The organism is Gracilibacillus marinus, from assembly GCF_042651725.1.
GTDB lineage: Bacteria > Bacillota > Bacilli > Bacillales > Amphibacillaceae > Gracilibacillus > Gracilibacillus marinus.
The window spans coordinates 1,446,529-1,647,783 of the sequence record NZ_JBHSDV010000001.1 but is presented as its reverse complement, the minus strand read 5'-3'; the positions used below and the strand labels follow the sequence as shown (position 1 = coordinate 1,647,783).

The 201,255-nt window shown below is 33.2% G+C and carries 211 protein-coding genes, 1 other RNA gene, 3 pseudogenes, 3 riboswitches and 1 other annotated feature (1 of these 219 only partly in view); of the genes and pseudogenes, 135 read left to right on the top strand and 80 right to left on the bottom strand.

All coding sequences use genetic code 11. The features are described 5' to 3' along the window. Nucleotides 1-109 precede the first annotated feature (109 nt). Nucleotides 110-1,024 (bottom strand): aldo/keto reductase, encoded by a 915-nt coding sequence (locus ACFOZ1_RS07840; protein ID WP_390197990.1) that lies wholly within the window; start codon nt 1,022-1,024, stop codon nt 110-112. A gap of 93 nt (nt 1,025-1,117) precedes the next feature. On the opposite strand from ACFOZ1_RS07840, the gene ACFOZ1_RS07835 reads away from it, so the two are divergent. From ACFOZ1_RS07835 to ACFOZ1_RS07745, 19 genes are all read left to right on the top strand, one after another. Further along, nucleotides 1,118-1,660: an NUDIX hydrolase gene (locus ACFOZ1_RS07835; RefSeq protein WP_390197988.1), complete on the top strand. Its 543-nt coding sequence runs from the start codon at nt 1,118-1,120 to the stop codon at nt 1,658-1,660. After that, a complete protein-coding gene (locus ACFOZ1_RS07830; protein WP_390197985.1) occupies nt 1,661-2,839 on the top strand; it encodes an endonuclease Q family protein in 1,179 nt (392 codons plus the stop codon). It begins immediately after the preceding gene. A 151-nt stretch (nt 2,840-2,990) separates the two neighbouring features. Beyond that, nucleotides 2,991-3,632, top strand: a complete 642-nt coding sequence (gene spoIIM, locus ACFOZ1_RS07825) for a stage II sporulation protein M (RefSeq protein ID WP_390197982.1) — start codon at nt 2,991-2,993, stop codon at nt 3,630-3,632. A 104-nt stretch (nt 3,633-3,736) separates the two neighbouring features. Then, nucleotides 3,737-4,192 carry a ferric iron uptake transcriptional regulator gene (gene fur, locus ACFOZ1_RS07820; RefSeq protein WP_390197979.1) on the top strand — a complete coding sequence of 152 codons (456 nt, stop codon included), beginning with the start codon at nt 3,737-3,739 and terminating at the stop codon, nt 4,190-4,192. A 73-nt stretch (nt 4,193-4,265) separates the two neighbouring features. Further along, a complete protein-coding gene (locus tag ACFOZ1_RS07815) occupies nt 4,266-4,481 on the top strand; it encodes a DUF4227 family protein (RefSeq protein ID WP_390197976.1) in 216 nt (71 codons plus the stop codon). A gap of 12 nt (nt 4,482-4,493) precedes the next feature. Next, nucleotides 4,494-5,381, top strand: coding sequence for a site-specific tyrosine recombinase XerD (xerD, locus tag ACFOZ1_RS07810; RefSeq protein WP_390198125.1), 888 nt, complete (start codon nt 4,494-4,496; stop codon nt 5,379-5,381). A gap of 164 nt (nt 5,382-5,545) precedes the next feature. After that, nucleotides 5,546-6,727, top strand: coding sequence for a phosphopentomutase (gene deoB / locus ACFOZ1_RS07805; protein ID WP_390197973.1), 1,182 nt, complete (start codon nt 5,546-5,548; stop codon nt 6,725-6,727). A 12-nt stretch (nt 6,728-6,739) separates the two neighbouring features. Then, entirely contained in the window at nt 6,740-7,570 is an 831-nt protein-coding gene (locus ACFOZ1_RS07800) for a purine-nucleoside phosphorylase (protein WP_390197970.1), read from the top strand. 20 nt (nt 7,571-7,590) lie between these two features. Next, entirely contained in the window at nt 7,591-8,892 is a 1,302-nt protein-coding gene (locus ACFOZ1_RS07795; RefSeq protein ID WP_390197967.1) for a pyrimidine-nucleoside phosphorylase, read from the top strand. Between the two features lie 152 nt (nt 8,893-9,044). Further along, a complete protein-coding gene (locus tag ACFOZ1_RS07790) occupies nt 9,045-10,223 on the top strand; it encodes a D-alanyl-D-alanine carboxypeptidase family protein (protein WP_390198122.1) in 1,179 nt (392 codons plus the stop codon). 396 nt (nt 10,224-10,619) lie between these two features. Next, nucleotides 10,620-10,973 (top strand): anti-sigma F factor antagonist, encoded by a 354-nt coding sequence (gene spoIIAA / locus ACFOZ1_RS07785; RefSeq protein WP_390197965.1) that lies wholly within the window; start codon nt 10,620-10,622, stop codon nt 10,971-10,973. Next, nucleotides 10,970-11,410, top strand: coding sequence for an anti-sigma F factor (gene spoIIAB, locus ACFOZ1_RS07780; protein WP_390197962.1), 441 nt, complete (start codon nt 10,970-10,972; stop codon nt 11,408-11,410). The genes spoIIAA and spoIIAB overlap by 4 nt, the downstream gene beginning before the upstream one ends. A 9-nt stretch (nt 11,411-11,419) precedes the next feature. Continuing rightward, nucleotides 11,420-12,163: an RNA polymerase sporulation sigma factor SigF gene (sigF, locus tag ACFOZ1_RS07775; RefSeq protein WP_390197959.1), complete on the top strand. Its 744-nt coding sequence runs from the start codon at nt 11,420-11,422 to the stop codon at nt 12,161-12,163. Nucleotides 12,164-12,254: 91 nt separating this feature from the next. Then, nucleotides 12,255-12,866, top strand: a complete 612-nt coding sequence (locus ACFOZ1_RS07770) for a stage V sporulation protein AA (RefSeq protein WP_390197956.1) — start codon at nt 12,255-12,257, stop codon at nt 12,864-12,866. A gap of 10 nt (nt 12,867-12,876) precedes the next feature. Beyond that, nucleotides 12,877-13,296, top strand: a complete 420-nt coding sequence (locus ACFOZ1_RS07765; RefSeq protein WP_390197953.1) for a stage V sporulation protein AB — start codon at nt 12,877-12,879, stop codon at nt 13,294-13,296. A gap of 25 nt (nt 13,297-13,321) precedes the next feature. Further along, the gene (locus ACFOZ1_RS07760; protein WP_390197950.1) at nt 13,322-14,791 is read left to right on the top strand and encodes a spore germination protein; all 1,470 of its coding nucleotides are present in this window, start codon (nt 13,322-13,324) and stop codon (nt 14,789-14,791) included. Between the two features lie 89 nt (nt 14,792-14,880). Then, the gene (lysA, locus tag ACFOZ1_RS07755; RefSeq protein WP_390197947.1) at nt 14,881-16,185 is read left to right on the top strand and encodes a diaminopimelate decarboxylase; all 1,305 of its coding nucleotides are present in this window, start codon (nt 14,881-14,883) and stop codon (nt 16,183-16,185) included. 2 nt (nt 16,186-16,187) lie between these two features. Next, complete coding sequence (locus ACFOZ1_RS07750) at nt 16,188-16,628, top strand: peptidylprolyl isomerase (RefSeq protein WP_390197944.1); 441 nt, start codon at nt 16,188-16,190, stop codon at nt 16,626-16,628. A gap of 280 nt (nt 16,629-16,908) precedes the next feature. Then, complete coding sequence (locus ACFOZ1_RS07745) at nt 16,909-17,262, top strand: GNAT family N-acetyltransferase (protein ID WP_390197941.1); 354 nt, start codon at nt 16,909-16,911, stop codon at nt 17,260-17,262. A 192-nt stretch (nt 17,263-17,454) separates the two neighbouring features. Here ACFOZ1_RS07745 and ACFOZ1_RS07740 read toward each other — a convergent pair whose 3' ends face one another. Continuing rightward, the gene (locus tag ACFOZ1_RS07740; protein WP_390198119.1) at nt 17,455-17,541 is read right to left on the bottom strand and encodes a YjcZ family sporulation protein; all 87 of its coding nucleotides are present in this window, start codon (nt 17,539-17,541) and stop codon (nt 17,455-17,457) included. A gap of 220 nt (nt 17,542-17,761) precedes the next feature. Here ACFOZ1_RS07740 and ACFOZ1_RS07735 point away from each other — a divergent pair, with 220 nt between their 5' ends. The 14 genes from ACFOZ1_RS07735 (at nt 17,762) to ACFOZ1_RS07670 (ending at nt 29,498) form a co-directional block, all read left to right on the top strand. After that, a complete protein-coding gene (locus ACFOZ1_RS07735; protein WP_390197939.1) occupies nt 17,762-18,493 on the top strand; it encodes a segregation/condensation protein A in 732 nt (243 codons plus the stop codon). A gap of 18 nt (nt 18,494-18,511) precedes the next feature. Further along, a complete protein-coding gene (gene scpB, locus ACFOZ1_RS07730) occupies nt 18,512-19,093 on the top strand; it encodes an SMC-Scp complex subunit ScpB (RefSeq protein WP_390197936.1) in 582 nt (193 codons plus the stop codon). Nucleotides 19,094-19,242: 149 nt separating this feature from the next. Continuing rightward, nucleotides 19,243-20,334, top strand: a complete 1,092-nt coding sequence (locus ACFOZ1_RS07725; protein WP_390197933.1) for a D-alanyl-D-alanine carboxypeptidase family protein — start codon at nt 19,243-19,245, stop codon at nt 20,332-20,334. Continuing rightward, the gene (locus ACFOZ1_RS07720) at nt 20,327-20,917 is read left to right on the top strand and encodes a nucleoside recognition domain-containing protein (protein WP_390197930.1); all 591 of its coding nucleotides are present in this window, start codon (nt 20,327-20,329) and stop codon (nt 20,915-20,917) included. The genes ACFOZ1_RS07725 and ACFOZ1_RS07720 overlap by 8 nt, the downstream gene beginning before the upstream one ends. Then, nucleotides 20,917-21,447 carry a spore maturation protein gene (locus ACFOZ1_RS07715; RefSeq protein WP_390198116.1) on the top strand — a complete coding sequence of 177 codons (531 nt, stop codon included), beginning with the start codon at nt 20,917-20,919 and terminating at the stop codon, nt 21,445-21,447. Before ACFOZ1_RS07720 ends, ACFOZ1_RS07715 begins: the two co-directional genes overlap by 1 nt. Before the next feature lie 72 nt (nt 21,448-21,519). Continuing rightward, nucleotides 21,520-22,251 (top strand): pseudouridine synthase, encoded by a 732-nt coding sequence (locus ACFOZ1_RS07710; RefSeq protein WP_390197927.1) that lies wholly within the window; start codon nt 21,520-21,522, stop codon nt 22,249-22,251. Nucleotides 22,252-22,312: 61 nt separating this feature from the next. After that, entirely contained in the window at nt 22,313-22,879 is a 567-nt protein-coding gene (gene resA, locus ACFOZ1_RS07705; protein WP_390197925.1) for a thiol-disulfide oxidoreductase ResA, read from the top strand. 26 nt (nt 22,880-22,905) lie between these two features. After that, nucleotides 22,906-24,537 (top strand): cytochrome c biogenesis ResB family protein, encoded by a 1,632-nt coding sequence (locus ACFOZ1_RS07700; RefSeq protein ID WP_390197922.1) that lies wholly within the window; start codon nt 22,906-22,908, stop codon nt 24,535-24,537. Nucleotides 24,538-24,587: 50 nt separating this feature from the next. Next, nucleotides 24,588-25,778 carry a c-type cytochrome biogenesis protein CcsB gene (gene ccsB, locus ACFOZ1_RS07695; RefSeq protein ID WP_390197919.1) on the top strand — a complete coding sequence of 397 codons (1,191 nt, stop codon included), beginning with the start codon at nt 24,588-24,590 and terminating at the stop codon, nt 25,776-25,778. Nucleotides 25,779-25,859: 81 nt separating this feature from the next. Then, nucleotides 25,860-26,567 carry a response regulator transcription factor gene (locus tag ACFOZ1_RS07690; RefSeq protein ID WP_390197916.1) on the top strand — a complete coding sequence of 236 codons (708 nt, stop codon included), beginning with the start codon at nt 25,860-25,862 and terminating at the stop codon, nt 26,565-26,567. 9 nt (nt 26,568-26,576) lie between these two features. Then, a riboswitch (cobalamin riboswitch) is annotated at nt 26,577-26,753 on the top strand. Between the two features lie 96 nt (nt 26,754-26,849). Next, nucleotides 26,850-27,227, top strand: coding sequence for a DUF4430 domain-containing protein (locus ACFOZ1_RS07685; protein ID WP_390197913.1), 378 nt, complete (start codon nt 26,850-26,852; stop codon nt 27,225-27,227). Continuing rightward, nucleotides 27,224-27,727 carry an ECF transporter S component gene (locus tag ACFOZ1_RS07680; RefSeq protein WP_390197910.1) on the top strand — a complete coding sequence of 168 codons (504 nt, stop codon included), beginning with the start codon at nt 27,224-27,226 and terminating at the stop codon, nt 27,725-27,727. The genes ACFOZ1_RS07685 and ACFOZ1_RS07680 overlap by 4 nt, the downstream gene beginning before the upstream one ends. Before the next feature lie 84 nt (nt 27,728-27,811). Further along, the gene (locus tag ACFOZ1_RS07675) at nt 27,812-28,360 is read left to right on the top strand and encodes an RNA polymerase sigma factor SigX (RefSeq protein ID WP_390197907.1); all 549 of its coding nucleotides are present in this window, start codon (nt 27,812-27,814) and stop codon (nt 28,358-28,360) included. Further along, complete coding sequence (locus ACFOZ1_RS07670) at nt 28,344-29,498, top strand: hypothetical protein (protein WP_390197904.1); 1,155 nt, start codon at nt 28,344-28,346, stop codon at nt 29,496-29,498. The genes ACFOZ1_RS07675 and ACFOZ1_RS07670 overlap by 17 nt, the downstream gene beginning before the upstream one ends. A 65-nt stretch (nt 29,499-29,563) precedes the next feature. On the opposite strand, the gene ACFOZ1_RS07665 is transcribed toward ACFOZ1_RS07670, so the two are convergent. After that, on the bottom strand, nt 29,564-29,785 hold the full coding sequence (locus ACFOZ1_RS07665; protein ID WP_390197901.1) for a ferredoxin: 222 nt from the start codon (nt 29,783-29,785) through the stop codon (nt 29,564-29,566). Between the two features lie 157 nt (nt 29,786-29,942). On the opposite strand from ACFOZ1_RS07665, the gene ACFOZ1_RS07660 reads away from it, so the two are divergent. From ACFOZ1_RS07660 to ACFOZ1_RS07650, 3 genes are read left to right on the top strand one after another with little or no spacing between them, the layout of a single operon-like run. Next, nucleotides 29,943-30,989: a YpbB family protein gene (locus tag ACFOZ1_RS07660; RefSeq protein ID WP_390197898.1), complete on the top strand. Its 1,047-nt coding sequence runs from the start codon at nt 29,943-29,945 to the stop codon at nt 30,987-30,989. Nucleotides 30,990-30,991: 2 nt separating this feature from the next. Next, on the top strand, nt 30,992-32,515 hold the full coding sequence (locus ACFOZ1_RS07655; RefSeq protein ID WP_390197895.1) for a RecQ family ATP-dependent DNA helicase: 1,524 nt from the start codon (nt 30,992-30,994) through the stop codon (nt 32,513-32,515). Nucleotides 32,516-32,539: 24 nt separating this feature from the next. Continuing rightward, complete coding sequence (locus ACFOZ1_RS07650) at nt 32,540-32,758, top strand: hypothetical protein (protein WP_390197892.1); 219 nt, start codon at nt 32,540-32,542, stop codon at nt 32,756-32,758. Nucleotides 32,759-32,872: 114 nt separating this feature from the next. On the opposite strand, the gene ACFOZ1_RS07645 is transcribed toward ACFOZ1_RS07650, so the two are convergent. Genes ACFOZ1_RS07645 through ACFOZ1_RS07635 form a run of 3 tightly spaced genes read right to left on the bottom strand, consistent with a single transcriptional unit; the run spans nt 32,873 to nt 33,932 of the window. Then, entirely contained in the window at nt 32,873-33,442 is a 570-nt protein-coding gene (locus ACFOZ1_RS07645) for a manganese catalase family protein (protein ID WP_390197889.1), read from the bottom strand. 15 nt (nt 33,443-33,457) lie between these two features. Beyond that, nucleotides 33,458-33,715 (bottom strand): spore coat protein CotJB, encoded by a 258-nt coding sequence (locus tag ACFOZ1_RS07640; protein WP_390197886.1) that lies wholly within the window; start codon nt 33,713-33,715, stop codon nt 33,458-33,460. 1 nt (nt 33,716) lies between these two features. Then, complete coding sequence (locus ACFOZ1_RS07635; RefSeq protein ID WP_390197883.1) at nt 33,717-33,932, bottom strand: spore coat associated protein CotJA; 216 nt, start codon at nt 33,930-33,932, stop codon at nt 33,717-33,719. A 253-nt stretch (nt 33,933-34,185) separates the two neighbouring features. Here ACFOZ1_RS07635 and ACFOZ1_RS07630 point away from each other — a divergent pair, with 253 nt between their 5' ends. Both ACFOZ1_RS07630 and ACFOZ1_RS07625 read left to right on the top strand, forming a co-directional pair. Further along, entirely contained in the window at nt 34,186-35,421 is a 1,236-nt protein-coding gene (locus tag ACFOZ1_RS07630; RefSeq protein ID WP_390197880.1) for a Glu/Leu/Phe/Val family dehydrogenase, read from the top strand. A 17-nt stretch (nt 35,422-35,438) separates the two neighbouring features. Further along, nucleotides 35,439-36,431: a YpdA family putative bacillithiol disulfide reductase gene (locus ACFOZ1_RS07625; RefSeq protein WP_390197877.1), complete on the top strand. Its 993-nt coding sequence runs from the start codon at nt 35,439-35,441 to the stop codon at nt 36,429-36,431. On the opposite strand, the gene ACFOZ1_RS07620 is transcribed toward ACFOZ1_RS07625, so the two are convergent. Next, entirely contained in the window at nt 36,421-37,386 is a 966-nt protein-coding gene (locus ACFOZ1_RS07620) for an asparaginase (RefSeq protein ID WP_390197874.1), read from the bottom strand. The genes ACFOZ1_RS07625 and ACFOZ1_RS07620 overlap by 11 nt on opposite strands. A gap of 43 nt (nt 37,387-37,429) precedes the next feature. On the opposite strand from ACFOZ1_RS07620, the gene prsW reads away from it, so the two are divergent. The 54 genes and pseudogenes from prsW to nth all read left to right on the top strand — a co-directional run bounded on the left by prsW (nt 37,430) and on the right by nth (nt 84,939). Then, nucleotides 37,430-38,089, top strand: a complete 660-nt coding sequence (prsW, locus tag ACFOZ1_RS07615) for a glutamic-type intramembrane protease PrsW (RefSeq protein ID WP_390197871.1) — start codon at nt 37,430-37,432, stop codon at nt 38,087-38,089. Between the two features lie 273 nt (nt 38,090-38,362). Then, on the top strand, nt 38,363-39,262 hold the full coding sequence (gene sleB, locus ACFOZ1_RS07610; protein WP_390197868.1) for a spore cortex-lytic enzyme: 900 nt from the start codon (nt 38,363-38,365) through the stop codon (nt 39,260-39,262). Between the two features lie 15 nt (nt 39,263-39,277). Next, entirely contained in the window at nt 39,278-40,609 is a 1,332-nt protein-coding gene (gene ypeB / locus ACFOZ1_RS07605) for a germination protein YpeB (protein ID WP_390197865.1), read from the top strand. 118 nt (nt 40,610-40,727) lie between these two features. Next, nucleotides 40,728-41,396, top strand: a complete 669-nt coding sequence (locus ACFOZ1_RS07600) for a flagellar brake protein (RefSeq protein ID WP_390197862.1) — start codon at nt 40,728-40,730, stop codon at nt 41,394-41,396. Nucleotide 41,397: 1 nt separating this feature from the next. Next, nucleotides 41,398-42,060 (top strand): (d)CMP kinase, encoded by a 663-nt coding sequence (gene cmk / locus ACFOZ1_RS07595; RefSeq protein ID WP_390197860.1) that lies wholly within the window; start codon nt 41,398-41,400, stop codon nt 42,058-42,060. A gap of 3 nt (nt 42,061-42,063) precedes the next feature. Beyond that, entirely contained in the window at nt 42,064-42,642 is a 579-nt protein-coding gene (locus ACFOZ1_RS07590; protein WP_390197857.1) for a lysophospholipid acyltransferase family protein, read from the top strand. 96 nt (nt 42,643-42,738) lie between these two features. Next, nucleotides 42,739-43,880 (top strand): annotated as a pseudogene (gene rpsA, locus ACFOZ1_RS07585) (30S ribosomal protein S1). 251 nt (nt 43,881-44,131) lie between these two features. Then, a complete protein-coding gene (locus ACFOZ1_RS16485; protein WP_465253838.1) occupies nt 44,132-44,731 on the top strand; it encodes a YphA family membrane protein in 600 nt (199 codons plus the stop codon). Further along, entirely contained in the window at nt 44,728-45,612 is an 885-nt protein-coding gene (locus tag ACFOZ1_RS07580; protein WP_390197854.1) for a YIEGIA family protein, read from the top strand. The genes ACFOZ1_RS16485 and ACFOZ1_RS07580 overlap by 4 nt, the downstream gene beginning before the upstream one ends. A gap of 6 nt (nt 45,613-45,618) precedes the next feature. Further along, nucleotides 45,619-45,804 (top strand): capping complex subunit for YIEGIA, encoded by a 186-nt coding sequence (locus tag ACFOZ1_RS07575; RefSeq protein ID WP_390197852.1) that lies wholly within the window; start codon nt 45,619-45,621, stop codon nt 45,802-45,804. A 155-nt stretch (nt 45,805-45,959) separates the two neighbouring features. Further along, on the top strand, nt 45,960-47,270 hold the full coding sequence (der, locus tag ACFOZ1_RS07570; RefSeq protein WP_390197849.1) for a ribosome biogenesis GTPase Der: 1,311 nt from the start codon (nt 45,960-45,962) through the stop codon (nt 47,268-47,270). A gap of 11 nt (nt 47,271-47,281) precedes the next feature. Beyond that, on the top strand, nt 47,282-48,322 hold the full coding sequence (locus ACFOZ1_RS07565; RefSeq protein ID WP_390197846.1) for an NAD(P)H-dependent glycerol-3-phosphate dehydrogenase: 1,041 nt from the start codon (nt 47,282-47,284) through the stop codon (nt 48,320-48,322). A gap of 56 nt (nt 48,323-48,378) precedes the next feature. Next, a complete protein-coding gene (locus ACFOZ1_RS07560) occupies nt 48,379-48,639 on the top strand; it encodes a stage VI sporulation protein F (RefSeq protein ID WP_390197843.1) in 261 nt (86 codons plus the stop codon). A 226-nt stretch (nt 48,640-48,865) separates the two neighbouring features. After that, entirely contained in the window at nt 48,866-49,063 is a 198-nt protein-coding gene (locus tag ACFOZ1_RS07555) for a DUF2768 domain-containing protein (protein ID WP_390197840.1), read from the top strand. 18 nt (nt 49,064-49,081) lie between these two features. Next, a complete protein-coding gene (locus ACFOZ1_RS07550) occupies nt 49,082-49,810 on the top strand; it encodes a hypothetical protein (RefSeq protein WP_390197836.1) in 729 nt (242 codons plus the stop codon). Nucleotides 49,811-50,074: 264 nt separating this feature from the next. Next, the gene (spoIVA, locus tag ACFOZ1_RS07545; RefSeq protein WP_390197834.1) at nt 50,075-51,553 is read left to right on the top strand and encodes a stage IV sporulation protein A; all 1,479 of its coding nucleotides are present in this window, start codon (nt 50,075-50,077) and stop codon (nt 51,551-51,553) included. Between the two features lie 395 nt (nt 51,554-51,948). Continuing rightward, nucleotides 51,949-52,221, top strand: a complete 273-nt coding sequence (locus tag ACFOZ1_RS07540) for an HU family DNA-binding protein (protein WP_035721086.1) — start codon at nt 51,949-51,951, stop codon at nt 52,219-52,221. A gap of 146 nt (nt 52,222-52,367) precedes the next feature. After that, nucleotides 52,368-53,156, top strand: a complete 789-nt coding sequence (locus ACFOZ1_RS07535) for a heptaprenyl diphosphate synthase component 1 (protein ID WP_390197831.1) — start codon at nt 52,368-52,370, stop codon at nt 53,154-53,156. Further along, complete coding sequence (gene menG / locus ACFOZ1_RS07530; RefSeq protein WP_390197828.1) at nt 53,153-53,863, top strand: demethylmenaquinone methyltransferase; 711 nt, start codon at nt 53,153-53,155, stop codon at nt 53,861-53,863. Before ACFOZ1_RS07535 ends, menG begins: the two co-directional genes overlap by 4 nt. A 17-nt stretch (nt 53,864-53,880) precedes the next feature. Further along, nucleotides 53,881-54,852: a heptaprenyl diphosphate synthase component II gene (hepT, locus tag ACFOZ1_RS07525; protein WP_390197825.1), complete on the top strand. Its 972-nt coding sequence runs from the start codon at nt 53,881-53,883 to the stop codon at nt 54,850-54,852. Nucleotides 54,853-54,872: 20 nt separating this feature from the next. Further along, nucleotides 54,873-55,319 (top strand): nucleoside-diphosphate kinase, encoded by a 447-nt coding sequence (gene ndk / locus ACFOZ1_RS07520; RefSeq protein WP_390197822.1) that lies wholly within the window; start codon nt 54,873-54,875, stop codon nt 55,317-55,319. A 26-nt stretch (nt 55,320-55,345) separates the two neighbouring features. Then, nucleotides 55,346-56,116, top strand: a complete 771-nt coding sequence (locus ACFOZ1_RS07515) for a CheR family methyltransferase (RefSeq protein ID WP_390197820.1) — start codon at nt 55,346-55,348, stop codon at nt 56,114-56,116. 87 nt (nt 56,117-56,203) lie between these two features. Next, entirely contained in the window at nt 56,204-57,370 is a 1,167-nt protein-coding gene (gene aroC, locus ACFOZ1_RS07510; protein ID WP_390197817.1) for a chorismate synthase, read from the top strand. A gap of 1 nt (nt 57,371) precedes the next feature. After that, nucleotides 57,372-58,445: a 3-dehydroquinate synthase gene (gene aroB, locus ACFOZ1_RS07505; RefSeq protein ID WP_390197814.1), complete on the top strand. Its 1,074-nt coding sequence runs from the start codon at nt 57,372-57,374 to the stop codon at nt 58,443-58,445. Nucleotides 58,446-58,447: 2 nt separating this feature from the next. Then, nucleotides 58,448-58,825, top strand: coding sequence for a chorismate mutase (gene aroH / locus ACFOZ1_RS07500; RefSeq protein WP_390198114.1), 378 nt, complete (start codon nt 58,448-58,450; stop codon nt 58,823-58,825). A 24-nt stretch (nt 58,826-58,849) separates the two neighbouring features. Continuing rightward, nucleotides 58,850-59,950, top strand: a complete 1,101-nt coding sequence (gene hisC / locus ACFOZ1_RS07495) for a histidinol-phosphate transaminase (RefSeq protein WP_390197811.1) — start codon at nt 58,850-58,852, stop codon at nt 59,948-59,950. Nucleotides 59,951-59,953: 3 nt separating this feature from the next. Next, nucleotides 59,954-61,054 (top strand): prephenate dehydrogenase, encoded by a 1,101-nt coding sequence (locus ACFOZ1_RS07490; RefSeq protein WP_390197808.1) that lies wholly within the window; start codon nt 59,954-59,956, stop codon nt 61,052-61,054. Nucleotides 61,055-61,069: 15 nt separating this feature from the next. Beyond that, complete coding sequence (gene aroA, locus ACFOZ1_RS07485) at nt 61,070-62,356, top strand: 3-phosphoshikimate 1-carboxyvinyltransferase (protein WP_390197805.1); 1,287 nt, start codon at nt 61,070-61,072, stop codon at nt 62,354-62,356. 318 nt (nt 62,357-62,674) lie between these two features. After that, a complete protein-coding gene (locus tag ACFOZ1_RS07480) occupies nt 62,675-63,940 on the top strand; it encodes a tetratricopeptide repeat protein (protein ID WP_390197802.1) in 1,266 nt (421 codons plus the stop codon). A 19-nt stretch (nt 63,941-63,959) separates the two neighbouring features. Then, nucleotides 63,960-64,532: a ReoY family proteolytic degradation factor gene (locus ACFOZ1_RS07475; RefSeq protein WP_390197799.1), complete on the top strand. Its 573-nt coding sequence runs from the start codon at nt 63,960-63,962 to the stop codon at nt 64,530-64,532. A 92-nt stretch (nt 64,533-64,624) separates the two neighbouring features. Further along, complete coding sequence (locus ACFOZ1_RS07470; RefSeq protein ID WP_390197797.1) at nt 64,625-65,083, top strand: DUF2487 family protein; 459 nt, start codon at nt 64,625-64,627, stop codon at nt 65,081-65,083. Nucleotides 65,084-65,236: 153 nt separating this feature from the next. Further along, entirely contained in the window at nt 65,237-65,746 is a 510-nt protein-coding gene (locus ACFOZ1_RS07465; protein ID WP_390197795.1) for a QcrA and Rieske domain-containing protein, read from the top strand. A 3-nt stretch (nt 65,747-65,749) separates the two neighbouring features. Next, a complete protein-coding gene (qcrB, locus tag ACFOZ1_RS07460) occupies nt 65,750-66,424 on the top strand; it encodes a menaquinol-cytochrome c reductase cytochrome b subunit (RefSeq protein WP_390197792.1) in 675 nt (224 codons plus the stop codon). Nucleotides 66,425-66,450: 26 nt separating this feature from the next. Continuing rightward, nucleotides 66,451-67,224, top strand: a complete 774-nt coding sequence (locus ACFOZ1_RS07455; protein ID WP_390197790.1) for a menaquinol-cytochrome c reductase cytochrome b/c subunit — start codon at nt 66,451-66,453, stop codon at nt 67,222-67,224. Between the two features lie 68 nt (nt 67,225-67,292). Then, the gene (gene lhaT / locus ACFOZ1_RS07450; protein ID WP_390197787.1) at nt 67,293-67,880 is read left to right on the top strand and encodes a lipoprotein heptaprenylglyceryl N-acetyltransferase LhaT; all 588 of its coding nucleotides are present in this window, start codon (nt 67,293-67,295) and stop codon (nt 67,878-67,880) included. A gap of 89 nt (nt 67,881-67,969) precedes the next feature. Beyond that, nucleotides 67,970-68,704, top strand: a complete 735-nt coding sequence (locus ACFOZ1_RS07445; protein WP_390197785.1) for a sporulation protein YpjB — start codon at nt 67,970-67,972, stop codon at nt 68,702-68,704. A gap of 57 nt (nt 68,705-68,761) precedes the next feature. Beyond that, nucleotides 68,762-69,439 carry a zinc metallopeptidase gene (locus ACFOZ1_RS07440; protein WP_390197782.1) on the top strand — a complete coding sequence of 226 codons (678 nt, stop codon included), beginning with the start codon at nt 68,762-68,764 and terminating at the stop codon, nt 69,437-69,439. A 180-nt stretch (nt 69,440-69,619) separates the two neighbouring features. Beyond that, entirely contained in the window at nt 69,620-69,976 is a 357-nt protein-coding gene (locus ACFOZ1_RS07435) for a nucleotide pyrophosphohydrolase (protein WP_390197780.1), read from the top strand. Further along, complete coding sequence (dapB, locus tag ACFOZ1_RS07430) at nt 69,963-70,763, top strand: 4-hydroxy-tetrahydrodipicolinate reductase (protein ID WP_390197777.1); 801 nt, start codon at nt 69,963-69,965, stop codon at nt 70,761-70,763. Before ACFOZ1_RS07435 ends, dapB begins: the two co-directional genes overlap by 14 nt. A gap of 9 nt (nt 70,764-70,772) precedes the next feature. Next, nucleotides 70,773-71,168 carry a methylglyoxal synthase gene (gene mgsA / locus ACFOZ1_RS07425; protein WP_390197774.1) on the top strand — a complete coding sequence of 132 codons (396 nt, stop codon included), beginning with the start codon at nt 70,773-70,775 and terminating at the stop codon, nt 71,166-71,168. A gap of 35 nt (nt 71,169-71,203) precedes the next feature. After that, complete coding sequence (gene bshA, locus ACFOZ1_RS07420; protein ID WP_390197772.1) at nt 71,204-72,337, top strand: N-acetyl-alpha-D-glucosaminyl L-malate synthase BshA; 1,134 nt, start codon at nt 71,204-71,206, stop codon at nt 72,335-72,337. After that, nucleotides 72,330-73,511 (top strand): CCA tRNA nucleotidyltransferase, encoded by a 1,182-nt coding sequence (locus tag ACFOZ1_RS07415; RefSeq protein ID WP_390197769.1) that lies wholly within the window; start codon nt 72,330-72,332, stop codon nt 73,509-73,511. The genes bshA and ACFOZ1_RS07415 overlap by 8 nt, the downstream gene beginning before the upstream one ends. After that, nucleotides 73,504-74,478, top strand: coding sequence for a biotin--[acetyl-CoA-carboxylase] ligase (locus ACFOZ1_RS07410; RefSeq protein ID WP_390197766.1), 975 nt, complete (start codon nt 73,504-73,506; stop codon nt 74,476-74,478). The genes ACFOZ1_RS07415 and ACFOZ1_RS07410 overlap by 8 nt, the downstream gene beginning before the upstream one ends. A gap of 12 nt (nt 74,479-74,490) precedes the next feature. Continuing rightward, nucleotides 74,491-75,330, top strand: coding sequence for a 3-methyl-2-oxobutanoate hydroxymethyltransferase (gene panB, locus ACFOZ1_RS07405; protein WP_390197763.1), 840 nt, complete (start codon nt 74,491-74,493; stop codon nt 75,328-75,330). After that, nucleotides 75,331-76,206 (top strand): pantoate--beta-alanine ligase, encoded by an 876-nt coding sequence (gene panC, locus ACFOZ1_RS07400; RefSeq protein ID WP_390197760.1) that lies wholly within the window; start codon nt 75,331-75,333, stop codon nt 76,204-76,206. It abuts the gene before it with no gap. A 65-nt stretch (nt 76,207-76,271) separates the two neighbouring features. Then, nucleotides 76,272-76,655: an aspartate 1-decarboxylase gene (gene panD, locus ACFOZ1_RS07395; protein WP_390197757.1), complete on the top strand. Its 384-nt coding sequence runs from the start codon at nt 76,272-76,274 to the stop codon at nt 76,653-76,655. Between the two features lie 81 nt (nt 76,656-76,736). Further along, entirely contained in the window at nt 76,737-79,406 is a 2,670-nt protein-coding gene (gene dinG / locus ACFOZ1_RS07390; RefSeq protein WP_390197755.1) for an ATP-dependent DNA helicase DinG, read from the top strand. A 59-nt stretch (nt 79,407-79,465) separates the two neighbouring features. Then, nucleotides 79,466-80,245 carry a ComEC/Rec2 family competence protein gene (locus tag ACFOZ1_RS07385; protein ID WP_390197752.1) on the top strand — a complete coding sequence of 260 codons (780 nt, stop codon included), beginning with the start codon at nt 79,466-79,468 and terminating at the stop codon, nt 80,243-80,245. Between the two features lie 79 nt (nt 80,246-80,324). Then, complete coding sequence (locus ACFOZ1_RS07380; RefSeq protein WP_390197749.1) at nt 80,325-80,498, top strand: YpmA family protein; 174 nt, start codon at nt 80,325-80,327, stop codon at nt 80,496-80,498. Beyond that, nucleotides 80,464-80,988, top strand: a complete 525-nt coding sequence (locus ACFOZ1_RS07375; RefSeq protein ID WP_390197746.1) for a hypothetical protein — start codon at nt 80,464-80,466, stop codon at nt 80,986-80,988. Before ACFOZ1_RS07380 ends, ACFOZ1_RS07375 begins: the two co-directional genes overlap by 35 nt. Before the next feature lie 17 nt (nt 80,989-81,005). Next, entirely contained in the window at nt 81,006-82,187 is a 1,182-nt protein-coding gene (locus tag ACFOZ1_RS07370; protein WP_390197743.1) for a pyridoxal phosphate-dependent aminotransferase, read from the top strand. 28 nt (nt 82,188-82,215) lie between these two features. After that, a complete protein-coding gene (gene asnS / locus ACFOZ1_RS07365; RefSeq protein WP_390197741.1) occupies nt 82,216-83,508 on the top strand; it encodes an asparagine--tRNA ligase in 1,293 nt (430 codons plus the stop codon). A gap of 105 nt (nt 83,509-83,613) precedes the next feature. Next, a complete protein-coding gene (locus ACFOZ1_RS07360) occupies nt 83,614-84,288 on the top strand; it encodes a DnaD domain protein (RefSeq protein WP_390197739.1) in 675 nt (224 codons plus the stop codon). A gap of 9 nt (nt 84,289-84,297) precedes the next feature. Then, entirely contained in the window at nt 84,298-84,939 is a 642-nt protein-coding gene (nth, locus tag ACFOZ1_RS07355; protein WP_390197736.1) for an endonuclease III, read from the top strand. A gap of 89 nt (nt 84,940-85,028) precedes the next feature. Here the strand turns inward: nth and ACFOZ1_RS07350 are convergent, their stop codons facing one another. Together ACFOZ1_RS07350 and recU are read right to left on the bottom strand one after the other, a co-directional pair. Beyond that, nucleotides 85,029-87,839: a transglycosylase domain-containing protein gene (locus tag ACFOZ1_RS07350; protein ID WP_390197733.1), complete on the bottom strand. Its 2,811-nt coding sequence runs from the start codon at nt 87,837-87,839 to the stop codon at nt 85,029-85,031. Beyond that, nucleotides 87,832-88,446 carry a Holliday junction resolvase RecU gene (gene recU / locus ACFOZ1_RS07345; protein ID WP_390197731.1) on the bottom strand — a complete coding sequence of 205 codons (615 nt, stop codon included), beginning with the start codon at nt 88,444-88,446 and terminating at the stop codon, nt 87,832-87,834. The genes ACFOZ1_RS07350 and recU overlap by 8 nt, the downstream gene beginning before the upstream one ends. Before the next feature lie 561 nt (nt 88,447-89,007). Here recU and ACFOZ1_RS07340 point away from each other — a divergent pair. The 9 genes from ACFOZ1_RS07340 to ACFOZ1_RS07300 all read left to right on the top strand — a co-directional run bounded on the left by ACFOZ1_RS07340 (nt 89,008) and on the right by ACFOZ1_RS07300 (nt 93,418). Beyond that, a complete protein-coding gene (locus ACFOZ1_RS07340) occupies nt 89,008-89,160 on the top strand; it encodes a hypothetical protein (protein WP_390197729.1) in 153 nt (50 codons plus the stop codon). Between the two features lie 24 nt (nt 89,161-89,184). Beyond that, complete coding sequence (locus ACFOZ1_RS07335; RefSeq protein ID WP_390197726.1) at nt 89,185-89,544, top strand: DUF1798 family protein; 360 nt, start codon at nt 89,185-89,187, stop codon at nt 89,542-89,544. Between the two features lie 17 nt (nt 89,545-89,561). Next, a complete protein-coding gene (locus ACFOZ1_RS07330; RefSeq protein ID WP_390197723.1) occupies nt 89,562-89,972 on the top strand; it encodes a cytidine deaminase in 411 nt (136 codons plus the stop codon). Between the two features lie 79 nt (nt 89,973-90,051). After that, nucleotides 90,052-90,339 (top strand): CotD family spore coat protein, encoded by a 288-nt coding sequence (locus ACFOZ1_RS07325; RefSeq protein ID WP_390197720.1) that lies wholly within the window; start codon nt 90,052-90,054, stop codon nt 90,337-90,339. 146 nt (nt 90,340-90,485) lie between these two features. Next, nucleotides 90,486-91,043 carry an SLOG family protein gene (locus ACFOZ1_RS07320; RefSeq protein ID WP_390197717.1) on the top strand — a complete coding sequence of 186 codons (558 nt, stop codon included), beginning with the start codon at nt 90,486-90,488 and terminating at the stop codon, nt 91,041-91,043. A gap of 55 nt (nt 91,044-91,098) precedes the next feature. Continuing rightward, complete coding sequence (gene gpsB, locus ACFOZ1_RS07315; protein WP_277680326.1) at nt 91,099-91,395, top strand: cell division regulator GpsB; 297 nt, start codon at nt 91,099-91,101, stop codon at nt 91,393-91,395. Nucleotides 91,396-91,458: 63 nt separating this feature from the next. After that, an RNA gene (gene rnpB / locus ACFOZ1_RS07310) (RNase P RNA component class B) lies at nt 91,459-91,847 on the top strand. A gap of 133 nt (nt 91,848-91,980) precedes the next feature. After that, nucleotides 91,981-93,114: a THUMP domain-containing class I SAM-dependent RNA methyltransferase gene (locus ACFOZ1_RS07305; RefSeq protein ID WP_390197715.1), complete on the top strand. Its 1,134-nt coding sequence runs from the start codon at nt 91,981-91,983 to the stop codon at nt 93,112-93,114. A 28-nt stretch (nt 93,115-93,142) separates the two neighbouring features. After that, nucleotides 93,143-93,418 carry a DUF6123 family protein gene (locus ACFOZ1_RS07300; RefSeq protein ID WP_390197713.1) on the top strand — a complete coding sequence of 92 codons (276 nt, stop codon included), beginning with the start codon at nt 93,143-93,145 and terminating at the stop codon, nt 93,416-93,418. On the opposite strand, the gene ACFOZ1_RS07295 is transcribed toward ACFOZ1_RS07300, so the two are convergent. Together ACFOZ1_RS07295 and ACFOZ1_RS07290 are read right to left on the bottom strand one after the other, a co-directional pair. Then, a complete protein-coding gene (locus ACFOZ1_RS07295) occupies nt 93,393-93,797 on the bottom strand; it encodes a ribonuclease HI family protein (protein WP_390197710.1) in 405 nt (134 codons plus the stop codon). The genes ACFOZ1_RS07300 and ACFOZ1_RS07295 overlap by 26 nt on opposite strands. Next, nucleotides 93,790-94,476 (bottom strand): queuosine precursor transporter, encoded by a 687-nt coding sequence (locus tag ACFOZ1_RS07290; protein WP_390197707.1) that lies wholly within the window; start codon nt 94,474-94,476, stop codon nt 93,790-93,792. Before ACFOZ1_RS07290 ends, ACFOZ1_RS07295 begins: the two co-directional genes overlap by 8 nt. 235 nt (nt 94,477-94,711) lie before the next feature. Between ACFOZ1_RS07290 and ACFOZ1_RS07285 the strand changes: the two genes are divergently transcribed. Beyond that, a complete protein-coding gene (locus ACFOZ1_RS07285) occupies nt 94,712-95,566 on the top strand; it encodes a DUF72 domain-containing protein (protein WP_390197704.1) in 855 nt (284 codons plus the stop codon). Here ACFOZ1_RS07285 and ACFOZ1_RS07280 read toward each other — a convergent pair. After that, complete coding sequence (locus tag ACFOZ1_RS07280) at nt 95,558-96,577, bottom strand: C40 family peptidase (protein WP_390197701.1); 1,020 nt, start codon at nt 96,575-96,577, stop codon at nt 95,558-95,560. The genes ACFOZ1_RS07285 and ACFOZ1_RS07280 overlap by 9 nt on opposite strands. A 110-nt stretch (nt 96,578-96,687) precedes the next feature. Here ACFOZ1_RS07280 and ACFOZ1_RS07275 point away from each other — a divergent pair, with 110 nt between their 5' ends. The 13 genes from ACFOZ1_RS07275 to ACFOZ1_RS07215 all read left to right on the top strand — a co-directional run bounded on the left by ACFOZ1_RS07275 (nt 96,688) and on the right by ACFOZ1_RS07215 (nt 107,195). After that, a complete protein-coding gene (locus ACFOZ1_RS07275) occupies nt 96,688-97,644 on the top strand; it encodes a thymidylate synthase (RefSeq protein WP_390197699.1) in 957 nt (318 codons plus the stop codon). 15 nt (nt 97,645-97,659) lie between these two features. Next, nucleotides 97,660-98,154 (top strand): dihydrofolate reductase, encoded by a 495-nt coding sequence (locus ACFOZ1_RS07270; RefSeq protein WP_390197697.1) that lies wholly within the window; start codon nt 97,660-97,662, stop codon nt 98,152-98,154. A gap of 82 nt (nt 98,155-98,236) precedes the next feature. Then, entirely contained in the window at nt 98,237-98,410 is a 174-nt protein-coding gene (gene tatA / locus ACFOZ1_RS07265; RefSeq protein WP_390197694.1) for a twin-arginine translocase TatA/TatE family subunit, read from the top strand. A 28-nt stretch (nt 98,411-98,438) separates the two neighbouring features. Next, nucleotides 98,439-98,615 (top strand): twin-arginine translocase TatA/TatE family subunit, encoded by a 177-nt coding sequence (locus ACFOZ1_RS07260; RefSeq protein WP_390197692.1) that lies wholly within the window; start codon nt 98,439-98,441, stop codon nt 98,613-98,615. A 74-nt stretch (nt 98,616-98,689) separates the two neighbouring features. Then, the gene (gene tatC, locus ACFOZ1_RS07255) at nt 98,690-99,454 is read left to right on the top strand and encodes a twin-arginine translocase subunit TatC (protein ID WP_390197689.1); all 765 of its coding nucleotides are present in this window, start codon (nt 98,690-98,692) and stop codon (nt 99,452-99,454) included. A 15-nt stretch (nt 99,455-99,469) separates the two neighbouring features. Then, on the top strand, nt 99,470-99,685 hold the full coding sequence (locus ACFOZ1_RS07250; protein ID WP_390197687.1) for a YozE family protein: 216 nt from the start codon (nt 99,470-99,472) through the stop codon (nt 99,683-99,685). Nucleotides 99,686-99,814: 129 nt separating this feature from the next. Then, nucleotides 99,815-100,969, top strand: a complete 1,155-nt coding sequence (locus ACFOZ1_RS07245) for an exonuclease SbcCD subunit D (RefSeq protein ID WP_390197684.1) — start codon at nt 99,815-99,817, stop codon at nt 100,967-100,969. Between the two features lie 2 nt (nt 100,970-100,971). Beyond that, entirely contained in the window at nt 100,972-104,073 is a 3,102-nt protein-coding gene (locus ACFOZ1_RS07240; protein ID WP_390197681.1) for an SbcC/MukB-like Walker B domain-containing protein, read from the top strand. A 129-nt stretch (nt 104,074-104,202) separates the two neighbouring features. Next, a complete protein-coding gene (vrrA, locus tag ACFOZ1_RS07235; protein WP_390198111.1) occupies nt 104,203-104,685 on the top strand; it encodes a VrrA/YqfQ family protein in 483 nt (160 codons plus the stop codon). A 225-nt stretch (nt 104,686-104,910) separates the two neighbouring features. Then, nucleotides 104,911-105,879 (top strand): peptide-methionine (R)-S-oxide reductase MsrB, encoded by a 969-nt coding sequence (gene msrB, locus ACFOZ1_RS07230; RefSeq protein WP_390197679.1) that lies wholly within the window; start codon nt 104,911-104,913, stop codon nt 105,877-105,879. A 111-nt stretch (nt 105,880-105,990) separates the two neighbouring features. After that, a complete protein-coding gene (locus ACFOZ1_RS07225) occupies nt 105,991-106,194 on the top strand; it encodes a DUF6501 family protein (RefSeq protein ID WP_390197676.1) in 204 nt (67 codons plus the stop codon). 85 nt (nt 106,195-106,279) lie between these two features. Next, on the top strand, nt 106,280-106,837 hold the full coding sequence (locus ACFOZ1_RS07220) for a histidine phosphatase family protein (RefSeq protein ID WP_390197673.1): 558 nt from the start codon (nt 106,280-106,282) through the stop codon (nt 106,835-106,837). Nucleotides 106,838-106,955: 118 nt separating this feature from the next. Then, the gene (locus tag ACFOZ1_RS07215; protein WP_390197670.1) at nt 106,956-107,195 is read left to right on the top strand and encodes an indolepyruvate ferredoxin oxidoreductase subunit alpha; all 240 of its coding nucleotides are present in this window, start codon (nt 106,956-106,958) and stop codon (nt 107,193-107,195) included. Nucleotides 107,196-107,294: 99 nt separating this feature from the next. Here the strand turns inward: ACFOZ1_RS07215 and ACFOZ1_RS07210 are convergent, their stop codons facing one another. The 3 genes from ACFOZ1_RS07210 to ACFOZ1_RS07200 all read right to left on the bottom strand — a co-directional run bounded on the left by ACFOZ1_RS07210 (nt 107,295) and on the right by ACFOZ1_RS07200 (nt 109,573). After that, nucleotides 107,295-107,570: an acylphosphatase gene (locus ACFOZ1_RS07210; protein ID WP_390197667.1), complete on the bottom strand. Its 276-nt coding sequence runs from the start codon at nt 107,568-107,570 to the stop codon at nt 107,295-107,297. Between the two features lie 113 nt (nt 107,571-107,683). Then, on the bottom strand, nt 107,684-108,481 hold the full coding sequence (locus ACFOZ1_RS07205; RefSeq protein ID WP_390197665.1) for an aminoglycoside adenylyltransferase domain-containing protein: 798 nt from the start codon (nt 108,479-108,481) through the stop codon (nt 107,684-107,686). Between the two features lie 51 nt (nt 108,482-108,532). Next, entirely contained in the window at nt 108,533-109,573 is a 1,041-nt protein-coding gene (locus ACFOZ1_RS07200; RefSeq protein WP_098794757.1) for an IS1595 family transposase, read from the bottom strand. A gap of 247 nt (nt 109,574-109,820) precedes the next feature. Here ACFOZ1_RS07200 and ACFOZ1_RS07195 point away from each other — a divergent pair, with 247 nt between their 5' ends. The 5 genes from ACFOZ1_RS07195 to glgD all read left to right on the top strand — a co-directional run bounded on the left by ACFOZ1_RS07195 (nt 109,821) and on the right by glgD (nt 116,455). Beyond that, complete coding sequence (locus tag ACFOZ1_RS07195; RefSeq protein ID WP_390197662.1) at nt 109,821-110,738, top strand: peptidase U32 family protein; 918 nt, start codon at nt 109,821-109,823, stop codon at nt 110,736-110,738. A gap of 20 nt (nt 110,739-110,758) precedes the next feature. Beyond that, complete coding sequence (locus tag ACFOZ1_RS07190) at nt 110,759-111,967, top strand: peptidase U32 family protein (RefSeq protein WP_390197659.1); 1,209 nt, start codon at nt 110,759-110,761, stop codon at nt 111,965-111,967. Nucleotides 111,968-112,040: 73 nt separating this feature from the next. After that, a complete protein-coding gene (locus ACFOZ1_RS07185; protein ID WP_390197657.1) occupies nt 112,041-113,549 on the top strand; it encodes an FAD-dependent oxidoreductase in 1,509 nt (502 codons plus the stop codon). A 654-nt stretch (nt 113,550-114,203) separates the two neighbouring features. Then, nucleotides 114,204-115,361 (top strand): glucose-1-phosphate adenylyltransferase, encoded by a 1,158-nt coding sequence (locus ACFOZ1_RS07180; RefSeq protein ID WP_390197654.1) that lies wholly within the window; start codon nt 114,204-114,206, stop codon nt 115,359-115,361. Further along, complete coding sequence (gene glgD / locus ACFOZ1_RS07175) at nt 115,358-116,455, top strand: glucose-1-phosphate adenylyltransferase subunit GlgD (protein WP_390197651.1); 1,098 nt, start codon at nt 115,358-115,360, stop codon at nt 116,453-116,455. Before ACFOZ1_RS07180 ends, glgD begins: the two co-directional genes overlap by 4 nt. A gap of 57 nt (nt 116,456-116,512) precedes the next feature. Here glgD and ACFOZ1_RS07170 read toward each other — a convergent pair whose 3' ends face one another. Next, on the bottom strand, nt 116,513-117,241 hold the full coding sequence (locus tag ACFOZ1_RS07170; RefSeq protein WP_390197649.1) for a YkgJ family cysteine cluster protein: 729 nt from the start codon (nt 117,239-117,241) through the stop codon (nt 116,513-116,515). A gap of 113 nt (nt 117,242-117,354) precedes the next feature. Beyond that, complete coding sequence (locus tag ACFOZ1_RS07165) at nt 117,355-119,910, bottom strand: lipocalin-like domain-containing protein (protein ID WP_390197646.1); 2,556 nt, start codon at nt 119,908-119,910, stop codon at nt 117,355-117,357. A 272-nt stretch (nt 119,911-120,182) separates the two neighbouring features. On the opposite strand from ACFOZ1_RS07165, the pseudogene ACFOZ1_RS07160 reads away from it, so the two are divergent. Both ACFOZ1_RS07160 and ACFOZ1_RS07155 read left to right on the top strand, forming a co-directional pair. Next, a pseudogene (locus ACFOZ1_RS07160) lies at nt 120,183-120,698 on the top strand (RICIN domain-containing protein); the annotation flags it as partial. Next, the gene (locus tag ACFOZ1_RS07155) at nt 120,684-121,292 is read left to right on the top strand and encodes a pectate lyase (protein WP_390198108.1); all 609 of its coding nucleotides are present in this window, start codon (nt 120,684-120,686) and stop codon (nt 121,290-121,292) included. The pseudogene ACFOZ1_RS07160 and the gene ACFOZ1_RS07155, both read left to right, overlap by 15 nt. A gap of 53 nt (nt 121,293-121,345) precedes the next feature. On the opposite strand, the gene ACFOZ1_RS07150 is transcribed toward ACFOZ1_RS07155, so the two are convergent. The 6 genes from ACFOZ1_RS07150 to ACFOZ1_RS07125 form a co-directional block, all read right to left on the bottom strand. Beyond that, nucleotides 121,346-122,143: an energy-coupling factor transporter transmembrane component T family protein gene (locus tag ACFOZ1_RS07150; protein ID WP_390197644.1), complete on the bottom strand. Its 798-nt coding sequence runs from the start codon at nt 122,141-122,143 to the stop codon at nt 121,346-121,348. Further along, entirely contained in the window at nt 122,124-123,578 is a 1,455-nt protein-coding gene (locus ACFOZ1_RS07145; RefSeq protein WP_390197642.1) for an ABC transporter ATP-binding protein, read from the bottom strand. Before ACFOZ1_RS07145 ends, ACFOZ1_RS07150 begins: the two co-directional genes overlap by 20 nt. 1 nt (nt 123,579) lies before the next feature. Next, nucleotides 123,580-124,170: an ECF transporter S component gene (locus tag ACFOZ1_RS07140; protein ID WP_390198105.1), complete on the bottom strand. Its 591-nt coding sequence runs from the start codon at nt 124,168-124,170 to the stop codon at nt 123,580-123,582. Nucleotides 124,171-124,172: 2 nt separating this feature from the next. Further along, entirely contained in the window at nt 124,173-124,853 is a 681-nt protein-coding gene (tenA, locus tag ACFOZ1_RS07135; protein ID WP_390197639.1) for a thiaminase II, read from the bottom strand. Between the two features lie 85 nt (nt 124,854-124,938). Continuing rightward, nucleotides 124,939-125,047: riboswitch (TPP riboswitch) on the bottom strand. 63 nt (nt 125,048-125,110) lie between these two features. Then, nucleotides 125,111-127,264: a diguanylate cyclase domain-containing protein gene (locus ACFOZ1_RS07130; RefSeq protein WP_390197636.1), complete on the bottom strand. Its 2,154-nt coding sequence runs from the start codon at nt 127,262-127,264 to the stop codon at nt 125,111-125,113. A 158-nt stretch (nt 127,265-127,422) separates the two neighbouring features. Beyond that, complete coding sequence (locus ACFOZ1_RS07125) at nt 127,423-129,189, bottom strand: methyl-accepting chemotaxis protein (protein WP_390197633.1); 1,767 nt, start codon at nt 129,187-129,189, stop codon at nt 127,423-127,425. Between the two features lie 340 nt (nt 129,190-129,529). Continuing rightward, a riboswitch (Lysine riboswitch) is annotated at nt 129,530-129,714 on the top strand. 126 nt (nt 129,715-129,840) lie between these two features. On the opposite strand from ACFOZ1_RS07125, the gene dapA reads away from it, so the two are divergent. Further along, nucleotides 129,841-130,731: a 4-hydroxy-tetrahydrodipicolinate synthase gene (gene dapA / locus ACFOZ1_RS07120; protein ID WP_390197631.1), complete on the top strand. Its 891-nt coding sequence runs from the start codon at nt 129,841-129,843 to the stop codon at nt 130,729-130,731. A gap of 257 nt (nt 130,732-130,988) precedes the next feature. On the opposite strand, the gene ACFOZ1_RS07115 is transcribed toward dapA, so the two are convergent. Beyond that, on the bottom strand, nt 130,989-132,146 hold the full coding sequence (locus tag ACFOZ1_RS07115) for a M20 family metallopeptidase (protein ID WP_390197628.1): 1,158 nt from the start codon (nt 132,144-132,146) through the stop codon (nt 130,989-130,991). Nucleotides 132,147-132,262: 116 nt separating this feature from the next. On the opposite strand from ACFOZ1_RS07115, the gene ACFOZ1_RS07110 reads away from it, so the two are divergent. Next, nucleotides 132,263-132,715, top strand: a complete 453-nt coding sequence (locus ACFOZ1_RS07110; RefSeq protein ID WP_390197625.1) for a YaiI/YqxD family protein — start codon at nt 132,263-132,265, stop codon at nt 132,713-132,715. Here the strand turns inward: ACFOZ1_RS07110 and ACFOZ1_RS07105 are convergent. Both ACFOZ1_RS07105 and ACFOZ1_RS07100 read right to left on the bottom strand, forming a co-directional pair. Further along, nucleotides 132,712-132,849 carry a hypothetical protein gene (locus ACFOZ1_RS07105; protein WP_390197622.1) on the bottom strand — a complete coding sequence of 46 codons (138 nt, stop codon included), beginning with the start codon at nt 132,847-132,849 and terminating at the stop codon, nt 132,712-132,714. The genes ACFOZ1_RS07110 and ACFOZ1_RS07105 overlap by 4 nt on opposite strands. Before the next feature lies 1 nt (nt 132,850). Continuing rightward, the gene (locus ACFOZ1_RS07100; protein ID WP_390197619.1) at nt 132,851-133,642 is read right to left on the bottom strand and encodes an alpha/beta hydrolase; all 792 of its coding nucleotides are present in this window, start codon (nt 133,640-133,642) and stop codon (nt 132,851-132,853) included. 123 nt (nt 133,643-133,765) lie between these two features. Between ACFOZ1_RS07100 and ACFOZ1_RS07095 the strand changes: the two genes are divergently transcribed. After that, the gene (locus ACFOZ1_RS07095) at nt 133,766-134,044 is read left to right on the top strand and encodes a hypothetical protein (RefSeq protein ID WP_390197617.1); all 279 of its coding nucleotides are present in this window, start codon (nt 133,766-133,768) and stop codon (nt 134,042-134,044) included. Nucleotides 134,045-134,138: 94 nt separating this feature from the next. Here ACFOZ1_RS07095 and cysK read toward each other — a convergent pair whose 3' ends face one another. From cysK to ACFOZ1_RS07065, 6 genes are all read right to left on the bottom strand, one after another. Beyond that, nucleotides 134,139-135,053, bottom strand: a complete 915-nt coding sequence (gene cysK, locus ACFOZ1_RS07090) for a cysteine synthase A (RefSeq protein ID WP_390197614.1) — start codon at nt 135,051-135,053, stop codon at nt 134,139-134,141. A gap of 181 nt (nt 135,054-135,234) precedes the next feature. Next, the gene (gene ilvA / locus ACFOZ1_RS07085) at nt 135,235-136,494 is read right to left on the bottom strand and encodes a threonine ammonia-lyase IlvA (RefSeq protein ID WP_390197612.1); all 1,260 of its coding nucleotides are present in this window, start codon (nt 136,492-136,494) and stop codon (nt 135,235-135,237) included. A 159-nt stretch (nt 136,495-136,653) separates the two neighbouring features. Further along, complete coding sequence (locus ACFOZ1_RS07080; protein ID WP_390197609.1) at nt 136,654-137,577, bottom strand: manganese-dependent inorganic pyrophosphatase; 924 nt, start codon at nt 137,575-137,577, stop codon at nt 136,654-136,656. Nucleotides 137,578-137,647: 70 nt separating this feature from the next. Then, on the bottom strand, nt 137,648-138,892 hold the full coding sequence (locus ACFOZ1_RS07075) for a glutamate-5-semialdehyde dehydrogenase (RefSeq protein WP_390197606.1): 1,245 nt from the start codon (nt 138,890-138,892) through the stop codon (nt 137,648-137,650). Further along, the gene (gene proB / locus ACFOZ1_RS07070) at nt 138,885-140,012 is read right to left on the bottom strand and encodes a glutamate 5-kinase (protein ID WP_390197603.1); all 1,128 of its coding nucleotides are present in this window, start codon (nt 140,010-140,012) and stop codon (nt 138,885-138,887) included. Before proB ends, ACFOZ1_RS07075 begins: the two co-directional genes overlap by 8 nt. 186 nt (nt 140,013-140,198) lie before the next feature. After that, nucleotides 140,199-140,406 (bottom strand) — a binding site (T-box leader). A gap of 48 nt (nt 140,407-140,454) precedes the next feature. Further along, nucleotides 140,455-141,531 carry a branched-chain amino acid aminotransferase gene (locus tag ACFOZ1_RS07065; RefSeq protein ID WP_390197601.1) on the bottom strand — a complete coding sequence of 359 codons (1,077 nt, stop codon included), beginning with the start codon at nt 141,529-141,531 and terminating at the stop codon, nt 140,455-140,457. 144 nt (nt 141,532-141,675) lie between these two features. Between ACFOZ1_RS07065 and ACFOZ1_RS07060 the strand changes: the two genes are divergently transcribed. Then, the gene (locus tag ACFOZ1_RS07060) at nt 141,676-142,407 is read left to right on the top strand and encodes a CBS domain-containing protein (RefSeq protein WP_390197598.1); all 732 of its coding nucleotides are present in this window, start codon (nt 141,676-141,678) and stop codon (nt 142,405-142,407) included. A gap of 395 nt (nt 142,408-142,802) precedes the next feature. On the opposite strand, the gene gltD is transcribed toward ACFOZ1_RS07060, so the two are convergent. Together gltD and gltB are read right to left on the bottom strand one after the other, a co-directional pair. Then, complete coding sequence (gltD, locus tag ACFOZ1_RS07055) at nt 142,803-144,299, bottom strand: glutamate synthase small subunit (protein WP_390197595.1); 1,497 nt, start codon at nt 144,297-144,299, stop codon at nt 142,803-142,805. Between the two features lie 17 nt (nt 144,300-144,316). Continuing rightward, nucleotides 144,317-148,867 (bottom strand): glutamate synthase large subunit, encoded by a 4,551-nt coding sequence (gltB, locus tag ACFOZ1_RS07050; protein WP_390197592.1) that lies wholly within the window; start codon nt 148,865-148,867, stop codon nt 144,317-144,319. 132 nt (nt 148,868-148,999) lie between these two features. On the opposite strand from gltB, the gene ACFOZ1_RS07045 reads away from it, so the two are divergent. Beyond that, complete coding sequence (locus ACFOZ1_RS07045) at nt 149,000-149,902, top strand: LysR family transcriptional regulator (protein ID WP_390197589.1); 903 nt, start codon at nt 149,000-149,002, stop codon at nt 149,900-149,902. 31 nt (nt 149,903-149,933) lie between these two features. Here the strand turns inward: ACFOZ1_RS07045 and ACFOZ1_RS07040 are convergent, their stop codons facing one another. Continuing rightward, nucleotides 149,934-150,830 carry a 5'-3' exonuclease gene (locus tag ACFOZ1_RS07040; protein ID WP_390197586.1) on the bottom strand — a complete coding sequence of 299 codons (897 nt, stop codon included), beginning with the start codon at nt 150,828-150,830 and terminating at the stop codon, nt 149,934-149,936. An 88-nt stretch (nt 150,831-150,918) separates the two neighbouring features. Here ACFOZ1_RS07040 and msrA point away from each other — a divergent pair, with 88 nt between their 5' ends. Next, nucleotides 150,919-151,443 (top strand): peptide-methionine (S)-S-oxide reductase MsrA, encoded by a 525-nt coding sequence (gene msrA / locus ACFOZ1_RS07035; protein ID WP_390197583.1) that lies wholly within the window; start codon nt 150,919-150,921, stop codon nt 151,441-151,443. Nucleotides 151,444-151,520: 77 nt separating this feature from the next. Here msrA and hisIE read toward each other — a convergent pair whose 3' ends face one another. The 7 genes from hisIE to ACFOZ1_RS07000 are packed head-to-tail and all read right to left on the bottom strand — an operon-like array spanning nt 151,521 to nt 157,134. Beyond that, nucleotides 151,521-152,168, bottom strand: a complete 648-nt coding sequence (gene hisIE, locus ACFOZ1_RS07030; protein WP_390197580.1) for a bifunctional phosphoribosyl-AMP cyclohydrolase/phosphoribosyl-ATP diphosphatase HisIE — start codon at nt 152,166-152,168, stop codon at nt 151,521-151,523. After that, nucleotides 152,158-152,916 (bottom strand): imidazole glycerol phosphate synthase subunit HisF, encoded by a 759-nt coding sequence (gene hisF, locus ACFOZ1_RS07025; protein ID WP_390197577.1) that lies wholly within the window; start codon nt 152,914-152,916, stop codon nt 152,158-152,160. Before hisF ends, hisIE begins: the two co-directional genes overlap by 11 nt. Beyond that, entirely contained in the window at nt 152,913-153,530 is a 618-nt protein-coding gene (gene hisH, locus ACFOZ1_RS07020) for an imidazole glycerol phosphate synthase subunit HisH (protein ID WP_390197575.1), read from the bottom strand. Before hisH ends, hisF begins: the two co-directional genes overlap by 4 nt. Next, nucleotides 153,527-154,114 (bottom strand): imidazoleglycerol-phosphate dehydratase HisB, encoded by a 588-nt coding sequence (gene hisB, locus ACFOZ1_RS07015; RefSeq protein ID WP_390197573.1) that lies wholly within the window; start codon nt 154,112-154,114, stop codon nt 153,527-153,529. The genes hisH and hisB overlap by 4 nt, the downstream gene beginning before the upstream one ends. A gap of 4 nt (nt 154,115-154,118) precedes the next feature. Further along, nucleotides 154,119-155,399, bottom strand: a complete 1,281-nt coding sequence (gene hisD / locus ACFOZ1_RS07010; protein ID WP_390197570.1) for a histidinol dehydrogenase — start codon at nt 155,397-155,399, stop codon at nt 154,119-154,121. Next, on the bottom strand, nt 155,396-156,016 hold the full coding sequence (hisG, locus tag ACFOZ1_RS07005; protein ID WP_390197567.1) for an ATP phosphoribosyltransferase: 621 nt from the start codon (nt 156,014-156,016) through the stop codon (nt 155,396-155,398). Before hisG ends, hisD begins: the two co-directional genes overlap by 4 nt. Continuing rightward, nucleotides 156,013-157,134, bottom strand: a complete 1,122-nt coding sequence (locus ACFOZ1_RS07000) for an ATP phosphoribosyltransferase regulatory subunit (RefSeq protein WP_390197564.1) — start codon at nt 157,132-157,134, stop codon at nt 156,013-156,015. Before ACFOZ1_RS07000 ends, hisG begins: the two co-directional genes overlap by 4 nt. A gap of 160 nt (nt 157,135-157,294) precedes the next feature. On the opposite strand from ACFOZ1_RS07000, the gene hisJ reads away from it, so the two are divergent. Then, nucleotides 157,295-158,128, top strand: coding sequence for a histidinol-phosphatase HisJ (hisJ, locus tag ACFOZ1_RS06995; protein WP_390197561.1), 834 nt, complete (start codon nt 157,295-157,297; stop codon nt 158,126-158,128). 48 nt (nt 158,129-158,176) lie between these two features. On the opposite strand, the gene ACFOZ1_RS06990 is transcribed toward hisJ, so the two are convergent. The 4 genes from ACFOZ1_RS06990 to ACFOZ1_RS06975 form a co-directional block, all read right to left on the bottom strand. After that, nucleotides 158,177-161,770 carry a dynamin family protein gene (locus ACFOZ1_RS06990; RefSeq protein WP_390197558.1) on the bottom strand — a complete coding sequence of 1,198 codons (3,594 nt, stop codon included), beginning with the start codon at nt 161,768-161,770 and terminating at the stop codon, nt 158,177-158,179. A gap of 96 nt (nt 161,771-161,866) precedes the next feature. Further along, nucleotides 161,867-164,320, bottom strand: a complete 2,454-nt coding sequence (gene parC / locus ACFOZ1_RS06985) for a DNA topoisomerase IV subunit A (RefSeq protein WP_390197556.1) — start codon at nt 164,318-164,320, stop codon at nt 161,867-161,869. A 12-nt stretch (nt 164,321-164,332) separates the two neighbouring features. After that, nucleotides 164,333-166,282 (bottom strand): DNA topoisomerase IV subunit B, encoded by a 1,950-nt coding sequence (gene parE, locus ACFOZ1_RS06980; protein WP_390197554.1) that lies wholly within the window; start codon nt 166,280-166,282, stop codon nt 164,333-164,335. A 129-nt stretch (nt 166,283-166,411) separates the two neighbouring features. Then, nucleotides 166,412-166,822 carry a CoA-binding protein gene (locus ACFOZ1_RS06975; protein ID WP_390197552.1) on the bottom strand — a complete coding sequence of 137 codons (411 nt, stop codon included), beginning with the start codon at nt 166,820-166,822 and terminating at the stop codon, nt 166,412-166,414. 140 nt (nt 166,823-166,962) lie between these two features. Here ACFOZ1_RS06975 and plsY point away from each other — a divergent pair, with 140 nt between their 5' ends. Both plsY and yidD read left to right on the top strand, forming a co-directional pair. Further along, nucleotides 166,963-167,547 carry a glycerol-3-phosphate 1-O-acyltransferase PlsY gene (gene plsY / locus ACFOZ1_RS06970; protein WP_390197550.1) on the top strand — a complete coding sequence of 195 codons (585 nt, stop codon included), beginning with the start codon at nt 166,963-166,965 and terminating at the stop codon, nt 167,545-167,547. Between the two features lie 161 nt (nt 167,548-167,708). Then, nucleotides 167,709-167,936, top strand: coding sequence for a membrane protein insertion efficiency factor YidD (gene yidD, locus ACFOZ1_RS06965; RefSeq protein WP_390197547.1), 228 nt, complete (start codon nt 167,709-167,711; stop codon nt 167,934-167,936). Between the two features lie 10 nt (nt 167,937-167,946). Here yidD and ACFOZ1_RS06960 read toward each other — a convergent pair whose 3' ends face one another. The 6 genes from ACFOZ1_RS06960 to ACFOZ1_RS06935 all read right to left on the bottom strand — a co-directional run bounded on the left by ACFOZ1_RS06960 (nt 167,947) and on the right by ACFOZ1_RS06935 (nt 175,727). Then, nucleotides 167,947-168,249 (bottom strand): hypothetical protein, encoded by a 303-nt coding sequence (locus ACFOZ1_RS06960; RefSeq protein ID WP_390197544.1) that lies wholly within the window; start codon nt 168,247-168,249, stop codon nt 167,947-167,949. A 3-nt stretch (nt 168,250-168,252) separates the two neighbouring features. Continuing rightward, nucleotides 168,253-168,678 carry an acyl-CoA thioesterase gene (locus ACFOZ1_RS06955; protein WP_390197542.1) on the bottom strand — a complete coding sequence of 142 codons (426 nt, stop codon included), beginning with the start codon at nt 168,676-168,678 and terminating at the stop codon, nt 168,253-168,255. After that, nucleotides 168,675-170,936: an AAA family ATPase gene (locus ACFOZ1_RS06950; RefSeq protein ID WP_390197539.1), complete on the bottom strand. Its 2,262-nt coding sequence runs from the start codon at nt 170,934-170,936 to the stop codon at nt 168,675-168,677. The genes ACFOZ1_RS06955 and ACFOZ1_RS06950 overlap by 4 nt, the downstream gene beginning before the upstream one ends. Before the next feature lie 47 nt (nt 170,937-170,983). Beyond that, nucleotides 170,984-171,604 (bottom strand): TlpA family protein disulfide reductase, encoded by a 621-nt coding sequence (locus ACFOZ1_RS06945; RefSeq protein ID WP_390197537.1) that lies wholly within the window; start codon nt 171,602-171,604, stop codon nt 170,984-170,986. Nucleotides 171,605-171,752: 148 nt separating this feature from the next. Next, complete coding sequence (gene acnA / locus ACFOZ1_RS06940; RefSeq protein WP_390197534.1) at nt 171,753-174,458, bottom strand: aconitate hydratase AcnA; 2,706 nt, start codon at nt 174,456-174,458, stop codon at nt 171,753-171,755. 186 nt (nt 174,459-174,644) lie between these two features. Next, a complete protein-coding gene (locus ACFOZ1_RS06935; protein WP_390197532.1) occupies nt 174,645-175,727 on the bottom strand; it encodes an ATP-binding protein in 1,083 nt (360 codons plus the stop codon). A gap of 238 nt (nt 175,728-175,965) precedes the next feature. Between ACFOZ1_RS06935 and ACFOZ1_RS06930 the strand changes: the two genes are divergently transcribed. Further along, a complete protein-coding gene (locus tag ACFOZ1_RS06930) occupies nt 175,966-176,448 on the top strand; it encodes a DUF2621 family protein (RefSeq protein WP_390197530.1) in 483 nt (160 codons plus the stop codon). Between the two features lie 49 nt (nt 176,449-176,497). Here ACFOZ1_RS06930 and ACFOZ1_RS06925 read toward each other — a convergent pair whose 3' ends face one another. The 6 genes from ACFOZ1_RS06925 to ACFOZ1_RS06900 all read right to left on the bottom strand — a co-directional run bounded on the left by ACFOZ1_RS06925 (nt 176,498) and on the right by ACFOZ1_RS06900 (nt 181,286). Next, a complete protein-coding gene (locus tag ACFOZ1_RS06925) occupies nt 176,498-176,923 on the bottom strand; it encodes a Na(+)/H(+) antiporter subunit B (RefSeq protein WP_390197528.1) in 426 nt (141 codons plus the stop codon). Nucleotides 176,924-176,963: 40 nt separating this feature from the next. Beyond that, nucleotides 176,964-177,668: a cytochrome c biogenesis CcdA family protein gene (locus tag ACFOZ1_RS06920; protein WP_390197525.1), complete on the bottom strand. Its 705-nt coding sequence runs from the start codon at nt 177,666-177,668 to the stop codon at nt 176,964-176,966. A gap of 103 nt (nt 177,669-177,771) precedes the next feature. Continuing rightward, entirely contained in the window at nt 177,772-177,999 is a 228-nt protein-coding gene (locus tag ACFOZ1_RS06915) for a YneF family protein (RefSeq protein WP_390197522.1), read from the bottom strand. A 128-nt stretch (nt 178,000-178,127) separates the two neighbouring features. Further along, on the bottom strand, nt 178,128-180,125 hold the full coding sequence (tkt, locus tag ACFOZ1_RS06910; RefSeq protein WP_390197519.1) for a transketolase: 1,998 nt from the start codon (nt 180,123-180,125) through the stop codon (nt 178,128-178,130). A gap of 153 nt (nt 180,126-180,278) precedes the next feature. Further along, complete coding sequence (locus tag ACFOZ1_RS06905) at nt 180,279-180,503, bottom strand: DUF896 domain-containing protein (protein ID WP_390197517.1); 225 nt, start codon at nt 180,501-180,503, stop codon at nt 180,279-180,281. Nucleotides 180,504-180,620: 117 nt separating this feature from the next. Then, nucleotides 180,621-181,286 (bottom strand): YneB family resolvase-like protein, encoded by a 666-nt coding sequence (locus tag ACFOZ1_RS06900; RefSeq protein ID WP_390197514.1) that lies wholly within the window; start codon nt 181,284-181,286, stop codon nt 180,621-180,623. A gap of 266 nt (nt 181,287-181,552) precedes the next feature. On the opposite strand from ACFOZ1_RS06900, the gene lexA reads away from it, so the two are divergent. Then, nucleotides 181,553-182,173, top strand: a complete 621-nt coding sequence (gene lexA / locus ACFOZ1_RS06895) for a transcriptional repressor LexA (protein ID WP_390197512.1) — start codon at nt 181,553-181,555, stop codon at nt 182,171-182,173. A gap of 842 nt (nt 182,174-183,015) precedes the next feature. Here the strand turns inward: lexA and ACFOZ1_RS06890 are convergent. Further along, nucleotides 183,016-184,041 carry a DNA/RNA non-specific endonuclease gene (locus ACFOZ1_RS06890; protein WP_417398452.1) on the bottom strand — a complete coding sequence of 342 codons (1,026 nt, stop codon included), beginning with the start codon at nt 184,039-184,041 and terminating at the stop codon, nt 183,016-183,018. Between the two features lie 158 nt (nt 184,042-184,199). On the opposite strand from ACFOZ1_RS06890, the pseudogene ACFOZ1_RS06885 reads away from it, so the two are divergent. Continuing rightward, nucleotides 184,200-184,310: pseudogene (locus ACFOZ1_RS06885) on the top strand (hypothetical protein); the annotation flags it as partial. A 28-nt stretch (nt 184,311-184,338) separates the two neighbouring features. Here the strand turns inward: ACFOZ1_RS06885 and ACFOZ1_RS06880 are convergent. Continuing rightward, entirely contained in the window at nt 184,339-184,572 is a 234-nt protein-coding gene (locus tag ACFOZ1_RS06880; RefSeq protein ID WP_390197509.1) for a hypothetical protein, read from the bottom strand. A gap of 147 nt (nt 184,573-184,719) precedes the next feature. Here ACFOZ1_RS06880 and ACFOZ1_RS06875 point away from each other — a divergent pair, with 147 nt between their 5' ends. Next, nucleotides 184,720-185,046: a YolD-like family protein gene (locus ACFOZ1_RS06875; RefSeq protein WP_390197506.1), complete on the top strand. Its 327-nt coding sequence runs from the start codon at nt 184,720-184,722 to the stop codon at nt 185,044-185,046. A 71-nt stretch (nt 185,047-185,117) separates the two neighbouring features. Here ACFOZ1_RS06875 and ACFOZ1_RS06870 read toward each other — a convergent pair whose 3' ends face one another. The 20 genes from ACFOZ1_RS06870 to ACFOZ1_RS06775 all read right to left on the bottom strand — a co-directional run. Beyond that, nucleotides 185,118-185,963 carry an N-acetylmuramoyl-L-alanine amidase gene (locus tag ACFOZ1_RS06870; RefSeq protein WP_390197503.1) on the bottom strand — a complete coding sequence of 282 codons (846 nt, stop codon included), beginning with the start codon at nt 185,961-185,963 and terminating at the stop codon, nt 185,118-185,120. A 2-nt stretch (nt 185,964-185,965) separates the two neighbouring features. Beyond that, nucleotides 185,966-186,388, bottom strand: coding sequence for a phage holin family protein (locus ACFOZ1_RS06865; RefSeq protein WP_390197501.1), 423 nt, complete (start codon nt 186,386-186,388; stop codon nt 185,966-185,968). Nucleotides 186,389-186,482: 94 nt separating this feature from the next. Further along, nucleotides 186,483-187,241, bottom strand: a complete 759-nt coding sequence (locus tag ACFOZ1_RS06860; protein ID WP_390197499.1) for an FRG domain-containing protein — start codon at nt 187,239-187,241, stop codon at nt 186,483-186,485. An 81-nt stretch (nt 187,242-187,322) separates the two neighbouring features. Beyond that, the gene (locus tag ACFOZ1_RS06855; RefSeq protein ID WP_390197497.1) at nt 187,323-187,478 is read right to left on the bottom strand and encodes a hypothetical protein; all 156 of its coding nucleotides are present in this window, start codon (nt 187,476-187,478) and stop codon (nt 187,323-187,325) included. Between the two features lie 17 nt (nt 187,479-187,495). Beyond that, nucleotides 187,496-188,158 carry a DUF4145 domain-containing protein gene (locus ACFOZ1_RS06850; protein WP_390197494.1) on the bottom strand — a complete coding sequence of 221 codons (663 nt, stop codon included), beginning with the start codon at nt 188,156-188,158 and terminating at the stop codon, nt 187,496-187,498. A gap of 66 nt (nt 188,159-188,224) precedes the next feature. Continuing rightward, nucleotides 188,225-188,449: a hypothetical protein gene (locus tag ACFOZ1_RS06845; protein ID WP_390197492.1), complete on the bottom strand. Its 225-nt coding sequence runs from the start codon at nt 188,447-188,449 to the stop codon at nt 188,225-188,227. Then, complete coding sequence (locus tag ACFOZ1_RS06840; RefSeq protein WP_390197491.1) at nt 188,446-188,865, bottom strand: DUF1617 family protein; 420 nt, start codon at nt 188,863-188,865, stop codon at nt 188,446-188,448. The genes ACFOZ1_RS06845 and ACFOZ1_RS06840 overlap by 4 nt, the downstream gene beginning before the upstream one ends. Continuing rightward, a complete protein-coding gene (locus ACFOZ1_RS06835) occupies nt 188,862-188,990 on the bottom strand; it encodes a CD1375 family protein (RefSeq protein ID WP_390197489.1) in 129 nt (42 codons plus the stop codon). Before ACFOZ1_RS06835 ends, ACFOZ1_RS06840 begins: the two co-directional genes overlap by 4 nt. Next, nucleotides 188,991-189,296 (bottom strand): hypothetical protein, encoded by a 306-nt coding sequence (locus ACFOZ1_RS06830; RefSeq protein WP_390197487.1) that lies wholly within the window; start codon nt 189,294-189,296, stop codon nt 188,991-188,993. A 10-nt stretch (nt 189,297-189,306) separates the two neighbouring features. Next, nucleotides 189,307-192,699, bottom strand: coding sequence for a phage tail spike protein (locus tag ACFOZ1_RS06825; protein ID WP_390197484.1), 3,393 nt, complete (start codon nt 192,697-192,699; stop codon nt 189,307-189,309). A gap of 14 nt (nt 192,700-192,713) precedes the next feature. Beyond that, nucleotides 192,714-194,129: a distal tail protein Dit gene (locus ACFOZ1_RS06820; RefSeq protein ID WP_390197482.1), complete on the bottom strand. Its 1,416-nt coding sequence runs from the start codon at nt 194,127-194,129 to the stop codon at nt 192,714-192,716. After that, nucleotides 194,122-197,646 (bottom strand): phage tail tape measure protein, encoded by a 3,525-nt coding sequence (locus ACFOZ1_RS06815; protein WP_390197479.1) that lies wholly within the window; start codon nt 197,644-197,646, stop codon nt 194,122-194,124. The genes ACFOZ1_RS06820 and ACFOZ1_RS06815 overlap by 8 nt, the downstream gene beginning before the upstream one ends. A gap of 16 nt (nt 197,647-197,662) precedes the next feature. Then, complete coding sequence (gpGT, locus tag ACFOZ1_RS06810; protein ID WP_390198100.1) at nt 197,663-197,785, bottom strand: phage tail assembly chaperone GT; 123 nt, start codon at nt 197,783-197,785, stop codon at nt 197,663-197,665. A gap of 62 nt (nt 197,786-197,847) precedes the next feature. Further along, complete coding sequence (gene gpG, locus ACFOZ1_RS06805; RefSeq protein WP_390197476.1) at nt 197,848-198,210, bottom strand: phage tail assembly chaperone G; 363 nt, start codon at nt 198,208-198,210, stop codon at nt 197,848-197,850. Nucleotides 198,211-198,215: 5 nt separating this feature from the next. Beyond that, nucleotides 198,216-199,280 (bottom strand): hypothetical protein, encoded by a 1,065-nt coding sequence (locus ACFOZ1_RS06800; RefSeq protein ID WP_390197473.1) that lies wholly within the window; start codon nt 199,278-199,280, stop codon nt 198,216-198,218. Nucleotides 199,281-199,283: 3 nt separating this feature from the next. Continuing rightward, entirely contained in the window at nt 199,284-199,898 is a 615-nt protein-coding gene (locus ACFOZ1_RS06795) for a major tail protein (RefSeq protein ID WP_390197471.1), read from the bottom strand. 11 nt (nt 199,899-199,909) lie between these two features. Then, nucleotides 199,910-200,311 carry a hypothetical protein gene (locus tag ACFOZ1_RS06790; RefSeq protein ID WP_390197469.1) on the bottom strand — a complete coding sequence of 134 codons (402 nt, stop codon included), beginning with the start codon at nt 200,309-200,311 and terminating at the stop codon, nt 199,910-199,912. A gap of 1 nt (nt 200,312) precedes the next feature. Continuing rightward, nucleotides 200,313-200,705 carry a hypothetical protein gene (locus ACFOZ1_RS06785; protein ID WP_390197466.1) on the bottom strand — a complete coding sequence of 131 codons (393 nt, stop codon included), beginning with the start codon at nt 200,703-200,705 and terminating at the stop codon, nt 200,313-200,315. Further along, a complete protein-coding gene (locus ACFOZ1_RS06780) occupies nt 200,702-201,070 on the bottom strand; it encodes a head-tail adaptor protein (RefSeq protein WP_390197463.1) in 369 nt (122 codons plus the stop codon). The genes ACFOZ1_RS06785 and ACFOZ1_RS06780 overlap by 4 nt, the downstream gene beginning before the upstream one ends. 1 nt (nt 201,071) lies before the next feature. Next, a protein-coding gene (locus ACFOZ1_RS06775; RefSeq protein WP_390198097.1) for a phage gp6-like head-tail connector protein crosses the window boundary here: on the bottom strand, nt 201,072-201,255 show its 3' portion. 98 nt of this gene lie beyond the right edge of the window; the window shows 184 of its 282 coding nt (coding positions 99-282); the start codon falls outside the window, past its right edge; the stop codon is at nt 201,072-201,074.

Below are 201,255 nucleotides of genomic sequence, written 5' to 3'. Positions count from 1 at the left end.
TGATCTTTTGGTCATTTTTCATTCTCCTCGGTTTAATATTTGAACCAAGTCTAACTGACCTTAATTAAGTTGTCCAATTAAGTGTAACCTATCCATTTTAAATCTTCATTTATTCACGGTGTTGAGTATAAATGGATTGTTTCGTAATAGAAGCAGCTTCCGTTAGCTGTTCTTTCGAAAAATGTTGCTCATATGCTTGAATATTTTCTTTTAATTGTTCAGGAGAACTAGCACCGAGTACTGTAGAACTTACTGCTTCTTCTTGAAGAACATACGCTAAGGCGAGTCCCGTTAACGTTTGATTTTCTTCTAAAATGTTTTCTAATTGTAGAATTGTATGATTTACTTCATTGGAATCATAGGTTAGATAACCATCTTTTGCTTTTTGATCGATTAACGTTTTTCCATCTTTACTGAGTAAACCTTTTGCAAGGGTACCTCTAGTTACAACACTTATGTTGTTTTCCTTGAAATGCTGGAACAATTCTTCTGGACGACGATCAAATAAACTGTATTGCATCATGTTACTTATGATAGTAGAATGCTTGCGATAATAATTTATCACGTTTGGACGAATGGAGGAGATACCATAATATCTAATCAGGCCTTCATTTACCAATTCTTCGAAAGCTTCAATAGTTTCATCAAAGTTGTCCTCAATCGTACCTCCGTGTAATTGATATAAGTCTATATAATCTGTTTGAAGTCGACGTAAACTGTTCTTCACTTGTTCTTTAATATATTTTTTCGATGGATCCCAGTACCATGTGCCATCATTTTTAAGATGATTTCCGACTTTTGTTGCAAGTAGAATATCTTTTCGTTTATGTTTAAGTATCTCACCAAGTAATGCTTCATTTTTACCATTGTCGTATAAATCAGCAGTATCAAAATAATTAATCCCATTATCAATTGCTTGGTCGACGATGTGTTTAGCTTGTTTTATGTCTGTTCCTAATGACATACATCCTAATGAGATTTCTGAAATAGCTAAATCTGAATTTCCTAATCGTCGTTTTTTCATAGAATCATCCTTTCTCCATTTCATATTCATTGTATATATTGTTGAAAAGAAATACAATTAATATAATTATCCATATAATTAGGAGTGAAAAATATGAATTTTGAAGAAAAAACAGTTAAAACTAATCATATATTTTCGGGCAAAATTATTCAATTGCAAGTGGACGATGTTCTATTGCCAAATGGTGAAATGTCCAAGCGCGAATTAATTAAGCACCCAGGAGCTGTTGCCATTATCGCTATGACAGAAAATAATAAATTGGTAATGGTTAAACAATATCGTAAACCATTGGAAAAAACATTAGTTGAGATTCCTGCAGGTAAACTGGAAGAAGGTGAATCACCTGAAATCACAGCTCTAAGAGAGTTAGAAGAAGAAACAGGGTACACAACGAATCATTTGCAATACATCACATCTTTTTACACTTCTCCAGGATTTGCCGACGAAATCATTTATGTGTACTTTACTGATGAATTAACTCTTTTGGAAGAAAAGAAACAATTAGATGAAGATGAGTTTGTAGAATTAATGACGATTTCATTAGATGATGCAGAGGAACTTATACAATCACAAGACATACATGATGCTAAAACAGTATTTGCAATACAATATTTAAAAGCTAAAGGTTGGAAGTAAATGAATCAATATTTCGCAGATTTCCATATTCATGTTGGGAGAAATAAATATGGAAAACCAGTAAAAATAACCGGTTCAAAAAATTTAACAATTACCAATATATTAAAAGAAGCATCGAATAGAAAAGGAATAGATATTGTAGGCGTCATTGATTGTCATGCCCCAAGTGTATTAGAAGAGTTAACAGATGCTATTAATGAAGGTAGTGCCTATGAATTAGAAGATGGCGGAATAAGGTACGACAATACCACATTATTTTTAGGAAGTGAATTAGAAATTTATGATGATACATGTAATGGTCCAATTCATGTATTGGTATTCTTTCCTAATTTACATGCGATGTGGGCATTTTCTGATTGGTTAAAAGAGAGAATGAAGAATATTGAATTAAGTTCGCAACGTTATTATGGTGATGCCTTAAGCTTGCAATTAAAAGTAAAGGAACTGGAGGGACTTTTTATTCCAGCACATATTTTTACACCATTTAAAAGTACGTTTGGGAAAGGTGTAAAGAAATCATTAACAGAGGTATTTGATCCTACATTAATAGATGCTGTGGAATTAGGTCTTAGTTCTGATACTTATATGGCCGATCAGATTGAAGAACTTCATCAATTTCCTTTTTTAACGAATTCAGACGCGCATTCATTAGGTAAATTAGCAAGAGAATATCAATTGCTAGAAATGGAAGCACCTTCTTTCTCTGAATGGAAACAAGTACTTCAAAATGAGAACCATAGAAGTATTGTCTCTAATTATGGCATGCACCCGAAATTGGGTAAGTACTATGCGACAGTATGTAAAAATTGCTTACATCAAAGTACAATAAGTCCTTGTCCTAAGTGTGGAAGTACACAATTCATTAAAGGTGTTTCTGATCGAATAGAGGAATTAAGTTCATGGAATAAACACTCTTCACAACCTAAGCGGCCACCATATATTTATCAAGTTCCACTTGAGTATATTCCGGGGTTAGGTAAAAAAACATTTGAAAAATTATTGCATTATTTCAAAAATGAAATGAACATTATTCACTATGTACCATATGACCATTTAGCTAAAGTGGTTGGTGAAAAGATTGCACATTCTATCATCAATATTCGAAATGGAATTGTTTCTATTGAACAAGGCGGTGGAGGAAAATATGGTAAATGGGTGGAAAATAACGAGAGGAAATAGAGTGAACAATAGAAAATATGTTGCAATAAACCAGTTCATATAGCATGACACGATGAAAAGACGAAAAAAAGTTCTATTAAAATGTAAATGTTCTATTACATTCTATTACTTCATAGAGTATATGGAGAATACTAGATAGGATGTGTTTAGAATGTTGAACAGAAAGAACATAGTAATTAACCACCTTAATCAATATTATACCATTTATATTTTTACCATTATTTTATTTTTAACAGGTGTCATTTTCGGAGCGATCATTGTCAATAGTATGTTGTTTGAACAAAAAGAAAATTTATTTTTTTACTTAGAACGCTTTTTTCTGCACTTTCTGCCTGATAATGAAATGGCATCAACAGATCTATTCAAAAATGCTATGCTGTATCATATACAATTTTTAGCTGTTTTATTTTTTTTAGGACTTGCCGTAATCGGACTACCTATCATTTGGGTACTTTTATTCGTTAAAGGCGTAGCAATTGGCTTTACTGTTGGTTTTTTTGTTAGTCAAATTGGGGTGAAAGGGTTAGTATTATCTTTCTCAGCAATTGCAGCACAAAATATGCTGATTATCCCTATATATATCATTGCTAGCGCATTTTCTATGATTTTTTCATTTACATTATTGCAAAGTATTTTCTCGAAAAGATATAAGTTACCTGTTATGCAAGTGTTTTATCGATACCTTATTGTTTTTGTTATACTTGCTATTGCTTCAACTGTAGCAGCAGGCTTAGAAAGCATTGTTTCTTTTAATGCAATGCAAGTAATGTCAGATTACTTTATTAAAAAATAATTATTTTAAATTAATAATTAATACTTTTTATCTTTTTATAATTATTTTAATTGACACCTTACATCTCGATTATTATAATTGAGAATGTGAGGGAGGTCTTGGAAATGGAACATCGTTTAGACCGGATCAAGAAAGAATTGCATGCACAAAGTTATAAATTAACACCACAACGTGAAGCGACAGTGAGAGTTTTGCTTGAACGTGAAGAAGACCATTTGAGTGCAGAAGATGTATACTTACTAGTCAAAGAGAAAGCACCTGAAATTGGACTAGCTACCGTTTATCGAACATTAGAGTTATTAACAGAATTAAAAATCGTCGATAAAATAAACTTTGGTGATGGAGTTTCTAGATATGATTTGCGAAAAGAAGGCGCAAAACATTTCCATCATCATTTAGTATGTACAGAATGTGGGTCAGTTGAAGAAATTATGGATGATTTACTTGAAGAGGTGGAAGAGATAGTCCAAAAAGATTGGGGATTTTTAGTAAAAGACCATCGATTGACATTTCATGGAATATGTCGAAAATGCCAAGTAGATGATGACAATAAAAAGTAATTTATAGGTATATTTTATTTTTTTTATGGTATTAATTCTAATAGATTAACTTTTTCTATTAGGAGAATGTGACATGGCTACTTTTTTCAAAATGTTCTATGAAATGTTGAAGATTTTTGTATTATTTATAGTTTGTACGATTCTATTTTATTATGTAATTAAGACATTACATAATGAGTATCAATATTTAAATCGTTATGACGAACCACAAGGATCTGCCATTAAAGTAATGAATCATGAGGATGAATTACTAAATAGGTTGAATATTTTTTTTCGATTGGGTGAATAACAGATGGAGGATATGGAATATGCAGTAGAAGATTTCTTTCATTATTTACAAGTAGAAAGAGGTTTATCTCGTAATACGCTGTTATCGTATCGTCGCGATATGAAACAGTATTACCAATATCTTAAAAGTACTCATCAATTAACACATTGGGAAGATGTTACGCGTAATCACGTCCTTCAATTTATATACAGCTTGAATGATCAAGGGAAATCAAGTGCTACATTAGCTAGAATATTATCAACGATTAGACTTTTTCATCCATTTTTGATACGTGAATATCAGATGAAAGAAGATCCGAGTTTACATATTGAAACACCAAAAACAAATCGTAAACTACCTAAAATTCTATCTATTCGTGAGGTAGATCGATTATTGCAAATTGAAAGTCAGGATAAATTTTCAACAAGAAACAAAGCAATGTTAGAAACAATGTATGCTACAGGATTAAGAGTCTCAGAATTAATTGCACTGTCAATGGATGATGTACATATGACAATGGGATTTGTGAGGTGCTACGGAAAAGGTTCAAAAGAACGAATTATTCCCCTAGGAGAAGTAGCAAAAGAAGCGATTGATATCTATTTACGCGAAAGTAGACCTCAATTAGTAAAACAAAAAAATACGACAGAATTATTTGTTAACCATCATGGGAATGCCATGTCTAGACAAGGTTTTTGGAAAATTATTAAGCAGATTGCGAAAGATGTAGATATTGAAAAGGAAATTTCACCACACACATTGAGACATTCGTTTGCTACACATTTACTTGAGAATGGCGCAGATTTACGCGCAGTACAAGAAATGCTCGGTCATGCGGATATTTCCACAACTCAAATTTACACTCATGTTTCAAAATCTAGATTAAAAGACATCTATAAGGCGCATCATCCTAGAGCTTAACAGACCACGATTTCTATCGTGGTCTTTTTCTCTCGTCGAAGTATCTAAATTTTTTTCTTTAGTGATAAAATCTAGTTGTTATGTTGTGAATCGTAGAAAAAATGAAAGCAATTACGCTTAATTGGGTAAAGTAATGGGTAAACAAATAGTAGGAGGGATTTTTTATGAAAAGATGGTTTAATCGAGTATTTCTTATTGTTTTGGACTCTGTCGGAATAGGAGAGGCACCAGATGCAGAACAATTTAATGATAAAGGTTCAGATACTTTAGGTCATATTGCGGAACATCGAAATGGACTTCACATGCCAAATATCGGAAAATTAGGTCTGAGTAATATTCGTGAAATTAAAGGTATTGATAAAGCGCAAGAACCACTTGCATACTATACTAAGATGCAAGAAGCTTCCAATGGGAAAGATACCATGACAGGACATTGGGAAATTATGGGTTTACATATACAAACACCTTTCCGTACTTTCGAGAAATTTCCTGATGAATTAATCCATGACTTAGAGAAAAAAACTGGTCGGAAAATCATCGGGAATAAACCTGCTTCAGGAACTGAAATAATAAAGGAATTAGGTAAGGAACATATGGAAACAGGAGCTTTAATTGTCTATACTTCTGCTGATTCTGTATTACAAATTGCGGCTCATGAGAGAATTGTTCCAATCGATGAATTATACCATATTTGCGAAATTGCAAGAGAACTTACGCTTGATGAAAAATATATGATTGGAAGAGTGATTGCTAGACCGTTTATTGGAGAAGTAGGTGCCTTTGAACGGACCTCTAATAGACATGATTACGCACTTAAACCATTTGGTAGAACAGTGATGAATGAGTTAAAAGATTCTAACTTTGATGTCATTGCGATTGGTAAAATATCAGATATCTATGATGGTGAAGGTGTTACAGAAACTATAAGAACAAAAGATAATGATGATGGAATGGAGAAATTTATTCAATCAATGGACAAGCAATTTGAAGGTCTTAATTTCTTAAACTTAGTTGATTTTGATGCAAAATATGGTCACAGACGAGATCCAGAAGGTTATGCTCAAGCATTAGAACAGTTTGATAGACGTCTACCAGAAATTTTAAATAAAATGAATGAGGATGATCTCTTAATAATCACTGCAGATCATGGAAATGATCCTACACATCATGGTACAGATCATACAAGAGAATATGTGCCATTGTTAGTATATACACCCAATGCAAATGGCGAAAAACAACTACCAATTAGAAAAACATTTGCAGACATTGGGGCGACAATAGCAGAAAATTTTGATGTTTCATTACCGGAAAATGGAACGAGCTTTCTATCTGATTTGAAAAAATAATGAGGTGAAAAAATGAATTTGAACAAAATAAAAGAGTCCGTTAGTTTTATACATGAAAGAATGAATGACATTCCTGAAATTGCATTAATTCTAGGTTCTGGTCTTGGAATACTAGCAGATGAATTGGAAAATCAAATGGTCATAGAATATAACGAAATACCTAACTTCCCTGTGTCAACAGTGGAAGGGCATAAGGGTAGATTGGTATTTGGAATGTTAAATGATAAATACGTAGTAGCAATGCAGGGAAGATTTCATTATTATGAAGGCTATACAATGGATGAAGTTACATTCCCAGTAAGGGTTTTTCAAAAGTTAGGTATTAAGAACTTAATCGTTACGAATGCCGCTGGAGGTATCAATGAAAAATTTTCAGCTGGCAATTTAATGATTATTACAGATCACATTAATAATATAGGTAATCATCCACTAATCGGAAAAAATGAAAAGGAACTAGGGAATCGCTTTCCAGATATGTCTCAACCATACAACAATACATTAATCGAACATGCATTGAGCTGTGCAAATGAATTAAATATTAATGTTCAAAAAGGTGTGTATGTTGCAAATTCCGGTCCATCTTATGAAACGCCTGCTGAAGTGCGTATGTTAAGAATTTTTGGTGGTGACGCTGTTGGAATGTCTACAGTACCCGAAGTTATCGTGGCAAATCACGCAAACATGAATGTATTAGGAATCTCTTGCATCTCTAATATGGCTGCAGGGATTTTAGATCATCCATTAAGCCATGAAGAAGTAATGGAAACAACTGAAGTCGTAAAAGATGATTTTATACAGTTAGTAAAAAGAATTGTGAAGACTTTTCCTGAAATTACTAAATAAATCGAAGGTAGTGATGGCTAATGAGAATGGTTGACATTATCGCACAAAAGCGAAATGGCGATAAACTAACAGAAGAAGAAATTCAATTTTTTATTGAGAACTATATGAGTGATAAGATTCCAGATTATCAAGTAGCTTCCTTAATGATGGCTATTTATTTTCAAGGAATGGATGAAGAAGAGACTGCTAATTTAACGAAATATATGGTTCAATCTGGTGATGAAATTGATTTATCTAAGGTACAAGGGCACAAAGTAGATAAGCATTCTACTGGCGGAGTCGGTGATAAAATGACTTTTATTGTTGGTCCACTTGTAGCAGCAGCGGGTATTCCTGTTGCTAAGATGTCTGGAAGAGGCTTAGGACATACTGGGGGTACAATTGATAAATTAGAATCGATTCCTGGATTTGATGTTGAATTATCCAATGAACAATTTATCAAAAATGTGAATAAATATAAATTAGCTGTTGTAGGTCAAACTGGTAATTTAGCTCCTGCAGACAAAAAATTGTATGCGTTACGTGATGTTACTGCAACGGTAAATTCCATCCCTTTAATTGCCAGTTCTATTATGAGTAAGAAAATCGCATCAGGAGCAGATAGTATAGTTCTAGATGTAAAAACTGGCTCAGGTGCTTTTATGAAATCATTAGAAGATTCGAAAAAACTAGCTAAAGAAATGGTCAAAATAGGAAAAGAGTTAAATCGTAACACAATCGCAGTTATAAGCGACATGAATCAACCACTCGGCTATGAAATAGGGAATGCAAATGAAGTAAAAGAAGCAATTGAAGTACTGCAAGGGAAAAATATCGAAGACTTACGTGAATTAGGAATTGAATTAGCTGCACATATGACAGTTCTTGGTGGAGTATATTCTACTTACGCAGAGGCTACTGAAAGGCTAGAACAATTGATACAAAACGGAAAAGCATTTGAAGCATTTCGTAACTTTATTAAAGCACAAAATGGAGATGTATCAGTAATTGATGATGTATCAAAATTACCTACATCTAAATTCCACATTGAAGTGCTAGCCACTACAAGTGGGTATGTACATGCAATGGATGCAGAAGCAATTGGGACTGCTGCAATGCATTTAGGAGCAGGTCGCGCAACGAAAGACGATAAAATAAATCATGGTGTAGGAATTACATTGCATAAGAAAATTGGTGATTATGTAGCTATGGATGAACCGCTCGTTACATTGCACGCTGATACAGAATCATTGAATCAAGTTATAGATATAATTCGTAAAGCATTTACAATAAATGAGAAAAAAGTAGACAAAAACAAAATGATATATGATGTAATTAAATAATACAGAGTAGTATTGTGTTTAGAGGAAACCTAAATGCAATACTTTTTTTATTGTAGTAAAAATAATTATCATCTATTTTTTATTATAAAATTACTTATATTTGGCAAAAATAAGTAGTGTGAATATTATGGAGGTGTTCTAAAATGGGAAAATTGAAGAAAATTGTATATATGCTATTAGTATTATGTTTTATTTCGATTTATTTTGGTGGAGGACTATTAGCAAATCATCATACACCTGAGTCTGAGTCCACATTGAATTTAGCTGAGAATTCTAAATCAGCAATATTAATTGAAAGAGATACAGGAAAAGTATTGTATCAAAAAAATGCAGATTCAATACTACCACCAGCAAGTATGACTAAAATAATGACGATGCTTTTAATTATGGAAGCTTTAGAAGAAAAGAAATTAACATTAGACGAAAATGTTAGGATAAGTGAAAAAGCAGCTTCAATGGGTGGATCCCAAATCTTTTTAGAAGCTGGAGAAGAAATGACAGTAAATGATTTATTGAAGGGGATAGCAGTTGCTTCAGGTAATGATGCAAGTGTGGCACTAGCCGAAAGAATTGCAGGAAGTGAAGAAGCATTTGTTGAGAAAATGAACAATAAGGCAAAAGAATTAGGTCTGAAAAATACGACATTCAAAAACTCTACAGGGTTACCTGATACAGACCATCTTTCTACTGCTAGTGATATGGCACTTATGGCAAAAGAATTGCTAAAATATGATGAAATCACAAAGTATACAAGTATATATGAAGATTATTTACGAAAAGGACAAGATAACGAGTTTTGGTTAGTCAATACAAATAAATTAGTGAAATTCTATGATGGAGTTGATGGATTAAAGACAGGTTTTACGAATGAAGCGAAGTATTGCTTAACAGCGACAGCAGAGAAAAATGGGATGAGAGTGATAGCAGTTGTAATGGGTGCGAATACAACAAAAGAGAGAAATAGTGATGTGAGTCAATTACTGGATTTTGCATACAGCAAATATGCTACAAAAACATTATTTGATAAAGATCAAAAAGTAACAGATTTTAAATGGATCAAAGCAAATCAAAAAGAGGTTGAAATTGTTACGAATGATCGTATTTCCATAGTACATGAAAAAGGTGAAGATTTAGATTCAGTGAAAACAAATATAAAAATGAATCAAAATATTACATTACCACTTAAAAAAGGTACATCAGTCGGAAATTTAGAAATAATAAAAGACAATAAAGTAATTAGCAGTACAGATTTAATTGTCTCTGAAGATATAAAGAAAGCAAACTTAGTCACACTATTTGGTAGAACCATACAATCCTTCTTACGTAATTAGTAACAAAAGCGAAAGTGCCCCGTTAAGAAACGTAGCGGCTAGAGTGAAGCAACTGAGATAAAGGAATCACGATGAGCTTGCGAATCGATGAAGACTTATCGTAGGGCGGTTTGCGAAGCCGGCTAGTTTCTGGGCACTTGAGCTGGATGAAACAAAAGCGAAAGTGCCCCGTTAAGAAACATAGCGGCTAGAGTGAAGCAACTGAGATAAAGGAATCACGATGAGCTTGCGAATCGAAGATAAAAGTTTATTTTTTAATTCCATATAGAACAAGAAGTATGACGAATTTTAGCGAGTTTATGAAATAATAAACTAGTTTTGTCAGCTAGAAGGATTATAGAGAATCTTTATCGAAGTATAGACTATGCATTTTTTATAAACTTGGGAGGGATTTATATGCAATTGGCTACACAATTCATTGCATTAGAAAATGTTTTAGTTGTTCGATTAGAAGGAGAATTAGATCATCACTCAGCAGCACATCTAAAAATGGAATGGCAAGAACAAATGCAAAAAAACAATTCTAAACATGTAGTATTAAACTTGGAAAATTTACAATTTATGGATAGTTCAGGGCTAGGTGTTGTATTAGGCAGATATAAAGAAGTACAACAAATTGGTGGAGAAATGGTTGTATGCTCTATTTCTAATGCTGTAAAAAGACTATTTGATCTGTCAGGATTATTTAAAATTGTAAGGTTGGAAGAAAATGAGGCCTTTGCATTATTGACGTTAGGGGTGGCATCATGAATAATTCTATGCAATTACAATTCAAAAGTGTAAGTACAAATGAAGGATTCGCTCGTGTCGCCGTTGCAGCCTTTGTTTCTCAAATTGATCCAACTATGGATGAAATTACGGAAATTAAGACAGTTGTATCAGAGGCAGTGACAAATGCAATTATTCATGGGTATGAAGAAGACCCCAATCAAACTGTGTATATTGAATGTGAAATAAATGATAATCAATTATCCATTGTAATTGAAGATCACGGAGTAGGTATTGATAATATTGATTTAGCAAAAGAACCACTATATACATCTAAACCAGAATTGGAACGTTCTGGAATGGGCTTTACCATTATGGAAAATTTCATGAATAAAGTAGATATTCATTCTATTAAAGGTAAAGGGACAACAGTAAGAATGGTGAAAGATTTTCAAAAAAGCAAAAGTTACTGTAATTAGGTGATGTATATGGCTAACTTAAAGAACGCATCAACATTAGATGATAAAGATGTGAAGCGATACATTGCTTTAAGTCAAGAAGGAGATGAATCTGCTAGGACTTTACTAGTAGAAAAAAATATTCGGTTAGTATGGTCTGTTGTTCAACGCTTTCTGAATAGAGGATATGATCAAGACGATTTATTTCAAATCGGTTGTATCGGTTTGTTAAAATCCATTGATAAGTTTGATTTGTCCTATGATGTGAAGTTTTCTACGTATGCTGTACCAATGATTATCGGAGAAATTCAGCGATTTATTCGAGATGATGGAACAGTTAAAGTAAGCAGATCACTAAAAGAGATTGGAAATAAAATTAGGCGTATCACAGATGAATTAACAAAAGAGTTAGGAAGGGTCCCTACCATTCAAGAGATTGCTATAAAATTAGATATTAGTCCTGAAGAGATTATCCATGCGCAAGAAGCCACTAAAAAGCCTCAATCAATTCATGAGACTGTATTTGAAAATGATGGTGATCCCATCACATTACTTGATCAAATAGCTGATTCCGACAATAATTGGTTTGATAAATTAACAATGGAGCAATTAATCAACGAATTAGATGAAAGAGAACGATTAATTGTTTATCTAAGATACTATAAAGACCAAACCCAAACAGAAGTAGCAACACGTTTAGGAATCTCTCAAGTACAAGTTTCTAGAATCGAAAAAAAAATATTAGAAAAGATGAAAGAAGAAATGCTCCATTAACTTAGTATATTGTTTACTAAGTTTTTTTTTGTTCAACGAATAATTAATGATTGTAATGAAATAATAAGTAAAAGCATGGAGGTGTGCTAAAGTGGAAGAAAAAATCTACGTGCGTCTTAAAAAGAAAACGGAAGTTGATCATAATCATTTACTAATTTTAGAGGATATTTCCTATTTAACAGGAAATGTTACGAATTTAAATCAATTTAGTAAAATTCCAATTTATCAAATAACAGATAGTGATAAGAATGTTTCAGTAATTGATGGGTTTGTCTTAATTGACAAATTAATTAAAGGATTTCCTCACATAAGTTTTGAGTTGATTGGTCCTAATCAAGTAATTGTAGAAATAAAAAAAGAAAACAAAAAGCATAATATTATCCTCATTACATTTATCTGGATTCTTTTATGTGTAGGTTCTGCGATGGCAATAATGAATTTTCATTATGATGTTAGTATGCAAGAGGTACAAAAAAGCTTGGCATACATACTTACTAGCGAGGAAGTGGACAAACCATTATGGATACAAATACCTTACTCTATAGGTTTAGGTTTAGGAATGATTTTATTTTTTAATCACATATTTAAGAAAAGGTTCAATGAAGAGCCAAGCCCCTTAGAAGTAGAAATGTTTAATTACCAACAAGATTTAGACAATTACTTAATTTTTCATGAAAACATTATAAAAAGAAATGATGATTGAGCACTTACGTTTGGTATTTATTCAAGTATTCGTCGGGTTTGGTTCGGGTCTAATGGTAGGTTCAGGATATGTTGCATTTTTAACAGTATTAGGAATCATTCCAAGGCTTGTTCAATTAAGTAAATCCTACACATATCTACACTACTACCAATGGTGTGTCATACTGGGGGCATTATTAGGTACTTTTTTGACTTTTACTACAATTACTTTTCGAATTCCATTAGTAATCACTGCCATTTGGGGATTGTTTCAAGGTGTGTTCGTAGGGATGCTGGCGGCAGGTTTAACAGAAGCTCTGAATGTATTTCCAATTTTAATGAAACGCTTAGGCATTGATAAGGAATTACTCTGGTTACTTATGGCAATCGTCTTAGGTAAAGTGATTGGATCTACACTTCAATGGGTGATTTTTGTAGATTATATGCCATAAAAAAAAACAGTGGAGGCGGAAAGATTTGCGTAAAAATAATCGACAAAAGAAAATTGATAAAAATATTCAAGATAACCAAGATTTTCTTGAATCAAAATTAGGATTGAATGTGTCATTTGACGTTGGGTTTAGAGAACTAATCGTGCTCAAAAAGAAGGTGCAGTTATATTATGTGACAGGTCTTGTGGATTCTGATTTTGTTATCGAACTAATAAAAAAAATAATTGCTATAAATGATGACGAAAATGTACATACAGATTTATTTGAAGTAGTGCACAATCGATTAGTACATCAACAAGTGGAGAAAGCAACAACGTTTGAAAAAGCAATTGATCAGTTGTTATCTGGGTTATTAGTTGTTTTTGTTGATGGTAAAGATGAATGTCTCATTATTGATGTCAGAAGTTATCCTGGTAGGTCACCCCAAGAACCAGATACAGAAAAAGTTGTTCGTGGTTCAAGAGATGGATACACTGAAAATATCATAGAAAATACGGCATTAACTAGAAGAAGAATACGTGATGAACGATTGAGAAACGAAATCATGCAAATAGGAGAACGTTCCAAAATGGATGTCTGTATTTCTTATTTACAAGATGTTGCCGATGATCAATTAATTCAAATAATCAAAGATGAATTGAAACAAATTGAAACAGATGGAATTTCAATGGCAGATAAAACAATAGAAGAATATATTGTGCATCAAGGAATTAATCCATATCCGTTAGTAAGGTATACAGAGAGACCTGATGTTGCTTCCACTCATTTACTTGAAGGACACGTATTAGTAATGGTAGATACATCGCCAAGTATGATTATTATGCCAACAACATTCTTTCATCATGTTCAACATGCTGAAGAGTATCGAGAATCACCTTCTGTAGGTACATTTGTAAGATGGGTTCGGTTTATTGGTATCATTGCATCACTCTTTCTATTACCATTATGGTTACTATTAGTATTAGAACCACAATTACTTCCTGTAGGTTTACAGTTTATCGGACCGAATGAGACTGGGAATATACCTATTGTTGTTCAGTTAATTCTTGCAGATATTGGTATTGAATTCCTGAGGATGGCAGCAATTCATACACCTACACCATTATCCACAGCAATGGGGCTGATTGCAGCAGTGTTAATTGGGGAAATTGCTATTGAAGTTGGATTATTCAGTTCAGAAGTAATCTTATATGTTGCAATTAGTGCAATCGGTTCTTTTGCAACACCTAGTTATGAATTAAGTGTAGCAAACAAGATGGTACGTATTGTTTTAGTATTGTTAACATTCTTTTTTCATGTCCCAGGGTTTATGATTGGTATGACATTATTTTTCTTATTACTTGCGAATATTAGATCGATGCACACACCGTATCTATGGCCATTTCTACCGTTTAATGGGAAGGCGCTAGGTCAAATTCTCTTCCGTGTATCCATGCCGCTATCGAAAACAAGACCAAGTATTGTACAGCCAAAAAACAACAAAAGTCAAGTATAATAAATCTAACTTGTATTAACTCTCGACAACTTTCTTAAATGATGATAATATTTTGAAAGTACATATGAATATGGGGGTTAGTATAGCAGATGTCAAATCCATTAAATATAAATCATTCAGGTCATCTTACAATTGGTGGGATTGATACAACAGAATTAGCAAAAAAGTACGGCACACCATTATTTATTTATGATGTAGAACACATAAGAAAAAATGCTCGAGCTTTTGTAGATACTTTCAAAAAATATCAAGTGAAGGCACAGGTAGCTTATGCAAGTAAAGCATTTTCATCTGTAGCAATGGTACAAGTAGCAAAGCAAGAGAATTTAAGCTTAGATGTAGTATCTCAAGGAGAATTATACACAGCATTAAAGGCAGGATTTCCAACAGAAAAAATACACTTTCATGGAAATAATAAAAATTATGATGAGTTGTTGATGGCTGTTAATCAAGAAATTGGATGTATCGTAATAGATAACTTCCATGAGATTGAATTATTATCCACTATATTAAGTGATCAAAATAAAAAGATGGATGTATTAATTCGAGTGACACCAGGTATTGAAGCACATACACATGATTATATCTTAACAGGGAATGAAGATTCCAAATTTGGATTTGATTTATCAAATGGTCAAGCAACAAGAGCAATGGAACAATTACATACTCATCCATATATCAACCTAAAAGGGATTCATTGTCACATCGGTTCACAAATTTTTGAAACAGAAGGCTTTATTATGGCTATAGAGCGAGTATTTGGTACTTTAGCAGAATGGAAAGATAGTCATGCATTCACTTGTGAAATTTTAAATCTAGGTGGAGGATTTGGAATTAAATATACACAAGAAGATGAGCCGTTACCATTAGAAAAATATGTGGAAGCATTAATAGAAGAGGTAACAAAACAAGTAAACCTTCATGATATGGATTTTCCTGAAATATGGATTGAACCCGGTAGATCTATTGTTGGTGATACTGCTATTACGCTTTACACAATTGGTTCGACAAAAGAAATTCCGAATGTGAGAAAATATGTAGCGGTTGATGGTGGAATGACTGATAATTTGCGTCCAGCATTATATCAAGCAAAGTATGAGGCAGTCATAGCCAATAAGGCGAATGAAGAAGAAGTGGAGAACGTTTCGATAGCAGGTAAATGCTGTGAGTCGGGAGATATGTTAATATGGGATATAGCATTACCGAAAGTACAACCTAATGATATCCTTGCTGTATTTAGTACAGGTGCATATGGTTACTCCATGTCAAACCATTATAATCGTTTTCCAAAAGCAGCAGTTGTTTTTGTTGAAAATGGAAAAGACCGATTAGTGATTAAGCGCGAAAGTTATCAAGATGTAGTACAAAATGATTTATCATACGAGGAGGAATAATAATGAAAAAAGCAACAATTGAATTCGAAAATGGAGAACAAATTGTTATTGAAATGTATGAAGAAGCTGCACCAAACACGGTCGGAAATTTTGAAAAATTAGCAAACGAAGGTTTTTATGATGGCGTAATTTTCCATAGAGTAATTCCAGGGTTCGTAGCACAAGGTGGAGATCCAACTGGAACAGGAATGGGTGGACCTGGTTATACAATCAAATGTGAAACGGAAAATAACCCACACCGTCACGTAGCGGGTTCCTTATCTATGGCACATGCAGGAAAAGATACTGGTGGTAGTCAATTCTTTATTGTACATGAACCTCAACCACATTTAGATGGCGTACACACTGTATTTGGACAAGTTATCGAGGGAATGGATACAGTGCTTCGTATTAAACAAGGTGATGCAATGAAAACAGTGAGAGTAGAAAATACAAACGACTAATGCTTAATTAATGTTTGACATGTACAAAATGTTATACTATTGTTAAATCAACAAGTAAAAAGTTGTCAATTAGTATGAAGGACAGTGCCATATGAAGCAAAAATATAAAAATTTAATTCTTTTTATTGCATTATTAACTGTAGCGATTGGTTGGGGTTGTTATTATTGGTTTGGTATTGTATTATCAAATCAATAATATCAAATGAAGTAGTTGTCACAACTTCTTTGACCAAAACATAGCATGACTATAAAGTAATGTTATGAATAATGAGGGGTAAAAATGTTAATTCGTTATAAAAAAAGGCTTGAAAAAATTGCCATGGGTTTACTTTCTTTTATGCCAGACGAAAAAGAAGTGAAAAAGTTACAGGATACAATTAAAGAGTATGAGACGAATGAAGAATGGCATCTTTTCTTATGGAAAGAAGGAGAAGATATTCTAGGTGCAATTGGAGTCATTGCGAAAGAGAATGAGAAAGTTATTTTGTTACAGCATATTTCTGTAGATCCTTCTCATCGCAACTTAGGTATTGGTAAACAAATGATACAAGGACTAAAAGAGTATTTTCTGACATATGAAGTAAAACCAAATGAGCAAACTGAGGGATTTTTCGAAAAATGCAATAATTGCTAACAAATCGTTTGTTGATTCATGTATGAAATGACAAGTGAGCTCGGTGTATAGTAAAATTAGACATGACGAATCACTCTAATGAAAAGAACCTTTGCGGAATATCACTCATGCAAAGGTTCTTTTCTTCATTCATAGATATGAAAAGAAGCCGTGTGTTAAACGACTTCTTATAGCTGCATGATTATTTGTTTATTACAACCAAGCTGCACCAACAATAATTAAAAGTATAAATAATACAACGATTAAAGCAAAACCTCCACCATATACATTGCCCATCATTAATTCCTCCTTTTTTAATCAATTACGGAATAATTGATTTCTCGAAATTAATGTATGCAAATAAATAAAAAAGGTATGGGCATTTTTACTACTTATCTATTGGGAAGGTTAACGAACAGATTGAATGTTGGGATAGTAAGTTTACGTAAATTTGTAAACTGAATATCTTTTTGATTAATTGTATTACGGATGAATATGTTGTAATAGACGGAGGAAAACAATGATACAATACAAAGTGAAATTAGATCTTTTTGAAGGGCCATTAGATTTATTATTACACTTAATTAATAAGTATGAAATAGATATTTATGATATCCCTGTAGCAGAAATTACACAGCAATATATGTCATACATTCATGCAATGCAACAACTGGAATTAGACATAGCAAGCGAATATCTAGTAATGGCAGCTACATTATTAGAAATGAAAAGTAAACTCTTGTTACCAAATCAAAATGTAGAGCTGGAAGATGAGTATGAAGAAGATCCTAGAGAGGATTTAATGCGAAGGTTAATTGAATATCGCAAATATAAACAAGCTGCAGAGCAATTAAAGGAAAGAGAATTGGAGCAAAGCAATGTCTTGACTAGACCGCCATTTCATATTGAGGTGAATACAGAACGAAAAATACCAGAAGGAAATGCAAATATTTATGAAATGATTCATGCGATGAGTAAAATTCTTGAAAGAAGAAAATGGAATAGGCCATTAGAAACGACCATTCAAAAAAGGGAAATTCCAATAAAAGAGCGTATGGACGAAATTATAGATATACTAGATAGTAGTCAAAGTGGCGTATCATTTTATAATTTATTCCCAACTGTAACAAAAAACTATATCGTAGCAACATTTATAGCAATATTAGAATTAATGAAATCTAATGATATCCTTTGCGTACAAGAAAATCATTTTGATGAACTCATGATTTATAGAAATAGCGCGAATAATTAAAGAGTAGAAGGTGGAGTTATGGATTTAACCGAACTAAAAGCAGTTACAGAAGGTTTGATATTTGTAGCAGGTGATGAAGGGATATCCAAAAAAGAATTACAGAAAGTGTTAGATTTAGATAAAGATATAGTAGAACATTTAATTAATGAATTAAAATATGATTATGAGAGTACAAGTAGAGGAATGATGATTCTTGAATCTAAAGGTAGTTTATTTTTTTCGACGAAACCGGAGCATAGTGAATACTATAAAGTATTAAAAGAAGCTAAGTCAGTTTCAAAATTATCTCAAGCAGCATTAGAAACGTTAGCAATTATCGCGTATTTACAACCGATTACTCGTACTGAAATTGAACAAATTAGAGGTGTGAAAAGCGAACGACCAGTACAAACACTTATTTCAAGAGCATTAATAGAAGAAGTAGGTAGAAAAGAAGGTGTAGGAAGACCGATTTTGTTTGGAACAACAATTGAATTTCTTACATACTTTGGACTTAAATCCATAGAAGATCTTCCTCCATTACCAGAAGATTTTGATGATATGGATGTAGAACAAGAAGCGGATTTATTTTTCGATCGCTTTCAAGAACTTGAACAATAATCTTTTTTTGTAAGAAATCATTTTATCAATCCGTATAATAGTTGCGCGACTTTCTAAAAAGATGCAATGTTTCGTATGAATATGCTTGTCTTTGTTGCATACAATGGTACAAAATGTATCTTTTGTATGTAAAGAGATGAGGTGAGACATTGCGTTTTTTTATTATGTCTATATTAGTTTGTTTTTTTATGGCGAATATCACTATTCTAGAAGCGGAAAGTGTGTATGTTTCTGGGGAAAGTGCTATTTTGATGGATCAAGAAACCGGAAGAGTACTGTATGAAAAAAATGCAGACAACAAAACGTTAATTGCAAGTATTACAAAAATTATGACTGCAATTGTCGCAATTGAATCAAGTGAAACAGATAATGAAGTAACTATCACAAAAAATGCTGTAGGAACAGAAGGATCATCAATTTATCTTAAAGAAGGTGAAAAATTTACTGTAAAGGAATTACTTTATGGGTTAATGCTACGATCTGGAAATGATGCGGCTGTCGCCATAAGTGAAGAAGTAGGTGGAAGTACAGAAGGTTTTGTTCATTTAATGAATGAAAAAGCAATGTGGATTGGGATGAATAACACCCATTTTGATAACCCACATGGTCTTGATTCAGAAACACATTATTCAACAGCTTATGATATGGCTTTATTAACAAAATACGCAATGGAAAACAATTTATATCAAACAATTTCAGGTACTACATCATTTAAAGCAAATAGTAGGGAATATAGTTGGAAGAATAAAAACAAATTACTTACAGCTTTTTATGAATACTGTACAGGAGGTAAGACAGGCTATACTAAAGCTGCAGGTCGAACGTTAGTCACCACAGCAGAAAAAAACGGACAAACATTAATTGCAGTAACATTAAATGCCCCGAATGATTGGCAAGATCATATTAGAATGTTCGAATGGGGATTTGAACACTTTAATAAAGAACAAATTCAATCATCTGGTTTATTTACGTATTATGACAAGGAAAAAAATGAACAACGCGAAGGACAAATCGTTACAAGCGAATATTATCCACTTAGAGATACAGAAAAAGACAAAATAATGTCAAAAACGTTACTTCCAATTGATTCAGATGGAATTGGAAAGAAACTATTTTATTTAGACGAAGAAATAATAGCAGAGTCGATTATTTATCCGGTGGAAGAAAAGGAAGAAAAGAAAAGTTTCATCAATCATGTTACTAGATTATTTTTAGATATTATAGGTGGTTCGTATGATTAATATCATATGGGCATTAATGTCAGTAGTAGGAATCATATATGCAATGCTGAATGGAACGATGGAACAAGTAAATGAAGCAATTTTTAAAGGTGCGAATGATGCTGTCACACTAGTTATTGCATTAACTAGTGTACTAGTATTTTGGTTAGGGATGATGAGAATTGCTGAAAAGGCAGGTATACTAAGTGCATTAAGTAACCTATTTAGACCGCTAGTTACTCGTGTCTTTCCAGAAATTCCGCCAAACCATCCTGCAATGGGATATATTTTAGCGAATTTTAGTGCGAATCTTTTTGGATTAGGTAATGCAGCTACACCAATGGGAATTAAGGCAATGGAAGAAATGAAAAAGCTTAATCATGGCAAAGATAAGGCGAGTAATTCCATGATTACTTTTTTGGTCATCAATACATCTAGTATTACACTAATTCCCACAACAGTGATTGCGATAAGAATGGAGAATGGATCAACTTCTCCAACAGAAATTGTAGGAACAACGCTAGTTGCGACTATTGTAACAACCATTTCTGCTATATGGATAGACCGTTTGTTAAGACGACGAAGGGAGTCCATTATGAAATGATTCAAGCTATCACAATAATAAGTACGTGGTTAATCCCTCTTCTCATTGTCGGTATTTTACTTACTGCAACGTATAAAAAAATTCCATCATATGAATTATTCGTGGAAGGCGGAAAAGAAGGAGTAAAAATGGCAGTGTCATTACTTCCATTTTTAGTAGGTATGATGGTATCCATCGCGATACTACGAAGTTCAGGTGCACTAGATGCATTTGTAAATATAATTCAACCCTTTTTAGAAAAAGTAGGTTTCCCAGCAGAAATTATGCCATTAGCACTCATACGCCCAATATCTGGAACTGCCGCTCTAAGTGTAACAGCAGAAATCATTCAAACATATGGACCTGATTCCTTTTTAGGAAGGCTTGCGTCTACTATGCAAGGAAGCACAGACACTACTCTGTATATATTGACAGTATACTTTGGTGCGGTCGGAATTAAAAAAATGGGTGATGCACTTAAAGTTGGACTAATTGCAGACCTTATTGGTATAATAATATCTGTTATTGTAGTATCGTGGATTTTTTCGTAGAAGCGTTAACATTTATGTTAGCGCTACTTTTCATTATTACATTATAAAATAAATAATAGAAAGAGTGTGTATATGTTAGAGAGACTACAAAAGGTGATTGCACAAAGTGGCATAACTTCGAGAAGAAAAGCAGAAAAATTAATTGAAGAAGGTAAAGTAAAAGTTAATGGCAAAGTCGTTACAGAACTAGGAGTAAAAGTGTCTAATGTCGATAAGATTGAAGTAAATAATGTCCCGATAGAGAAAGAACGTTTTGTTTATTATCTTTTTTATAAACCGAGAGGTGTTATTTCGGCGGTGTCAGACGATAAAGATAGAAAAACAGTGACAGATTACTTTGGAAATGTCAATGAACGTCTGTTTCCTGTTGGAAGACTAGATTATGATACATCTGGATTACTACTTATGACAAACGATGGAGATTTTATGAATTTGTTGATACATCCACGTTATCAAATGGATAAAGAATATATTGTTAAGACGAAAGGGATCCCTTCAAAGGAAGATTTAGTGAAATTTAAAAAAGGAATTCGCTCAGAACAAGATATATTAAAAGCAAAACAAGTAAAAATTATGTCTGTTGATAAAGGAAAACAAACAGCTATTGTAAAGGTAATTTTACATCAAGGAAAAAATAGACAAGTTAGAAGAATGTTTGATGCGATTCATACACCTGTGTCTAAATTAAGAAGGGAACGCTTTGCTTTTCTAACATTAGAAGGATTGAAACCAGGGGAACATAGAAAATTAACGCCACATGAAGTAAATCAATTAAAAAAGTTGGCTAAAAAAATTGTCAAATAAAATTCACAATTGAATAAAAGTGACATGTTAAAATGAAGAAATCAGAGGGAGGGGAGATTCTTTGAGTACGAATCCAAATCCACGTGATAAAAAGAAACGTAACAGACTTATCTATCGTTCTGTAATCTTAATCATACTCTTTGCTGCATTATTATTTGCAGTTATTTCAAATATTACAAAAGAGGAAGAAGCAGTTCAAATAGGTGAAGAGGCGCCTAACTTTCAATTAGTTCAACTAAATGGGGAAGAGAACCAAACAGTACGTTTATCTGATTTAAGGGGTAAAGGGGTTATGTTAAACTTCTGGGCAACATACTGTGAACCATGTGAGAGAGAAATGCCTTATATGGAGTCATTGTACCCATTATACAAAGAGAAGGGTGTAGAGATTGTTGCGATTAGCGTAGATGCAACCGAATTTGTTGTCCAACAATTTATGGATAAATACAATTTGACTTTTCCTATTTTACATGACAAAAAAAGTCAAGTGATGGATGCATATAGGATTAAACCATTACCTACTACATACTTTATTGATGAGAATGGTATAATTGTAGAAAGAGTACTAGGTGAATTATCACTTGAACGTTTAGATGGTTATTTACAACAAATCGTACCATCACAATAAATAAGGAGTAAATCACGGAGGTCTTTATGAATGTATTAAAGTGTGATGCATGTGGATATGAGAATAGTGTGGGCACAACTATTTGTAATAAATGTGGAAATCCATTAGACAGAAATAAACAGAATGAATTATTAAATATGAGATATGATGGAAGGTCCATTCGCTCTAAATCAAAAAACAAGACGATTGTTGATAAGATATGGAATTTTTTTTCGTCTGTCAAAGTGGGTGTTAGCTTAATAGCGATTGCCCTTGTTGCTTCCGCTATCGGAACAATATTCCCACAAAAAATGTATATTCCCACAACAGTTTCACCTGCTGAACATTATCGAGAAGAATACGGGATTGTCGGTCAGATATATTATCAATTAGGTTTTCATGAATTGTATAGTTCTACGTGGTATATGATATTAATTGCACTTATAGGTATGTCTATTTTTATCGTTAGTTTAGATCGAGGTATACCACTATATCGAGCTTTAACGAAGCAAAATCCAATAAGACACGTTCGATTTTTAGAGAGACAAAAACTATTTGGAAAATATAACAATTACAAGCAATCTGATGTAGAAAAATTAGTAGGAAATATCAAAAAAAGTCGTTACAAAATTTATGAAAAAGATGGACATATATTAGCAGAGAAAGGCCGTTTTTCTAGATGGGGTCCGTATGTGAATCACACTGGTTTAATTATTTTTCTTGTTGGAACATTATTAAGATTTTTTCCTTCTATGTATGTGGACGAATTTGTTTGGGTTAGAGAGGGAGAGACGGCAATCATTCCAGGTACCAATCAAGAATACTATATTGAGAATTTACAATTTACTTTAGAATTTTATGGTGAAGATCCGGAAGATGAAAAATTCCAACAAGTACTGGAACAAGAAAACAGTGCAATACCAAAACATTTTGAAACAAAAGCAATTATTTATCAAAATGTTGCAGAAGACGTAATTGGGACAGAACCACAATTAGAAGAAGTGACTCGTGGGGATATTATTGTGAATGAACCACTCCAATTCGCTGATTTATCAATATATCAAAATAGTTATCAATTGAATGAATTCAGCAGTATGTCATTTACATTACATACAACAGATAGTGAAGAAGAACTAGCCCAATTTACTGTTGATTTTTCTAACCCTAATTCAGTATATGAATTGGACAATGGATTCAGAATTGAGTTAAACAATTATTATCCGGATTACGTATTAGATGATGATGGACCTAGATCGCAATCGAACTATCCAAGGAATCCTGCGTTTGTCTTCTTTGTCTATCCTCCAGGTGAAGAGGAGCCAGAAAGAAACTTTTTATCAATCGGACAAAATATTGATCCGACAAATGAAAATCAATACAAACTAAGTTTAAAAGGATTTGATATGCGCGAAGTGAGTGGGTTAAAAGTAAAGAAAGATTTAACACTACCTGTTCTTGGAATTGGTGCATTTATTTTTATGATTGGTGTCGTTCAAGGAATGTATTGGCAGCATAGACGTATTTGGATTCATCCAAAAGGGGAAGAATTATATATTGCTGGCCATACAAATAAAAATTGGTTCGGTATGACGAATGAATGTAAGAAGATAATGGAAGATACACCTTTCTCAATGTTAAATGATCAGGAGAAGGAACATCAAGAAAATGATTACACTTAATTTTGTATAAAGAAAAGTTATGAAATTAAGTTTACAAAGGGGATTAAGGGATGGAAGAATTACTTACATGGAGTGGGCGATTGTTGTATACAGCCTTTGTTATTTATCTTGTTGCAACAGTATTATTTGCTGCGACAATAAAAGATAAAAGACATAAAAAATCATTTACCAAGTTGCATTTGAGTGCAATCGTCACAACAATACTTGGTTTTGTAGCTCAATTAGGTTATTTCTTCACTCGTTGGATGGCGAGTGGACATGCACCTGTTAGTAACATGTTTGAATTTGTCACTTTTTTTGGAATGATGCTTGTATTAGCATTTATCATTCTATATTTTATCTATCGTATAGAATTATTAGGTTTGTTTGCATTACCTATTGCAACATTAATTATTGCATATGCGAGTATGTATCCACGTGAAATATCGCCATTAGTTCCATCATTAAAAAGTCATTGGTTATATATTCATGTAACAACAGTTGCATTAGGAGAGGCAATCTTAGCAGTTAGTTTTGTAGCAGGAATTATTTATTTAATCAAACAAATTGATCAAAAAGTTTCTAATGCAAAAACAAAGTGGCTTGAAGTAATTATGTATTCTATTTTTGCTACACTCGGTTTTGTAATTATTACAACCATTTTCTCTATGAATGATTATTCGGCTACTTTTGAATATCAAGTAGATGGTGAAACGAGACAATTAGAATATCATTTACCTGCAGTATTTGGTCCCAAAGGTGGAGAGTTACTAACTTCTGACCGAATGGATATGATTATTTCAACACCTGAATGGATGCATGGTGCGGAAGCCCCAAGAAAATTAAATACACTTGTATTGTCATTGATTGTTGGTTTCATACTTTATATTGGTGTAAGATTGATTCTACGTAAGCGAATTGCGGCAGCCATCCAACCAGTACTCAAAAAAGCAAATCCAGAATTGTTAGATGAAGTATGCTACCGCGCTGTAGCAATTGGTTTTCCAGTCTTTACATTAGGTGGTTTAATTTTTGCAGCGATATGGGCTCAAGAAGCATGGGATCGATATTGGGGTTGGGATCCAAAAGAAGTATGGGCTTTAATCACATGGTTCTTTTATGCGATCTTTTTGCATTTACGTTTAACAAGAGGTTGGCACGGTGAACGTTCCGCCTGGTTAGCAGTAATTGGCTTCGCTATTATTATGTTTAACTTGATTGTAGTTAACCTTGTTTTGGCTGGATTACATTCCTATGCATAATAAGGAGAAAAGTACAGGAGATTATTGTCGCTTGTACTTTTTCCGTATATACTAGAAATGGGATAGGGGGTAAATTATTAAATGGATAATCGCAAAATATTAGTAGTAGATGATGAAGAACGAATTCGAAGATTACTTAAAATGTATTTAGAGAGAGAAGACTACATAGTAGACGAAGCAAGTGATGGAGAAGAAGGTTTAGAAAAAGCATTAACAGAAGATTATGAAATCATTCTATTGGACGTCATGATGCCTGGTAAAGATGGTTTAGAAGTATGTAAAGAAATAAGAGAAAAGAAATCTACACCTATTATGATGTTGACAGCAAAGGGGGAAGAAATTAGTCGGATTCATGGCTTTGAAGCTGGTACAGATGATTATATTGTCAAACCATTTAGTCCAAGAGAAGTTGTACTTAGAGTAAAAGCGTTGTTACGTAGATCTGGAAATGTGCAAGTAAGTACGCAATTAAACCGATCAAAAGATTTAATTGAATTTCCGCATTTGATCATCGATAATGATGCCCACAGAGTATTAGCTAATAAAAAGGAAGTAAGCTTAACGCCTAAAGAATATGAACTATTACTTTTCCTTGCTAAAGCACCAGATAAAGTGTTTGATCGCGAGGAATTATTGAAAGAAGTTTGGAAGTATGAGTTTTTTGGTGATTTAAGAACAGTAGATACACATGTAAAAAGACTAAGAGAGAAATTAAGTAAAGTATCCGAAGAAGCAGCAAAGATGATTGTGACAGTTTGGGGTGTCGGATACAAATTTGATGTACAATAAAGTGTGATGTAAACTTCGATATATGATGGCGTGTAATTACTTAATAGGGAATCTGGTGGAAGTCCAGAACTGTCCTCGCAACTGTAATTGTTGACGAAACGCAAATACCATTGTACGTGATGTATGAGAAGGTGCGGAGTAGGAAGAAACATAAGTCAGGAGACCTGCCATGATATGAGAATATAATGCTTCGAGGATTGAGCATTCGACGTATTATCTTTTTATTCTTTAGACAGGTTAATACCGATGTGCAATCCTCCTAATTTAAAGGAGGAAATTTTAATGAAATTAAAAAAAATTTTACTATTGATAAGTTGTTTGTTAGTTGTATCTTTAATGGCATGTTCGCCTAGCGAATCTAAAGAAGAGAATTACCATGCTACTATTATTTTGTCGCTTGACAATAATTCCGAAGTTATTGAGGAATTAGATGTTTCGTTTGAACCACCAATGAAATTATTAACATTACTAGAGAATAATACAGAAATCATCGAAGAAGATGGACTAATAACTAGTATAAATGGACATGAGCAAAATATAGAAGAGAATAAGTTTTGGTTATATGAGATAAATGGTGAGATGGCAATGGTGGGTACAAATGAATATGAAGTAAAAGATAATGATGTAATCCACTTTGATCTTGGGGAAATGCAAGAGTGAATCAACGTATCTATCGTTTAACACTACTTGCAATGCTCATAACAATAGCAGTTGTAGGACGATTAGCTATGCAATATATTCCTAGTGTTCAACCAGTTACTGCTATCATTATTATTTCTGGCTATTTATTAGGACCGAGCGCAGGAATCATAATTGGTGTCGCGACTGTTTACTTAACTAATTTATCATTAGGCATGGGAATTTGGACAATATGGCAAATGATAGCGTGGGGAAGTATTGGATTATTTGCAGGCATTATTGGACGTTTTCAGTGGAAAAAGGAGAAAAAAATCTTAATTATTTTTAGTTTTTTTGCTGCATATTATTATGGGCTTATTCTAAATAGTAGCATGTTTGTATATACAGATAAGTTTATCCCGTTTTTGTTATCCAGTTTACCATTTGATACATATCATGCAATTGGTAACGTTATTTTTGTATCTATATTATATCCGATTTTAAAAAAAGCTTTAAAAAGAACAAATAATAAACTACAATGAAACCACATCAAATTGGAATGTGGTTTTTTTTGTAACTTTTTTTGTGTTTGTTTCGACAAATATTCTATAAAGGAGGTCATCTGATTGAAACAGATTTTCGATGATCTTTATGAGCGTTATCATCAAGATATGTATAAGTATGTATTTTATTTAGTGAAAAATAGAGAACAAACAGAAGATATTATCCAGGAAGTATATATCCGAGTATTAAAATCGTACCATACTTTTAAAGGCGATAGTTCTGAAAAAACATGGTTATTCTCAATTGCAAGACATGTGACATTAGATCATTTTCGGAAAATGAAGCGAAAAAGAGACAGAGTGTTAGAATTTTTTAATTGGAATGAACATGAATCGAATATAAAATCTACTGAACCAATACCAGAGGAAGTGGCAATTAAGAATGAAGAAGCTGCACAACTTTATCAATCTTTAAATGTATGTACAAATGATCAAAAACAAGTCATTTTATTACGTTTTTTATATGATTTTTCTATTGATGAGACCGCAAAAATTCTTGGTTTTTCCATAAGTAAAGTCAAAACAACTCAACATCGCGCCTTAAAAATATTAAAAAAATACTATAACAGTACATATGACAAAGAAGGTGAAGATTTTGACAAACAAGCATAATGAAAATTTTGAGAAGTGGATAAAAAAGTTACCAGATATTTCAGATCATCGTTCAAAAGAGGACGTGTATCGTAGCATATACATTCAAATGGAAGAAAAAAAAGTTCAAATAGATAGAAGTAAGTGGCTTGTTCCAACACTAGCGACAATATGTAGTATTGTTTTATTAGTTATTATTATTCAAAACATGGAACACATATCATGGAATGAATCTTCGAATGATATAGCAGTAGAGAACAGTGCAAATGACGAATTTAGTATGTATTCCGCAGTGGAAGAAAGCGAAATGCAACAAGATGTTATGGAAGGTGCAACGCAAAATGAATTAGGGGATTTAAAAGGCAAGCGAACAATACAAGAGTCCTATATTGGGTATGATAATAACGAAGATAATATAACATTAGCAGTCGTTTCAGATGGTGCACAATACGTTGTACCAATCACATTATTAGTTCCAAGTGATTCTCTTCCAAGTATGAATACATTATATGAAAATATAGCCCAATATGTAGATATGAATCAAAATGGATTTCAAACATTACATTTTGAAGAACTTGAATTTGATATTCATGATAATTCTGCTTCCATCCTATTGAACGACACGTATTCTGTCCAAAATAGTAGTACAAATTATCATTTGTTCCGACAAATGTTAGATACTATTTTCACTACAAATGGGGTTGAGCAAATCGAAGTATCCGGAACCCATTCATTTGTACTTGAACAGACCAATTTTGCTTCTGATTACATTCAAAATAAATATTACAAAGTATATCAATATCAAAATAGTGAGAAAAAATGGCTCATTCCTGTTTATAATAGCGATGTAGAAACAATAGAGCAGGCATTAGAAGAAATGAAAAAGGATGAAGAAGCGTATCATATTCACAAGACCATTCCTAGTGATACGAAAATAAACACTTCGAGTATTGATGGGATATTAGAAGTTCGAGTTGAATCAAGTGAGTTACTCATATCTACTGATCAAACTATTTTTCTAGAGTCCATATTAGCAACTGCAAAAGAATTTGGATTTAATGCTGTTCGTTTTTATGTTAATTTTGATAACGCAACTGACTATAATTTATCGGAACCTATTGAAGTACCTGACTATATAAATCCACAATTTGCGCAGTGAAAGTATTCAAATATCTATTTATTTGTAGTATAATAATCGAAGTAGGTCATCATTAGCTACTTCGATTATTTACTAAATTGTCTCACTTTGATGGATTCAGTTGGACAAGACATTTCTGCTTCCATAACATCCTCTACTTCCGCTAAAGGTATTTGTTCCAACATCTGGTTGTTTCCATATTTACAATATGCCAATCCCTCATCATCATAATCAAACACATTTGGTGCAGTTGCCCCGCAAACTCCACATGCAATGCAAGTTTCTTTATCTACACATGAAAAATACATACCGTCAATCACCTTCCTAACAACTAGCTTAGCACATCTTCCTCATAAAATCCTTTACTTTGTCACAGACTGAACCTCTACACAATTCTACTTAATAATTGTTACTTTATCTTTCTATATATGCTTGGTAAAATGGAATAAGATTGGAGAAAATACGATGTTTCATTATATCTTACTAGTTTGCATTAAATATATAAAATCAGAAAGATCCATTAATAATATTTATTATTTGTTAAAAGGTAAAAAATCCACTCAAACAATTCAGGATGCCTATCTTTTCCAACTAACTAATTTTTTTGGGATTTATCCGCAAGTAGAAAAAAATACTTTTAATAATTTTGTTACTCAATTACTTAATAATCAATTGATTAAACATGTAAATAATGATTTTGTGATAATAACAACATATGGTGAAACGTACTTAAATAATAATAAGCGACCATTGTATTTTAATGGTTTAAACTACAACAAAATAGACAGGGCATATTTACAATCAATAATCTTACTCATTCAAACAACAACCAATCTTGCAAATGGTAATAATCGTTTTATTCCAGTGATCGAGGATTACCAAGTACAAAAGATTGTGAAAAAAGTACTGCAAACAAAGTTAAATAATCCAGAAGTTATTTGTTCTTCTGTATATAAAGATTTACATACACTTTTAGATAGCTATAATGGTGATGATAGAGTCAAAGAGATGTTTGTGATGTACTTAACATCTAATAATGAAATAGGTCATAGTATGCAACAATTGGCGGAAACTTATAAGATGAGTATAGAAGATGTATATTGTGAACTAATGAATCTAATACATTATCAGTTATCTGAAATAGAACAAAACAGAAGTGCATTCTTATTTTTACCGAATTTAATTGGAACTAAAAATGTAGAATTATTAACGGATTCAGCAAAAAGGACGTATGAGCTTCTATTAAAAAGTCATACTGTGAAAGAAATCTCTCAAATTAGATTATTAAAAGAGAATACGATATATGATCATATTGTAGAAATAGCATACCAATTTCCAGTCAATATTTATCATTATATGTCTGTTGAAGTCTACGAAAAGATTAGGTATGTATTAGATGAACTTCATACTACAAAATTAAAAGAATTAAAATCTAAATTACCTGATTCTGTTACATATTTTCAAATTAAGCTAGCTATTGCGATTACATACCGAAATAGAAATGAGGAATAAAAATGCTAGAGAATAATCTAGAAAAATATTTAAAAAAATATTTTGGCTATGACTCATTTCGTGAAGGTCAAAAAGAAATTATCGAATCTGTTTTACAACAACAACATACTCTAGCGGTTTTACCAACTGGATCAGGTAAATCCATCTGTTATCAGTTACCTGCAATGATATTAAATCAATTAGTTATCGTTGTCTCACCGCTTTTATCGTTAATGACAGACCAAGTTAAAGAATTAAAAGCATTTGGTATGAAAGATGTTGCTGCAATGAACAGTTTTATATCTTATAATGAAAAAAAATACATTTTAAATAACTTGTCTAAGTTTAGAATAGTCTTTTGCTCACCAGAAATGTTGCAAAATTCACATGTGATAAAAAAGTTACAAACAATACAGATTGGCTTATTTGTCATTGACGAAGCACATTGTTTGTCACAGTGGGGGTATGATTTTAGACCTGATTATTTACGTCTAACAGAAATTCACAGATTGTTAAATAACCCACCTATTTTAGCTTTATCTGCTACTGCAACGGAAGAAGTGCGAACAGATATTATCAACATATTAAGATTGAAAAAGTATCAGTTATTTGTCTATCCAATTGATAAAGCCAATATAAGTTATATCGTGAGAAAAACAACGCATCCAGACCAAAAAAAACAGGATATTGTTGAATTACTTAAACAATATCCTGTGCCAACTATGATTTATTTCTCGAGTAGATTAGAAACAGAAAGAATTTCTTCTTATCTCAAGTCGGAATTACCTTCATTGCGTATCGCATTTTATCATGGTGGTTTAGATACCACTGATCGCATTGTTATTCAACAACAATTTATGGCAAATCAATTAGACATTGTATGTTGTACAAGTGCGTTCGGAATGGGTATTAATAAACCAGACGTACGTTTAGTCATTCATTATCATATACCAAGTCAATTAGAATCTTTTATCCAAGAAGTTGGACGTTGTGGGCGAGACGGGAAATCTAGTGTTAGTGTAACATTGTTTCATGACTCTGATAAAAGAATACCTTATCATCTTATCCAATCAGAGTTACCAGATGTGACTCATGTTCGTGTAGTATTAGAGAGGGCAAGACGTGAAAATATGTTACATGTCTCTTTGTTAGAGGATATATTTCTACAAACTTCTGATAATAATGAATCACAATGGCGATTTTTAAGATATCATTTAGAACAGCTTCATTTGATTGAAAAGGAAACAATTAAATTGAATAATAATAATACAAGTGATTTTATAAATTATATTGAAAAGATAATCTCGAGTCGTAGAGATTATAAAATGAAGAAGTTAAGCGAGATGCTCGACTGGATTGATACATCAGACTGTAGAAGAGAAAAGTTGTTTGATCCTTTTCAAGAAGAAATACAAAAGTTAGAAAGTATGTGTTGTGATCAATGTGGATTTAATTGGGATTTTTGGAAGCCAGATAAGATTAAGACAAACGAGTATAGACGAACATGGGAACAGATGTTAGCTGACAAATTGTTGCAATCGATATAATATATTAAGTAGGGGGAATACATGGTGAAACAACAAATCAATGATCAAGCATCCATTCTCCGTGATTTAGTCAAAAAGAAAAATTCACAATCAGAGGATATGTTACAATTACCTCCACGATCGTCCGTGCATAAAAAAGTACAACGCAAACAAAGAAAAAAAATACAACTTGTTAGTATTTTATTATTTTCGTTTATTATGTTAATTATTACATTAATTGTTGTGGCATTTCAGATGCAATAGGTCGAATTATATATAGACATCTATTCAAACATTACTTGCAAGAATTAGATGTCTATTTGTGACAATATTTTTAGGTGTATGGTAATTTGCTTACGATCCTGTGTTTTTATGAATTTAAAATACTTTCTTCCTGTCTCGTTCTTCTTTTAATATTTCTACTGCTTCATGGAAACGTTGAGCATGAACAATCTCTCTTTCTCTAAGAAACTTTAAAGATTCATTCAAGAATGGATCATCAGATAAATCGATAATCCATTGATAGGTTGCTCGAGCTTTTTCTTCTGCTGCGATATCTTCATACAGATCTGCGATTGGATCGCCCTTGGCTTGAATATAGGTTGCTGTCCACGGAGAGCCAGCAGCATTTTGATAATACAATGCTTGATCATGATTGACATAATAATCACCAAGGCCAGCTTGTTGTAATTGTTCTGGTGTTGCATCTTTGGTTAATTTATATATCATTGTTGCAATCATTTCGAGATGAGCAAATTCTTCTGTACCAATATCATTTAAAAGGCCGACTACTTTATCGGGTATCGTATAGCGTTGATTTAAATACCGTAGTGCAGCAGAGAGTTCTCCATCCGCTCCACCGTATTGTTCAATTAGATATTTTGCTAGACGCGGATTACATTGACTCACTTTCACGGGATATTGTAATTTCTTCTCATATAGCCACATGTGTGCATCCTCCCTTTATACTTGCCATGGCCATGGAGCATCTTTCCAATTCCATGGATAACTTGAAAAGCTCCCTCCAAACTGTAACAAAGGTCCAAATTGACTTTCAAATTGCGCTTTCAATTGTTTACTCTCATATGCGAGTTGATTAAATTGCTTAACTGCTTCTAAATCATCAGGATGCGTATCGAGATATAATGTTAGGTCAACTAAAACAAAATCGACTTGTTGAATTTTTTCTAATAATTGATAATAACTTTCTGGTAACTCCATTCTAACCCTCCTCTCTCTTAGGTGGATATGGATCATACAGGCATTTCCATAATGTTCCTCGATAAAGGGCTTCTTCAATTGGAAATTGAGCAGTGTTCATTGGCTGAAAGCGAATATATAAATTTGGTGGTGTGGAATAATATTTGATTCGTTTAGGTGGACATGGATCAAATGGACTTACATATGGGTGATAGTATTTAATACTAGTTTGTTCCAAAATAATCAAACTCCTTTCATGATGACATACTATTGCAATATATGTGAATAGGTGATTGTCCCATGAATAAAGAATGAAAAATTGTATTTTAGATTTGTTTTACCCGTTCCATCATTTCACATTCTATTTGATTAGTAGTATAATAAAGGTAGTTTGTCTTGTATGTGTATTCGTCTATTTGATGAATAATTGATGGAGATAGCAAAGTAATTGTACGGATGACTCAAGAAAGTTAGGTTTAGGAGTGTGACGATTGAATAGTAATTTTGAGCACTTACAAATGATGATGAAAGATGTTTTAACACAATTAGGATATCCTAAAGACATGTATGAATTGTTAAAAGAACCATTAAAAGTATTAAAAGTCCGTATCCCAGTGAAAATGGATGATGACACTGTACAGATTTTTACTGCGTATCGCTCACAACATCATGATGTTTTTGGTATTACACAAGGGAATGTTCATTTTAGGCCAGATTTAACAGAAGAAGAAATTGCAGCATTATCTATTTTAAGAAGTGTAAAAGCGAGTAATTTGCAATTGCCGATAGGTGGGAGTAGTGGTGGAATTATTTGTGATCCTAGAAAACTCTCTTATCGAGAATTAGAGCGATTGAGCAGAGGATACATACGAGCAATTCATCACAACATCGGACCACATATTGATATTCCTTCATCTGATGCTTCATTAGATGCTCAAATCATTGCATGGATGATGGACGAATATAGTCGCTTGCATTGTGAGGTGGATCCTAATTTTATATCTGGTAAACCGTATATATTAGGTGGATTAAAATATAAAGAATCAGCAATTGAACAAGGTATTTTTCATACACTTTGTGCAATGATTGATGAATATCATTTAAATGTGAAAGAGACAAAAGTAATCATTCACGGAAGTGGTGCTATAGCAAGTTATATAGCTAATAAACTCTATCAAATTGGAGTAAAAGTAATTGGTATTTCAGATCCACAAAAAGCAATATATGATGAAGAAGGCATTAATATACCAGACTTATTTAAACATAAAGATAATTTTGGAATATTCAATTATGATAAAGATAAAAGCATATCATTAGAAGAATTTTGGTTCATCCCTAATGATTTTGTCGTGTTAACAACAAAGAATGAACAAGTAGATATAGACTTGGCCCAGAAGTTACATACGAGATTTATCTTAGAAACAGTGAATCATACATTAACGAAGGACGCAATTCAATTATTACACGAAAAAGATGTCATTATGATTCCAGAAGTGTTAACAACAAATGGTGGAATTGTTTATGCATATTTAGAGTGGTTGGAATATAAACAAGGAAAAAGATTTTCAGAAAAAGAAATAGAAACATTATTTAATGAAATTATTCAAAATGCATTACAATTAGCAAAAAGAACCTCTGTTAAATTTAAAGTCAATATGTATACATCAAGTTATATGATTGGTTTAAAAAATCAAGCAGAAGCTATTCGTTATCGAGGTTGGATTTAAAAAAAGGAGTGTCTATAGTGCAACAAGAACAAGTTATTATCATTGGTGCTGGTCCTTGTGGAATGTCAGCGGCTATCGAATTACAAAATATTGGTGTTAGTCCATTAATTATAGAAAAAGGTAATATTGTAGATTCCATCTATCGCTATCCAACTCACCAAACATTTTTCAGTTCTAGTGAGAAATTAGAGATAGGAGATGTAGCATTTGTGACAGAAAAGCCTAAACCAGTCAGAATTCAAGCATTATCTTATTACAGAACTGTAGCAAAACGCAAACAATTAAGAATCAATAATTTTGAAAAAGTTGAAAATGTAAAGAAACATGACGATATATTCCGCATAGAAACTGTTACAAATCGAAATGAACAGAAGAGCTATCTAGCTACACAAGTGGTTATTGCAACTGGTTATTATGATCAGCCTAATTATATGCATGTAAAAGGGGAAGAATTGCCGAAAGTTTCTCATTACTTCAAGGAAGCCCATCCATATTACAAAAAAAAAGTTGCAATAATTGGTGGGAAAAATTCTGCTGTAGATGCTGCGATAGAACTAGAGAGAGCAGGAGCAGAGGTGACTGTACTGTATAGAGGAAGTGAATATTCCAAAAGTGTAAAACCATGGATTATCCCTGAATTTATTTCTTTAGTTAACCACAATAAAATTACTCTAGAATTTAATGCACATGTAGATGAAATAAGTGAGCAGTATGTTGAATATAGTGTAAATGGTGTCAGAAAGAAAATAGAGAATGATTTTGTTTTTGCAATGACAGGTTATCAACCAGATCAAAACTTTTTAAAAGATATTGGGATTACTGTTGATATCACAACAGGTAGACCTAATTTTGATCACGAAACAATGGAAACAAATGTAAATAATATTTATATTGCTGGTGTGATTGCTGCGGGATATGATAATAATGAAATTTTTATCGAAAATGGAAGATTCCATGGAGGTCTCATCGCATCTTCGATAAAAAATAAACGTAATCAAATTAATCAGTAAACGAGTCTATAATTTCTTTTTTTGTTGAATGGTTCTCTAATAACAATAGTAATTTCAGTCTTGCTTTCGGTCCATTAATTTGGTTTGCAAAAATAACACCAATTGACTCTAAGGATTTCCCACCACCGTCATAGCCATATACTGGCTGTACCATACCATTGTAACAACGTGAAACAATAACAATTACTAAGCCTTTCTCGATAAGTTTACTCAAAATAGGTAGTATTGTTGGTGGGAGATTCCCTTGACCAAGCGCTTCTATAACAACACCGTTTACTTTATTTGTATCAATAGATTCAAACATTTCAATTGGCATTCCTGAAAATGCTTTAAACATGTAGACAGATTTTGAAATGGTATCAATCGGCAATTTATTGTCTGAATACATATTTTTATGATAAAAAACAACTTTTTTATGATGAATGAGTCCTATCGGGCCGAATGGAGGACTTTTGAATGTTGCCACATTACTTGTAGAAGTTTTGGTTACATATCTTGCAGAATGAATTTCATCATTCATTACGACTAAGACTCCATAATGACTCGCTTCCTTAGTTAGTGCAACACGTATCGCTGAATAAAAATTGTAAAGTGCATCTGTTCCAATTTCATTACTTGGTCGCATTGCTCCTGTCATAACGATAGGAATATGACTTTTGATTGTTAACTCTAAAAAATATGCTGTTTCTTCTAGCGTATCTGTTCCGTGTGTAATGACAATACCTTCAATTGCATGAGAATCATGTAATCTACTCTGTACATAGTTTGCAAGTTTCACCATATGAAGTGGTGTGATATGCGGTGAAGGTAAAGAGAACAGTTCTACTTCTTCCATAGGTATTTCAAAATCATCTTTCATTGTAGTTAAGGGATGTTCAGAGGATATTTGAATACCAGTTTGGCTCTGTTCCATTGAAATCGTTCCACCTGTATGTATAATTAATAATTTTTTCATCTAATACCCCTTTTTATTTATTGATTTGAAAGTAGGTGCGTAGTTGATTACATTAATATCAGCAGGTTTAGCACCTGCCTTTGCTTTACTCTCATTTTTCTATTTGCGTGATGAATATGAATTAGAACCGATATTTGCAATTTTTAGAACTTTTATTTATGGTGCACTCTTAGTTTTTCCAATTATGTTTATTCAATTTGCCTTTACAGAAGAAAATATCTTACAATCCGATTTTTTAAAAAGCTATATCATTTATGGTACTTTTGAAGAATTTTTCAAATGGTTTATTTTTCTATTTACCACATATAAATATTCAAAGTTTTCTAATGTATATGATGGTATTGTCTATGGTGTGTCCATTAGCTTAGGATTTGCGACAGTTGAGAATTTATTGTATCTATTTGCACATGGAATTGAATACGCGATAACTAGAGCGTTGTTTCCTGTTTCCTCACATGCTATATTTGGAGTGATAATGGGATACTACATGGGGCGCGCTAAATTCAAGAGCAAAAAGTCAGGATACCATCTATTTATTGCTTTAATCATACCAGTTTTTTTACATGGAACGTATGATTTTATTCTAGTAACAGTAACACGTTCATGGGTTTATTGGCTAATCCCGTTTATGACTATTTTATGGTTATATGGGTTAAGAAAAGTAAAAAAGGCAAATGAGTATACAAAATTATACACGATATAATCATGATTTGTCTAATAATCAAGCATCATAATACGTAGAATGAGAAAAAGAGTATAAAACAGGTGTATTCTACATGAATGAAATCATATTCTTAAGAAAGAAAGTATTTGCTTCAATTGAGGTGAATACTTTCTTTTTATGGTTAATTTTATAATTCATGCATATTTTGATGAGAAATAATAAATGCTACTTAGTAAATTAATGTAATTATCCCATAAACCCAGATAGAAGTATGGACATAATGTAATGAACAAATATTAGGAGGCATTTAAGATGAAACAGCTTAAACTAATGATAATATTAGTAACTTGTTTACCATTGTTTCTTGTATATGTGCAACCATCTGAAGTAAAAGGATTTACTAGCCAGGTAATTCAGCATGGTGCAACAGGAAATGATGTAATTGAATTACAAGCGAGGCTTCAATATTTAGGTTTTTATAATGGAAATATTGATGGAGTCTTTGGGTGGGGAACATACTGGGCTTTGAGAAATTTTCAATATGAATTTGGATTAGATATTGATGGATTAGCAGGAGAAGAAACAAAAGCCAAACTAACAAAAGCAAGTAATTATGATAAAAATTATGTAATAGAACAAATTGAAAAAGGGAAGGATTTTACACATTATGGTGGAGTAGATAAGAATAAACAAACAGAGCCGTCAAAAAATAATAAAAAACCGAACAATCAAAACAATACATCAGCTAATGAAAATAATAACAATAATTCAGCAAATCAAGACCAAAATAAAAATACAGATTCAACAACGAATGAAAAAGATATGGAACCAACGGCTGTTAATGTACCACAAGGATTCTCTCAAAATGACATTACTTTAATGGCCAATGCTGTTCATGGAGAAGCGCGTGGAGAACCTTATGAAGGGCAAGTAGCAGTCGCAGCAGTTATTTTAAACAGGGTAGAGAGTCCGACTTTTCCTAATACCGTGTCTGGAGTCATTTTTGAACCAAGGGCCTTTACTGCAGTAAGTGACGGACAAATATGGTTAACACCAAATGATTCTGCTAGAAGAGCCGTGCTTGATGCAATAAATGGTTGGGATCCTACAGGAGAAGCTATTTATTATTTTAATCCAAATACTGCTACATCAAGTTGGATTTGGTCTAGACCACAAATAAAACAGATAGGTAAACATATTTTTTGTATGTAATTTGGAGGTGATTAGATGTTTCGTTGGTTATTAATAGGTTTATTGAGCATATCAGTAGTAGGTGTAAGTGTTTGGGGGTATCAAGAACATCAAGAAAAAAATGCGATTTTGATACAAGCAGAGAATGATTATCAGAGGTCATTTCACGATTTAACTTACTATATTGATTTATTACATGATAAGATAGGTTCTACATTAGCAATGAATAGTAAAGAACAAATATCACCACAATTAGCAGAAATATGGCGGATCACATCTTTAGCACATAATGATGTCGGCCAATTACCATTGACTTTAATTCCTTTTAATAAAACAGAAGAATTTTTGTCAGAGATGGGTGATTTTAGTTATAGAGTAGCAATTCGTGATTTGGAGAAAAGCCCACTTACAGATGAGGAATTACAATCATTTGAATCATTATACAAAATGTCTAGTCAAATTGAATCAGAATTACGTAAAGTCCAAAATTTAGTGTTAAATGACAATTTAAGATGGATGGATGTTCAATTAGCCTTAATAAATAATGATGATCAAGCAGATAATACGATTATCGACGGTTTTAAAACAGTTGAAAAAACAGTAGAAGGCTATTCTGAAGGAAAATTAAATGCGAGTCTTATGGGAACATCTAGTAAAAAAGATGGATTTCAAATGTTAGGTGATAAAAAAGTTACAGAAGAACAAGCAGAAAAGAAGTTCAGAGACTTAATGGATTTAGATAAAGATACTGAAGTCTCTATAACTAAAACAGGTGATGGTGCGAATATTCCGACATATAGTTTTTCATTTAGCAAAGAAGATTTGTCAGGATATGGAGATATTTCTCAAAATGGTGGTTATCCAATCACCATCATGTTAAATCGAGAAGTAAAAGATGCTGAAATCAGTTTGCATGAAGGGATGAACAAAGCAAAAAAATATTTAACGAATTTTCCATTCGATGATTTAGCATTAATAGAGAGTAACCAATATGATAATGTTGGTGTGTATCACTTTGTTCCAAGTCAAGATGACGTATGGATTTATCCTGATGCTATTCAAGTGAAAGTAGCATTAGATAACGGAAGTATCCTTGGTTTTGTAGGGAAAGATTATTATGAGAACCATAAAGAAAGAAAGATACCATCAGATATTATCTCAGTGGAAGATGCAAAATCTAAAGTAAATCCGAAGTTGAAAATTGAAGATCAACATATGGCTATTATTGAGAACGATTTAGGCGAAGAAGTAATCACACATGTTTTTTTGGGTACATTAAATAACGACACATACAAGATATTTATTAATGCAATCAATGAGAGAGAAGAAAGAGTCGAAAAATTAAAACAAGCTGAAACGAAATATTAAATGGAGAAGGAAAGAATGTCCCTTCTCTCTTTTTTTTGTGGTAATATAGTAATGGGATTACAATAATCTAATTTCATTGACGAAACAGAGAATTTTTAAAAACAGGAAGAGGATGAAATTGCTAAAAAATGGGGCTTTTTTACAATTAAAAATGTATAAAAAAGATAATGATACAGATAAAGAACTGGATGTCTTTACTTTCAAATGTAAAATAATTGAAATAATTGGTGACAATATCACTGTTGATTTACCTACAAATGAATACACAGGAAAGACTACGCTGCTACCTAAAGATACAATGTTAGAAATTAGTTGTGTAAGAGATAATAGTGTGTACATATTCCCAGCAAAAGTGATAGGTAAAAAAATGGATAATATACCTTGTTTGGTATTTTATTATATGAAAGATAAAGTAAAAAAAATTCAAAGAAGAGAATTTGTACGAATTAATGCACTATTGGATATTTCCATTAAAAGTACACAGAAGAAATTTAAAGATTTTACCACCTTAACTCGAGATATTAGCGGTGGAGGTTTATCTGTCATTATTAACAAAAACCAAACATTTGAAAAAGATGATTATTTAGATTTATTAGTGGTATTACCACTTGGTGAAAGTATAGAATATATAAAGGTGAATGGAAGTGTTGTACGAGTACATGAGGAAGAGGCAAAATCGATATTATCCATTAAATTTTCTGATATCATGTTACAAGATCAACAGAAAATTGTTAAATACTGTTATTTAGAACAAGTAAAGATGAAACGTAAAGAAAGAGGTATGTAAAATGAAAAATAAAATTGCTATTGCTATAGATGGACCCGCAGCTGCAGGGAAGAGTACTGTCGCCAAATTAGTTGCAGAACAAATGGGATATATATATGTAGATACAGGTGCAATGTACCGAGCGATAACGTATGTAACAATAAAAAATAATATCTCTCCAGATAATAGTTCTGCAATCTTAAATGAGTTAAAGAAAAGTGATATTACTTTAACGAAAGAGTTTGATGTCTTTATAAATGGTGAAAATGTTACAGATGAAATTAGATCGAATGAAGTGACACAATTAGTCTCTAAAATTGCATCTATTCCAGAAGTGAGAAAAGAAATGGTTCAAAGACAACAGCAATTAGTACGTAACAGAGGCATTGTTATGGATGGTCGAGATATTGGTACACATGTCATTCCAGATGCGGAAGTGAAAATCTTCCTAATTGCTAGTGTGGATGAGAGGGCAATAAGAAGACATTCGGAAAATAAAAATAAAGGGATTCCTTCTGATGTGGAGAAATTAAAAATAGAGATAGCCCAAAGAGATAAACAAGATATGGAAAGAGTAACGTCGCCATTAAAAAAAGCTGAAGATGCAATAGAAATTGATACAACGCAGCTTTCTATCAAAGATGTTGTGAACCAAATTATTAAAATCGTAGAGCAAGAGGTGTAAGAGATGAGTTTTTATACATTTGCAAGATCTGTTGTAAAGTTAGTTCTAAAACCAAAATTCAAAGTAGTTGTTAAAGGAACAGAAAATATTCCAAAAGATGGACCAATTATTATTTGCTCTAATCATATTTCTAATTTTGATCCTCCAATTGTTGGTATTACATGCCCACGAGAAATACACTTTTTAGCAAAAGAAGAATTATTTAAAAATAAAATCTTAGCTTTTATTTTACGTCATGTGCATGCTTTTCCAATTAAACGTGGTATGAAAGATAGAAATGCCTTGAGACAAGGATTAAATGTATTAAAAGAAGGAAATGTTTTAGGTTTATTTCCAGAGGGTACAAGAAGTAAAACTGGTGAAATTAAAAAAGGTTTGGCAGGTGCAGGGTTTTTCGCATTAAGATCTGAGGCACGTATCATTCCGTGTGCGATTATTGGTGAATATCAGTCGAAGTCCCCACTTATTGTATCCTATGGTAAACCAATGGACTTAAGTAAAATGAGAGAGGAAAAAGCTTCCGCTCAAGAGGTAACTGATGTTATAATGGAAGAGATTAGAAAACTTAAAGAAATTGGGTAATTTCAATGATTATGACTTGACAAATGAGTCTAATTATTAGAAGTTAGTAAAAAGCACATATAATTTTTGTGTTGTAATTTGAAGGAGGTCTTTGTCATGGAAGAGATGAACCAAGAAATTTCCGAAATGAAAGAACTTTCCGTTGGCGATATTGTCAAAGGAAAAGTAATTAAAGTAGAGGAGAAACATGCATTAGTTGATATTGGATACAAAGTGGAAGGCATTGTACCAATAAGTGAACTTTCTGCATTACGCATTGAAAGCGCTAGTGATGTTGTCAATGTTGGTGACGAGTTAGAATTACAAGTAAAGAAAGTGGAAGATGAAGAAATTGTACTTTCTAAAAAAGCACTCGTTGCTGAAAAAGCTTGGGAAGATCTACAACAAAAATTCGATGCAAATGAAACTATTGAAGCAGAAGTGAAAGATGTAGTTAAAGGCGGTTTAGTTGTAGATGTCGGTTTGAGAGGCTTCATTCCAGCATCACTAGTAGAAACGCATTATGTAGAAGATTTTTCAGATTATAAAGATAAATCTTTAACATTGAAAATTGTAGAATTAGACAAAGAACAAAATCGTATTATTCTTTCTCATCGCGCAGTATTAGAAGAAGAAACAACACAGAAGAAATCTGAGTTACTAGAGAGTCTAGAAGTAGGACAAGAGATTGAAGGTGTAGTTCAACGTATCACAGACTTCGGTGTATTTGTAGACATTGGCGGAATGGATGGTTTAGTACATATTTCACAATTATCACATGCACATGTAGAAAAGCATCTGATGTTGTAACTGAAGGCGATGCATTAAAAGTAAAAGTATTAGCTGTCGATAAAGAAAATGAACGTATTTCATTATCTCACAAAGAGACATTACCTGGTCCTTGGAGTAACATTGAATCAAGTATTCCTGTTAATAGTGTTGTAACTGGTACTGTTAAAAGACTCGTGAATTTCGGAGCTTTTGTTGAAGTATTGCCTGGTGTAGAAGGACTTGTACACATTTCACAAATATCTACTCAACATATTGGCACGCCTGCTGAAGTATTAGAAGTAGGTCAACAAGTAGAAGTAAAAGTACTAGAAGTAAACGAACAAGAAAAAAGAGTTTCTTTAAGTATAAAAGAAATAGAGTCAGAAAAAAATGACCAAGAATTAAAGAAATATGAAGCAGATGATGAACAGTCCGGTTTTCAATTAGGTGACATGATTGGAAATAAATTAGACAAATTTAAAAATTAAAAAACATTTAAGTAGACATCTCAAAATCAGAGGTGTCTTTTTTTATACACTAGGAAATTATACAATCAGCACTTGTATACAAAGTAACGTGTGGAGAGTGAGTAATAAGTCATCCTTGATGCGTAATTCCAAGTGGATTTAATATTTCTGAAATCCAATATTAATTTCTTATCTTTAAAAGTTCTATCGAATGTGTATAATCAGAGTATTATTTTGTACTATTGTTGTGCATACTATTAGTGGTGATGTGAATGGAAGATTATGTGTACTTATGGCTTTTATGGATATTACTATGTCTAATTACTTTTTTTATGGAACAAAGTAAAGAACGATCATTGTACCTTATTGGATGCTTAATAACTATCTGTGTCTTACCATATCAAATGAACATCCATTTGTTTACTATACAAATTACACATATATGGGTGTTGCTATTCAGTCATTTATTATTAATAGGTATCCAATTAAAAATAAGGCAATACTTCTATATAATACTGATAGCATATATTTATACTATTTATTTTTTATGGTATTTAACCAGTCCTGTATTTTCTCATATTGCTTTTCTCATTTTTGGAATAATAGGAGCAATACTTTTACTATATTGGACCGGCGATACCTTTCATCAAAAAGTTCGTATTTGGCTTTCTAGTATTGCTATAGGTCAGGCATTGTATATGTGTATATGTGCGAGTTATTATTTAGAAAGTAGTTATTCTTATGAGTACTTTTATGCATTTTTTACTATTGTGATAACTATCTTAAGTATTTTTGAAATATGGAATGTATTATTAAAAAAAGTGGAACACTACCTACAAATAATTGAAGCAAAAAAGAGGTGTTCTACATGAATGAATATACATATCCTATTCTGTTCGGAGTAATTATCGGTACAATTGCAAGAATGATTATGCTTAAAACAGATTATCGTCAATATCCCACATATTTGCACGGTAAAATAATACATTTAGCGCTAGGCTTTATTGCTGCGGGTTTAGGAGCTGTAGCAGTACCAGCTATCATGGAAAAAGAATTTACTGCGATTACTTTTCTAACTATAGCTGCGTCGCAATTTAGAGAAGTGCGTAATATGGAACGAAATACATTATCAGAATTAGACGGATATGAACTTGTCCCAAGAGGAAAGACCTATATTGAAGGCATTGCAGTTGCTTTTGAAAGCAGAAATTACTTGGTAATCTTCACATCTTTAGTTACAACGTTGTCCTTTTTAGTTTGGAATGTTTATGTAGCAATAATTGTCACAATTATATGTTATATAATCATCCGTAAGATTATGAGTGGATCCACGTTAGGAGATATTGTTGATATAGAGCCATCTAATGTTACGTTTGATGGAGCGGGTTTATATGTAGATAATATTTATATAATGAACATCGGGTTACCAGAAAGACAAAAAGAAATTTTGGAATATGGAATGGGTTTTGTACTAATTCCAAAAACGTTTGATGTAAGATCAACAATAGCAAATTTAGGACAAAGACAAGCAATTCTTCACGATGTATCCGTTTCTTTAGGTGTTTTTAGAGACTCTGGTACACCTGCATTAGTTCCATTGATTAAACGAGACTTAGATGATGGACGTATTGGTGTATTTATTCTGCCACAAGATAAAGATGTTGAGAAAGCAATTAAAGTAATTAGTTCTGTCCCTGTATTAGAAAATGCTATAAGAATGCCATCAGAATCAAAAGCGAATCAAAAGGAGTGATTATCATTGCAAATTGAGAAAGCAATATTAGCAACAATAACAACAAATAAACAAAAAGTAACTGCAGGAGCTTCTATCTTTATTTGTGAAACATCAGAAGAAATGGAAAAAGTTGCTGCAAACCTAGAAGCAATATTAGACGGAATAAGTCATGCATTAAGTGATGAACTTTATATAATTGTTAAACATTAACTATAATATTATTATGTAAACTAAAAGGGATAAACTTGTCTTACATAGTTAGTTTGTGGTAATTTAATAAAAGTGATATTTAAAAATTAAAAGTAATGATTCATTATTCTGCAAGAAATATCATAAGAAATTTAATATAGGAAGGAAGTGCCTTCATGAGAAATTCAGTTGTAGCAATTGTTGGAAGGCCTAATGTAGGTAAATCTACAATTTTTAATCGATTAGTCGGAGAAAGAATATCCATAGTAGAAGATATCCCAGGTGTCACACGAGATCGAATTTATGCAAAAGCGGAATGGCTGAATCATTCATTTCGTTTAATTGACACAGGTGGAATTGAAATTGGTGATGAGCCTCTCTTAATACAAATGCGAGAACAAGCAGAGGTTGCAATAAGAGAAGCAGATGTTATTGTATTCATGGTAAATGGCCGTGAAGGAATTACTGCGGCAGACGAAGAAGTCGCAAAAATGTTATTTAAATCAAACAAACCAATCGTACTAGCAGTAAATAAAGTAGATAATCCTGAAATGAGAGAACAAATATATGAATTTTATTCATTAGGATTCGGAGAACCATATCCAATATCAGGGACACACGGTCTTGGTTTAGGTGATTTATTAGACCGAGTAGTGGAATTATTCCCAGAACGTGAGAATATTGACGAAGGACCTGACGTGATTCATTTTAGTTTAATAGGTAGACCAAATGTAGGAAAATCCTCACTTGTTAATGCCATTTTAAATGAAGAAAGAGTAATTGTCAGTGATATTGCGGGAACAACTAGAGATGCAATTGACACATCTTTTACGAAAGAAGGAAAAGATTTCGTCATCATTGATACAGCAGGTATGCGAAAACGAGGAAAAATCTATGAAACTACTGAAAAATACAGTATTTTGCGTGCGCTAAAGGCAATTGAGCGTTCCGATGTTGTTTTAACATTAATTGATGCAGACACAGGTATCATTGAACAAGATAAAAAAATTGCAGGTTATGCACATCAAGCAGGGAAAGCTGTTGTTATTGTAGTAAATAAATGGGATACAATTGAGCAACACGATAAAGCGATAAAGGAATTTGAAGAAGAGATACGTGCACATTTTCAATTTTTAGACTATGCACCAATTATTTATTTGTCTGCTAAAACAAAGAAGCGAATTCATACACTGCTTCCGAAGATTTTAGAAGCAAGTGAAAATCATACAAAACGTGTAGAAACAAATGTATTGAATGATGTGATTATGGATGCATTAGCGATTAATCCAACACCAACGAAGAACGGAAAGAGACTGAAAGTACTTTATGCTACCCAAGTTGCAATTCAACCGCCAACATTTGTTGTTTTTGTAAATGATCCAGAATTAATGCACTTTTCTTATGAAAGGTTCTTAGAAAATAAAATAAGAGAAGCGTTTGGATTTGAAGGGACACCAATAAAAATATATGCAAGAAGACGTAGTTAGAGGTGAATAGAGTGGCGAATGTTACAGTATTAGGTGCAGGTAGTTGGGGTACAGCACTTGCTATGGTATTATGTGATAATCATCATAGAGTACGTTTATGGACACATAACGAAAGACACAAAATAGAAATGGAAAGAACGAAACAAAACAAAAAGTACTTACCTGATGTTACATTACCTGATGAATTAGAATTTGAACATGATTTATCTGAAGCATTGCATAGTGTAGATGTGATTATATTAGTAGTTCCAACAAAAGCAATTCGAGAAACGTGTAAGAAAATTATTCCTTTTATCAATTCAAATACAATCATTGTACATGGTTCAAAAGGTATTGAGCCGCAAACACATATGAGAATTTCTGAAATGATTGCGCAAGAGCTAACAGAAGCTAAATATCATTCCATTGTAGCTCTTTCTGGTCCAAGTCATGCAGAGGAAGTTAGTTTAAGGCATCCAACTACAGTTACAGCAGCGTCCAGTAATCTCAATAGTGCAAGATATACACAAGATTTATTTATGACAGACTATTTTAGAGTATACACAAGTAAAGATATTGTGGGTGTAGAACTTGGAGGAGCATTAAAGAATATCATTGCATTAGGTGCAGGTATTTCAGATGGCTTAGGATATGGTGATAATGCGAAAGCAGCGCTAATTACAAGAGGATTAGCTGAAATTACACGACTGGCAACAGTAAAGGGCGCAAACCCATTAACTTTCATAGGATTGTCAGGTGTTGGAGATCTAATTGTAACATGTACGAGTGTCCATAGTAGAAATTGGCGTGCTGGAAATATGTTAGGAAAGGGTCATCGCTTAGAAACAGTTTTGGAAGAAATGGGCATGACTGTTGAAGGTGTTAGAACGACAGAAGCTGTGCATCAATTGGCTCAAAAATTGAACGTGAAAATGCCAATTACGAATGGTATTTATGATGTGATTTTTAACAAAAAATCTGCAAAAAAAGTGGTGGATGACTTGATGTCTAGAGATCGTACGACAGAAATTGAGGATATTGCCGCAATTCTTACAAATAGATATTCTGATTAACTTTATTGTATACCTCTGCATACTATAGAAAGAAATCTATAGTTAGGAGGAAAAATATGAGTGATTTTAAGAATAACGCATTTGATCAAATTCAAAAAAAATCCAATATTAATCCAGATCAGATTATGAAAGTAGCAAAATCAGTACAAAATGCGGATTTTTCTGATGAAGCTACTGTAAGAAATTTAGTGAAGCAACTTGCAAAAATGTCAGGCAAACCAGTTTCTAAAGAGAAAGAAGATAAAATTGTTCGAGCAATTACTAATAATAATATGCCATCAGATATGAATACATTAAGCAAATTATTTAAAAAGTAATATAATAGGCACTTGAGGATGCAATGTGAAATTGCTTCGCATAGAATAAATCGCACAAGCATTCACTTTCAGGGTGCAAGTGGGTATTTGTTTAGTCAAATCCGAAGTAGATTTTGCCCCATCTGCTTCGGCTTTTTTATGATTTAGGAATCTATAAATTTAACATTTCGGTTAGTTATATTATACTTATAAATAAAGCAATATAGAAGAACAGGGGGAATTTAATATGTCACCATCCATGCTCATGATGTGGATATCTTTTGCTGGAATGTTCGCACTAATTTTGGCTATTGGATTAATTTTATTAAGTAGATATAAATTAAGCGGGTTTTTAGCAGGGTTTGTTGCATTTTTAGCTTATATTTTTTTAATTGTAGGGGGATTAATAATTGCTTTTGTTGTGTTGAGAGGTCCCACTGCATAAACAAGAAGGAGTATTTGAATGATTACACGTAGAATTACTTGTATGTTCTTTTTTTTGATAGTTTTGACTGGGTGTATGTATCCAGAAGATGAGCTGGCACAAAATCAGATTTCAAATGATACACAATTGCAAGTTGTACAACATGCAGTTGATCAATATGTGGAAAGAAAAAATGGTTTTATTCCTATTGTTACCAAAGATAATGACACACCAATTTATTTAAAATATGTAATTGATTTTAATTTATTAAAAAGTGAAAGCTTAATTCAATCTATACCACCTACTGCATTTGAAGCAGGTGGAACATACCAATATATTTTAATTGATGTAGAAGAAAATCCAACAGTCAAAGTAGTAGATTTAAAAGTTGCAGACCAAATGAGACAGGTGCAACAGAATTTAAATATTTATATCAGTGAACATACATATCCACCATTCGGAGAAAAAGTTACAGAAAGCATATATACATTAAATCATGAAGCGCTTCGTTTAGATAAACCACCATTTGTTATAAGTCCATACTCAGGTAAAAACTTACCTATATTAATACAAACTAATGGGGAATTAATTATAGATTATCGAATGGATTTGTATCAGTTTATGAATGAATATGAACACACATATGTAGCTGAAGATGATTTAAGGAAGTTAATTACCGACAATCATCCAATAGCGCCTGCATATTCCATTCCGTATACAATTATAGATGGAGAGCCTCAATTTGTAGAAAATCTAAATGAAAAGTGAATATAAGGAAATATAAAGCCCCGAAGAGACGATTGCTACTGTCTCTTCGGGGCTATTTTTTTATATCATTATAAGTTGACGAACTCTCAAAACTTTTAAAAACTTTTTTGTATATTTAAGAGAATATATACATAGGATTTTAAAGAAGAAAAAAGATTTTCAATTACTCATGAATTATTAGCATAATTTAATAGGACAACATCATAAAATAACAGTGTCAATGATTCGAGTAATTTTAAGTTGAATAGATCGGGAGGGGATCACTTGGAAAGGGTAGATATCTTTAAAGATATTTCAAAACGCACGAACGGGGATATTTATTTAGGTGTAGTAGGAGCTGTAAGAACAGGGAAATCGACTTTCATTAAGAAATTCATGGAAAAAACGGTATTACCAAATATTCCAAATGAGAGTGATCGATTAAGAGCACAAGATGAATTACCTCAGAGTGCTGCAGGAAAAACAATTATGACAACAGAACCGAAATTTATCCCAAATCAAGCAGTAAAATTACAAGTAGAAGATGGATTAGAGGTAAATGTAAGATTGGTAGATTGTGTCGGCTATACAGTCAAAGGTGCACAAGGATTTGAAGATGAAAACGGGCCAAGAATGATTCATACTCCATGGTACGAAGAACCTATTCCATTCCATGATGCTGCGGAAATAGGTACAAGAAAGGTTATTCAAGAACATTCTACAATGGGAATTGTTGTAACAACTGATGGTACGATTGGTGAAATACCTAGAGAAGATTATATTGAAGCAGAAACTCGCATTGTTGAAGAACTAAAAGAAGTAGGAAAACCTTTTATTATGGTTGTAAATTCTGTACAGCCATATCGACAAGAAACGGAATTGTTAAGACAAGAACTAGCTGAACGATTTGATATCCCAGTAATTGCGATGAGTGTAGAAAGCATGACAGAACATGATGTAAACAATGTATTAAGAGAAGTGCTATATGAGTTCCCTGTATTAGAAGTAAATGTGAATTTACCTAGTTGGGTGTTAGTTCTTGATGATAACCACTGGTTACGTAAGAATTATCAATTAGCGATTGAAGAAACTGTAAAAGACATTAAACGACTAAGAGATGTAGACAATGTGATTGGATATTTTGATCAATATGATTATATTGAGCATGCACAGTTGGCAGGGATTGAAATGGGGGAAGGTATTGCAGATATAGATTTGCATGCACCAAATGAACTATATGACCAAGTGCTAAAAGAGATTGTAGGTGAAGAAATTAGAGGGAAAGATCATTTACTACAACTCATGCAAGAATTTACTAAAGCTAAGAAAGAATATGATCAGATTGCAGATGCGTTACAAATGGTAAAACAAACAGGATACGGTGTTGCAGCGCCAGCGCTAGAAGATATGGTTTTAGAAGAGCCGGAGATTATTAGACAAGGACCTCGATTCGGAGTGAGATTAAAAGCTGTAGCGCCATCCATTCACATGATAAAAGTAGACGTAGAATCAGAGTTTGCTCCAATAATAGGAACAGAAAAGCAAAGTGAAGAATTAGTTCGCTATCTCATGCAAGATTTTGAAGATGATCCATTATCTATTTGGCAGTCCGATATCTTTGGACGCTCATTGAGTTCCATCGTGCGTGAAGGAATTCAAGGGAAATTATCATTAATGCCTGAAAATGCTCGTTTTAAACTTAAAGAAACGTTAGAAAGAATTATAAATGAAGGTTCAGGAGGATTAATAGCAATTATACTTTAATCACTCTAATGCTATCAAAAAGCGTTATGCTAAATTGCGTTACGCTTTTTTTGTTTTCAAAAAAGCAATGTTAAGCCAGATTAAAAAAAAACTTATAAATTGTATTTTTTTTGTGAATAATGAATACTAGAGTTGTTGTGAAATGTGATGAAATATTGATATATCAATATTTGAAATCACTTGCATAGTTAAAACTTGTGTGATAATATTTTTCTTAATTCAATATATTATTATTTTAAAAGTTAAATTTTCTTTATAAAATAATGATTTTTTGTTGAATTATATCAAAAAAACAGTTATTATAAGCCTTGTCATCATTGAAGTGGTGACAAAAAGCTATAAAACCAGTACAACTTGATGATTTTTATAGCTCAATTTGGGAGGAGGTGAATGTCATGAATAAAACAGATCTAATTAACGCTGTTGCTGAAAAAAGCGAACTTTCTAAAAAAGACGCTACAAAAGCAGTTGATGCGGTTTTCGAATCTATCATGGATTCACTTAAAGATGGAGAAAAAGTTCAATTAATCGGTTTCGGTAATTTCGAAGTACGTGAGCGTGCTGCACGTAAAGGTCGTAACCCACAAACTGGGGATGAAATTGAAATTCCAGCAAGCAAAGTTCCTGCTTTTAAACCAGGTAAAGCCCTTAAAGATATCGTTAAATAATAAGGTATTTACATACGGGCAAAAGGGTGCATAATTATATGCACCCTTTTTTTTATATAGAATTACCGTATGAGAAGTGAAATATGGAAAGTTATGATATACTATGGTATTATGAGAAGTATTTAATTTAGAAGTGCGGTGATTTTTTGGAGACGAAACAAATAATTAATAAGTACAATCAATTAATACATAATTATATCCAACAAGAATATTTAAATAGATGTATTCCAAAACCAACGATCGAAGAACATAAAATACTTGCATTATATTCTCTAGTAAAAGATAAACACTTACATGAAGAATATATTGTTAGCGCATTGTTAGTACAGCTGGCTTTAAATACCCATGACACCATAAATAAAAAATCTCATTCAAACTCTTCAAAAAATATAAAAAGACAACAATTGACTGTGTTAGCAGGAGATTATTACTCAGGCATTTATTATCATCTATTAGCTAAAGCCAAAGAAGTAAAGTTTATCAAGGAGTTAGCAAGTGCAATTTTCGAAATCACTGAAAAAAAAGCAACATTATATTATTCTACATATTCATTGTTTGACCAGTTGTTAGAAGCATATATAGAAGTAGATACAGCTATAGTAAACAAAGTTGCTCGTTATTTGCAGATAGATAAAGGCTTAGATTATATGAATGATTGGTTACTTCTCCATAAATTAATTATAGAGTACAAATTAGTAAAAGAGGAGAAAGAATCCTTTTTTCAGCTATTAACAACACAAAATTGCACTCAAGTGACAACGCTTGTTGAATTGGAACATTGTATACATAATAAAATAATACAGTTGAGAGAGAAACTTCATAACTATGATCAAGACGTGTCTAAAGAAATAGATTTTTTAAGAAACATGTATCATCAAGATACTAAAGAAATCGTTATTGTTAATTCATTATTGGAAGAGGGCTTATCAAAATGAAACAACCATCAAAAGAAGAAAGAGTACATCAAGTTTTTGAGAAAATTTACAGTAATTATGATCATATGAATTCTATCATCTCGTTTCAACGACATGTAAAATGGCGTAACGATGTAATGAAAAGAATGGATGTAAAAAAAGGAGCAAAAGCTTTAGATGTATGTTGTGGTACTGGAGACTGGTCTTTCTCTTTAGCAAATGCTGTAGGAACATCAGGTGAAGTGATTGGATTGGATTTTAGCAAGAATATGTTATCCATCGCAGAAAAACGAAATGAGTCCTCAAAACAATCTCAATTAACCTTTATGCATGGCAATGCAATGGAGTTGCCATTTGAAGATAATTCTTTTGACTATGTAACGATAGGCTTCGGTTTACGCAATGTCCCAGACTATTTAAAGGTGCTACAAGAAATGTATAGAGTAGTAAAACCTGGGGGGATTGTTGTATGTTTAGAAACATCACAACCAACTACACCGGTGTTTCGTCAATTATACTATTTTTATTTTAAAAATATTATGCCGTTGTTTGGTAAGTTATTTGCGAAAAGTTACAAAGAATACGCATGGTTGCACGAATCGGCTAAAGACTTCCCAGGGAAGGAAGAATTAAAGCAATTATTTAAACAAGCTGGTTTAACAAATATTCAAGTGAAAAGTTACACTGGTGGTGTTGCTGCAATGCATATGGGGGAAAAGAAAGTTTAAAGTAAAGGTGAATCTAAATGAAGCTTGCTAAAACATTCGCATATATAAAAAAAGACTTAATTGAAATGGAATCCGTTCTAGAAGATACGATAAAATCAGAAAACGATACATTACATCATGCATCACTGCAATTGTTAAAAGCTGGTGGTAAAAGACTTAGACCTATATTTGTATTGTTAGCTTCTATGTTTGGGGAAACTGACAAACAACAAATTAAGAAAGTTGCTAGTGCATTGGAACTTATTCATATGGCATCTCTTGTTCATGATGATGTGATCGATGATTCTAATGTGAGGCGAGGAGCTCCTACTGTTAAAGCTAATTGGGATAATCAAATAGCTATGTTGACAGGGGATTATATCTTTGCAAAAGCATTAGATCAATTTACTGATATTGATGAGCCAAGAGCACACCAGTTATTAGCAAAAACGATGATGGAACTAACTTTAGGAGAAATTGAACAAATAAAAGATAAATATAATGTAGACCAACACTTACGATTATATTTACGACGTATCAGACGAAAAACAGCATTACTTATTTCATCTAGTTGCCAAATTGGAGCAATTGTATCGAATACCACAGCAGATGTTGAAAGAACACTATTTAAGTATGGATATTACATAGGCATGTCTTATCAAATAATTGATGACATTCTTGATTTTACAGGTACAGAAAAAGAGCTAGGAAAACCTGCTGGTAGTGATTTAATTCAAGGTAATGTCACGCTTCCAGTGTTATATGCAATGGAAGACGTAGAATTCAAACAACAACTAAAAATAGTGTTTGAACAGAGAGACTCATTGAGTAAACAATCTTACTATCCTATCATTGAATACATTAAACAGTCCAATGCTATTGATCGTGCGAGAGACTTAAGTGATGCATATTTAAAAAAGGCATACAATTCGTTAGGAAATTTACCAGATAACAAGGCAAAAAAGGCATTAGAAGAAATAGCAAATTATATCGGCAAACGAAAAATTTAACTATGGTGAGGTGCTAAGAAATGGAACGAACTTTTTTAATGGTTAAACCAGATGCAGTGCAAAGAAATCTAATTGGAGATATAGTACATCGCTTTGAACAAAAAGGATTTAAGCTAATTGGTGCTAAATTCATGTTAATTTCTAATGAGTTAGCCGAAAAGCATTACGCAGAACATATTGGGAAACCATTTTTTAATGACTTAGTTTCATTTATCACATCAGGCCCTGTTTTTGCAATGGTGTGGGAAGGTGACAATATTATCTCAACTGCCAGAAAAATGATGGGCAAAACAAATCCACGTGAGGCAGACATTGGCACAATTAGAGGAGATTATGGTATTGTTACACATCGCAATATTATTCACGGTTCAGACTCAATTGAGAGCGCACAAAGAGAAATTTCATTATTTTTTAAAGACTCAGAGTTAATCAAGTATAAAAAAGACATAAATCAATGGCTTTCCTAGCATGATAGACAAAGGGAGTAAGAGAGATGGAAGACTACCAAGACTTTGTAAAAAATATATATAAGAAAACAGGATTAGATTTAAGTTTGTACAAAGAAGTCCAAATGAAAAGAAGATTGACTTCTTTGAGAAACAAAAGAGGTTATGACAACTTTAATGATTATTTTCTCGCTATTAACACGGAACAAAGATTACTTCAAGAATTTTTAGATAAAGTCACCATCAATGTTTCCGAGTTTTTTCGTAATCCTAGTCGATGGAAAGTACTTGAAGAGAATATATTACCTAAATTAAAAGCACGTAAGAAAAGTATTAAAATTTGGAGTGCAGCATGTTCAACAGGGGAAGAACCATACACTTTAGCAATGATAGCAAACCAATATTGGAACATTGATAATATAGAAATTTTAGCTACAGATATTGATTTGAATGTGTTAGCTCGAGCGAAACAAGGTGTATATAATGATAGAGCTGTACAAGATGTACCAGAAGATCGGAAAGAAAAATATTTATTAAAAGATGAAAATACATATAAAGTGGATGATCGCTTAAAGAAATGTATTACATTCAAACAACATAATTTGCTTGCTGATAAATATCCGTCAGATGTCGATTTAATCGTCTGTAGAAATGTATTAATTTATTTCACAGAACAAGCGAAGGAACAAATTTACCATAACTTTAGTCAAGCATTAAATGATAAAGGAATATTCTTTGTTGGTAGTACAGAACAAATCTTCCATCCTGAGAAATATAACTTTCAAGTAATCGATACATTTTTCTATCAAAAAAACTGAATTATCTTATAATTTTGTGGAATCACTACTTACTTTTTTTTATTGCTATGATATAGTATTAAAAAAATACTTATTAGGGGGATACATATGCGTTATTTAACTGCTGGAGAGTCACATGGAAAACAACAGACTACTATTATAGAAGGATTACCTTCAAATATGCCAATCACTCAAGAGGACATCAATGAGTCATTATTGCGTCGTCAAAAAGGGCATGGTAGAGGAAAAAGAATGCAAATAGAGAAAGACTTGGTTGATATTGTTGGTGGGGTTCGACACGGCTATACATTAGGTTCACCAATTGCATTAGTAGTTCGTAATGATGATTTTAAACATTGGACAGATGTAATGGGAGAAGATCCTGTAGCAGAAGATGAAAATATCAGAAGGGTTGTTACAAGACCACGCCCTGGACATGCTGATTTAAATGGTGCAATAAAGTATGGTCATAGAGACATGCGAAATATATTGGAACGATCTTCAGCAAGAGAAACTACTGCTAGAGTAGCAGCAGGTGCAGTTGCAAAAACATTACTTAAACATTTAGGTATTGAAATTGTAGGCTATGTGAAGGAAATTGCAGGAATAAAAGCAGTAGATAGAGAGGATTTATCTATAAAGGATCGAATTGAAATTTCTGAAGCTAGTCCTGTTCGTTCTCTTGATGAAGAAGCTGGAAAACAGATGATGGATGCAATCGATAAAGCGAAAAAAGATGGCGATTCAATCGGTGGGGTATGTGAAGTATACGTAGAAGGTATGCCAGCAGGTATTGGATCATATGTACACTATGATCGCAAATTAGATGGACGTATAGCGGGAGCAGTGCAAAGTATTAATGCATTTAAGGGTGTCGAATTTGGTATCGGATTTGAAGCAGCTCGAAAAAATGGTAGTGAAGTCCATGATGAAATACTATGGTCAGAAGAAAAAGGCTACTATAGAAGAACAAACAGATTAGGCGGATTTGAGGGTGGTATGACATCAGGTATGCCTATAGTGGTAAAAGGTGTCATGAAACCAATTCCTACACTTTATAAACCACTTCAAAGTGTAGATATTGAAACAAAAGAGACTTTTAATGCAAGTATTGAGAGATCGGATTCTTGTGCAGTTCCAGCAGCGGCCGTTGTCATGGAACATGTTGTTGCATTTGAGATTGCTAAAGCTATATTAGAACAATTCCCGAATGATCAGTTCCCTAAGTTGAAAAAGGCAATTGATCAATACCGCGACGAGATTCGAGGATTTTAATATGCATAAGCAAACAATCAAAACTAGTACAAATGAATATGATGTAATAATCGGTAAGGATTTACTATCTAATTTAGAAAGTTATCTGCCTCATAACTATACGAATATTTTGATTGTAACAGATGAGACTGTTAGCAAATTATATTTAAATACTGTAAAAGAAGCTCTTCATCATAAAAATAATATCGGTATATCTGTAGTACCATCTGGTGAAGCAACAAAAAGTATGGAATATTTTTATCAACTTCAAACAGCTGCTATTGAAAATCATTTAGACAGGAAATCATTAATTATTGCATTAGGTGGAGGAATGATTGGTGATTTGGCGGGATTTGTTGCAGCAACTTTTATGCGTGGAATAGATTTTGTACAAATTCCAACAACGATTTTAGCTCATGATAGTAGTGTCGGTGGTAAAGTAGCTATCAATCATCCAAAGGGTAAGAACCTTATAGGTAATTTTTATCCACCTGTTGCAGTTATCTACGATGTTACAACATTACATTCATTACCTGATAGAGAGATTCGATCAGGTTATGCTGAAGTAATTAAACACGGCCTAATTAGTGATACTACTTTTTTTAAAGATGTAGTGAATACAGATTTAACTATTCCACTTAATTCGGATATAACTGTAGAGCATTTACGAAAAGGTATTGCTGTGAAAGCAAAGGTTGTAGAAGAAGATGAGAAAGAAAAAAACATACGCAAATTTTTAAACTTTGGCCATACATTAGGCCACGCTATAGAATCAGAGCTGGGTTACGGTGAAATAACTCATGGGGAAGCCGTTGCAATTGGCATGTTATTTGCACTTAGAGTGAGTGAAGGTATATTTGATCAGTCGTTACCGTATGAAAAATTGTTTGAATGGATGCAGCATAATCATTATCCATTATCAATTAAATGGCCTACTATTGACAATTTAATTGATAAAATGAAATTAGACAAGAAATCTGAGAATGCGGTCGTTCAAATGGTACTTCTGACTGAAGTTGGAAAACCTGCTGTTCAAAATATTGATGATGCGACCCTTCGTACCTATTTAGAAAAATTTATAAGAGAGTTGGGATGAACTTGATTAGGGGAATACGAGGAGCTACAACAGTTATAAATAATGAAGAATCAGAAATCATACAAGAAACGAAAGTAATGATAGAAAAAATGGCGAATAAGAATAGTGTACAGCCAGAAGATATTGCTTCTGTATTCATTTCAGTTACCCCAGATTTAAATGCTACATTTCCCGCAAAAGCATTACGATTAATCGAAGGTTGGAAATATGTACCTGTAATGTGTATGCCTGAAATTGATGTACCTAATAGTTTATCGCGATGTATTCGAGTAATGATGACAGTTAATACAACGATAGAACAACAAAAAGTGGAACATATTTATCTAAATGATGCAGTTAAACTAAGACCTGATTTACAATCGGGTGTAAAAAGTAATTAATTATAGAAAGTAGGGAAACATTGTATGCAAGTAAAAGAAGTATTTAATCAAATGTCCCCATATACACCTGGTAAACAAATTGAAGAAGTAAAAAAAGAATATGGTTTAACAAAAATTGTTAAATTAGCATCAAATGAAAATCCATTTGGATATTCCAATAAAGTAAAAGAAAAAATTACAGAAACATTAGACTCTTTGGAGATTTATCCGGATGGCTATGCGACGGCACTACGTGAAGTACTTGCAGAGAAATTACAAGTGAGTGAAGAACAATTAACATTTGGTTGTGGATCAGATGAAATTGTAGATATTATTTGTCGGACTTATTTAGAAAAAGGGTCAAATACCGTTATGGCAACACCAACATTTCCACAATATAAACATAATGCTCTCATTCAAGGTGCTGAGATTATAGAAGTACCATTAGTGGATGGCTATCATGATCTAAATGGAATGTTGCAACAAATAAATGATAATACAAGAGTTGTTTGGCTATGTTCTCCAAATAATCCTACTGGATGTTTAATTGGAAAAGAGAAGTTAGTTGACTTTTTAAATGAAGTTCCTGAAAATGTCCTCGTTGTTTTAGATGAAGCTTATTATGAATATATCTCTAAAGATATCAATCCAAATAGTGTACAATTATTAAATCAATATGCAAATTTAATCATTTTACGTACTTTCTCTAAAGCATATGGATTAGCTAATTTACGTATTGGATATGGTATTTCATCTGTTGAAATATCAACATACTTGAATATTACAAGAGGTCCTTTTAATACAACATCTATCTCTCAATATGCAGCATTAACAGCACTAAACGATCAAGAGTTTCTTGACAATGCATACAATCAAAATATAGAGAACAAAGTTGAATTTGTTGAGTATTGTAAGGAATTAGGTCTTCATACGTATGATTCAGAAGCGAATTTTGTTTTTGTTCAATTACCTACAAGTGGAGATGAGTTATTTCAGTTCCTTTTAGAAAGAGGATTTATAGTCCGTTCTGGAGAAGCGCTAGGACACCCGAATGGCGTAAGAATTACAATAGGCTCCAAAGAACAAATGAATGAATTACAAAACTTAATTAAAACTTTTTTGCAAAGTATAAAAGAAGGGGTTTAAAAGTTGAAACAATCTGTATTAATAGCGGGTCTCGGACTAATAGGAGGCTCGCTTGCTTTAAATATTAGAGATTTTGAAGATATTACGATACTTGGGTATGATACCAATAAGAGTACTTTAGACTATAGTAAAATGAATGGAATTATTGATGAAGCATATACAGATTTTGAAGAAGCAGTGAAATTAGCTGATATTTGTATTTTAGCTGCTCCTGTATCCATTACTGTAGATTTAATACATAGACTTAATACCATTCCTTTAACAAAAGAATTATTGTTAACGGATGTTGGATCAGTAAAGACATTGATTATGAATGCAGCAAGTAAATTAAATTCGGGGAAAATTAGTTTTATCGGGGGCCACCCGATGGCTGGATCTCATAAAAAAGGTATTCAAGCAGCAAAGAAACAATTGTTTGAAAATGCAATCTATGTATTATCACCAACTGAGAATAGTACAGAGGACCAGTTAGCTACATTAAAAAAATTGCTAGCACCAACTAAATGCACATTTCTCATATTAGATTCTGAAGAGCATGATGAAATGACAAGTGTGATTTCTCATTTTCCACATTTAATTGCATCCTCGCTTGTACACCAAGCAAAAAATTGGCAAAAAAAGCATCCTTTTATACCGAAATTAGCTGCAGGTGGCTTTAGAGATATTACTCGTATTGCTTCAAGTAATCCTTCAATGTGGAGAGATATCTTTTTCCAAAATAAAGATAAGATGAGTGTTCTTTTAGAAGACTGGATAACAGAGATGCAACAACTTAAACAACTTATCGATTCAGGAGAAAAAACAAAAATTGAAACATATTTGACACAAGCAAAAGATTACCGCGATGGTCTTGATCGTAAAGAAAAAGGTGCTATTTTATCTTTTTATGATATTTATGTTGATATTTTTGACCAGCCAGGTGCAATATTAAAAGTAATAGAGTTATTAGCTCAATTTAATATTAGTATTAAAAATATTGAGATATTAGAGATTCGTGAGGGTATTACTGGAGTTTTACGAATCAGTTTACAAGATAAGAATGATCAACAATTGAGTCATGCTGTTTTAACAAAACATAATTATGAAACGGTAATAGAAGAATAAGGGGGTTTTTGATCGATGAAAGTTTTAACATATCCAAGTGGTAAATTAAGTGGGGTTATCTCAGTACCTGGTGATAAATCTATTTCGCATCGAGCCATTATGTTTGCTTCCTTGGCATCAGGTACAACAAAAGTAACCAATTTCTTAGCTGGCGAGGATTGCTTATCAACAATTGATGCTTTTAAAGCAATGGGTGTAGAAATTACACGCAATAATGATTCTGTACAAATTAAGTCAAATGGAGTAAATGGATTAAAAGAACCGCTTGAACCAATTAATCTTGGTAATTCAGGTACGACAGCAAGATTACTTATGGGGATTTTGTCTGCATTGCCATTTCACTTTACTTTGTTCGGTGATGCTTCGTTAACGAAACGCCCAATGGATAGAATTACAAATCCGTTAAAAAAGATGGGAGCAATCATTGATGGAAGAGAAGATGGTAAGTATCTTCCAATTGCAATACGTGGTACAAATTTAAAACCAATTGATTATCACACGCCAATGAAAAGTGCACAAGTAAAATCAGGAGTTTTACTAGCTGGTCTGTTGACAGATGGTGTTACGACGGTGACAGAAGATACAAAGACAAGAGATCATACGGAAAATATGTTAAAAGCGTTTGGCGCAAAAATTAATGTAGACGGAACGAAAATAAGTATCGATGGAAACCATCCTTTACATGCATGTGATATAGAGGTGCCTGGAGATATTTCTTCTGCTGCATTCTTTTTAGTAGCAGCAACAATTATCGAAGGTAGTGAAATCACAATAAAGGATGTAGGGTTAAATCCGACTAGATCTGGTATTATTGATGTGTTGCAGTTAATGGGAGCAAATATTCGTGTAGAAGAAAATCGTCAAGTTGGTGGAGAATTAATTGGTGATATTGTCGTAAAATCATCAAATATTCAAAGTGCAGTAATCGAAGGAGATATTATTCCTCGAATTATTGACGAAATACCGATTATAGCATTAATGGCTACACAAGCAGAAGGTACGACAATTATTAAAGATGCAGAAGAGTTACGTTTCAAAGAGACTGATCGAATTGATTCTGTTGTTTCAACATTATCTGCATTAGGTGCTTCAATTGAAGCGACAGCTGATGGTATGATTATTAAAGGAAAGACAAAACTGCACGGAAACATCACAAAATCGTTCGGAGATCATCGTATTGGAATGATGATTGCTATTGCTTCATTATTAACAGACGAAAAAGTCGAATTAGAAGACGAAGCATGTATTGCGGTAAGTTATCCGACATTTTTTAATGATTTAGATAGGTTAATTAGTAATTAATCCAAAGAAGTTGGGACAAAAGTATTCTAACTTTACAAAAATCCAAACGATTCGAAAGCTATTTATCGAATTGTTTGGATTTTGTGCGTATTAGCAGATTAATCTATGTTTGAGTGTTATGAGAAGAACAATAGTTATGACCTAGCTTCTTTACATCTATTATCAAAAATATAAATACGTTTTTTATAAAAAAGTTCATTAATGAGGAAAGTTAGAATAGTTGCTTATACGATAGAAGTTCGGTAAGATGTAGAATGATTATGAGCGAACGATACGATACAGTTATGTTAAATAAGCTAGTTGGAGGGATGAATAATTATGGATAATATAGAAGTTGCGATAAATTATATATATGATGGTGAAATGGAGAAAGCCCTACATTTATTAGAGAAATTAGAAAAAAACAAAAATATTAATACAAAGCTTGATATAGCTCAATTATACTTGGAATTGGGTATTGAAGATCGAGCAAGCGAGCTACTTAAAGAAATAATTAATAAGGAACCTTCACATAATGAAGCAAAATTGATGTTGGCAGATATATTAGTTAATGATAATGAGGATGAAAAAGCAATTTCTATACTAAATGAAATAGAGCCACATGACGAATTATATATTCATGCATTATTACAACTAGCTGATTTATATCAAGCACAGGGATTATTTGAAGTGGCGGAAAAAAAATTATATGATGCAAAACAACTTCGTTCAGATGAACCGTTAATCGACTTTGCATTAGGTGAATTTTTCTTTTCTGTAGGAGAATATCACAAGTCAACAATATACTTTGAAAAGCTGTTAGAGCATACACATGAAATAGCAGGTGTGGATATAGATTTACGTTTAGCAGAAAGTTATGCATTAAATGGAGAATTTGAAGAGGCATTAACTTATTTTCAAAATTCAGATACAAATGACCCAGAACAATTATTTCGATATGGCTTCCTAGCGTATCAAGCAGAGCGTTATGAAATTGCTATTGAGGTATGGAAGCAATTATTAGAAAATGAAATGGAATTTCCGTCAGTTTATCAGTATTTAACAATTTCTTATGATCAAGAAGGCCTTCTTGCAGAAGCTGTCACTACTGCAAGAAAAGGTGTAGAGATGGATCCATACAATAAAGAAATGTGGTATATTGCGGGTAAGATTCTCCATAAAAATAGTGAACAAAATGTAGCGTATGAGTATATGGAAAAAGCAATTGCACTCGATTCAGAATACTACGAAGCGCTTTTATTCTTAATTGAATGTTATAAAAATGACCAAAATTATAGTAGTCTTATTGAATTATTAACAACAAAAGTAGAAATTAATGAGTTAGACGGAATTTTTACTTGGGAATTAGCCAAAGCATATAATGAAGAAGAACAATATAATGAGTCATTAAATGCCTATCAAAATGCATACAATAAATTAAATAAAGATGTTGATTTTTTACAAGACTATGGTTATTTTCTTGTTGAGGAGGGGAAAATACAATCTGCTATACAAATATTAGAAGAATATTTACAATATGAACCATCTGATTTTGAAGTGGAACAATATGTGAATAGACTAAAAGAACAAATCGATACTCTCTAAATAAATGAAGGAGAGGAGCATGGAGTTGGAAACCTCGATAAAAGTAGAAGATAAAAAAACATTTATTAATTGGTTTCTTGGAAATTATCAGTTAAAGAAAAGAGAAAGTGTATGGATTCTCAATTATTTGATGAATCATGATGAGGTTTTAGCTCACGTACATTTCGTACTTGAAGCTAGATTTTGTCCCCGAGCAATGATTATTTCCACACATTGCTCGAAGGATATTGCATTTCGTTTTTATAAAAAACATATCGTGACAACAGATGCGGATAAGTCTTTTCACGATTTACGGCTACATAATAATGAGCCCATTTATATTCAATTAAACTTCAAGAATGCGAAGCGTAGTTTAGAGTATATGAAGGTACTCGAAGATAACCCTTTTATACCTGACGATTATTTTCTATCGTCAAAAGATAAAGAGCATGTAGATGAATGGCTGAATTACTCCATCTATCATTTTAAAAAGCAAGAGATTTTAAATCAAATAAATAATGCATTAGACAATCGAGACGAAGTATTATTTAAAAAGTACACAGAAAAATTATCAAAACTAGAAAAAACATATAAAAACAAGTATAATAAATAATTATAACTATTCGAATTTCATTGTAATATGGAATTCGAATTTTCTATGTGAAAGTATTGAATCATTCTGTTCATTAATAAGGGGGTGAATAAATGAAATGGCAAGCAAGTGATCTCTCTACATATTTTCAATCAAAAGAATATATTGATACATTGTGTATTCCTTTAATTCCAGTAAGTATCTCAAATGAAAGCGATTCGATAAGATTGGCGAACTATAAAAGAACGTTAGATATTTTATCGAATGAATTAGAAAGACATTTTACTGGTAGAATCATGTTAAGTCCAACATATTCCTATCAAGCAAAATCAGATATTAACATGGAAAAGAAACGCTTGAATGAATGGATAAAAGAGATGTCTAATGATTCCTTCTCACATGTTTTTTTTATAACATTTGATGTGTTGTGGAAAAAAGAAGAGAAAGAATTAGATGGTACATTGATATGGATACCAGCTAATAGAATAGATGACTATCAATCAGATGAAACAAAAAGATGGATCAATCAACAAACAGAGCAAATAAGTGAATTAATCCGTTCTTTTTGGTAATAATTTGATATACTATCTTAAAAATAGTTGTAATTCATAATTTAGCCTAGATTTTATTGACCATTACATAAGTTTGCGCTATCATAGTAATGTCCTAGTAAAATAAGAGATTATAATCCATGAAGTCGGAATATGTGTAGAGGGGGGTAAATAATGTCAGAAAAGAAACAACAAGTTTCCCGTCGCCAATTTTTAAACTATACATTAACAGGTGTAGGGGGATTCATGGCTGCGAGTATGCTTGCTCCAATGGTAAGGTTTGCAATAGATCCAGTGTTAAAAGCTTCTACTAGCGGAGAGATGCAACCAGTAGTGGATGTTTCCGAAATTACTACTGATCCTCAGCGTTTTGAGTGGACAGTGAAACAAGTAGATGCATGGTATACTTCAGATGTTACGCACAGTGCGTGGGTCTACAAAAATGAAAAAGATGAAATTATACCATTATCTCCAATTTGTAAACATTTAGGTTGTACGGTGAATTGGGCAGGAAATGAAAGTTATCCAGATCAGTTCTTCTGTCCTTGTCATGATGGACGATACTTTAAAGATGGAAAGAATGTACCAGATACACCACCAAACGCTCCATTAGATTTATATGAGTTTGAAGTGAAAGATGGTACATTATATCTTGGAAAACCAGTTCCAAGAGAGGGGGTTTAATGAATGCTACAAAAAATGTACGATTGGATAGATGAGCGTGTAGATATTACACCGCTTTGGCGTGATATTGCTGATCATGAAGTACCTGAGCATGTAAACCCTGCACATCATTTTTCCGCTTTTGTTTATTGTTTTGGTGGATTAACGTTCTTCGTAACGGTTATTCAAATATTATCAGGAATGTTTTTAACAATGTATTATGTCCCTGATATTGAGAATGCATGGAGATCTGTTTATTATTTGCAAACACAAGTACAAGCAGGTCAAATTGTGAGAGGGATGCACCACTGGGGAGCTAGTGTAGTTATCGTAATGCTATTTTTACATACGTTAAGAGTATTTTTCCAAGGTGCTTATAAGAAACCACGTGAGTTAAACTGGATGGTTGGTGTACTTATCTTTTTTGTAATGCTAGCATTAGGTTTAACAGGTTATTTACTCCCATGGGATAACAAAGCGTATTTCGCAACCGTTGTTACTCTGCAAATAGCTGAACAAGTTCCATTTATTGGTGAGATGGCCAAGACTTTGTTAAATGGAGATCCTTCAATTGTTGGTGCACAAACATTAGCACGTTTCTTTGCTATCCATGTTTTCTTCTTACCAGCAGCATTGTTTGTGTTAATGGCGGTTCACTTTATTATGATTCGAAAGCAAGGGATTTCAGGCCCACTATAAAAATGAGCTAAAAAGGAGGGAATGTGGTGAAAAGAGGAAAAGGGATGAAGTTTGTTGGCGATTCCCGTGTTACTGCTGACAAACAAAAATTTATACCTAAAGATTATTCAGAATACCCTGGAAGAACAGAACCTTTTTGGCCTAACTTTTTATTAAAAGAATGGCTTGTTGGTGCAGTCTTTCTTGTTGGATTCTTATGTTTAACTGTAGCACATCCGGCACCGTTAGAAAAAATTGCCGATCCAACAGATACAGCTTATTTACCATTACCAGACTGGTATTTCTTATTTTTATATCAATTATTAAAATACAAATTTGCAAGTGGGTCATTTTTTGTTCTAGGTGCTATCGTTATTCCAGGCCTTGCATTTGGTGCTTTGTTCTTAGCACCATTTTTAGACAAAGGCAAAGAACGACGTCCACACAAAAGACCTATTGCAACATCGTTAATGCTACTTAGCTTTATCGCTGTATTTTGGTTAACGTATGAAGCTGCATCCCATGTAAACTGGGAAGAAAAAGCGGCAAATAACAAACCTGAATGGCCGAGTGAAGTAGAAATTGATACATCTCATCCAGGCTATGCAGCATATGAGAATAGTTGTTTGCAGTGTCATGGCGGTGAATTGGAAGGTGGACCTGCAGCACCAACATTAATTGGTGTAGAATATACTGCTGAAGAAATTATGGATATAGCGGTAAATGGTATTAATAGTATGCCTGCAGATCAATTCCAAGGAACAGAAGAAGAACTTCAACAATTAGCTGAATTTATCGTAACGGTAAATGAAGAAAATTAACAGGAGACCCTCGTCAATTATGGACGAGGGTTTTTAATTAGATTTTATTGCAGTAAGGGGACTTGTAGATGGGCAGATTCTTTTTTAATTATAAAATAATGGTTATGTTATTTATTGTGAATGTTGTCGGAACTTTATACGGGTATTATTGGTATATACCTCAACTAAAAGAAACTCCGGTGTATTTTTTGTTATTCGTACCTGATAGTCCAACAGCAAGTTTGTTTTTTAGTATCTTTCTATTTGCCTACTTAACTGGAAAAAAATATCCGATAGTAGAAGCGTTAGCCTTTTTAAGTTTACTAAAATACGGTGTATGGGCAATCATCATGAATGTAATGACTCTTATTGTAAATGGTACATTAGATATTACGGGGTATATGTTAATGTTCTCTCATGGTGCAATGGCCGTACAAGCATTTATTTATTCACCATTATATAACATTAAGTTATCCCATTTATTCATCGCATCTGTCATTTTATTACATAATGAAATAATTGACTATGTATATGGAATGATGCCTGTGTATCATAGTTTATCTAAATATTCAGACCATATCGGTTATCTTACGTTTTGGTTAAGCATCCTTTGTATCATTACGGTATACTTTGTATCCGTAAGAAAAGAAGTCCAATCATATGAACTAGTTAAATGAAAGTAAATGTGCAATGATTTAAATAACTGTCATATTGATCCCTTATCTTTCATACATTAGTGAAAAGAAGTATGGAAGAAGGGATTTTTGTGCATAAGAAGATCGTCTTAATAATTATTTTTACAATTGGTATTGTCTTGTCAACGGTTGCATTTGTACAGGCTAAGAATAATGCAATGACAATAGATTTATATAATTATGAAAGATATGTACAAGAAAAAAGGTATACGCAAGCAGCTCAAAAATTAGAGTCACTAAAAATTCCTATTGCGGATAATATTAAAAAGAGCCATCCAGAAAAATTAAATACGGTTGAATCGATGATTAATACAAATTTAGAAATTTTGACAGATACGAGTATCGATCATCATGATAAATTATTGCGTGCACAACAGTTGAATGTGATGTATGATGCATTAACGACATCAGGGGCTCCGTTATGGCATAGGTTCAAAACAGATTTAGAATTATCTATTGAACAAATTTTAAGTGAAGCATCCATTACAGCACAACAAGTATATGAAATAACTTATCGATGGAATGTAATATCTCCCGTACTGAAAATGTATTTATCAAATGAAGAGTATCGTAATCTTCAGGTACTATTCGATGATTTCGATTTAAATTATATAAATCAAGAAAATGAACTACAATCCGTTTTTCAACAAATGTCGTTATTGGATATGGAATCATTACAGAACAATCGAATTCAAACATACTTTCAATGGTTAACACTTATTGTCATCGGATTTATTTTTATCTCTCTATCATATGTTGGATGGATAAGGTATAAAGTCGAGTCTAAAGTAAATCATACAAATTGACAGAACGACATAAATTGACTAAAATTGACCTTAGAAATAACTGATGGAGGTAACTAAATGGGTGGATATATAATATATTTGTTGATTTTGATTATAGTACCATTATGGGCACAATCAAAAGTAAAAAGTACGTATAAGAAATATTCAAAAGTAATGAATGAAAATATGATGACAGGAGCACAAGTCGCCAGAAAAATTTTAGATGATAACGGTTTGTACGATGTATCTGTTGAAGAAGTGAATGGTGTATTATCAGACCACTATGATCCAAGAAGTAAAGTTGTACGATTATCTTCAGGTAATTTTCACGGGTATTCAGCCGCAGCCGCAGCCATTGCAGCACATGAAGTCGGACATGCAATTCAAGATGCACAGTCTTATGCATTCCTACGCTTTCGTCACAGTTTAGTACCAATTGCTAACTTAGGTGATAAATTATCTTTCTTCTTTATCATTGGTGGTTTTTTACTAGGATTAATGGATTTGGTGTTAGTTGGGGTAATTTTTATGTCCTTTGCTGTTTTATTCCAATTAATTACGCTGCCTGTTGAATTTGATGCTTCAAATAGGGCGATGGATCAATTGGTAGCTACAGGTATTATACGTAATAATGAAGAAAAACAAACGAAAAAAGTGTTGAATGCAGCAGCTTTAACATATGTAGCAGCAGCGCTTGTTGCAGTAGCAGAGTTGATTCGCTTTGCGTCAATGTTTTTCTTGTCAAGCGATGATTAATTCAATTTAATGTATAAAAACAGACCGAACCTTTTCAAAAATTGAGAAGGTTCGGTCTGTTTATACACTAATTTTAAACAATTGATAAGTGTGTTATTCAATCAAATTAAGTGTTTATGATATAGTAATAATCATAGCGCCGTTTCTTATATGTTTTACTTTAACTATGGAGGGATATCAATGTATAATAAAGACAGTATTAAAGATATGCAAAAAAGAGTCGATGATTTTATATCACAGTTTGAAGAAGGGTATTTCTCTCCACTAAGTATGCTTGCAAGGTTTACTGAAGAAATTGGGGAACTAGCGAGAGAAGTAAACCATACGTATGGTGAAAAGCCAAAAAAGGTATCCGAAGAAGAGAATTCGATTGAGGCAGAATTAGGTGACCTTCTATTTGTACTTGTTAGTTTTGCAAATGCAGAACGAATTAATCTAGTAGAAGCTTTTGATCAAACAATGTCTAAAATTGAAACTAGAGATAAAAATCGTTGGACAATGAAAAATAATGGAGGTAGTATAAGTGAAAAAAATTAGAGTTGTAGTAGCAGGTCCAAGAGGAAAGATGGGCTCTGAAGCGCTACGGATGATTTCAAAACAGGATGATTTAGAATTAGTAGCATGCTTAGATCACAAATATGAAGGGGAGTATATTCGTGACTTTGATAGTCTACCAAACATCAATGCACGTATATATACAGATATACAGAAATGTTTAAGTGAAGTAAACGCGGATGTACTTGTGGATTTAACGACACCTGAATATGGTTACATACATACGAAAACAGCTATTGAAAATGGTGTAAGACCAGTTGTCGGAACAACAGGATTTACAGATGAGCAATTAGCTGAATTAACAGATTTAGCAGAAGATAAGGGCATTGGCGTAATCATTGCACCTAATTTTGCATTGGGTGCCGTTCTAATGATGCAATTTGCTAAATGGGCAGCAAAGTACTTTCCAGATGTTGAAATTATTGAGAAACATCACGACAATAAATTAGATGCTCCTTCAGGTACTGCAGTGAAAACGGCACAATTGATACAAGAAGTACGTGAACAAAAGCAACAAGGACATCCAAATGAAAAAGAGACAATCCAAGGCGCAAGAGGTGCTAATTTTGATGGAATGAGAATACATAGTATGAGATTACCAGGTCTTGTTGCACATCAAGAAGTAGTTTTCGGATCAACTGGTGAAAATTTAACAATTAAACATGACTCTTTTCACAGGGAATCCTTTATGACAGGTGTAAAGCTAGCGATTGATAATGTGATGAAATTAAATGTGTTAGTTTATGGATTAGAAAATATTTTAGAGTAGGTGAATGGTATGAATATAGCATTAATTGCACATGACGAAAAAAAACAAGATATGGTCAATTTTACGACAGCATATACGAGTATTTTAAAAAAACATACATTATACGCTACAGGTACGACTGGAACAAGAATCAATGAAGCTACAGGTTTAGAAATTGAACGATTTCAATCAGGTCCACTAGGAGGCGATCAACAAATTGGTGCAAAAATCGCTACAAACGATATGGATTTAGTCATCTTTTTCCGAGATCCATTAACAGCGCAACCTCATGAACCAGATATTAGTGCATTAATGCGTTTATGTGACGTGTATCAAATCCCACTAGTTACTAACTTAGGTGGTGCAGAAGTAATGATAAGAGCGCTAGATTCAGGGTTATTTGATTGGAGAAATATAACAAAGTAAGTACAAAATAAATACAAAATAAGGTAGGTCCTTTTATGTTAAAAATAGGAATTACTTGTTATCCATCTGTAGGGGGATCTGGCATTGTAGCCACCGAATTAGGAAAGATGCTAGCAAGAAAAGGTCACGAAGTCCATTTTATTACATCTAGTGTGCCATTTCGGTTGGAAGAGTTTCATCCAAATATTTATTTTCATGAAGTGGAGATGAACCACTATCCAGTATTCCAATACCCTCCGTATGATTTAACTTTGGCAACCAAAATGGCGGAAGTGATTGATGCAGAGAAATTAGACATTCTGCATGCACATTATGCTATGCCACATGCAATTTGTGCATTATTAGCAAAAGACATGGCGGCACATCAAGTCAAAGTAGTGACGACACTTCATGGTACAGATATAACTGTATTAGGGATAGATTTAAGTTTAAAGAAAATTATACAATATGCGATAGAGAAATCTGATGCAGTTACTGCAGTATCAAATAGTCTTGTACAACAGACGAAGGAAATGGTCGGTGTTAACAAAGACATTCATGTTGTCTATAATTTTATTAATGAAAAAGATTATTATAAAAAAATCAATCAAAAAATTAAAGAGAAATACAATGTACAAGAAGATGAAAAAATTCTTATACACATTTCAAATTTTCGCAAAGTAAAACGACTACAAGATGTCGTACATGTATTTCATCAAGTACAAGAACATGTTCAATCTCGACTTTTATTAATTGGTGATGGTCCTGAATGTAAGAAAACACAAGAACTTGTTCAAGAATTAGGATTACAAGAAAAAGTTTTATTTTTAGGAAAACAAAAAAATATTCCCGAACTATTATCCATAGCAGATATTAAACTTTTACTATCTGAAAAGGAGAGTTTTGGATTAGTTTTATTAGAAGCAATGGCTTGTGGGGTTGTATGTATTGGAACAAATGTTGGAGGAATCCCTGAAGTAATAGTGGATGGCGAAACAGGATATATAGAAGAACTCGGAGATATTCAAGCAATCGCTCATCGGGTGATTCAGCTATTCAATAATGACACGGTGCGACAAACAATGTCTCAAGCATCCATTGATCGAGTAAAACAACATTTCTCATCTGATGAAATTAGACGCCAGTATGAAGATGTCTATTACAGTGTATTAGGAGAGAAAAATGAGTGAACAACTATTTAGAAAAGCGAAGGAAGTAATACGTCAATTTCACAAACATGGTTTTCAAGCATACATCGTTGGTGGTGCAGTCCGTGACTATTTGCTAAAAAGAGAAATTGCAGATATTGATATTGCAACATCTGCAAAACCACAACAAATAATGGAAATATTCCCTAAGGTCATTCCTACTGGGATTCAACACGGAACGGTATTAGTACGTTACCAAAATGATTCTTTTGAAGTGACGACATTTCGAACAGATGGTCAATATGATGATTTTAGGCATCCAAGCGAGGTTTTTTTTGTAAATGATTTAAAGTTAGATTTAGCAAGGAGAGATTTTACATTAAATGCTATTGCTATGACGGAGAATTTAGATTATATTGATCCGTTTAAAGGCCAAGAAGCAATTGCTAATAAAATAATTACTACTGTTGGGGATGCGAACAAGAGAATTAATGAGGATCCACTAAGAATTATGCGAGCAGTACGGTTTAGTAGTCAATTACATTTTCGAATAGACAACAACACACTTGAATCCATTAACGAATATGCACATTTAATTCAAAAGATATCTATAGAAAGAGTTGCAGTGGAATGGGAGAAATTAATAAAAGGAGACAATATTCGTCATGCATTAACCGTTTTTTTTAATGTGAAGCTTCATCAGTATATACCCATTCTAAAAGATGATGTACGAACTGTTGATTTCTTAAAAAAAATCGATAATTCTATTCCTAGTTGGAGTTGCTTTATTGCTGCAGCTACATGGAAAAACGTCCATATAACTATTGCAGATTGGACAAAACAATGGAAGTTATCCAATCAAATAAAAAGAAATGCAACAACATTATCCAATTGTTTACACGATTATATAAAAGGTGAAGAGAAATTGGCACTTTACAATCTACCCGAATCATCTTTGAATGATTTTGCAAGACTTATTCAGCTGATTACAGACCACACCATATCAGTGGAACTATTACGTAAGCGAAAAATGAATTTACCGATACAATCAAGGAAAGATATTGTGATAGATGGAACGATGTTGATTGAACTATCCAATGATAAAACGCCGGGTAAATGGATACATGAAATGTTACAACAGATGGAAAAAGAAATTGTAAACGGTCATCTTACAAATGATGTAAAAATATTAAGTGAGTGGATTAAAAATGCGTGATAATATTAGAACACAAATCATTCAAGTTTTAGCGAATAATGGAGACATGTTTATATCAGGACAAGAACTTTCCAATCGCTTACACGTATCAAGAACAGCTATCTGGAAACACATGAAAGAGTTAGAAAAGGATGGTTACATATTTGAAGCTTTGCCTAGAAAAGGCTATCGTTTAATAAGTAAGCCATCTTCTATGAATGAAACGTCATTGAAATGGGATTTAGGTACGAATTGGTTAGGACACGAGCTTGTTTATAAAGAAATTGTAACATCTACACAAGATATTGCTCATGAATTAGCACATAACGGTGCAGCAAACGGTACAGTTGTGATTGCAAATGAGCAAACAAAGGGAAGAGGCAGGATGCAACGCACATGGCATTCTCAACCTGATGGTGGTATTTGGATGAGTGTCATTTTACGACCAGATATTCCACCACATCAAGCTTCACAATTAACATTGTTTACTGCTATCAGTATTGTTGAAACATTACAACAATTTTTTGATTTACCATTTAAAATAAAATGGCCAAATGATATATTTGTGGAAGATAAAAAAATAGCGGGTATATTGACAGAGATGAAAGGTGAACTAGATACGATTGATTATATGATTGTAGGGATAGGTATCAATGTCAATCAATCAATGAACGATTTTTCTGAAGAGTTACAACAAAAAGCTTCTTCATTAGCGATTGAAAGTAACAAACATACAGATAGATTACCTTTAGTACAACAATTATTACGATGTTTTGAAACAAGTTATGATACATATCAACAACGAGGATTTGCATTAATTAAAGAAAAATGGCTTAATTATGCATATAAGTTAGGTGAAAGTGTCCAGATTAAAATGCCAAATAAAGAATTTCAAGGTCGTATATGTGGAATTAGTGATGATGGTGCATTGCTTGTTCAGTATATTGGCGAAGATATAAAAATATATAGTGCAGAAATTTTATGGTAAGGGGTACTTATTGTGAAAACAACACTTCAATTACAGAAAATGAAGCAAAATGATGAAAAGATTACAATGGTTACAGCATATGATTATCCAAGTGCTAAATTAACAGAACAAGCAGAAGTAGATATGATTCTTGTTGGAGATTCACTTGGTATGGTAGTTTTAGGGTATGAATCTACTATTGAAGTTACGGTAGATGATATGATTCATCATGCAAAAGCAGTCACTAGAGGCGCAAAAGAGACATTTGTTGTTGTAGATATGCCATTTATGTCCTATCATCAATCTTTGTCTTCTGCGATGCGCAATGCTCAGAAAATCATCCAACAAACGAGAGCCCAAGCATTAAAAGTAGAAGGTGCGTCTAACTCTATATTGGAAGTAGTCAATCATTTAACAACTGCCGGAGTTCCTGTTGTAGGACATCTAGGTTTAACACCACAATCCGTAAATGTGCTAGGTGGCTATCGTGTCCAAGGAAAAGATAAACAAACAGCGATTAAATTAGTAGAAGATGCACTGAAATTAGAAAAGAATGGAGCAATAGCTGTCGTTTTAGAATGTGTACCAGAACAACTTGCAGCATTGATAACAGAGAAACTATCTATTCCAACAATTGGGATAGGAGCAGGGAATAATTGTGATGGACAAGTACTTGTTTATCATGATATTTTACAATATGCAGTGGATTATAAACCTTCTTTTGTGAAGACATATGCAGATATTAGCAGCATAACCAAACAAGCAATTCAACAATTCACTATTGAAGTGAAGAAAAAAGAATTCCCGACCATCAATCATTCCTTCCCTATTGATGTAGAAGTGATGGATGCTGTAAAAAAGGAGTTAAGCTAAATGAAAGTCATTCGTACTGTTGAAGGACTAACTCGAATAATTAAAGAAAAGAAGCAATTAAATCGAACGATCGGCTTTGTACCAACAATGGGGTACCTCCATGAAGGACATGTAACATTAATGGATCAATGTCGAAAAGAAACAGATGTAGTTGTTGTTAGTATATTTGTTAATCCGTTACAGTTTGGACCGAATGAAGATTTCGAGAGATATCCTAGAGATGAAGAACGTGATGCACACTTAGCTTTGAGTCATGGCGCTGATATTTTATTTTTACCTTCTATGGAAGAAATGTATCCGTCAACTCGCTCAATAGAAATGACTGTCGTAAAAAGAAATGACGTTCTTTGTGGTAGAAGTAGACAAGGCCATTTCGATGGTGTTGTGACAGTATTGACGAAACTATTTCATTTAACTCAAGCAGATGTTGCTTACTTTGGATTAAAAGATGCGCAACAAGTTGCAATTGTAAAAGGATTAATTGACGATTATAATTTTCCAATAAAAATCAGAACAATTCAAACAGTGAGAGAATCGGATGGACTAGCTAAAAGTAGTCGAAATGTCTACCTTACTGAGGAAGAGCGAAATCAAGCTACGAATATATACAAATCACTACTCCTGGCGCAAAATTCCATAAGTGAAGGGAACAAAAATATTGATCAAATAAAAGAAAAAATGATCGGATGGATTAAACAAAATACATCTGCTACAATTGATTATATTGAAATATTAGACTATCCTTCATTGGAACAAATTGAAACAATCAATAAAAGAACCATTATCGCTATAGCAGTTCATTTCACCAATGTTCGACTGATTGATAATGTGATTGTAAATGAAAATGGAGATATCATAGAAAAGGTATTTAGTTAACTATTTTTGAGGCATCTGCCTAAAAGAATAGAAGACATGCCAAGTTTTCTAAGGGGGAAATCATTATGTTACGAACAATGATGAAATCAAAAATTCATCGTGCGAAAGTAACAGAAGCGAATCTTAATTATGTGGGCAGTATTACGATAGATGAGGAAATTATGGAACAAGTAGGTATCTTACCACATGAAAAGGTACAAATCGTGAATAATAATAATGGAGCAAGACTCGAAACATATGTAATTGCTGGGACTCGTGGTAGCAAAGTAGTTTGTTTAAATGGAGCAGCAGCAAGGTTAGTGCAACCTGGAGATATTGTTATTATTGTTGCATATGCTATGGTAGATGAACAGGAACTTTCTACTTTTCAACCAAAAGTTGCTATTATGGATGAATCCAACACCATTCTTGAAATTATAAATCAAGAACCACCATTATCAATTATGTAAGTTTTGTAAACTGTTCAACTCTTATCATTAGATAAGAGTTTCTTTCTGAATGAATTTACAAGTATACAAAGGGGTGATTTTTTGAAGAGGTTTGCTGTAATTGATATAGAAACAACTGGACACACCCCTCTAAAAGGTGACCGAATAATCGAAATAGGTATTGTTATTCTAGAAGATGGAATGATTACAGAGGAGTATAATCAATTTATAAATCCGAATCAACCAATCTCACCATTTATTACCCAATTGACATCTATTACGGATCAAGATGTACAAAATCAGCCGCCATTTGAGCATGTGGCTGATAAAATCATACAATTACTCTCAGATACGATTCTTATAGCACATAATATTCAATTTGATTTAAACTTTTTAAATGAAGAATTAATCCGAACAGGACATGAGAAAATTCAACCATCAGTAATTGATACTGTAGAACTATCGAGAATTCTCTTTCCAACAGCACCTGGATATAAATTGAGTGAGTTAGCACAATTCTTATATATTACACATAACCAACCACATCGTGCAATATCTGATGCGTTAGTTACTGTTGACTTATTTCTTGTACTTTACAATAAAATACAAACATTACCAAAAGAGATTCAACACTATTTTTTAAAATTCTCATCAAACCTAAAATCAGATGTACATTTATTAATTTCTAACCAAACAAGTGATGAATCGAAACAACTTGTCAGTATTAATGGAATCATTCTTAAAGAAATGTCTAAAGGAAAGAAACGGCCTTTAGAGAATATAGCTAATTTTCAACATTTTTTAGATGCATTTTATGACAAGGATGGTTACTTAGACAAGACTTTTGAAAAATATGAAATGAGAAAATCTCAATTGCAAATGAGCGAAATTATTTATGATCATTTTTGTCGAAAAGAACATGTGATCATCGAAGCGGAAACAGGGATTGGAAAATCTATTGCGTATTTGATTCCTGCAATTTATGAAGCAAAAAAGAGTCAAAAGCCAATTGTAATTAGCACTTCAAATATTAATTTACAAACAAAGTTGATAGAAGATGATTTAAAACAATTACAAGATATGATAGATTTTGATATCCGCGTATCGTTGGTGAAAGGCCGACAACATTATTTGAGTCTGGAGAAATTTGAAAAGTTCTTGCATGATAATGACAAACATTCTTATCATCATATTATGGTAAAATCTATTATTTTAGTGTGGCTAACAGAAACCGAATCAGGAGATTTGGACGAGATTCAATTACCGAGCAAAGACCAACAAATCCGACAACAGTTGATTATCGATCAGCCTACTAAAAGCAAGTATTGGAAAGAATATTGTTTTTACGAACGTATGAAAGAACGAGCAAACAATGCTGATATCATTGTCGTCAATCATGCATTATTATCTCTTGAACTTAGTCATAAATCATCTATTTTACCTCCATATTCTAAAATTATTTTAGATGAAGCACATCATTTTGATATGATTGCAAGTAGATATTTAGGTGGGAGTCTTCATTATTTTGAATTACATGCCTTTATTCAGCATGTGGAAGGTGAAGTCCCAACAAAAGAATTAGGAAATGAATTAGAAACAATTAAATATGAAATTGATGTATTATTTAGAGGTTTATTTGAATTTGTAAGAAATAGTCCAAGTAATGTGAGATCTTTTAGTGATCAAGGAAGAATGCAACGTATTTGGGATATTTCTGATAAAAAAGATAAAGATATTTATTTGTTAATAGATAGTATACAACGGACGAAATTATACCTAGAACAATTTTATACATCTCAACAAGATAAAAAATGGTTTGATTCTTATCGTACGGAATGGAGAAAGTATTTAGATGATTTACATGAACTATTACTGGCGACACAAGAAGACACGGTTACATGGCTTGAAATTGACCAAAATGGAGCAAGAAATGCAGTATATATGAAAAAAGAGCTCTTTACTGCTGCAAAACAACTAAGTGAGAAGTTATTTAATCAAAAAGAGTCTGTCATTTTGACAAGTGGTACATTAACAATCAATCAATCCTTTCATTACTATATTGAACGTTTAGGTTTAAATAATAATGAAATAAATTGTTATCAATTAGATACACACTTTACATACGAAGATAATGTACAAATATTTGTTCCAACAGATTTCCCAGAGTTAACCTATCCAAATAATGATCCCTATATTTATGCAACATGTGAAGCAATCATATCACTAGCTTCACAATTAAATGGGAGAATGCTTGTACTCTTTACCTCTTATGATATGTTAAAAAAAGTACATGATTTATTAAAAGAATCCGAGGAACTAATCGATTATATGATAATCGCTCAAGGTATAACCACAGGAAGTAGGAATAGACTAATTAAACACTTTCAAGTTTTTCAACAATCGATCTTGCTAGGAACAAATGCGTATTGGGAAGGAATTGATATCCCGGGTAATGATTTAAGTTGTGTTGTTATTGTTAAGTTACCATTTCAATCCCCATATGATCCTGTATTTGTAAAGCAGTCTATGTATTATAAGCAACAGGGCAAAAATCCTTTTGTTGAACTATCGTTGCCTAAAGCGGTTTTTCAGTTCAAACAAGGATTTGGAAGATTGGTAAGAAAGGAAACTGATAAAGGGATTATCTTTGTTTTAGATCATCGAATTATGACAAAACAATATGGAACGACTTTTATTCACTCGATACCTAAAGTACCCATACATTATGATTCCATTCACTCTTTAATAAATAAAGTTAATGATTGGATATGATATTTTTTACACATCTGTGTCATCCTATATAGTACTATGAAAGAAAGCAGGATGTGTAAATGAAAAACAAATGTCTTTATCGTATCGTATTTGTTACTTTTTTGGCACTTACTCAGACGAGTCCTGTATTTACATATACAGACAATAAAAGCATTGATGTGATCTTTTTTAACCTTTCTGAAGGAGAGGCCACTTTAGTAGTTACAGAAAATCAAAAAAGAATTTTGATCAATACAGGTTCAACAAATAGTAAGGACGAATTAATCAATCATTTAAAAAAACTAAATGTTACTTCAATTGATTACTTGCTTATTACAAATACTAATGATGAATATGATGGAAATATGGATCAAATTGCACAGAAATATGATATAAGTGAAATTATAGTACCAAATCATGAAGATTATACAGAAGAGAAAAACGATAAGCGCTTTTTTGTCTGGAAAGACCTAACAGATATAACATTAACAAATAAACTTTCATTAAAATTAATAGATGAAACCGAAGAGGGTGAAGTAACATTTCTGCTCTTATTTGGTAATGAATCTATATTGTTTTCGAATGATGAAACAAGCGATGTAGAAGAACGTATAACTAAAATTACAAATCATGTAGATGTGATTAAAATTGCTGCATTCGGTAGTGGTGACTCACCAAGTCAATCATTTTTAGAGTTAACAGATCCATATCTAAGTGTTATCTTCCATAGTAATGAATATGAAATAAATGAAGACTTAGTTGAGCGACTAGCAGCCTCCTGGATAGATGTGTATTTTGTTAGACAAACAGGTTCGGTTTATTTGCGAATGACTACAAATGATTTTGAATTACTCTCATGAATTTACTTAAGAAAATTGCTTATTCGTGCTATAATGAACAAGTGAACAGAACAGGATTTGGTCTAGTGGAGGTGCTGAAATGAATAATCCCAAAATCACAACATTATCAACAGTGAAAATTAAATACTCGGATGATTTATACAAAGTTGTCGATAGTCTAAATAGGACACTAAAAGAGGATGATTTAATGTTTGGAATTACATTAAGTGAGGAAGATGATGAGAAAGCGATATTTACCATTTATAGAACTTAAGAAAAGTGTCATTATAACGATTATTTTAATCATTACATGCATTGCTATTGTGATTTATGGATTACATCTATACAACTATGTCATGAATGATAAGACGAAATCATTTACGGAAGTAAAAAAATATATAACGAAAGTAGTAAAAATCAATCATGTGAATAATTTAACTAGATATCATGGTGATCAGTTATATTATGTATCTGAAATAACAATAAATAATAAGCCTCATCTTCTATTCGTGAAAGAATCAGACAAAGGATATGCACATACATTGTATGATGCATCAGAATTTTATTCGAAAGAAGATATTTTAGCAGAATGGGAAAGTACTTGTAATAATTGTGAGAAAATAGATTCCACTATAGGTATGTTGGAAGGTAACCCAGTTCTAGAAATAAAATATTTGGATCAAAAAGATAGATTCGTTTATGAACATGTTCTGTTAGAAGATAAATCCCGTTATCTATTAACAATTGATCCATCATTTAATTAGGAAAGGTGATTATACTTATGAAATTAGCAAATAGAGTGCAGACATTAACCCCATCATCAACCTTGGCAATCACAGCAAAAGCAAAAGAATTAAAACAACAAGGACATGACGTAATTGGTTTAGGAGCAGGTGAACCTGATTTTAATACACCTGATTATATTCTTGAAGCTGCATCAAAAGCAATGTATGATGGTTTCACTAAATACACACCTGCTGGTGGCACGGTTGAATTAAAGAAAGCAATTCAACAGAAAATGGAGAATGATCATCATTTATCCTATGATTTAGACCAAATTATTGTAACAATTGGTGCAAAACACGCACTTTATACTTTATTTCAAGTAATATTAGATAAAGACGATGAAGTAATTGTTCCAACACCGTATTGGGTTAGCTATCCTGAACAGATTAAGCTTGCTGAGGGAAAACCTGTATTTGTAGATGCTTTAGAATCAAATGAGTTTAAATTAACTCCTAAGCAATTAGAAGGTGCTATTTCTGAAAGAACGAAAGCTATTATTATTAACTCTCCAAGTAATCCAACTGGTGTTATGTACTCAAAAGAAGAATTACAGGCACTAGGTGAAGTATGTTTAAAACATAATATTATGATTGTGTCTGATGAAATTTATGAAAAATTAATTTACACAGAGATGCAACATTATTCTGTCGCACAATTATCAGAGCAATTAAAAGAAATCACAATCATTATTAATGGTGTATCCAAATCTCATTCGATGACAGGATGGCGAATTGGCTATGCAGTTGGAAATAAGCAAGTGATTAAAGCAATGACAAATTTAGCGTCTCATTCTACATCTAATCCAACATCTATATCTCAAGTAGCAGCTCAAGCAGCTTATGAAGGATCACAAGAACAAGTAGAAATAATGAAAAATGCCTTTAGTGAACGATTAGAACAATTGTACAAATGGTTAACAGACATACCTGGTATCGAATGTGTAAAACCAAAAGGAGCGTTTTATTTATTTCCTAATGTGAAAAAAGCAGTAGAAATGAATGGTTTTGATACGGTTGACGAATGGGTAACAGCACTTTTAGAAGAAGAAAAAGTTGCTTTAGTACCTGGTTCAGGATTTGGAGCACCTGATAATGTAAGATTATCGTATGCTATATCTTTAGAACAACTAGAAGAAGCGGCAAATCGTATTAAACGATTTGTTGAAAAACATCAATAATACTTCAATTAAAAATGGAGGATTTAGTTTGAAAACGACAATTAATCAAGTAAGTAATTATGTGAATCAAGAAGTTACCATTGGCGTATGGTTAGCAAATAAGCGCTCAAGTGGTAAAATTGCCTTTCTACAATTACGTGATGGTACAGGCTTTATACAAGGTGTAGTTGTAAAAGCAGATGTAGATGAGGAAATCTTTAAAAAAGCAAAGTCACTAACACAAGAAACATCACTATATATTACAGGTGTCATTGTAGAAGATACAAGGTCACCATTTGGATATGAGATGCAAGTAAAGAATTTAGAAATTATTCATGAAGCTAAAGATTATCCAATTACACCTAAAGCGCATGGTACAGAATTTCTAATGGATCATCGTCATCTATGGTTACGTTCAAAAAAACAACATGCAATTATGAAAGTTAGAAACCAAATTATACAAGCAACCTATCAGTTCTTTCAACAAGAGGGATTTGTTAAAGTGGATCCACCAATATTAACTGGATCTGCGCCTGAAGGAACGACAGAATTATTCCATACAAAATACTTTGATGAGGAAGCATATTTATCACAAAGTGGTCAGTTATATATGGAAGCTAGCGCAATGGCTCTTGGAAAAGTATTTTCATTTGGACCAACTTTCCGTGCTGAAAAATCAAAAACAAGAAGACATTTGATTGAATTCTGGATGATTGAACCTGAAATGGCATTTACCACACATGAAGAAAGTCTTCAAACACAAGAAAAATACGTACAATTCATTGTGCAATCAGTTTTAAATCAATGCGAATTAGAACTAACCACCTTAGAACGTGATATCAACAAATTAAAAGCTATTCAAGCTCCTTTTCCTAGAATTACATATGACGAGGCAATAGATTTGTTAAAGGAAAAAGGTTTTACAGATATTACATGGGGAGAAGATTTCGGTTCTCCACACGAAACAGCGATTGCAGAACATTTTGATATGCCTGTATTTATTACGCATTATCCTAAAGCTATTAAAGCATTTTATATGAAACCAGACCCTGATAGAGATGATGTCGTATTATGTGCAGACTTAATCGCTCCTGAAGGTTACGGAGAAATAATCGGAGGTTCTGCACGTATTGATGATTTAGAACTTATGGAAAAGCGTTATGAGGAACATCACTTAACAGGAGATGCTTATGAATGGTATCTTGAATTAAGAAAATACGGAAGTGTACCACATGCTGGATTTGGATTAGGGTTAGAAAGAACCGTGGCATGGATTTGTGGTGTGGATCATGTGAGAGAGACCATTCCGTTTCCAAGACTTTTAAATAGACTTTATCCATAATATAATAGATATATGATCGTATGAAATAATCCTTTGCAGTCTATGCAAAGGATTATACTATTTACTATTCAATTGCATAGAAAGGGTGGATATGGTGTGGATGGAATGATATCAAAATTACTACAAGATCAAGTGAGTATCCCTAGAGAATTAATGACAAAGTATCATTCCTATGGATTAAATGAACCACAAGTAATGATATTAGTACAAATTTATTTTTTTCAAATAGATGATATATATTTTCCGACACCTGAAGAGATTGCAGAGAAAATGACAATATCTACAGAGCAATGTTCTCAATATTTACGACAATTAATACAACAAGGCTTCTTAAAAATAGATGAGATGACAAACAATAATGTGCTAACAGAAATGTATTCATTAGAACCTTTATGGAAACAATTATATGATAAAAAAGAAAAAGATGTGGATAGTACGGATGAAGCAGTTAAAATAGGGGAAATGTTTCGTCGTTTTGAACAAGAATTTGGTCGACCTTTATCTCCATTTGAAATTGAAAGAATCAATCATTGGATTGATGAGGAGAACCATTCGATTGACCTTATTTATGATGCATTAAGAGAAGCGGTATTAATGAGTAAATTAAATTTCACTTATATTGATCGTATTTTATTAGAATGGAAGAAGAAAGGGATTCAATCTTCTGTCCAAGCGAAACAAAATAGTCGTAATTTTCATCATAACCAACGTGAATCAGTTACAACGAAACAAAAAACAAATCGAAAAGCTTTGTATTACAATTGGTTAGATGAATCGTAGGGGGTATCCATGTTAAATAAAACACAAATAAGATATGCATTAGATACTATAGCGGAGATGTTTCCGAATGCGGAGTGTGAATTAAACCATCGTAATCCTTTTGACTTGCTCATCGCTGTTGTTCTATCTGCTCAATGTACGGATGCATTAGTAAATAAAGTTACAGTGAAATTATTTGAAAAATATCATACACCAAATGATTATGTAAATGTAACGTTAGAAGAATTACAACAAGATATTCGATCAATTGGACTTTATCGAAATAAAGCAAAAAATATTCAGAAACTGTGTATGTCTTTACTAAATGATTACAATGGAGAAGTACCGCAAACAAAAGAAGATTTAGAAAAACTCGCAGGTGTTGGAAGAAAGACAGCTAATGTCGTTGTATCTGTTGCTTTTGGAGAACCTGCAATAGCTGTAGATACACATGTTGAAAGAGTGTCTAAACGATTAGGAATATGTAGATGGAAAGATAGTGTCTTAGAAGTAGAAAATACTTTAATGAAAAAAATTCCTAAAGAGGAGTGGAGTGATACACATCATCGTTTAATCTTTTTTGGTAGATATCATTGTAAATCTAAAAATCCAAATTGTGAGGTATGTCCACTTCTTGATATATGTAGGGAAGGTAAAAAACGTCTTAAATAAAATCGTGCGTTCACTATAAACACATTTCATATTAATGAAAAAACTCGCATTCATGTTTACAAACGTGAATGCGAGTTTTTAAAATGAAATTAATTATCCTCATCTTCTGGAACCGATTGTTGCTCTGTAGTTGCATTTTCATTTGAAGTGTCATTTTGCGAACCATTGTTATTTCCTGATTGTTGATTATCGTCTGTGTTTGTTTCGTCATCAGGAGTGTCTGTGTCTCCTTCAACATCACTGTCATCTTCATTTGTATTATCTGACTCTTGTTCGTCTTCCTCTTCTGTTAAACCTTTTGTAGAGACTTGAACAGATGCAGATGGTCCGGTTACTTCTGAATCATTTTTTAATATAGGTGTAACGGTTATCGTATATATTTTATCAACTTGTAATTGATTTAATGTGACCGTTTTTTTATTTGTAGTTAATTGATCAACTGAACTACCAGCTTCTGTTATGTCAATCTGAAATTCTATTGGCCCTTTTTCATCATATGCCCAACTGATTGATGCGGTACGATTTACAGGGTCAAATGATTGTTGTAATTGCGAGACAGCGGGTATTTCTTTCACTTCTTCTTCGGGTACTTTTACTGTAACAGATGTCGGATCACTTTGTAAGTCATCTCTTTTTGCTACCACTTCTATCGTATATGTGGCACCTTTTTCGACATTATTTATTGCAAATGTTGTATCTTCTGTCGAAGTGTTGTTGATCGCATTTCCATCTGAACTAATATTTACATCAAATGTGGCATCTTTGTCTTTATATGCCCATTCTACATCAATGGATTCTGTTTCCTCATTGTAAGCTGCTTTCAGTTTTGAAACAGGGTCTAATTTGTCGAACTTTTCGGAAACGGAACTAGGTTCATTCCCTTTTACGAATAGTTCTGTTATGATTTGTGAACTTGGTGTAAATTCGCTTGGGCGTTTGGCTGGATTCGAACCTTTCTCAACTTTCATTTCAACAACAGAGGAAGGCTTTTCGAAATCAGCAGTATCTTTCCCTGATGATATTGTTTGCATTAATTCACGGAAAATATGCAAAGGTATTGTTTTATTATTAATTGGCTTCTGTTCATCACCGCCACTATAGCCTGACCAAATCGAGATGGTGTAATTAGTCGTATAACCAGTAAACCAGGAGTCAGGACTTCCTTCTTCACCACTTATATTGGTTGTTCCTGTTTTACCTGCAACTGGAAGGCCGTTCACTTTCGCTAGTCGACCTGTTCCGTTATCCACAGCGGACTTTAACATATCTGTAATCATATATGCTGTGTAGTCTGACATTGCTTCAACAGGTTTGGATACTAACTCTTCTGTTTTTCCATCTGGATATTCTATTTCTGTTACAGAGTATGGTTCATGGTAAATTCCTTCGTTTCCAAATGCTGCATATGCACCAGCCATTTCGATTGGTAAGAAGCCATTATCTGCACCGCCAATTGCATCAGTAATTGTGATGGAACCTGAGTCAAAATTCAACCCTAAACCTTCAGCGAATGATTGTGCTTTACTATAGCCAACTTCTTCTAATGTTTTTACTGCAGGTACATTGTAAGATTGCTCTAAGGCATATCTTGTACTAACCCAACCATGAAATTTGTTGTCCCAGTTATTAATGGAACTATCTGTTCCTTCAATTTTATAAGCTTTATCATCATTAATTTGGTGGTAAGTTGACCATTTTAAATACTCAATTGCAGGACCATATGCGAGAAGAGGTTTCATGGAAGAACCACCTTGACGTCCATCTCCATCTATCGCATAGTTCCAGCCGCCTTTTTCACGATTTCTTCCACCACCGATTGCTCGTATTGCACCAGTTTTTGTATCTAGTACCGTAATTCCTACTTGAATATCTTGATCTGAACTATAATCAATCGGATTTTCATCTGCATTACTTAATAGTAATTCGGTTTCTTCTTGTGCAACAGGATCTAAGGTTGTGTACACTTGTAGACTATCTTTATAAATGTCTGCACCTGTTTTTTCTAATACTTCGTTACGTACTTGTTGAATAAATCCTTCATATTTTGCATATTGCTTCTTTGTTTCTACTAACAATGAAGCAACATCGACATCTCGTACTTCGTTTGCTTCTTGTTCTGATATTTTGTTATGTTGAACCATCAAATTAAGTACTGTATTCATTCTTTCCTTTGTTAAATCTGGGTTAACAAAAGGATCATATGCAGATGGACGTTGTGGAATACCGGCAAGGATTGCGGCTTCTGCTAAAGTTAAATCGTTTAAATCGGTTTTCCCGAAATAGGTTTCTGCAGCTGTCGCTACACCATATGCCCCTGCACCATAATAAATTTTATTTACATACATTTCAAATATTTCTTCTTTAGAATACTTCCGTTCTAATTGTAATGCTAACCATTGTTCTTGTACTTTACGCTTAAGTTTTTTGTCACTAGATAAGAAAGAGCTCTTCACTACTTGTTGAGTAATAGTACTTGCACCTTGTGATCCAAATCCATCTGTGAAGTTCGCAACGACTGCTGCACCAATTCTTCTGAAATCAATTCCTATATGACTTTCAAATCGAACATCTTCTGTCGCAAGTATCGCGTTTTTCAAAACTTCTGGTATTTCATCATAGCTAACTTTTGAGCGTTTCTCAGCACCTAAATCAGCAAAGATATCTTTGTTTATGTCATATAGCTTTGTTGACGCAGGTACGGATAATTTATCTGGATCTAAATCAGGTGCTGTGGAGATATAAAAAGCGAATAATCCTGCGACTCCAATTCCGATTAGTAAAATTGCTAATAACATGATTTTCATGATCCGTTTTATGACAGGTTTTTTCTTCGTATTCTTTTGTTTTTGATTTTGATTTTGTTGTCTTCTAGCCATTCTTGATTGATCTTTTTCAACCATTGTTGTTTCCTCCGTTCGTACTATAATACATATCAATAATATGTAAATAATCTACTTTCACATGATATTGTATAGGTATTATATAGCCTTCCTTCTTCATACTTTCTAATGAAATTGATTTTCTCCCACCGTTCATACTATTTTTCCAATGTTTTAATAGAGAATCTGCTGGATAAAAATATGTTGCTTGTAATGTACTAAAGCGAATGATAACGAAACAAATCCCACCATGATCAATAATGCTTTCCATGTGTTTCATTTGGTGTTCGTGAAAATTATTAAGTGGAAAGGATGTCTTATTTTTGGTTTCTTTTGCTTCAAAGTCCACATATCTACCTTTATAAACACCGTTATAATCCGTAGTGGATGCTTGTTTAAAATAAGCTTCTTTAATCACAGCAGCGCTTCTTCTTGGATAATCTACTTGAACGATTTGTACAGGGGTAGGCTTTTTATGGATAATTGCTTTACCTGTGTCTCGGTAGTAATCATTTGTTTCATTAATATCCTCTTCTAAAGTCATCCCTCGATTACTATAAATCGTTGGATTAGGTAAAGGCTTTTTTTTCGCATCTACCGATAGCTTCTTCCCATTCGGATAATGCAAGAGTCATCCCTCCTAAACCAGTTTAACTAAATCAAATGTCATACTTTTGATTTAGTTAGCTTCATCATACGCTACAACTTTCATTTGTTCAATTAAAAAGCTATGCTATAAACATAGTAGAACACCAACTTTATTATTCGTTAACAATGATATTTTTAAGGGGATAAATTGAAAAATAAAAATCGACAATTCTCATGAGGTTGTCGATTTTTTAAATAGTAGAGGAATATTTCCTATGAAATTAATCTATCTATTATTTTTAGATCATTTAAAATTGTGATGATCATTGTTCGATTTTTGTTTATCCTTTTTTCCGAAAAATAATAAACCACCATTTCTTTTTGTTTCTTTTTTCGCTTTTCTATTTACTCGCATATTTAATCCCTCTTTCTTCGTATAAGATAATTTATTACTCTCTCTTTGTATAATGTTACCTTTTGGCGAAATTATGCATGATAGTACTATGTTTGTCTAACTTATTCTAGTTTTGTCACCTTTGAAGGAGTTTACATACTTTTAGAGAATTAACTATGTAAAAGCGATAAAGGATGCGTGATACGTATGTTCAATAAAAAATATGTTGCAAAAGAAGTGTTTGAAGATCGTATGATGAAGTTATTACATGTAGTAGATCAATTGGATAAACAAGCTTCTAGAACTCCATCCTATAATAAAAGAGAAGAACATGTTAAAATTATAAGAAAAGTCGTATAAATATGATAGAAAAGGTGAAATGGATTGAAACTGTTTGAACTTACTTTAGAGTTAGAGAAGACGTTAGATGAATTGAAAGAATATTATTTAACACACGAACGTCCAAAAAATAAACGAGATATGGCATTCTTTGAATATGTAAAAGATAGAACAAATCCAATATTTATTAAAATTGATTTATGGTTTGAATTAGCTAGTAAATTTGTACAAAATCGAGAAATAAACGTTCATCCAAGTCAAATACAATCAACAGAAGAAAATTATAAATTGATTCTTTTGCATAGCTATTATGTCGACGTAAGAAAAAAACGCTATATGGAGCTTTTTCAATCCATTAGTTATGTTTTTGATTTGGTGAAAAAGGATATAAATAAATATAACTAAAATAGGGAGGTATTAAAATGAACAAATCCCAATTGATTGAATTAGCAAGTTCAGTTAGGAATAGTGCATACACACCATATTCCAAATTTAAGGTAGGGGCAGCTGTTCTAATGAAATCTGGAAAAATCTATACTGGATGCAATATTGAGAATGCAGCGTACCCTGTTACAATATGTGCGGAGAGAGTAGCTATTTTTAAAGCAATCTCAGAAGGCGAATATGATTTCGATCAGTTAGCTGTAGTGGCAGATACAGATAGACCAGTGCCACCATGCGGTTCCTGTCGTCAAGTATTAAGCGAGTTTTTACATGCGGATACGTTCATTCATACAAGTAATTTAGAGCATGATGTAAAAACAGTGACAATGGAAGAGTTATTACCATTTTCTTTTCATGCATCTGATATGAATCGAACAAAAAATGATTAAAAAATAGGTATGTGTCTTAGACAAACCTCACTATAGTGACATACGCTAGTATAGATAAAATATAGTGAGGTGATAAAAAATGAGAGTAAGAAGACCATGTATGATGCCAACAAATACAATTGTTCATCCAACGAAGTGTAATGTAGTAAACACATGTAGTGAGAGTGTAGTGAACCATATTCATCCATCTCACACTACTTGCATGAATCACCATCTTGTAAAGAATGTACATTTCTATCCTCATACGACATCTAATCAATATACAGTTGACGAAGTAAATGTATACGGTGGACCAATGCCTCCGATGAACATGAACCAAATGAATATGAATCCAATGGGTATGAACCCAAATAATTTTCCTAGATAAATAAAAATAAAAATATAGCTATCGATTGTTAAGATGGCTATATTTTTATTTTTAATTAGAAAAACAAAAGTACATGTATATTTAGTAGCGAATAAAGTGATTTTATTTTATAATTTAGTAGAAATATGTTTTAGGAGTTGTTTGTATTGCATAGAATAATCACAGTCACTGGAAACAAACCATCCGAATTGACCATTATGAATGAAAAAGATCAAAGAATTGAATTTATTAAAAAAGCGATTAAACAACGACTACTAAAGTATATAGAAGATGGGTTAGAATGGGTTATTATTTCAGGTCAGATGGGTGTAGAACTATGGGCAGCAGAAGTAGTTATGGAGTTAAAATCACAGCATGATATTCGATTAGGAGTGTTTCCGCCGTTTCGGGAGATAGAATCTCGATGGCCAGACTCCTATAAAGAAAAATTTAATGAAGTAATCATGCATGCAGATTTCACTCAACCATTATATGATGATACATACAAAGGTCCGTATCAATTTTCAAATAAAGATAATTGGTTACTTGAAAAAACCGAAGCTTCTGTCATACTAGGAGATGAAGAGTTTCCTGGAAGTGTACAGTATTTTTTAGACAAAGCTAAGAAAAAGCAGGAAACAGATGGATATATCATTGATTGGATTACACCATTTGATTTAGAAGAGATTGTGTTAGAAGAACAAACACACAACTCTTTTGATTAATCTGATGGGTAATAGATTGTGTAAACAAATAAAAATTGTTTGAACTAAAGAGGTGATGAAGTTGGCAAATCAACTAAACGGAAAAGATATTTTAGAAAAAAGCTTTAAAACTTCAATGAGAGGATATCATCAAGAGGAAGTAGATGAATTTTTGGATATTATTATCCAGGATTATGAATATTTCCAACAAGAAATTACAAGATTAAGACAAGAAAATGACAGATTGAAAAAAAATTCAGAAACACGGTTACGTACGACCACACCATCTAATCATCAAGTAAATTATGATATATTAAAAAGATTATCTAATTTAGAAAAAGCAGTCTTTGGAACGAAATTTGATGAGGAATAACCTCCATTTATTACTATTGACTAATAACAGATGCATGATACAATAATAAGAGTTGAAAAAATGAATGTTGAAGTAATCGCTGCATATTTTAATATGTAGAGGAAAGTCCATGCTCACACAAACTGTGATGTTTGTAGTGTTCGTGCTTGACGAAATCATAAGTCAAGGTAACCATTACTTGGTTAACGGCAGAGAAAATACCTAAGTTCTATCGAATATGGTAGGAGTATCTTGAAAGTGCCACAGTGACGTAGCTAAATAGGAAACTATTTAGGTGGAACGCGGTAAACCCCTCGAGTGAGCAACCCAAATATTGGTAGGGGCATCTTCTATTAGGGAATTAAGAACCGAATGAAGGACAGGCTATATTGCTTGTAGACAGATGATTACTACTTTGGTACGAGGTTGACCACCGCTTGTAGTACGAGAAGTACAGAACATGGCTTACTGACATTCATTTGGTCATTATGATGTAATCAATTTATTCCCCTTTTTCATAAGAAAAAGGGGATTTTGATTTTTTTGGACATACATATTAAACTACAATTAATTACATGCCTCTATAATGAAAGGATTTTTGGACAAATGAAAAACAATTTTAAATTAATTGCAACTGCTGCGATGGGTCTTGAATCAATTGTAGCAAACGAAGTAAAAGCACTTGGGTATACAAATGTGGAAGTGGAGAATGGAAAAGTAATATATGAGACAGATAGCTTAGGCTTAGTTAGGTCTAATCTTTGGTTGCGAACAGCAGATAGAGTGAAATTAGTTGTTGGAGAATTTCAAGCAACATCATATGACCAATTATTCGAACAAACAAAAGCACTCGAGTGGGAAAAATATATTCCGGAAGATGGAGAATTCCCTGTGTCTGGAAAATCACACAAATCGAAATTATTTTCTGTCCCAGATTGTCAATCGATTGTGAAAAAGGCAGTCGTAGAAAGATTAAAGCAAAAGCATGGGATTGCTAGTTGGTTACAAGAAACGGGTTCTTTATACAAGATAGAAGTGGCTTTGTTAAAGGATAAAGTAACTTTAACATTGGATACTTCAGGAGCTGGCCTTCATAAGCGAGGATATCGAATTGATCAAGGAGATGCCCCCTTAAAAGAAACACTAGCAGCTGCATTGGTACAATTAACAAATTGGACACCTGACAAACCTTTTTATGACTTATTTTGTGGATCTGGAACCATTCCTATTGAAGCGGCATTAATTGGGCAAAATATTGCTCCAGGTTTTAATCGAGAATTTGCTTTTGAATCATGGGACTTTATTGCTTCCAAATTACATGACCAGGCATTAGAAGAAGCAGAAGACTTGGCGAATTATGATCAACCATTAGATATAGTTGGTACAGATTTGTCACATAAAATGATTGAAGTTTCCAGTGCAAATGCAATAGAAGCAGGACTTGGTGACTTAATTAAATGGAAACAAATGCAAGCAACAGATTTCCATACGAAAGCAGAAGGTGGATATATTGTAAGTAATCCTCCATATGGGGAGCGATTAGGAGACAAGAAAGAAGTAGAAGAGATGTATCACCAACTTGGTAAAGTTCTTCAGAATTACCCAAGTTGGAATGTCTATATTCTCACAGCTAATGAGAAATTTGAAAATATTTTTGGGAAAAAAGCGACGAAAAAGCGGAAATTATTTAACGGATTTATTAAAACGGATTATTATCAATATTTCGGGAGTAAATATTAATTTTAATTACTTGTAAAGAGGGATATGCATGACAGAAAATGAAAAAGTTGCTTACTTTCTTGAACATTTATGGACAAAGGGTTTTAAATTAGATGATGAAGAAGTAAATTTTATTTTTTTTGGTATGAAATACACGAACACAAGTGCAAAACAAGTAATTGTAGCAATATCTCTCACTTTGCAAGTACAAGTTGAATTTAATAGAAGTTATTATGTTCGATTATTAGAATTATTTCATGAAAATAATATTACATCAATGGAGCAAGGGAAGCAGCTAATTAACGTAAATGTTTCTCGTGATTAAGTAATGCTACCCTTGCTAATTGATCTGCTTGATAGTTCTGTTTTTCAGGAATCCACTTAATGAATACATACGGAAAAGTTTGAGATATCAAGTTAATTTCATTTAAATATGGCACGAATTGTTTATTTTTTGTATGATTTTTATCTACTGTATCCACTACTACTTTAGAGTCTGATCGAATCGAAATAATTTCATTCGAGAAATGATTTTGGCAATACTTCAATGATTTGATTACCGCAATAAACTCTGCTTCATGATTGGAATAAACCCCAATGTAAGAAGACTCGTGGAATTTTTGTTTCTGCGTTTTAATAAAGAACCCGATCGCACTTGGACCAGGGTTCCCTTTTGAAGCAGCATCTGTATATACCTCAATCATGTCTATCACTTTTGTTTATCTTTTTAGATATATACAGAAACGGTGTATCAATTGCTGATACAACAAATTTAATCACATATGTCGTAATAAATATTTCTAACCATACTGAAAATGAATACAAGTTGTAAAAAGCAATACTACAAAAAATTAATGTATCAACAAGTTGACTAATCATTGTACTCCCATTGTTTCTTATCCATAAATATTTGTGAGCAGGAAGCTTCTCTTTAATTTTAGAATAAAGATATACATCGATATATTGACTTACAAGGAATGCAGCCATACTTCCAATTGCAATGTTTGGAATCACACTAAAAATCGCTTCAAGTGAATTTTGCATTGTATCTGATTCATGTGGTACAAATGTTAACACTACTTGCATTAGAATCGTCATAATTAATAGTGTTGAAAACCCCATCCACACTGCTTTTTTAGCATCTTTCTTTCCGTGGTTTTCATTTAAGATATCTGTAGCAAGAAATACAGTACCATACATGATATTACCTAATGTAGCAGTTAAGCCAAACATTTCTACTGTTTTTAACACTTGGATATTTGCAATAACTGTCGACATTCCAATCCAAACAAACAACCCAGCTTTTCCGAACATTCTGTACATTACTAATAATATAGAAAAGTTCAAAATAGCAAATAGGATCCATAATAATTCATTTGACATCTATATCTGTCCTTTCCTTTTATCTGTCACAATTATTTAAAATAACATAAATTATCAGAAAATGTAAGTGATTTTATCTAAATTGTCCTTTGGAACACAGAAAAAAAGCATCCGTTATTTTCACATAACGGATGCTTTCTATCGATCAGGATATTATTCATACTAGTTGTTGAAAGAGATTTAGTCAATATGCTATTTTATTTATATAGTTCTTGACGTACTGGAGGAGAAATAATTGGGTATTAGAATAGGATTAACAGGTTGGGGGGACCATCCACATTTATATCAAACACAACAACAAAAAAATAAACTAGTTACATATAGCTCCCATTTTCCTACAGTTGAAATTGACAGTTCTTTTTATGCCATACATGAACAAGAACGATATGCAAATTGGGTAAAACAAACCCCAGAAAACTTTACATTTGTTATTAAAGCATGGAAGACAATGACGGGACATGACCGTTTGTCACTAACAAACAAAGAGATGAAAGATATAACGTATGCATACAAAAAATCAATTTTGCCAGTAGTAGAAAGTAACAAATTAACGGCAATATTGATGCAATTTCCGCCATGGTTTGATCTTACTAGTCGAAATATGAATAAAATTAAAAAATTACGATCATGGCTTGGGGATTTGCCTGTAGCGATTGAATTTCGTAATCGCACATGGTTTTCTCCGAGAGAAAAAGAAACATTACAATTTCTAATAAATGAACAGTGCATTCATGTTATTTGTGATGAACCGAATGCAGGTATTGGTTCAATCCCTGCAGTTATTGCTAATACAAATGATAAAGTGATAGTACGCTTTCACGGTCGCAACGTGTATGGATGGAATAACCACGGTCAATCAAATTGGAGAGAAGTAAGATTTTTGTATCGTTATAATGAACAAGAATTAAGAGAATGGGTAACACATATCAGAGATTTAGAGAAAAAGGCGAAAGAAGTGACAATATTGTTCAACAATAATTCAGGTGGGGATGCATATGATAACGCTAAGCAACTTATCGATATGTTAAATATTACATATACAGATTTGCATCCGAAGCAAATGAATTTATTTGATGATTCTTTATTTTAAGCTTACTCGCTTAGCACCAATATAACTATTCGACCAATAGTTTTCATCTAATGAACTAATTGTCACACCATTAGTAGCATCTGCATGGATAAATTGGTTATTACCAATATATATTCCTGCATGTGATGGACCAGGCTTATATGTCTCAAAGAAAATAAGATCACCAATGCTCGGCGTATCAAGTTGTATCGTGGCATTCCACATTTCATTTACTGTTCGAGGTAACTGTACACCATTTTGCTTGTAAACATATTGGATAAAACCACTACAATCAAAACCAGCTGATGTTGTTCCGCCCCATACATATGGGACACCTTGTAACTCTTTAGCAGTGGAGATAAATAGATTCATATCTGTTGTGGGAGGAGAGACTACCGTAATGTTTTTCGCTTTTTTTTGTGGTTTGATTTGTTCGTCATTTGTTGTAATATTCGTTGACAGTGTCATTGGTTCCACTACTTCTAAATGTGTCGGTGGTTTCTCGATATGGACCACCTTTAATCCACTGTCTTCTTTATACCTTGTTAATGCATGATCTGTTATGGGACCGTATATGCTGTCTAATGTCGCTTCATAAAATCCGAAATAATGTAATGCTTCTTGTATTTTAAATATTTCTTCAGATTTTTCTCCATAAGAAAAATCTACATCTTGTTCAAGTATTTTCTCATATAAATCTATTTCTACAGAGATGATTTTTTGTTTTGTTGGTACATCCACCTGTCCATTCATTTCTAGGTTGTGATTGTCTTGAAATTTTTTTATCGCATATTCAGTTAGTATTCCAAACTCGCCATCAACTGATGAATCATAATAAGAGAGTTTTTGCAATTTGGTTTGTAACATCTTAACAACTTCATGATGCATGCCATATTCCATGTTCGTTTGTTCGAATATTTCTTGTTGTAATATGGGATATGCTTCAACATAATAGGAGAATGGATGGCTAAACGCAAAGCTATATGCGACGGAGTGCTTGACAATTTGTGATAGGTGACTGTGTGAAAACATAAAAAGCCCTCCTCTTGATTAATACTTAACAAATATGTATGCTTAAACAAATAGATTATGTAAGTGTATATAAAAATGTTACTAAAATGTAATATGAAAGGTATGATAATATGAGTAAAAGTGAACAACAATATTTAAATTTATGTAATAAGGTGTTACTAGAAGGTTCTGAACGTGATGATCGAACGAATACAGGAACAATCTCCATATTTGGCCATCAAATGAGGTTTGATTTACAAGAAGGATTCCCATTATTAACAACAAAAAAAGTCCCATTCCATTTAATTGTTAGCGAATTACTATGGTTTATTAAAGGAGATACCAATATTCGTTTCTTATTAGAAAATAATAACCATATTTGGAACGAATGGGCATTCAAGAAATGGGTTGAAAGTGAATCGTATCAGGGTCCTGATATGACTGATTTTGGTAATAGAATTTTAGTCGATGAAGAATTTAAAGAAGTATACATAAAGGAAATGAATACATTTGTTGATGCTGTGCTTCATGATGATGCATTCGCAAAGAAATACGGAGACTTAGGATCTGTATATGGTTCTCAGTGGCGTCAATGGAAAACATCTAATGGTCAAACAATTGATCAATTAAAAGATGTGATTCATGCAATTAAGACAAACCCAAGTTCTAGAAGACATATTGTAACAGCGTGGAATCCTGAGGACGTGCCAAGTAATATGGCATTACCTCCATGTCATACCATGTTTCAATTTTATGTTTCTGATGGTAAGTTAAGCTGTCAATTATATCAACGTAGCGGGGATATATTTCTTGGTGTGCCATTTAACATTGCTAGTTATGCATTGCTTACTTGTTTAATTGCAAAAGAATGTGGCCTTCAACCTGGAGAGTTTGTTCATACATTGGGTGATGCCCATATTTATAAGAACCATATCGACCAAGTGAAATTACAATTAGAAAGAGAACCGAAAGCATTACCTAAATTAATATTAAGAGATTTCGATTCCATATTTGATGTTGGAATGGATGACATTCAATTAGATCATTACGAGCCACACCCACCAATCAAAGCACCAATAGCTGTGTAGAAGGAGTGAAACAGTATGTTGTCATTAATATTTGCAATGGATCAAAATCGAGTAATCGGCAAGGACAATCAATTACCATGGCATTTACCTAACGATTTGAAATTTTTTAAAGAAAAAACGATACATCACAAGATAATTATGGGACGTAAAACATATGAATCGATGGGTGGTGCATTACCAAAAAGAGAGAATATCGTGCTTACAAGAGACGCCCAGTTTGCAAATGATGATTGTAAAGTTATTCATGATATCGATTCAATCCACCAATTACAACAGGAGAATCCAGAAGAAGAGATATTTATAATAGGTGGCGTAGAGATATTTAAGCAAGTTTTATCTTTTGCTGATCGAATTTATATGACTAAGATACATGCAGAATTTGATGGTGACACATTTTTCCCACTTTTAAATGAAGATGAATGGATGATTACATCTAAAACAGATGGAATGGTAGATGAGAAAAATAAATATCCTCACACATTTATTCAATTAGAAAGAAAAAACTGTTAAAAATCGAAAATCAACAAGACAAGTTGATAGAAAAGTGATACTATAATGGAGACAGATTGATAAATAAAGGTGGTAGTATTCTATGTTATCAGGAATAGGAATTCCAGGATTAATATTAATTCTAATTATTGCATTAGTAATCTTCGGACCGAAAAAATTACCTGAGATTGGTAAAGCAACAGGAGAAACGCTAAGAGAATTCAAGAAATCTGCAAGAGATTTAACTGATGAAGATGTAGATAAGCAACAACCATAATGTAATTGTAAATGAAGGTGGAATAAATATGTTATCAAATATTGGGTTTCCAGGATTAATTCTAATTTTAATTATTGCTCTTGTTATTTTTGGACCTTCTAAACTGCCGGAAATTGGTAAGGCTGTAGGTACTTCATTAAAAGAATTTAAAAAAGCAACAAAAGACATTATGAGTGATGATAATGATGAGCAAAAGAAACCTTAAAGGTGTAAAAGAATCCCTTTTACATCTTTTTTCACGTTAATTTTTAGTAGCTTGTAAATGAAGGAGAATCGCATATGAAAGAGAAAGAAGCGAAAAAACAACATAGCGAGAAAGAAATGGGTTATTTAGATCATTTTGCAGAATTAAGGAACCGTTTGTTACTTACAGCAGTTGTTTTCATACTGTTTTTCATATTAGGTCTTTATTTTGTTAATGATATACGCGATTTCTTCTTAAAGCATATTGATATTACGTTAAATTTAATCTCTCCAGAAGAAATTATTTGGATCATATTTACGATTGCCTTTATTGTTGCGATTACTGGTACCTTACCTTTTTTCTGTGTGCAATTATGGCTATTTGTTAAACCAGGATTAACTCCAAAAGAACGTCGTGTTTCTGCAAGTTATATACCAGTCATTTTCATATTGTTTATAACCGGATTGTCATTTGGTTATGTCATTTTTATAAAACTCATTTTACCATTTGTTTTATCTTTAAATGATGGTATGTTTGATACAATGTTTACAGTAGAAAACTACTTCCGCTTTATATTTAGAGTTACACTTCCTTTTGCAATATTTTTTGAAGTGCCTGTAATTACAATGTTCTTAACTAGTCTAGGAATGGTTACACCTAGTTTTTTAATAAAAACGCGTAAATATGCTTATTTTATTTTAATTATTATTGGTACAATGATTTCGCCACCTGATTTTATTTTACAAATTGTTGTCGCTATTCCGTTAATTATTTTATATGAAATAAGTATATCACTGTCAAAAATAGTGTATCGCAAACGAAAATTAAAACATAATCAATTCATGGAAGAGTCAAATTAGAAAGGGATTTGGAATATGAAATCTTTTCATCAATATATGATGCGATATCGTGGAAATAAACATGTGAATAACGAAAAAAAGTTAGCAGAGTGGATGTTTCATGACCATGATTTTCCGAAATATTCTACTGATTATGATGAGATTAGTAGTTATTTAGAGTGGAATATCCCTTTTTCAGAAGCGATTAGCACATTCGACAAGTGCTTTGAACAATATTTAGAAGATAATTGACCATGAGTAGAACATTCACTCATGGTTTTTATTATTTCTAAAAACGAACATACGTTCATAACTCGATAGACAAGCATTTTTTCTACCTGTATAATAGAATGGAAAGAAAAGATAGTGAGGATGAGAAAAGTGAAAATATTACATACTGCAGATTGGCATTTAGGCAAAATAGTACATGGAGTTCATATGACAGAAGACCAACAATATATTTTAGACCAATTAATAGAAATAATAAAAAAAGAAAAACCAGACTGTATTATTATAGCTGGAGACTTATATGATCGATCTGTTCCTCCAAAAGAAGCGGTAGAATTATTAAATCATACATTAACAGAAATTTGTACAAAACTGAATATACCAACTCTTGCAATTGCAGGTAATCATGACAGTCCAGATCGATTAGGATTTGGAGCATCCTTATTTCGTTCTCAGCAATTATATTTACATACAACCATAGAACAGGCTTTTGATCCAATCATTCTTTCTGATGAGTATGGAGAAATCCATTTTTACTTACTTCCATATTTAGAACCTAGCAATGTTAGAGACTATTTTCAGGATGATGATATCCTAACTCATCAGCATGCGATGACTAGAATTATCGAACAAATAAAGCAAAGTTGGAATCCATTAGTCAGAAACATCTTAGTAGGTCATGCATTTGTTGCTGGAGGACTTGAGTCAGAATCCGAAGAACGTTTAACGATGATTGGTGGTAGTCCATATGTGGATGCTAATTTATTTCAAGACTTTGATTATGTTGCGTTAGGACATCTCCATCAACAGCAAAAAATATATCGAGATACAGTAAGATATAGCGGTTCTGTATTAAAATATTCCTTCTCAGAAGCAAATCACAAAAAATCCATCACATTTGTACAAATCAATGGCAAGAATGATTGCATAATAGCTAGACATGAACTAAAACCAATACGAGATTTAAAAGTCGTAAAAGGATATTTTCAAGAATTGATAGAGGAGAAAATTCTCACTAGTACAAAAGATTATTTGCATATTGAGTTATTAGATGATGGGGAGATTTTAGACCCTGTTTCTAAGCTAAGAACCATCTTTCCGAACATACTGAGGTTGAATAGAAGCAATCATATGTTAGGTCAAACAATCAAAGATCGAGAATCTATTCAGAAAAGACAAGAAATGAATCATGAACAATTATTTGAGTTGTTCTATGAAGAGATAAAAGGTGAACAAATACCAGAACAAAGAAAAAAATATGTGCACAATGTCATTGAAGAGTTACTATTGGATGAGAGGAAGAATTAATAATGAGAGTTATATCATTAAGTTTGAGTGCGTTTGGTCCATATCGAAAAAAACAAATCATCCACTTTGATCAAATTAATGCTGAGTCTATTTTTTTAATTTCTGGGCCAACAGGAGCAGGAAAAACAACGATATTTGATGCGATTTGTTATAGCATCTATGGAAAAGCAAGTGGGACAGATAGAGACCAAGACACATTGAGAAGCCATTTTGCTGAAAGAGAAGAACAGACAGTTGTAGAGTTGGTATTTGCCCTTCATCAACACGAATATAAAGTGGTACGATCACCTAAACAATGGAAAGCTAAACTAAAAGGAGAGGGCTTTACAGAAGAACCAGCAAGTGCAACGTTATATAGAAAACATAATGATCAATGGGAATTGTTAGAGGCCAAAATAAAAGATGTGAATGAAACATTGCAATCTTTAATTGGCTTAGATTATGAGCAATTTCGCAAAATGATTATGATACCACAAGGTGAATTTCGTAGATTGATTTCTGAAAACAGTAAAGAACGTGAGGAAATTTTACAAAAGATATTTCGTACATATTTTTATGCAAATATGACGGAAAAGATAAAAGAAGATGCGAATGATCTAAAACAAACAATTCAACAAATTGAATGGAAATTAGAACAAGAAAAAGCACAAATTATCGGAGATTCCATTGAACTATCTTCTGATGTCCCTGTCATGGAGCAATTACATCATGCTTATTTAGAATTTGTTTCTAAATTAGATTCACTAAGAAACGAAAAAGAAGTCCAGAGAAAGAAACTAAACACACTACAAGAAGAACGTTATGTGAAAAAACAATTAGTTGAAAAGTTTAATGAATTAGAACTTGCTACTCAGAACAAAGATATATTATTAAACAAGGAACCAGAGATGAATCAGAAGAAAGAGAGCTTATCTTTAGCGAAGAAAGCGGAGATTATAAAGCCATATGAAACGCAATGGAAGCGACGTAACTTGGAGACGGCAGACCAAAAAAAAGAAAGTGAAAGGTTAAAAATTAAACTTTCTAGTATGGAAGAAAAATTCCGTTCCATCAAAGCTCAATATGATTTATTAGTGAAAGAAGAAGAGATTCGTGAGAAAATGCGACACGATATTCATGAACAAGAACAGTTACTTGAAAAAGTAATGATAATGGAAGAATTAATTCGTAAAAGAGATAGTCGCGAAACAAAGACCAAACAAATTAAACAAACATTGCAGCAATTAAATGGTGAATTGCAAACATTACAACATACGAAAGATTTACAATATCAATTTAACGAGCAATTGAACAAATTAAAAAACAAAAAACAACAAGCAGAATTCAACCATACTAATTTTAACCGAGAGATAAACGTATGCAATGATATTCTTAATGAAGAAGAGGAAAGATCCAAACTTCGAAAAGAATACATGCAAACAAAGAAACTATTAGATGATCACAAAGAACTTGTAAATCGTGCGAATAAAGCATATGAAAAAATAGAGAATAGTTATTTTGATAACCTTGCTTCTGAATTAAGAAGTACACTCACTGCAGGTCAACCATGTCCTGTCTGTGGTTCTATTGAGCATTCCTTAAATAATGTAGAAACACACGAATTAGCGGCAGAATGGAACTTAAAGGAAGAGAAGTTAAAGGTTACAAAGATGGAAAACGAGAATACACAAATGGAACGCAAGTTATACGCTATTCGAGAAAAAGGTGAAGCAAAGAAAGAACTACTAACAAGACTTTACGATGCCTTAACAGAAAAAGAAACGCAATGGAATGTAGATAGTATCTCGTCTCTAAAAAAAGAACTGATTGAAAAAGTGAAGAAAGAAAAAGCAGTATTAAATGATACAAACTACAAAATAGAAGAATTAAATAAAAAACTTCAAGATATCCATATAATTGAGAATAAAATGGGAGCAAATAAAGAAAAAATGTCCTTACTAGAGAAAGATTATGAAAGGTATATAGAGGAATTTCAACAGTCAAAAGCAAAAATTGCAACAATTGAAGAACAAATGCCGAAAGAGTTTACTAACTTAGGACAATTTCGTGCTGAACTAAATAAATTGACAGAATCTTACAAAAAGAAAATAGATGAGTGGAATACCATTAAAGAATCAACAGAAAAGCTAAAGGAAGAGAGAAATAAAATAGATACTCAATGGCAACAAAGTATTCATTTTGAAAAGCAATTAGTTGAAAGAGAAAATATGGAGTATGAAGCATTACTCCAAATGTTAAAAAAATATGGGTTTGATTCAATGAAATCTTACCAGCAGTCTCTATTACCTGAAGCTAGAATACAATTATTAGAAAATACGATTAAGGAGTTTGATGAAAAAAAACATGTCGTTTTAGAGACAATAGAAACATTACATCATTATTTAGAGGATAAAACAAAACCTAATCTATCTAGCTTAGACAATGAAATAGAAGTAACAAATGAAGTGTTCACAAGTCTGACTCAAAAAGAACAAGTATTCGTTATCAAAATGGAGCAAATTGAAAAATACAAACAATCGATTAGTCATTTAGAGAAAGAATTGAAAGAAAAAGAAGAGGAGTATTATCATATTGGTGAAATTGCTAAATTAGTAAAAGGGGATAATAGTCAGCGATTATCTTTTGAACGTTTTGTATTGTCAACTTTTTTAGATGAAATACTATTACAAGCAAATATCCGATTAGATAAAATGACAGACCATCGTTTTCAATTAATCAGAAGTACAGAAATTGCAAGAAGAGGAGCTCAAAGCGGATTAGACTTAGAAGTATTAGACCATTATACAGGCAGAAGACGTTCTGTAAAAACTCTTTCTGGTGGAGAAGGATTTAAAGCTGCATTAAGTTTAGCATTGGGTATGGCTGATATCATTCAATCCCATGCAGGTGGGGTGCAATTAGATACTTTATTTATTGATGAAGGTTTTGGGACATTAGATGAAGTTTCTCTTGAACAAGCAATCCAATGTTTAAAAGATTTACAACAAGGACATCGAATTATTGGCGTCATTTCTCATGTTCCTCAATTGAAGGAAGAAATTAAGACTCAATTAATCGTGACAAGTACAAATGAAGGTTCATTCGCATCATTTCATACATTATAATAAGGTGCAGGAAATAAGAGAATTTGTCTAGATTTGCGCTTGCCTGGGAAATATTTTATTGCCTATACAAATACAGGCAGCTTTCATATATTAATAAAGAACTATATGAGAGGATGAGATCATTTGAATATGTTTCGTCAACCGAATCAGTCACCATATCCTATGCATCGCCAATTACCAATGCAACAAAACCAGATGATGAATCATTTTAATAGAGGATTTATGCCAAATCAAGCACCACAAGCTACACGAGGTATACAGGGGATTTTACAAAAAATTATACCTGCGAATACGGCACCATCATCAATAGGAAATGTCGCTGGTGGGGGTTCCAAATTAATGGGAACATTAAACAATGTCCAACAAGTATTAAAAGTAGCACAACAGGCAACTCCTCTTATTAAAGAGTATGGACCAATGATAAAAAACGCTCCTAAATTAATTAACATGATGAAAGCATTTAGTGAACTAAACAATGAGGATACTACAGAATTGGAAAGTGAAAACACTGAGAAAACCACCTCACAAACGGATGAATTATCTATAGAAGTTGAATCTAACAAAAAGAATGCAAATAAAATCAAAAAAAGTGGTCCTAAACTATACATCTGAACAAATCACTTTTAACCACTCAACAAGTAATTTGCTTGTTGAGTGGCTATTTTTTTTGAACACGTTTTAAATCTGTTAAGGTATTTAGAAGCAGTGATAACATTTTTTTCGATTTTTTTAATTAGTAGGTTGAACTATTGATTATGTATCAACTAAATCAGACTACTTGATTTTTATAGAAGAAAAGCGCAAAATAATAGTACATATATAGAAGGAGGCTGAAAAATGGGTACGAATAATTATGAAAGAGCCATCTTTGCTGGGGGTTGTTTCTGGTGTATGGTGGAGCCATTTGATCAACAACCAGGTGTTATTCAAGTAGTGTCAGGTTACACAGGTGGTACGACAGAAAATCCAACTTATGAAGAAGTTTGCACGAATACGACCGGTCACAAAGAAGCTGTTGAAATCACTTATGATCCTTCCATTATGTCCTATGAAAAGTTACTAGAATATTATTGGCAACAAATTGACCCAACAGATGATGGGGGACAATTCCATGACCGTGGAGATTCCTATAAGACAGCTATATATTATACAAATGAAAATCAAAAGGCAATGGCGGAAAAATCTAGAGAGATACTTCAACATAGTAAGAAGTTTAACAATCCTATTGTTACAGAGATTGTACCTGCAAAGACATTTTATCCGGCAGAAGAAAAACATCAAGATTATTATAAAAAACAGAACTTTCACTACCAGATGTACAAGAAAGGATCTGGACGCGCATCATTTATCAAAAAGCATTGGACAAAGCAATATTCTAAGTCTGAGTTAAAAAAGAAATTAACGCCTATTCAGTATCATGTTACACAAGAGAATGGCACCGAACGACCGTTTGATAATGAATATTGGAATCATTTTCAAGATGGCATTTATGTAGATATTGTGAGCGGCAAACCATTGTTCTCTTCAACAGACCAATATGATGCAGGGTGTGGTTGGCCAAGCTTCACTAAACCGATCAATCATCATTCATTAAAAGAAAATCTTGACACATCACATGGTATGAGACGTATTGAAGTCAGAAGTGAAGATGCAGATTCACATTTAGGACATGTATTTGATGATGGTCCATTAGATAAAGGTGGCGTGAGGTATTGTATCAATTCAGCTGCATTACGATTTATTCCTAAAGAAAATTTTAAAAAAGAAGGATTGGAACAATATCTAGTTTTATTTGATGAAAAATAAAGCAATGACGTTTTTAAATGGATATACAATAATATTATTATGTAAACTAAAGATGGCTTGTATAAATTCTAAATCGTGATATGATTGATTCATAGAGAAAGGGGAGTTACAATGATTCATCGAAATTGGGAATCGAATGATACGATAAAAGTAATTGAATGTGTTCATACAAACGCTAAGAAATACAAAGTGAACGATGTGTTAACAGCTGGGAAGGAATACGATGTTAAAAATGAAACAGATGAATTTTATTTCATTATAGATAATACGAATAGAATTGCTGGATTTAGAAAAGAATATTTCGTCGAGTTGTAAAGTGTATGTTTAATTCTCACATAAAATGGGAATATTTAATTAAATAGTAGGAATTTAGCTATGCTACACCTAGGAGCTGATAAATGTGAAAAGATTATTATTCATTCGTCATTGTCATGCAGAAGGTCAACACAAAGATTCGCCGCTATCAAAAAGAGGCAATAAACAAGCATTTGAATTATCGAACACGATAGGCAATTTAAGTTTTACTGTTGATCGAATTATTTCTAGTCCTTATTTACGTGCAAAGGATTCAATAAAACCATTTGCAGACCGCGCAAATTTAAAGATTGAAACAGACACACGTTTAGAAGAAAGAATGTTAAGCAATGAACCAATTGATGATTGGATAGACATACTAGAACAATCTTTTCATAATTATCTATTTAAACTTCCTGGTGGAGAGTCTTCACAGGAAGCATTAAATCGTGCTAATTCTGTGATAAATGAATGTTTAAATGATGCAAATTATCAAAATATAGTTATCGTAACACATGGGAATTTATTAGCATTAATGTTACAAAGATTTCAAGTGGAGTTTGGTTTTCATGAGTGGAAATCACTTACAAATCCAGATATGTATTTAGTTCAAAAAATTGGTGGAGAATTTCTAGTCGAAAGAATTTGGGACAAAAATGTCTAATTCATTTGATTTATAGTCTAAATGAGCTATAATTATAATCGAGCTTTTTTGTTTTATGTGTTAATGTATTAGTAACTATACATGACATGAATAGATTTTATAGAAGGAGGGGACAGTCTTGGCTTTTGTAATAACATCACCTTGTGAACAAGAAAAAGCAGGAGAATGCGTAGAAGTTTGTCCTGTTGACTGTATAGAAGAGGGAAAAGATATGTTCTATATCGATCCAGATATTTGTATTGATTGTGGAGCATGTGAAGCAGTATGCCCTGTAGAGGCGATTTATATGGAAGATGAAGTACCTGATGAAGAACATGAGTACATAGCGTTAAATCGTAAATTTTTTGAAGATAAATAATCTATTACCACTATTTAATGCTAGTAAAGTGAATATCAAAAGAAGAGCTGCTATTATAGTAGCTCTTTTTTTGATATCTATATGACCACTATACATCTTTCAATAAATAATCGAGAAGCTCTTATCTTCAATAGTCTTATCAATGTCAGAAATCTCAACATTAGTAACTTTTGCAAACCAAAAAGGCCCCTTATGAATTTTCTTGATAAATAATGTAATGTCTTCTCCAGTACCTTGTGCGACAATCTCTACATTACCATCTTCTAAATTTTTAACTGTTCCGACTATATTGTACTTACTAGCTGTTTGTTGTGTAAAACTTCTAAAGCCTACTCCTTGCACCTTTCCAGAAACGATTAAATGTTTTGTCTCCATTACAAATCACCTTTTTTCTTTTTAGCTATGTTAAACAATAATTTAGCTATGTTAAACAATAATGTTGATTTTTAATATAAACGAGGGGACTTCAGTATTAAGGAGTTCCCTTATTAGTTCAATAATTTCTTTACATCGTTTGAAATGTAGTTTTTTAAGAATACCAGTTCATCTTTCTCAAAACTATAAGTATCTTTATCATTTGAATAACATTTAACCACTTTTTCAACGGTGTTTTTTATCTCTTTGGGAAGTGTAGATAACCCCCAGTTACCAGCTTCTTGCTTTGAAGAAATAACACCTTCTTTTAGGTACCAATAAACTCTAATCAAATTTAGCGTACAGTAAATTGGGTCTTCTTCGATATTTTCTAAACAATCCGTGAAATCACCCATTATTGATGATAGATAATCTGAGGATGGAACTAAAGAAAAAACTTCATCAATAGATTTACCATATACACAAACCCCTCTTTTATTAGTGATGGTAATATGAGCTGCTAAATCTGCATCGGTATTAACATCACCATTCAAAAATTTGTCTGTTCCACTTAATAAATCATTTGCATATCGTTCTCTCCAAAATTCACTATAATGAAAATCAAATGGGCAAGGATGCTGCCAGACCTTTAATTGTTCAGTATTCAGGAAACTAATTTCAACAGGAAATGGGGAACTAGAATGCATTAATAAGAGCTTTGCTAATTTCCTTTTAGTTTCAACTGTCATCGACTTGTTTGTAACGACCAATACATCAATATCACTACTGTTCGGATTAAATCCTCCCATTGCTAAGGAACCGTGGATATAGATACCAATTAAATCATCTTTGATTATTTCTGAAATCCTTTTTTGCAGGTTGAAAATAAAATCATTTGTATCGAATGAACTTGATTTCAAATTATAAACCATCTATTACTACCCCTTTTTTTCCTATCTCACCTTCGGTACATCGTTTGATTTTCATAATGAAAATTGTGATAAACGCAATTTATCATAGGTGACATCAATTGAAAACAGGCTACTTTCAACAATCATCTTACTAACAGTTGTGTCGTCATTTCGATGTTTGATTTGGTCGAGAAATTGAAACCAACTCAAATAATGGTCGAGGTATTTTGTAGCCACACCATTAAATCGATTTAACCAGCCTTTTAAACGACTGTGATAACTATTTACATTTTGAATATGATAAACACCACGGACCCGTTCCTTACCATCTGATTTAAATCTATAATGTTCAAGTCCTTTTTCTTTTGCGTAGGTCATAAATGCCCGCCAAGCATCAGTACAAAGAACATTGGAAGAGGAAAGTTTAGACCCAATAGCTTCTTCCAAACGAGTTTTTATAATCCGACCCTGACCAACTACTTTCGAGTATGTTACCTTCTGACGGTCTCTTGCAACAAGAACACAGACTTGTTCTTTGCTGATACCCCGTTGAGAAGACGAACCTCCACGTTTTCGAGCTTTTCGTCCTTCCACTTTACGTTTCCCTTTTTCCGAGTAGAGAAAATAAGTCTCGTCCATTTCCACAATACCTTCGAATTGGTCAAAATCCATCTTTTTAATGGCTGAAAGGAGCTTATGCCTCCAATAAAATAAAGTTACATAATGAACTTCTAAAAGCTCTGACGATTTACGCAGTGAATAGCCTTCTATCATACACTGAACGAACTCCAACCATTTGTGAGGAAGATGAGTACGATGAAGAGGCGTATTCGTCACATCAGTAAAAGTCTTTCCACAATCTTTGCAGCGGTATCGTTGTCGTTCCAATGTACGGCTACCCATTTTCACATTATACTTACCGAAACGAACGGAGTTATTGGAATGGCAATGAGAACAAGTAAATCCATCTTTATGCTTCCGCTCTGAAACCTCTTTAAAAACAGGTTCACTTGCGGAATAGGAAGCCAAAGATTTAGTAAAGAACTCTTTTAGTCGGTATTGGTCTCCCGTACTCAACTTTCTAATTTCTTCGATAATGTCCTTCAATGCCATCCTTGCCAACTCCATATCGTTTAATTTTACAAATTCATTATAGAACAAGGGTTCGTTATAATCAAATATCAACAGAGTTATTTAACATAGCTTTCTTTTTAGTATATCAAATGAATCCGATGTGTGAAATGAATCACTGCAAGAAGGATTAAAATCTACTATATTTTGTGGATAGAGATTTTAATTCAGATAGATACACGTGGCTAATAAAAAAACCAAGTAGTTCTAACATGAAGGAGAGTTTGTTTTGTCAATTGAATTAATTGCATATACCCGAAATGTAGAAGAAACATCGTTACTGATTCACGATGTAAATATTGATAGTGTTATTTGTGGTCACAGTATGTTTAGTTTAAGAACATTAGGTGACGTAGATTTAGACGAACTTATTGAAATTAGAAAATTAACAAATCAATACAACAAGAAATTATATGTTTCTGTTAATGCTATTTTTCACGAAGACATGCTAGATGAGTTAACAAGCTATATAAATAAATTAGATGCACTACAAGTTGATGCAATCATTTTTGGAGATCCAGGTGTTATGTCAATAGTGAAAGAACAACACATAAAGACGAAATTATTTTATCACCCAGAAACATTAGCTACTAATTATGAAACATTGCGTTTTTGGCAAGATATTGGTGTTGATAGGGTAGTTTTATCCAATGAATTATCTTTAGATGAGATCATAGAAATACAAAACAATTTAGCTATTCCTGTAGAAGTACAAGTCCAAGGAATGACATGTATTTTTCAATCAAAAAGACCACTTGTATCCAATTATTATCAATACACATCAATGAATAAAGAGGAAAAGAACGCTTATTTCATTAGACAAGCTAAGGAAGATGATACACATTATCCGATATTTGAAGATGTCAATGGAACTCATATTATGTCAACAAATGATATATGTATGTTAAAACACTTGCCACAACTATTTGATAATGGAATATGTAAAATAAGGGTCAACGGCTTTTTGAAAAGTATGGACTATAATGTGGAAATGGCTAAATGTTACAGGGAAGCAATAAATGTATACATGGAAGATTCGGATATATACGCTAGTCAAGTGACTCAATTAATGGAAAAGATCGAAGCAATGCAACCAAAGCAGAGAAAATTAGATACAGGTTTTTATTACAAAAAACAAATTTATTAATAATAAGGTGAGGATAAGAAGTGCAGACAGAATTATTAGCTCCAGCAGGTAATTTAGAAAAATTAAAATTTGCAATTCATTATGGTGCAGATGCAGTATATATTGGTGGGAAACAATTTGGATTACGCGCAAAAGCAGGTAATTTTTCATATGAAGACATGGTAGAAGGGGTTAATTTTGCGAAGAAATATCATGCAAAAGTTTATGTTGCTGCGAACATCATTGCACATAACGATGATTTAAAAGGTGCAGAAGACTTTTTTCGGACATTGTATGAAATAGGTATTCATGCTGTCATTATTGCAGATCCATCATTAATTCAACTATGCAAGAAGGCTGCTCCTAATTTAGAAATACACTTAAGTACACAAGCATCGATTACAAATTGGCGTGCAATTCAATTTTGGAAAGACTTAGGTATTTCTCGAGTTGTACTTGCAAGAGAAGTAAGTGTCGAAGAAATTAAATCAATCAAAGCACATGTTGACATTGAAATTGAGACATTTATTCATGGAGCCATGTGTATATCTTATTCTGGCAGGTGTGTATTAAGTAATCATATGACAGAAAGAGATGCCAATCGTGGTGGATGTGCACAGTCATGTAGATGGAAATATGATTTATTTGAAGAGACAAATGAAAATGAGTCGCAAATCATAACAGATGATGCAGCATTTACAATGAGTTCTAAAGATTTGTCTATGGTAGAACACGTACCAGATTTACTTAATTTAGGTGTAGAGAGCTTAAAAATTGAAGGACGAATGAAAAGTATTCATTATGTCGCAACAGTTGTAAATGTATACCGTAAAATTATTGATGAATATAAACAAAATCCTAATAACTATATACTACAACAAACGTGGATTGATGAAATTTGGAAAGCAGCACAAAGATCACTTACAACAGGTTTTTATTATCATACACCTTCAGACAAAGACCAGCTTTTTGGCAAGCCTGAACGTTTACCAAAGTATGATTTTGCAGGGCTGGTTTTGGATTATGATCCCCAAACGAAACTAGCAACAATCGAACAGCGAAATTATTTTAAAATAGGTGATGATATTGAGTTTTTCGGTCCAAAGATGCATCTTTTTAAACAAACAATAAAAGAAATTTATAGTATAGATGACGAGCCGTTGACTGAAGCGAGACACCCAATGATGAAGGTAAAAGTGAAAGTAGACCAACCTGTAAATACATATTATATGATGCGAAAGAGAAAATAGAGATAAATAATCCTTTCTGTTTTGGTGAATCTTATAAAGTAGCAATTACTATACAGAAAGGTTGTGTGTATCCATGACAAATACTATATGGTACGAAAATGTAGAGATAAAGTCTTTTGACCAGCTGAATAAAAACGAAAAAGCAACTGTTTGTGTTGTTGGGGCAGGTATTACAGGTATAACTACAGCATATTTATTGGCTAAACATGGCGTAAATGTTGTTGTTGTAGAGCGAAATCAAATTGGATCTGCTACAACAGGACATACTACAGCGAAAATCACCGCACAGCATGATTGTATATATCATGAATTGATTTCACATTTCGGTAAAGAACAAGCATTTCAATATTATAAGAGTCAAGAAGAAGCGTTAACGAAGATGGAAGCAATTATAAGTGGACATGAGATGGAATGCCATTTTGAGAAACAAGATGCATATTTATATACGAACGAAGATAAAAATCAAAAAAAATTAGAAAAAGAATTTGAGGCATATCAACAATTAAATATTAATGGCGAGGGACTTCTTGAATTGCCATTAGAACAAATCCCAATAAAGTATGGGTTAAAGATGAGAGAACAAGCACAATTTCATCCAATTCTTTACATAAAGGAACTCGTTGAAGCAATTATTCATCATGGTGGACGAATATATGAAAACACACCTGTTTATGACATTGATCATGCAGATCACCGAGTTGTAAGAGCTGTCAACCAACATACAGTAATTTGTGATTATGTCGTCATTGCAACACAATTTCCTTTTTATGAGGGTGAAGCATTTTATAGTGCTAGATTGCAGCCTAAGAGATCATATGTTACTGCATTTACATCAAATAAATCCTATCCTGGTGGTATGTACCTAGAAATAGATAAACCGAAGCGTTCTCTACGAACAATTCGCATGGATGATAAAGAAATATGGTTATATGGTGGAGAAAGTCATAAAACAGGGCAGTATAAGAATGAGGATTCTCCTTATGAGATTTTAAAGCGTGATGCAAAACAAACATTAAATGTGGATAAATGGATATATCAATGGTCTGCACAAGATTATGAAACACTAGATAAATTACCATATATCGGTCGACTCAATAAAAAGCATCCAGAGGTTTTTGTTGCAAGTGGATACAGAAAATGGGGAATGACAAATAGTATGGTTGCAGCTAGTTTAATTACAGACCTAATTATGGATCATAAGAATCCTTATGAGGAATTGTATCGACCGACAAGATTTCATGCAGATCCTGATATGAAACAATTCATCGCAAACAATTCAAATGTTGCAAAAGAGTTTATTAAAGGTAAGCTTGAAGGTAATTCAAATTCGATAGATCATTTAACAGAAAAAAGCGCAACAAAAATTAAACACAATGGTCAAACGGTCGGTGTGTACAAAGATGCATCAAAAAATGAACATGCAGTTGATACAACATGTACACATTTGGGTTGTGAATTAAATTGGAACAATAGTGAAAAAACTTGGGATTGTCCATGTCATGGATCCAGGTTTAGTTGCGAAGGTAATGTAATTGAAGGACCAGCTATCAAACCATTAAATAAAGTGGATCTAAAAAAATAAACTTCATCTCACTATCTCAAGTATACTTAACATTTGAGATAGTGAGATACTTCTGATTAATCACTTCGCATAATAAATATTATGTTAACTAGAATAAATGATTTAATAGTACAAACAAATTTAACACTAATACACGTATGCTCCCTATCATTGTTCTTACTTGACTCAATCTGTTCATATAATTTGAAATATTACTCTTCATCATAACTTTCTAACTTTCTATTGTTTCAAACGCACATTATTTTTTTGCTCATGTATGAATGTAATCTGTAATCACTCCTTTAAATTAAATTATACGTGTAAACATAAAATCTATTGGCTTATAACAATATATACAACACTATCAATTGTTTATTATGTAATAGATTTATTCTAGCAACTGCTCATTTATTCTCTTACCACTTTAGCTTTGAATCCTTGCAATACCATACAATTGAACTTCTTGAATCCAAAACAAAATAATATGTTGTGAAAGCGGTTTATATTAATTTGTAGTAATAATACTATTCTTCACACATAGGATAATAACAGTTCGTTTTTAATTGAATACTGTCTGATTTTTATTATTAGTGTGAGTCATTACCTCCACTACAGTACTTCAATCGATATTTTTCTATGTATGTGTTTCTATGTATGTGAAGGAGGAAACAATTAATGAAGAAAGAATGTGTAACAATGTTGTTAGCTGGAGGTGTTGGAAAAAGACTTGGTAAGTTAACAAGTAATATAGCCAAACCAGCCGTACCGTTTGGTGGAAAATATAGAATAATTGATTTTGCTTTAAGCAATTGTATGCAGTCGAACATGACTCCAGTAGGTGTTGTTACGCAATACCAAGCACATACAATTCATCAACATATTGGTTCAGGAAATGCTTGGGGCTTCGATCATTCCAAGAATAAGTTAACACTTCTCTCCCCTTTCACAAATGTAAATGGTGGAGAATGGTATGAAGGAACGGCTGATGCAATTACTAAAAATATAGATTATATTGATCAATTTCAACCAGAATATGTACTTATCTTATCAGGTGATCATATTTATCATATGGATTATAACAAATTAATCGCACATCATAAAAATATGCAAGCAGATGTTACCATTTCAGCGATTCATGTACCATGGGAAGACACCAGGAGATTTGGAATTATTCATAGAAATACTCAGTTTGAAATAACGGAATTTGAAGAAAAGCCAATGCATGCAAAAAGTAATTTAGCGTCAATGGGAATTTATGTGTTCAATTGGGATATATTGAAAGAATATTTGAATAAAGATAATGAAAATATCAAATCTAACCATGATTTTGGCAAGGATATTTTACCTAAGATGCTTCAACAAAATAAAAAACTTTATGTATTTCCTTTTCAAGGATACTGGAAAGATGTTGGAACAATAGAAAGTTACTGGGAAGCGCATATGGAATTATTAGACGGTGAATTTACTGAATTCAATCAGGATTCACATTTGTTTACACATACGCATAATCGTGTTTTTCCACCACATCAAATTATGGAAGGTGGCCATGTCATCAAATCGATTGTAAGTAATGGGTGTATGATTGCAGGAATTATCCAGAATTCCGTTTTATTTGAAAATGTACATGTAAATAAATATTCCACAATCTCGCAGTCTGTCATTCATCAAGGAGCGACAATTGGTCGTTATGTTGATTTAGAAAGAGTCATCATTCAAGAAAATGTTACTATTCCAGATTACACCACTATTAAAGTACCGATAACAGAAGAACCGCTTATTTTAACAAATGAATATATCTTAGCAGAACAAAAAGTCGGTGGTTTAAACATATGAGTAAAGTAATGGGGATTATTAATTTAATGACAGATAGAGATGATTTTTCATCGTTAACAAATGATCGATGTGTAGCTGCAATACCATTTGCTTCTAATTACCGTTTTATTGATTTTACATTAAACAATTTTATTCATTCAGAAATAAATGAAATTGCCATATTTACACATACTAAATCTCGCTCTTTACTGAATTACTTAGGCTCAGGTTTAGATTGGGGATTAAATACTTACAAGAAAGGACTATACATCCTCCCTTCTTCTCCTGATATAATACAACAAAGTGATATAGATTATTTTATTAAAAATTGGGATTGTATTGAAAAAAGTAATGCAGAACATCTATTAATTAGTGGTAGTACCTTTATTACTAATACCTCTTATCAATCAATGATGGAACAGCATATTAGCAACAATAATGATATGACGTTTCTTGTGACAAATGATACTCAAAAGCGTTCTAATTCTATCTCCGTTATGAGTGATGTAAATGGAAAAGTGAAAGAAATATCATATCATCATAATGGAGCTTTATTTACTGGAGTATATATGATAAAGAAAGAATGTTTGATTCAATTAATCAAGAAAGCAAAATTAACTAGTTGCAAACAATTAATCAATGTAATCATTACAGAATTTAAGCAATACAATACAGAATCATATGTATATGTAGATGAGTATTATTACATGGATTCATCAACACAGTATTATCATTGTAGCATGTTATTACTAAATAGAAATAATTATCAAAATTTAATGCGAAAATGTAAAATCATAAAGTCAAAAGAAAGCCATTATAGTCCAACGAAGTATGGGAAAAATGCTACAGTTTGCAATTCACTTGTAGGTAGTGGATGTCAGCTTTATGGTTCGATTGATCATAGCATTCTTTTTCAAGGGATCACTATCGAAAAAGGTGCAACAATTAAGAATTCTATTATTTTTGATCACTGTCTCATTAAATCTGGTGCATATATTGAAAATGCAATTGTTGATAAACATTCTTTTATTTCATCAAAAGAAACCATCATCGGTTCAATAAAATCACCAATCTTAATTGCAAAACAGACAAATAAACTGAGTAGTGTCATGTAACTTAACGTTCATATAAAAACAGACCTTTTGATTCAATAGGTCTGTTTTTTGTACTATCTATTCATGATTTGAAGCAAACCATTCAAATAGCATTTTTTCTTCATAAAAATCATCAGGGTATCTGGCAAAACCTAGATTATCTTCTTCATATAATTCACTAACTAATTCATGTAATGCTCCCATATATTGTGAATAAAGAAATTCATAACTAACGGGCTCTTTCGGCATTGTGGATGTGGCACATACAGCGGGATTTGCATAGTTCACATATGTTCTGCAAGGTAATGGTCTAATTTCATATGCTAGACATGAATTCGTAGAAGTATCTAACATTACACATGGAATATTTAATTTTTTGTAATTGTTTTTGAACTGTTCGTTATCTCTATCTAGATTGGATAATTCTACTAATTCATTTTTATATTTCTCTTTATATGAAAGAATATGTGATTTTATTTTGTTTTGTCTGGATTCAGGCATTGCACGAATAGATTCCTCCATACATTTCTTTTCGAGATGATTAATAATGATTGGATAATAGCAACAAAACGCACATCCCATTGCACAACTTGGTCTGACATCCATGAATTGTTCCATTGTGTTGATCTCATCGTTCACTTTATTTAATAATTCTTGATAACTTTTTATTAGTTTTGATTCAACAGAAATATCAGAATCTAATATTATATAAATGATATCAAAAAAATGAGTTTCATCTATTTCATACTCTTCACTTAATTTTTCGCACTTGCTTTTTATTTGTTCATAAGTTAAATAATTTTCCACGACGTATTTCTCCTTTAGTAGCTTCTTCCCTATTCATCTTAATTCAATTCTACACGAAAGACAATAAAAGAAGACAACAGTGTAAGTTGCCTTCTTTACATTAATCATCTTTTTTAATCATTTATACTCGCTAACTCTTTCATTTCATTATCAGTAATTGCCCTGTTAAAAATATGCAATTCATCCATCATTCCTTTAAATGGTGGGTCCCAATAATTCACACCAAGACCGTAACTACTCATTTCATCTAATACTTTAGGAAAATCTTTCCCATTGAAAGCATTCTCTCCATTAAGGTATACACGTATGTCACTATTCTCAACAACTACTCCAATATGTGACCATTCTCCTACCGGAATTGTTTGACCAATTGGTGCATCATACCATGTCGCACTTCCAGACCACACCATTGTTTCCCCATTCGCTGCACCTTGAGGAACTAAACTAATCCAACTATTCTCATTTTTTGCAGCAAAGAAAGTTGGCGTGTGTTGGGTCAATTCTTCAGGATGTAACCATATAGAAATCGAATAAGAATCGGATTGAATTAAACTAGAAGGAAGACGAATACCTGACGCCCCATTGAAATATGCTGCTTTGCCTAGTACCCCTTCTTCATACGTAATCTCACCATTACTATTATTCAAACGATCTCCAGTAATAGATCCTGCATTTGCTTGGTCATTTGTTTCATATAAGTTATCATCAAATGCATACGTATATTGTTCAATCACTTTATCTGACTCGTCTTTTGCTTTCACAATTACTTCAAATTCCTTATTTATCGACTTCTCTCCTTTAGAGATAACTGCAGTAATCTGAATCGTACGATCTTCATTTTGTCTATTAACTTTCCCATTTACGGAGATGATTGATTCATCAGAACTCTTCCATTCAATTTTACTATTATTTACCCCTATTTTAGGTAAGGTGATATCATCTTTCACACTCTCTAATTGACCAATGTTCAAGGCTTTTTCCACTTTTGCTACAACATCTTCATCTGATAATGCGGCAACTTTACTACCCCAAATGGTGACACCTTTGTTTGATAATGCGGTAAATGCCAGAACATATTGATTCGATTTAGGATCCCACTGTTTGACTACAACACCATCATATTCAATATTTTTCGCTGTAATTTTTATACGATAATCATCATAACGTTCCCATGTTCCTTTTATTTCACCACTAACAGTGTGATCTTCATGTAATGTTATGAACGAGGAATGTTTTAGTATGTTGCTATTATCTTTTTCGTGATTGATATATTGATAATCCCCAATAACTTCATCGTCAGATACTTTAGTTAATTTTTCACCAGTATAGCGGTATGGAGCAAATATTGGCCAATCTTCTTCATTGAAGTAGATAGGATGAATCCTTAGTTCAAACATTTCACCCGTGTCTGGGAATCTAGTATGGAATACAACAAATTGTTCATTTGTATCAGAATCAACGAAGACAGAATTATGTCCTGGTGACATGTAACCATATCCGCTACCCATACCTTCTTCTCCTACTTTACGATCAAACAAGAAATGTCCCATCATTTTGTTTCCAAATGGTGCATTATCTGTATTATTTGGTAATACGGCAGGCTTTCCATCCGCATCGACATACGGTCCATTTGGATTCTCAGATCGGAATACTCGCATATTGTATTCACCATCTGCACCTAACCAACCATATGTTACATATAAATAGTAGTACTCTCTCTCCTTGTCATAAACAACATAAGGTCCCTCTCCTGATTTACCATAACCCCCAGAAATATGTGTTCCAAAATATCGATCAATAAAACGGCCGTCTTCTGTTAAACCATCTTCATTTGGATAAATAGGTTGACCAGTTTCTTTATTCATTTCTAATAAGTAAATGCCACCAGACCATGATCCATATACCATCCACAGTTTGTCATTTTCATCGTAGAACAAATTAGCGTCAATCGCATTTGGATATTGCTGATTATTATAAGACCCATCACTATTAAACCAAGCATCACTTTTTCCGCTTACTTTGCCCTCTTCAATTAATTGTGTTAAATGTGTATTTGTCCATTCTTTGTTCACATCACTATTTTCATCATATGCTTCGTTCTCAGTAAAACCAGAATACATAATCGTGTCTTTGTAAGTATAAGGACCTTCAATATTTTTAGATACTGCATAACCTATCGCTGACCTAATATATGTTGAAGAAGCACTGTAATAAATCATATACGCCCCTTGTGTACCATCTTCATTTGCATAATCAGCATTCCAAAAAATATCAGGAGCCCATACACTAAATCCTCCAGCACTATCTGCGTCATCTTCCCCTGCCCATTCAAATGAACCCGCTAAATTTTCTGATAAATTACCATACAATGCATTATCTACAGACTGATAGCCATTCGTGAATGTTTCCCAATTCATTAAATCAGTTGATTTAGCTGCTTCAATATGTGTACCAAAAACATAGTATGTATCTTCATCTTTAATAATGGACGGATCGTGTATGGCTACATTTGAAAAACTTGGTTTCTTCTCACTTGTCAAATCATCCGTCGCATCTGACTGATTCCCATCTGCTACTTTTTCCTCACTATCACGTAATCCAATATATAGAATACCGCTTATTAGTAATAGTGCAATAACGAATAAACTCCATTTTGTTTTATTATCCATAATACCCTCCTATAAAATCGCTTACACCTAAACATATACGAATATGAAAGTGCTATCACTTTAAGAATACAAGAATAAGTTTTAAAAAACAATAGTGTAACAATAAATTGTACGTATAAGATTATAAATATTATTACGGACAAGTTCAACATTTGTTCAATATACATATATTGCTCTATTTCATAACTTCTATTGTGCTTAATAAGTTAGGATGTTTTAATTACATTGTGAACTATTGGCCAATAGTTAAAAAATGCTTTGGAGGGATTGGAATGAAAGTTAAGATACTAATAATGATACTAAGTGTAGTTACACTATCCATTTGCTTCTTTTCTGTTCAACAGCTCGCTGCAAGTTACGATACTAGTAAATCCTATAAAATTATTAATCGTTATAGCGGTAAAGCATTAGAAGTGTACAATTGGTCAACAACTAATAATGGAAATATTGTTCAGTATGATGATCTAGAAGGATACAACCAGCAATGGCGTATTGTAGATATTGGTCAAGGCTATCATAAGATTGTGAATCAAAATAGTATTAAAGCAATGGAAGTGTATAATTGGCAAACAACAGACGGGGCAAATATTGCACAATACGCAGATTGGAATGGGTTGAGTCAACAATGGCAAATTAATGATTTGGGTAATGGGTATGTTAGTATTATCAATCGCTTTAGTGGAAAAGCATTAGAAGTATACGAGTGGTCATTATCAAATGGAGCAAATGTCGTTCAATGGGATTTTCACAACGGATTGAATCAACAGTGGCAAATCGTTGAAGTGGAACCAGAAGAAACGATTACCGTAAATGAGACAATCGTTGTTAAAAGTGGACAAACATTTGATGGTGAAGGAAAACGATATGTAGCAAATCCAGACACTTTAGGTGATGGTGGTCAAGCAGAGAATCAAAAGTCTGTATTTTTAATAGAAGATGGAGCAACAATAAAGAATGTTGTATTAGGTCATCCAGCGGCGGATGGTATACACACATATGGTGATGCAGTTATACAAAATGTGGTATGGGAAGATATTGGCGAGGATGCATTAACTGTAAAGGCAAGTGGAAATGTGATAATACGTGGAGGAATGGCTCAACATGGCTATGACAAAATGTTTCAAATTAATGCGCCATCTAATGTTGAAATATATAATTTTACTGCATTAGACGCTGGTAAAATGGTTCGTCAAGTTGGTGGTAGCACATTTCACGTTTCATTAAAAATTGAAGGTTCTGTGATTAAAGAAATGAATGAAGCAATTTTTAGAACAGATAGCACAACAAGTAGTGTCATCATGACAAATACCCGTTATTCAGATGTAGGTAGCAAGTGGTACAATGTTAAAAATGTAACAGAAAATAATAATGTAGCATATTAAAAATACTTGTTGGTATTCTTTCGCTGTTGGAATGAATACCAACAAGTAAAAAATCAAGCAACAATTCGGTCAATAGGTAGAAATGGATAGAATCTTTGTAAGATGTATGCTGCAAATAATAGTACGATTGTCAAAAAGACAAAATATACATCTCTTTTGCTATATTTAAGGATATAATAGTACGTTCTATTTCTGTTATTCGTAAAATGTTTTGCTTCCATAGCAACTGAAATATGATAGGCACGACGTATACTTAGTGCTAAGATTGGGATAGCATAGTGTTTTATTTGTTGATAAAAACCAGGTATACTCCTTTTAAATATCACACCCCTTACCTTCAATGCTTTGCGTAAAGATAAGAATTCTTGAATTATATTTGGTAATAATCGTATTGCAGCCATAAAACTATATGCGATTTTCGGAGGTAATGATAGTTGTTGCATAAGAGAATAAAAGAAATAAACAGGTTTAGTTGTTAATGCAAAAATCATCCCTAAAAGTCCAAAAATAACACTTCTAAATCCTAAATGAATACCTCTGTATAAACCTTCTTCTGTAATATGAACGAAAGCAAATTGAAAAAGTGTTGTTTCTCCTTTACCAAATAACGCCATAGAAACAAACGATGTGAAAAAAATAATTACCATTGGTAGACTTAACAGAAAAAGCAACTTTATTGGATATCCTAATTGAATATAATAGATTAGTGTAAGCAACACGGTGAAATATATCAAAAAGTGTAAGTGATGAATGAATAGGAAGAAAATAAATAAAAATACGAATAATATAAACTTTAATGTAGGATTAACATAATGTAACCATGTTGGATTTTTATAAAATTCGATGTGCATTTTTAATTGTCCTCCAGTTTGCATCCTCTATACCATTTTCAACTATATCTGTTAAGACACCATTCTGTACATACCATATTTTATTGGCATAATGTGTTGTTATATGATAATCATGTGTCACCATAATAATCGTTGTTGCTTCATTTTGAAGTTGTTTTAAATAATCAAGCATAGTGAAAGTGTAATATGCATCTTGGCCAAATGTAGGTTCATCCAGTAGTAGGATTTTAGGCTTTCGAATTGTTGCTGTCGCTACACTTAATCTCTTCATTTGCCCAATCGATAATTGATATGGATGCGCCTCTTTCCAATTATCTAATTCATAGATAGCTAAATGTTCTTCTATCCTATTCATTCGTTCTTTATGATTATTTATATGAGAAATAGAGAACTCTAATTCTTCACACACGTTGTTAGCGACAAATTGCAACTCCGGGTTTTGAAATACATATCCTACATATTTATAGAAATCACGTTTGTCTTTCAGGAAAGGTAAATGTAATCTTCCTTCATATTTTATTAATTTGGCTAACATTTGTAATAAGGTGCTTTTTCCTGCTCCGTTATGTCCAGAGATTGTTATGAAGTCTCCTTCATTTACTTGTGCATGTTCTATTCGTATTGCTTTTGTTTTTTGATAATAACCTGATGCGTGATTGATTTCCATTACACTCTTCATTGGCTGCGTATCTATGCGGATGGGATGGTCATTCCAAATATTTGGATACCATATACCATACTGTTGAAATAATGACTTTTTATGACGTAGCAGTGTATGTGGATTGCCATCTGCAATAATATTCCCGCAGTCGTCTATCATAATCATTCTGTCTACATAGTCTATTACTCTATCGATTTTATGCTCGACAACAATAAGTGTTTTATTTTGAGAAATATTCCATACTGTATCCCATACTTGATTTGTTCCTTCTTGATCAAGCATAGCAGTTGGTTCGTCTAGAAATAGAACATCTGGTTGAAGAGCTAATACACTAGCAATAGCAAGTCTTTGTTTCATACCACCAGATAAATGATCTATCAATGTATGGTTAGAAGGTAAAGTTAAACCAACTAAATCTAAATATTCACGTATGAGCAATTTCATTTTATCTCGATGGATAAGTTGATTTTCTAACACAAAAGCCATTTCTTCATCTACATATGGCATACAAAATTGATGGTCAGGATTTTGAAAAACATATCCTGGTTGTACAGGTAAGATAGCATTATCATATTTACAAGGTACTTCTACAATCTTTGGGATGATTTTCGCTAATATCTTTAATAATGTGGATTTACCAGATCCTGATGGCCCAACTATTAGTACTTTTTCACCTTTTTGAATTGTAAGAGATAAATCTTTAAACAAAAATGATTGTTTATCTGGAAATTTTACACGAAGATTCTCTATTTGAATTGCAATAGAATGCATCATATCACCTTGCTTCTTCTTCTAGTGATTCATAATGTTTAGAATGAATTGGCCTTACATATTTAGTGACGCCTGTTTTTTCTAATGCTTTTACCAAATAGTAAGCAAATATGCCTGTTATTAATACTGCGCCTACTGTACGAATCGCAATTAATAACGTCAGGTTCCACCAAACTAATTCTGTGATATATCCATAATATATATCCAAAACTAGTGATCCAATTGTCGCCCCAATTGCTGCCAGACACATGACAATTAATGTGTAGCTTTTATAACGAAACATCGCAAAAACTAGCTCGCAACCAATTCCTTGAACAAGACCATAAATTAATAGACTAATACCCCATTGTCCACCAAATAGAAATTCACCTTGTGCTGCTGCTAATTCAGCAAGTAAAGCTACACCTGGTTTTCTTATAATAAGAAATGCAACGGTTGCTGCAATAAACCACATGCCATAAATAAATTGATCTAAATGTATACCAAATACAGATAAAGCAGTATACAATGGCCCCCATAGTTTATAAATCACACTAAATACAACTGCTATGACGATTGTAATTAAAATATCTGATAAGGAAAGTTTCTTATTCATCTTCATCGTGATATAGCTCCTTCTTCACTCCATGCTTCTAAACGATAAGCCATCTCCCAAAATCTCAGTTCATAATGACTACTAATAATAAAATGCTCTTTCATCCGCTTTCTATCTTGATTTGTTACATCTTTTGACAAAGTATCCAAACGATTAATTTGTTCTTCTACTTGCTGTTTGAACCATTCACCCCCATATGTTGCGATCCATTTTTGATAAACAGGATGTTCTGGCTTACAATATTTTAACTTTTCGCCAATTTCGTAGTACAACCAATAACACGGTAAGATAACAGCAATAATATCTCCTAGATGACCTTCATATGCGGCACGATACATGTGCGATGTGTATGCATATGCTGTGGGTGAAGGTTGAAATAATTCCACATCACTTTGTGTAATGTCTAATAATTCTGCAAACGTACGATGTAATGCTAATTCAGCCTCATATGTACCCTGTGCATGTTTCGCCATATTACTTGTTGTTTCCAAATCATTTGCCTTTGCAGCTCCAAGTGCCTGTATTTTCGCGAAATGAGATAAATAATATGCGTCTTGTTGAACATAATATTTAAAATTTTCAATTGGTAATGTCCCATCTCCAATTCCTTTCACAAAAGGATGTTGAAAACTCTCCTCCCATATCGGATCAACTACTTTTCTTAATTCTTCAGAAAATTTCATTAGGATACCCTCCATTTTTTAAATGCAAAAAACCACTTCCTTTTACGCAAAGAAAGTGGCTTAAAAAATATATAAAAACTATATATTATTCATATGACCACTTCCCTACGCTGGTACAAACCAGATCAGGTTCTAAGAGTCTTAAAGTCACCTACTTTAATCTCAGTCTTCAAAAGACACCCCTAGTGGATTTTTACATTATTTAATTATTATTTCGAGTTAACTATATCAAAATATACCAACTTGTCAATAGTTTTTTAAGAATACACAGAAATTTGATTTCCTCCATTCTTTTTGGATTGATACATCGCTTTGTCTGCATGGATGGTCAATGATTCTTCACAAATCGCATCGTTCGGATACAGACTAATGCCTATACTTGTAGAAATGAAAAAGTGTTCAAAAAAAGGCATTTCAATTACTTTTCTAATTTGTTCTGAAAAAGTAATCACATCATCTATTGTATTTATATCAGGCATGATGATGACAAATTCATCTCCACCCAATCTACAAAATACTTCATGATTGACACATAAATCACTCACTCTTACAGCGACTTCTAACAATATTTCGTCACCTTTTGTGTGACCAAACGTGTCATTAATTGATTTGAATTGATCTAAATCAAACATAATTAGTGCTAACTTTTTTTGTTCTTCTTTTATTACTTTTAATAACTTGTTTAATTGCTCATTGAAATATAATCTATTGTGTATTTGTGTTAAAGAATCTTTATAGATTAATTCTTGAATTTGATTCTCTTGTGTTTTCTTTTCACTAATATCCATAATTGACCCTATTACTTTTGTCATTTCCCCAAATAGATTAGATTCAGGTTGACCTGTAATAAACATCCAAAGGTAATGACCTTCTACATGTCTCATGCGACATTCGATATCAAATACATCGCCTGTTTCCAAACCATTCCGATAAGATTGATAAAAAATACCTATGTCATCTTTGTGAATCAAATGGACTAATTTGTAAAAACTAATTTCTGCATCTGTATTTGTATATCCTAAAATTTTATGAATGCCACCTGTACTTGTTACTTTATCTGTTGTAAGATCTAATTCCCATATTCCATCATAAATAATAGTAGAAATTAACTCTAATTTATGAGAATATGCTTTTAAATCTTGATCCATTCTTGCTCTTTTGAGTGCAGAAGCAAAAAAATTACCTAATTGATATGTTGTATTTAGTGGCGTGATCATGCTTGTCTCATCATCCACACCGACAAAACCTAAAGTCCCAATTTCTATTTCATCCAGAATGATTGGTATGATTACCATCGTATTCTCATCTTGGAAAATTTCTTTATTCAAAAGTTGTTCTTTGGTAGGGAATTGTTTTTTTTCAATATTAGCAATCCAATCAAATTCTTCTTTACCGATTTGTTCAACATTAAAATAATACATTTTCCAATTGAAATGATTCTCTTCATTTAATAAAATGAATCCTTTTCTATAAGGTGTATGCAATAGCCACTTCATCTCAATTAAATCTTTATATAAATAAGATTGCATAATATTACCTAAATTAAAATTTCTTGAAACTAAATTCGTCAAATAATCAAACGTATCTGAAGGGTCTTTATCTTCCATTGAGAACTCGTTATACTCACATCCACAGCTATGTCTTAAAACTATTTGAGTTGTAATCATAGCTGGAGAGGACTTTTTTCCTTCCATCTCGTTTAATGTGAGTAATGTCGCTTCTTTTCCTATTACGTTAACAGGTAGATTCACTGTTGTAAGCATTGGTTGGGTAAATCTTGTGGCGTATGAATTATCAAAACCAACAACCGCAATTTGTTCAGGAACACGCACATCTCTTTTTTTCAATTCTCTTATAATATTATAAGCAACGAAATCGTTTACACAAATAAGTGCATCATAATGAATATCACTATGTAATATCTGATCTACAATATAACTAGGGCTATTCGTGATAGAATCGAAAAAATAAGGTTCTTTTAATAAGCCCTTTTGATTTAAATAATGTTGGAAGGCATAATACCTTTTTTTGGCGTCAAAAAAGACATAGTCTCCAATATATGCAAAGTTTGTATAGTGATGCTTGATAAGATGTTCAAGCATTGTCTCTATTGCATCTTCATTATCTACATGTACATAATTATCACACTGTAACATTGTATTTATACCTATCACTGGCTTATTTCTTTTCTTTAGTTTATCTATGTATCGTTGATCTACAGCATCCATTAGTACAATCCAACCATCTACAAAATCAATTCCATAAGGTGTTTGATAATTTTCTGCATTTGTGCCAATTACAAGTAACTTTACATTTTGTTCTTTTGCAGTTTCTCGTATACTCTTTAATATTTGACCAAAGTATGCCCCATCTAGCATCGGTGTGAGAAACCCTATTATTCTTTCTGTCATTGGCCCACCTCCACTCAGAATTATTCATAGGTTAATTTTACTATATTTATCAATCAAATACATCAAAAATTTAGTGTTTTTGATAGAAGAGTTTCGCAAAAATTTCTGTATTCATAAAAGAACACTCATTTTATTCAGAATGAGTGTTCTTTAGGTAGTTATAATTCAAATTTTTGAACTAATTGATGTAGTTCAGTAGAAAGTTCGCTTAATTCTTTAATATTTGTCAACATTTGATTCATAGATTGACTAGTCTCTTCAGAAGTAGCACTTGTTTCTTCAATTCCAGCTGCAGATTCCTCAGCTATAGATGCGATTTCTTGAAGCGATGCATTCATTTCCTGACTACTAGAAGTTATTTCTCCTAAATTTAGTGCAATAGTTTGGATATTGTCTACAACTTGATGTACAGAATGATTAATTTGTTCAAATGTTTGACCTGTTTCTTCGATTTGGGCAGTACCTTCTTTCACTTCTTCATATCCACCTACCAAAGAATCAGATACAATAGTCGTTTCTTCTTGAATACTATTAACAATAGATGTAATATCTTTTACTGAGACACCTACTTGTTCAGCTAATTTCCTCACTTCGTCAGCTACAACAGCGAATCCTTTACCATGTTCTCCTGCTCTTGCTGCTTCAATAGTTGCGTTAAGTGCAAGTAAATTCGTTTGATCTGCAATGTCTTTGATAACAGAAATGAGCTTAGTTATTTCATTTGATTTATTGTCTAGTACTTTCATTTTCTTCACAGCATCTGTAACAATTTGATCGATTCTACCCATTTGCTTTATAGAATGTTGCATTAATGTTTTTCCATCTGATATGAGTGTTGCCGCTTGATCCGAAGAGGATTCAATTGATTCAGCACTTTCATTTGTTTTCGTTACCTTCACACTAAATTTTTGCATTTCTTCTGTTAGATCACTTAAGTAATTTGCTTGATTATCTGAACCAGTAGCTAACTCTTCCATTGTTACGGAAACTTGCTCTGCACCTAAATGTACCTCATTAGCGCTACTTGTCAGAATTTCACTTTGTGTGTTAACAACATTCGAAATCGATACAATGCTCTTAATCATTTCTCTTAAATTTTCACGCATCACATTGATGGATGTAATTAATTTCTTAATTTCATCATTTCCTTTATATTCAATGTTTTCAGCATTTAATTGTCCATTTGCAATTTGATTAGAATATGTAACGACTTTATTTAAATTTGTAGTAATATTTTTGCTAATAAATAAAACAGCAAGCAAACTAATTATGATAGAAATAGTTGCAGATATAGCCATTGTAATATATGTCTGACTTTGTGAATCACTAGCATCTTTAACAGATGTAACTCTATTTTCATTAATAATATCCACTAGTACTTCTAATACAACTACTGTTTCTAATTGCATATTATTTAATGTTTGCGCACTTCTCTTTGCTTCAACAAAGTTATTCGCTTCTACTGCTGGTATGATATCATTAGTAAAAATCGTATGAATAGATTCTGTATTTGTTAATACTTGTGTAAATAATTCTTTCTCTTCCTCTTCTTCAAGGCTCTTATGAATCTTTTCAGATAAACTATCAAACTGTTGCTTTCTATCATTGTATTCATCAACAAAAGACTGTGTAGAATAATGAACATAATTAGCAACTCTTAATCCCATTGATTCCGTTAATGTGCTCAATTCGGAGATTTCTAATGCTAGATCACTTTTTGTTTCTAAATTATCAATGTTTTTGCCAATATTCCCTATTAAAGATAACGTATACACCATTGATAACACAAATACTGCAATAACAACAAAGAATGATAAGGCTATCTTTTTACCTATACTAAATTTGTTGAAAACATCCATTTTAGGAATTTTAAAAGGTGTCCTCTTCTTTCTCCACTTATTTCCTATCTTATTTTTTATTTTCATCACACTATCCCCCACGTATGTATCCTTTAGTCATATTATTTGTAGTTCTAATTTCACTCCTTGTATGGTTTTTATATAGATTATTTGTAATCAACTTAATATGACATAGTATAAAATAACTATATATTACATCATAATACATGTACGAACATATTTCAATATTAAAATAGAAAAGATTGTAATAATTGTATGTGTTTTTTCTCATATTCTCAAATTTGTTCGTACATATAAGTTTATCGAAGAATTTGTTGTATTTCATTGCAATCATAGAATGTTTCTGATATGATGAAAATTAACAAAAATTAAAAATGAATTTTATATTACTTCAATAATTTATTGAAGTGAGTATAGAGGTGCAATGACCATTAGTACATAGTTTGAAGAGATGTGTCTTATGAAAACTATCGAAAGGGGGATTTGCCGAAGTATGAATATACCGCATCATATATTCATACTGGTCCTACATTAAATAAATGTGGGGCTGTCATATAGACAAATCAATCTATATGGAGGGCTATCTCACGCATCTGTCTAAATACTATTTACATGTGATGCCACAATGAGATCTCTCATTGTGGTATTTTTTATTTAAATGAGTAAAGTCCTTTTGACGAAAATGCAAACAACAACATATTTCGAGAGGTGAAAATAATGAATTTTGGACGTCTTATTACAGCGATGGTGACACCATTTAATGAAACAGGTCAAATTGATTATGAAAAAACAGAAAAATTAGTAGAATATTTATTAGCTAATGGTACGGAAGCAATTGTGGTCAATGGAACAACAGGCGAATCTCCTACTCTGACACATGAAGAAAAACTTCAACTTATACAATACGTCGTTAAAGTTGTCAATAAACGTGTTCCAATTATAGCTGGAACGGGTTCTAACAACACATACGCTTCGTTAGAATTAACAAAACAAGTCGAATCATTCGGTGTGGATGCTATTATGTTAGTATGTCCGTATTATAACAAGCCATCTCAAAGAGGGATTTATGAGCATTTCAAAACAATTGCTGAAGCAACTAAGTTACCTATTATGCTCTACAATATTCCGGGCAGAACTGGTGTAAACATGCTTCCCGAAACGATTATTGAATTAGCAAAAATAAACAATATTGTCTGTGTAAAAGAAGCAAGTGGTAATCTAGATGCAATGACTAAGATTATTAGAGAAACTCCAAGTAATTTTTCTCTATATAGTGGAGATGACAGTCTTACATTACCTATATTAGCTATAGGTGGTGCAGGCGTAGTTTCTGTAGCAAGTCATATTATAGGAAAAGAAATGCAACAAATGATATTCCAATTTTTATCTGGAAATGTAGTAGACGCTGCCTATCAACATCAAGACTTACTTCCATTGATGCAATCATTATTTATTGCACCAAATCCTACACCAGTAAAAGCTGCATTAAATTATGTAGGAATAGATACAGGTTCAGTAAGATTACCTTTAGTACCATTAACAGAAACAGAAGAAAAAGTCTTAAAAGAAGAGTTATACAAAGTGAAACAAACATATAATGTCGGGTAAAAATAAAAGTGGAAGTGCCCGTATAGAAACGTAGCGACTGGAATAAACCAACTGAGTTAAAGGAATCACGATGAGCTTGCGAATCGATGATGACTTATACTCACCAGTACAAGTGCGACTAAACCTCATGTATTCACATTCGGTAAGTCTTCTATGCCGTAGGGCGGTTAATGAAGTCGCCTAGTTTCTGGGCACTAAAAAAAGAAGGTTGACATGTTTATATGTCAACCTTCCACTATTTTTATAAGGAATAAACGTTATATTTTTTTCATTTTAAAAACTAATTTTTCTATCACATGCGCAAGTAATAGTGTGCGTGGTATAAAAGAATCTAATTCTAAATATTCATCTTCTCTATGCGCATTACCACCAACAGGACCTAAGCCGTCTACAGTAGGAATACCTAATGCCGCTGGAAAAGAAGCATCTGAACCTCCACCCGTTTCTGTGTCTATAATGGATAGTTGTAAATCGTCTCCTACCTTTTTAATAATGCGTAACAGTCTTTCTGTTTGGTCTGTTTTTTCCATCGGAGGCCTATTTATTTCACCATCAATCACAATTTTTGTACCATCCACTTCTGAGTGTGATGAAATTTGTTTAATTTGCCTTTCAATTACTTTTCCTTGTTCTTGGTTTTTAAACCTTACATCTATTTCTGCTTGTGCATGATCTGAAATCGTATTAACAGATGTGCCACCTTCTATTAACCCTACATTTACATGTATACCTGCTTCTTCATCTGTTAATTCATGTAATTGGATGATTTTGTGTGCTAATTCTTCAATTGCACTTCTTCCACGTTCTGGCTCTATCCCAGAATGTGCAGCTTTTCCAATCACCTCTAAAGTGAAGTGCCCCTTTCCTCTTCGCGCAGAAACGATTGCACCATTTTTGCGTGCTGGCTCCATAACTAACACAAATTTTTTTGTAATTGCAGTTTCTTCAATTATAGCTCTAGAAGTAAGTGAGCCAACTTCTTCATCACTTGTCAGTAAAATTTCAACTTCATGAAATGCATCGCTATTGCATTCTTTTAATGCTTTCATCGCATAATACACAGACACCAAGCTTGATTTCATGTCAATTACACCAGGCCCATAAGCACGTTTCTTATCATCATCGATTCGAAACGGTCTATTTGCTGCTGTACCTTTTTCGAAGACTGTATCCATATGTGCTATAATTAATATACTTGGACTCGCTTTAGCTGTGCGTGAGTGGAATTTTAAGTGGTCTCCATACAATTCATTTTTATATCTATTTATTTGTAGACCTAGTTTAGTAAAATGAGTTGTCATTATGTCTCCAATTTGGTTTACACCATCTCTATCATTGGAGCAACTATCAATATTGACTAATTTTTCTAGTAATTGTAACATATTATTCTTTTGTTGTTTCAAATACTCGTTCATCGCTAGTTCCCTTGCTTTCTATGCATAATAAGAAAATCATACTATATTTTATGTTAGAAAGCTATATAAATTGATAATATGGATGTATTAATTAAGAATAGGAAAGGTGTTTTTTTATGAAGATAATCGTTGATGCAGATGCTTGTCCAGTTGTTGATCATACGATAGCAGTAGCAAAATTATATGAAATAAAAGTTCTATTAGTCAAAAGTTATAGTCATTTCTCACTAGTTGAATATCCAGATCATGTAGAAGTCAGTTATGTAGATCCAGGCCATGATGCTGCTGATTACAAAATTGTAGGTTTGTCTAGCGCAAATGATATCATTGTTACCCAAGATTATGGATTAGCTGCACTAGCATTAGAAAAAGGTTGTCAAGTCATTCATCATGTAGGTTTTATTTATTCGAAAGACAAAATAGACCAAATGTTAGAAGATAGACACTTTAGTGCACAAGCAAGAAAAGCAGGTTTACGCACTAAAGGGCCTAAAAAATTAAAAGCAGAACAAAAAGAACATTTTGCGAAGAATCTACGCAAGTTATGTGAAGCGAGTAAACAAGACTAGTCTTCTTGGACAATCTCAGCAATTTTACTTAATTGCCATCTCTCGGCAGTTTCTTTTGCTATATCATATACTTTTCCTTCTCTTAGTAATTGTCCATTATAAGTTGATTGTACTAACATTTTTACTTTAACCAATTTAGTCACCTCTAATATAAGTATGTAACCATTCCACACATGTATGTTTCCACAAATATGTGTGTGCATGATCTTCTGCCAACCCTAACCCATGCTTACCATCTTGAAATACGTGCAGGTTGCAAGGTATTTGATGTTTATATAAGGCCTCAGCATAATATAAACTATTTAACATAGATACAGAAGCATCATTTGCTGTTGTCCAAATAAATGCGGGAGGGGTTTTTCTAGATACTTGTAACTCCGCGGAATACTTTCTTATTATATTTTCATCTGGATTTCTTCCGATTAAGTTCTCTCTACTTCCTTTATGCGTTATTTCGCCCATAGATATAACTGGGTAGCATAGAATTTGAAAATCGGGCCTTGAGGAGAAATGTAGAATTGGATTATCTGATTTAGAATCTCCTTCATCAAAGATATTGCTAATCATAGCAGCTAAGTGTCCTCCAGCCGAAAACCCTAGTACTCCTATTTTACTTGGAGAAATTCCCCATTCGTTTAAATAGTATCTTACAGTTCTAATCGCTGTTTGTCCATCATTAATCACTTCTTGTTTGTGAATGGGAGCTACTGAGTACCTTAATAGTACTGCGTGATAACCATTATCATTTAACCATTTAGCTACAGGAAGCCCTTCATGATATGCCCGATGATGATAACCGCCGCCTGGAATGACAATTACTAATGGAGCATTTATGTCATCTTTAACCAATAATGGAGTAATACTTGGACACGCTTCATGTAAGGAATCATTTTCCCAATTGATTTCATCCTTTGTCACTATTCTCATACACATCCATTCCTCCATCAAAAAAAAATTACGATAATTGGGTATTTACCCTTACAGATAGGTAACTAGCGCATAGGCTACTATCAGGTAACAGTGAAACATATGCTTGAAAGGAGAATTCAATTGCTACCAAATACTAATCAACAACATTATTATAATCCACCATTTGAAAATCATGATCAACGTTTTTTCGGACCAATTGGACCATTAGGAGCAGGATTGTTAGGGTTTGGGTTAGGATTTTTAGGTGGTGAATTAGTTGATGGACCACCTCGTCCACCGTATCCATACTATGGACCATATCCACCGTATTATGGGCCTTATCCACCGTATTACGGGCCAGGGCCAAAACCATTTTATCCACCTCGCCCACCATTCGGTCCAGGTTTCGGGCCATATTAAAATTATTCCTCTATCTTACTTTGTAGATAACTCAAGATTCCCATATAACTTTTTGTATATGGGAATCTTGTTCTAACTCAGTAGAAACAAACAATTAAAAAAGGTGCATACTTAAGTATCGTTCACCGGTATCTGGAGCAATACAAACCACTTTTTTCCCTTGACCAAGTTTTTTTGCGATTTGTATAGAAGCGAAAACTGCCGCACCTGCTGAAGGTCCAGCAAAAATTCCTTCCTCTTTTGCTAGTTTTTTAAATGTGTCAATTGCTTCATCGTCACTTACTTGGATAATTTCATCATAAATAGATGTATTTAATATTTCAGGAACAAACCCAGGACTTGTGCCAACTAGTTTGTGTTTACCTGGCACACCTCCTGATAAAACAGGTGAGCCTTTAGGTTCTACAACTGCGATGTGTAAATGAGGTAATTTTTCTTTAAGGGTTTCTCCGGTACCTGTAATCGTACCACCAGTGCCAGCTGTTGCGACAAACCCGTCTAATTCACCGTTTGTTTGCTCGATAATTTCTAATGCAGTAGTCGTTCGATGAATATCTGGATTTGCACTATTTTCAAACTGTTGTGGCATATAACTATTCGGTATTTCTTTAACCAATTCTTTCGCTTTTTTAATCGCACCAGGCATTTTTTCATTACTAGGTGTTAGTACTACTTTTGCACCATATGCTTTCAAAATATTAATGCGTTCTTGGGTCATGTTATCAGGCATCACCAATATTGCGTTATACCCTTTTGCGGCTGCATTCATTGCTAAACCAATACCTGTGTTTCCACTAGTTGGTTCAATAATCGTAGCACCTTTTTTCAATATACCGCTCTTCTCCGCTTCTACAATCATATTATATGCAGCTCGATCTTTTACACTTTTTGATGGATTGAACATTTCCAATTTCACATAAACTTCTGCTGCGTTTGCAGGTACGATTTTATTTAATTTAACGAGCGGTGTGTTTCCGATTAATTCCGTCATATTTTGATATACTTTCATTCCATTCACCTTCCTTGCTTCTTTATCATATCAATTAATCTTCTATAAATCCAAGTAAGACGATCAATTTTTTGTAATTATTTTTATTTCCTTTCGTATAAATTACCTTAAAGGAATAAATACGTATGAATCTTACAAAAAATAAAGAAGAAGTAGGAATAAAATCCTTCTTCTTCTCTTTTTAAATCAATAGTTGAAATAATTGTTCATCTTTATTGATTTCAATATATGTGAACCCTTTTTTCTCCATACGGTTAATTAGTTTAGGATAATCTTCGGAATGTTGTAATTCTACACCGACTAGAACAGGGCCTTTATCACGGTTATTTTTTTTTGTATATTCAAACCTAGTGATATCGTCATTCTCACCTAATACTTCATCCATAAATTCTCTAAGTGCTCCTGCACGTTGAGGGAAGTTCACAATAAAATAATGTTTATATCCTTCATATATTAATGATCGCTCTTTAAATTCTTGCATACGATCAATATCATTATTTCCCCCACTGATAATACATACAATATTTTTTCCTTTAATCTGGTCTTTGTAGAAATCCAATGCGGAAATGGACAAAGCACCAGCAGGTTCTGCTACAATTGCATTTTCATTATATAAATCAAGAAGGGTTGTACATAATTTACCTTCAGGCACTGTAACAATATCATCAATAAATTGCTTGGCTATGTCGAAGGAAATATTCCCAACTTGTTTTACACTTGCACCATCAACAAATTTGTCTATTTTATCTAATTTGACTACATTACCTTGTTTGAGTGCTTCTTTCATTGACGCTGCACCTTCAGGCTCTACACCGATAATTTTAGTATCTGGACTAATACTATTAATATAAGAACCTACGCCGGAAATCAATCCGCCTCCACCAACTGCCATAAAGACATGAGAAATTTGTTCTTCCATTGCATCGAGTATTTCTAAGCCAACAGTTCCTTGTCCTGTAATTGTTCGTGTATCATTAAAAGGGTGAATAAATGAAGCATTATGTTCATTGCAATATATCATTGCTTGATCATAGGAATCATCGTATGTATCACCAACTAAACGAATTTCTACAAAAGGTCCACCGAAGAATTCTACTCTGTTCACTTTCTGTCTTGGTGTCGTACTTGGCATAAAAATCACACCTTTTACACCTAATGCTTTACATGAATATGCAACTCCTTGCGCGTGATTACCTGCACTCGCACATACAACGCCATTAGCAAGTTCTTCTTTCGTAAGTCCTTGCATTAAATTATACGCCCCTCTAATTTTAAACGAACGCACAACTTGTAAATCTTCTCTTTTTAAATAGACATTACATTCATACTTTTCAGATAATATTGGATCTAATTGTAACGGTGTTTTCACAACGACATCTTTCAATACTTGATTTGCTATAATAATATCTCTTACTTGGATTGGATTAACTTTTGTACTCATTATAACGAACCCTTCCTACTTCAATTGTTAGATTAATACTAGCATAAACTTATAAATTAGAAAATATTTTTTACTTTGTTTCATTCTAAAATAAGAGAATATCCGAACTACAATGACACGAATAGTAGTTCGGATAAAATATAATTCCTATATTTACCTTTAAAAAGTGGCTTGGAGATTTGGAACAACTTGTTTCTTCCTTGAAACAACACCTTTTAATAAAGCTGTCTTGTTTTCAAGCGTCACATTAAATGCTTGAGCTACTTTCTCTTCTGCTTCACCTATTGCTAATACAACAGAATCATTGTTTAATATGTCAGTAATGACGAACACAAATAATTCTAGTCCTTTGTCTGAAACTGTTTTTTCAATGGCTTTTTCGATATCACTACGTAAAGAAAGTACATCATTTATATCAACAGTATTTACTTGAGCTATCTCTACTTTATATCCATTCATATCAAATTCTTTCGCATCCAGTGTAATTAATTGTTGCGGAGTTTTATCACTTAAGTCTGCTCCTGCTTTTAACATGTTGAGTCCATATTGGTCAACGTCTATCTCTGCAATAGATGCAAGTTCTTTTGCTGCTTGTACATCTTGTTCTGTACATGTTGGTGATTTGAATAATAATGAATCAGAAATAATTGCAGAAACCATCAAACCAGCGATTTCTTTTGTTATTGTTACATTATTTTCTTTAAATAGTTTTAATAGAATCGTTGCAGTACAACCAACTGGTTCCGCTCGATAATAAACAGGGTCTTTAGTTTCGAAATTTGCAATACGGTGATGATCGATTACTTCTAATACTTGTACCAGATCGATATCACTTGCGCTTTGTTGTTTTTCATTGTGATCTACAAGTATAACTTGGTCAACTTCATCAGCTACATTTTCAACCATACGTGGTGCATCAACTTTGAAATAGTCTAAAGCATATTGAGTCTCATTATTTACTTCACCTAAACGAACTGCCTCTGCATCGATACCTAATGCTTTTTTTAACTCAGCATATGCGATAGCAGAACAGATTGTATCTGTATCAGGATTTTTGTGTCCAAAAACTAAAATTTGTCCCATTATGAATTACTCCTTTTTATTTAGTATTTTCTGCTTTATTATACAAGATTTCACTAAAAAGAAAAATAGATTACTTTATTTGTCCGTTTCCAAATAATAAATACTTAGTTGACGTTAATGCTTCTAGTCCCATTGGTCCTCTTGCATGTAATTTTTGAGTACTTATTCCGATTTCAGCACCAAAGCCAAATTCGAAGCCATCTGTAAATCTTGTAGAAGCATTATGATACACAGCAGCAGCATCGACACCATTCATAAATGATAAAACATTCTCATTATTTTCAGAGATAATGGATTCTGAATGATTTGTCCCGTATTTGTTGATATGATCAATTGCTTCATCAACAGAATCTACAATTTTCATAGCGACAATATTGTCTAAGTATTCTGTTTCGTAATCTTTGTCTGTTGCCAAAATAACAGAGTCATCTACAGCTTTTACTATTTCATCCCCATGAATTAAGACATTCGCTTCTTTTAAATTGGTTACTAACTCTCTTAAATGATTAGTAGCCCAATTTTTATTTACTAGAATTGTCTCGATAGCATTACAAACAGATGGTCGTTGCGTTTTTGCATTAATCGCTATTTCAATTGCCATCTCTTTATTTCCTGTTTCATCAATATATAAATGACAATTCCCTGCTCCAGTCTCCAAAACTGGTACGGATGAATTTGCAACTACTGTATCAATTAAATTTTTACCGCCTCTAGGAATAAGCACATCTAGATATGCATTTAACTTAAACATTTCCGCTGCTGTTTGACGACTTGTATCTTCCACTAGTTGAACGGCGTCAGCAGGTAACTCAGATTTATTTAATGCTTGATGAATGACTTCAACAAGAGCTGTATTAGAATGAATAGCAGAAGAACTTCCCCTTAATAAAACGGCGTTACCTGTTTTTAAACATAAGCTTGCTGCATCAATTGTCACATTTGGTCTCGCCTCATAAATCATTCCAACAACACCAATTGGTACTCGTGTTTTTTTAATTTTCAATCCATTTGGTCTTGTCCACTCTTCTAATACATCTCCAATTGGATCATCTAATTTTGTTAATTGTACAAGTGCATCTGCCATATCATCAATTCGTTCACTATTTAAAATTAATCGATCAATTAAAGACTCATGTATTCCATTCTTTCTTGCCTTATCAATGTCTCGTGTATTTTCTTTCATGATAAAATCTTTTTGATGACATAATTCATCTGATAACAATAATAATGCATCATTTTTTTGAGTTGTTGTCTTTGTTGCAAGCAAAGTAGTAGTATTTTTGACTAATTGTGCTTTGTTTAATAAATCACTCATAATTATATGCCTCCTTCATAGATATCACTAATTTATCACGATGGATTACTTCAGGTTTCTTGCTATCTGTTTGTTCCATCAATAATTTACTTGACTCACCTTTTAATTTTGTTAAATCCTCTGAAGAATAATTCACTTGTCCTTTTGCAATTACGCTATTCCCATATACTATTTCTACGACATCTCCACAAACGAAAGTACCTTTAATTTCATCAATTCCTGCTGGTAAAAGGCTTTTCCCTTGATACATTAATGCCTCGAATGCACCTTTATCTACAAAGATTTGTCCTGAAATATTAGAATGAAAGGCAATCCATTGTTTATGCTTATGGAAACTATTTGAATTTTGGTTTCCAATATATGTTCCGTCACCTTTTTCGTGCATAATATCAATTAATTTATTCTCACCGCTACCAGATCCAACAAATACACGTACACCTAGGGAGAGTGCCATGTTTGCTGCTAGTAATTTGGATTTCATTCCACCCGTTCCAAATTTCGAGCCTGATTCATGCTTTGTTTGATTTAATATCTCATCTGTTAAGACATCTAATTTATGATATTTTATTGCTGTCGGATCTTTCTTTGGATTTTTATTATATAATCCATTGATGTCTGTTAACATGATCAGAAAGTCAGCGTGTACCAACCCACTAACTAATGCAGATAGCATATCATTATCTCCAAAAGTTAATTCATCAATTGCAACAGTATCATTCTCATTGATGATAGGAATAATGTCTCTTTTTAATAATTCCGTTAATGTTGCATACACATTGCTATATTGCACTTCATTTGTGAAAACATCTTTTGTAAGTAATAATTGAGCTGCAACCATTCCATATTTTCTAAATGCGTCTGTATATGCTTGAATGAGTAATCCTTGTCCTACAGCTGCTGCTGCTTGTTTTCCTGCGACAGTAACTGGTCTTGACGGATATCCCAAATCGTAAAAACCTGCAGAGACTGCACCTGATGAAATTAAAATCACTTCATAATTCAGTTTTTTTAATGCAGCGATAGCACTAGTATGTTCATTAAGCTTCAATAAATCAAGTCCGCCTTGTTTATTTGTTAATGAACTACTTCCAATTTTCACAACGATTCGCTGTTTTGCCATTCTACCCACGCCTTTACAATATTTCCGTAATAATGAATACATCCAATCTTTTAACTCATCTCATGTAAACATTGCCTATGCTATCTAAATATTCAGATAAGTTCTGCTTTTTGTTACCCCATGGATAAATTACATTTAACATTCTTAAATGAAACGTATGAATAGAAAAAACCCTCTCCATCCTATTAAAAGGACGAAAAGAGTTCCGCGGTACCACCTTGTATTGATAATGCATTCATTATCCACTTTACTCTTTAACGCAGAGTTACGGTTAAGTATTAGTTAACAGCTCATAGAGTAGGTTCATTAATATAGCGGGTGACAAAACCTTTCAGCCTCGGATTTTGCTCTCTAACACCATCTATTAATTACTATTTCTATTCAACGCTTGGATGTTATTCGATACAGTTATTATACTTGATATTGGTAAGCTACTCAAGCTTTAATTACTTACTTTTACTATCCATCCAAATGGATCTTCTACTTTTCCGTATTGAATTCCAGTTAGGGTATCATATAATTTATGAGATAACTCCCCTGTCTCTCCATTATTGATATAAATCTTTTTCTCGCCCCATGCTAATTCTCCAATAGGAGAAATTACAGCAGCAGTACCTGAACCGAATGCTTCTTCTAACTTACCACTTTCATACGCATTATATATTTCCTGCATTGAAATTTTTCTTTCAACAACTGGAATATCCCAATGTTTTAACATTTCGATGACAGAGTTACGTGTCACACCTTCAAGAATACTTCCATTTAATTGAGGTGTAATGACTTTACCATCAATCTTGAAGAAAACATTCATACTTCCTACTTCTTCAATATATTTCTTTTCTAAGCCATCAAGCCATAACACTTGTGCATAGCCTTCTTTCGCTACTACTTCTTGTGCTTTTAAACTTGAAGCATAATTACCTGCAGTTTTCGCTTCTCCAGTCCCACCTTTTACAGCTCGAACATAGTTGTTTTCAACAGCAATTTTAACTGGATTAATTCCTGATTCATAATATGCACCAACAGGGGACAAAATAACAATAAACTGATATGTAGCGGATGGATTTACACCTAAATAAGGTTCTGTTGCAATAATAAACGGACGGATATATAAGGATGTCCCTTCAGCTGCAGGTATCCAATCGCTATCGATTTTTACTAAATGCTTTATTGCTTTAATAGCAAATTCTTCATCTATAGGAGGTATACATATACGGTCATTCGAACGATTCAATCGTTCCATATTCTTATTAGGACGGAATAACTGAATTTCGTTATCTTTCGTTCGATATGCTTTTAGCCCTTCAAAAACCGTTTGACCATAATGAAATATCATTGCAGCAGGATCTAATGCAACTGGTTGATATGGTATGATTCGAGCATTATGCCAACCTTTCTCCATGTTGTAATCTTGTATGAACATATGATCAGTAAAATATTTACCAAATTTCAGTTCATCTGAAGCTGGTTTAGATTTAGGATTTTCATTTTTAATTACTGTGATTGTATATTCTGACATTATTAAGACTCCTTAACACAAATATGTATACATGAAATATAAAAACTTCTATTTTATATTTTATTACTAATCTTAACTAAAAAACAACCTAAAAAGCTTAAATTTTTAAAACATTTATGAATATAAGAGAAAGGTGTAAAGATTATGAGAAATTCTGAACGTTTTGAAACAACCTTTAATCGAATACATGAATTGTTGTGTCAATATGCAAATGTCGTCAATACACACGTATCCTTTACAGAGGTATTAGATAAAGCAAGTGATTTGCATATTATAATTGACAAACATGCAGATCTTTTAAAGCAATGCAGTAAACTTAGAAACGCAATGATTCACAGAAAAGTGAAACAAAACTTTTATATTGCGGAACCCCATGATGATATTGTGGAAGAATTAGTTGAGATAGCAGAAATTTTGGCTAATCCACCGTTAGCAATTCAATATGCGTCTAAACCTGTCGAATATTTTGAAACGACAACAACTGTCATGCATGTACTTAAGGTAATAAACAGTAAGTCATTCTCCCAATTTCCAATTTACGATAGCAATAACTGTATTGGGTTAATAACAGATGGTGGAATGCTGAGATGGTTTGCGGAAAAATCGGCAGATGTCCTTTCTTATGACTTCCAACAAGCGCAAATTCAAGAGGTAGTTGCTTTTGAAAAAGAATCAAATGTAGCCTTTATAAGTAAACAAGCAACCATTTTTGATGCACAATCTGTTTTTCAACAGTACATGGAAAACAAAAAGAAGCTTGAAGCGATCATTATAACAGACAACGGGAAACCCAACAGTCTACCAATCGGATTAATCAGTTCATGGGATTTAATTAAATTAAAACTACGTACCTTCCCATTACTAAATCATACGTGAGCAAAAGCATAAACGTGCGTTAAGAAACGTAGTGACTGGAGTAGACCAAACGAAATAAAGGAATCACGGTGAGCTTGCGAATCGATGATGACTTATTAAAGTTTGGTATACGAAGTCACCAAGTTTCTGGACGTTTAAGCTAGATGAAGCAAAAGCATAAACGTGCGTTAAGAAACGTAGTGACTGGAGTAGACCAAACGAAATAAAGGAATCACGGTGAGCTTGCGAATCGATGATGACTTATTAAAGTTTGGTATACGAAGTCACCAAGTTTCTGGACGTTTAAGCTAGATGAAGCAAAAGCATAAACGTGCGTTAAGAAACGTTACTGCTAGACGATCCAACAATATGTAACAAGCCGCACACTATAAAGAAAATAGAGACGGCTTGTTCTTTTACATATTAACAACAGATGGTAACATTGAATCGCCCATTAAGTGTTGATCAACTTGGTGTGCGACTTCCCTACCTTCATTGATTGCCCAGACGATAAGACTCTGACCTCTTCTTGCATCACCTGCAGCAAAAACAGATGGGACATTTGTTCTAAAATCACCATATTTCGCTGCAACTTTATTTCTGTCAGCTTTCACGCCAAATGCATCTAAAATTTGACGTTCAGGGCCTTCAAAGCCAATTGCGATTAATACTAATTGTGCAGGCCAGACTTTTTCCGTTCCTTTTATTTCTTCAAAAACAAAGATGCCATTTTCATCTCTTTTCTTCTCCATTTGAATGGTGTGTAATTCTTTCACTTTGCCTGTTTCATCTTTTACAAATTTAGTTGTTAACAATGAATATTCGCGTATATCTATACCGAATTTCTCTTTAGCTTCTTTATGTGCATATTCTAAACTAAACACATTAGGAAATTGAGGCCATAAATTATTATTTTCTCTTTTGATTGGTAATTGAGGGTGCTTACCAAATTGAATAATACTTCTAGCGCCATGGCGTAAAGCTGTTGCGATACAGTCTGCACCAGTATCTCCCCCTCCAATTACGATTACATCTTTTCCTTTAGCATGTAAATATGGATTGAGTTGAAAATCATTATTCAGCAAATCTTTGGTAGCATCTGTTAAATAGTCCATTGCATAGTGAATGCCAAGCGCATCACTACCTTCTAAAGGTAATTTTCTTGCTTTTTGTGCACCAGTACAAATAATTACAGAATCGTACATTTTTTTTATTTCAGCTGATAATATATCAACACCAACCTCTGTATTGAGATGGATTGTGATGCCTTCTTCTATTAATAGATTAACTCTACGCTCAACGACAGCTTTATCTAGTTTCATATTTGGAATTCCATACGTTAGTAAGCCGCCAGCGCGATCTGCCTTTTCGTAAATAACAACAGTATGTCCCGCTTGATTCAGTTGATCTGCTGCAGCGAGACCGGCTGGACCTGATCCGATAATCGCCACCTTTTTACCAGTTCGTTCTTTTGGAATTCTAGGTGTGATCCATCCTTCTTCAAAACCTTTATCGATGATTTTTTGTTCAATATTTTTAATCGTTACTGCAGGATCATGAATAGACAATGTACATGATCCCTCGCAAGGAGCGGGACATACTCTTCCAGTAAATTCAGGGAAATTGTTCGTTAATAATAATCTATCTAATGCTTCTTTCCATTTTCCTTTATAAACTAAATCGTTCCATTCAGGTATTAAATTATAGACAGGACAACCAGAAGTTGTATGTTCGATGTCCATTCCGATATGACAAAAAGGTGTGCCACAATCCATACAGCGCGATGCTTGAGTTTTTGCTACTTCATCTGAAAAAGGAACAGAATATTCATTCCAATCATTTACTCTCTCTGTAGGATTTCGTTCTATTGCAGTTTCTCTTTTGTATTCCATAAAGCCTGTAGCTTTTCCCATTATATGATAACTCCTTTCTAATTCGTGTACACTTCTTCTTGCATATTAGTTACAGTCATTCTATTCTCTTTTTTTGACTGAAAAGCCTCGTTTCTCGCTTCATCTAGTGAGTATCCTTTTTCAATAAAATAGTTTATTTGTTTTAGCATTAATTTGTAGTCTGTTGGAATTACTTTGATAAATTTCTTTACTTCATCTTCCCAGTGTTGCAGTGTAATTGCTGCTTTATCACTTTTCGTGTAGTAAAAATGATTGGTAATTAATTGTTTAAGCTCCATTTCTTCTTCTCTTGTTAGTGAATCCAATTGTATCAACTCATGATTAATCAATCGTTTTGTTGCATCGATATCGTCAGGTTTAATATAAGCAACCCCACCAGACATTCCAGCAGCGAAATTTTTGCCTACATTTCCTAGGATAACAACACGACCTCCAGTCATATATTCACATCCATGATCCCCAACACCTTCTACAACGATTGTTGCACCAGAATTTCTAACTGCAAATCTCTCTCCTGCATATCCTTGAATATATGCACTTCCACTAGTAGCTCCATAAAAAGATACATTTCCTGATATTACATTATTTCCAGGATCAATGGTTGTTTTTTCAGATGCGCGAACAATAATTTTACCGCCTGATAATCCTTTACCAACATAATCATTTGCGTCTCCAATAACCGTTAATGTCAGCCCTTTAGGGATAAATGCGCCAAAGCTCTGACCGGCTGACCCTGTAAATGTTAAAGAAATTGTATCTTCGTCTAATCCTTTTTCACCATATTTTTTAGAAATTTCACTACCTATGATTGTGCCAACAACACGATCTGTGTTTTTTATTGGGAAAGTAGCCTCTATCTTCATTTTCGTATCAATTGCTTCTTGCACTTTTGGTAATATTTCTCTTAAGTCTAATGACTGTTCAATGTGATGATTCTGCTGGTTTTTATTCGTTCTAGGTCCTTTTATTTGATATAAAAGTGTAGATAAATCTAAATATTTAGCTTTCCAATGGGAGTCTTTTCTAGGTGATGTTGTTAGCACATCTGTACGTCCAACCATCTCATCTATTGTTTTGAATCCTAGTTCTGCCATAATTTCTCTAACTTCTCTAGCTAAAAACATCATATAATTTACTACATGATCAGGGTCACCTGTGAATTTCTTTCTTAGTTCTGGGTTTTGTGTTGCTACACCCACAGGACATGTATCCATATGACAAACTCTCATCATGACACATCCGATGACAACTAAAGGTGCGGTTGCAAAACCGAATTCTTCTGCACCAAGTAATGCAGCCATCACGACATCTTTACCTGTCAACAATTTACCATCTGTTTCTAGTACCACTCGATCTCTAAGTCCATTTAACATTAATGTTTGATGAGCTTCTGCTAGACCAAGTTCCCATGGTAAGCCAGCATGCTTAATACTTGTTTTTGGACTTGCTCCTGTCCCTCCATCGTAACCTACAACTGATATTACATCTGCATTACCTTTTGCCACACCCGCAGCAATAGTACCGACACCTGATTTTGCTACAAGCTTCACACTTATTCGAGCATGACGATTGGCATTTTTTAAATCATGAATCAATTGAGCTAAGTCTTCAATTGAATAGATATCATGATGTGGAGGTGGTGAAATTAGGTCTACTCCTGGTGTGGATCCTCTTACGTCAGCGATCCATGGATACACTTTATCAGATGGTAACTGGCCGCCCTCACCTGGTTTTGCACCTTGAGCCATTTTAATTTGTAACTCGGTCGCATTAACTAAATAATGACTCTTTACACCAAATCTGCCTGATGCAACTTGCTTGATTGCACTAGATCGTAAATCGCCATTTTCATCTATTTGATATCTCATTGCATCTTCGCCACCCTCACCACTATTGCTCTTACCACCAATTCTATTCATTGCAATAGCTAATGCCTCGTGAGCTTCCTGGCTAATCGAACCATATGACATCGCGCCAGTTTTAAAACGTTTTACAATAGATTCTTCTGTTTCCACCTGATCAATAGGGATGGATTTCGTTGTTTTGAAATCAAATAAATTACGTAAGAATCCAATTCTTTCTTCATTGGCCGCGTTAGAAAACTTTTTAAATAAATCATAATCTCCTCTTCGACATGCCCATTGTAATGTGTGAATGGTTGTCGGATTATACGCATGAAATTCACCAGTTTTGCGCCATTGGAAGTCACTCCCAGAATCTAAAGAGGGATGAGTTGTTGCTTTAAATCCATTCTGATGTCTCTTCTCATTTTCTAATTGGATGATAGATAAATCGATTCCGTCTATTTGTGATGCTGTACCAGTGAAATACTTATTTATCACACTTTTACTTATCCCTACAGCTTCAAAAATTTGAGCACCTCGATAACTTTGAATGGTAGAAATTCCGATTTTAGACATTACTTTTATAATTCCTTCAGTTATTGCATCAATATAACGTACTTGAGCATCCGAAAATGACATTACTAAATCATTCGAATCAATAAGAGAATATAATGTTTGATAAACTAAATATGGATGTATGGCATCGACACCATAGCCTAATAATGCGGCAAATTGATGAACCTCTCTCACTTCACCTGATTGTGCGATTATGCTAACTTTTGTACGTAGTCCTTCACGGATTAAATACTGGTGTAAACCACTAACAACAAGAAGAATAGGAAGTGCAGGATTAGATTTTTTTATATTTTTATCTGAAAGTATCAGTATGTTTGCTCCATCTTCAATAGCTACTTTTGCTTGATTAAAAATCCTTTCGAGTGCTGCTTCTATGTTTCCTTGATAGGTTGTATCAATTGTTGTTGAGATTATTTCTTTGTTATTCATATCAACCAAATACTTCATTTGTATGTTTGATAATATTGGTGTTTCTAATTTTATTCGTAAATTTTTTGTTTTCTCTGGATGAAGGATGTCTCCTTCTCCACATAGCCACGTGATCATTGAAGTAACAATTTTTTCGCGATAAGCGTCAATCGGCGGATTTGTTACTTGTGCAAACAGTTGTTTAAAATAATTGAACAAGCTTTGAGGACGCTCTGATAGAACTGCTAATGGTGTGTCTGTACCCATCGCACCAATTGGATCTTTACCACCTGTTACTAAAGGTAAAATGTATTTTTCTATATCTTCTGTTGTATAGCCAAATGCTTTCTGTTTTTGTGTTATATTTGTATCTTTATCTACTTCGTTATCTGCCTCAACTGCCAATGAGACGATTTGTTCTTTTAACCAATCTTGATATGGATGCGCATTTGCAATTTTGTCTTTTATTTCATTATCTGAAATAATCCTACCTTGCTCGAGATCAATAAGTAACATCTTACCTGGGCTTAATCTTTCTTTTAACAGGATATTCTCTTCTTCATAGTCGATGACACCAACTTCTGAAGAGTATATGATGTAATCATCTTTTGTCACATAATATCTCGCAGGTCTAAGTCCATTGCGATCTAAAATCGCTCCAATTTGCTTTCCGTTTGTGAAAGTGATGGAAGTTGGTCCATCCCACGGTTCCATCATCATGCTATGATATTGATAAAAAGCTCTCTTCTTCTCATTCATATGTGGATTCTTTTCCCAAGGTTCGGGTATAAGCATCATTGCAGCATGCGCAGGTTCTCTCCCTGCTAAAGTAAAGAATTCTAAAGCATTATCTAAAGTAGCAGAGTCACTGCCACCACCATTGATTATTGGTAAAATTTTGTTTAAGTCATCACCAAATGCATCTGATACAAATTGTTTTTCTCGAGCGCGCATCCAATTGATATTTCCAAGAATTGTATTAATTTCTCCGTTATGAATTAAATAGCGATTCGGGTGTGCTCTTTCCCATGAAGGAAATGTGTTCGTGCTGAATCTTGAGTGAACAAGAGCAAATGCCGAGATGAATGTCTCATCTTGTAAATCTAAATAAAATTGGTATACTTGACCTGAAGTAAGTAAACCTTTATAAACAATCGTATTTGCAGATAAGCTAGGAAAGTAGAATCGCATACCTTCTTTATTTGCCCAATTTTCTGCTTGTTTCCGAATAATATATAATTTTCGCTCAAAAGATAAATCATCCATCGATTGATCTTTTTTTCCGATAAATACTTGACGAATGACAGGTAGCGTCTCTTTGGCACCATTACCAATAACTTCAGCATTGATAGGCACTTCTCGCCATCCGATTAATTGTTGCCCTTCTAATGCGATGTATTCATTCACTTTATTTATCGCTGCTTGTTGTTCATGTTCATCTTGTGATAAAAAAAGCATTCCTACACCGTAGTCACCGACATTTGGTATGTTAAAATCGATACATTCTTTTCTAAAATATTGATCAGGAATCTGAACCATTAATCCAGAACCATCACCTGTGTTCGGATCACTACCTTGACCACCACGGTGTTCTAATTTACATAACATATCTAATGCTTTTGTAACAATTTCGTGTGTTTGTTTTCCTTTTATATTTGCGTACAAGCCAATTCCACAAGCGTCATGTTCGAAGCTTGGGTCATATAATCCTTGCGGTTTAGGTAAATCAACATACGTCATTTTGCGTTGTCCCCCATTCATTCATTACAAGTTTAAGGTGTGTACTATTATTGTAGTTTTTTTAATCAATCTAAACAATATATAGTTTATATTAATATAATCTATTTTTGATATAAATAAGGAGTTGGATATATGGAATTGCGTCAATTACGTTACTTTGTTGAAGTTGCTGAAAGGGAACACGTCTCTGAAGCGGCCGCAGAACTACACGTTGCTCAATCTGCTATTAGTCGGCAGATAGCAAACTTAGAATCAGAATTAGGTGTTGAATTGTTTGAAAGAGAAGGAAGAAATGTCCGTCTTACACACATAGGAAAGGTTTTTTTGACACATACAAAATCAGCATTAAAGGCAATTGATCACGCAAAGAAACAGATAGATGAATATATTGATCCAGAACGTGGTTCTATTAAAATAGGTTTTCCGACAAGCTTGGCAAGTAATTTACTTCCAACGGTTGTATCAGAGTTCAAAAAAAAACATCCAAAAATCGCATTTCAATTAAGGCAAGGTTCTTATAATTTCTTAATTGAGTCTGTAGAAAACAGAGAAATTGATGTAGCATTTTTAGGACCTGTACCATCAGATCATCCCGATATTATTGGAGATATTTTATTTTCGGAAAATTTTTATGCACTTGTACCTAACACACACACATTAGCTGAACAAAGTCATGTTAATTTGAGAGATTTGCATGATGAGGATTTTGTTTTATTTCCTGAAGGGTATGTATTACATCAATTAGTTATTGATGGTTGTAAGCAAGCGGGATTTACACCTAAAGTATCGTCACAAGGAGAAGACTTAGATGCAATCAAAGGGTTAGTTGCTGCAGGAATAGGAATAACATTATTGCCTGAAAGTGCTTTTAATGATATAAACCCACATTATTGCGCAAAAGTCGCCATTCAGAGTCCAGAATTGAAACGAACTGTAGGGATTATCATACCTAAAAATAGAAAACTTGCACCTTCTGAACAAGTTTTCTATGAATTTATTAAAAACTTTTTTTCTGTCTTACAAAAATATCAATAATCGAATGATACATACAACAACGTATGTTCCATTATTGTTGTTGTATGTCATTTTTTAATTTTTTTAACCATCGATCTGTGTTTGAAAATTCTAGTTCATCCTTAAGAAAAGAGAGTATAGAAGTATGATCGTTTTTCCATTCTGCCATACTCAAATCTAGCTCTATCTCCATATTTGTTAATATTGTTGCTAGTTTTTTAGAAATGTGTAAGTCATCTTCATACTCAGTAATCTTTTTATGCATTGTTTTAGTCAAGGAATCTCGTTCTTTCAATAAATTTGCGACAGAATCAAATTGTTGTAATAATTTTAATGCCGTTTTCTCGCCGACACCCTTTACTCCAGGATAATTATCCGCCGTGTCTCCCATTAATGCTTTCATGTCAATAATTTGTTCAGGACGCAATTGCAGTTTTTCAAAAAAGTTCTCGCTTGTATAGACTTCATAATTACCTGTACCTTTTTTCATTATTGCTACTTGTATATTTGTGCCTACTATTTGTAGTAAATCTTTATCTCCTGACACAATTGTAATTTCAAATTCATTATGATAACGTTTAGCAATACTTCCTATACAGTCATCTGCCTCATAACCGACTATTCCGATATTTGGTATTTGAAATGCAGTTACAACATCTTTACATAAATCGAATTGTGGAATTAATTGCTCTGGTGGTGCTTGTCGATTGGATTTATATTCTGTAAACAACTCATTTCTAAATGTTTTACTTCCCATATCCCAACAACATAAAATATGGGTTGGTTCAAATGTATGAATGGCATCAGTAAAATAATTCATAAATCCGAATAGACCATTTCTAGGTATCCCTTTGCTATTTAACATAAAATTGCCTGTAAATGATGTTGCATAAAATCCTCGAAACAGCAATGCCATTCCGTCAATAATTAATAGTTTTTTTCTAGTCATCTAATCACCTTTCTTTCTATCTATTTTACATCTTACCATAATCGATGTATAGTTAAGCAGTAATAGATACGAAAGAGGGATGTAATTCATGGCAAACATAGAAAAAGCAACATTTGCAGGCGGATGTTTTTGGTGTATGGTAAAACCTTTTGATCAATGGGATGGAGTAAAAAGTGTGATTTCAGGATATACTGGCGGTCATTTGCAAAATCCTACTTATGAACAAGTAAAAACTGGCACAACAGGTCATTATGAAGCTGTACAGATTACTTATGATGCAGATACTATTTCGTACCAAACGATTTTAGACCTTTATTGGCCTCAAATTGACCCGACAGATGACGGCGGGCAATTTCATGATCGAGGGCCACAATATCGAACAGCTATTTTTTATCATACAGAAACCCAGAAAACTCTAGCAATCGATTCAAAAGAGGCATTAATTCAATCAAAACGATTTAAAAAAGAGATCGTTACAGAAATTTTACCTGCAACTACATTTTATAGTGCAGAAGATTATCATCAAGAATTCTATAAGAAAAATGAAGAAGAATATAAAGTTGATCGTGAAAAATCAGGTAGAGATGATTTTATCAAAGATAATTGGAGATAGGGTATCTTTTCTGTAAGGGTATGTAAAAAACCCCGTAAGCATATGTTTATTGCTTACGGGGTTTTTTCTTTATACAATTACCAATTATGAATTTCTTTACGATCGCCTTTGCTATTTCCTTTTTGCATAAAGCGATTAGACAATTCTTTTTTTACTTCTGTTAAGGAAACATCTTGATTCGCAAGCATGACTAGAGTGTGATATAACAAATCACTTACTTCATTGACAAGCTCTTCTTTATCGTTATTTTTAGCAGCAATCACTACTTCTCCTGCTTCTTCAATTACTTTTTTCCCTATTTTATCTACGCCTTTATCCAATAGATAATTAGTATAAGAGTTCTCCGCTTTCTCTTCTTTTCTTAACTCAATCTCGTCCATTACTTGCTCAATAATATCTGGATTGAATACTTGTTTTTTCTCTGCTACGCGATGAAAGAAGCATGTTTCTTCTCCAGTGTGACAAGCAGGCCCTGCTGGAATCACTTGAATTAATAACGTATCTTTATCACAATCTAAATCAATAGACTGCACTTCTTGAGTATTACCTGACGTAGCTCCTTTATTCCATAGTTCGTCACGTGATCTTGAATAAAACCATGTTTGTTTCGTCTCTAATGTTTTCTCATATGCTTCTTCATTCATATATGCTAACATTAACACATCTTTTGTTTCGTAATTTGTGACTATTGCTGGTACTAATCCTTTTGAAAAATCAGGTTTCACGAATGTTCACTCCTTGTTGTTTACACACATCTTTCACTTCTTTAATTGTAAATGTGTTTTCATGGAAAATAGACGCAGCTAATCCTGCTGATACATTTGTCGCTTGAAATACCTCAGGGAAATGTTCGGGTCTTCCGACACCACCAGATGCAATAACAGGAATTCTTACAGCATCAACAACTGTTTTTGTTAAGTCCATATCAAATCCATCTTTCACGCCATCTGTGTCTACACTAGTGAGCAAAATTTCACCTGCTCCCCTTTTCTCCACTTCTATCGCCCATTCGATAGCATCAATACCTGTGTCTTTACTACCACCATGAGTCATCACATGCCATTTATCTCCGACTCTTTTAGCATCGATTGCGACAACAGTACATTGTGCACCAAATCGATTGGATGATTCCGTAATTAACGATGGATTCGCAACAGCTGCAGAGTTCATACCAACTTTGTCTGCACCAGCTTGTAATAATCGATTAACATCTTCTATAGTTCTCACACCGCCACCTACTGTAAAAGGTACGAATACTTGCTCTGCAGTACGACGCACAATATCAATCATTGTTTGTCTTCCTTCATTCGTTGCAGAAATATCTAAAAATACGATTTCGTCTGCACCTTGTTTTGAATAGGACGATGCCATTTCTACTGGATCACCTAGCTCTCTTAGACCAACAAAATTTGTACCTTTTACAACTTTTCCTTCTTTCACATCGAGACATGGGATGATACGTTTTGCTATCATGATTCTACCCCTTCCGTCGTACTTGTTTGTTGTAAAAATGCTTGTAACAACTTGACGCCAATCTCTCCACTTTTTTCTGGATGAAATTGCATACCAAATATATGGCCATTTCGTACAATTGCAGGTACCTCTGTTCCGTAATTAGCAGTAGCAACTACATACTTTTTCTCTGTTAATGCTTGAAATGAATGAACAAAGTAGACATGTTTATTTTGAAACATATCAAATACAGTATGGTTATGTTCTATGTTTAATTCGTTCCACCCGATATGTGGGAGAATATACTCTGTCTTAATCACATTTACTTCTCCAGGTATTAAACCTAGTCCATTCGCAATGCCATTTTCAAACCCTTTATCAAATAGCAACTGCATACCAAGACAGATACCTAAAAAAGGCTTTTCTTTTGCTAATTTTTGTAAATCTTCTTTTAAGTGACGTGTGTTTATCTCTTCCACCGCAGCATGAAATGATCCAACACCAGGTAAGATAATATGAGTTGCTGCAGATAATGTATCGATATCATCTGTTACAACTACTTCATACCCTAACTTTTCAAAAGCTGTTTTCACACTTGCTATGTTCCCCATCCCGTAATCCACTATCGCGATCATTCAATTAACCCCTTTGTGGAATTAACCCCTTTAATATTCGGATTAATTGTAATTGCTTGTGATAAAGATCTTCCTAGTGCTTTAAAGATCGCTTCAACCTTATGGTGCGTATTCTCTCCATAAAGTACTTTCACATGTAACGTAATTCCAGCTTGAAAAGCAAATGCTTGTAAAAATTCTCGAACTAATTCTGTATCAAAATCTCCTAATTTCGGATTATCAAATGTGGCATCAAACACTAAAAATGGACGCCCACTAATATCTAATGCAACAAAACCTAAAGATTCATCCATTGGTACATATGCACTACCATAGCGATTGATTGATTGTTTGTCACCAAGGGCCTCTTTAATTAACTGTCCTAAAACAATTCCTACATCCTCTACTGTATGATGACTATCAATATGCAAGTCGCCGTCTGCTTCAACCCGAAGACCAATTCTACCGTGTCTTGCAAACAACTCTAACATATGGTCAAAGAACCCTACACCAGTTTTAATAGATACATCTTTGTCATCATCTAAATTTACAGACACATTTATCTTTGTTTCAAACGTCTCTCTATTTTTACTTGCTACTCTCATTCTTTTATCCCCCTATGCGTTTTAGTACTGCTTTCCCATGACCTTCTAATTCTTCTTCGTTTGCAATGTTCACCACATGTTCACTTGCTTCACGTAATGCTTGCTCAGAATAATATAAATACGTTGTTTTTTTAACAAAATCATCTACAGATAAACCAGATGAGAACTTTGCTGTACCTGATGTTGGTAATACATGATTAGGACCAGCAAAATAGTCTCCTAATGCCTCTGGTGTATAATGTCCTAAAAAGACAGAACCTGCATGTTTGATTTTTGGTAAATAGCTTAATGGGTCATTTAATTGAACTTCTAAATGTTCTGGAGCTAGTTGATTCGCAATATAGAATGCTTCCTCGATTGAATCAACAAGAACAGATGCGCCTTTATCTCGTAAAGACTTTGTTGCAATATCTTGTCTAGGTAATTCCTCACATTGTTTACGTAATTCTTCGTTTACTTTTGTAATTAATTGTTCTGATGTTGTGATTAAAAATGCCCGTGCATTTACATCGTGCTCTGCTTGGGCGATTAAATCTGCGGCTACAAATATTGGATTTGCACTATCATCAGCAATAATTGCCACTTCACTTGGCCCTGCAATCATATCTATTCCAACATCTCCATATACTAATTGTTTAGCGGCAGCTACATATGCATTGCCAGGTCCTACGATTTTGTCTACTTTTGCTATCGTTTCTGTACCATATGCTAATGCAGCAATTGCTTGCACACCTCCAACACGATAAATTTTTGTAACTCCAGCGATATCTGCAGCAACTGCTAATATTGGTGATATTTCTTCTCCATTTTTCACAGGTGTAACCATAACAATCTCTTGAACTCCTGCGATCACTGCAGGAATTGCATTCATTAATACAGAAGATGGATAACAAGCAGTTCCACCAGGTACATAAATACCCACTTTTTCAATTGGACGGTATAATTGACCTGAGATAATATCTTCATCTACTTCCATCATTCTAGAAGTGTTTTTTTGTTTTTCATGAAAAGATTGAATGTTTTTAGCAGCCTTTTGTAACGATTCGACAAGACTCTTATCTAATTTGCTCCATGCTTCTTCACGCTCTTCTTTACTTACTTCAAAATAAGTTGGTGCATCTCCGTCAAACTTCGCTATATACTTTCGGACTGCTTTATCCCCAAATTGTTTCACTTCTGAAATAATCTCTTTCGCATCTTTTAAATAAGATTCTTTCGCAGTATTATCAGAGTTATTCCTTATCACACTATCAATGAATTGATTTTTTTGTATACTTGGAATCATTCTTCATTCACACCTTTCTTAAAACGTTCAATAACAGGAACTAATTGTTGTCTTTTCACTTTTAATGTCGAACGATTTGCTATTAATCTAGCACTAAAATGCAAAAACTCATCCGCAATGACAAGTCCATTTTCTTTTAGTGTCGTACCTGTCTCCACAATATCTACTATTGCATCAGCTAAGCCTAATATTGGAGCTAATTCTACTGATCCTTCTAGTTTGATAATGTCTACAGATTCACCTTTTTCTTTAAAATATGCATTTGTAATATTGGTAAATGTACTTGCTATTCGCTTTTTTTGATTTGGCCACTCGTAATTTGCTTTTGTTGCTAAAGCCATTCTACAATGGCCAAAAGGTAATGGAAATAAATCATATACATCTGGTTTATGTTCAATTAAGATGTCCCCACCAACAACGCCAAGATCTGCTATCCCGTTCTCTACATATGTTGTCACATCTACACCTTTTGCAAAAAAGAAAGAAAACTCACTTGTTTCAATTCGAAGCTTTCTTCCTTTATCTAACAATGGTTCTACGTCAAAATCTAATGATTCAAAATAAGCTAGAAATTGTTTTTCTAAACGACCTTTCGTCAAAGCTATTACTGGCTTCATTTTCTGACCACCTTAAGTTGTTTGTTTTCCTCGATTACTTGGTAAACTACATCATATTTGCTCACATTTGTGGAGTCATATTGGATATCTATAATATCTTCTTCTAATTCTTTTCGTTGCTTCTCTGCGAATAGATGCGTCTCAGGTGTTGCTATAATACATGCAATGGACTTCGTCTTCGATGCTTTCATATGTTGTGATAAAATATCTACATCAAATGCAAGGCCTACTGCAGATGTGTCCATTTCAAATTGTTTATATAATTTGTCATATCTCCCACCTGAAAAACACGTGGATCCATCTGATGTTAAAAAACCTCTAAACATGATTCCATCGTAATATGGCAAATTCTTCACTCTACCCAAGTCAACTATTACTTCTGCTACACCGACAGACTCAAGTAGTTGTATTAATTTGTCCATATGGTTTAACAATTTAGATAGTTCTACATCATTTACCCATATATCTTTAAATTTTTTGATTATTTCATTCCCACCATATGCATCAATTAATTGTATTAACGTTTCTTTTACAGAATTATCGAATGGTGCCATTAATTGCTGTACTAAATCTCTATTTTTGTTATGCATCGCATTTCTTAACTCTTCTTCGATTTCGACTGTTAAAGAAAGTGGATGTATGACATATTCAAATATATTTGTATGACCAAGTTCGATAATATAATTTGTTGTTTCTATTTTATCTAAAAAATGAATGGCAGTAAGGAGACATTCACTTTCACCTAGAAAAGGTTCTGCATGCACAATCTCTATACCTGCTTGTCGACTTTCTGTTCCGTCTTTATCCATTCTAAATACAGATCCTTGATAGGACCATTTTTGACAAGAAATATGTTGTTTAGCAATAGCGCGAGCAACAGCAGCTGTCCAATCGGGTCTTAGAACTTCGATTTCACCCTCACCGTTAAACCACTTCAACATACTATGTAAATCCATGCCGGCAATTTTATTCGTAAATGTATGTGCATATTCCACTACTGGTGTCGATATTAATTGGTAGTTCCGTTCTTCTGTTACTTTACGAAAAATTTCATAAGCTTTTAATCTGTTCGCGATTTGAGTGCCTGTTTCATCTTGACTTCCTGCAGGTAAAAACATGTAGTCACATCCTATTTCACTTTATTAATTTACCACTCTACTGTGATAAAGCGTTTGTTATAATAATACAATACATAATTTTTTTGTATCTGTCAATCTTTCCTGCTTGTTTTTATTATCCTTTTTTATGATAAAATGAAATAAAAAAGGAGATTACTATATGACTGTGATTGGAGATTATCATATACATACAAATTTTTGCCCTCATGGGTCGAATGATTTAATGGAACAATATATTAAGAAGGCACTATCATTAAATTTAAAAGAAATCACTTTTACAGAACATGCACCATTACCTGTAGGCTTTGTTGATCCTACACCGAATCATGATAGTGCTATGAGCTGGAACGATCTTGAGGAATACATACAGACAATCAATCATTTAAAACAATTATATCAAAAAAAACTGAAAATTAATTTAGGATTTGAAGTCGATTATATTGAAGGATATGAGAAGCAAACTAAGGCATTCTTAGATCAATATGGTGAACATATAGATGATGCCATTTTATCTGTACATATGTTACAAACTCCGAATAAAGAATATGTATGTATTGATTATAGTCGCGAAATGTTTGGTAATATCATTGATACTTTTGGTTCTGTTGATTCAATCTATGAGAAGTACTATCAAACAATAGAAAAAGCAATACAGTGTAATTTAGGTAAATATAAGCCTAAAAGATTAGGACATCTAACGCTTATTGAAAAATTTCATTTAATTTATCCTGCAAAAAATAATTATAACGAAAAGATGGATGAAATCTTAATGCAAATAGAAGCAAAACATATGGAGCTAGATTTAAATAGTGCAGGCCTTTTCAAAGAGGATTGTCGTGAAATCTATCCAAATATTTCTATAATAAATAAAGCAATTAAAAGAAATATTCCGCTCGTTCCAGGCTCTGATAGTCATGCATCAAATGGGCTTACGAAAGGGTTCGATCAGTTCCCGAATACTATACCATTAAGTGAACCGACATATTTGGACTAATGCTTCTTAAAAATGCTGCGGTTAATCGTTCACCGCAGCATGATTTATTTAGTGTAAAATCTCTTCTACAGACTTTTGTGCTTCTTTTAATTTGCTGACATCTTCTATTGTGTGGAATGAGGTATGCAATACATTATCATAATAATCATCTATTTCTTTTTGGAAACGTGATCGAAGTTGATTCGTTTCTTCTTGCCAACGTTCCGTAAAATGATAGAGATAAGTACCTTTAATTTCATTTAATTTTTTATTCCATATTGTTTCATAATTATCTTTTACTTCTTCCTCCACTTTATCTCTCCCACCACGTGCGAAGAAGGTAGCGGTGTCTTTATATTCTTTGATTACTTTTTGAAATAGTTTATCTGCACGTGTTAGTTGAATATCTATTTTAGGTACAGTTAGTTTATGTGATTCTAACTCTTCTAAAGTAAAGTCAGGGTGTATTTCTTGCAATGATTCTTGTAATTGTAATTTTAGATTTTGTGTTTCTTGATTCCATTTTGTTTCTAATCTGATATTAACTGCTTCTAATTCAACATACAAATGATCAATAAATTTTCGGTGTAACGCATTTAAAGATTTTTTTAGAGACTCTTTCCCTTCTCTTCCGTTATTTTGAATCGCACCAGGATTTACAATGGACCTAAACATATCAGAAAATTGAATATGAAAACGGTGGCCAATATAATAATATTGTTTTTCAATTAATTGTTTAATCGAATCAAATGATAAATGGAACTGTGTTACAACCTCTTGCATTTCACTTTTTTGGTTGGTTAGTTTATTAGTAAATTGTTTTCTTTCTGTTTCCGTGCTTTCTGCAATATGAATCCAATTATTTAAAAGCGAATAGATACGATTGATATCTGTATAAATTGCTTTCATATTCAGCTGAGCAAGCTCTTCATGAATAAATGAATAGAAAGAGTTTTCTAACTGTTGAAAAAATGAATTTACAGGTACTTGATTATTGGTTTTCTCTTCCAATGTATTCTTACTTGATATCGGGAATAACCTAGGTGCTGTAATCTCGAATTGTACCAATTGTTGTTTTACATAATCCAAAACTAATCGCATTTCTGCATCATCCTGTGCAAGGTCAATTGCGTTTACAACAAAAAACATCTTATCTAATTCAAATGCATCTTTTACTTTTCCTAATTTCTCTAAGAAATCTTTGTCAGGCTTTGAAAATGGGTGATTATAATACGTAACAAACAATATAGCATCCGCATTTTTTATATAAGAGAAAGAAAGTTCTGTATGTCTAGCATTAACTGAATCAGCACCTGGGGTATCGACTAATGTAACATGCTGCTTCGTTAATTCACAATCGTAAAATAGTTCCATTTCTTTTATATAACATGCAATCGATTCTTCTTTAACATATGTTTCGAACTCGGTCATCCTAATTGTAAAAGTAGAATGAATATGCTTATTCATTTCTGTATAGCCGATTGCTAACGCTTGTAAAAATGACTTATGTTGGTCTGGTATCGATAGTTTCTCTATATTCTTTTTCTTTAACCATGTTATTACGTGTTCTAAATCAGAAAAAGAGTGTGTATCCATTATCGCATGTACATCATCTAATATTTCTTGTTCTGTTTTTGTGATTACTTTTACTTCCTTATGTGCATATTCAGCAGTTGGTGGACTAATTTTGTTTATTGCTGCTGTCGTTGGATTTGGAGAAACGGGTAATACTTTCTCGCCTATAAGCGCATTAGCAAAAGATGATTTTCCTGCACTAAATGCACCGAATAACGCAACAGTAAAATGTCTATTTTCTAAACGATCTCTTTTCTGCTTGATTGAATCGATTAGACTTGTTAAGGATGAAAAGGGTTGCGATGCCTCTATCGTTTGATTGACAGCTTGGATTGTTTTTTCTAAACTATATTTTTCTTCACTTTCTACTGATAATGTTTCATTTTTATTTGTTTTATTCGTTTCCGCTGTATAAATGGGAAGTGAGCCAACTTCTATTAACTGATGTTTTTCATTTTTTTGTTGTATAAGATACTTCATTTCATTTGAAATGATTGGGGAATGATATAACAATTCCTCTAATTTTTTTGCATATGCAGTCATGTGTAATTCTTCTTGATCTATTTGCATTTTTATAGATTGACATGTCTTTAAATTAGCGAGGGTTACTTTTAACTCCTCTATCTCTTTATTGAACTTAGATTCTAACTCATCCTTTAATTGATTCCACATAGATTTATAATACAATCGGTAAGTCTTCTTAATATGACTTGCAACTAAATCTGTGTAAACAAGAACATATTCATTCGTTACGAGAACTGTATCAGTCATTAAACTTAGCCAAGTAGAATGTTCAAAATTTTTATCGAATACTTGTTCATTTATAGAACGATTCATATATTTTTGCGTATATTCAGATAATTTATCTCGCAAAACCCACTCTAGTTTGGTTTGAGTTTCATTTCTTATTGCGTCATGAAATTGGATGATTCTTTTATTTCTTTCTTCATTCGTTTTTTGTTTAGAATGAAATATCCCCACTTTGAATTTTGCTTCATGCGCTTCTAGCATCTGTTGAGCTAATTCTCTAAGCTCGAACGGAGTAATCCGAGCATTCTTAACTGTTTGATCAATGATTTGTTGATACTCTGATTCCATTTCTTGTTTGGTAGAAGTTAAACTCTCTATTTTCTTTTTTAATACGTCTATATCAGGTGTATTTTCATCTATTGACAATGTATGTAATTCATTCTCAAGTTCGGTAATCACATTAGATGTAGACTCTTTTTTACTATTCATTGTATTTTGTATCAGGGCTTCTATCGAATTGAGTATTGTCTCATCGATTTCTTCTTCTTTCACTAAACGTAATTGGGATTGAATCATCGATTGTAATGCATACCAATCGTTAGATGTAGCATGCAGATTTCTCATTGAAGTAAAATATACTGCTTTCGGATGGATATCCCATTGCTTCAAAACATTGGATAAACTATTCTTGAATTCAGCGATTGGTATTTCATCTTCATTGTGTTTATCCATTTGATTCACTATAACTGAGAATGTTTTATTCATTTTTTTCAATTGTTTTAGAAATGTTGCATTTACTTCTGACTGTACATGGTTATAATCCATTACATAATATACTTCATCTACAACATGTAATGCTGATTCTGTCATGATTCGATCTGCATCATCTGCTGCATCGATTCCAGGAGTATCCATTAATGTTACCGTTGAAGGCAGTTTAGATGTATCTAAATATATCTCTACTTTTTTTACTTCCTCGCCATTACGACAAAAATGATGTACCTCATCTAATGAAGCATGATCCGGTAATTTAATCTTCTTTCCATTTGTTAAATGTATAATACATGCATTTGCACCATTCTTTATTTCTACAATATTTGCACTTGTAGGTATCGGACTTTGTGGTAGAAGTGGTTCGTCTAGTAAGCGATTTAATATTGTAGATTTTCCTGCCGAGAAATGGCCACAAAAACAGATATGTTGAAGAGTTTCTTTTTTCTTTTGATAGAGATCATACACTTTTGACTCTGCTATACGATCACCTTGATTATGATAAAAATGACATAATGCAATTAATTGTTCTGTTGTGATTGCGCTTTTTTTCGTATTCACTGTCATACATTAATCTCCCTTGTTCATTATCTAATTGTATATTATAACATTATATATACGAAAAAAAATACCAAGTAAATATATAACTTGGTATTTTTGTCGTTATTCTTCTATTTGATTAAATGGTTTGAGTAATGTACCTGAAGGCCAAATCGATGTAATTTCACCATCTATGTCTGTATCCAAAATAAACGATCCATTACTATATCGTTCACTCATCGGGACATCATGCATGAAGATAGGTTGTGTTTTGTCATATTTTGTTCTAATTATTATACAATCATTTTCTGTGACTAATTCAAATCCAACAATATAGTGTGGTTTAGATTTTAAATCTCTTAACATTACTAAGCCTTTTTTTGCACGGGATGTTTTATCGAATTGATCAATCGTCATCCGTTTACATGCACCTCTTTGCGTCATCACAAATAATTGTTGTTTAGTTTTATTTTTATCTACAACTACACCATTCACTACATACTCATTCTCTTTTAACTGAATTGCTTTTACACCTGCTGCTCGCTGGCCAATCGGTGAAACTTCGTCTTCACTATACCATAGTCCATATCCTTTGTTTGTCGTAATAAAGATATCGTTTTGTCCATTTGTTAATTGTACATTTAATAATGTATCTTCCTTTTTTAAATTTAAAGCAATTAAAGGTCTAGAAAAGCGTTGTGAAGCATACAATTCTAGAGAACTCTTCTTTATGAAACCATTTTTTGTAAAAAAGACAAGGTAGTGATTTGGATTGAAATTCCGAACTGGAATAGCATTGATTATTACTTCGTCTTTGTCAGTTGAAGCAATATTAGTGATGTGCTGACCCAAATCTTTCCATCGAATATCTGGTAGTTGATGGACTGGTATTGGCATATATCGCCCTTTTGATGTAAACAGTAATATGTGATCTGTTGTATTTAGTTCATATAATCCTATTACATGATCTTCATCTTTTATCATAAAATCGTCTTCAGACGAAGCAGAATATGATCGGACACTCGTTCTTTTTACATAACCTAGATTGGTAACAGACACAATGACATCTTCGCTTGCAATCATTACTTCGACGTTAATTTTGAGTTCTTCAATCTCATCTTCTACTTTTGTTTTTCTTGGTTCTTCGTATTTCTTTTTCATTTGACGCAAGTCTTTTTTTATAACTTGTAGTAATTTTTTTTGATCATTTAATATAGATTGGTATTCGTCAATTGCACTAGCTAATTGAGCAGCTTCTTTTTGTAATGACGTAATATCTGTATTTGTTAATCTATATAATTGTAATGTTACTATTGCCTCTGCTTGGGGTTCAGTAAAGTCATATTTCTCTTGTATTCTTACCTTTGCATCTTGCTTATCTTTTGATGCACGAATTGTTGCAATTAACTCATCTAAAATGGATACAGCCTTTATTAAACCTTCCACAATATGTGCACGTTTTTCAGCTTTTTGTAAATCATAACGTGTTTGGCGAATAACAACTTCTTTCTGATGTGATGTATACGCATCAATCATATCTGTTAAACTAAGTAATCGTGGTGTTTTGTCTTTAATTGCCACCATATTAAAGTTATATGTTATTTGTAAATCAGTATTTTTGTACAAATAATTCAGTACACCTTGACTATCTGCTTCTTTTTTTAATTCGACTACAATTCTAAGTCCAGTTCTATCTGTTTCATCTCTTACTTCAGCAATACCTTCTACTTTTCGATCAATACGTAATTCATCCATACGTTTTACGAGTGTAGCTTTATTCACTTCATATGGAATTTCATCAATGACAATTTGTTCTTTGCCTGCTTTTAATGGTTCAATTACCGCTCTTCCACGAACAACCACTTTTCCTTTACCTGTTTGATATGCTTTTTTTAAACCTTCTTTCCCTTGTAATATACCACCTGTTGGGAAATCAGGACCTTTGATATATGTAAGTAAATCTTCGACAGTTGCATCAGGCTTGTCTAATTTATGGATAATTGCATCAATTACTTCACCTAAATTATGTGGAGGTATTTCTGTTGCATATCCTGCTGAAATACCTGTCGATCCATTCATTAATAAATTAGGTATTCTTGCTGGTAATACGACAGGTTCATAAATAGTATCATCAAAGTTAGGAATATAATCTACCGTTTCTTTATCAATATCACGTATCAACTCTTCCGCTATAGCAGAAAGTCTTGCTTCTGTATAACGCATCGCAGCAGGTGGATCCCCATCAACACTCCCGTTATTACCATGCATTTCTACAAGTACATTTCGTACTTTCCATGTTTGACTTAATCGAACCATTGCTTCATATACGGAGGAATCACCATGAGGATGGTAATTACCAATTACTGTTCCTACCGTTTTCGCAGACTTACGAAAAGGTTTATCATGTGTATTCTTCTCTTCATGCATTGCAAATAAAATTCGACGTTGTACTGGCTTTAATCCATCTCTAGCATCTGGTAATGCACGATCTTGAATAATATATTTACTATATCTACCAAATCGATCTCCCATCACTTCTTCTAAAGGGAGATCGAGAAATTTTTCGTCCATGATCAAAAATGATTCCTCCTATAATTGTATATTTTCATTGTCCATAATATTTTCGTCTTCATCAAGCGTAAATTGAACGTGTGATTCAATCCATTTACGTCTTGGTTCTACTTTATCTCCCATTAACGTTGTGACACGTTTTTCAGCACGAGCTAAATCATCAATCGTAACTCGAATTAATGTTCTTGTTTCAGGATTCATTGTCGTCTCCCAAAGTTGATCTGCGTTCATTTCACCGAGACCTTTATATCGTTGTAATTGATAGCTAGTTTTATATTTTTTAGTAATGTGTTTCATATCATCTTCATTCCATGCATACTCTACTTCTTTTTTAGCGCCTTTTCCTTTTGTAATTTGATAAAGTGGAGGTAATGCTATAAATACTTTACCAGCTTCAATTAATGGTCGCATGTATCGATAGAAAAATGTTAGTAATAATACTTGAATATGTGCACCATCCGTGTCGGCATCTGTCATGATAACAATTTTATTATATTGCACATCTTCTACATTAAATTCCGTACCTACACCTGCACCAATTGTATGAATAATAGTTGAAATTTCTTCATTTTTCAAAATATCTACAAGTTTCGCTTTTTCAGTATTAATAACTTTCCCTCGCAGTGGTAGGACTGCTTGGAATTTACGATCTCTTCCTTGTTTTGCAGAGCCACCAGCAGAATCACCCTCAACTAAGTACAATTCATTCTTATCGGGGTTCTTCGACTGAGCAGGTGTTAATTTCCCACTTAATAAGGCATCTTTTCTTTTTTTCTTTTTGCCGCTTCTCGCTTCTTCTCTCGCTTTTCGTGCAGCTAATCTTGCTTCTTTTGCTCTTATTGCTTTTTTTATAAGCATGGAGGAGATATCTGGATTTTCTTCTAAGAAATATAGCAAATGTTCCGCTACTATTGCATCTACTGCTGAGCGTGCTTCGGCTGTGCCTAATTTCCCTTTTGTTTGTCCTTCAAACTGAAGCTTTTCTTCGGGAATTCTCACTGAAATTACAGCAGTAAAGCCTTCTCTGATATCATTTCCTTCTAAGTTTTTGTCTTTATCTTTAAGTAGGGTCATTTTTCTGGCATAATCATTAAAAACTCGCGTTATCGCTGTTTTTGCTCCAGCTTCGTGCGTTCCACCATCTTTTGTACGAACATTATTTACAAACGATAAAATACTTTCGGTGTACCCATCATTAAATTGAAAAGCAAAATCAAGCTCAATACCTAATTGCTCTCCTTCAAATGAAACAACAGAATGAAGCACATCTTTATCTTCGTTTAAATATTCTACAAATTCTTTTAATCCGTCTGGGTACGTATAGGATTCATTTGTTTCTGTTCTTTCATCGATTAAATCAATTGTAATCCCTTTTAATAAAAATGCTGCTTCTCTAAGTCTCTCTGCTAATATTTCAAATTGGTACACATCTGTTGAAAAGATAGAGCGATCTGGTTTAAATGTGATGGTTGTACCTGTTTCCTTTGTTTTCCCTTTCTTTTCTAAAGTAGTGACAGGTTTTCCACCATTTTCAAATCGTTGAGTGAATAAATAACCATCTCTAGCAATTTCAACTTCTAACCATTCCGATAATGCATTAACTACAGATGCCCCTACACCATGTAATCCACCGCTTGTTTTGTAGCCTCCTTGGCCGAATTTCCCTCCGGCATGTAAGACTGTCAAAATGATTTCAGGTGTTGGTTTACCCATCTGATGCATCCCTGTAGGCATACCACGCCCTTTATCTTTTACTGAAATACTTTGATCTGCATGTATGATTACTTGAATATGGTCTCCATATCCTGATAATGCTTCATCAACAGAATTATCTACAATTTCAAAAACCAAATGATGTAATCCACGAGCATCTGTACTGCCGATATACATACCAGGTCTTTTTCGAACAGCTTCAAGTCCTTCTAAAACTTGAATTGACTCATCCGAATACACTGTGTTATTAACCATCTTTCATTGAACTCCTTCCATTACTCCAACAAAACGCAAATTATTTATTTATGTGAAAAGTTTTAATAAAATACTATCCGTCTACTCTTAATATAGAACGAATGTTCCTTTTTGTAAAGTGGATAAAGCTCATAATAACAAACTATGCGCAACTTTAATACACTGATTCATAATAACATATTTTTTTCGTTCTTCTAGAAAAGATTTTGCATTTTCATTAAAAAGACCTTGTTGAAACCAAACAAAAGGAGCATTTGTTTGAACAATATCTGCAGCAATTTCTTCTAAATATATCGGTTTACGAAAAACATTGACTAGTTCAAACGTCTCGTCCACATCTAAAATAGAAGGATATGACTTCTCACCTAAAACAGTTGTTGCATTAGGGTTTACTGGGATAATTCGATAGCCACTTGCTTGCATAGCTTTTGCTATTTGATAAGAAGTTCTGTTAGGATTATCCGATAACCCAATGACTGCAATTGTTTTTGTATGTTGTAACATATATTTCATCAAATCTTTTTCTGTCTTAAAGTTCATTAAAACACCTCATTTTTTTAAATTCTGTTGTTCTTCATTCATCAAATTACATATCTCTTTAAAAATATAAACATGGATTATATTCATTTTGGAAATTACGTGCTAAAATAAATGTATCATGAAAAGTAAGGGGTTTGTAAATGGAATATATTATTTTTTGTATTATTGCATATTTACTCGGTTCCATTCCAACTGGATTAATTGTTGGTAAAATTGGTTATAAGACAGATATTCGAGAACATGGAAGTGGCAATCTTGGAGCTACTAATACATTTCGTGTGCTCGGAATGAAGGCAGGAATTATCGTAACTATTGGCGATATTCTAAAAGGAACCATTGCTGTAGTATTACCAATATTGTTTCAAGCAGAAACTGTCTATCCTCTTATTGTAGGGATATTTGCAGTAATTGGACATGTCTATCCAATTTTCGCTAAATTTAAAGGAGGCAAAGCTGTTGCGACGTCATCTGGTGTCATCCTAGGTGTGAATCCTTTATTATTTATTATTATGATCATTAGCTTCCTTGTTATTTTGTATATTACAAAATATGTATCTTTATCATCCATGTTAACAGGTATTATAACAGTCATTGTAACAATTATACAAAAAGAAATGGGATTATTGATTGTGACAAGCTTATTAACCATATTCGTTATTTATCGACACAAGTCGAATATTAAAAGAATTGTAGATAAGACAGAACCTAAAATCACTTGGATGTAAATATAATTTGACATTGTATGTATTATTACAATCATTCGTTTGATTATATATAAATGAATGTAAGTTTGATTGAGCAAAAAAATGATTTAAAAAAGAGATCATACAAGGTCTCTTTTTTAAACGTCAAAAGTTAAAATACACGAAAGGATATATGATTACAAATGAAAAAAATATTTATACTAATCATTCGTTTCTATCAAAAGTACATAAGCCCCATGTTCTTGCCAACATGTCGTTTTCAACCAACATGTTCTCAATATTCTTTAGAATGTTTCCAACAATTTCACTTCTTTAAAGCAATGTATTTAAGCATCAAACGAATTTTAAAGTGTCATCCTTTTCATCCTGGAGGATTTGATCCTGTTCCAACGAAGCAGAAGAATCAATAAGGTACTAGTTTTATTCTGCTTCTAGACGCTTTAGTTGATCTAGTTGGAATTCATTCTTTAATATAGCGCGCTGTGTTTCCCCAAATAAATCAAAATGTGGAAATTGGTCGTCCATATGGATCCATTCTTTCTGTAAATGATACTTTTTTCCCCACTCACTTAATTTCTCTAAATTGGAACAGCCTACTTTTGTGACAGTATTGCAATTAGGAAATCGATCATCAATCCAATAATGTGTCAGGAATGCTATTTCTTCGTTTCTTACTTTCTGTTTCCATTGACTTAGAATTTCTCGAGTAATACCAAAAGCCATTTGTTACTCCACTCCGCTTTCTAATGCTTTTAAATAGGCTTGATGCCAGTCAGGAAATTTTCTCTTAAGTGATAACGGTCGAAATGTATCTTTTTGCACAATGACATGATCTGTTGTACCTTTTACCGCTTCAGTGTCATCTGCTTTCTTTATACTATAACCATATGTTGTACGAATACCATTATAGCTTTCTAACCATGTATCCACAAAAACCTCTTCACCATAACGTACAGGTTTGATAAAATGTACATCTGCATGAATGACTGGCGAAACCACACCATCTTTCTCCATTTGTTGATATTCAAAACCTAGTTCTTCAATAAAGCTTGTTCTTCCTATTTCAAACCATACTAAATAATTAGCATGATAAACAACACTCATTTGATCTGTTTCTTGATATCGGACCTTTATTGGAGTTCTCACTTTCATTCATTTTTCCCCCTTGTTGCATTCCACGCTAACTGAAAATCTTCTTTCGTAAGAGTGGTAAATTGTTCATTCGTTGCATTTAGTTGAAGTCTTAATGCTTGGTATTGTATTGCCTCATTAATAAGATTGACAATAAAACGACCATTTCCATTTATTTGATTAGCACGAAATTGATTTTTTAAATATGCTGCTGCTTCGTCTAATATCGTGTATTCATATTTTTTGACATGATATTGAACCATTTCCATTAACTCATCCTTTGAATAATCATCAAAATGAAAGTACTTTTTAAATCGAGATTCAAGACCTGGATTACTATTGATAAATTGTTCCATCTCTGTTTTATAACCAGCTAATATCACAACAATATTTTCGTTATGTTTTGTCATTTCATCAACTAGTGTATCAATCGCTTCCTTACCAAAATCTTTATCTCCTCGATTCAATGAATAGGCTTCATCAATAAATAAAACCCCACCAAGCGCTTCTCTTATTTTATTTTTTGTTTTAATAGCCGTTTGTCCAGTATATCCTGCGACTAAGTCACTTCTTGATGCAACTACTAAATGCCCTCTTTTTAATAATCCACAGTCTTTTAAAATCCTAGCAAAAATCTTTGCAACAGTTGTTTTACCAGTGCCTGGATTTCCAGAAAAAACGGAATGTACTTGAATTGGGATAACTGGTAAATTTAATGATTTTCTTTGTTGTTGCACTTGAACAAAAGCGGATAGCTTTTTCACTTCATCTTTAAGATTATTTAAACCAATTAATTGATCAAGCTCTTCTAGAGGATGCTCATTACTCTTCACATCATCTAATCTTTCGATATCTTCCTCACTTATTCTCATATGACTAATCCAGTCATCATTTTCATGTATTGTTCGATTTGCACCCATATGAAAAATAACTTTTAAAACTAAGTCTTTAATCGTTCGAGCATTCCCAAAAGTTGCATCCACTTTTGATTTATCTATTAATGATTCAAAAGACAATAATGCTTTCTCCGTGAAAAAATAATCATTTTGTAATGCCGTATTTTCTGCGATTTTGAGCAATTCACTCATAGAAAAATCAGGAAGCTCAATGAAATTACCATCAGGAAACCTACTACGTAAACCTGGATTTGACCACAGAAAATGGTTCATCTCTTCAGGATATCCAGCGATGATCACAGCAAACTTATTTCCATACTTACTACCAGTCATGCTAGCAACTAGTGTGTCGATAACAGTTTGTCCATAATCATTCCCTGTCTGGTCTTCACGCTTTAAGTTATACGCTTCGTCAATAAATAAAACGCCGCCTAATGCCTTTTTAACATAATTCAATGTATTTTCTTCACTTTGCCCCATAAATGATCCAACTAATTGTGAGCGATTTACTTCTACCACTTTATCGGTTTCTAATAATCCTAACCTATGGTAAATCATAGCTAATAATCGCGCAATAGTTGTTTTACCAGTACCTGGATTACCTGTAATAACCATATGTAAGCCTTGTTCATCAACCATATTAAAGCCAACTTCTTTACGCTTTTTTTGATACTTCAAATAATGATAGTATTGATTAATATATGATTTTACATCTGTAAGACCGATCATTTGATTCAACTCTTCTAGCGGATCATTCCAATTCTCTTCTTGCATAAAACTCGGTAAATGTTCTTTAAAGAGAATAATCGATTTTTCTAACCGCTCAATCTTTTCATTGTATAATGAGATGATTTGCACTGTTTTTCTTTGTTCTAAAGCATATATAATCTCATTAGTCATATCAGACAATTCAGTCATATTGTCAAAGATAAGTGAAAAAGCCTTCTTTAAGGACGATTGTAGATTGGATGTACGATCGTATAATTTCTCTAATTCTGTAATTTCTTTCGATAGCGCTTTTGCTTTCTTCAACTTGACAGGATCAAAATCCGTTTCTCTCATTATGTACTGATTAAAATCTGTCTCTTGAAATTGTTGAGAACAAAACAAAAAGTATTTTAATGCAATAATTTCTTGAACCATTGGATGGTTTTTAAAATTAGATTGTTCTAATACTTTGTTCATGTAATCGTCTGTAACTTGTCTTTTTAAACGGTAATAGACTAACATCGCATACAAGATTGTTTCTGTTTCTTTATCTTTTTCTAGTTCCCCTTCATAACAATCTATCATACGTAATAATTCAATTTCCGTGTATGGTGGTACATCATCTATATGTTTCCATTGATTGATTTTATTTTTTAACAAATCAAAATTATCCATTGCATATACTCTCCCAACTGTTCATGATAAAAATCCTCTCAGAATTTCTAAGAGGATTTATTTTCATTAAAAATACCTTCTAAATGGTCTTCCATTTGATCGTATGTCATCATACCATTTACACGTTTTACAATAGTATAATCACTTTTTCGAATGAAAAATGTAGATGGTACATTAATTACTGAATATTGTTCATATGTTTGACCATCAGTATCTAATAAAACGTCCATGGTAAAGTTGCCATCCTTAATAAATTTCTTTATATTTTCTACTTTACTTTCCATACTCGTTATATTCAATGCAATGACATCTACCTTGCTCTCGTAAGTTTCTTTTAACTTTTGTAAATCAGGCATTTCTTCCGTACAAGGTTTACACCATGTAGCCCAAAAGTTTAATACGATGTATTCTTTAGAAAAACTGCTTAAGGACACTAATTCATCTGAATGTAAAGAAGGTAAAGAAAAATCTGGTGCTTGCATGCCTTCTTTTAACATTTCTTTATTTGGTGCGACAATATATTCACCATTAATCGAAGTATCTCCTGTTACATCAAACATATTAGGCTCATTACTTACTTCATTACTGAATAATGAGGGGAAATTATTATAAATAACTAAAATAACTAAAACACTAAGCAAAATAATTGCAACAATCTTTTTCCACATCTTCTTCATCCCTGTTCTTTCTTTATAGTATATCTATTATACGTGATATAGAAATACAAGTCTAATATCTATATTTAGTATTATCGTCATATAAAAAATCCCAACAATTAAAATAAACATTCGAATTGTTGGGATTACTATTTAAATTTTATTTTGCTAATTTGTTACGTAATACCATTTGAAGAATACCACCATGACGATAGTAGTCAATTTCTACATCACTATCAAAACGAGCAATTGCTTCAAATTCTGTTACTTTTCCACTCTCATCTGTTGCTGTAACCTTAACAATGTCTCTAGGTTTTACTGTTTCATCAATTTCTACAGCAAAAGTCTCACGACCAGTTAATCCAAGAGAATCTGCGCCTTCACCATCTTTAAATTGAAGTGGTAAAACACCCATCATGACTAAGTTAGAGCGGTGAATACGCTCAAAGCTTTGAGCAATAACAGTTTTGATTCCTAATAAATTCGTACCTTTAGCTGCCCAGTCACGTGAACTACCCATTCCGTAGTCATTTCCAGCTAAAACAACTAAACCTGTTCCATCTTCTTGATACTTCATAGCTGCATCATATATAGGCATCACATCTTCTGATGGCCAATATGTTGTGAAGCCACCTTCTGTACCAGGTGCTAATTGGTTTTTAATACGAATATTTGCAAAAGTACCTCTCATCATTACTTCGTGATTACCACGACGAGATCCATAAGAGTTAAAATTACGTGGTGATACATCTTTATCTTGTAAATACTTACCTGCAGGCATATCTTTTGCAATCGCACCAGCTGGGGATATATGATCTGTTGTTACGGAATCTCCAAATTTACCAATTGCTCTCATACCAACTAAAGGCGTAACTTTTCCTGCTTCTTTAGACAGCCCCTCAAAGAATGGAGGATTTTGAATGTAAGTAGAATCTGTATTCCACGCATACAATGGCTCGTCTGTTGTTTCAATTGCATTCCATTTTTCGTTTGATGCAAATACATTTTCATATTCTTTACGGAAAATCTCTGGTGTAACCACTTTTTCAACTTGCTCACGCACTTCATCCATAGATGGCCAGATATCATCAAAGAATACGTCATTTCCATCTTTATCTTTTCCTAGTGGCTCTGTTTTAAGATCAATATCAACAGTTCCAGCTAATGCATATGCAACAACAATTGGTGGTGAAGCCAAATAGTTAGCTTTTACTAATGGATGAATACGACCTTCAAAGTTACGATTTCCTGAAAGAACAGATGCTACTGTTAGATCATTGTCCGCAATGGCAAGCTCTATTTCTTCACGTAATGGTCCTGAGTTTCCAATACATGTTGTACATCCATATCCAACTAGATTGAATCCAAGTTGATCTAGGTATGGCATCAAGCCTGAATTTTCTAAATAACTTGTTACAACTTTTGAACCAGGTGCTAAAGATGTCTTCACATATGCTGGTACTTGTAAACCTTTTTCAACAGCTTTTTTAGCAAGTAAGCCTGCACCTAACATTACGTATGGATTAGATGTATTCGTACATGATGTAATTGCTGCAATAGCAACAGCACCAGTTTTCATCGTAGAAGTTTTTCCGTTTGGATGTTTTACTTCTACTTCTTTATTGAATTCATCTTTATCAAGACCAAAACCTTGATTACCTGCAGGTGCAGTAATTGCTTCATTAAATGCGTCTTTCATATTAGATAATGGGATTAGATCTTGCGGACGCTTTGGACCTGATAGGTTTGGTTCTAACTCAGATAAATTGATTTCAACTAAGGCTGTAAATTCTGGATCTGGCTGATCTGGAGAATACCATAAATGATTCTCTTTACAATATTTTTCAACAAGAGCGATGTGATCTTCACTGCGTCCTGTTAGGCGTAAATAATTTAATGCTTCTTCGTCAACAGGGAAGAAACCACATGTTGCACCATACTCTGGAGCCATATTTGAAATCGTAGCACGATCTGCTAAAGGCATGTCTTTAAGACCTGGACCGAAGTACTCTACAAATTTACCAACAACTTTTTTCTCACGTAGTACTTGTGTTACTTTTAATGCGAGGTCAGTAGCTGTAGTTCCATTTGGAAAACTTCCTGTAAACTTCACACCAATTACTTCAGGTGCAGGGAAATAAGAAGGTTGCCCTAACATACCTGCTTCTGCTTCAATACCACCAACACCCCAGCCTAGTACACCTAGACCATTAATCATTGTAGTATGGGAGTCTGTACCGAATAAAGTATCAGGAAATGCGTCGTACTCACCATTTGAATTTTCAATTGCGTGTACAACATTTGCTAAGTATTCTAAGTTTACTTGGTGTACGATACCTGTCGCAGGTGGTACAGCACGATAATTATCAAATGCTTTTTGTGCCCAATTTAAAAATTCATAGCGCTCAGCATTACGTTCAAACTCTAGTTCCATGTTTGCTTGTAACGCATTTTTTGTACCATATTCATCCACTTGTACTGAGTGATCAATAACTAAATCAACAGGTACTTCAGGATTAATAGAGTCAGGAGAGCCACCCATATCAACCATTGCTTTTCTTAATGAAGCTAAATCTACAACTGCAGGTACTCCAGTGAAATCTTGTAAAATAACACGAGATGGCTTAAATGGCACATCTTCCACTTCACCTTTACCCCAGTTGGCAAGACTAGTCACATGCTCGTCTTTAATAACATGTCCATCATGTTGACGTACCAATGACTCTAGTAATACTCGAATAGAGAATGGTAAACGTTCAATATTACCTACTCCATCTTTTTCTAATGCTTTTAAATGATAATAGTTATATTTTTTACCATTTAATTCAAATTGTTTCTTTGCTTGAAAAACGTTCTCGTTTGACATTGTAATTAAGTTACCCCCTTCGTAAATGTTAGACCTTTTTGCTGCCCAATCATATCTACAGATACTAAACTAATAGTATGTACTCTACTATTTTAAATGAAATCGGTTTATAAGTAAAATGTTTCAACAAAAAAACTATGATTTATAAGGAATTATATAGAATGATGTAAGATCGTGGGTGAATTTTTAGTTTAGTGGTATATATATACTGAATGTACTTCCGATATTTTTTTCGGATTTAATTTCTAAGTATCCGTGGTGATTCTCGATGATTTGATTAGAAATCATTAAACCTAAACCAGTCCCGTTTTTTTTCGTTGTAAAGAATGGTTCTTTTAATTTGTGAATAAGATGTTTAGGAATTCCAGGACCTTGATCAATAATGGAAATGACACAACAATTGTTTTGTCTTTCAACTATTGTTTGAATAATTCCTCCATCACTCATTTCTTCTATTGCGTTTTTAATCAAATTAATAAATACTTGTTTTAGCTGCGAACGGTCACAATGGATATGCATGTCTTCTCTTATCTGTAATTGTAATTCAATCTTAAATAAACTAGCGTGGGTACTTAATAAAATGATGACATCATTCAACATTTCTGATACTTTCTCGTCTGTTTTTTCATCCGTCATTGGTTTAGAGATAAACAATAATTCTGATGTAATCGTATTAATCTTCTCAATTTCATCCATCATTATTTTATAATACTCTTGCTTATTTTCTAACCCTGCTTGTAGAAGTTGAATAAATCCTCTTAAAGAAGTTAGAGGATTTCTTATTTCATGTGCAATGCCTGCAGCTAGTTGTCCAGCTATTGACATCTTTTCAGAACGAATAATCATTTCTTCTGCTTGCTTTTTATCTGAAATATCTTTAGAAACAGATAATATTTGTGTTTTGTTACTATCCTTGTTAATTATAATTGCATTTGTTTCAAAAATAATAAATTTGCCTGAGTTATGTCTAATATGTAAATAAAATTTTTGGTTTGCTAAAGCATTTTTGTCAAAATTATCTTGAATATACTTTTTATCATCTTGCATCATATAACGATATATAGATTTTCCTAGCAGTTCTTTTGTTGTATAACCAAGTACTCTTTCAACAGAGTCAGACACGAATGTGATAGCACCAGAAAAATCACTAAGTGTGATTAAATCATAATTTATGGAATCAATTGTTTGAATGATATCCTTCGGTAAATCAGCCAAATGGCATTCCTGAATGTCACTAGTCTTTTTTGTGGAGTATTTAATATGATTCATCTCTATATACCTCCTCTCTCATGTAGTAATATATTTATTACATCATATGTATGATTTATGTAACTAATTCTTTCTTTTCATACGAAATTCTTGCTATAATTAAGAAGCATTACTAAAATTTTATGAGAAAAATGTAAGAAGATGCCTAATTAGTATGTTTTATTGTTATATTACTACAAAATATACCATCAAAACAATATGTTCTTAGATTAAATTAAAAGAAATGAGTGTGAACGAGATGTCATTTGGATTCTCCATGTTTATTGTAACCTGGACTTTCATTCTTGCTGGATTTATGGCAATAGGTGGATATTTTATGTTTCGAAAATTCTTGAAGAGTCTCCCAAAACAAGATGGTAAATCAGATCTTGATTGGGAAGAATACTACGTTAAAAAAACGAAAGATATGTGGTCTCAAGAACAAAAAGATCTATTAGAGGAGTTAGTATCTCCTGTTCCTGAATTATTTCGTGATGTGGCAAGACAAAAAATTGCTGCTAAAATTGGTGAATTGGCACTTACTCGAGATAAAAAACATATTACGGAAGAACTACTTATTGAAGGCTATATTTTAGCAACACCAAAAAGAGATCATAAATTTTTAAATAAAAAACTAAAAGAAAAAAATATAGATGTCACGCCATATTTAGATTTGTTTCAATATTCACCAGATAACTACTCCAATAAAAAATACGCAACGAAAGCGAGAAATCACTCATGAAATTCTGCGCTGTCGTTGCGTTTTTTTCATGTAGGTAACACCTACTTAATTATTGATCTTCTGAAATAGTGAGTACGATTGTTAATGCTACTCCAATTACAGTAAAGTAAACACCAATATCAAATAGTGTAGCAGTAGCTAATTCCACTTCACCAAAAATAGGAAAATGAAAATAATCAAATGTATGGCTCAAAAATGGTTGACCAAACATGAAAGAACCGATTGCAGTTGCTATAGCAAATAATAAACCTATTCCGATTAAGTATCTATAGTTAATTGGCAGAATTTTATTCACAGCTTCATACCCATAAGCCATATACATAAGGATAATTCCAGCTGATGTCATTAAACCACCGATGAATCCTCCTCCAGGCGCATTATGCCCTGATAAGAATATGTACACAGAAAAACCAAATAAAATAAATGCAATAAGAACTGTCATTGTTCTTAAAATTAAGTCATTTGTTCTTACCATATCAACTCACTCCTCTCTATCCCTATTATCATATCATTAATTACAATCCTTTAAAACCAAAAACACTAGCTAAAAATGATGTTAATTTTGTCATTAAGTCAAAGAATAAGAAAAACCCCATAAAAATCATGATGTATCCACCAATTTTCACTAGTTTCTGCGAATTACGTTTAATCCAAGTCATTTTGCCAATAAAGAACGCTAATATAAAAAATGGAAGAGAGAAACCTAGAGAATATGCACTCATTAATATGATTCCTACTTCTGTATCTATTGCAGCTAATGACATGACTGCCATTAATATAGGACCTGTGCACGGTGTCCAACCTAAGGAAAAGGCCATACCGATAATCAAAGAACCTAAATATCCAGCAGGTCGATTTTTAAAATGTACTTTCTTTTCTTTCATTAAAAATGAAAAATTTAAGATTCCAACAATCACTAATCCGAAAAATATAATTAATATTGCTCCAATCTGTCGTATTAAATCATCCCATCGAAATAAAAATTCACCAATAAAACTAGTTGCAAATCCAAGTAAAATAAAAATACTTGAAAATCCGATTAGAAAAAATAATGTATGTAGGATACTTCGATAATTAAACATGCCTTGTTCTTCTTTAATTTCATTCACACTCATACCAGTTATATAAGACAAGAATGCTGGATAAAGAGGTAAAACACAAGGTGATATAAATGATAAAAAACCAGCTCCAAATGCAATAAATATATTTAAATCAGACACGAATAAGCCACCTCAATATATTTTTTTAGCAAAATATGCTTATAAATAGCATAAAACCCTTGCTACTTATAAGCAAGGATTCTATTCTGACAATTATGTGAAATTATTTCTTTTTATCCATTTGACCATTCATTGCACGCATCATTTGAGCAATTTTCTTTTGAGAAGGTTTTTGTCCCATTTGCATCATTAAAGTGCGTAACATTTGTTCATTAATCGGTGGATTCTTCTTTAAATAATTCATCATGTACTTTCTTGCAATAAAAAAGCCTAGCGCTACTCCGATAAGCAATGCTACAATCGCAATAAGTACAACCCAAACTGTACCCATTTATTCTGTTCCTCCTTCAAATACTCTCCATAACAGTATAGTAAATGTCATAAAATAATACAAGCATAGTTTTGAAAAGGATAGAAATCCTTAGCACTAATGCTAAGGATTTCTATTTCAATCATCAATTAAAATAAGTCATTTACATGTTTTACAACATTCTCTACTGTAAAACCGTACTCTTCAATCAATTTATCACCATTTGCAGAAGCTCCAAATGTATCGATTGCGATAATAGATCCTTCTAGACCTACATAACGTTCCCAACCTAATGATGATGCCATTTCAATACCTACGCGTTTTGTAACAGCTTTTGGTAATACAGATTCTTTGTAAGCTTGGTCTTGTTTATCAAAACGATCCCAAGAAGGAATGCTTACAACACTTACATCTTTACCTTCTTCTTTCAGTTGTGCTTGAGCTCTCACAGCTAATTGTACTTCTGAACCTGTAGCAATTAAAATTGCATCAGGCGTTTCTTTTGTAGAAGGACTGATTACGTAACCACCACGTTTCACACCTTCGTATGCAGTTTCTTGCGTACCATCAATTACTGGAAGATCTTGACGAGTTAAAACTAATAAACTTGGTGTAGAGTCTGATTCAATTGCTAGTCTCCATGCAGCTTGTACTTCATTTCCATCTGCAGGACGCAATACGGAAACATTAGGCATTGCACGGAAAGCTGCTAATTGTTCAATTGGCTCATGTGTCGGTCCATCTTCCCCAACAGCAATAGAATCATGTGTTAATACATATGTTACTGGTAAGTTTTGGATTGCTGACAAACGAACAGCTGGACGTAAGTAATCACTGAATACGAAGAATGTACCTCCGAATACTTTTAGACCACCATGTAATGCCATACCATTTAATGCTGCAGCCATTGCAAATTCACGTACACCGAACCAAATATTACGTTTGTCTGGTTCATTAGCTGAAAAATCACCAGCATCTTTTAAGTTTGTTTTATTTGATCCAGCTAAATCTGCACTTCCTCCAAATAATGAAGGTACTGTCTTAGCAATTGCATTTAATACTTCACCAGAAGTTGCACGTGTTGCTGCTTTAGAACCATTTTCATACACTGGTAATTCTTTATCCCAGCCTTCAGGTAATTTGTTTTGAATAGCATCTTCTAATTCTTTTGCTAATTCAGGATATGCATTTTTATAGCCTTCAAATAGTTCGTTCCATGCTTTTTCTGTTTCTTGACCACGATCTACAATTTTCGTACGGAAATCCGCATATACTTCTTCTGGTACGTGGAATGGTTCATGGCCCCATTTATACGCTTCTTTAGTTAAAGTAACTTCATCCGCTCCAAGTGGTGCACCGTGAGATGCGGAAGAACCAGCTTTGTTTGGAGAACCAAATCCGATAACTGTTTTAATTTCGATTAACGTTGGTTGATCAACATTTTCTTTCGCTTTCGCAATAGCATTTGAGATTTCATTCGTATCATTACCGTCTTCTACACGGATTACTTCCCATCCATATGCTTTAAATCGATCTTCTACATTTTCAGAGAAAGATTTGTTTAATTCACCGTCTAATGAAATATCATTTGAGTCATATAATGCAATTAATTTACCTAATTTCAAATGACCTGCAAGTGATGCAGCTTCGTGAGAAATACCTTCCATTAAATCACCATCACTTACGATTGCAAATGTATGATGATCCACTACATTATAGTTATCTTTATTGAATTTTGCTGCTAAGTGTTTTTCAGCCATTGCCATACCTACACTCATTGCAATACCTTGTCCTAATGGTCCAGTAGTAGCTTCTACTCCATCAGTATGATGAACTTCTGGGTGTCCTGGTGTTTTAGAACCCCATTGACGAAAGCTTTTAAGTTCTTCTATTGGTAAATCGTAACCAGCTAAATGTAATAGACTATAAAGTAACATAGAACCATGACCAGCTGATAATACAAAACGGTCACGATTAAACCATTTAGAGTTTGTTGGGTTTTGATTCATATGCTCTGTCCATAATGTATAAGCCATTGGAGCAGCACCCATTGGTAAACCTGGATGTCCTGAGTTCGCTTTTTCAATTGCATCGATTGACAAAGTACGAATCGCATTAATAGACTGTTGTTCGATTTGATTTGACATAATTAATCCCCTTTCAAAATTAAAAACGAAATATGTACGCACATCTATAATCCTATAACGAAAATGTTAATTAGACAAGTATATATACTAAAAAAAGCTAACTTTTTATTAATGATGCGCATTAATTACATTAAAACGAAGAAATAATGTACATTATTTCTTCGTTTTCAGTTGTTTCACTTTATCTGGGGTGACATCATTTCCATTCGGATCAATGACAGTCATTCCTTTCATATGATTTTTAAAAGATTTTCTAACATTTTTTAAATATGCTTGTCTTAACTGTTGTTGTTCCTCTTTTTCTTCAGCTGTTAATTCTGAAGTTTTAGCTTTATTTGCTAATTCGTTAATACGATTAATTTTGTCTTTAGATAACATAGAAATCTCCTTATATTAATTATTATATAGTATAAAACAATCTTAATAACAAATGTATCTTACATGAAATAACTTTCATTGTATTACAAAAGAGAGGATAGTCACTTTATCCTCTCTTTATTGTAAATCAGTTGAATTGTTCTTTTCAAGCATTTCGTACTCTTTATAGCGCCTATGCACGGTCGCTTTAGAAATATTATATCCCATTCCACGTAATATAGATGCAATTTCTTCAAATGTTAAATTATTTCCTCTTAATCTAACGACTTCTTTAATAGGAAATTTTTTTCGTTCCCTTCCTTGAGCTAAATGTTGGTTTGATAAATTTCTTTCAGGTTTGTATCCATTATCTAAAGCTTTCCTCATACCTCGCCTGATTTTTGCATTGTGAAGTTTTCTTTGATATTCCTCTACAATACCTACAATTTGTAATACCATAGAATCTCCTTCAGATAATTCTAATTTTCCATTATGTGAAACAGAGTAAATTTCAACATTTAACTTTACTAATTGATGCAATAATGCTATTTTCGCATTTCCTCGTCCTAGCCTTGTTTCGTCTTGAATAAGCAGAACATTCGCTCGATGTTGTTGGAAATCTTCTAACATCTCAAATACCCCATCACGTTCAATATCATAGCCGCTTTCTTTTTCTTGAATCACTTTGATGATAGTCATTCCAGATGATGTAGCAAATTGTGTCAATTCTTCTTTTTGCCTTTCTAATGATGTTTGTTGTACATCTTTATCTGTACTTACTCGGCAGTATAATATTGCTTCCAAAAAATCAATCCCTTAAAGTTCAATTATATATTTAATATAAATGAACTATAAAAAAATACAAGTCCACCTATAAATGCTAAGAAATAAAATAAATCTAAAAATGAAATTCTTTTTAACATATTAATCCCTCCATAGAACTTTTGTTCGTACCTTTATTATATACGAACAAAAGTTCCTGTCAAGTATTTTTCGAACGAATGTTTGTTATTGCTACGAACGTATGTTATAATCATGTTAATCAAACATATGTTAAAGGAGATTACGTTATGACAAATCTTTCGAAAAGACAGGAAGAAATTCTAGCATATATAAAAGAACAAGTAGATTTGAAAGGATATCCACCATCCGTTAGAGAAATCGGACAGGCTGTTGGCCTTGCATCAAGTTCTACTGTGCACGGTCACCTCGCTAGATTAGAGAAAAAAGGGTATATAAGACGAGATCCTACTAAACCTAGAGCAATTGAAGTATTAACACAAGAAGACGAAGCGTTAATTCCTAAAACAGCAGCAACATTTGCACCTGTAATTGGTAAGGTTACTGCAGGACTACCAATTACAGCTGTTGAAAATATTGAAGAGTATATTCCAATCCCTAGTACAGATGTGCATAGTGGTGATCAATTATTTGTTTTAGTAATTGAAGGAGATAGTATGATCGAAGCAGGCATTTTAAATGGAGACAAAGTTATTGTGAAACAACAAAATGTTGCGGTTAATGGTGATATTGTAGTTGCGATGACAGAGGAAAGTGAAGCGACTGTAAAAAGATTTTATAAAGAAAAAGATTATATTAGACTTCAACCTGAGAATGCGACAATGGAGCCACTTATATATGATAATGTAAGTATTTTAGGTAAAGTTGTAGGTTTATATCGAAATATCTAAACTAAGAGAAGCATGGCAAGTATTTTACTATATTTATTTAACTTCTAATCTATAAATAATTTGTTGTGATTAAAGACTTAATTACTAAATTAAGCCCATTTTAATAATCATAAACTAAAAACCACCAATTTTGTGTACTGGTGGTTTTTTGATTAGACCAACGTGCTTTTTTAGCGTATTTTTTTCCAATACCCCAGTAGTATATAGTTCAACACTATATACTTCTTTATTTATCTGATAGCATGAAGGAGGTTTTGATTCGTTTTAGATTAAGTTATCTGCACATACATAAACCCCTTTAACACCATAAGTGCCAAGGGGTTCTGTTTATTAATACATTTGAATATATTGTTCTCTTTCCCATGGGTGGACTTGAGTACGGATTACAATTTAATAGGAAGAAACTCGATAAAATTCTTCCAAATGATTGATACATCAATGTTTTAGATTTTACGCAAAATCAAACTATTTCAAGTTTATTCAAAAAAGTGGGGCGTTGGTGGGGCATAAAGTGGGGCAATAATATCGTAGTATTAGTTCGGTAGATGGCCTGCTTCATTAGATATTGAGAATAAATAAAACCCACCATTTTCACATGATGGGTTGAGCATATGAGCAGAGGTTTTATACTCTGCTCTATTAGTTTGTGCAAAAATTATTTTTTTATATTTTTTTTGCAGGAATTTGATTATTTATTTAGAAATTAATTAATATAGGGAACTTATTTATTTGAGTCAATTGCGAACACATTTTGTTATAAGATATAAAACTTTTAAGCATCTACTCTATTAATGGTAGGTGCTTTTTGTATTTGCTCATCAAAAAATGCTGTTTATGGAGTCTTACTCTCCAACCATCCCATCACCATCTCTATCGTCCATATATTTATACAGCCAATGGTCATCATGTATCGGCATGCTGAAACCTGCATCTTTTGCTTCTTGTATGGTTACTCGACCATTACCGTTAGTGTCCACACTGGCAACATCACCTTCATTGTCAGAACTGATAGAACCAGATTCTTCCGAAGGATCTTCTTCCTCGCTACTTGTTATACCTAAAGATTCGTTAACTTCATCAGGATTCACATTGTCAAATTCATCAACAATTTTGTTACCCATTAATGTATAAGTATATTGATAATTTGATGGTATTTGCGTTTCTGTATCAGGGTAAGTAATAATTGCTTCAAAATTCGTGGCTCCACCAGCACTACGAATTGATTCTTCCATATATGCTTGGTCACCATGTCGATTGAGTGTACTTTCTTGAGGCGTGATATTATATGCGTTCGACACGCCACCCAGCGAATCTGCAATCACATGTCCTTCATCGAGTACATCACTTTCGACACCTGGCACTTTCGCTTCATCTGAAAAGTATCTGCCAGATGAGAGGACTGGTTCTGTACTATCATCTTGTATAATAATTTCTTCTGCAATCACACGTATTAATTGGCCATATTCATTAGTAAACGCCCAATATTCCCGGTCTCCAAATCCAATGTCCACAACCACATTAGGTTCACGAAATCCTGATAAATCACCACCGTCCACCTCTATTAGTTCATATCCAGAAAACAGGGCATCCTTTGTTTCGGTTGGTGTTTCTTCTACTGTTGGTTCATCATCAACCGCAGTACTTTCTTCTTCTTCTTCAGCATCACTTGTATTCGTTTTGTCTTCTTCTTGGGTATCCGTTTCTTCTTCTGATGCAGTCTCTTCATTTGATTGATCGGTTGTTACTTCTTGAGGATCTTTTTCTTCTCCTGCAATGGATGCATTATCTGCGTTTGTACAGCCAAACATAAATATTAATAATAAAAACAATATGTATTTCTTCAAACTAATCTCTCCCCTTTCTTCCATTAGTATACTATGGATAGAGAAGAAAAAACACCTACAAATTGGTAGGTGTTGCTAATTACACTAAGCCAAAGCCAGCTCCTGAACCTGTTGAAGAACCGACAACAAATAATAATAATTTGAAATACGATACATCGGGACCAGATTGAGATTGTGGAGATTTAAATAAACAAGCAGAAGCCCAATCTTTTATAGAAGCATCGGGACCTGGAGACCCACGTAGACTTGATGGAAATGATAATGATGGATTAGCATGTGAGAGTTTACCGTAAACGAAGTTAATACAACTAGGGCATCTAATTAAAATTTAGGTGCTCTTTTTTGTGTGGACTTAAAATTTCTTACTTCATAATAGCCTTTCTCAATAGCATCCCACTTCGTAAATATAAATCCATTCAACTCTCCTAAATTATCATCATCACCGATTTTGAAAATCTGTTGGCCAATCAATAGATAGTTTATATCCCAAAGCCTATCATAAACTCTGATAATTAACTGACTAGTGTATCTTGTTTGCATAATGAATCTGCTCATAGTATACCTCCTTTCTAATTTATTCTTTTATTAATTTCGACAAAAACACTTATTTACCCGCTTAAAAATTGTAAATTATTTGTTATTGATTTTTTACGTTGAATTAATATAAAATAGGAACAAACGTTCTCGAAAAGGTGGTATATTATGAATAAGTTATCGATAGGCTCAAATTTATTATGGGAATCCAGTAGAATGATGTTACCCGAACACGTAGAAGTTTTAATGGAACATGATAGACGACGTGATGAAGTAGAAAAGCCAATTGTCGCTGAAGATAAATGGACTGAAATACAATATACGATACAAGAAGCATTACAATTTAATAAGGAAGTAACAGTTACTTTTTATGCGAATAGAAGAATTAAACATGCATCAGGAACTATACTGAAAATAAACAATGATAGATTAGATTTAGATGTGGCCGATGGTATTGATTGGATTAAGATGGAGGATTTATTGGATGTGGAATAAAAAAGAGGAGCACTTTTCCACGGTGCTCCCCAAGTAATCAATATATAGATTACAATTATTCACTTAAAAACTTACAAACGTTTGTTAACCTCTGCTCTTACTTTATTGTACTCTGCTTGGCTAATACCTAGCGATTTACGACGGTTATCATGGCCATTACCATGGTTCCCTTGAATCACTTCTGTTGCCATTTGACTGATTGATTTCTTTGGCTTACTACCACCTAGCAGGATTTCATTCACACGTTTTTGTACAGCTTCATATTGGCTACCTAATGCCTTTTTGCGCGCGTTACCTGTGCCATGTTTACCTGCAATCACTTCTTGTGCTAATTGCTCGATACTTTTGCTTGCAGATGGCTTAGATACAGATTTCTTTTTTAATCCAAAAATCTTAACAATGCCATTAACATGCCCTTGTGCAATTTTATTAATAAAAGCATCAGACTTTAGCTTGTCTGCATCTGACCTATTATCAATAAAACCATTTTCGGTCAAAATTGCTGGCATTGTGGACTCTCGCACCATGTGAAAGTTTGCTTGCTTTTTACCACGATTACTAAATCCTGTCGCTTTAACTACCTCATCGTTAATAATGTTTTGATAAGCTGTTGTACGCTCTTTACCCTTGTATTGTCCATTATACGTAAAGTCCTCGTAACCTTGTCCGCCTCCTGCGTTAATATGGACAGACACAAGTAAGTCCGCTCCCCATGCGTTGGCATCATCTGTACGTTGATTAAGTGATAATGTCTTATCAGATGTGCGTGACAATTTTACTTGCGTATTGTCATAATCATTTAATAAGTCCTTGATTTTTTTAGAGATTGCTAGAGTTAAATCTTTTTCTCGTAATCCATTGCCTACTGCTCCCGGGTCAGTTCCACCATGCCCTGCATCAATATATATTTTAGTCATAATCATTTTTCCTCCCTATCGCTAAATTCTTCTTTAATTTCTTTCGTCACTGAATTACCTGATTCAATATTCTTTAACTTCTCTGCTAAATTAGGTGGTACCAATACATCTACTTCTGCAAGGTTTTCCATTATACTTAGACCTTCGTTGGCAATATAAAAAAGCACAGTCGCATAGGTGACTGCACCTTGTAATCCAAGTATTTGATCGATAACATTTGCTACCACAATAACTACTAATACAAGTAACTTTCTCGCATAACCAAACAATGATTTTCTGGACCAAAGATTTTGATTTTTCCAAGCTTTAAAAATGCCTGTTATAATGTCTAAGGCCATGAGTAACAATAACAAGTGTAAAAACTTTACTCCACCAAATAAATAAAAATGTGCTGCTTCTAGATAGCTCAAATTAACATCTCCCATCTGCTCCACTCCTTATTTTTCATAATTGTAAGACCCCCTCTGTTTATTTTTGGGTAATAAAAAAGAGACCACATACAGTGATCTTTTTTCATTACTATCTAAATCCTTTTCTATTTTTAATTAATTTTGATAAACCATCTAAATCCGGATATACTGTAAAATCATCAATCCCATTCATGTGCAGGAACGATCCGACATCATAATAAATATCTTCAGTTAATTCAATTTTATCTAAAATGTCTGTGTAATGTGTTTTCTTAAGCGCCAATTCTTTTTCTAAATCGTTTATAGTGTTTCCTTGTAATGTAAACTGACCTTGTTGTGCGATTAGTCTATTCGAATTATAATTTGGTGCTATTGCTCTAGATGGCAGGTTTTCTCTTTCAACATATTTATTGAAATTATAATTTGATGGCACTTCCAGAAAAGTTGTATCAATTAATGTTTCGTTTAACTTTGCGGGATCCAAAAACCATATAGTAGGTGTATTCTTTTTCGGATTCCAATTTCTTGTAGCAAAATAGATAGCGACTGATAATGATGTTGTCCAATCTAAAAGCCTAGTAGGAGTTCCATGATGCTGCATGATGTAAAGTAAATCCCATTCATCTTTTGTTTGATGAAGACTATACCCTTTGGTCATAAACTCATAGATGTAATTAATTTCTAACTGTCTAATGTACTCTAAATCCTGACTACGTCTAAACAGCGTGGAACTAAGCTTATAGTCTTCGTGTTCACCGTTTTCCCCTATATTACTATGTCCTCTAAACCATATATTTCCTTCACTATGCGTCATAAATTGATTTATTAAACTTAAAACACGCTTGAAGTTTTGACTAATATTTGTCATACATTTTCTCCCTCCTTACCACCTATATCGGATGTTAAGAAGCAAGTATTTAGTAAAAAAGCACCTCACTATGAGATGCTTTCAACTGTTTTTAATCGTAAACAGTAGTTGGCCATCCTTTGACCAATACTGTGTTACTTCTTTTATAGGATCATTTTGAGTTAACCCTGAACCAATGGTAGCTATTACTTTTATTACTTCTTCTATTTCTGCCTTTATTAAGGTGTTATTTGACATAACCACCCCTCCTTTATTTACGGCATTTCTTCTAAATAAGTTCTAGAAGATATATCCATAGAAATAAAATAGACTGTAACTTCGATGAGTCTTTTCAAATCATTGACATCTTTATCTTCCCACTTTCTAATATAGTGAGCTTCATCATTCCCTATCCATGTTGCACGTTTGGATATTTCTTTAATATTATTATTATCAATAGATTGAATACACTGACCTAAAGGCTTTCTTAGAATATTATTTTCATCATCTGGATTTAAATGAATCAAATAATCTTTCACTAAAAATTCCAGTGCTTTCCGATAGCCAATTCCCGATATTAACTTCAAATCACTTTGCTCCGCAAAATATGCTTGGTTATAAATTTCAATGAAGTTTGGTGAGACTTCTTCAATCTCTTTATTAAAATCCTTGTTCACCGGACTAATTGGTGCGTGATCTTGAAGGCACATTTTATCATTAATACGAATATAGTAACCAATAATTAATGAATTACATGCTTGGTTAGTACATTGAAATGCTGCTTCTAAAAAACTACTTTTACTATCTCCTTTAACGAACGCTCCATCAAGAAAAGTTGGATCTACATTTTTATGACACCTTCCACATTCTGAAGGAAAATGATCCACATACACAGTATGCGTTGTGCTTATATACTTTACATCAACTGGTCTTGGCAAAAAATCTCCCCCTTTTTATATCATTATACGACATAAAAGAGGAAATTCCTGCATAAAAAATAACGCTTATGCAGCGTTTGTATCTTGTACTATTTTATTCGCTACTTCTTGTCTTACAATTGCTTGTAAAGCTGTAACCGATTCATTACCTGCATACTGTTCTGCAGTAAGTGGGATGTACCCATTAATATTAATCGTACGGTCATCATTATGGCCATTAAAATGCACTTGTACAGATTCTATTTCACCTTCAGCATAACGCATGCTTACATTTGTGATTTGTATATTCATTCTTGTTCACCTCCCTCAAATGCTTCATATAAGTACGCATAGTCATAGGCTTGTTGACCACTCCATGCTACTTGTGATTCTTCTAATGCTTTTTTCACTGATTTTAAATACGTTGGATTGTCACCACTATCAATCACTACTTTTTCCTTATAAAATGCTTCTAAATCTTGTACTACTTTTTCTTGATCGCCATCTTCAAATTGATATTTTCCATCGACAATAATTGTTTCACCGGCATCATCTTTCTTCGCATAGCTTTCTTTTAACTTCTTTTCTTCCTCTGCCACTTGCTTCAATTTTTCTAATAATTGAGTGCTTAATCGTGTACGATGGACAGATGGTAATCCTACTAATACTAATTTATCTAACACACTAATTGCTCCTGATAATTTAATGTTTTCGATTGTTAGTTTCATTTAATCAAATCCTCTCTTCCTTCTGCGATTAAAATAGCATCTACGTCAGATTTTAATTCTGTCGGAACATTTTCATATGACCATTTTCCTCTGATAACATAAGTCGCAAATAACATTGCCAACATCTACCCACCTCCTCCATATACTATTTGGGCTAATTCCATAATGGCTATTGCGTTCATTTCTGATTCAGACGTGGTTTCTTGATGTTCTATTATTTGATTTTCAAATTTATTTACTTCTTCTTCTGTCAAACCTTCAATCCATATTTCGTTTTTAAAGTCCCATTTTGGCATAAACAAGCGTTGATTAATCCAATTTTTTGTTATAATAATTCGACCGTTTGCTCTCGCATTATAAATATCTTTATCACTCAAAAATAAATATTCCACTATTTCACCATTTGAATTTATTTCAAAACAAGCATTCATCAAACCACCTCTAATTTTCTGCTTTAAAACTTATATTGGATAAAGCTATAAAGGCACTACTCCCTCCTCTTTGCACTCGTACTTCACCATTAGCAAGAACATCAACTCGACAATAGGCATTATTAGAAGTAGTTGTATAAATTTCCGTGCCAGCTGGTCGATAACCTACAGGTAAAATAGAAATTAAAGTACCATTCGATGCATTTCCGCCATCAATAGTTCCATGCAATCGAACAACACCCATGCTATCTTTCCAATAGCTTGGTGTTAAGAAAGGATTTCCAATATGTTTCCATCCGTTATACAAAGGTAAGGGTTGTCTAGTTGGTTGCTCTAGTTCACTTAATCCTGATACAGTTAATCCCCCTCGAATATCTACGCCATAAATTGAACCACTTATAGCTGTTGCATCTAACGAAATACCAAGATCTCCACTTTCTAAAACTAATCCTCTATTAGTTCTTATTGTGGCGTCCGTATAATACTGAAAAATCTCCATGGCTCTTGTTCCGTTACCATCTCTAAAAACTAATGAAGCAATATCACCATGAAATCCAGATGTAGTCTCCACATTCATTTCAATACTAGAATTAATTCCTTCAAATATTAGGCCATTATTTCCTAAAGTAATGGTTCCATTCGTACCGTTTTGATTAAAAATAGAACCATTAATAGTCGCTCCATTAATCACACCTGCATTAATCGTACCTAAGTTACCAGTGATATCTGATAAAACTGTAACCGCACCAACAAGATTGATTTTGGATGCTTGTATTTTAATAGCTTCTGCCGTTTGATTAATAGAGGAAATCACGCCATTCTTATCTACTTTTAAATTAATCTGATTGCTATGTTGTGTGATAGTAGACTCAGCTGTATCAACTCGCCCTTCTAATGCGTTGAATGTTGTTTGTTCTACTTTTGATGTAATGGCACCTTCCAAGCCGTTTATATCTATCTCGGCGCTTGATAAACGAGTATTGATACTATTAACGGTGGATGAATCGGCTTTTAAACTGATTTGTCCTGCTAATTGATTGATTTCGGATTCGGCATAATTGAAAACAAAATCAATTTCAGATTGCACATCTTCAGGTGCTGGTGTCCAGTCTGTGGCTTTGTTGCCTTTTTCAACCTTAACTTCAACTTCTTCCTTAGTTCTTCCATCTAAAAAGTTATTTCTAAAAACAATTCGCATAAAAGCGATTCTTTCATCATTAGGAATTTGAATTGTTGTACCACCTGTCATATTACTGTAATCACTAATATGCACTTTATTAATATCATAATAAAAGAGTTGGTCAGTTCTCACAGGCGACACATAGTAAGTGGCATTCAACTCAACTGGCATAAAACCACTTGTTAATGCTCCCGTCGAAGGTGACGGATTACCAGATGCCCACGCAAGTAATGTATCCTCAAGTGCGTCTTTAATAACAAAATAGTTCCTTCCACCAATTGCTATATCACTTATCGCACCTGTCACATACGTTGCATCTACCTTACTAGCAATTTGTCCTGCTTGCACGGTTAACTGACCGTTCAAACTAGATATATCCGTTGTATGACCATTTACTGTTGATTCAAGACTACTCACATCTGCAGTAATGCCGTTTACACTTACTTGTAAGCTACTTACTTGATTACTTACGCTAGTAACATCATCTTCTAAATTCTCTAATGCACTTTGGCTTGCTTTTAACTCTACTTGTCCAGCTAATACATTTAACTCGCCACTTAAAGTGGATACATTACCACTTACTGTATCTAATTCACTTTGATTGGCTTTTAAGTTAATTGCACTCGTATTTGCATTGATTTGTGTGCCTTGACTACTCACGGTACCTTCTAAATTACTTAAATCAGTAATAGCAACAGACAATTGCCCTTCAACCGTATTTAAATCTGTTTCAACGGTTGTAATTCTACCGCCTTGCGCACTTAATGCATCTGCGTTATCAATAACAGCTTGCTGTAAATTACTAGTGGTAGTTTCTAAGTCACTTACCGTGTTATTTATGCTATTGACTAATGCACTATCAGCTTTCAATGCAAGTTGCCCATTAACATATTCTAATCCTGCTTTATTTAACAACTCTGCATCCACTTGCGCTTTTAATTGATTCGCATGTTGTTTAGCAGCTGTTTCTGCATCATTCGCCACACTATCGGCATGTTGTTTTGCATTGGTTTCTGCTTGATTCGCTTTGTTGCTTGCATCTGTTGCTGCATTACTTTGTACTACATTATCTTTGCTATCAATCTCGGTTTTGGTGTAGGTTGCTTCCGTTAATTCCGTCATGCTTATTTTATTTGCTATTTGTTGTTGCAAGGTTTTCCAAATTGCATTGACCTGTTCTTCTGTGTATTCGATATAGTCTCCAAGCTCCACAGTCTTTTTGCCTTTGCGCTTGATAGACCTATCTTGCGTGTGTATTCTTGCTTCAAGGTACAAAGGTGGATTAAACTTCGTATCTTTTATTTTGATTATGTCGGCAAAACGTATTTTTTCATGATCTAATCCAATTACCTTTTCTAAATCGATAATATCTGCTTTATATTGCACGGTACTGTTAATACGCTTTTCTAATTCATTTTCCGTCAACTCTATTAATCTCGCTTCGGTCATATCTAAATCAGTAGATTGTGGTTCGTAAGGCGCAATGATATGTTGTCCATTTCTACCCCACCGTTGTAAGGCTTCTTCGTTTTCAACTACTACTTCTAACCTTGTGCCATCTTCCCTAATTGGTCCTAACCCTACTAAAGCTGTAACAATATTAGAAAAATCTTCTTTTCGTTCAATTCCTTCTAAATCTTTACCGAGTTCTACTTCTCTTCCTTGCCAAGTCCCTACACGTTCGACTAAATCCGCGTATCTCTTAATTATTTTCGTGCCATCTGATTCCAAGCGGAAATGCAATTCCAAGTCAAATTCACTTGCAATCTTCTTTAAATACTTATATGGATTCGTGTGTTCTTCAAATGTGAATGTTCGTACACCTTTAAATGCAACAGTACCTACTTCATATTCGGTACCTGCTAATGCGTTAATAGCATGTGTTTCTGCGCTATCTGCACCTGTGACATGAGGTTGAATAACTTTTGCAGTTTGCAACGTAACATAATGTGCAGATGTGTAAACGTCACATTTCAAGGCGCCATTTGCGCGATATTTCCTTGTGTTGGTAATAACAAATTCTATCAATTGCCCATCTTCATCAGGTATAATGATTCGATTACGCCTAGACAAAAACTCCGAAAATGATTTATCGGCAAACGTAACAAAATTAAATGTTTCTTGCATATTTACAAGCGATTTAAAATGATTGTCTTGCCAAAATTCATCTTCCGTAATGTCGTCTAAGATTATGTCTGTCTGGTGGTCTGCAATGTGTATCAATCGTCATCACCCCCTTACTTGTATGCTTCTCTGTATTTCACTTTCGTGTGAAAGCTATCACTTGGCATCACTACTAATTGATTGTCACCTGGTTGCAAATCAAAATAAGTAGCACCAAATTGCTTGATGTCTTTTCTTGGCTCTCCATTAATTAAAATAGATTTATCCCTATGATCAAAAGTAATTAAATCTCCAACTTGCACGATATAAGGTACGGCATTAGTGGTGTCATTGATTTGTAATACTTGTATATTATCAACTGCCATAAATGGCCTTGTGTTTTCTCCATATGCCCCAAAATGTAATTGCACTTGCGCAATAGGTGTTTGATGTTGATTTAGATAGTCAATAAATTTCCCTTCAATTGTGTCGATAAATTTACCATTTCTATATTGTTGTATCTTCGCGACAATTTCTTGTCCTTTTCGTTGTAAAGTTAATCGTCCAACAAAAGTATTACTCCAATTCTCGTTACGATCTGATACTAATAATTGATTACCAATTTCGGCGCGGCCAACCTTATCAAAGTATTTTGGATAGGTATCAAAAAACGACAACATACCAATCACATTATTATTAACATCTAGTAATGATATTTGTAATCGTCCTGTATTGTCAGCTATGTTTTCGTTAAAGTTAATCATCACTTGTATATTAAAATCTTGTACTGGTTCGGATAAACTTTTTTTGACCACTGGGCCATGCCAAGCAGGTCCAGTGCCATAATCTAATGCTCTAATTTTCCCATCATTTGATTGTATGCTTCCTGTTTTTATACCGTCTACTAAATCATTTCCTTCTGTCCAACCTACAGTACTAGAACAAGTGTCTTGTAATATTGTCGTATATGGTTCCACAATATTGTCATCTAGAGAGGATGGTCTACCAATCATCATATACTGTCCTAATTGATTCTGTATCATAGCAAAGGTTGTAAGGTTTAATACTTCTAACTCAAAAACTGGTTTTGTTGGTGCAGTTCCATTAACCGTGACATTCGTTACATCACTTGAAAATATTGCTTCTAATTCTGGTCCGTATTTATGTGGATCTGGACAGATGAATTGAATAGAACCACTTCTTAAAGTAGCTATCTTTTCAAAGTCATCCAGTGTATTTTGGACCACCGCATAATAAATACGACCTGGTTCATCATCAAATTCTAATGGTACAGGTTCATCTGTAATAAGCCAGTTCGCTAGTTCATCTGCTCTACTTAGTGCTTCTTCATCACTTGTCACTTTAAATCCAATGGGTTGTATAATGGATAAGGGTTCAATGTCTGTTGATTCTAGATATCCTCCTGGATAACCTGATACAGATATTATATTTCTTCTTCTTGGAGCAAATGGAGCCTTTCTTCGCCCACGTTCAATATACAACCAATCTTTTTTTATTCCATTAAATTTAAACGAAATATAATTAGGCAAAAGAATCCCTCACTTTTTTGTTCATTTCTTGCATTTCAGTTATAGGTGCTTCCAACGTTCTGGCCAACTCATAGGAATCGATATAAGTATTATGATCTTTAGCAAGTAACTGACTTAAAATTTGATTCTGCTCCAACGTTGCACTGAGTAAATCTTTGATGTAGCTAGTAACATAATTCGATTCTGTAGTTCTTGTAGTCTCTGCACTCTCTTTTCCTAATATAGCTAGAAGTTTGTTGAAAGAATTATTTCTTAACATGTTCACAATTCTATCTGCTTCACCACTAGGACTTACTCCAGTTGCTAGTTTAGGAATATCTAATAAAGATGTCATAATCGAATTTGTTTCATCATTGGTAAATACTTGTGCACCTCGTGGCACACTATACAACCCAAAATCAGCCATGGCCCATTTATTACCGTGTCGAACTAATTCGGGACCTTCTTCTCCTAACCAAGATAAACCACTAGGATGATTGAAATAGCTTGTTCCATCTGCGTTATTAGCAGGATTACCAAAAGGATTATTTGCATTTTGAAAAACTTGTTCTACAGTTACTCTCCTGGTCACTGGTGATCTCAAATCTTCATTTAAACTCGAAATACTAGGACTCGGATTAATAGTTACACTCTTACTTATGTCCTTGCCTAACAAACTATTTATATCCGTGGCATTAGATTTAACTTTATCAAGGCTTTTGTTCTGCGCTTGAATATCAGAATTTCTTTCCTTAAACACATTCGTATCAGCTATGGTATTAATATTTTGTAACTCTTTCTTTGCTTCACGTAATTTATCAATTTCATCTTGCGCTTCTTGAACGCGCTTGTTGTATTCAGCTGTGGTTAACTCGCCAACGTCTTTTTGCTCATTTAGCCCATTTCTTATTTCTAATTGCTTGGCTATTTCTTGATCTAATGCTTCTAAACCATTTCCTCTTTCTGCATTCAATCCAACTTGATTCAAGATTAATGCTTCATATTCTCCTAAGAGCATTTCGAAAGATTCAATCTCTTGTTTAGTAGTGTCTAATGATTCGTTCTTTTTAGATATTTTGGTGTCTAATTTTTCGATTTCGCGGTTGTGTTTGTCTCGAATAGAATCTAACAACAATCGTTCATCTTCTAGTGATACTAATTTTTCACTAAGTTTAATAGCTTCATCATTATTAGCTCTATTTATTTGGTCTTTAATAGCTGCAATTTCTAAGTCTTTTTCTTGAATTTGAGTATTGTAGTCTAAAACACTCATTAAAGAACTTGATCTTTCACTTTCTAAGTCCTTTATTTCTCGTTGTATTTCTCGTTGCTCTTCTAAGCTTTGTTTGTGTTCGTCTAAGCCTTCCTTGATTGATTCATACGTATCATCAATCAATCTATTTTTTTCAACTTCATTCAATTCTTTGACTTTATCTATAACACCTGCATAGGCGTTTCCTTGTTCAGAAATGGCTTGAACTGAGGTAGGAGTCTTATCTACAATTTCACCATTTAGTCTTAAGAACTCTTCCATTTCTTTATTTGTGAGAGTTGATTTTTCTAGTAACTTCTCCTGCTCTTTTTTTAGAGCAACAATAGCTTCCTCAGTCTTAGCTTCTTTTAATTCACTAGCTATATCCATGTATCTCAATACTTCATCTGTAGATAATTTATTTTTAGATTGTAATTCTTCATACTGTGTGATTAGACCATCTAATGTATCGATTTCTTGTTTTCGCGCTTCAATGGATTGTAATGTTTCCTCTGTCGATTGTTTAGAATTTTGACTTAATGTATAAATTACTGCAGATAATAACCCAACTCCACCTATAGCTAAACCAACAGGACCACCAGTTACACCCAATAAACCAATACGTCCAAGTAAACCTGCACCGCCAGATACTCCTAATAACTTGGATAATCCACCAGTAACTTTCATTAATCCACCAATTCCAGAACTGATACCACCAACTACAGATAAAACAGGACCTGCAGCTGCTGCAATTCCACCAAACATAAGAATGTTTCTTTTACCTTCTTCATCCAATTCAGAAAACCACTCTGTTACATCTTCAATGCCGTCTTTTACATCTGGCAAAACTTCTCTTGTAAACTCAAGTAATGTTTCACCAACTGGTAATAAAACTTCTTTCGCTTCTCTCCAGGTAGCTTTCCATTCGCGTGATATAGAACGTTCGGCATTCTTTGTCATTTCATCCATAGTACCCTCGACATCTTCTAAACCATCACCAATGCCACCTAAAGAGTACATAGCTTCTGACTCAAGATCTTCGAATTTAGTACCAAAAAGTTCTACACCAACTTGGTTAGCAACCACTTGGTCATCCATGCCTTCTAATTCTTTTAAAACTGCATTAGACACATCTTTGACTGTTTTATCGCCCTTTAGAAACTCTTTCCATACTCCTTGTGTTTCTTTAGACAATAGCTCCATGGCATCTGATGTGGTATCAGAACCATCCTTCACACGAATTTGAAATTCCTTCATTACATCATTGATATAATCTAAGTTGTAAATACCTGCATCTGTACCTTTTTGTAACAATTCAAAATACTCTTCTGCAGAAAATCCCATACTTGCAAATAGAGTAGAGTACTCACTTAGGTTGTCGAACATCTCATTCGAGAAATTCAATCCATTTTGCGCACCTTTAGCCATCAAATCAAAGGCTTCATCTGCTTCTATACCAAAACCCTTCATCACATTATTTCCTGCTCTAGTGACTTCATTTAGGTCTGATTCAAACGTTTCTGCTAGTAGAAATGCTTTCTCGGTAATTCGTTCTAAATCCTCACTATTTAAATCACGTATGTTCTGTTTCACTTGCAACAAAGCATGATCGATTTCTGCTGCACTTTCTCCAAAACCATTTTTATAAATATTTCGAGAAATATCCGTTAATTCCTTAGCTTCTTCTGCAGTTAGACCCAAGGAATTTTGAATTCTTACTGCAGAATCCTCATAGTTAGATGCAATTAGTCCTGCAGCTGTGCCAACACCAAGTACTGCTGGTGTAACAGTAGTAGTCATTTTGTTACCTACATCTGTTACTTTGTCGCCGAATACTTTCATTTTATTGCCTGCTTTGTCTAAATGGTCACCCATCTTTGTCCAATTAGAGTTGGCAATGCGTTGGTCTTCTCTTAGTTGTTCTAAGTCTTTTTCTACTCGACTAATATAACGACTCAAATTATTCATGGAAGCAACTTGATTGTTGTATTCTTTTGCAGCTTTTTGTGCTTCTTTTGAACCTTCTCCAAATTCCGCTACCATCTTTTCATAGGTCTTTCTAGAACTATCAACAACAGCTTTTTGTACTTCATATTTTTTCGTTAATCCTTGCAAGCGAGTTTCATATTTTGCGATAGATTTATCACTACGATCAAAAGCAGACATATTAGCTTTCATTTCGCTATTAACAACCGTCAATTGTGATTTTAAATCTTTTAATCCTGAATTAATTTTCATTGTTTCCAAATCAAGTTCTATGGAAAGACCTTCTATTTTTTCAGGCATGTGGTTCCCTCCTTTCTTATCCACCAAAAGCTTTGATAAGTGATTTTTCTTCTCTTGGTTTATTTTTGTCTTGCATTAATTGGATAACATAATGAATAGGCATTTCTAAAATCTCGTTGATGTCTTTACCATTCTTCATCAACTTGAGGATGAGTTTATCTAAGTACTCTGCTTGTTTAGCGATAGAAAAGTCCTCATCCTTTAACTTTTCTTCGCCAGGAAGTTTTTTGTTTCATCTGATTGTTGTCCTTGTGCTACAAAGATAAGTTGTTGTTTTAATACATCTTGTCCTCCTGGAGCATGTAGTCGATTATAAATATCATCTGTTGTAATCTTTCCAGCAAATACTTCATTGGCCACAAAATCAGCAATTTTATCAAACTTATCTCCTTCGGACATTGTTTCGTCTGACTCTATTTGATACCAAACTTCAACAGCATTTCTAGCCACTTTTAACGGAATAAATGCAGGTGTCCATACTTTTTCGATTTCTGGTTCGTCACCATTCAATACTCCTTCTGGATTTTTTACGAGTTCTAACATATTTCTTTTTAAGTTTGCCATGTGTATTACCCCTCTACTTTTTTAATCAACGGTCTATTTGCTTGGTTTTTATTAGTTGATAATGCTTCAATTCTTTCCTTACTGATCTTCTTATTTGCAGGTCTAGGAAATGGTTTATCTTTTTCATAGATTTTGTCGTCTTCTAAATCGCGAAATGTTTCAAGTGCTATATATTTGACCATGTTCGTTACCTCCTTTATCGCTAACACGTATTCATAGGATGCTTTTTCTGGATTCACATGTGACAAATCGTCATAAAATGGAGACTTATTCACGTATTGACCTTTGAAAAATAAGTCTTTATCATGTGTAGTTACACCCGCATTATGGAATAATTTTTTCTCATAATAAGACGTTCTATCATGATTCGGCCATGAAAAATCTAGTTCACTAGGTACTTTCACGTTTATTCCAAAATGATACACATTCCACAACTGCGCCCACATTTCAGCTGTCCACTTTTGTATAGGCATGTAATCTTTATCGTTATTTTGAATATATTCTGCTTCAATATCAGATAAATAGCGATAGAGCTTAAGAGAATCTTCATATACTTTTTTCCAGTACTCAAAGGTAGGTTGTTTTATTACCCATTGCGCACCACCAATAGGATTACTTTTTCTGATTAAGTCATAATCAATTCCTATCTTATTGCACATATCTTCAAGCAAGGTGTCACCTTTGCTATCGATATAGTCATTAGAAATGTAACTCGTGCAATCAGATGCATACCATGTTTTTTTAGTAGGTCTTACTTTTGGTATTTCTCTTAGTAAGACATCACTATCTAAATAAAAATAACTTTCTTCTTCACGAGAACGATCTTCTTCTAAATACTTCATCCATAAGAATGGTTTAACAGATGGAATATAAGTCTTATCTCTTTCACGGTCATCATAGACATGAACTTCTACTTCATACATTTCTGAAAAGTACAGAGGAATAGAATTGTCCTCCTGCGCAAACAAGAGGACAATGTCATCAATACCTAATTTCTTCAGTCTGGTTATGCACACTTCTAATTCCCACTTAAACCGATTAATGGCTGGTTGACAAAGTATGAACTTCATTTTCTATGCTCCAGTTGTAGTTGTGGTAGTTGTTGTCGTTGGATAGGTTTGCCCGAATATTTTTTGAAATAATAAATCACGTTGGGTAGTTGAGCCTGATGGGTCCTCAGCAAAAATTACAGAGTGATCTTTTTCAAATCCATCAACATTACGATCCATAAATTGAGCTACAATTTGTTCTGTAGAAAAAGTTGTACTTTCTCCTTTGGTTGCTCCAGTTATATTTGGTCTAGTAAATATGCCCTTCGGAAGCCCAACATACTCTTTATGGCCATCCTCATACGTTTTTGCAAACACACAAGCAACATACGGTGGATTATCGTTAGATCCGGTACCTGTTAATCCATCTGCTGACTTTTCCCAACCTAGCAATTTTTGTTTATCTTCAATAGGAATTTTATGAAAATCGGATGTCACAGAAACGTTTCCGCTTGATACTGCCATTTCTGCTGTTGTATTATCTCCATAAGCTCTTACGATTTCCTGTGGCATTTCTACGTTAATATTTTGCAAAAACTTCACGCGTTCAATTGCATCTGCTACCAATCCATCACCAATAATTCCATAGTGAAACTCGTCTACACCAGTGGATGCACGATAATTTTTTTCTTCTGTCATGTCTATCACTCCTAAATTGTATTAAAATCTTTTCTATACAAAGAACCGCGATACCTTCTAGCATCACGGTAAACACCTTGGTCATATTCTTTTGGTCCTGCACGTTGATTAAAACCAAATGTATGCCATATCACATTACGAATCTTATCTGCTAATGTGTCTGTTAATTCCCTATTTCTACTCCACACGTCAATTTGTAATAAAAAATCTAACTTTGTCCATTGGTCATCCGCATATTGGCTAGGTGTTGGTGTATCTATTGGATCAATCACAATATGAGGATTCAGCACATCACCTGTTTCTGGGTATTCATAAAACTTAATCCTATAATCGTTAATGGAATCATCATACGTTTGTTCTGCAATATAAGTGTCTGCAATAAGTGCTTCGTAAATCATGTTTAATATATCCACTTCACAGACCACCTCTCAAAGCTTTTTTGACTGCATTAGAATAGGCACTTTCACTATTCTTTAACGCCCTCGCAATCGCCCCTTTACCAGGAGGATTTGGATTGTTGATTGTTCCCCATTCATTAAGGTGAATAATTCGATAACGGTCATGTGGACCTTTCCAGTGTACTTTGACAATTCGAACACCTTTTTCCCAAATAGGCCCCGTTATCGTTATCTCCTCAATACTTGCTCCTGTATCTTTAAAACTTTCAAATTCTTGTTTTAAAACCTTAACAAATTCATTAGCTGCTTCAAGTAATGCCTTGTCACTTATTTTTTGCATTGCTTGTTGACCCAACCTATGTTCAAGCTCTGCTAACAGTTTTGGTAATCCTTTAATTTTTACACTCATTTTACTTGCCTCGCCATGATATTAATAAATCTGTTGTTTTGTGGATCCGGTTGAACATGCTTCACGTTGTATCTGTTATTCCTATAATGAGGATGGTCAATAGCAATATAATGTTTGTCAGTTGGAATATAATCATCTAATGGATCTCTAATGGTAATAGTAATATCAGATAATGTTCCATTTGATTTTGCTAACTCGACATCTTTCATCCATACTTGGTCAATTTTCGCCATACATTCATATAAAATATCTTCCTCTTGTTCTCCTGGTTCTGGACCTGGTTTAGGAATATATTTATAGAACATAACAGGCGTTCTTAATTCCCCGGAATGCACACGAGGTGGTTTATATTGAAATGTCCTCAACTTATCCACCTCCTAATGTGGTAGTGGTAGTTGTTTCTTCATCCATTCGTCTCATTTCAATATCTAAAGATAATCCTGTAATCTCACCAAGAAAGTTATCTTCAAAATACTCAACCGCATCATTATAGGCGTATCGAGTACGTTCAAAAACCAATTCTTTTGCCATGTTGTCTATATCAGTAGTT

Coding starts and splice junctions, on each gene's coding strand:
- ACFOZ1_RS07840 (WP_390197990.1), bottom strand. CDS start 1,024: ATGAAAAAACGACGATTAGGAAATTCAGATTTAGCTATTTCAGAAATC.
- ACFOZ1_RS07835 (WP_390197988.1), top strand. CDS start 1,118: ATGAATTTTGAAGAAAAAACAGTTAAAACTAATCATATATTTTCGGGC.
- ACFOZ1_RS07830 (WP_390197985.1), top strand. CDS start 1,661: ATGAATCAATATTTCGCAGATTTCCATATTCATGTTGGGAGAAATAAA.
- spoIIM (WP_390197982.1), top strand. CDS start 2,991: ATGTTGAACAGAAAGAACATAGTAATTAACCACCTTAATCAATATTAT.
- fur (WP_390197979.1), top strand. CDS start 3,737: ATGGAACATCGTTTAGACCGGATCAAGAAAGAATTGCATGCACAAAGT.
- ACFOZ1_RS07815 (WP_390197976.1), top strand. CDS start 4,266: ATGGCTACTTTTTTCAAAATGTTCTATGAAATGTTGAAGATTTTTGTA.
- xerD (WP_390198125.1), top strand. CDS start 4,494: ATGGAATATGCAGTAGAAGATTTCTTTCATTATTTACAAGTAGAAAGA.
- deoB (WP_390197973.1), top strand. CDS start 5,546: ATGAAAAGATGGTTTAATCGAGTATTTCTTATTGTTTTGGACTCTGTC.
- ACFOZ1_RS07800 (WP_390197970.1), top strand. CDS start 6,740: ATGAATTTGAACAAAATAAAAGAGTCCGTTAGTTTTATACATGAAAGA.
- ACFOZ1_RS07795 (WP_390197967.1), top strand. CDS start 7,591: ATGAGAATGGTTGACATTATCGCACAAAAGCGAAATGGCGATAAACTA.
- spoIIAA (WP_390197965.1), top strand. CDS start 10,620: ATGCAATTGGCTACACAATTCATTGCATTAGAAAATGTTTTAGTTGTT.
- spoIIAB (WP_390197962.1), top strand. CDS start 10,970: ATGAATAATTCTATGCAATTACAATTCAAAAGTGTAAGTACAAATGAA.
- sigF (WP_390197959.1), top strand. CDS start 11,420: ATGGCTAACTTAAAGAACGCATCAACATTAGATGATAAAGATGTGAAG.
- lysA (WP_390197947.1), top strand. CDS start 14,881: ATGTCAAATCCATTAAATATAAATCATTCAGGTCATCTTACAATTGGT.
- ACFOZ1_RS07750 (WP_390197944.1), top strand. CDS start 16,188: ATGAAAAAAGCAACAATTGAATTCGAAAATGGAGAACAAATTGTTATT.
- ACFOZ1_RS07745 (WP_390197941.1), top strand. CDS start 16,909: ATGTTAATTCGTTATAAAAAAAGGCTTGAAAAAATTGCCATGGGTTTA.
- ACFOZ1_RS07740 (WP_390198119.1), bottom strand. CDS start 17,541: ATGATGGGCAATGTATATGGTGGAGGTTTTGCTTTAATCGTTGTATTA.
- ACFOZ1_RS07735 (WP_390197939.1), top strand. CDS start 17,762: ATGATACAATACAAAGTGAAATTAGATCTTTTTGAAGGGCCATTAGAT.
- scpB (WP_390197936.1), top strand. CDS start 18,512: ATGGATTTAACCGAACTAAAAGCAGTTACAGAAGGTTTGATATTTGTA.
- ACFOZ1_RS07720 (WP_390197930.1), top strand. CDS start 20,327: ATGATTAATATCATATGGGCATTAATGTCAGTAGTAGGAATCATATAT.
- ACFOZ1_RS07710 (WP_390197927.1), top strand. CDS start 21,520: ATGTTAGAGAGACTACAAAAGGTGATTGCACAAAGTGGCATAACTTCG.
- ACFOZ1_RS07700 (WP_390197922.1), top strand. CDS start 22,906: ATGAATGTATTAAAGTGTGATGCATGTGGATATGAGAATAGTGTGGGC.
- ccsB (WP_390197919.1), top strand. CDS start 24,588: ATGGAAGAATTACTTACATGGAGTGGGCGATTGTTGTATACAGCCTTT.
- ACFOZ1_RS07690 (WP_390197916.1), top strand. CDS start 25,860: ATGGATAATCGCAAAATATTAGTAGTAGATGATGAAGAACGAATTCGA.
- ACFOZ1_RS07685 (WP_390197913.1), top strand. CDS start 26,850: ATGAAATTAAAAAAAATTTTACTATTGATAAGTTGTTTGTTAGTTGTA.
- ACFOZ1_RS07665 (WP_390197901.1), bottom strand. CDS start 29,785: ATGTATTTTTCATGTGTAGATAAAGAAACTTGCATTGCATGTGGAGTT.
- ACFOZ1_RS07660 (WP_390197898.1), top strand. CDS start 29,943: ATGTTTCATTATATCTTACTAGTTTGCATTAAATATATAAAATCAGAA.
- ACFOZ1_RS07655 (WP_390197895.1), top strand. CDS start 30,992: ATGCTAGAGAATAATCTAGAAAAATATTTAAAAAAATATTTTGGCTAT.
- ACFOZ1_RS07645 (WP_390197889.1), bottom strand. CDS start 33,442: ATGTGGCTATATGAGAAGAAATTACAATATCCCGTGAAAGTGAGTCAA.
- ACFOZ1_RS07640 (WP_390197886.1), bottom strand. CDS start 33,715: ATGGAGTTACCAGAAAGTTATTATCAATTATTAGAAAAAATTCAACAA.
- ACFOZ1_RS07620 (WP_390197874.1), bottom strand. CDS start 37,386: ATGAAAAAATTATTAATTATACATACAGGTGGAACGATTTCAATGGAA.
- sleB (WP_390197868.1), top strand. CDS start 38,363: ATGAAACAGCTTAAACTAATGATAATATTAGTAACTTGTTTACCATTG.
- ypeB (WP_390197865.1), top strand. CDS start 39,278: ATGTTTCGTTGGTTATTAATAGGTTTATTGAGCATATCAGTAGTAGGT.
- cmk (WP_390197860.1), top strand. CDS start 41,398: ATGAAAAATAAAATTGCTATTGCTATAGATGGACCCGCAGCTGCAGGG.
- ACFOZ1_RS07590 (WP_390197857.1), top strand. CDS start 42,064: ATGAGTTTTTATACATTTGCAAGATCTGTTGTAAAGTTAGTTCTAAAA.
- ACFOZ1_RS16485 (WP_465253838.1), top strand. CDS start 44,132: ATGGAAGATTATGTGTACTTATGGCTTTTATGGATATTACTATGTCTA.
- ACFOZ1_RS07580 (WP_390197854.1), top strand. CDS start 44,728: ATGAATGAATATACATATCCTATTCTGTTCGGAGTAATTATCGGTACA.
- der (WP_390197849.1), top strand. CDS start 45,960: ATGAGAAATTCAGTTGTAGCAATTGTTGGAAGGCCTAATGTAGGTAAA.
- ACFOZ1_RS07560 (WP_390197843.1), top strand. CDS start 48,379: ATGAGTGATTTTAAGAATAACGCATTTGATCAAATTCAAAAAAAATCC.
- ACFOZ1_RS07555 (WP_390197840.1), top strand. CDS start 48,866: ATGTCACCATCCATGCTCATGATGTGGATATCTTTTGCTGGAATGTTC.
- ACFOZ1_RS07550 (WP_390197836.1), top strand. CDS start 49,082: ATGATTACACGTAGAATTACTTGTATGTTCTTTTTTTTGATAGTTTTG.
- ACFOZ1_RS07540 (WP_035721086.1), top strand. CDS start 51,949: ATGAATAAAACAGATCTAATTAACGCTGTTGCTGAAAAAAGCGAACTT.
- menG (WP_390197828.1), top strand. CDS start 53,153: ATGAAACAACCATCAAAAGAAGAAAGAGTACATCAAGTTTTTGAGAAA.
- hepT (WP_390197825.1), top strand. CDS start 53,881: ATGAAGCTTGCTAAAACATTCGCATATATAAAAAAAGACTTAATTGAA.
- ndk (WP_390197822.1), top strand. CDS start 54,873: ATGGAACGAACTTTTTTAATGGTTAAACCAGATGCAGTGCAAAGAAAT.
- ACFOZ1_RS07515 (WP_390197820.1), top strand. CDS start 55,346: ATGGAAGACTACCAAGACTTTGTAAAAAATATATATAAGAAAACAGGA.
- aroC (WP_390197817.1), top strand. CDS start 56,204: ATGCGTTATTTAACTGCTGGAGAGTCACATGGAAAACAACAGACTACT.
- aroB (WP_390197814.1), top strand. CDS start 57,372: ATGCATAAGCAAACAATCAAAACTAGTACAAATGAATATGATGTAATA.
- hisC (WP_390197811.1), top strand. CDS start 58,850: ATGCAAGTAAAAGAAGTATTTAATCAAATGTCCCCATATACACCTGGT.
- aroA (WP_390197805.1), top strand. CDS start 61,070: ATGAAAGTTTTAACATATCCAAGTGGTAAATTAAGTGGGGTTATCTCA.
- ACFOZ1_RS07480 (WP_390197802.1), top strand. CDS start 62,675: ATGGATAATATAGAAGTTGCGATAAATTATATATATGATGGTGAAATG.
- ACFOZ1_RS07475 (WP_390197799.1), top strand. CDS start 63,960: ATGGAGTTGGAAACCTCGATAAAAGTAGAAGATAAAAAAACATTTATT.
- ACFOZ1_RS07470 (WP_390197797.1), top strand. CDS start 64,625: ATGAAATGGCAAGCAAGTGATCTCTCTACATATTTTCAATCAAAAGAA.
- ACFOZ1_RS07465 (WP_390197795.1), top strand. CDS start 65,237: ATGTCAGAAAAGAAACAACAAGTTTCCCGTCGCCAATTTTTAAACTAT.
- qcrB (WP_390197792.1), top strand. CDS start 65,750: ATGCTACAAAAAATGTACGATTGGATAGATGAGCGTGTAGATATTACA.
- lhaT (WP_390197787.1), top strand. CDS start 67,293: ATGGGCAGATTCTTTTTTAATTATAAAATAATGGTTATGTTATTTATT.
- ACFOZ1_RS07440 (WP_390197782.1), top strand. CDS start 68,762: ATGGGTGGATATATAATATATTTGTTGATTTTGATTATAGTACCATTA.
- ACFOZ1_RS07435 (WP_390197780.1), top strand. CDS start 69,620: ATGTATAATAAAGACAGTATTAAAGATATGCAAAAAAGAGTCGATGAT.
- mgsA (WP_390197774.1), top strand. CDS start 70,773: ATGAATATAGCATTAATTGCACATGACGAAAAAAAACAAGATATGGTC.
- bshA (WP_390197772.1), top strand. CDS start 71,204: ATGTTAAAAATAGGAATTACTTGTTATCCATCTGTAGGGGGATCTGGC.
- ACFOZ1_RS07415 (WP_390197769.1), top strand. CDS start 72,330: ATGAGTGAACAACTATTTAGAAAAGCGAAGGAAGTAATACGTCAATTT.
- ACFOZ1_RS07410 (WP_390197766.1), top strand. CDS start 73,504: ATGCGTGATAATATTAGAACACAAATCATTCAAGTTTTAGCGAATAAT.
- panC (WP_390197760.1), top strand. CDS start 75,331: ATGAAAGTCATTCGTACTGTTGAAGGACTAACTCGAATAATTAAAGAA.
- panD (WP_390197757.1), top strand. CDS start 76,272: ATGTTACGAACAATGATGAAATCAAAAATTCATCGTGCGAAAGTAACA.
- ACFOZ1_RS07385 (WP_390197752.1), top strand. CDS start 79,466: ATGAAAAACAAATGTCTTTATCGTATCGTATTTGTTACTTTTTTGGCA.
- ACFOZ1_RS07380 (WP_390197749.1), top strand. CDS start 80,325: ATGAATAATCCCAAAATCACAACATTATCAACAGTGAAAATTAAATAC.
- ACFOZ1_RS07375 (WP_390197746.1), top strand. CDS start 80,464: ATGAGAAAGCGATATTTACCATTTATAGAACTTAAGAAAAGTGTCATT.
- ACFOZ1_RS07370 (WP_390197743.1), top strand. CDS start 81,006: ATGAAATTAGCAAATAGAGTGCAGACATTAACCCCATCATCAACCTTG.
- ACFOZ1_RS07360 (WP_390197739.1), top strand. CDS start 83,614: ATGATATCAAAATTACTACAAGATCAAGTGAGTATCCCTAGAGAATTA.
- nth (WP_390197736.1), top strand. CDS start 84,298: ATGTTAAATAAAACACAAATAAGATATGCATTAGATACTATAGCGGAG.
- ACFOZ1_RS07350 (WP_390197733.1), bottom strand. CDS start 87,839: ATGGTTGAAAAAGATCAATCAAGAATGGCTAGAAGACAACAAAATCAA.
- ACFOZ1_RS07340 (WP_390197729.1), top strand. CDS start 89,008: ATGTTCAATAAAAAATATGTTGCAAAAGAAGTGTTTGAAGATCGTATG.
- ACFOZ1_RS07330 (WP_390197723.1), top strand. CDS start 89,562: ATGAACAAATCCCAATTGATTGAATTAGCAAGTTCAGTTAGGAATAGT.
- ACFOZ1_RS07325 (WP_390197720.1), top strand. CDS start 90,052: ATGAGAGTAAGAAGACCATGTATGATGCCAACAAATACAATTGTTCAT.
- gpsB (WP_277680326.1), top strand. CDS start 91,099: ATGAAGTTGGCAAATCAACTAAACGGAAAAGATATTTTAGAAAAAAGC.
- ACFOZ1_RS07305 (WP_390197715.1), top strand. CDS start 91,981: ATGAAAAACAATTTTAAATTAATTGCAACTGCTGCGATGGGTCTTGAA.
- ACFOZ1_RS07300 (WP_390197713.1), top strand. CDS start 93,143: ATGACAGAAAATGAAAAAGTTGCTTACTTTCTTGAACATTTATGGACA.
- ACFOZ1_RS07295 (WP_390197710.1), bottom strand. CDS start 93,797: ATGATTGAGGTATATACAGATGCTGCTTCAAAAGGGAACCCTGGTCCA.
- ACFOZ1_RS07290 (WP_390197707.1), bottom strand. CDS start 94,476: ATGTCAAATGAATTATTATGGATCCTATTTGCTATTTTGAACTTTTCT.
- ACFOZ1_RS07280 (WP_390197701.1), bottom strand. CDS start 96,577: ATGTTTTCACACAGTCACCTATCACAAATTGTCAAGCACTCCGTCGCA.
- ACFOZ1_RS07275 (WP_390197699.1), top strand. CDS start 96,688: ATGAGTAAAAGTGAACAACAATATTTAAATTTATGTAATAAGGTGTTA.
- ACFOZ1_RS07270 (WP_390197697.1), top strand. CDS start 97,660: ATGTTGTCATTAATATTTGCAATGGATCAAAATCGAGTAATCGGCAAG.
- tatA (WP_390197694.1), top strand. CDS start 98,237: ATGTTATCAGGAATAGGAATTCCAGGATTAATATTAATTCTAATTATT.
- ACFOZ1_RS07260 (WP_390197692.1), top strand. CDS start 98,439: ATGTTATCAAATATTGGGTTTCCAGGATTAATTCTAATTTTAATTATT.
- tatC (WP_390197689.1), top strand. CDS start 98,690: ATGAAAGAGAAAGAAGCGAAAAAACAACATAGCGAGAAAGAAATGGGT.
- ACFOZ1_RS07250 (WP_390197687.1), top strand. CDS start 99,470: ATGAAATCTTTTCATCAATATATGATGCGATATCGTGGAAATAAACAT.
- ACFOZ1_RS07240 (WP_390197681.1), top strand. CDS start 100,972: ATGAGAGTTATATCATTAAGTTTGAGTGCGTTTGGTCCATATCGAAAA.
- vrrA (WP_390198111.1), top strand. CDS start 104,203: ATGTTTCGTCAACCGAATCAGTCACCATATCCTATGCATCGCCAATTA.
- msrB (WP_390197679.1), top strand. CDS start 104,911: ATGGGTACGAATAATTATGAAAGAGCCATCTTTGCTGGGGGTTGTTTC.
- ACFOZ1_RS07225 (WP_390197676.1), top strand. CDS start 105,991: ATGATTCATCGAAATTGGGAATCGAATGATACGATAAAAGTAATTGAA.
- ACFOZ1_RS07210 (WP_390197667.1), bottom strand. CDS start 107,570: ATGGAGACAAAACATTTAATCGTTTCTGGAAAGGTGCAAGGAGTAGGC.
- ACFOZ1_RS07205 (WP_390197665.1), bottom strand. CDS start 108,481: ATGGTTTATAATTTGAAATCAAGTTCATTCGATACAAATGATTTTATT.
- ACFOZ1_RS07200 (WP_098794757.1), bottom strand. CDS start 109,573: ATGGCATTGAAGGACATTATCGAAGAAATTAGAAAGTTGAGTACGGGA.
- ACFOZ1_RS07185 (WP_390197657.1), top strand. CDS start 112,041: ATGACAAATACTATATGGTACGAAAATGTAGAGATAAAGTCTTTTGAC.
- ACFOZ1_RS07180 (WP_390197654.1), top strand. CDS start 114,204: ATGAAGAAAGAATGTGTAACAATGTTGTTAGCTGGAGGTGTTGGAAAA.
- glgD (WP_390197651.1), top strand. CDS start 115,358: ATGAGTAAAGTAATGGGGATTATTAATTTAATGACAGATAGAGATGAT.
- ACFOZ1_RS07165 (WP_390197646.1), bottom strand. CDS start 119,910: ATGGATAATAAAACAAAATGGAGTTTATTCGTTATTGCACTATTACTA.
- ACFOZ1_RS07150 (WP_390197644.1), bottom strand. CDS start 122,143: ATGCACATCGAATTTTATAAAAATCCAACATGGTTACATTATGTTAAT.
- ACFOZ1_RS07145 (WP_390197642.1), bottom strand. CDS start 123,578: ATGATGCATTCTATTGCAATTCAAATAGAGAATCTTCGTGTAAAATTT.
- ACFOZ1_RS07140 (WP_390198105.1), bottom strand. CDS start 124,170: ATGAATAAGAAACTTTCCTTATCAGATATTTTAATTACAATCGTCATA.
- tenA (WP_390197639.1), bottom strand. CDS start 124,853: ATGAAATTTTCTGAAGAATTAAGAAAAGTAGTTGATCCGATATGGGAG.
- ACFOZ1_RS07130 (WP_390197636.1), bottom strand. CDS start 127,264: ATGACAGAAAGAATAATAGGGTTTCTCACACCGATGCTAGATGGGGCA.
- ACFOZ1_RS07125 (WP_390197633.1), bottom strand. CDS start 129,189: ATGAAAATAAAAAATAAGATAGGAAATAAGTGGAGAAAGAAGAGGACA.
- dapA (WP_390197631.1), top strand. CDS start 129,841: ATGAATTTTGGACGTCTTATTACAGCGATGGTGACACCATTTAATGAA.
- ACFOZ1_RS07115 (WP_390197628.1), bottom strand. CDS start 132,146: ATGAACGAGTATTTGAAACAACAAAAGAATAATATGTTACAATTACTA.
- ACFOZ1_RS07110 (WP_390197625.1), top strand. CDS start 132,263: ATGAAGATAATCGTTGATGCAGATGCTTGTCCAGTTGTTGATCATACG.
- ACFOZ1_RS07100 (WP_390197619.1), bottom strand. CDS start 133,642: ATGAGAATAGTGACAAAGGATGAAATCAATTGGGAAAATGATTCCTTA.
- cysK (WP_390197614.1), bottom strand. CDS start 135,053: ATGAAAGTATATCAAAATATGACGGAATTAATCGGAAACACACCGCTC.
- ilvA (WP_390197612.1), bottom strand. CDS start 136,494: ATGAGTACAAAAGTTAATCCAATCCAAGTAAGAGATATTATTATAGCA.
- ACFOZ1_RS07080 (WP_390197609.1), bottom strand. CDS start 137,577: ATGGGACAAATTTTAGTTTTTGGACACAAAAATCCTGATACAGATACA.
- ACFOZ1_RS07075 (WP_390197606.1), bottom strand. CDS start 138,892: ATGAGTGATTTATTAAACAAAGCACAATTAGTCAAAAATACTACTACT.
- proB (WP_390197603.1), bottom strand. CDS start 140,012: ATGGCAAAACAGCGAATCGTTGTGAAAATTGGAAGTAGTTCATTAACA.
- ACFOZ1_RS07065 (WP_390197601.1), bottom strand. CDS start 141,531: ATGTCAGAATATACAATCACAGTAATTAAAAATGAAAATCCTAAATCT.
- ACFOZ1_RS07060 (WP_390197598.1), top strand. CDS start 141,676: ATGAGAAATTCTGAACGTTTTGAAACAACCTTTAATCGAATACATGAA.
- gltD (WP_390197595.1), bottom strand. CDS start 144,299: ATGGGAAAAGCTACAGGCTTTATGGAATACAAAAGAGAAACTGCAATA.
- gltB (WP_390197592.1), bottom strand. CDS start 148,867: ATGACGTATGTTGATTTACCTAAACCGCAAGGATTATATGACCCAAGC.
- ACFOZ1_RS07045 (WP_390197589.1), top strand. CDS start 149,000: ATGGAATTGCGTCAATTACGTTACTTTGTTGAAGTTGCTGAAAGGGAA.
- ACFOZ1_RS07040 (WP_390197586.1), bottom strand. CDS start 150,830: ATGACTAGAAAAAAACTATTAATTATTGACGGAATGGCATTGCTGTTT.
- msrA (WP_390197583.1), top strand. CDS start 150,919: ATGGCAAACATAGAAAAAGCAACATTTGCAGGCGGATGTTTTTGGTGT.
- hisF (WP_390197577.1), bottom strand. CDS start 152,916: ATGATAGCAAAACGTATCATCCCATGTCTCGATGTGAAAGAAGGAAAA.
- hisH (WP_390197575.1), bottom strand. CDS start 153,530: ATGATCGCGATAGTGGATTACGGGATGGGGAACATAGCAAGTGTGAAA.
- hisB (WP_390197573.1), bottom strand. CDS start 154,114: ATGAGAGTAGCAAGTAAAAATAGAGAGACGTTTGAAACAAAGATAAAT.
- hisD (WP_390197570.1), bottom strand. CDS start 155,399: ATGATTCCAAGTATACAAAAAAATCAATTCATTGATAGTGTGATAAGG.
- hisG (WP_390197567.1), bottom strand. CDS start 156,016: ATGAAGCCAGTAATAGCTTTGACGAAAGGTCGTTTAGAAAAACAATTT.
- ACFOZ1_RS07000 (WP_390197564.1), bottom strand. CDS start 157,134: ATGTTTTTACCTGCAGGAAGTCAAGATGAAACAGGCACTCAAATCGCG.
- hisJ (WP_390197561.1), top strand. CDS start 157,295: ATGACTGTGATTGGAGATTATCATATACATACAAATTTTTGCCCTCAT.
- ACFOZ1_RS06990 (WP_390197558.1), bottom strand. CDS start 161,770: ATGACAGTGAATACGAAAAAAAGCGCAATCACAACAGAACAATTAATT.
- parE (WP_390197554.1), bottom strand. CDS start 166,282: ATGGTTAATAACACAGTGTATTCGGATGAGTCAATTCAAGTTTTAGAA.
- ACFOZ1_RS06975 (WP_390197552.1), bottom strand. CDS start 166,822: ATGAACTTTAAGACAGAAAAAGATTTGATGAAATATATGTTACAACAT.
- plsY (WP_390197550.1), top strand. CDS start 166,963: ATGGAATATATTATTTTTTGTATTATTGCATATTTACTCGGTTCCATT.
- yidD (WP_390197547.1), top strand. CDS start 167,709: ATGAAAAAAATATTTATACTAATCATTCGTTTCTATCAAAAGTACATA.
- ACFOZ1_RS06960 (WP_390197544.1), bottom strand. CDS start 168,249: ATGGCTTTTGGTATTACTCGAGAAATTCTAAGTCAATGGAAACAGAAA.
- ACFOZ1_RS06955 (WP_390197542.1), bottom strand. CDS start 168,678: ATGAAAGTGAGAACTCCAATAAAGGTCCGATATCAAGAAACAGATCAA.
- ACFOZ1_RS06950 (WP_390197539.1), bottom strand. CDS start 170,936: ATGGATAATTTTGATTTGTTAAAAAATAAAATCAATCAATGGAAACAT.
- ACFOZ1_RS06945 (WP_390197537.1), bottom strand. CDS start 171,604: ATGTGGAAAAAGATTGTTGCAATTATTTTGCTTAGTGTTTTAGTTATT.
- acnA (WP_390197534.1), bottom strand. CDS start 174,458: ATGTCAAACGAGAACGTTTTTCAAGCAAAGAAACAATTTGAATTAAAT.
- ACFOZ1_RS06935 (WP_390197532.1), bottom strand. CDS start 175,727: ATGAATCATATTAAATACTCCACAAAAAAGACTAGTGACATTCAGGAA.
- ACFOZ1_RS06930 (WP_390197530.1), top strand. CDS start 175,966: ATGTCATTTGGATTCTCCATGTTTATTGTAACCTGGACTTTCATTCTT.
- ACFOZ1_RS06925 (WP_390197528.1), bottom strand. CDS start 176,923: ATGGTAAGAACAAATGACTTAATTTTAAGAACAATGACAGTTCTTATT.
- ACFOZ1_RS06915 (WP_390197522.1), bottom strand. CDS start 177,999: ATGGGTACAGTTTGGGTTGTACTTATTGCGATTGTAGCATTGCTTATC.
- tkt (WP_390197519.1), bottom strand. CDS start 180,125: ATGTCAAATCAAATCGAACAACAGTCTATTAATGCGATTCGTACTTTG.
- ACFOZ1_RS06905 (WP_390197517.1), bottom strand. CDS start 180,503: ATGTTATCTAAAGACAAAATTAATCGTATTAACGAATTAGCAAATAAA.
- lexA (WP_390197512.1), top strand. CDS start 181,553: ATGACAAATCTTTCGAAAAGACAGGAAGAAATTCTAGCATATATAAAA.
- ACFOZ1_RS06890 (WP_417398452.1), bottom strand. CDS start 184,041: ATGGAAGAAAGGGGAGAGATTAGTTTGAAGAAATACATATTGTTTTTA.
- ACFOZ1_RS06880 (WP_390197509.1), bottom strand. CDS start 184,572: ATGAGCAGATTCATTATGCAAACAAGATACACTAGTCAGTTAATTATC.
- ACFOZ1_RS06875 (WP_390197506.1), top strand. CDS start 184,720: ATGAATAAGTTATCGATAGGCTCAAATTTATTATGGGAATCCAGTAGA.
- ACFOZ1_RS06870 (WP_390197503.1), bottom strand. CDS start 185,963: ATGACTAAAATATATATTGATGCAGGGCATGGTGGAACTGACCCGGGA.
- ACFOZ1_RS06865 (WP_390197501.1), bottom strand. CDS start 186,388: ATGGGAGATGTTAATTTGAGCTATCTAGAAGCAGCACATTTTTATTTA.
- ACFOZ1_RS06860 (WP_390197499.1), bottom strand. CDS start 187,241: ATGACAAATATTAGTCAAAACTTCAAGCGTGTTTTAAGTTTAATAAAT.
- ACFOZ1_RS06855 (WP_390197497.1), bottom strand. CDS start 187,478: ATGTCAAATAACACCTTAATAAAGGCAGAAATAGAAGAAGTAATAAAA.
- ACFOZ1_RS06845 (WP_390197492.1), bottom strand. CDS start 188,449: ATGAATATACAAATCACAAATGTAAGCATGCGTTATGCTGAAGGTGAA.
- ACFOZ1_RS06840 (WP_390197491.1), bottom strand. CDS start 188,865: ATGAAACTAACAATCGAAAACATTAAATTATCAGGAGCAATTAGTGTG.
- ACFOZ1_RS06835 (WP_390197489.1), bottom strand. CDS start 188,990: ATGTTGGCAATGTTATTTGCGACTTATGTTATCAGAGGAAAATGGTCA.
- ACFOZ1_RS06830 (WP_390197487.1), bottom strand. CDS start 189,296: ATGAATGCTTGTTTTGAAATAAATTCAAATGGTGAAATAGTGGAATAT.
- ACFOZ1_RS06815 (WP_390197479.1), bottom strand. CDS start 197,646: ATGCCTGAAAAAATAGAAGGTCTTTCCATAGAACTTGATTTGGAAACA.
- gpGT (WP_390198100.1), bottom strand. CDS start 197,785: ATGAAGAATGGTAAAGACATCAACGAGATTTTAGAAATGCCTATTCAT.
- gpG (WP_390197476.1), bottom strand. CDS start 198,210: ATGGCAAACTTAAAAAGAAATATGTTAGAACTCGTAAAAAATCCAGAA.
- ACFOZ1_RS06800 (WP_390197473.1), bottom strand. CDS start 199,280: ATGAAGTTCATACTTTGTCAACCAGCCATTAATCGGTTTAAGTGGGAA.
- ACFOZ1_RS06795 (WP_390197471.1), bottom strand. CDS start 199,898: ATGACAGAAGAAAAAAATTATCGTGCATCCACTGGTGTAGACGAGTTT.
- ACFOZ1_RS06785 (WP_390197466.1), bottom strand. CDS start 200,705: ATGAGTGTAAAAATTAAAGGATTACCAAAACTGTTAGCAGAGCTTGAA.